The following is a 227,484-nucleotide window of genomic DNA, read 5'->3' as shown; positions in this document are numbered from 1 at the left end:
CGTCACGTCGCGCACGTACCAGCCGAAGCCGTAGTAGGACCCGCCCGAGTTCAGGCCCGTCTCCGGCTTGGCGAAGATCGAGGCGATCGAGGAGGAGTTCAGGACGCTCGTCCCGCCGTCGTGGATCTGGGTGAAGCGCACGTAGTCGACGGCGGACGCGAGCCAGCCGCCCATCGGGGTGCGGTTCTCCACGTTGAACGTGCCGTAGGGGGCCGGGAGGGTCGTCCCGGCCTCGTCGAACACCGACGGTCCGGTCCGCTGCGAGAAGTAGGGCACCTCCCCGGGCGCGCGGTCGGCCTTCAAGGACGTACCTGGCCGCATCCGGGTGATCCCCAAGGGGCCCAGCACGTTCTGCTGGACGTACTGCTCGTAACCCGTCCCCGCGACCTTGCCGATGATCTGGCCGAGCAGCAGGTATCCGTAGTTGCTGTAGGCGAAGGTGGTGCCGGGGTCGTGGTCGAGTTTCAGGCCCGTCCCGTACTGCACCATGTGCTCCCGGCCGATCGGCAGCGGCACGCCCAGCAGTTTCGCCGTGGCGCGGTCGCGGTAGGTCGGGTCGCCGGAGATGTCGCGGTCCCAGCCGCCTAGGTGCTGCAGCAGCCGCCGCACCGTCACCTGGCCGAGGCGCGGGTCGGGGGACTGGCCGGGCGGCGGCGTCAGTGTCAGGAGGTCCGTCACGCGTGCCGACAGGCTGAGCCGGCCGTCCTGGACGAGCCGGGCGACCGCCGTCGCCGTGACGGCCTTGCTGAGGCTGGCGAGCCGGAACAGCGACGTCGGCTGGACCTTGAGCGAGGTGTCGTCGCTCCAGGTGTAGCCGCGCGCGAGCACGAGCTTGCCCTTGCGCATGACGGCGAGTGCTCCGCACGGGATGTTCCGGGCCTGCATCAGCGACTTCACGGCCGTGTCGAAGCCGCCGAGCCCGGCGCCCGCCGTCCCGGAGACCTGCCACGTCCGCGCGCCCGCCCGCGTCGCCGCCTGCTGGGACGGCGTCCCGCAGCCGCCCGCGAGCGCGGGCACCGCGAGGCCGAGCCCCGCGGATCCCATGAGCCTGCCGAAGTCCCGCCGACTGAGCCCCTGCCCCACCGCGTCCCCCTCCAGATCGCCCGGCCCCACATGATCGAAATGGGGTGAGCAGGGAAGTTAACATGATCTTGGGGTGAGGCGGCCGGTTTCCTGGAGATACCGCCGGGCCGATCGGCCATCATGGTGACCGTGCCGACCTCCCCGAACCCCCCCGCCGCGCCGCGTCCGGCGGAGCTGGAGGCGGTGCTGGAACGGATCACCTACGCCAACGAGGACACCGGCTACACCGTCGCGCGCGTCGCGACCGCCAAGGGCGGTCCCGACCTGCTCACCGTCGTGGGCGCGCTGCTCGGCGCGCAGGTGGGGGAGAGCCTGCGCCTGGTCGGGCGGTGGCGCTCGCATCCGAAGTACGGCAAGCAGTTCGAGGTCGACTCCTACACGACCGTCCTGCCGGCGACGATCCAGGGCATCCGCCGCTACCTCGGCTCCGGCATGATCAAGGGCATCGGCCCGGTGATGGCCGACCGGATGGTCGTGCACTTCGGCACCGACATCCTGCGCGTCATCGAGGAGGAGCCCGAGCGCCTCGTCGAGGTCCAGGGCCTCGGCCCCAAGCGCACCAGGCGGATCGGGGAGGCCTGGCAGGAGCAGAAGGCCATCAAGGAGGTGATGGTCTTCCTGCAGGGCGTCGGCGTCTCCACGTCCCTCGCGGTCCGCGTCTACAAGCAGTACGGGGACGCCTCGATCGACACCGTCCGCAAGCGGCCGTACCAGCTCGCGTCGGACGTGTGGGGCATCGGGTTCAAGACCGCCGACACCATCGCGCAGGCCGTCGGCATCCCGCACGACAGCCCCGAGCGGATCAAGGCGGGCCTGCAGTACACGCTGTCGGAGGCCGCCGACGACGGGCACTGCTTCCTGCCCGAGCCCAACCTCGTCACGGCGGCGGAGAAGATCCTCGGCGTCGGGCGCGAGCTGATCGTCCCGGCGCTGGACGAGCTGGCGGGCGAGGAGGGCGTCGTCCGGGAGCCCATCCCCGGGGACGGCGAGGACGCCGCGACGATCCCGGCGGTGTACCTCGTCCCGTTCCACCGGGCCGAGCGCTCCCTGGCCCGCGGGCTGCTGGAGCTGCTCGACGCCCCCGCCGACCGGCTCAAGGCGTTCGCCGGCGTCGACTGGGACAGGGCGCTGCCGTGGCTCAAGCAGCGCACCGGCCAGGCGCTCGCCCCCGAGCAGGAGGACGCCGTCAAGCTCGCGCTGACGTCGAAGGTGGCCGTGCTGACCGGCGGCCCCGGCTGCGGCAAGAGCTTCACCGTCCGCTCGGTGGTGGAGCTGGCCGCCGCCAAGCACGCCAAGATCGTTTTGGTGGCTCCGACCGGCCGGGCCGCCAAGCGGCTCGCCGAGCTGACCGGGCACGAGGCCGCGACCGTGCACCGGCTGCTCCAGCTCCAGCCGGGCGGCGACCCCAAGTTCGACCAGGACAACCCCCTGGACGCCGACCTGGTCGTCGTCGACGAGTGCTCCATGGTCGACCTGATCCTGGCCAACAAGCTGGTGAGGGCCATCCCGCGCGGCGCGCACCTGCTGCTCGTCGGGGACGTCGACCAGCTCCCGTCCGTCGGCGCGGGCGAGGTGCTGGCCGACCTGCTCGGCGCCGAGGTCGTCCCGCGCGTCCGGCTGACCAGGATCTTCCGGCAGGCGCAGCAGTCGGGCATCGTCGTCAACGCGCACCGCGTCAACTCCGGCGACCACCCCCACACCCGCGGCTACCCCGACTTCTTCCTGTTCCCCTGCGACGAGCAGGACGAGGCCGCCGAGCTGACGGTGGACGTCGTCGCCCACCGCATCCCGCGCAGGTTCGGCCTCGACCCGCGCCGCGACGTCCAGGTCCTCGCCCCGATGCACCGTGGCGCCGCCGGCGCCGGCACGCTGAACTCCCTGCTGCAGGAGAAGCTGACCCCGCATGACGACGCCCGTCCCGAGCGCCGCTACGGCGGCCGCGTGTTCCGCGTCGGCGACAAGGTCACCCAGCTGCGCAACAACTACGACAAGGGCGAGGCCGGCGTCTTCAACGGCACCGTCGGCGTCGTCACGTCCGTGTCCCTGGAGGAGCAGTCACTGACCGTCGTGACCGACGAGGACGAGAGCGTCGACTACGCCTTCGACGAACTGGACGAGCTCGCCCACGCGTACGCGATCACGATCCACCGCTCGCAGGGCAGCGAGTACCCGGCCGTCGTCATCCCGCTCACCACCGGCGCGTGGATGATGCTGCGCCGCAACCTCCTGTACACCGGCATCACCCGGGCCAAGAAGCTCGTGGTCCTCGTCGGGTCGCGCCGGGCCCTCGCCGCCGCCGTCCGCACCGCCGGCGCGGGCCGCCGCCACACCGCCCTGGCCCACCGCCTCTCTCAGCGGTAGCGCGCCAGTTCCCAGGGGTCGTGGGCGCAGAACACCTCGACCTCGCCGCCGCGCGCCAGCTCCCGCAGCCGCGCCACGTTCGCGAGCCGCAGCTCCCGGTCGACCTCGCCGCCCGCCTGGACGAGCTCCATCAGCGGATGCGCGACCGGCTCGGGGCGGTCGACCTCCCCGTGGTACATGTACGCGTCCCCCGCGTGCAGCAGCCAGCGGGCACCGTCGCGGACCGCCACGCCCGCGTGTCCCGGCGTGTGGCCGCCGAGCGGCACCAGCAGGATGTCCTCGGGCACGCCCTCCAGCGACCGGACGCCCTCGAAGCCGTGCCAGGTCTCGCCTTCGGCGCCCGCGTAGGCGACCCACTTCGGGCCGTGGGCGAGCTGCGCCGGGGTCTTGCCGCCGTCGGCGAGCTCCGCCTCGAACAGGTGCACCGCCGCGTCCGGGAAGTCGCTCAGCCCGCCCGCGTGGTCGCGGTGCAGGTGCGTGGGGACGACGTGCCGGACGTCGGCGGCCGCGTACCCGAGCCCCTCGACCTGCCGGACGGCCGTCGCGGACGGGTCGAGCGTCGGCCCCGCCATCTCCACCCAGTCGTCCAGCAGCCGCTCGGACGGGCGCTCGATGTCGCCGAGTCCGATCCCGGCGTCCACGAGCACGAGCCCGGCCGAGTCGGTCTCCACCAGCAGCACGTGGCCCACGGCCCCCGCAGGGCGCAGCGGGCTCTGCGGCCCGTCGGCCGGTTCGATCTCCCGCATGGGGGCGCAGTCGAGATGGTGAACGCGCATCGGTGCTCCTTCAGATTCAGATCAGGTCGGCGAGCTGGCGGGTGACCTCGTGGATGACGGACACGTCCCGCCGGACGCGGGCGAGCATGACGGCGCCCTGGACCGACGACAGGACGAGCGCGGCCAGTGGATCGGCACGCTCGTCCGGCACGCCCCAGCCGCGCAGGGCCATCGCGATCCCGCCCTGCCATTCGGTGTAGGTGCCGTCGCAGGCGGCGCGGATGGTCTCGCTCTCGGCGGCCGTCTCCAGCGCCACCGTCGCGACCGGGCATCCCTTGCCGAAGTCGGACTCCAGCAGGGCGCGCGCGAAGTGGTCGCCGAGGGCCGCCAGCCCCGCCCGCCCGTCCGGCGCGGCGACGAGCGCCCCCGCGAGCGCCTCGCCCACCGCGCGGCCGGACAGCGCGACCGACTCCGACGCGAGCTGCTCCTTGCCGTCCGGGAAGTGGAAGTACAGCGAGCCCTTCGGCGCCCCGCTCTGCGCGAGGACCTGGTTGAGCCCGGTGCCGTGGTAACCCTGCCGCTGGAACAGCTCCGCCGCCGTCCGCAGCACGCGTTCACGCGTCTCGCCCCGAGGTGCCATGGGGCGATTCTAGGTAGACTGGTCTAATAGTTCAAGGGCGGAGTGCGGCGTGCAGCGCCTCCACGGCCTCGCGGAGCCGGGCGCGCGGCTCCGCGGTGCGGACCAGGCCGTCCTCGCCCACGTCGGGCCGGATCACCGGGATCCGCGCGCACGCGGCCTCGACGATCTCGGTGCCCGCGTAGCCGAGCACCTTGCGCAGCGAGGCGTGCGCGTCGCCGCCGCCCGTGGGCGCGGCGGGGGAGGCCACGTTCAGCCAGGCGACGGGCTTCTCGTAGATCTCGCCGCCGCCGATCGTCCAGTCGAGCAGGTTCTTGAAGGAGCCGGGCAGCGCGCCCGCGTACTCCGGGGTGCAGATCAGCAGGGCGTCCGCGGCGCCGATCGCCGCGCGCAGGTCCGCGACGGCCGGGTGCAGCGGCTCGCGGTCGTCGTCGGGATTGAAGTGCGGCAGGTCGCCCATGCCGGCGTAGAGCGTCGCGTCCAGCCCGTCCGGCGCCACGGCCCGCGCGGTGCGCAGCGCCGCCTCGTTCGTGGACCCCTTGCGCAGGCTCCCGCAGAGCATCAGCACGTTCGTCATGATCGTCAGGCTACGCGTCAGTCCCGGGCGGTCAGCCGGTCGAGGCGCAGGCCCGTGAAGGCGTCGGCGGTGACGCCGCGGGCGCGCTCGGACCAGACCAGGTGGTCGTGGCGCGACCACAGCGGCATCGCGGGCATGTCGCGCAGCAGGGCGCTCTCGGCGAGGCGCGCGGGGATCACGCCCTCCTCCGGGGTGGCCGCGCGCTCGGCCTCGGTGAGCAGGCCGGACGCGTACTCGTCGTCGAAACCGGTTCCGGCGTCCAGGAGCGGCGCCAGCGCGGCGGCGGGCGCGGGGTAGGCGGCGGTGGTGTGGACGACGAAGGGGCCGTCCACCTCGTGGGAGTCCACGGCCGCGCGCAGGTCGGCGACGGGATGCGGGCGGGCGTCGAGCTTCAGTTCCTCGCCGAGCCCGTGCGCGACGGCCTTCACCCACGCGTCGTCGCCCCGGCCCGCCTCGTACCAGAGGTTCAGCGGGCCCTCCAGCCCGCCCGCGTCGGCCAGCGCGGCGACCGCCGCCTTGGAGTCGTGGACGCACAACCGGCACTGCCCGTCGCGGTGACCGGGGCGGATGCCCGGCGCGACGAGCGAGTCGGCGGGGGAGTACTGGTGGCCGAGCGGCCCCTCCGTGACGGCGGACCGGTCGATCGCCATCGACAGCGCCGTCCGGACGGTCGGGGACGACAGCCGCTCCACCCGGGCCGGGAACGCCAGGTAGGTGACGTCGCGGCCGGGGACGGCGAGGTGCCGGTCGCCGAAGTCGGCCTCCATCGACTCGTGCCGGTCCGGCGGCACCAGCGTGGCGACGTCGAGCTCGCCGGCGCCGGCCGCGGCGTACTGGCGCTTCGCGTCCGGCATCGCCCTGACGACCACGGACCGGCCCTCGCCCGAGCGGCGCCGCAGAACGATCTCCCGCGCGCTCCGCGACCTCACCTGGAAGAGGCCGTTGCCGACCGGGGTGCGGCCGTAGGACGCCCAGTCGCGCGACGCGAGGACGCTCTCGGGCATCGGGAAGAACGCCGGGTCGCCGAGGAGGGCGGGGAACCCGTTCAGCGGGCGGTCCAGCGTCACCTCGAAGGTCCGGTCGTCCTTCACCTTCAGGCCCGGCACCCCGTCCTCGCCCGCGCGGGCGCCCTTGACGCGGGCGACCTCGGTGAACAGCCGGGACCCGGCCCAGCGCTCGCGCAGCACGGCCGTCCAGGCGCCGGTGAACGAGCGGGACGTGACGGGCGAGCCGTCCTGGAAGGTCGCGCCGGGACGGAGCCGGACCGTCCAGACGCGCCGGTCCGGGCTGGTGACCGACGCGGCGGCGGCGTTCGCGGGCGCGCCGGTCTTCGGGTCGTAGGAGACCAGGCCCGTCCACACTGCGTTCGCGATCATCCGGCCGGATGCGTCGCGCACGTCGCCGGGCAGCAGCGTCGCGGGGGCCGCGGCGCCGACCGAGATCCGCGGGTCGGCGGGCTCGCTCCAGGCCTTCAGGGCCGCGACCGGCGCCACGAGCACCACCACGGCGCCGGCGACCAGGGCGGCGGTGCGGGCTGAGCTCTTCACTGGCCTCTCCCGGGAGCTGGGCGACCCCAGGGGAGGGTAGACCACGTTGTCAGGTCTCACCAGTCCTTACGGTGCTGAGTCCATTTCGTGACCGCCGACCTGTTGATCAAGTCGGCGGCGCCGGTCACACTGGCGCTTGCGAAGATCCGTTCCGTGGAGGCGCGATGCTCCCCCGCACATCCTTTCCCTCCGGACGCCTGCTGCAGGGCGGCGTCGCGGTCGCGGCGTCCGTGGCACTGACGGCCGGCAGCGCCTGGGCCTGCCCGCCCGAGCCGGAGAGCACCCAGACCAAGCAGGCCGCCGCCACCGCGGGCGAGGGCGCCGGCGGCCACGCCGGGCACTACCACCGCGCGGCCCCCGCGAGCACGAAGTCCGAGGCGGTCAAGGGCGTGCGGCGCGTCGGCGGCGTCTCCGACGCCAAGGGCGCCATCTCCCTGATGTTCATGGACTACGGCCAGGGCCGGCACAAGCGGACGATCATGTACGCGACCGGCGAGTTCGGGCTGAAGGCCTACGACGTCAGCGCCGACCCCCGCGTCCCCAAACTGGTCGGGCAGCTGAACATGCCCGGCATGTGGGAGACCGAGGACACCGACTTCGACCCCAAACGCAAGATCATCTACCTGTCCCGGGACCCGCGCGCGTTCGGCGGCACCACCGCCACCGGCGAGTCGGGCATCTACGTCGTGGACGCCTCCAAGCCGGAGAGCCTGCGCCAGCTCACCTACGTGACGGTGCCCGCGGGTCACACGACGACCTGCGTGAACGACTGCAAGTACCTGTGGACGGGCGGTCCCGCGAAGGCCAGCTGGATGCCCGCGGACTGGGGCGGGCGCCCCGTCTGGGTCACCGACGTCCGCAACCCGGCAAAGCCGAAGGTCCACAAGGACCCCATCGACACGGGCCGCAACGACGGCAAGACCGACTACACCCACGACATCCAGGTCGACTCCGACGGGGTCGCCTGGGCGTCGGGGCGCGGCGGCGTGCGCGGCTACCACACCACCGGCCGCCACTACGACCCGGTGGAGAAGAAGTGGCGCAAGGCCACCGCGGTCGACCCCGTCCCGTACGCGGGCGGTGGCCTGGACGAGGCCACCACCAACTCCACCTTCATGCACAACAGCTACCGGGCGGTCGGGCAGACCCGCGACCAGGCCGCCGACCCGCGCAGGTGGGGCAACGGGAAGCTGCTGTACGTCACCGAGGAGACGTTCAACGACGGCTGCGCCAACGACGGCCTGCTCGTCATCGCGTCGCTGAAGGGCTCCTACGGCGGTGAGGGCTGGCGGTCCACGCCGGAGCACAAGTTCCGGCTGAACACCGTCGCGACGTGGGGCGTGGCGGGCAAGGAGGGCAGCGATCCCGAGAGCACGGACTGCTCGGCGCACTACTTCGACGTGCGCGACGGCGTGATCGCCCAGTCGTTCTACTCGCAGGGCACCCGGTTCCTGGACGTCTCGGACCCGACGAACCCGCGGCAGGTCGCCTACTACCGCCCGGCGGACGCCGCGTCCTGGCAGCCGTACTGGCACGGCAAGTACGTCTACGTCGCCGACAACACCCGCGGCGTCGACGTCCTGGAGCCCACCTTCCGCTGACCGTCCCACCGGGGTCCGCGACCCCGCGCGAAGGCCCGTCCTCATCCCCCCGAGGGCGGGTCTTCGTCCTGTTCGGGCCGGTTGACGCGCGTTTCGGTCTCGCCTGCGCCGCGCTCGGCCGCCGCGACCGCGGACCCGGCCGCCCGGCGCAGCTGCTGCCCGGCCTGCTGGACGACCTGGACGGGCCGCTCGGGCAGGTGCCGCGAGGCGCCGCGGTGGCGCCGCCAGTGCTCGCGGGCGCGGGCGCGGTGCTCGACGCGCAGGTTCTCGATGAGCCGGTCGATGTCCATGGACACCTCCCCGTACAGCGGCCACAGGTCGCCGGCCGCGGCCCGCTCGTGCAGCCGCCGGGTGAGCCGGGCGCGGCGCTCGCGGGCCACGTCCACCCGCACCTCCAGCTCGTGCTCGGCGAGGAACGGCCGGGCGTCCCGGGTCAGGTCCGAGCGGGCCAGGCGGCCGTAGGAGGCGACGCTCGCGGCGATCCCGGCCAGCGCGTCGCCGAGCTCGCGGCGCAACTCGGCGTCGGTCAGCAGCCGGCCCCGGTCGCCGAGCCGCTCGTCGTCGGCCAGGGAGCGGGTCAGCCCGCGCAGCGACAGCGTGAAGTGCTCCAGCGTCTCCATGGCGTTGCGCAGCGCGACGCCGGCGTCGATGAGCCGCCGCGCCCGCGTCCGCGGGTTGAGCCGGACGCTCTCCTCGGCGGCGCCGAGCTCCCGGTCGGTGCGCCCGAGGTCGCGGGCGAGCCGCTCGGCGTCCGCCTGCCAGCGGGCCGCCTCGCCCTCGGTGCGCTCACCGCGCAGCCCGTCGGCGATGCCGGCGATCAGCTCCCGCAGCTTCTCGGTGACGTCCTGGACGGCCTCCTCCGCGGGCCGCACCCGCACCGTCGGCACCAGCAGCGTCGCCGCCAGCCCGGTGGCGGCGCCGATCAGCGTCTCCAGGACGCGGTCGGCGGCGCCCGCCTCGCTCGCCGAGCCCAGTGCGAAGATCAGCATCGCGGAGATCGGCGCCTCCAGCACATGCTCGCCGAGGCGCAGCACGTGCCCGATGACCAGGGCCGCGAGGATCGTCAGGCCGAGCGTCCACCAGGAGAACCCGATGGTGCCCGCGGCCAGCACCGCGATCAGCACCCCCGAGGTGACGGCGGCGACCCGCAGGACGCTCGCCTTGATCGTCTGGTAGACGGAGAACTGCACGACGAGCAGCGCGGTCAGCGGCGCCAGCAGCGGCTGCGGCCCGCCGGCGGGCAGCACCGTCAGGGCCAGCACGAACGACAGCGTGGCGGTGATCGTCAGGCGGGCGATGCGGTACGCGGTGGACCGCACCTCCGTCGCCACGCGCAGCGGCGAGCGGCCGCCGCGATCACCCTCGCCGGATCGGCGGCGCAAGAACACGAGCGACATGCGCACTGTCATTCCCGCAGGCGGGCAAAGGTCACAGGGATGGACAAAGATCACAAAACGGCGAGGTGTCGGGCCGCCGGCGCGGGACGCGGATCACTCCCGCCGGCGGGCGCGGAACGCGGCGACGTTCGTGCGGTTCGCGCAGGCCTCCGAGCAGAACCGGCGCCGGCCCGCCCGCGAGGTGTCGGCGTACACGCGGTCGCAGCCGTCGGCGGCGCAGACGCCCGTCCGGCCGAGCCCGTGCTCGACGATCAGCTCGGCGAGGTTCATCAGCGTGGTGGCGCGGAACCGCTCCACCAGCCGGGACGACGGCGGCGCGTAGTGCATGTGCAGGCCGTGCGGCTCGTGGTCGGCGAGGTGCGGGTGCATCGGGATCTCCAGCATCAGCCGGTTCAGCATCGCCGTCGCCTCCTCCAGCCGGCCCGCCTCGAAGAAGGGGCGCAGGACCCGCCCCCAGCGCCGGAGGTCGGCGGCGTCGGCGTCCTCGAACTCCTGCCAGAAGAACTGGTTCTCCCGCAGGACACGGCGCAGCGCGTCCGGGGAGTCGTCCCCCTCGGCGCTCGTCACGGCGTTGACCAGCGCGGCGGCGGCCGCCACCCCGTGACTCTTGTACCCAGTGATGCGCATTACCCGAGCCTCCGGTCCCGCAGCCGACCAGTAAATGTTAGGAGCGGTCACCTGCGCCCGCTGCAACCGCGGCCGGCCGCGGATGCGCGTCCGGCAGTTCGAGCCGCCCGCTCGTGGGGGCCCGGTCGCGGGCGGCCGGACGCGGCGGTGCGCCGGAGCGGCGCTAGTGCCGCCAGCGGGTGGCGGCGGCCACCTGCTGCGGCGTCGCCCCGTCCAGCAGCGCGATCTCCCCGCGCCGCACCGCCGCCACCGTGTCGGTGACGGCCTCGCCGAGCGCCTCGCGCAGGACGGCGTCGGCCTCGAACGCCGCGACCGACTCGGCCAGCGACGCCGGCAGCGGGGCGATGCCCCGCGCGGCGCGCTCCTCCTCCGCCAGGCCCGCGGGGTCCACCTCGACCGGCTCCGGCAGCCTCAGATCGGCGCCGAGGCCGTCCCGGCCGGCCGCGAGCAGCGCCGCCAGCAGCAGGTACGGGTTGGCGGCGGCGTCCAGGCACTTGACCTCCAGGTTCGCGGCGGTCGCCTGTTCGCCCTCGGCCCCCGTCACGAACCGCAGCGCGGCCTCGCGGTTCTCCAGCCCCCAGCACGCGAACGCGCCCGACCAGTGCGACGGGACCAGCCGCAGGTAGCTCGCCACCGACGGTGCGCCGACCGCGAGGAGCGCGGGCAGCCGGCGCAGGATGCCCGCGGCGAACGCCTCCCCGGCCGGCGTCATCCCGTACGGTCCGGGGCCGCCCGCCATCGCGTTCACCGCGCCGTCCGCCGTGCCGTCCCGCCACAGGCTGAGGTGGGCGTGCGCGCCGTTGCCGACCGAGTCGGCCTCGACCTTGGGGGAGAACGAGGCGGCCATCCCATGCCGGATCGTCACCGCCCGGATCGTCTCCCGGACGAGCACGGCGGTGTCGGCCGCGCCGACCGGGTCCTCGGCGGCCACGGACACCTCGTACTGCCCGACCGCGTACTCCGGGTGCAACTGGACGACCCTCACGCCCGTCGCCTTGAGCGACTCCAGGAGGTCGCGCAGGTAGCCGGCCAGCTCGGTGATCCGCGTCATCCCGTACGCGGGGCCCTTGCAGGCGGCGGAGAACTCCTCTCCGCCGCCGTCGGACACCGCCCACTCGATCTCGAACGCGGCCTTCACCGCGAAGCCGCGCCCGGCGAGCCGGTCCGCCTCGCGGCGGAGCAGGGCCCGCGCGTCCAGCGGGTGGACGGACCCGTCCTGGGCGTACCGGTGCGCGGGCGCGTGCGCCCAGCCCGGCAGCGCGGCCAGCGCGACGAGCCGGTCCAGGTCGGGGTGGAGCCGCAGGTCCCCGCTCGGGCCGCCGATGTGGCGCCCGGACACGATCGAGTCGTCCAGCAGGAACACGTCGAACACCGGGGACATCCCGACGCCCCACGCCGCGGCGTGCTCCAGCCGCTCCACCGGGACGGTCTTGGTGCGGGTGATCCCGCTGACGTCCACCCACGTCAGCGCGACCGCGACGATGCCCTCGCCGGCCAGCCTGCGCGCCGCCTCGGCCGCGCGGGCGCCGAGCCGGGCGCGCTCGTGCCCGTCCAGAGCCTGCTCTCCGGCGTCGCTTCCCTGGAGGGCGGTCTGAGAGGTGGGTTCCACGGTGGCTGGCTCCTGGTGGGGTGGCGGCGGAGGTGAACACGCTCCGTAAGGGCATCGTAGAGAGAACGCAGTCGTGTTTCAGGGAGGATGCGGGAGCCGTGCTGGAGTATCTGGAGTCGCTGCGGCTGGTCGACCACCACTGCCATGGCGTCCTCGGCAAGGACCTCGGCAGGACGGCGTTCGAGGAGACGCTCACCGAGGCGGAGACCGCGGGGCCGCCCGGCGTGAGCATGTTCGACACCCAGGTCGGGTTCGCGCTGCGGCGCTGGTGCCCGCCGATCCTGGACCTCGACGCCCACGCCGAGCCCGGCGAGTACCTGGCGCGCCGGGCCGAGCTGGGCGCCGCCGAGGTCAACCGGCGGTTCCTGGCCGCCGCCGGACTCGACGCGCTCTGCGTCGACACCGGCTACTCACCGGAGGTGATCCTCGACCCGCCTGGCCTCGGCCGGCTGGCCGGGGCGGAGGCGCACCAGATCGTCCGGCTGGAGTCCGTCGCGGAGCGGGCGGCGGCGGACGGCGTCCAGGCGGGCCGGTTCGCCGGCGAGGTGCGGTCCCGGCTCCAGGCCGCGGACGCCGTGGGGGCCAAGTCGATCGCCGCCTACCGGGCCGGGCTGGAGCTGTCGGGCGTGCGGCCGTCGGAGGCGGAGGTCGCCGGCGCGGCCGGGCGGCTGATGCTCGCGGCGGAGAGCAGCGGCGCCCCGCCGCGCGTGTGCGACGAGGTCCTGCACCGGTTCCTCGTCTGGTGCGCGGTGGACGCCGGGCTGCCCGTCCAGTTCCACGTCGGCTACGGGGACGCGGACGCCGACCTGCGCCGCGGCGACCCGCTGCTGCTCATCGAGCTGCTGCGCGCCATGGACCCCATCCCCGCGATGCTGCTGCACAACTACCCGTTCCACCGGCACGCCGGGTACCTGGCGCAGGTGCTGCCGAACGTGTACGTCGACGCGGGCCTGGCGACCCACAACCTCGGGCACCGCTCGCCCGCGCTCATCGCCGAGCTGCTGGAACTGGCGCCGTTCGGGAAGGTGCTGTACTCCTCGGACGCGTTCGGGCTGGCCGAGCTCTACCACCTCGGGGCGCTGCTGTTCCGGCGAGGGCTCGCCGGGTTCCTGGCCGGGGGAGTGGAGGACGGCGCCTGGACGGCCCGCGACGCCGAGCGGGTCGCGGGGCTGGTGGCCTACGGCAACGCCCGCCGGGTCTACGGTCTGGGGTGAGTCGATCTTCCGGGTGGAACCGGCGAACGGGAGGAACCGGGATGGCCGCACGTGAACGCCTGCTCGTCATCGGGGGCGACGCCGCGGGGATGAGCGCCGCGTCCCAGGCCCGCCGGCTGCGCGGCCCGGACGAGCTGGAGATCGTCGCCGTGGAGCGCGGGCACCACGCGTCCTACTCGGCGTGCGGCATCCCCTACTTCGTCGGCGGCGTGGTGGACGAGCTGGACGCGCTCGTCGCCCGCACGCCCGCCGAGTTCCGCGAGCGCGGCATCGACCTGCGGCTGCGCACCGAGGCCGTGGAGATCGACCCGGGCGGCGGCCGGGTGCGGATCCGGTCCCTCGACGGCGGCGGCGAGCGCTGGGAGCCCTACGACCAGCTCGTGATCGCGACCGGCGCCGTCCCCGCGCGCCCGGAGCTGCCCGGCGTGGACGCGAAGGGCGTCCACGGCGTGCAGATCCTCGACGACGGCGTGGCGATCCGCCGCGCCGTCGAGGAGGGGAGCCCGCGCAGCGCCGTCGTGGTGGGCGGCGGCTACATCGGCCTGGAGATGGCCGAGGCGATGGTGATGCGCGGCCTGGAGGTCTCGCTCGTGGACTTCGCCGACCAGCCGATGCGCACCCTCGACCCGGACATGGGCGCGATCGTCGCGGACGCGATGCGCGGCATCGGCGTGCGGCTGTACCTGGGGGAGCCGGTCGAGGGCTTCGACGCCTCCCCGGACGGGCACGTCACCGCGGTCCGCACGCGGGACCACACGCTGCCCGCGGACCTGGTCGTCCTCGGCCTCGGCGTGCGGCCGGCCTCCGGGCTGGCCGAGGACGCCGGGATCGAGACCGGCCCGACCGGCGGGATCGTCACCGACCGGCGGATGCGCACCCGCGCCGATCGGGTGTGGGCGGCGGGCGACTGCGTCGAGACACGCCACCTGGTGTCGGGCGCGCCGGTGGCGATCGCGCTCGGCACGCACGCCAACAAGCAGGGCCGCGTCGCCGGGATCAACATCGGCGGCGGCTACGCCACCTTCCCCGGCGTGGTCGGCACGGCCGTCTCCAAGATCTGCCGGGTGGAGGTCGCGCGGACCGGGCTGAACGAGGCCGAGGCGGCCGCGGCCGGGTTCGAGACGCTGAGCGTGGCCGTCGAGTCCACCACCCGGGCCGGCTACATCCCGGGCGCCGCCGCGATGACGACCAAACTGATCGCCGAGCGCCGCTCCGGCCGGCTGCTCGGTGCGCAGATCGTCGGCGAGGAGAACGCCGCCAAGCGCGTCGACGGCCTGGCGATCGCGCTGTGGAACGGGATGACGGTCGAGGAGATGACGGGACTCGACCTCGGTTACGCGCCGCCGTTCGCACCCGTCTGGGACCCCGTCCTGGTCGCCGCCCGCAAGGCCGCCGACGCCGTCGAGCAGGACATGCGCTCCGGATCTTGATCCCCTTTGTCGGTGATCTCCCCTACGGTGTGGGCTCATGGCGAGTGCGGGGCCGGTGGCGGCCGACGAGAGCACCTGGGAGATGCCGGACGCGTGGCGGCGGATCGCCCATCCCCGCCGGGACCGGCCGGGGCCGTGGCCGCGGGCGCGGACCGACGCCGCGGCGGCGGGGAGGGCGCGGGCGCTGGTGGAGGCCGCCCGAGCCGAGGTCGAGGACGTCCTCGCCCTGCCCGGCACGGCTCCCGAGCTGGCCGAGCACGGCCGCGCCCACCTGAAGGGCGAGGCGGACGCGCTGGGCGCGGCGGTGGTCGCGACCGTCGCGGTGTCCAAGCGCGGCCTGCTCGCAGTCGGCGGGAAGGACCCGTTCCGGGATGCGTGGGCCGCCGAGCACGGCCTGCCGTTCGCCGCGTGCGCCTTCGCCGAGCTGTGCGACGTCACGGCCGACTACCAGCAGGCGGGAAGCAAGGCGACCTGGACCGGTGCGCGGTGGGCCCGGCCGTCCGACTACCACGGCGGCTGGTGGGCGGAGGAGGGCGCGGCGCGGCACCTGCGCGCCCTGCTGGCCGCCGCCGACGACGACGTGTACGCCGCGGCCGTCGAGGAGCTGGCGGGCCGGCGCCGGACGCCGCTGCAGCGTCTGGTCGTCTCCTACCTGGTGCCGACCAGGCAGGACTGGGTGGACGAGGTCCGCGCCGACCCGGCGGTCATCGGCCTGCCGCCCCACTCGCAGCACCGGTGGATGCTCTTCTGCTCGCTCGGCGGGCCGGAGCAGGTCGATCCGGCCGCCCTGCCGCTCGGCTACTACGACCGGAGGACGAGCGTCGTCGCGACCCTCGTGGACGGCGTCGGGCCGTCCGGCGCGGTGCCGCTCGTGGCCGGGGCGCTGGAGGGCCGGTACACCGACACCGAGACGTACCGGAACCTGCTGGACGTGCTCGCCCGGCTGCCCGTGGACGAGGCGTTCCAGGCGCTCGTGGACCGGGTCCGCCACAAGTACGTCCAGCCCGCGGTGATCGCCGCCGCGCGAGCGTATCCGCGGCGGGCACTGCGCCTGCTCGCCCCGGCCGCGCGGACGCCGGAGGCGGAGGAGGTGCTGCGGGCGCACCTGCTCACCCATCCCGAGCTGGTGGAGGAGATGCTGCCGGAGCTTGCGGAGGAGTCGCGCGCGGCGATCGAGGCGCTTCGCAAGACCATCGTGCGGGTACCCGAGGCGCCCGCCGGCGCCCTGCCGCCGCTGCTCGCGGACCCGCCGTGGACCCGGCCCCGGACGAAGGCCAGGCCCATCGTCGTCAAGGACCTCGCCTCGCCCGGCACGCGCTCCATCATCTGGGAGCCCGGCGAGCGGGACGCCTGGACGCAGGACCTCCACCATCTCTGGCGATGGGCGAAACGCATGGAATGGCCCGTCCAGGTGGAGAAGTTCGAGAACGGGGCGCTGCCCGCCCACCAGCAGCCCATGCTGTTCATCGAGGCGCCCGAGGACCTCGTCCGCCCGCTCCTGGCGGGCTGGGAGCCGCCCGACCCGTGGTACGTGGACGAATGGTTGCGGGTCGTCGTCGCCCGGTTCGAGCTCGACGCGCTGGACCCGGCCGTCCACGCGGCCCGGCGCGACCCCGCGGGCGCGGGCGCCGTCCTCCTGCCGTTCCTGAGCGACGAGGTCGCGCGGCTCATGGCCGACTGGCTCGTCCGGCTCAAGCAGGCGGGCAGGACCGCGCAGACCTGGTTCCAGCGGCACGGCACGGGCGCCGTCCCGGCCCTGCTGCCGCCCGCTCTCGGCAAGGCGGGCGCCCAGCGCCGCGCCGCCGAGGCCGCGCTGCGGTTCGTCGCCGCCCGGCACGGCGCCGAGGCGGTCGTCACGGCTGCCCGCGTCCACGGCGACAGGGCGGCGGACGCGATCGAGGCTCTGGTCACGGCCGACCCGCTGGACGTCCTCCCGGCGAAACCGCCGCACGTCGGCGACTGGGCCGACGTGCGCCTGCTCCCGCAGATCCTGCTGCGCGGCCGCGAGCGGGCGCTGCCGGACGCCGCCGCGCGGCACGTTCTGACGATGCTCGCGATGTCCCGGCCCGGTGAGGTCTACGCGGGGGTGCCCGTGCTCCGCGGCGCATGTGATGAGGAGTCGCTCGCCGAGTTCGGCTGGCGGCTGTTCCGGCTGTGGGAGGCGCAGGGCGCGCCGTCGAAGGACGGGTGGGCGCTGGCGCAGCTCGGCCTGACCGGCGACGACGAGACCGTCCGCCGCCTGACCCCGGTGATCCGGGCGTGGCCCGGCGACGGCGGGCACGCCAAGGCCGTCGCCGGTCTGGACATCCTCGCCGCCATCGGCACCGACGTGGCGCTCATGCACCTGCACGGCGTCGCGCAGCGGGTGAAGTTCAAGGCGCTCAAGGCCAGGGCACGGGAGAAGATCGAGGAGGTCGCCGCCGGGCTGGAGCTGACCGCCGAGCAGCTCGCCGACCGGCTCGTGCCCGACTTCGGCCTGGACGCCGACGGGACCCTCACCCTCGACTACGGCCCGCGCCGCTTCGTCGTCGGCTTCGACGAGCAGCTCAAGCCGTACGTGGCGGATGAGAGCGGGGCCCGCCGCAAGGCGCTGCCCAAGCCCGGCGCCAAGGACGACCCCGAGCTCGCCCCGGCCGCCTACAAGGCGTTCTCGACGCTGAAGAAGGAGGTGCGGGCCGTCGCCGCCGACCAGCTCCGCCGCCTGGAGGCGTCCATGGTCGCGCAACGCCGCCGGCCCGTGCGGGAGTTCCGGGAGCTGCTGGCCGGGCACCCGCTCGTCCGGCACCTCGTCCGGCGCCTGGTGTGGCTCGCGTCCGACGGCCGGGGGACGATCGCGTTCCGCGTCGCGGAGGACGGCACGTTCGCCGACGTCGACGACGACGCCGTCACCCTCGCCGATCCGGCGGAGGTCCGGGTCGCGCATCCGGTCGACCTCGAAGGCTCGCTCGCCGCCTGGTCGGAGGTGTTCGCCGACTACGAGATCCTGCAGCCGTTCCCGCAGCTCGGACGTCCCGTCCACGCCCTGGCCGGCGACGAGGGGAGGAACGGCAGGCTCGAACGCTTCGAGGGCCTGACCGTCCCGGTCGGCAAGGTGCTCGGCCTGACCTCCCGCGGCTGGGACCGCGGCGGGCCCCAGGACGCGGGCATCGAACCCTTCATCTCCCGGAGGCTCCCCGGGGGCCGGTACATCGTCATCGACCTCGATCCCGGCATCGCCGTCGGCGCCGTGGACTCTCTGCCCGACCAGACGCTGGAGGCGGTCGGCCTGGCGAGCCGACCCGAGCAGCGGTGGCTCGGCGGCGGCGCCACGGGCTCCTTCGCCGACCTCGACCCGGTCACCGTGTCCGAGATCCTCGCCGACCTGGCGACGCTCACCTGAGAAGAGAACCCCCATGGATCTGCCGAAGGCGCTGCTGGACCCGCCGTGGGCGCGCAGGCCGGCCCCCGTGCCGTCCGGCGACGAGCCGATCATCGTTCCCGGGCTGGCCGCGCCGGACGACCGCGCGGTCGTCTGGGCGCCCGGCGAGCGCGAGAGCTGGGCCGCGGTCCGTCCCTACGGGTCCTTCCAGGACGGCGAGTGGGAGGAGGCCGCCGAGAAGTTCCGCGACGGGCGCATGGGCTACGAGCCCACGCGGGCGGGTTTCCTCGCGCAGGCGCCCGAGCATCTCGCGCGGCCGCTGCTGGCCGGGTGGGAGCCGCACGTGACCTGGGACTTCGACCATTCCCTCCAGCCGATCGTGGCGCGTTTCGAGACCGCCGCCTGGGACGTGGCGGTCCGGCTGGCCAAGCAGAACCCGTACGGGACGGGCCCGGTCGTGCTGCCGTTCCTGTCCGCCGACGTGGCCCGGCTGGTCGCCGACTGGCTCTACCGGCTCAAGTCGGCCCAGAAGCTCGCGCACGCGTGGTTCGACCGGCACGGCGTGGCGGCCGTCCCCTACCTCGTGCCGGACGCGCTGGGCAAGCGGGTCGGGCCGCGCCGGGGCGCGGTCAAGGCCCTGCGGGTCATCAAGGGCGACGTCGTGGGGGCCGCGCGCGTCCACGGCGACGAGGCGGCCGAGGCGGTCGCCCGGCTCCTCGCCGCGGCGCCGCCCGGCGGCGCGCCCGTCGAACCGCCGGTCAGGGCGCCGTCCCTGCCGAAGTGGCTCGACACCGACGCCCTTCCCCGCCCGGTCCTGCGGGAAGGCGGGGAGCTGCCGCGCGAGGCGGCCCGCACCCTGCTGCTCGCCCTGACGGTGAGCCCGGGCGGCCGGCTCGACGTGACCGGCGTCGTGGACGGCGCCGCCCGGGTCTGCGAGCCGGAGTCGCTGACCGCGCTCGTCTGGGCGCAGTTCGAGGCGTGGCAGGCGGCGCGCATGCCCAAGGGCAGCGGGTTCGTGCTGTCGGCCCTCGGACGCTTCGGCGACGACGTGGTCGTCCGCCGGCTCGCGCCGCTGGTCAGGGAGTGGCCGGGGCGCAGCGGCGGGTACAGCAGCGCCGTCCAGGGGCTCGAAGCGCTGGTCGCCATCGGCACCGACCTCGCCCTGACGCACCTCAACGGCATCGCGCAGAAGTCCCGGTACAAGGGGCTGCGGGGCGAGGCGCAGCGCAAGCTGGCGCAGATCGCGGAGCGGCGCGGCCTGACGGCCGGGCAGCTCGCCGACCGGCTCGTCCCCGACTTCGGCCTGGACGCCGACGGGACCCTCACCCTCGACTACGGCCCGCGCCGCTTCGTCGTCGGCTTCGACGAGCAGCTCAAGCCGCAGGTGTCGGACGAGGGCGGCGCCCGCCGCAAGGCGCTGCCCAAACCCGGCGCCAAGGACGACCCCGACCTGGCCCCGGCCGCCTACCGGCGGTTCGCGGAGCTGAGGAAGGACGTCCGCGCGGTCGCCTCCGCCGAGGTGGCCCGGCTGGAGTCGGCCATGGTCACGGGCCGCGCGTGGACGCGCGCCGAGTTCGGCGCGTTCCTCGTCGCGCACCCGCTGATGTGGCATCTCGCCCGCCGGCTGGTCTGGCTGAGCGGCGACCGGGCGTTCCGGCTCGCCGAGGACCGGACGTTCGCCGACCTGCACGACGAGACCGTCGAGCCCGCCGCTTCGGCGGACGTCCGGATCGCCCATCCCGTGCTGCTGGGCGACACCCTGGCCGCCTGGTCGCAGGTGTTCGCCGACTACGAGATCCTGCAGCCGTTCCCCCAGCTGGGACGGCCCGTCCTCGCCCTCGCCGACGGCGAGGGGAGCAGCGGCAGGCTCGAACGCTTCGAGGGGCCGACCGTCCCCACCGGCAGGGTCCTCGGCCTCACTCGCACGGGGTGGCGGCGCGGCGCCCCGCAGGACAACGGCATCGAGCACTGGATCTCCCGCACGCTCGCGCCCGGCGTCAGCGTCGTGGTCGACCTGAGCCCCGGCATCGCGGTGGGCTACGTCGACCTGAACCCCGTCCAGAAGATCGAGCGGGTCTGGATCGGCACGTCACCCGGCGACCCGTCCCGCACGGCCGGGAACGGTCTCGCCGGCGTCGACCCGGTGCTCGTCTCGGAGCTGCTCGCCGACCTGACGACCCTGACCGCGCCCTAGGCGAAGCGGCTGCTCGGCACGGGGCCGGGGGAGCGCACCATGTCCCTCGGCCCGGTGAGCCAGTGGCCGGCGACCGCCCGGACGAAGCCCGCCAGCCGCTCGTCGGGGTCCGGCGGCGCGCCGCCGTCGCCGTCGTCCGGCAGGGGGTCGGCGGCGACGATCTCGGCGGCCAGTTCCGCTTCGGGGCGCTCGTCCGGCGGCACGGTCTCCGGCTCGCCGCCGGGCGTGACCCGCAGCTGCGAGCCCCACGGAGCCACCGCCACCTGGTGCAGGAACCCGGTGACGTCGGCGCTCACCACGGGCGGGTCGGTCCAGCAGGACGCGTGCTCGAACAGCACCTGCCCTTCGGTCCGCTCCCGCAGGCCGTCGGCGTCCGTCTCGTTCAGGTCGTAGGCGACCACGAGCGCCCCCGGGCGCTCCGGGGCGAACGGCTCGGCGGGCAGCCCGAACAGCCGTGCCGCGGCCAGCCCCAGGATCCGGCTCGACCGGTCGGGCAGCAGGCCGACCGACGCGGGACGCCGCCCGGCCGCGTCCAGGACCAGCCGCAGCCGGTCGAGGGTCCGCCTGCACAGGGCGAAGCTGTCGGAGGTGTAGGCGTAGCGCCCCGTCATGCCGTCGTCGAACCCGTACGGCGAGATCGTGGCGAGGACACCGCCGCCCAGCGCGAAGTGCCAGCCTCGCAGGTCCCGGGAACCGAGCGGACCGGCGGCCCGCGCCCGCGCGACCATCCGCGCGAGCCGGTCGCGAGCCGGGACCCAGTCCCCGTCCGGCGCGGGCAGCCGCGCCGCCTCGTGCGCGGCCCGGTCGAGGTCCCCGGAGAACAGCGCGTTGTAGGCCAGCAGGTACCGGGCGGGCCACGGGTCCAACGCGTCCACGCGCGGTTCCAGGGCCGCGACGGCCTCGGCGTGCCGGTTCTCGCGTTCCAGCGCCGACACGAGCTCCATGAGCAGGACGGGCTCGTCCGGCATCATCTCCAGCGCGCGCCTCAGCGCCGGGACCGCCAGGAAGGCGATGCCGCGCTCGACGCAGGCGTAGCCGAAGTCGTAGAGCTGCTGCGGCTCCTGCCGGGCGGCCATCGCCGCGGCCGCCTCGCGCATGTCGTCGAAGCCGGACAGCGCCGCCGCGCCCTCCATGAGCCGCGCGACCTCGCCCAGTTCCATCGCCTCGGCGTTGAACCGCAGATGCCGGATCAGTCCGGCGATGTCGCCGCTTTCCAGAAGTGCCCGCGCGTCGCTCATGGGCGGCCACGCTAGCGCCGGCCGCCCGCGCCGATCACCCGGTTTTCGCGCTACCCGATCGCCGCCAGCGCCCGCAGGACGTCCGCGACGAGGTCGTCGGTGTCCTCGACGCCGGCCGAGAAGCGCACGAAGCCGGCGGGCACGGCGTCGCCGCCCCACCGGGCGCGCCGCTCCGCGGAGCTGTGCACGCTGCCGAAACTGGTGGCCTGCATGACGTGCCGCAGCGAGCCGAGGAACCTCTCGGCGGACGCCTCGTCTCTCAGGGCGAACGACACGACGCAGCCGAACCGGCGCATCTGCCGGGCCGCGACCTCGTGGGACGGGTCGTCCGGCAACCCCGGATACCTGAGCCCGGACACGTGCGGATGCCCCCGCAGCGCCTCGGCCACGGCCAGCGCGTTGGCCGCCTGCCGGTCAAGCCTCAGCTGGAGCGTGGCGAGCGACCGGTGCGCCAGCCACGCCTCCATCGGCCCGGGGATCGCGCCGACGGTCCTGCGCCAGACCCGGACCGCTTCCGCCAGCCCCGGGTCGCGGGTCGCGACATGCCCGAGCAGCAGATCCCCGTGCCCGCTCAGCGACTTGGTGTCGCTGGCGACGGAGAAGTCGGCCCCGAGGTCCAGCGGCCGCTGCCCGAGCGGGGTGGCGAGGGTGTTGTCCACCGCCACGAGCGCGCCCGCCCGGTGCGCGGCCTCGGCGACCCGCCGGATGTCGCACACGTCCAGCTCGGGGTTGGACGGGGTTTCGAGCCAGATCAGCCGCGCCCCCTCCAGCAGCCCGATCTGGGCGTCGTCCGCGGTCGGCCCCATGCGGACCACCGCCCCGTACGACTCCAGGCGCTCCTTCAGCGCGCGGGTCGTGTGGTAGCAGTCGTCGGGCAGCACCACGACGTCGCCGGACCGGACCTGCGACAGAAGGACGCCCGCGACCGCCGCCATCCCCGAGGAGAACGAGACGACCTCCGCGCCGCCCTCCAGCTCGCCGATCGCCCGCTCCAGCAGCGTCCATGTCGGGTTGGTGTCGCGCCCGTAGGTGTAGGGCCCGCTCGCCTCCCCGGTCAGGTGGTAGTGCGCCGCGAACACGGGCCCGGGCAGGGCCGGGGCGAAGTTCTCCGCCTCCGGCCGCCCGGCGCCCACGGCCAGCGTCCCGTCCCCGATCTCCATGCGCGCCCTCCCCGGCAGGTCCGGCCCCCATCGTCCCACCTGCGGAACCGGCCGGGCCGACCCCCTCAGGCGTTGCGGAGCGAGTCGGCTATGCCGCGGGCCGTCTCCGACTCCTCCATGCGGCCCAGGCGCTCCAGGGCGTAGGACTTGTTGTAGTGGTCGTTCCAGGAGTCGGGGCCGTTGTCGATGGCGTAGTCGATGGCGGGCAGGGCCTCCTCGTAGCGGCCGAGCTTGACGAGCGCCGCGCCCTTGACGCTGTGGGCACTGGCGAGGTCGTAGCGGCCGGCGCCGACGGCGCGGCCGGAGGCGAGGAGGGCGACGGCGCCGTCCACGGCGGCCAGCGCCTCGGCGTCCCGGCCGGAGTCCATGAGGATGATCGCCCGGTTGATCTGCGGCGCGGGGTAGTCCGGCCGCAGGGCGATCGTCTGGTCGTAGGCGGCGACCGCCTCGGCGGCGCGCTCCATCGCCAGGAGCGTCCCGGCCCGCTCGAAGTGGGCCACCACGTCGGACGGATCGCGCTGGAGCGCCTGCTCGAACGCGGCGAGGGCCTCGGCGCGCCGCCCCGTCGCGGAGAGGGCGATGCCGCGCATGCGGTGCGCGGCGGCGTACTCGGGCCGGAGGCGGACGGCCTCGTCCAGTTCCCTGACGGCGTCGTCGAGACGGCCGGACTCCAGGTGCCGAACGCCCTGGTCGTGGTGCTCGGCCGCGGCCGGGCGCGCGCGGCCGCTCATCTGCTCCAGCCTCGCGCCGGGGACGAGCCTGCCCCCGCAGGACGTGCAGCGCGGCGCGCGGAGCCGGGAGCCGGACGCGTGGCACCGGTCGCAGAAGTAGCTCCCGCAGAAGTCGCAGATCATGAACTCGACCGCGTAGGCGTCGGGGTCCCGCAGTGCGACGGGGTTGCCACCCGGCACCTTCGACACCGAGATGAGGCGCGTGCACGCCCACCCCGAACAGCTGAGGAGCATGGTTCCCGTTCCCTTCAGTGTGCGTAATCCCAGTCGAGTTCCCAGACGCGCATTCCCCGGTCCCGGGTTCGCGTGATCGCGATACGGGAGTCGGCGCTGAGCCCGGCCCATGCGACCGCGGCGGTGTGCGCGCTGAAAGAGTGCAGGCAGCGGCCGGCCGGGAGGTCCCACACGCGCAGCGTCCCGTCGGACTCGCCGGAGATCGCGAACCTGCCGTCGGCGGCGGGGGCGAGGCAGGTGGTCGAGTCCGACAGGCGGTGCAGCAGGCGCCCGGCGCGCACGTCGAAGACCCGTAGCGCGTGGCCGGGGCCGACGGTGGCGGCGACGCCGCCGTCCGCGCTCACCTCGATCGAGGCGAGCTCCTCGGACGGGCCCGGGACGTAGCCGTCGGCCTGGCCGGTGGTCCCGTCCGCCGTCCACAGCGTCCCGACCGTGTGCCCGCACGACACGACGGTGCGGCCGTCCGCGCTCATGGCGGCGGGCGTCCGGCCGGGGAGGATGTGGCGGCGCTCCCCGTCCAGCTCCCACAGCGTCACGATCCGCTGCTGGTCGCCCACGAGGAGGGTCCGGCCGCCGGCCCCGAAGCCGACCGTGAAGACGATCCCGCCATGGCCCTTGAGGACGTTCCGTCGCCGGCCGTCGGCCAGGTCCCAGACGCGGACCACGCCGCGCTCGTCGCCGGACGCGGCGAGCCGCCCGTCCGGGCTCACCGCCAGCGCCCTGACCTCGGCGCGGTGCCCGCCGAGCACGTGGACGCAGGCGCCGGACGCGACGTCCCACACCCGGACCCTCCCGTCGCTCGCGCCGGTCAGCAGCCGGGACCCGTCGGGGGAGAAGGCCAGGGCCTCGAGGGACGTCCCGCCGACCTGGAGGGCGTGGAGACGCTCGCCGGTCTCGACGTCCACCAGCCACACGAGGGACCAGCCGCCGAACCGCAGCGCGAGGACGCCGCCGCTGCTCAGCACGCTCCCGCTCACCAGGCGGCGCTCGGTGTCCGGCAGGGGCCGCACCTCCCAGGCGCCCGTCACCGCCGTGGGGCGGCCGTGGCGTCCGGCGGCCCGCCACAGGTCGAGCAGCTCGCGGTTGCGCTCGTGGCCGGGGACGTTCCGCGCGGCGCGGATCTCCGCCGCGGCCCGCGCCCAGTCGCCGCGTTCGGTGTGGCCGCGTGCGCGGGCGAGCGCGAGGCCCGCGGTGTCCGCCTCGCGCGCGAGCTCCGTCGCCGCGCGCGGCCGGGCGTGGCTCCACGGCGCGCGGGGGCCCGCGGGTCCCAGCCGCCAGGCGTGGACGGCCCGTCCCGCCGCGGTGAGCGCGTGCCGCCCGTCGCCGCTCAGCACGGGCGCGACCAGGGAGCCACCGTCGCCCGGCAGCGTGCGCAGGCAGCGTCCGTCGTTCAGGTCCCACAGCTGGAGGCCGTCCGTCAGCGCGCGCGCCCCGTCGCCGCTGACCGCGAACCGCCCGCCCCGGCCGACGGGGAAGCGGACCGTCCGCAGCGGCAGGCCCGCCACCGGGTCCACCAGCCGCTGTTCCTTGTCGGACACCGCCAGCGCGACGCGTCCGCCGGGGCCGAGCGCGACGGTCGCCCCCGGCAGCGGCATCGTGCGGACCAGGTTCCCGGTGCCGGTGTCCCAGACGCGGAGCCGCATCGTGGTGGGCTCCCACTTCACGACGTGCGCTCCGTCGCCCGTCACGGCGACGGAGGTGCCGTGGCCGCGGTCGAGATCCTGCTCGGTCTGGAGCGTGCGCAGGCGCCGCCCGCCCAGCGTCGCCCACACCCGGACGCCCCCGCCTTCGGTGGCCGACACCAGCAGCGAGCCGTCTCCGGAGAAACCGAGCGAGGCGACCCTGCCGGGGTGGTCCTCGAACCGGTGCAGGACGCGCCCCGCCCGGACGTCCCACAGCAGGAGGGTCCCGTCCCCGCCACCCGAGGCCGTGAACCGGCCGCAGGGGCTCAGCGCGACGGCGCTCACCCCGCCGGCGAAACCGCCCGTATGCGCCGGCACCGCGTGCAGGCAGCGGCCGGCGGCGAGGTCCCAGATCCGGACGGTGCCGCCCTCGGTGCCGCCCTCGGAGCCGGAGGCGGGAGCCGACGGGTCGCCCCGTCCGCCGCTCGCCGCCGTCGCCGCGCCGGGGCCGAGCGCGATGGCGCCGACGCCGCCCGCGTGCCCCTCCAGGACGACCGGCGGCCCGGGTGCGCGCAGGCGACGGGCGCGTTCCAGCGCGGCGGCGGGTTCGGGGGCGTCGGGCGCCCGCCGGACCGCCGCCTCAAGGAACGCCGCCGCCTCGGCGGGGTCGCCGCGCTCCAGATGGACGAGCCCGAGCAGGTGGTCGCCGATCCAGTCGCCGCCGTGCGTCGCGCGGACCGCCTCCAGCTCGCCGGCGAGCTCGGCGTCGGTCAGCCGCCCCGCGCGCCAGCGGTGCAGGCCCCGGCCGAACACGGCGTGCGGGTTGTGCGGATCGGTCTGCAGCGCCCGCTCCCACAGCGCCTCCGCCTCCGCGGGGTACCCGAGGTCGAGCATGGACAGCGCCTGGTTCGCCAGGCCGTCGGCGAGCAGCGTGGCGGGGCGGGGCCGCTCCCGGGGGTAGGGGGCCCCGACGACCTGCGCGTAGACGGTGACGAGCTCGCCGGCCAGCTCGTCCATCCGGTCAGGGCGGGCCGCGGGGTCGGGGCGGAAGCACGCGCGCAGCAGCGCGGTCAGCGAGGGCGGCAGGCCCGGCGCCCGCGCCGCGAACTCCTCGAACGCCCGCCCGCCCAGCGCGCCGGACCGGACCGGCGGCCCCCCGGTGAACATCGACAGGACGCTGAGCGCCCACGACCACACGTCGGTCGCGCGCGTCAGCGGCGTCCGGCGGTCCCGGGCGGCCAGCGCCTGCTCGGGCGAGCAGTACGCGGGCGTCAGCCCGGCGAAGCTGACCAGCGGATCGGCGTCGGGGCGCGGCACGCCGTCCTCGCCCGCACGGACGCGCGCCTTCGCCAGCCCGAAGTCGGTCACCTTGGCGGTGCCGTCCCGCGCGAGCATCACGTTGGCGGGCTTGACGTCCTGGTGGACGAGCCCGGCGCGGTGCGCGTGGTCCAGCCCCCACGCGAACTGGATCGCCACGTCGACGATCCGGCCCGTCGCGCGCCGCGGGTCGGGGTCGCGCAGGCGGCCGGCCCGGATCGCGTCCGCGAGGCTGCCGCCGTCCACCCACTCGGCGAACACTCCGGGCAGCGGCCCGAGCCGGCGCACGTACGCGCAGCTCACCGTGTGCGGGTGCAGGCCGAGCCCGACCCAGGTCTGCGCCTCGTCCTCGAACTCGCGCAGGCCCCCGTGCGTCGCCACCACCTCGGGGCGGGGCACCTTCATCGCCAGCTCGGCGTCCCACCCGCGGTGCCGCACCCGGTAGACCAGTCCCATCCCGCCGCTGGCGACCACGTCTAGGACCTCGTAGAGGTCGAGGACGACGTCGCCGCGCCGCCACGCCCGCAGGTCCCCCGCGTCGGTCATTCACCGGATCCTACGGATTTGTCGGCGCGCTCCTCTACGGTTGGGCGGCATGGAAGATCAGCTCCCCGACGAGGACGCCCTGACGATCCCGGACGCGTGGCGGCGTTCGCTGCACGCGCGGCGCGGCGGCGCGCCCGGCTCCAAGATCAAGGTGAACGGGTCGGCGGCGCGCGACGTCCAGGACTTCGTGGAGCGGAGCCGCGGGGTGATCGAGGCGCTGCTGGAGGGCGGCGCCGGCGACCCCGAGCTCACCGAGGGGGCGCGGCGGCACCTGGACGGGCAGGCCGATCCGGCCGGCGCGGCGGTGGTCGCGGCCGTCACCGCGATGGGCGTGGGCGGCCACGACCAGGACAAGGTGTACCGGGCGTACATCGACGCATGGGTCGGTGAGCACGGGCTCGCGTTCGCTGCGTGCGCGCTGGTGGAGCTGAGCCGGACGAAGGCCACCCGGAAGGGCGGCGGCAAGTGGCTCGGTACCCGGGTCGGCGCCGACCGCATCACGGACGAGTACGCGCTCAGGATCCCGGATCAGGAGGCACGGCGCGTCCGCGGGCTGCTGGCCGTCGCGCCCGAGGCCGACTACGCCGACGCGGTCGAGCGGCTCGCGGCCTACAGGTCCGGCTGGTGCGCGAGCTGGCTGGTGTCCTACCTCGTCCCGACGCGGGAGGACTGGGTCGACGCGTGCTGCGCGGCCCCGCCCCCGCAGGCGCGCCGCCACGACCTGCTGTGGGCGGTGATGTCGGCGCTGGGCAGGCCGGAGCAGCTCGCGGCGCCGTACCCGGCGCGCGGCCTGCACTGGGGCCAGGCGACCCGGGCGCTGCTGGCCACCATGGCCGACGGCGTCGGCGCCGGCGTCCTGCCCTTCCTGGTCGCCGAGGCGGACGGCGGCTACCTGGAGTCGGAGGACCGCAAGCGCATCTTCGAGACGGTCGCGATCCTGCCGACGGACGAGGCGTTCCAGGCGCTGCTCGACCGGCTCGACGGCAAGCACGTCCGGGCCGCCCTCGGGGAGGCCGCGCGCAGGTTCCCGGTGCGGGCGCTGCGGCTGCTCGCCCGCGCGGGCGCCGACGACCTCCTCGCCTCCCACATCGAGGCCCACCCCGAACTGGTCGACGCGGTGCTGCCCGGCCTGCCGGAGGACACCGCCGCCGCTGTCCGGCGCGTCGCCGCCTCGTCCGCCCGCGTCCCGGACGCGGCGCCGGAAGAGCTGCCCGCCGTGCTCGTCGACCCGCCGTGGCTGAACCCGCGGCGCCCCGTGCTGAAGGGCCTCACCGTCCCGGAGCCGCGGCTCGTGTGGCAGGACGGCGAGCGGCAGAGGTGGCTCGACTCCGACCCGAAGACCGAGAAGCCGGACGACCCCGACTGGGAGGCGCTGGTCGAGGCCTACACGACCGCGGGCCATGACTCCGGCAACGTGCAGCTGATGGTGTACGGGCCGGAGGAGCTGATCCGACCCCTCATGCCCCGTTGGAAGGGCTACGGCGTCCGGTGGGCCTACGTGTGGATGCGGCCGCTCGCGGCCCGCTACGAACTCGACGCCCTGCCCCCGGCGATCCGGACGGCCAAGGCGTTCCCGGAAACCTGCTGCGAGCCGCTGATGCCGTACCTGGACGGCGGCGTGGCGAAGTTCATGGCGGAGGGGCTCGCCAAGCGCGGCGCGCTCCTCGCCCCGGCCCGCCGGTGGTTCGGCCGCCACGGGCTCGGCTCGGTGCCCCTGCTCGTCCCGGGGGCGCTCGGCGAGAAGCCCAGGGACTGGCGGCACGCCGAGATCGCCCTGCGGTACGTGCAGGACCTCCGCGGCCTCGACGGCGTGGTGGCCGCGGCCCGCGACGCGCACGGCGACGAGGCCGCCGAGGCGATCCGCACGCTGCTGTCCACCCCGCCGGTGGAGACGGGCCTCGAACAGCCGCCCAAGATCGGCACATGGGTGGATCCGGCCCCGCTCCCGCAGGTGCTGCTGCGGGGCCGCGACCGCGCCCTCCCGCGGGAGGCGGCCGGCCGCCTGGTCGAGATGCTCGCCCTCCCGACCCCCTGCGGGATGGACGAACTGGCGGAGGCGTGCGCGCCGGGCACGGTGGCCGAGTTCGGTTGGGCGCTGTTCCGGCAGTGGCTCGACGCCGGCAAGCCGTCCAAGGACGCCTGGGCCCTGCGGCAGCTCGGACGCACCGGCGACGACGACACCGTCCGGCTCCTCACCCCGGTCATCCGGGCGTGGCCGGGGGAGGGCGGGCACAAGAACGCCGTCCACGGCCTCGGCGTGCTCGCCGAGATCGGCACCGACGTGGCGCTGATGCATCTGCACGGCATCGCCCAGAAGGTGAAGTTCAAGGGTCTGCAGGCGGAGGCGCAGGAGCGGATCCGGCAGGTCGCGGAGCGGCTCGACCTGACCACCGACCAGCTCGCGGACCGGCTCGTCCCGGATTTCGGCCTCGACGCCGAGGGGGGCATGACCCTCGACTACGGGCCGCGCCGCTTCCTCGTCCGGTTCGACGAGCAGCTCAGGCCGTTCGTCGCCGACGAGGACGGCAAGCAGCGCAAGTCCCTCCCCAAGCCCGGCGCCAAGGACGACCCCGAACTCGCGCCCGCCGCCCACAAGGCGTTCGCCGGGCTCAAGAAGGACGTCCGCACCGTCGCCGCCGACCAGCTCCGCAGGCTGGAGCAGGCGATGGTGACGCGGCGCCGCTGGACGCCCGCCGAGTTCGGCGAGCACATCGTCCGGCACCCGCTCGTCTGGCACATCGCCCGCCGCCTGGTCTGGCTGGCGGAGGACGGCGGCGCGACCACCGCGTTCCGCATCGCCGAGGACCGGACGTTCGCCGACGCCCACGACGACGCGTTCGCCGTCCCCGAGTCGGCCCGCGTCGGCATCGCCCACCCGCTGGACCTCGGCGACACGGCGAAGGCGTGGTCGGAGGTCTTCGCCGACTACGAGACCACGCAGCCGTTCCCGCAGCTCACCCGCCCCGTCCACACGCTGACCGAGCAGGAGCGCGGCAGCGGCCGGCTGGAGCGGTTCGAGGGCCTCAAGGTGCCCTTCGGCAAGGTCCTCGGCCTGGTCAAGCTGGGCTGGGACCGCGGCGTGCCGCTGGACGCCGGCGGTGAGCGGTGGATCTCCCGGCGGGTCGCCGACGACCGGTACGTCGTCATCGACCTCGATCCCGGCATCTCGGTCGGCGCCGTCGACGCCACCGGTGACCACCAGGTCCTCGACTACGTGTGGTTCGGGACGGAGCCCAACGACTTCTGGCCCAGCAAGGGGACCCCGCTGAGGTTCGGCGAGCTGCACCCCGTCATGGCCTCCGAGATCCTGTCCGACCTGACCACCCTCGCCGAGGCGGCCGAGAAGTGAGCGACACCACCACCGGCGGAACCCCCGCCGACTACCAGCGGCCCCCGGCCGAGATCCGGTTCGCCGGCGAGCTGGAGAGGCTCCGCGAGAGCGACGCCGGGCCGAGGCCGCCCGGCTGGGCGCTCGGCCTGACGGCCGCGCGGCGGTTCATCGTCGGGGACGAGGCGCTCGGCGTCCGCCGCAAGTTCGTCGGCGACACCGCCCTCATCGACCGGGCCCTGGTCACCCTCGCCACCAGCCGGGGGTTGATGCTCGTCGGCGAGCCCGGGACGGCGAAGTCGCTGCTGTCGGAGCTGATCGCGGCCGCGGTCAGCGGGACCTCCACGCTGACGATCCAGGGCGGCGCGGCCACCACCGAGGACCAGATCAAGTACTCGTGGAACTACGCGCTGCTGGTGTCGGAGGGGCCGTCCACGCGCTCCCTCGTCCCGGCGCCGCTGCTCACCGGGATGGCGGAGGGCAGGGTCGTCCGGTTCGAGGAGATCACCCGCTGCCCGCTGGAGGTGCAGGACTCGCTGCTGTCGCCGCTGTCCGACCGCGTCCTGGCGATCCCGGAGCTGTCCCGCGCGGCCTCCGCGGGAGGCAAGGCCCCCTCCTCCCACGGGGGGCAGAGCGCGGACGCGATGGTCTTCGCGCGCGACGGGTTCAACATCATCGCGACCGCCAACACCCGCGACCGCGGCGTCAACGAGATGAGCGCCGCGCTCAAGCGGCGGTTCAACTTCGAGACCGTGTTCCCGATCGCCGACTTCGCGACCGAGCTGGACCTGGTCGAGCAGGAGGCGGGACGGCTGCTGGAGCACAGCGGCGTCGAGGTCGCGCCGCGCCGGGACGTCCTCGAAGTGCTCGTCACCGTTTTCCGGGAGCTGCGCGACGCCACCACCGAGGAGGGCCGGGCGATGGACCGGCTGTCGGCGGTGATGAGCACCGCCGAGGCGGTGTCGGTCGCCCACCAGGTCGGGGTGCGCGGCTGGTTCCTGCGCGGCGAGGAGGGCGGAGCCGCCGACATCGTCGAGTGCCTCGCCGGCACCGCCGCCAAGGACAACCCCGAGGACCTGGCCCGGCTGCGCCGCTACCTGGAGCAGCAGGCGCCCCGCCGCGACGGGGAGCAGTGGAAGGCGCTGCACGCCGCCCGGCACCTGCTGCCCGGCTGATGGGCGTCACGTTCGTCGGGGTCCGGCACCACAGCCCCGCCTGCGCCCGGCTCGTCCGGGAGACGATCCGGCGGCTGCGGCCCGCGTACGTGCTGGTGGAGGGGCCCGCCGACTTCGGGGACCGGATCGGCGAGCTGCTCCTCGGCCACGAGCCGCCCGTCGCGGTCTTCAGCTACTACCGGGACATCGAACGCGTGCACGCGTCCTGGTCGCCGTTCTGCGCCTACTCCCCGGAATGGGTCGCGCTGAACGAGGGCCGGGCCGCCGGGGCGGAGCTGCGGTTCATCGACCTGCCCGCCTGGCACCCGGCGTTCGCCGGCCGCAGCAACCGCTACGCCGACGCCGAACGCCGCTACGCCGAGGTGACCGCGCGGCTGTGCCGGGAGTTCGCCGTCGACAACACCGACATCCTCTGGGACCACCTGTTCGAGATCGACGCCGAGGGGGCGGGGGAGCGGCTCGACGCCTACTTCGGGCTCCTGCGGGGCGAGGCGGAGGCCGGGGAGGACGACACCGCCCGCGAGTCCTACATGGCGGAGTGGGTGCGGGCGGCCGAGGCCGACGCCGGCGGCCGCCCCGTCGTCGTGGTGACCGGCGGCTTCCACAAGCCGGCCCTCGAAGCGCTCGCCGCGTCCGGCGGCACGGCGTGGCCCCGCGTGCCCGAGCCGCCCGGCGACGCCACCGGCGGCAGCTTCCTCGTCCCCTACTCGTTCCGGCGCCTCGACGCGTTCACCGGCTACCAGTCGGGCATGCCGTCGCCCGAGTACTACCAGCGGCTCTGGGAGGACGGCCCCGACGCGGCCGCCGGCGCGCTCGTGGAGACGGTCGTGGCCCGGCTGCGCAAGCTCGGGCAGGTCGTGTCGACGGCCGACCTGATCGCCGCCCGCACCCTCACCGGCGGCCTCACCCGCCTGCGCGGCCACGCGGCGCCGGCCCGCACCGACCTGCTCGACGGCCTGGTGTCCGCGCTGGTGAACGACGACCTCGACCAGCGGCTCCCGTGGACCTCCCGCGGCGCGCTCGCGCCGGGGGCGCACCCGGCCGTCGTCGAGATGGTCGACGCGCTGAGCGGCGACAGGACCGGGCGCCTGCACCCGGGCACCCCCGCCCCGCCGCTCGTCGGCCATGCGACGGCCGAGCTGACGCGGCTCGGGCTCGACCGCGACGGCCCGGTCGCGCTGAAGCTGACGACCCCGCGCGGGCTGGAGCGCAGCCGGGCCCTGCACCGCCTGCGCGTCCTGCGGATCCCGCTCGCGGACCGCGAGTCCGGCCCCGCGACGGGCGCCGACCCGGTGCTGGAGGAGCGCTGGACCGTGGACGCCTCCGACCGCGACGGGCGCCGCCACGCCGCGCTCATCGAGGCGGGCGCCTACGGGCCGACGCTGGCCGACGCCGCGGCGGCCGTCCTCGACGAGCGGATGAACGCCGCGGGGACCGACATGGAGCGCCTCGCCGCCGTGCTGTTCGACGCGGCGCTGTGCGGCTGCGCGGACCAGTCCGGCCGGATCGCCGAGTCGATCTCCGCCGGGATCGCGGGCACCTCCGACATCGCCGCGCTCGGCGCCGCGCTCGGATCCGTCCTCGGGCTGTGGCGGCACGACCGCGTCCTCGGCACGGCCGGCAGCCCGCTGTTCGGCACGGTCATCGAGGAGTGCGCCGACCGGATCCTGTGGCTGGCGGAGGGCGTGCGCGGCGGCCCCGCGCCCGCCGACCTGCGGCGGCTCGGCGCCCTGGCCGCCGTCCGCGACGCGCTGCTGCACGCCTCCGGCACGCTGCGCCTCGACCGGGACGCGGCACTCGGCGTCGCCCGCCGCGTCGCCGCCGGATCCGGCGCCCCGCCCGACCTGCGCGGCGCCGCGTTCGGGCTCGCCCGCGCCCTCGGCGACGCCTCCGACCCGGCCCGCGCGGTGCGCGGAGCGGCGGGTCCGGCGACGTTCGGCGACTGGCTCGCCGGGCTGTTCGCGCTGGCCAGGCAGGAGGTGCTCGACCCGGGCGCCGCCGTCCTCGGCGTCCTGGACGAGCTGGTCGTCGGGCTGAGCGAGGACGACTTCCTCGTCGCGCTGCCCGCGCTTCGGCAGGCGTTCGAGTTCTTCCCGCCCCGTGAGCGCGCGACCATCGCCCAGGGGCTGCTGGACCGCCGGGACCTGCGCGGCTCCGCCCGCGCGCTGCTCCGGGCGCCGGACGCGCCGCTGCTCACCGCCGAGGCCCTGGCGCTGGACGCCCGCGTGGACCGGGCCCTCGCGGCCGCGGGCCTCACGGCGGATCCGGAGACCCGGCCCACCACGCAGAGCATCGAGGGGGCATCGTGATCCCGCCCGACCTGGAACGCTGGCGGCTCGTCCTCGGCGCGCCCGCCGAGTCGTGCACGGGCGCGCTGGACGGCGAGGCCGCCGAACGGGACGCGGCGCTCGGCTGGCTGTACGGGCGCGACCCCGACCTCGGCCGGCGCGGCGTGCGGCGCGGCTCCGGCGGGGGCGGCGACGCCGAGACCGACCGGTCCGGCGACCGCACCGGCGGGACCGGGCCGTCCCAGCTGACCACCGTCGGCTGGCTCGACGCCGTGCACCGGCTCTTCCCCAAGGAGACGATCGAGCGGCTCGAACGCGACGCCGTCGAGCGGTACGAGATCCACGAGATCGTCACCGACCCGGCGGTCCTGGAGCGCATCGAGCCCGACGAGGCGCTGCTGCGCGCCGTCCTGCGGACCAAGCACCTGATGAACCCCGAGGTCCTCGCGCTGGCCCGGAAGATCGTGGAGGCCGTCGTCCGGCAGCTGATGGAGCGGCTGGCCACCGAGGTCCGGCAGGCGTTCCACGGCACCCGCTCGCGGCGGCCGAGCCGCGTGAAGAACTCCCGCAACTTCGACTTCCACGGCACCGTCCGCGCCAACCTCGCCCACTACCGGCCCGACGAGAACCGCCTCTACATCGAGAACCCGAGGTTCGTGTCCCGGACGAGGCGGCACATCGAGCAGTGGCAGATGATCCTGCTGGTCGACCAGTCCGGCTCCATGCTCGGGTCCGTCGTGCACGCCGCCGTCACCGCCGCGTGCCTGTGGGGGCTGCCCGGCCTCAAGACGCACCTCGTCGCGTTCGACACCTCCGTCGTCGACCTGACCTCCGACGTGACCGACCCGGCCGAGCTGCTGATGAAGGTGCAGCTCGGCGGCGGCACCGACATCGCGCGGGCGATGGCCTACGGCGCCGGCCTGGTGGAGAACCCGCGCCGGTCGATCGTCGCGGTCATCACCGACTTCTTCGAGGGCGGGAACGAGCACCGGCTCGTCGAGGAGGTGCGGCGGCTCGTCCAGCAGGGCACGCAGGTGCTCGGCCTGGCGGCGCTCGACGAGGAGGCGAACCCCTCCTACGACCGGAGGACGGCGCAGCGCCTCGCCGACGAGGGCGCCCACGTCGGCGCGATGACGCCGGGGCAGCTCGCCGGGTTCGTCGCGGAACGGATCGGCCGATGACCCGCGCCGACCTGCTCGCCCTGACCCCGGACGCGCTCGCGGCCCTCGCCAACCGCGGCCTGGTCAAGCGCGCCGCCAAGGACCTGGACGCCGGCGGCGGCCCCGAGATCACCGTCTCCCCGGACGGCGGGATCGACGGCGCCTTCCCCGACGGCACCACGGCGTCCCTGCCCGCCGGAGCGGGGCTGGAGGCCGCGCGCTGCTCCTGCGCGGCGACCGGGACGTGCCGCCACCGCATCTGCCTCGTCCTGGCCTACCAGCGGACCGCCGCCGAACCGGAGGCCCCCGAGGACCCGGAGCCGGCGGCCGCCTGGTCGCCGGGATCCTTCGACGACGACGCGCTCGCCCGCGTCCTCGGGCGGCGGGCCCTCACCGCCGCGCGCCGCGGCCTCCGCGCCGGGTACTCGGCTAAGATCCGCCGTCCCACCGCGCAGGATCCGGTGGCGCAGGTCGAGCTGCAGACCTGCACGGTCCGGTTCCTGGTGCCGGGCGAGCTCGGCTACGTCCACACCGACGCGGTGGCGGCGGTGCGCGGCGAGGTCACCGTGCTCGCCGTCTGGGCGTTCCGCGCCGCCGACGAGCGCGGTCTGGAGGGCGAGGAGATCCGGCTGGAGGTCGGCGGCTCGGCCAGGACCGGCGGGGACGGCCTCGACGCCGCGCTCGACCTCGCCGGCCAGGTCCTCCTGGAGGGCGCGGCGCACGCCGGTCCCGTCCTCGCGACCGCGCTGGGGCGCACCGCCGCCGACCTCGGAGCGGCCGGCCTGCACTGGCCCGCCGCCGCTCTCGGCGACCTGGCCGAGCAGCTGGCCGCGCACCACGACCGCCGCGCCGACCACGACCCGGCGCGCGTCGCCGGGCTGCTCGCCGAGGTCCACGCCCGGCACCGCGCCGCGCGCGGCGGCGCCGCCCGCTCCCAGGTGCTCGGCACGGAGGAGGCCGCGGACACGCCGCTGCGCCGCGTCCGCCTCGCCGCCCTCGGCTGCCGCGTCGGGGGCACCCCCGCGGCCCGCACCGCCGACGTCTACCTCGCGCACACCGGCACCGGCATCGTCCTCGTGCTGAAACGGCGCTGGGACGTCCCGGACGGCGACCGGCTCACCGGCGCCGACCTCGCCGGGCGCCGCGTCCTCGGGTCGCCGCTGCGGTCCCTCGCCGCCGCGAACGTCGTGTCCGAGAGCGCCTCGCGCAGCGCCGGGCGGGTCGTCCGGGTCGCCGCCGGGCGGATCGCCAAGACGACGGTCACCCCGCTCGGCGACACCTGGGAGAGCCTGCCCGCCGCGCTGCTCGTGCGCGACCTGGCCGCCGCGGGGCGGGCCCTGGACGCGCTGCCGCCCCGCCTCGTGCGGCCCCGCGTGGAGGCGGAGCTGGTCCGCGTCGTCGAGATCGCCGAGGTCCGCGACATCGGTTACCACCCCGGGGCGCAGCGGCTGGAGGCCGTGGTCGCCGACGCGGCCGGCACCCCGGCCGTCGTCTCCGCCGACTACAGCCCGCACCGCCCCGCCGCGCTGGACGCCCTGGCCGGGGCGCTCGCGGCGGAGCCCCGGTTCGTCTCGGGCGCCGTCCGCAGGGACCGCGGGGGCCTGCTCATCGACCCGTTCGCCGTGCTGACCGCCGACGGCCCCGTCGTCCCCGACCTGGCCCCCGGCGACGGCACCGCCGCCTTCGGGGCCCCGCCCGCGGCACCGCCCGACCCACTGGCCGGGGCCCTGGACGAGGCACTCGCCGCCTGTGCGGAGGCGGCCCATCGCGGCCTGCTGCGCCTGCCGTCCGGAACGCGGGAGCGCCTCGTCCGCGCGGGCGGGACGCTGGAACGCGCCGGCCTCCGCACGTCCGCCGGGGCGCTCGCCGCCCTCACCGCCGCGCTCGCGGCGGACGACCCGCAGGAGATGACCCGCGCCTGGGCCACCGCCCACATCCGCCTGGTCACCGCGGCCGAGTTGCGCTGACGCGCCGCTACGCGCGGCAGGTGAGCGGGCGGCCGCCGTTGAGGGCGACCATGTCGTTCAGGGCGGCGATCAGGTCGATCGGCGCGCCGGGCGCCCGCCCGTCCAGTTCGGCGTAGGCGCGGTGCAGGTTGCCCACGAGGCGCTCGGGGTCGGTCAGCTCCGCGTACGGGCCGAGGTCGGCCTCGCGGGCGGCCTCCAGCGGCGACAGCCCGGCCGGCCGGGCCTCGGCCGCCGTCGCTTGGACGAACCGCGCGTAGCCGAGCACCCGGTCGATGAGCTCGGGACCGGCGACGGGGCCGTGCCCGGGGACGATCGTCTCCGCGCCCAGCGGCGCGACGACCTCCTCCAGGACCTTGATCGCGCCCGCGACGGAGCCCTGCATCAGGAACGGGGTGCCGCCGTTGAACAGCAGGTCGCCGCAGAAGAGCACCCGCCGCTCCGGGATCCACACGATGGAGTCGTTGGTGGTGTGCGCGGGCGTCCCGACGTGCCGGACCTCGCAGCGCAGGTCGTCCACCCACAGGGTCACGCCGTCGGTGTAGGTGAGGAACGGCGGCTCGATCTCGACGTCACCCCAGTCGACCTTCGTCCAGAACGGCTCGTCGAACGGCATGCCCCAGCTGAGCGCGCCCTCCCGGGTGCCCTCGTGGCCGACGACGGTCGCGCCGGAGAACAGGTAGTTGCCGAAGGTGTGGTCGCCGTGGTGGTGGGTGTTGACGAGCGTCCGGACGGGATGGTCCGTGACGGACCGGATCGACGCCAGGTACGCGCGGGTGCGGCGCTCGGTCGAACAGGAGTCGACGCTCGTCACCCCTCGCGCGCCCGTGAGGAAGCCGGTGTTGTTGATCCACCAGGTGCCGTCGGGCTGGATGTAGGCGAAGATCCCGTCGGAGACCTCCTGCAGCCGCGGGCTTCCCGGTCCCTCGCGGTCGGGTGCGTCGCTCATGGGTGTGGAAGTGTAACCGGCACGGGAGTGCGACCGCCCGCCCGCGGCGGCGCGGTCAGTACTCCGCCAGGCTCGTCAGCAGGTGCGGGCGCGGGGAGACCTCACGGGCGGACGGCTCCCGCGACCCGGCGGACCGCAGCACCTCCCCGGCGCCGAGCACGGCCGCGTCGCCGGTGTCGTCCCCGACCCGCGCGCTCAGCCCCGTCCGGTCCTGGACCAGCCGCTCCAGGCCGGGCAGCCGGGCGCAGCCGCCGGTGAGCGTGATGCCGACGCCGAGCAGGTCGCCGGAGATCTCGGGCGAGCAGCCGGAGAGGCCGGCGCCGATCGCGTCCACGATCCGCGCCACCGGACCGGAGATCGCGCGGGCGACGTCCACGGTGGTGAGGACGACGCCGCGCGGCATGCCCGTCGCGACGTCGCGCCCGTGCACGACGGTCTGCCGCACCGGGCGGCGGCCGAGCGGCGGCACCGCGCCGACCTCCAGCTTGGCCGCCTCCGCCCCCGCCAGCGACAGCGCGATGCCGTGCTCCTGCCGGACGAGCGCGGCGATGGCGCGGTCCAGCGCCGACCCGCCGACGTGCGCGGTGTGCGAGGTGACCAGGCCGCCGAACGCGATGACGCCCACGTCGGTGACGTCCGCGCCGATGTCGGCGATCACCGTGATGTCGGGCCGCCCGCAGGAGGTCATGCCCATCCCGATGGCGGCGGCGATCGGCGTCGGCACGAGCGTGAGGCGCCGCGCGCCCGCCTGGTAGGCGGAGAACTGCAGCGCCCGGTAGTGGACGGAGGTCAGCCCGCTCGGGACCGTGACGACCAGGCGCGGGCGCGCCGTGTAGTGGCGCCTGTGATGGCGGCGCACCAGGTGCCGCATCAGGTACTCGGCCTCGTCGGTCTCGGTCGGCGCGCCTTCGCGGATGGGCCGCACGAGCGTGACGTCGGGATTGCGCCCGGCCATCTCCCGCGCGGGGACGCCGAGGGCGAGGATGCGTCCGGTGTCGCGGGAGCGCGCGAGCAGGGACGGTTCGCGGCAGACGACGCCGCGGCCCTTCACATGCATGCGCACGGTCGAGCTGCCCAGGTCGATAGCGGTGTCCCGGCCCGCGAAATCCCACATCGCGCCCCTCCCAATCGCCCCGTTCGTCGCAAGAGTCCAGATGATTCCCGTGGTGGTCGCGGCGATGCCCACGCCCGGGTAAGCGAATCGCAACGACCTGGCGATCCGGGATCCGAAATGTCGGGAACGCGGGGCGCGGTGCGGCGCCCGCCCGGGACGCAATCCCGGGCGGGCGCCAAAAGATCATGTTGGGACGGTGCCGATCCGCGCGTCCCGCCGCGCCGCCCACCCCCGCCGGGCCCGGACGGCGCCCGCCGCGCGGCACGCCCCGTACAGCAGGAACGAGACCGTGGTGACGTACGGGCTGATGGGGATGCTGGACCCGATCGACAGCAGGATCCCGCCCAGCACCGACACCGTCGCCAGCGCCGCGCTCAGCAGCGGCGCCAGCACCGGCGACGCGGTGACCCGCACCGCCGCCGCGGCCGGCGTGCAGAGCAGCGCGAGCACCAGCAGCGCGCCCACGACCTGCACGGACACGGCCACCGCCAGGCCGAGCACCAGCATGAAGGCCGGTGACAGCGCCCGCACCGGCACGCCCCGCGCCGCCGCCACCTCCGGGTCCAGGCTCGCGAACGCCAGCGGGCGCCACATGACCGCCAGGCACGCCAGCACCACCGCCGACGTCGCGAGCAGCCACGACAGCCGCGGCGCGTCGATCGCGACGATCTGCCCGGTGAGGATCCCGAACTTGTTGGCCGACCGGCCCTGGTAGAGCGAAAGGAACAGCACGCCGAGTCCGAGCCCGAAGGGCATCAGCACGCCGATGGCCGACCCGCGGTCGCGCGCCTTCGCGCCGAGCACCCCGATCAGCCCGGCGGCCACCAGGGCCCCCGCGATCGAACCGCCCGCCACGCTCGCCCCGGCCAGCAGGGCGGCGGCCGCTCCGGCGAACGACAGCTCGCTGATGCCGTGCACGGCGAACGCGAGGTCGCGCATGACGACGAACGTCCCGGCGAACCCGCCGACCAGCCCGAGCACCGCCCCCGCGACGAGCGAGTTGCGCACCAGCCCGAGCAGCGCCCCGTAGTCGTGGAAGTTGAAGATCTCGTGCCACGCCTCCTGCCAGCTCATGCCGTCTCCTGGCGGGAAGTTCGCGCACCGTGGGCGGCGCCCATGTCGAGGATCCGGTCGGCGAACGGGAGGACCGGGTCGATCTCGTGCGTGACGAACACGACCGCGGTGCCGTGGTCGCGGCGGCGCCGGTCCACCAGTCCGGCGACGATGCGCTGGTGCTCGGCGTCCAGGGAGGCCAGCGGCTCGTCGCACAGGAGGACGCGCGGGCCGGTGGCCAGCGCCTGCGCGATGCGCACGCGCTGCAGTTCGCCGCCCGAGAGGAGTTCGAGCGGGACGTCGGCGAACGCGGCGGCGCCCACGTCGGCCAGGACGGCCTCGACCCGGCGGCGCGCGTCCCGGCGCGGTCGCCAGGGACCCCAGCGATGGCCGTCGATGCCGAGCCGCACGAGGTCGCGGGCGCGCAGCGGGGTGTGCGGCGGGACGGTCCGGTGCTGCGGGACGTAGCCGACGATGTCGCTGCCCCGCCGGGGACGGCGCCCGTTCACCGTGACCGTTCCCGACGACAGCCGCTGGAGCCCGAGCAGCACCCTGAGCAGGCTGGTCTTCCCCGACCCGTTGGAGCCGGCGACGGCGAGGAACTCGCCGGGCCGCACGTCGAGGTCCAGCCCGCGCCACAGGGTCCGCTCGCCGTAGGACAGGGTCGCGCCGCGCAAGGTGATCACGACAGCGCCTTCTGGAGCGCGGCGATGGTGCCGTCCATCCAGGTGACGTAGTCCCGGCCGGCCGGGAGGGTCTCGGTGACCGGCACCACCGGCACGTCCGCCTCGCCCGCCGCCTCGCGGACCCTGTCGGTCTGCGGGCCGCTCGTCTGCACGTTCGCGACGAGCGCCCGCACCTTCCGGCCGGAGAGCAGCGCCAGCGTGTCGCGCAGCGCCCGCGGCGGGACGTCGTCCCCCTCCTCGATCGCCTCGCCGAACTCCTCCGGCGTCCGGTCGACCAGTCCGGCCGCCTCCAGCAGGTAGCCCGGGACGGGCTCGGTGACCGCCACGCCGTCCCCCGCATGCGCGGCCCTGACCGCCGCCACCCTCCCCTCCAGCGCCTTCAGCCTCGCCTTGAAGGAGGCGGCGTTCGACGAGAACGTCCGCGCGTCCTCGGGGTCGGCCTCGGCGAGCGCGGCGGAGATCCGGTCGGCCAGCCGCGCGACGGAGGGCAGGTCGTACCAGACGTGCTCGTTCGGCTCCCCGCCCGCCGGGGCGGCCCTCCCGGAGATCTGGACGGCGTTGAGCACCCGGGCCTTCGACCCGGACCCCCTCAGCAGCGTGCCCATGAAGTCGTCGTAGCCGCCGCCGTTCTCGATGACCACCCCGGCCTCGGACAGCGCGAGCCTGGTGCGCGTGCCCGCCTCGAAGGAGTGCGGGTCCTGCGCGGGGTCGCTGATGAACGAGGTCACCTTCACCTTGTCACCGCCGATCTGCCGCGCGATGTCCCCGTACACGTTGGTCGAGGCCACGACCGAGACCGTCTCCGCGGCACCGGCGCCGGAGGACGAACCGCAGGCGGCGGACCCGAGCGCCGAGACGGTGAGGGCGGCGCCCGCCCCGAGGACGCGGGCGCGCTGAGCAGGCATCATGGAAGCTCCTGAAAATGAAAACGATTTTCAGTGGCAACTTAACATGAATCGTCCCCTTGGTCCCCTCCTCTTGCCGCTTCGGCAACGCTCCGCACGGAAAAGGCCGCCGTCCCGGTTCCGGGACGGCGGCCTTCGACGCGGTGGCTCTAACGCTTGCGGAGGACCCCGCCGTACTCGTAGATGCCGCGGTCCAGCCTGGAGGCGCCCTCGTACTGCTCCAGCTCGGGCGGGACGGGGGCGAGCGGCGGCTGCACGTCCAGCGGTCGCCAGTCGACCAGGTTGCACAGGCCCGGCTCGACGGGGTCGAAGTCCGACAGCAGCGCGTCGATCTCGGCGGGCGTCCGCGTCTGCCACGGGATGCCCGCCGCGGTGACCTGCGCGGTCATCTCGGCGCTGCGCACCGGGTCGTCGCACGCGACCTGGGAGAAGGTGAGGTGGCTGCCCGGCGCGGCCCGGTCCATGATCACGTTCAGGACGCGGCGGGGGTCGTCGGCGTCGGGCAGGTGGTGGCCGACCGACAGGAACAGGGTCGCGACCGGCTCGTCGAAGTCGATCAGCCGCTCGACCTCGGCGTCCTCCAGGATGGCGTCCTGGTCGCGCATGTCGCCCTGGATGACCGTGGTCGAGGAGTCGCCGGCCAGCAGCGCCCTGCCGTGCGCGAGGACGATCGGGTCGATGTCCACGTAGACGACGCGCGCGTCCGGCGCGAACTCGCGGGCGACCTGGTGCACGTTCGCGTCGGTCGGCAGGCCGCAGCCCATGTCGATGAACTGGCGGATCCCCGCCTCGGCGGCCAGGTACCGGACGGCGCGGTACAGGAACAGGCGGTTCTGCCGGGTGATGTCGAGCCCGGCGGGGTGGTGTTCGAGCTGCCCCCGGATGAACTGCCGGTCGACCTCGTAGTTGTCCTTGCCGCCGAGCAGCCAGCCGTAGGCGCGGGCGGACGTCGGGACGTCGTGGGGGATGTCCGCCAGGGACGGCCTGTCTTGATCGTTCACAGGGGGAACGCTACCCCGCCGCGGCCCGGGGCGGGGGCGTCTCGCCATCGCGGGCCGCGGCCGCGGATCACCAGGCGAACGCCTCCGGCGCGGGGCCCGGGCCGGGGAAGATCTCGTCCAGGGCGGTGAGGAACTCCTCCGGCAGGTCCAGTCCGGTGGCGCGGACGGCGGAGTCGAGCTGCTCGCGGACGCGCGGGCCGACGATCGGGCCCGTCACGCCGGGGCGGGTCAGAAGCCAGGCGAGGCCGACGTCGCCCGGGTCCAGGCCGTGCTCGCCGCACAGGTCCTCGTAGGCCTGGACGCGCGCCCGCTCGGCCGGGTCGTTCAGCATCTCCGCGGCGCGGCCCGACCGGGACCGGGAGCCGTCCCCGTCGCGCTCCTTGCGCAGGACGCCGCCGAGCACCCCGCCGTGCAGCGGCGACCACGGGATCACGCCGAGCCCGTAGGCCCGCGCGGCCGGGAGGACCTCCATCTCGGCGCGCCGCTCGACCAGGTTGTACAGGCACTGCTCGCTGACCAGGCCGAGCGCGCCGCGCCGGGCGGCGGCCTCGTTGGCCTGCGCGATGCCCCAGCCGGGGAAGTTGGACGATCCGGCGTACAGCACCTTGCCCTGCTGGACGAGGACGTCGACCGCCTGCCAGATCTCCTCCCACGGCGTCGTCCGGTCGATGTGGTGGAACTGGTACAGGTCGATGTGGTCGGTGCCGAGCCGCCTCAGTGACGCCTCGGCGGCCTGGCGGATGTGCAGCGCGGACAGCCCGCCCTGGTTCGGCCAGGGCGCGTCCGGCGCGGCCATGTCGGCGTAGACCTTCGTCGCGAGGACGGTCTTCTCGCGGCGCCCGCCGCCCTGGGCGAACCAGGTGCCGAGGATCTCCTCGGTGCGACCCTTGTTCGCGCCCCACCCGTAGGCGTTCGCGGTGTCGAAGAAGTTGATCCCTTCGTCGAGCGCCGCGTCCATGATCGCGTGGGCGTCGGGCTCCTCGGTGAACGGGCCGAAGTTCATCGTGCCGAGGACGAGGCGGCTGACCTTCAGGCCGGTACGGCCGAGCTGGGTGTACTCCATGGTGATCCAGCCAAGCAGCTGAAGTGCCCTCCAGGTCAAGTGTGACGCGCCCCCCGGTGCCTTGCGCCGCGCGCACGGCACCGGGGCGGCGGAAAGGGGCTAGGGAGCGACGTACTTCGCCCACGGCTCGATGCCGGGGCCGTTCCAGAAGGATCTCGGGTGCGCCACGGCTCTCGGCCGGGGCTCAGGCTTTGACTCGTTCGACGGTCTGTCGCTTCGCGGAGCCTGTGCCGCGGAATCGTCCGGCCTCGTGGAGTGGCCGCCGGGTGGCGCGGCCTTTTTCGCCGGGATGTGTCCGGGGGCGGTAATTGGGGGCTTATGGTATTTCTTGGGGGATTTGCTACTTCGTGGCGGAATCTGGGGGGTCCGCTCGCTATCAGGGGGCTGGTCGGCTCGCTTTTCCGTGCTCATCCGGTCGATCTTCTCGACGAGCTCCCGCACGGACGGCGACCACTCCCTGTAGGCGGGCGCGCCGGGCCGTACCGCGCCCGCGAACTGTCTCTTGCGCGTCGCGCCGAACCTGTCGATGCGGACCCTGGCCCCCGCATGGGGCGCGTGCAGGAACCGGCCGTGCCCCACGTACATGCCGACATGGCTGCGGCCGTGGAAGAAGATGAGGTCCCCCGGCCGGAGATCCCCCATCTGCACCTTCCGGTCCACTTGGCGGTACTGGGCGTAGGTGACGCGGGGTATCGTGACGCCCGCCCTGCGCCACGCGGCCATCGCGAGACCGGAGCAGTCGTAGCCGCCCGGCCCGTCCGCGCCCCACCGGTAGGGCTTGCCGAGCTGCTTGCGGGCGAAGCGCAGCGCCTTCTTGGCGCGCTTGCGCTGGACGGTCTCCCGCGTCCGGTACTTGTCGTACGCCTGGACCTTCTCCAGGGTGGCCGCGTCGAGGTGCAGGCTCTTCAGCACCGTCGGGTTGAGCGCGGCGAAGGCCGTGGAACCCAGTGGGACCGTCAGCGCGAGCCCGGTCACCGTGGCCGTGACGGCCGTTCGGAGCATGCCCCGTTTTCGGTCGGCCGCCCGACCGCGGCCGGTATGGCCCGCGTTCGTTCCGCTTGCGCCTTCGGTCTCCTGCGAGTGGCGTGCAGTGGGCATTCCTCTGCTCTCCGTTTCCGTTCGGATTTCGGCAGGTGATCATCATCCCGCCGAGGGAACGGGTACCCGTTGATCGGCACGGAATTTGTGAGAGCGAGCCGATTTTACGTGATCATGGTGGGAAATTGGAGACGGCCTTCAGTGTCTTTGATCATGCGGTCAGATGGGCCAGAGATTTCAGCGGAACGGCGAGCCAGGCCGGCCTGTTCTGCGCTTCGTAACGCACCTCGTAGACGGCCTTCTCGAATTCGAATGCGCGGATGAGCACCGAATGCGCGGCCGGATCCGGTCCGCCGCCCGCCGCGTAGCCGCGGCAGAACGCCGCGCGGTTGCGCGCCGCCCAGGCGTGCGCCCGGGTCTCCAGCCGCGGCCCCGACTCGCTCGGCACCGCGCCGGCCTTGGTGATGAGGAACCGCGCGGCGTACTCGAACGAGCGGAGCATCCCGGCGACGTCGCGCAGCGGGTGCGCGAGGGCCCGGCGCTCGCTCTGGGTCCGCGCCGGCTCGCCCTCGAAGTCCAGCACCGTCCACCCCGACTCGGTGCGCAGGACCTGCCCGAGGTGGTAGTCGCCGTGCACGCGCTGGACGGGCAGCGGCTCGGCCCGCGCGGCCAGGTCCAGGAACGCCTCCGTGAGCGCCTTGGCGTGGGGCGCGAGGCCGGGCACCGCTCGGCAGGTGCCGGTCAGTTCGGCGTTCATCCGCGCGGCCATCGCGCGGACCTCTCCGGCCGGGACGACCGTCACGCCGAACGCGTCGGCGAGCGCCCGGTGCACCTCGGCGGTGGCCGCGCCGAGCCGTTCGGCCTCGGCGGCGAAGTCGCCGCCGGCGGCACTCGCGTCCAGCTCGGCCCACTCGTCGCCGCCGGGCGGCGGCGTGTGCGCGAACCAGTCGCGGACGCTGGCGATCGCGAGGCCCCACCCGTCCACGCCGGTGTGCAGGTAGTCCGACAGGAGGGCGAGCGTGACCGGCTCCCCGCCCCCGCCGGCCCGTGCCCCGTGCCCCGGGTCCAGCTCGATCCAGCCGAGGACGGCCGGGACGTGCGCGCAGCCCCGCCGGGAGAGGGCGAGGTTGACCTCCAGATCGAGGTTGACGCCGGGGGACAGGCGGCGGAACAGCTTGCAGATGTACTCGTCGCCGAACAGTAACGAGGTGTTGCTCTGCTCGGCGGTCATGGGCAGGCTCGTCAGGTCCGTCCGGATGCGGGCGCCGTCGGCGTGGTGGAACCGCAGCGGGCCCGCGGACGCCCCGTCCGCCAGGGCGTCCAGCAGCACCCGGGTCAGGTCCGGGTCGTGCGCGGCGTCGTACAGCCGCACCTTCGCGGACCGGTCGCCGCAGGGCCCGCCGATCTCGACGTGCCGGAGCCGGTCGGGCAGGTCGCGGCGGGCGCCGAGGAGGAGCTGGTAGTGGTCGGTGGTGTCGTCCTGGCGGACGTCGAGTATGAGGTGGTGCAGGGCGGGGTCGCCGGTTCTGAGTTCGGTGGCGGTGCCGATGGTGAGGTCGTGGATGGGGCCGTCTTTGCCGCCGAACCACCGCTGCCGGGGCAGCCACTCGATGAGGTCCCGGACGAGGTCCGGCTCTGGAGGAAGCACGGTCAGACGGCCCTTCCCGTGCGCATGCCCGGCCCTGCGGCGGCGCCCGCCCCCAGATCGCCGTCCTCAGGTGGAACCAGCTGGAACCAGTAGAAACCATGCCCGGGCAAGGTGAGCAGGTACGGGAGTTCGCCGATGGCCGGGAACTGGACGCCGCCCATGCACTCGACGGGGGAGTAGCCCTCGAAGCGCCGCAGGTCCAGCTCGACCGGCTGCGGGAACCGGGACAGGTTGCTGACGCACAGCACCGTGTCCATCTCGTCCCACGGGCTCTCCTCCTCGGTGATCTCGCGGGTGAAGGCGAGGACGGAGGGGTTGGAGGCGGAGAGTTCGACGTAGGAGCCGACGCCGAAGACGGGGTGGCGTTGGCGGATTTCGATCATTTTGCGGGTCCAGTGGAGCAGGGAGCCGGGGTTGTTGGTCTGGGCTTCGACGTTGACGGCCTGGTAGCCGTAGATGGGGTCCATGATGACCGGCAGGTACAGGCGTGCGGGGTCGCAGGTGGAGAATCCGGCGTTGCGGTCGGGTGTCCATTGCATGGGGGTGCGGACGGCGTCGCGGTCGCCGAGCCAGATGTTGTCGCCCATGCCGATCTCGTCGCCGTAGTACAGGACGGGGGAGCCGGGGAGGGAGAGCAGGAGCGCGGTGAACAGTTCGAGTTGGTTGCGGTCGTTGTCCAGTAGGGGGGCCAGGCGGCGGCGGATGCCGATGTTGGCTTTCATGCGGGGGTCTTTGGCGTATTCGGTGTACATGTAGTCGCGTTCTTCGTCGGTGACCATCTCCAGGGTGAGTTCGTCGTGGTTGCGTAGGAAGATGCCCCATTGGCAGTTGTCGGGGATCTTGGGGGTCTGGGCCATGATCTCGGAGATGGGGTAGCGCTGTTCGCGGCGTACGGCCATGAAGATGCGGGGCATGACGGGGAAGTGGAAGGCCATGTGGCATTCGTCGCCGCCGGCGGCGGGGTCGCCGAAGTACTCCACGACGTCGGCGGGCCATTGGTTGGCTTCGGCGAGCAGGACGCGGTCGGGGTAGAGGCGGTCGACCTCGGCGCGGACGCGTTTGAGGTAGGTGTGGGTTTCGGGGAGGTTCTCGCAGTTGGTGCCTTCGCGGGCGTACAGGTAGGGGACGGCGTCCAGGCGGAATCCGTCGATGCCCAGGTCCAGCCAGAACCGGAGGTTTTCCAGCATGGCGTCTTGGACGTCGGGGTTGTCGTAGTTGAGGTCGGGTTGGTGGGTGAAGAAGCGGTGCCAGTAGTACTGGCCGCGGACGGGGTCGTAGGTCCAGTTGGAGGATTCGGTGTCGACGAAGATGATGCGGGCGTCGGGGTAGCCGGTGTCGTCGTCGGACCACATGTAGAAGTCGCCGAACGGCCCGTCGGGGTCGGTCCGCGACGCCTGGAACCAGGGGTGCTGGTCCGAGGTGTGGTTCATCACCAGATCCGCGATCACACGAATACCCCGCGCGTGCGCCTGCTCGATCAGTTCGACGAAGTCCCCGAGTTCCCCGAAGTCGGGCAGGATGCTGGTGTATTCGGCGATGTCGTAGCCGCCGTCTTTCAAGGGCGACTGGTAGATGGGCAGCAGCCAGAGGCAGTCCACGCCGAGCCATTGCAGATGGTCCAGCTTGGAGATCAGCCCGCGCAGGTCGCCGTACCCGTCGTTGTTGGAATCGGCGAAGCCCCGGACCGACACCTCGTAGAACACCGCCGTCTTGAACCAGTCCGGTGTGCGGGGAGTGTCCTCGTCGAACGGGTCCGGGATGGGGCCGGCGGCCGGTCCCACGGCCGGCCTGGGGGCCTCCCCCCGGTGCCCGGCGCCGGTGCCCGGCGCGGTCACCCCGTCGTCGCCCAGGTCCGGTCGGGTGCTGCGGGTGAAGTTCTTCGGCTGGCCGTCCATGGTCACCCCGGGTGTGTTGGAGACGTCTAGATCAGCAATTCCCTCCGGCCCGTCCAGGTGTGTGCGCGACAGGCAACCATCCGTAAAAGGTTCAGTACGGTCCGTGACCGTGGGGCCGGTTTCGGGGCCGGGCGGCGCCGCCCCGCCGTGCGAACGCGCCCATGACCGGGGTAGATCGCCCGGGTCCGCGGGCCGCCCGGGCGCGCCGCCGCCCGCCGGGAAGGTCATCGCCCGGTCGCGGCCGGGCAGCGCACGGAAAAGCAGCGCAAAATAACGGCGATTCCCGGCCTGTCGAGTGGCGAGGGGCGCCGTGAATACTTGCCGCGCGACGGTTGTGTCATGTCCGTGTTTTTAGGTTCGTCGCTTTTTCTGTCGCAACCCTCGGGTAGGTCATTTCCAACCTCAGAACCCGTCAGATCGGCGGGTTCTGCTCAGTTCGGACGGAATGCGTCCGTCCAGAAGCGATCGGAGGGACAGTGGAGCGCTGGGAGAAGTCGCCATCGGTCGTACCGACGCGGGATGACCTCGTGGCCCGGCTGCGCGTCCGTTTCGCCGACATTCCGGTGGAGCGCGTGCGGCGCTGCGTGGACGACCTGTGGTGCTGCTGCGCCCATCTGGGGGTGCGGCCCGAGGAACGGACCATCGAGCGCCTCGCGGCGTCCCGGCTCACGGGCGTCGTGCGGGGCGGCCGCCCGCCCTATCCGGACGAGCGGCCGGGGTCCAGACCGCCCGGCCACCTGACCGCCCCGCCCCGGCCCGCCCGCGCGGCGGCCCGAACTCCGATCGGGATGTGACAGATGAAGGACACGGCGGTGCCGGGTCTGAGCACCGAGACCCGGCGAGGGTTCCTCGTGCTCAGCCTCCCGGCGCAGATCAGCTGGCAGAACTACGCGGGGATCCGGGAGGAGGTGAGCAAGGCACTGTCCCTCGCCTGCGCGGGCGTGCGGGGAACACCGCGCGGCGGGGTCGTGGTCGACTTCGGTGACGCGGTCCTGCTGGACGCGGCCGGGCTCGTCCTGATGGCACGGGCCGAGACGCGCGCGCAGCTGCTCGGCTGCCCGCTGCGGGCCGTCGTGCCGGCCCTTTCGGCGCACGTCCGGCGGGCGCTTCACCTCACCGGGCTGGACCGGCTCGTCCCGGTGTTCGCCGACGTCGGGTCGGCGACGGCCGCGCCCGTCCCGGAGGCGCCGCCGGGGGAGGCCGACACCACGCACGTGCTCGACGCGATCCGCGCGCTGCATCCGGGGGACGCCGGCCTCACCCCGACGCCGCCCGCCCCGTCCGAACTGATGATCACCACGACCGCGGCCGGCGACGGCGACCACACCGTCGTGCACCTGTCCGGAGTGCTGGACGAGGTGACCGTGCCGCGGCTCGGGGAGACGCTGACCAAGCTGGTCGAGGGCGACCTGCGGCACCTGATGGTGCGGATGCACGACCGGCTCGGCGTGCGCTGCGACCCGCTGCCGATCCTGCTCGGCATCCGCTGGCGCGTCGCCGCTGAGGGCGGCTGCCTGGCGCTGCCGGCGCTGCCGGCCAGGCTCCGCGAGATCATCGACCGCGAGGGCCTCGGCTCGGTGTTCACCGGCTGCCGGTCCCTCGAGGACCGCGCGCTCAGCGGCGCCGGGGCCGGCTAGCTCCGCCGCCCCGCCCGCCACCGGCCCGCACACGTCCGTTCTCCTGGAACGTGAAGACGTGTGCGGGCTTGGTGCGCGGGTCGAGACGGACGTAGTTGGCCTTCGTCCAGGTGTAGGTGGTGCCGTCGAGTTGGTCGGTGAGGGTGTGGGGTTGGTCGGGGTCGTCGGGGAGGCCGAGGGCGGGGAGGTCGAGGTGGACGGTGGCTTCGCGGGGGTGGTGGGGGTTGAGGTTGATGATGGTCAGGACGGTGTCGTGGAGGTGGCGTTTGGAGAAGGCGAGGAGTTCGGGTTGGTCGATGTGGTGGAAGTGCAGGTTGCGGAGTTGTTGGAGGGCGGGGTGGGTGTTGCGGAGTGTGTTGAGGGTGGTGATGAGGGGGGCGATGGTGGTGCCGGTGCGGTCGGCGGTTTCCCAGTCGCGGGGGCGGTACTGGTATTTCTCTGAGTCGCGGTATTCCTCGCTGCCGGGGCGTACGGGGGTGTTCTCGCAGAGTTCGTAGCCGGAGTAGATGCCCCAGGTGGGGGACAGGAGTGCGGCGAGGATGGCGCGGATTTCGAAGGCGGGGCGGCCGCCGTGCTGGAGGTATTCGTTGAGGATGTCGGGGGTGTTGGTGAAGAGGTTGGGGCGCATGTAGGCGGCGGTGGGGCCGGTGAGTTCGGTGAAGTAGCGGGTGAGTTCTTCGGCGTTGTTGCGCCAGGTGAAGTAGGTGTAGGACTGGTGGAATCCGATTTTGGCGAGGGTGTGCATCATGGCGGGGCGGGTGAAGGCCTCGGCCAGGAACAGTACGTCGGGGTCGGTGGTGTGGATGTCGGCCAGGAGTCGTTCCCAGAAGGCGACGGGTTTGGTGTGGGGGTTGTCGACTCTGAAGATTTTGACGCCGTGGTCGATCCAGTGGTGGAGGAGGTTTTTGACGGCGGTGTAGAGGCCGTCGGGGTCGTGGTCGAAGTTGAGGGGGTAGATGTCCTGGTATTTTTTGGGCGGGTTCTCGGCGTGGGCGATGGTGCCGTCGGCGCGGGTGGTGAACCATTCGGGGTGCTGGGTGACCCAGGGGTGGTCGGGGGAGCATTGCAGGGCCAGGTCCAGGGCGATTTCCAGGCCGCAGTTGCCGGCGTGTTCGACGAAGGCGTCGAAGTCGTCCAGGGTGCCCAGGTCGGGGTGGACGGTGTCGTGGCCGCCGTCGGCCGATCCGATGGCCCAGGGGGAGCCGGGGTCGTAGGGGCCGGCGTCCAGGGTGTTGTTGGGGCCTTTGCGGTGGGCGGTGCCGATGGGGTGGATGGGCGGTAGGTAGACCACGTCGAAGCCCATGTCGGCGATGGCGGGCAGGCGTTTCATCGCGGTGCGGAACGTGCCGGAGATCGGGCCGCGGCGTCCCAGGGGGTCGAAGGTGGCGCCCTCGGAGCGGGGGAAGAACTCGTACCAGGCCCCGAACAGCGCCCGCTGCCGGTGCACCACCAGCGGATACCAGTCGCTGACCGTCAACAGATCCCGCAACGGATGGCGTTCCAGCACGTCCTCGACGTCGGGATCGGCCACGGCCTCCATCCGGTCGGTGACCGGCACGGTCTCGTCCCGGAGGCGCTTGGCCAGCCGTTCCACGGTCGGGCGGTCCTTGCCGGGGACGGCCTCGGCCGCGCGGGCGAACAGCCGCGCCCCCTCGGTGAGCATGAGTTCGACGTCCTGCCCCCGCGGAATCTTGATCTCCGCGTCGTGCCGCCAGTGCGCGATCGGATCGCCCCAGGCCTCCACCCGGAACGCCCACGACCCCATCTCCGTCGGCGTCACCTGCGCCGACCACCGGTCCAGCCCGACCCCGACCTCGCTCATCCGCTGCGGCGCCAGCTCCTCACCCTCCGGCGTCCGCAGCACCACCCCCGCACCCAGCCGCTCGTGCCCCTCCCGGAACACCGTCGCCGACACCTCGACCGTCTCGCCCACCACCGCCTTCGCCGGCCACCGGCCGCAGTCCACCACCGGCGCCACGTCGACGATGGGAATGCGGCCGAGCTCCGCCTCCAGCTTCACCTGCATGGGCCCCGCTCCCGCTCTCCTGCCGTCCCGGTACCGGTCGCAGACATCCATGCCCCGTCCGCAACTCACCGGCATCCGCGAAATCACAAGATCACGCAAAGAACTCCCCGGAGCCTGAGAGGCCCGTCTGCCACACCGCCCAATGGCGGAACTCCTGGCGCCTAGGGCACCGCCAGCGCGGCTTGACCAGCCCATGCCGCACCAGAGGGCGCCCGTCAGCAGAGATCCCACAGCGTGAGGGGCTCAAGATTGCGATGATGGCCCGGTGAACGAGAGCCCAGGGGCACGGATGCCGATCATCCTTGGCATCGACGACCTGCGCCCCCTGCCGAGGGCCACTCGGCTCGCCCGCACCAGCCGGGAGGGCGTCCTGCTCCTTGAGGAGCATCGCGACCATGAGATCGACGAACTCTGGCTCGACCATGATCTGGGCGGCGACGACAGCATCATGCCGGTTGTGGCCCTGCTGGAAGAGGCGGCCTTCGACGGCCGCCCCTTCAAGATCGGCATGATCTTCGTTCACAGCGCCAATCCCAGCGGCGCGGAGACTGTGGTCCGAGTGCTGAGGCGTTGGGACTACCAAGTCCGTCGGGCAACCGCCTAGATTCCGGGGGGTGGTGTGCCCGGGAACGCGCCTCGCTGTAGCCAAGGAAGTCCAGAACCTTCAACGGCGCCCGCCGGGAGCCGGGCGGTCGAGGGGCTCATCCGGCTCGGCCACCCGGCTCGTGTCCTGCCGCCGCACATGCCGACAGCTGGTGCAACGGTAACGGCAAACCTTGATCAACAATGGCGTCGGCCGCTATCCGGACAGGTCGTGCGCCGCCGGTCGGGTCACCGCGGTTCGCGGCGTTCCCACGCATCCGCAACGGCGAAAAGTCTTTCCGAATAAGTTCGGGAGGTGTGTCGGGTTGGGGTGGTGGTGTTCGTAGCAGGGGTGAGGCCGCCGCAGGGCGCGGCGCGACCAGTTTTTCTCCTGAGGAGTCACCGTGACTGCCACCTACACCTTCGACATCTTCTCCACGCTGGACGGTTTCGCCAACCACGACGGCGACTGGGGCGGTTACTGGGGCAAGCAGGGCCCCGAGTTCCTCGAGCACCGCGCCGCCGCCTTCCGCGACCCGCTGCGCATGGTGCTGGGGGCCACCACCTACACCTCCAACGCGCCGTTCCTGGCCCCGGGCTTTGACCGCGGCCTGTTCGACGGGTGGATCACGCGGATGTTCGAGTCCCCGGTCACGGTGCTGTCCAGCCGGCTGACCGAGCCGCTCGACTGGCCGGACACCACCATCGAGTCCGGCGATCCCGTCGAGGTGGTCACGCGCCTCAAGGCCGAGTCCGACGTGCCGCTGCGCTCCCACGGCAGCCTGAAGCTCAACCGGGCGCTGCTGAACGCCGGCCTGATCGACGCCATCGAGGTGACGGTCTTCCCAGTGATCTCCGGAAAGACAGGCGTGGACCGCGTCTTCGACGGCGCCGACGACTTCGACCTGGAACTCCTCCAGGCCCGGACCTTCGACCGCCACACGCAGGTCCTGACCTACCGGCCGACCCGCCACGGCTGATCGACCACAGGACGGCGACCGGCCGATCCGTTCGAGGACCGGGCGCTCGCGGGCGCGGCCGTGCCGGGGTTCCGCCTGGAACACCCGGCCCGGCGGGGTCACCCGACCCGGTGGACGTTCGTGGCGACCGCGCTAGTCGGCGGCGCGGATGACCGAGGCGATGCCGCCGGACGTCGTGACGAGGCGCTGGTACTCCGGCCGCCGCAGCTCCCCGCCCATGAACGGGTACGGGTTGCGGTGCACGGCCGGGCTCGGCTCCTCGCTGAGCGCGGCGAAGTGGATCTCGCGGGCGCCGGTCGCCGCCACGACCCGCGCGACGTTGCGGTCGGTGACGCCGCCGCCGGGCATCACGACGACGCGGTCCCCGGCGTGCCGCACCAGCTCGGCGATCAGCGGCGCACCCTCCAACGCGCTCGCGTCCTGCCCGGACGTCAGGACGCGGGCCACGCCGAGGCCGGCGAGGACGTCCAGCGTGGCGAACGGGTCGGCGGCCATGTCGAAGGCGCGGTGGAAGGTGACGGGCAGTTCGCCCGCCGCCGCCATGAGCCGCTCGACGACCGGGCGGTCGACCGTCCCCTCCGGGGTGAGCGCGCCGATCACCACGCCGTGCGCGCCGGCCTCCCGGACGAGCGCCACGTCGTGCTCCATCGCCGCGACCTCGTGCTCGTCGAAGATGAAGTCGCCGCCGCGCGGGCGGATGATGACGTGCACCCTGATCGACGACACGGCGGCGAGCGCGGCGCGGACGGTGCCCAGGGTCGGGGTGAGCCCCCCGTCGAACAGTGCCGCGCACAGCTCGACGCGGTGGGCGCCCGCCTTCTCGGCGGCGACGGCGCCCGCGACGCTGTCGATGCAGATCTCGTAGGTGAGGCTCACGGACGTCCTTCCGGGATGGTGCGGATCTCGCCCACCGGGCGCCCGCCACCGAGGACGGGAACGGTGCCCAGCGGGCCGGCCGGGGTGGTGTCGGCGCCGAGCGCGGCGAGCGCGCGCAGCGCGATGGCGGTGGTGGCGCGGGGGCTGCCGTCGATGACCTTCACCGCGACGGCGCGGCCCTCGGCGGTGGCGGCGACGAGCACGCCCTCCGCGCCGCCCTTGGCGACCGAGCCGGGCAGTGCCCGCATGAACTCGGTGTTGTCATGTCCCGTCCCGCCCACGTACTCGGGGTGGGCGCGCATGGCGTCCGCGACCGGGCGGGCGTCCTCGGCCAGGACGAGGGACCGCGCGGCGCGGGCCAGGCCGGTCAGGGTCAGGCCGAACAGCGGCGCGCCGCACCCGTCGACCGCGACGGGCGAGGGGTCCTCCCCGGCGCAGTCGGCCATCACCTGCCGCACCAGCTGCTGCAGGGGGTGCGACGGGTCGAGGTAGGTGTCGAGCGGCCAGCCGTTGGCGACGCACGCGGCGAGCATGGCGGCGTGCTTGCCGGAGCAGTTCATCCGCACCCGCGACTCGCCCTCGCCCGCCCTGACCAGCGCGTTCCTCGTCGCCTCGTCCTCGGGCCAGGACGGCGGGCACCGCAGCGCGTCCGCGCCGAGCCCCGCGTCCGAGAGGATCCCCTCGACGGTCCTGACGTGGAAGTCCTCGCCGGTGTGGCTGCCCGCCGCGATCGCGAGGCGCTCCCCGGCCAGCGGCGCGCCCGCCTTCAGGCAGGCGAGCGCCTGGAACGGCTTGGTCGTGGAGCGCGGCAGGACGGTCTCCCGGGCGGCGCCCCGCAGGTGGGCGAGTGAGCCGTCCGGGGCGAACCCGGCGACGCTGCCGTAGTGGCGGCTCTCGACGAAGCCGTTGCGCACGACCTCGGCCAGTACTTCGTACATGTCGATCCTCACGGTCGCGCCGCCGGTACGGCCTCGCGGACGGCGCGGGACGGACGGGTCCGCTGCCGCGCCTCCAGCGTCCGCGCGAGCTTGGCCAGCGACGCGTTGATCACCAGGTAGATCAGCGCGATCACCAGGTAGGTCTGGATGAGCAGGTGGTTGTAGTTCGCCAGCACCTTCCCGCTGTAGAGCAGTTCGGCGTAGCTGACGACGTAGCCGAGCGAGGTGTCCTTCAGCAGCCCGGCCGACTGGCTGACGAGCGACGGCAGGACGCGCCGCGCCGCCTGCGGCAGCACGACCAGCCGCATCGCCCGCCCGCGGGTGAGGCCGAGTGCGAGGCCCGCCTCCAGTTGCCCGCGCTCCACCGAGCGGATCCCGGCCCGGAAGATCTCGGCGAACGCGGCGGCGTTGGACACCGCCAGCGGGACGACGAGCTTCCAGAACAGCGGGAGGTCGAGGCCGTACCTCGGCAGCGCGAAGAGCACGACGTAGACCAGCAGCAGCGCCGGAACCGTCCGGACGATCTCGACGTAGGCCGCGGACGGGACGCGCAGCCACCGCGCCGGCGACAGCCGCCCGAGCGCGAGCGCGACGCCGGCGGCCATCGCGAGGGCGATCGACACGGCCGCGGCGTAGAGCGTGGAGCGCAGCCCCTCCAGCAGGTACCGCCACATCGGCCACGTCCCGTACGGGCGCCACCGGTCGGCGGCGAGCTGGCCGTTCTCACCGAACTGGCGCAGCGCGAGCGCGACCAGGACGGCGCCGCCGAGCAGGGTCAGCGCGGTGGCGATCCGGATGCGGCGCCGGGCGCGCGGCCCCGGCTCGTCGAACAGCAGGCGCGAGGAGCTCATCGCAGGATCGCCAGCTTCCGTTCCAGGCCGCCGGTCACCAGGCCGAAGACCCCCGACAGCGCCATGTACGCCAGGCCCGCCGTCACGAAGATCCAGATCGGTTGCGCCTCGGCGAGGTTGACCCGGTTCGCGGCGGCGGTCAGCTCGACCACGCCGACCGCGGCCGCGAGTGCCGTGTTCATCAGCGTCATGATCGCGATGTTGCCGAGCGGCTGGACGACCGTCCGCAGCGCCTGCGGAAGGACGACCAGCCGCAGCGACTGGACGAACGTCAGCCCGAGCGCGCGGGCGGCCTCGCCCTGCCCGGCCGGCACCGCGTTGATCCCGGAGCGGATCGCCTCGGCCGTGTACGCCCCCTGGTAGAGGGCGATGACGACGACCGAGGTGGTGAACAGCCCGGCGATCACCCCGATCTCGGGCAGCCCGAACACGGCGATGACGAGCCACACCAGCAGCGGAATGTTCTGCAGCACCTCGACGTAGGCCATCCCGGCGGCGCGCAGTACGCGCACCGGGCTGACCCGCATCGCGGCGACGGCGGTCCCGGTCGCGAGGGCTCCGGCGAGGGCCAGCAGCGTCAGCTCGACGGTGAGCAGCAGGCCGTCGCCGAACTCCCCGAGGTGGTCGGTGATGACGTTCATGACAGGGCGGGGCCTCCGCTCACTCCGAGCCCGGGGCCGAGCCGATCGCGGGCGGCTGCGGCGCCTCGCCCTGCACGACCGTCCCGATCGAGTTCTTCCAGACCTTCGCCCACAGGCCCGACTGCTGGATCTGCTTGAGCCAGTCGTTGACGAACTGCTTCATCTGCGCGTCGCCGTGCTTGAGGCCGATGCCGTACGGGTCGCTGGTGAACGGCTTGCCCTGGATCTGGATGGACGGGTCCTGCTTGGCGGTCGCGAGCAGCACGGCCTCGTCCTGGACGTAGGCGTCGCCGCGGCCCTGCTTGAGCGCCTGCACGCACTCGGGGTCGCTGCCGAACGTGACGATCTTCGCGTCCGGGGCGACCTTCTTGATGGCGGGGATCGCCGGGGTGTTGGCGCCCGCGATGATGGTCTTGCCCTTCAGATCGGCCGGGGCCTTGATGCCCGTCTCGTCCTTCTTCGTGGCGATGACCAGGCCGGAGCTGTAGTACGGCCCGGCGAACGCGACCTGCTTGGCACGTTCCGGAGTGATGCTGTAGGTCTGGAACACCACGTCCACGGTGCCGTTGGCCAGCAGCGCCTCGCGGGTCTCCGACGCCGAGTTGACGATCTTCACGTTGGGCTTGCCGATGATGTACTTGGCGAGCAGCCGGCCGAAGTCGGCGTCCAGCCCCTCGACCTTCTTCGTCGCCGGGTTCTGCTGGGAGAGCAGCGGCGCGTCCAGCGAGCCGCCCACGACCAGCTCACCGCGCTGCTTGATCTTCTCCATGGTGGAGCCGGCGGGCAGGTCGGCGGCGACCGGGGCCGAGGCCGCCAGGTCGTCGCCCGCGCCGCCGCCGGAGCCGGGCACCGCGGAGTCGGAGTCGCCGCCGGAGCAGGCCGCCAGGCCCGTCAGCGACAGCGCGGCCATCGCGGCCACCGCCGCCCGCCGCATCCCCGCAGGGGTACGCACCATGATCATCAACCTTTCTCGGGTGGCGCGCCATGGGCGGCGCACCGGGGTCGCACTAGTGGCTGAGGACCTTGGCCAGGAAGTCCCGGGCCCGGTCGCTGGCGGGGGAGTCGAAGAAGGCGGCCGGCGCTCCGGTCTCGACGACCTCGCCGTCCGCCATGAACACGACGCGGTCGGCGACCCGGCGGGCGAACCCCATCTCGTGGGTGACGACCACCATCGTCATGCCGTCGCGGGCGAGGCCCGTCATCACGTCGAGGACCTCGCCGACCATCTCGGGGTCGAGCGCCGAGGTCGGCTCGTCGAACAGCATCGCCTTCGGGCGCATCGCGAGCGCGCGGGCGATCGCGGCGCGCTGCTGCTGGCCGCCGGACAGCTGCGCGGGCAGCTTGCCGGCCTGCTCGCCGATGCCGACCCGGTCGAGCAGCTCGCGCGCCGTCCGCTCGGCCTCGGCGCGCGAGACGCCGCGCACCCGGGTGGGCGCGAGCGTCAGGTTCTCCAGGACGGTCTTGTGCTGGAACAGGTTGAACGACTGGAACACCATGCCCACGTCCGCCCGGAGGCGGGCGAGGGCGCGGCCCTCCTCGGGCAGCTCCTCGCCGTCGACGCGGACGACGCCGCCGTCCGGCGTCTCCAGCCGGTTCAGGCACCGGCACAGCGTCGACTTGCCCGACCCGGACGGGCCGATCACCACGACGACCTCGCCGCGGGCCACGTCCAGATCCACGTCGCGCAGGGCGGTGTGGTCGCCGAAGTGCTTGTACAGGCCGCGAACCTCGATCATTCGGTCACCTACGTCCCAACTTCCTTCGAAATCGAAGTCAAAGAGGACGATAGAGCGTCAAATCGACGTAAGTCAACGCGTTGCCGTACCAAGTTCGCGCATGCTATCTATCTGGGGTGCGTAACAGCAGAGACGACGGACCGGCGGCACTCGTGCGGCTGGTGGCGACCGGCCAGGCGGAGTCGCGGGCCGAACTCGCCCGGCTCTCCGGCCTCGCCGCCTCCAGCGTCTCGCTGCGGGTCGAGCAGCTCATCGAGGCCGGCCTGTTCGCAGAGGAGGGCGCCGGGGCCTCGCGCGGGGGCCGGCGGCCCCGTCGCCTTCGGCTCGCCCGCGAGGCGGGCGTGCACCTGGTCGCCGATCTCGGCGCGCACCACGCCCGCCTCGCGGTCGCCGACCTCGCGGGGACGCCCCTCGCCCTGTCCGACCTCGCGTGCGACATCGCCGTCGGGCCCGAGGAGACGCTGGCCGCGGTCCTGCGCAGCCTGCACGCCCTCGCCGGCGAGCACGGCCTGCGGGACGTCCCCGTCCGCGGCGTCGGCATCGGGCTTCCCGGGCCGGTCGACCCGGCGACGGGCCAGGTCGTCTCGCCCTCGCGCATGCCCGGCTGGAACGACTTCCCCGTCCGCGACTACGTGTCCGGCCGCGCCGGCGTCCCGGCCCTGGTCGAGAACGACGCCAACCTCATGGCCGTCGGCGAGCACCGCGGGTCATGGCCGGCCCTCGACAACGTGATGGTCATCAAACTCGGCAGCGGCATCGGCTGCGGCGTGATCGTCGACGGGCGGCTGCACCGGGGGCGCGGCGCCGCGGGCGACATCAGCCACGTCCGGATCCTGTCCGAGGCCACCGTCGACTGCTCCTGCGGCCATCCCGACTGCCTGGAGGCCCACGCCAGCGGCGCCGCCCTCGCCGCGTCCCTGGCCGCCCAGGGCATCGAGGCGGACAACCCGTCCCGGATCGTCGACCTCGTCACCGACGGCGTCCCCCAGGCGACCAGCGCGGTGCGCACGGCCGGGCGCCTCATCGGCGACGTGCTGACCGCGCTCGTGAACTTCTTCAACCCCGACGCGCTCGTCATCGGCGGGAGCCTGTCCAACGCCGAGCCGCTCGTCGCGACGATCCGGGGCGTCATCTACGAGCGCTGCCTGCCGCTCGCCACCCGCAACCTGGAGATCGCCACCTCCCGCGCGGGCCGCGACGCCAGCATCCTCGGCGCGGGCCACCTGCTCCTCGGTGTCGCGGACGAGTGGATCGACCGCGCCCTGGAGCGCTGAGGGCTACCCGCTCGCCGCCGCCGACAGCGCCTCGCGGGCCGTCGCCACGTCCGGCGCGATGGCGACGCGGCGCTGCAGCCCCGCCACCTCCGACACCCGGCGGACGATCCCGCGCGGCGGCAGCACCACCCACATGGGCACGCCCAGCTCGGTCGCCCGCATCTGCGACCGCGTGATGACGTTCAGCCCGTTGGAGTCGCAGAACGTGCAGCCGGTCAGGTCGAGGATCAGGGCGGGCGTCCCGGAGTCCAGGAGCCGGACGGCCTGCGCGAGGACCGCCTCGCCGTTGCTGAGGTCGACCTCGTCCGGGAACGTCAGCGTCCCGCAGGTCTCCGTGCGCTCCACGCGCCCCACTCCGAGATCCATGACTCGCCCCAAAGCCGATTTCCTCACCTGGATGACAACGGGGGGTACTTCACTGCGACTGTAAGCTCCAAAGCTGGACGAAACCTGAAAGAAAGAGTCAAGTCTAGGACCTCCCTCACCCATATCGCCGACGATCTCGTTCACCGGCGTTTGATCCCGTTTCGTCGCATTGGTGGACGCGCGCCGGAGCCGCTCGTCCTGCCGCCGTCCCGCCGTCCACTCCAGGGCCGTCCTCTTTCCCGAACCCTCCCTGACCCGACACGAGCTTGACGCTCAGGCTGTCGCCACGGATGACCCGCGCCTGGAACCCGGCCCTCATTTCCGCCGACGGCCCGGTCTGACCACCGCCCTTGTCACAACAAAGCCCTATATTTCCCCCTACGCCGGCAAGGCGTGCGGAACCGGGGGTGGACATGAGCTCGGACCCAGTCGTCATCGACGGCGGTGAGCGTTCCTGCGTGCGCCTCCTGCTCGAACTGCGCGGCCGCATCGCGGACCTGGCGCCCGGTACCGTCGTCCACCTCATCGCCGCCGACCCGGCGGCCCCCATCGACCTGCCCGCCTGGTGCCACCTGACCGGTCACGCCTACCTCGGCCCCGTGGACGGCGCGCCCACCCCCACCTACGCGCTCCGGGTGGCGGCCGACGCCCGGCCGACCTCGCCGGAATCCCCCTGGCGCCCCCGCTGACCTGCCGCGCTACCCCTCGCGTTCCGTCCGCGCCGCCGCTTTCACCGCGTTCGCCATGGTGGTGTCGCCCTGGGCCCGGTAGCCCGCGACGACGCCCGCGACGTCGGCCTCGGGGCGGTTCTGGCTCATCTTCGCCTTGGCCTCGACCCGGGTGACGCGCAGTTCCAGGCCCACGATCGCGCGCAGCTGACCGGCGACGAACGCGGGCGGGGCGTCGTCGACCGCCCAGGACGGGGCGCGGCCCCGCTCGTGGCGGTCGGTGAGGCGGCGGACCATCGACTCCACCCACGCCGGGTCGTCGTGCACGACGAGGCGGCCGTAGACGTGGGCGGTGAGGTAGTTCCACGTCGGCACCACGCGCCCGTGCTCGGCCTTGGACGCGTACCAGGACGGCGACACGTACGCGTCCGGCCCGTGGACGATCAGCAGCGCCTCCCCGTCGGCGGGCTCGCGCCACTGGTCGTTGTTGCGCGCCACATGCGCCAGCATCGCCCCGTGCTCGCCCACCGACGGGTCGTACAGGACGGGCAGGTACGTCGCGATCAGACCCCGCGGGGTGACGGTGACGAGGTCGGCCGCCCCGCAACCGGCCAGCAGCTCCCTGACCTCGGCGTCGTCCGCCGAGAAATGCGCCGGTACGTACATGGACGCGACGCTACCCCACGGCGATGTCGGCGCCGCGTGCGAAGCTGGTGGGGTGAGCGCCGATGAAGAGCGTGACGGGGTTCGGCTGACGAACCTCGACCAGCCCCTGTTCGAGGGGGCGGACGCGACGAAACGCGACCTGGTCGACTACCTGGACGCCGTCGCCGGATGCCTGGTCCCGCAACTCGCAGGCCGGCCCCTGTCGGTCAAGCGCGTGCTGCGCGGCCAGAAGCCGTTCATGCAGAAGAACACGCCGAAGTACACCCCGTCCTGGGTGCGGACGGTGGCGGTGTGGGCCGAGACCTCGCAGCGGGAGGTGTCCTACGCGCTGTGCGACGACCGCCGCACGCTGCTGTGGTTCGCGAACCAGCGCGCCGTCGAGTACCACCCGCCGCTCGTACGCGCCGACACGTGGGACAAACCCACCCATCTGGTCATCGACATCGACCCGCCCGGCTCGGACGCGTTCGGCGACGCGGTCGCCGCCGCCCACCTCGTGCGCCGCGCGATGGACGACTCGGGCCTGCGAGGCGCCGTCAAGACCAGCGGTGCCAAGGGCGTCCACGTGTTCGTGCCCCTGGACGGCGCCACGCGCATCGAGGACGTGGCCGCCGCGACCCGCGCCCTGGCCGTCCGCGCCGAGCGGCTCGACCCTGATCTGGTCACGACGGCCTTCATCCGCGAGGACCGCGGCGGCAAGGTGTTCCTCGACTCGACCCGCGCGGGCGGCGCGACGGTCATCGCCGCCTACAGCCCGCGGATCCGTCCGGGCGCGCCGGTCTCGTTCCCGGTGGCCTGGGGCGACCTCGACCGCGTGACGCCCTCGGACTTCACGCTCCGCACGGCCGCCGCCCTGCTCGCCGGACGCGACGTCTGGACGGACCTCATGCCCGAGCCGCAGGCGGTCCCCGCCGACCTCGTCGAGCAGGGCCACACGATCCCGATCGCCCGGGTCCAGGCGATGCACGAGGGCAAGCGCCGGGCCCGGGCGCGCCGCGAGGGCTAGGGGAGGCGCTCAGGAGCCGAGCACGACGGGCAGGGTCCGGTGGCCGTTGGAGATGAACGACTCGACCGGCCTCATCTCGGCCGGGTCGACGGCGAGCGCCATGTCGGGGAAGCGGCCGAAGAGCGCCGGCAGCGCGATCTCGGCCTCCAGCCGCGCCAGGTGGGAGCCGACGCAGAAGTGCACGCCGTGGCCGAACGAGATGTGCTCCTTGTTCGCCCGCCTGACGTCGAACAGGTCGGCGTCGTCGCCGTGCAGGGCGAGGTCGCGTCCCGCGGCGGCGTAGGCGGCGAGGATCGCCTCGCCCTTGCCGATCGTCACGCCGTCGACGTCGATGTCCTCCACGGCGTAGCGCAGCGGCAGGTTCGCGACCGGCGCCTGCCAGCGCAGCGCCTCCTCGATGACCTCCGTCCACGGCACCTCGCCGGACCGGACGAGCGCGTACTGGTCCGGGTGCGTCAGCAGCGCCGTGATCGCCTGGTCGAGTAGGTTCACCGTCGTCTCGTGCCCGGCGGAGATCATCAGGATCAGCGTGTCGACCAGTTCCTGCTCGCTCAGCCGCGAGCCGTCCTCGTCGCGGGAGGAGATGAGCACGCCGGCCAGGTCGTCGGCGGGCTCGCGGCGCCGGAACGCCACGAAGTCCTGCAGGATGCCGTACATCTCGGTCTGGTTGGCGAAGGCCTCCTCGGACGTCAGCGCCGTGTTGAAGACGCCGTCCACACAGCGGCGCAGCGCCGGCCGGGCCGCGACGGGGACGCCGAACAGCCGGCAGATCACCTCGATGGGCAGCGGGTAGGCGAACGCCTCGCGCAGGTCGGCGCGGCCGCCGGGGGAGGCGGCCAGATCCTCCAGGAGGGACCCGGTGATCTCCTCGACGTCCGGCCGCAGCGCCTCGGTGCGGCGCGGGGTGAACGCCCGCGAGATGATGGTGCGGAGCCGCCGGTGGTCGTCGCCGTAGGCGGTGAACATGTTCCGCACCGAGACCCACAGGCTCAGCGGCCAGTCCTCCGCGATCTCACCGTCGATCCATTTCGTCCAGTGCCGGTTCGGGTCCTTGGACACCCGCGGATCGGCCAGCAGCCGTTTGAGCTGGTCCTGGCCGGTCACCGCCCAGGCGACGACGCCGCCGGGCAGTTCCACGAGGGTCACCGGCCCCCGCGCCCGCAGTTTCGCGGCCTCTCCCTGGACGTCGCTGCCGGCCGGGTCGATGACGAGCGGGATCTCCATTGAGGTCCTCTCCAAGCGGGGATGGAACATGTCCGTAACGACATGCATGCGATGAGCGACGAAGCCAACGTAAGGGGTCGTGGCGCCATACCGCCAATTCACCTGGAAACGGACGCGTCCCGCCTGTTTCGGCCTTTCCCTAAATGGCCGCGCGGAAATCCTCAGGGCGGGTCTCGGTGTGCTGGGGATCGCCCTCGCCCCACCCGTGGCCGGGCGACACCACGTTGTCGGGCGGGGCCTCCGGCGCGGTGCCGTACAGGTAGGAGCCGAGCCCGATCAGCAGCCGCTGCACGTCCGCCTGCGGCCGGACGACCAGCCGCAGGAACTGGCTCGTGGAGCCGAGCTTGTTGCCGCACTCGCGGACGAACACCCCGTGGTGCGCGATCAGGTGGTCGCGCAGCCCGACGCCGTCCTTGCCGTCCGGCAGTTTGACCATGAGGAAGTTGCCCTGGGACGGGAAGACCTTGAGGCCCGGCAGCGACGCCAGCTGCTGCGACATCAGCAGCCGGTCGCGGGCCAGCAGCCGCAGGCTCTCCCGGTACTCGGAGCCGTGCTCGCGCAGCAGGAACACCACGAACTCGGCGAAGGAGTTGAGGTTCCATTTCGGCAGCGCCGCCCGGACGGTCCGCGCCAGCGCCGGATTCGCCACCAGGTAGCCGAACCGGACGCCGTGCAGGCCGAAGTTCTTGCCGAGGCTCTTCAGCACGATCACGTTCGGCCGGATGCGGGCCTCGTCGGCCACGCTGGTGTGCGCCTCGGTGTCGACGAAGTCCAGGAACGACTCGTCCACCACGACCAGGTCCAGGTCGATGAGGCAGTCCAGCAGCCGGACGATCTCGCGGCGCGGGACGTACCCGCCGTCGGGGTTGTTGGGGTTGCACACGACCGCGGTCCGCGAGCCCCGCGCCCGCACGAACCGCACGAAGGCGTCCACGTCGAACTCGAAGCCGAGCAGTTCGTGGAGCTGGAACATGTCGACCCGCTTGCCCGTCTCCAACGGCTGGTCCGTCCATCGGCCGAACGTCGGGATCGGCGTGGCGAGGCTCTCGCGCACGAGCAGGTGGTCGATCCAGGTGATCAGCTCCGTGGACCCGTTTCCCATGACGACCGTCTGCGGGTGGTGCCCGAGCGTTGCGCAGAGCTCGGCGGTGATCGTGTCGGCGTCGCTCGGGTAGTACTTGAGGATCTGCTCCAGCGAACCCGCGAGCTGGGAGAACATTCCCGGCGTGGGGAAGTACGGGTTGCACGGGATGCAGAAGTCGACCAGGTCCCGGCGTCCGGACGAGGCCCGCTGGAGGGCGAAGAAGGACGGGCTGTGCGCGCTCTGGCGCAGCACGCTCGGATCGATCTGGTCCGCTGGCACGCATGGGGGTACGCGCCCCTCGGCACGCCGGTTCAGCGGCGTCCGGGCGGCCCCGGCCGGCGGGTCCGGGGCCGGCCGGGCCGCGTCAGGTCGCGCCCGCGCGCCGGCCGGCGCCGGCGGCCGAGGCGAGGCCGGGCGGGGCGGCGGCGAGGGCCGCCTGGATGGCCTCGACCAGCGCCAGCGCCGACTCCTCGGTCAGCTCGACCGCGACGCGCGCGGACGGCCCCTCTCCGGCGTTGGTGAAGTCGATGTTCACGGTGTGCTCGTGGCAGGCGTGGTACGGGTGGTCGACGTAGACCGCGCCGCCGGTCAGGGTGAACCAGCCGTTCGCGCCCTTGGCCGCGCCGTCCAGCTCCATCTTCACCGTCTGGTAGGTGCACATGGGGGTCTCCTCTCAGGCGCCGAGGTGGCGGTCGAGGAAGGCGAAGATCTTCTCCCAGCCGTCCTTGGCGGCGGCGGGACGGAACGCGGGCCGCTCGACGGCGAAGAACGCGTGCCCCGCGCCGGGATAGGTGTGGAACTCGTGCTCCTTGCCGAGCCTGGTCAGCTCGGCGTCGAGCGCGGCGACCTCGTCGGGCGCGGGGAACCGGTCCTCCTCCCCGAACAGGCCGAGCAGCGGGCACGACAGGTCCGGCGCCTTCGAGACGATCGACCGGGCGGAGGTCGGGTAGTCCTCGGGCGGGTCGTTGACGACGAAGGCGCCGTAGCAGTCGACGGCCGCGTCGAGGTCCAGTTCGCACGCCGCCAGGAACGCGTGCCGCCCGCCCGAGCAGTGCCCGATCACCCCGATCCGGCCGTCGGCGTGGTCGAGCGAGTTCAGATGGGCGGCGGCGCCGGCGACGTCGCCGACGAGCTGCTCGTCCGGGACGCCGCCCCTGGCGCGTGCGGCGGCGGCCTGGTCGTCCGGGCTGACGCCCGCGCCCTCGCGCGAGTACAGGTTCGGGGCGATCGCGGCGAACCCGTGCGCGGCGAACGTCCGGACGAACTCCTTGGTGCCCGGGTCGTAGCCGGGCATGTGGTGGATCACCACGACGCCGCCGCGCGGGGCGTCGCCCAGGGGCCGCGCCAGGTACGCCTCCAGCTCGGCCTTGCCGTACCCGGTGATGGTGACCGTTCCGGCCCACATCGCGTCGCTCATGACGTCGGTGCTCCGTTCCTCGGCGGGGTGCGCGCGCACGCCGTGCTCCCGCCGGCGTGCGGACCGTGACAGTCTCACGCATACCCCACGAGGCTCAGGCGTTCAACGTCCCCGTGCCGAGCAGGCCGAACAGCAGCAGGCCGACGACGATCCGGTAGACCACGAACGAGGTGAAGCTGTGCCGGGCCACGAAGCGCAGCAGCCAGGCGATGGAGGCGTAGGCCACGATGAACGACACCGTGGTGCCCACCGCGAGGGGCAGCACGCCGGCGCCCGAGCCGAGCGCGCTCGGCAGCTCGTAGATGCCGGCGCCGGTCAGCGCGGGGATGCCGAGGAAGAACGACAGGCGGGTCGCGGCGACCCGGTCGAGGCCGAGCATGAGCCCGGTCGACATCGTCGCGCCCGACCGGGAGAAGCCGGGGAAGAGCAGGGCGAGGATCTGCGAGGAGCCGATCAGCATCGCGTCGGTGAGGGACGTGTCGTCCTCGCCGCGCTTGTGGGTGCCGAGCCGGTCCGCGGCGAACATCACGGCGCTGCCGCCGATCAGGGACCCGGCGACCACCCACAGCGAGGCGAGCGGGCCCTCGATGAGGTCCTTGGCCGCGACCCCGACGATCACGACCGGGACGGTGGCGAAGATGACCCACCAGCCGAACTTGTAGTCGTGGTGGTAGCGCTCGGACGGCCGGGCGATCCCGACGCCCCACGCCTTGACGATCCGGACGATGTCGGAGAAGAAGTACACCAGCACCGCCGCGATCGCGCCGACCTGGATCACCGCGGTGAACCCGACCACGCCCTTGTCGTCCACCGGAATGTCCATCAGGCCCTCGGTGATCTTCAGATGCCCGGTCGAGGAGACCGGGAGGAACTCGGTCAGGCCCTCCACGATCCCGAGGACGATCGCCTGCCCGACATTGATCACGCTCAAGGGCCCGGTTCCTCTCCGACCTGCGCCAGTTCGCGCCGAGCCTACTGCCGCGCCGCGGCCGGGTCCCGCGACGAGAGCGATAACTTCACTGATCGTTAACCGGGCGGACGGTCTCCGGACACGCGCAGCGTCAGATCTCCTGGGTCACGGGGCGGCGACCGCCGTGATGTCCGAGGCGGCGACCGCCGCGTGGGCGCGCCCGGTCAGGGACGGGGCCAGGGGCTTCCGGCGAGGCGCTCGATGTCGGTGTTGAAGCGCTGGAGGAAGGAGGCGAAGGCCTCGACCTCCTCCGCCGTCCAGTCCGACATGATCTTGTCGATGCCGGCGGTGATCTGGCCGCGCTCGCTGTCGAGGCGGCGCTCGCCCTCGGCGGTGATGCGGAACTTGCGGGCGATGCCGCCGGCCGGGTCGGGGATGCGCTCCACGAGGCCGTCGCGCAGCATGGCCGATGTCTGCCGGTTCAGGGTCGAGGGGTCCAGGTCGAACGCCTCGCTGAGCTGCCGGATCGACATGGGGCCCTCGATGCGGATGCGGCTGAGCAGGATGTAGGCGCTGCGCTCCAGCAGGCCCCCCTCGCGCCGGGATCGGCGGGTGGCCAGGCTGTGCCGCCCGAGCAGCATGGTCTCGTACTCGATCAGATCCGTGGGCTTGTGCATGCCGGTCCTTCTCCCGGACGCGGGCCGCCCGGGTCGCTCCTGCCTCGATGCTCGCACCCCATGCCTACCACAGCGATGTGCGCCGTACATAAGTTGTGCATCGACCATAACGTATGTATGGTGCACAAGTTAATCGACCCCACAGAAGGGATGTCACGTGGACGAGTCCGCGCCCGCCGTCCGACCCGGCGGGATCGTCGGCGTTCTCGCCGTGGGCGGCATCGTCGCCGCGTTCATGCAGACCCTCGTGGTGCCGCTGATCGCCGAGCTGCCGCGGCTGCTGCACACCACGGCGTCCAACGCGACCTGGGTGGTCACCGCGACGTTGCTGGCCTCCGCGGTCGCCATGCCCATGATCGGGCGGCTCGGCGACCTGTACGGCAAGCGCCGGATGCTGCTGGTCTGCATGGTGCCGCTCATCACCGGGTCGGTGGTCTGCGCGCTGTCCGGCTCGCTGATCCCGATGGTCGTCGGCCGGGGCATGCAGGGCGTCGGCATGGGCATGATCCCGCTCGGCATCAGCGCGCTGCGCGACCTGCTGCCGCCCGAGCGGCTGGGGTCCTCGATCGCGCTGCTGAGCTCGTCCATGGGCATCGGCGGGGCGTTCGGGCTGCCGCTCGCGGCCGTCATCGCGGAGAACACGAGCTGGCGGGTGCTGTTCTGGGGGTCGGCCGCGCTGAGCGCGCTCGTCGCCACGCTGATCTACCTGCTGGTGCCGGCCACGCCCGTCCAGACCCGGGGCCGCTTCGACGCCGTGGGGGCGGTCGGCCTCGGCACCGGCCTCGTGTGCCTGCTGCTCGGCGTCTCCAAGGGCGCCGACTGGGGCTGGGCGAGCGGCACGACCATCGGGCTGTTCGCCGCCACGGTCGTCGTCCTGCTGGCGTGGGGCTGGTGGGAGCTGCGGACCCGCGACCCGCTGGTCGACCTGCGCGTCACCGCGCGCAGCCAGGTGCTGCTCACCAACGCCGCCTCGGTCGTGATCGGGTTCTCGATGTACGCCCAGTCGCTGATCGTGCCGCAGCTGCTGCAGCTGCCGAAGGCGACCGGGTACGGGCTCGGCCAGTCGATGGTCGCCGCCGGCCTGTGGATGGTGCCGTCCGGCCTGCTGATGATGGCGGTGTCCCCGCTCGGCGCCCGGCTGTCGGCCGCCCGCGGGCCCAAGGTCACCCTGGTCGCCGGGAGCCTGGTGATCGCGCTCGGGTACGGGTCGTCCACCCTGCTCATCGGCGCCGCGTGGGGCCTGATGATCGTCACGGCGATCTGCGGCATGGGCGTCGGCCTCGCCTACGGCGCGATGCCCGCGCTCATCATGGGCGCGGTGCCGCGGTCGGAGACCGCCTCGGCCAACAGCTTCAACACGCTGATGCGCTCGGTCGGCACGTCGGTGTCGGCGGCCGTGGTCGGGGTCGTGCTGTCCCAGCTGACCATCGACCTCGGCGGGCACGTGCTGCCGTCCGAGGACGGCTTCCGCGCCGGCCTGCTGATCGGCTGCGGCGTGGCCCTGATCGCCGGGGTCATCGCGCTGGCCATCCCCGGGCGCGGGCGCTCGGTCACCGCCGCGGCCGATCAGGCCGCCCCGGCGGAGGAGCGCGCCGGGTCGAAGGCCTGACGCCGGTCAGCCCCGCGCCGGGGACTCGCGCCGCAGGAGGTAGGTGTCCATGATCCAACCCTTGCGGGCGCGGGCCTCGGCGCGCACGGCGCGGATCTCCTCGGCCACCTCCGCGACCGGGCCGGAGACGAGGATCTCGTCGGGCGTGCCGAGGTAGGCGCCCCAGTAGACGTGGTAGCCGTCGCCCGCCTCGGCGAACGCGCAGTGCGCGTCCAGCATGACGAGCACGTCGTCGGCGGTGGCGCCCTCGGCGGCGAGGCGGCGTCCGGTGGTGATGTGGACGGGGCGTCCCACCCGCGTGAGCCCGACGCGGTGCCGCGCGGTGAGCGCCGAGACGCTGCTGATGCCGGGGATCACCTCGCACTCGAACGCGGCGCCGACCTCCTCCAGCGCCGCGAGGGTGCTGTCGTAGACGCCGGGGTCCCCCCAGACGAGGATCGCGCCGGTCTGCCCGTCGGCCAGTTCGCCGGTGACGAAGGACTCGTAGATGCGCGCGCGCCGCGACCGCCAGTCCTCGACGGCGGCGGTGTAGGCGGCGGCGTCCCGGTCGCGCTCGGGGTCGCGGGCCTCCACGATCCGGTACGGGTGCCGGCCGTGCGCCGCGATGAGGTCGTGCCGCAGCCCGGCCAGGTCGTTCTTGGCCTCGCCCTTGTCCACGACGAGGAAGACGTCGGCGGCGGCGATCGCCTTGGCCGCCTGGAACGTCAGGTGGTCGGGGTCGCCCGCGCCGATGCCGATGATCAAAAGCCGCTTCACCTGGCCAAGTGTGCCAGCTGTAGACTTGGCGCCGCATTTCGCTCAAGGAGGCCAGTGGACGCGCGTGTCATCACCGTCGTGGGCGTCGGAGCCGACGGGTGGGACGGCCTCGCGGAGGGCTCCCGCGCGGCGCTGCGGGCGGCCGGCGTGCTGCTCGGGGGCGCCCGGCACCTCGCCCTCGTCCCGGACGGCCCCGCCGAGCGCGTGCCCTGGCCGTCCCCGCTGCTCCCCGCGCTGCCCGGCCTGATCGAACGGTACGAGGGGCGGTCGATCGCCGTCCTGGCGAGCGGCGACCCCATGTTCTACGGGATCGGCTCCACCCTCGCCGAGCTGGTCGGCCCGCGGCGGCTGCGGGTGCTGCCGCACCCGTCGTCGGCGTCGCTGGCGTGCGCGCGCCTCGGCTGGCCGCTGGAGCGGGTCGAGGTCGTCAGCCTCGTCGGGCGTCCGGCGGAGACGCTGAACGCCGCCGTCGCGCCCGGCCGCCGCGTCCTGGTCCTCGGCGCGGGGCGGCAGGCCCCGGCGGTCGTGGCGGCGCTGCTCACCGGGCGCGGGTTCGGCCCCAGCCGGATGACCGTCCTGTGCGACCTGGGGGCGGAGAACGAGACGGCGGCGCACGGCGTCGCGTCCCACTGGACCGACCCCGCGGCCTCGGCGCTCGCGGTCGTGGCCGTCGAGTGCGTGCCCGGCCCGGACGCCGCCCCGCTGCCGCGCGTCGCCGGTCTGCCCGACGACTCCTTCGAGCACGACGGGCAGATCACCAAGCGCGAGGTCCGGGCGGTGACGCTGTCGCGCCTCGGGCCGCTGCCCGGCGAGCTGCTGTGGGACGTCGGCGCCGGGTCCGGCAGCGTCGCGATCGAGTGGGCGCGGGCGCACCCGTCGTGCGCGGCGGTGGCCGTCGAGAGCCGCCCGGAGCGGGCGGAGCGGATCGGCCGCAACGCCGGGGCGCTCGGGGTCCCGGGCGTCCGCGTCGTGGAGGGCCGCGCGCCGGACGCCCTGGAGGGCCTCCCGCCGCCTGACGCGGTCTTCGTCGGCGGCGGGCTCACCGTCCCCGGCCTGCTGGAACGCTGCTGGGACGCGCTCCGGCCCGGCGGGCGCCTCGTCGCCAACGCCGTCACCCTCGAATCGGAGGCCAGGGTCGCCGAGCTCCGCCGGACCCACGGCGGCGAACTGGTCCGCCTCGGTGTCGAGCGCGCCGCCCCGCTCGGCGGGTTCACGGGCTGGCGCCCCGCGATGCCCGTCACCGTCTGGACGACGCGGAAGGACATCCTGTGACGGTGTACTTCGTCGGCGCGGGCCCCGGCGCCGCGGACCTCATCACCGTGCGCGGCCTGCGGGTGCTGGAGGCCGCGCCGGTCTGCCTGTACGCGGGGTCGCTGGTGCCGGCCGAGCTGCTGGAGGCGTGCCCGCCCGGCGCCCGGCTCGTCGACACCGCGAACATGACGCTGGACGGGATCGTCGCCGAGCTGACCGCCGCCCACGGGGACGGCCTGGACGTCGCGCGGCTGCACTCGGGCGACCCGTCGGTGTTCAGCGCGGTCGCCGAGCAGATGCGCCGCCTCGACGCGGCGGGCGTGCCGTACGAGGTCGTCCCCGGCGTCCCGGCGTTCGCGGCCGCGGCGGCCTCGCTCGGGCGGGAGCTGACCGTCCCCGGCGTCGGCCAGACCGTGATCCTGACCCGGACGGCCGTCCGCGCCACCCCGATGCCGGACGGCGAGGACCTCGCCACCCTCGGCGCGAGCGGCGCCACGATGGTGCTGCACCTGGCCGTCCAGCGCATCGAGGAGGTCGCCGCCGAGCTGCTGCCCCGCTACGGCGCGGACTGCCCGGTCGCCGTCGTGGCCCGCGCCAGCCGCCCGGACGAGCTGGTCCTGCGCGGCACCCTCGCCGACATCGCCGCCCTGGTGCGCGAGGCCGGAGTGCGGCGCACCGCGGTGATCGTCGTCGGGCGCGTCCTCACCGCGTCGGCGTTCCCCGACAGCCACCTCTACAGCGCCGGGCGGGACCGGGCGTGCGGCGCGTCCTGATCCTCGGCGGGACGGCCGAGGCCCGCGCGCTCGCGGCCCGGCTGACCGGTGTGCACGTCGTCTCCTCGCTAGCCGGGAGGGTGTCCGACCCGCGCCTGCCCGCCGGCGAGGTCCACATCGGCGGGTTCGGCGGCGCCGAAGGGCTCGCCACCTGGCTGCGCGAGCACCGGATCGACCGTCTCGTCGACGCGACGCACCCGTTCGCGGAGCGGATGAGCGCCTCCGCCGCGCGCGCGTCCCGGCTGACGGGCGTGCCGCTGCTCGCGCTGCGCCGCCCCGGCTGGGTCGAGGAGGACGGCGACGACTGGCGGCGCGTCCCGTCCCTGCCGGCCGCCGCCGCCGCGCTGCCGGACGGCGCCCGCGCGTTCCTCACCACCGGCCGCCGCAGCATCCCGGTGTTCGCCGCGCGGACCGGTGTGTGGTTCCTCGCCCGGTCGGTGGACCCGCCGGAGCCGCCCGTCCCGTCCCACGTGCACGTCCTGCTGGCGCGCGGCCCCTACACCGTGGGCGGCGAGCGCGCCCTGATCCGCGAGCACCGCCTGGACGTCCTGGTCACCAAGGACAGCGGCGGCGCGATGACCCGCGCGAAGCTCACCGCCGCCCGCGAGGCCGGGGTGCCGGTCGTGATGGTCGACCGCCCGGCCCTCCCCGGGAGCGTCCGGGCGACGGACGACGTGGCGGCCGCGGCGGCCTGGGCTCAGGGGTAGCGGCGCGGGGTGTAGACGACGCCCCGCTCTGTCACCCGGGTGGCGGACGACCCGACGATGAGCAGGCAGCGCATGTCGACCCGCTCGGGGTCCAGCTTGCCGAGCGTCGTCACCGTCACGGTCTCCTCCGGCCCGCCGACGTCCCGCCCGATCACCACCGGGGTCTCGGGGGAGCGGTGCTCGAGCAGCAGGTCGCGCGCCGCCGGGAGCTGGTGCCTGCGCCGGCTCGACGAGGGGTTGTAGAGGGCCAGCACCAGGTCGGCCTCGGCGGCGGCCGCGAGCCGCCGCCGCACCACGTCCCACGGCTTGAGGATGTCCGACAGCGACAGGACGCAGAAGTCGTGCCCGAGGGGCGCGCCCGCCCGGGCGGCCACGGCCTGCGCCGCCGTCAGGCCCGGCACGACCTGCACCGGCACGTCCGCGAACGCGTCCGCGTCCGCGGCCTCCAGCACGGCCGTCGCCATCGCGAACACCCCGGGATCGCCGGACGAGACGACGGCGACGCGGGCCCCGTCCCGCGCGAGCGCCAGCGCGTGCCGGGCCCGGTCGGCCTCCACCCGGTTGCCGGACCCGTGCCGCCGCTGCCTCGGGTTCGGCGGCACCCGGTCCAGGTAGGGGCCGTAGCCGACGAGGTCGGTCGCGGACGCCAGGACGTCCTGCGCCTCCGGGGTCAGCCACGGCCGCCCCGCCGGGCCGAGCCCGACGACCCACACCCCGCCGGCCCCTTCCGGCCGTACCGGGGGAGGAGCCGTGAACGAGCGCTCCGCCGGGCTCGTCAGCAGCGCGAGCGACATGTAGGGCACGTCCGCCGGATCGACGTCGGCGAGCGGGAGGACGCGCTGCCGGTCGGTGGCGGCCCGCTCGACGTACCAGCCGTCGCCGAGCCGTCCCGCGTCCTCGAAGGCCTGCCTGACCTTGGGGAACGTCCGGCCGAGCTTGAGGACCGCCGCCGCGTCCGCGGTGCGCAGGCGCGCGGCCAGCTCCTCGCCGGGCAGCGTCCCCGGCAGGACGGTCAGCGTCTCCTCCCGCTCGACCAGCGGGCGCCCCGCCGCCGCCGACGCGGCGCTCAGCGACGTCACGCCCGGCACCACCTCGGCCGGGTAGTGCGGCGCGAGCCGCTTGTGCAGGTGCATGTACGACCCGTAGAACAGGGGATCGCCCTCGCTCAGCACCACGACCGTCCGCCCCGCGTCGAGGTGCGCGGCGAGCCGGGCGGCGCAGTCGGCGTAGAAGTCCTCCAGCGCCCCCTGGTAACCGCCGGGGTGGTCGGTCGTCTCCGTCGTCACCGGGTAGACGAGCTGCTCCTCGATCCGTCCGTCCCGCAGGTACGGTTCGGCGATCGCCCGGGCGATGCTGCGGCCGTGCCGCGCGCAGTGGAAGGCGACCACGTCCGCCTCGCCGATCAGCCGCGCCGCCTTCACCGTGACCAGCTCCGGGTCGCCGGGCCCGACGCCCACGCCGAACAGCCGTCCCGCCATCACTCCGCCTCACTGGCGATGGCGTTGACCGCCGCCGCCGTCATCGCGCTGCCGCCGCGCCGCCCGCGCACCACCAGATGGTCCAGGCCGCTCGCGGCGAGCGCCTCCTTGGACTCGGCCGCCCCGATGAACCCGACCGGGATCCCGAGGACCGCCGCCGGGCGCGGCGCGCCCTCCTCCACCAGTTCCATCAGCCGGAACAGCGCGGTCGGCGCGTTCCCGATCGCGACGACCGCGCCGCCGAGCCGGTCGCGCCACAGCTCCAGCGCCGCCGCGCTGCGCGTGGTGCCGAGCCGCTCGGCCAGCTCGGGCACGCCCGGGTCGCCCAGGGCGCACACGACCTCGTTGCCGGCGGGCAGCCGCGCGCGGGTCACGCCGGACGCGACCATCCGCGCGTCGCACAGCACCGGCGCGCCGGCCAGCAGCGCCGCCCGCGCCCGCGCCACCACCCCCGGCGACCAGGCGAGATCCTCGACGAGGTCGGTCATGCCGCAGGCATGGATCATGCGGACCGCGACCCGCGCCACATCGTCCGGCAGTCCCGACAGGTCGGCCTCCGCGCGGATCGTCGCGAACGACCGCCGGTAGATCTCGGCGCCGTCCCGGACGTAATCGGTCACTGCCGTCCCTCCGCCGTCCTCAGCACGACCGGGCCGCGGGGCATCCCGCAGCGCCGCTCGCATCCCGTCCAGTGGACGGGGGTCTCCGGCGCGCGGGCCAGGCCGTCCACGAAGCGCCGCGCCTCGCCCTGCACGTCGCCGCGCGACTTGGCGCATCCGGGGCTGCCGGTGCAGGCCGTCACGCCCACCCACGGCGACGCGAAATCGGTCGCGAAGCCCGCCGCCGCAAGCGCCGCGGCCGCACGGCGCGCCCCGTCCCGGTCCAGGTCCACCAGCACCACGCTGCGCCACGGCGTCACCCGCACCCCGTGCGCGACTCCGGCGAGCGCCTCGGCCTGCGCGCCGGACAGCCGGCCGAGCGGGGGCACGACCTCCAGCGCGGCGAGCCCGTCCCGCTGCGCGACGATCCCGGCGTGCGGCGGAGCGGGGTCGGGGCGCGGCGGCGTCTCCCGCACGGCCGCCCCCAGCCGCTCCGCGACGAGCCGCGCGCCGTCCGGCACCTCCGCGAGCCTCCAGGCGTCGCCCCGGATCTCCAGGAACGCCTCCGCCGCCGCGAGCAGCGCCGCGACGGGGTCGCCCGGGACGGGTTCGAGGGACGTCCCGGCCAGCCGCAGGCCGCGGGCGGTGTGGGCCGCGTCGGCGTCCAGCGCGGCCATGTCGCCGGTGCCGTCGTCGAGCGCGAACAGGAAACGCCCCGGCAGGCGGGCCAGATCCGGACGCGCGCAGAGCCCCTCGTCCAGCGCCCTGACCAGCGGGTCCGTGGCGATGACGCCGCGCGGACCGCGCCCGCCGAGCGGGGACGCGACGATGTTGCGCACCCGCTCGTGGGTCGCCGAGGGCAGCAGCCCGGCGGCCTCCAGCCGGGCCGCGAGGGCCGCGGTGTCGCGGACGCCGCGCACCTGGAGGTTGCCGCGGGACGTGAGTTCGATCACGTCCCGCCCCAGCTCGCGGGCGGCGGCGCCGAGCACCGCGAGCTGCGCGGCGGACACCGCGCCGCCAGGGACGCGGACGCGCGCCAGCGGCCCGTCGGCGGCGTCGTGGGTGCGCAGTGCCCCGGGGCACGCGTCGGCACGGGCTCTGACATTCGGCACGGGGAGGATGTTAACCACAGTTTGCAGGGCGACCGCGCTGCCGTACTCTTCTGCTCAGACGATGGCAATGGGAGGAAGCCGGTGCGAATCCGGCGCGGTCCCGCCACTGTGACCGGGGAGCGAACCCCGCTGTAGGCCACTGTCCGCAGGGACGGGAAGGCCGGGGCGAGCATCGATCCGGGAGCCAGGAGACTCCTGCCGTCGCGACACCCGCGACCGGGGCGAGGACCCCAGGGGGAGGATGCGCCGTGCCCGAGCACAGCCGCACGGTCCTGTTGCTGTCGACGTCCGACACCGACCTGCTGAGCGCCCGCGCTTCCGGCGCCGCCTACCGGCTCGGCAACCCGGCGCGGCTCACCGCCGCCGACCTGCCCGAGCTGACCGAGGGCGCCGACCTCGTCGTGGTGCGGCTGCTCGGCGGGCGGCGCGCCTGGGAGGACGGTCTCGACGCGCTGCTCGCGGGCCCCCGGCCGGTCGTCGTCCTCGGCGGCGAGCAGGCCCCCGACGCCGAACTGATGGAGCTGTCCACGGTCAGCGGCGGGGTGTGCGCCGAGGCGCACGCCTACCTCGCGCACGGCGGTCCCGCCAACCTCGCCGAGCTGCACGCGTTCCTGTCCGACACCGTGCTGCTGACCGGGCGCGGCTTCGCGCCGCCGGCCCCGACGCCGACCTGGGGACGGCTCGACCGGGCCGCCCGCGACGGCGATGGGCCCGTGGTCGGCGTGCTCTACTACCGCGCCCACCACGTGGCGGGCAACACCGCGTTCGTCGAGGCGCTCTGCGCGGCCGTGGAGGACGCGGGCGGGCGCGCCATGCCGGTGTTCTGCTCGTCGCTGCGCACCGCCGAGCCCGAGCTGCTGGACACCCTGCGCCAGGCGGACGCGCTGGTGGTGACCGTGCTCGCGGCGGGCGGGTCACGGCCCGCGACGGCCGGGGCGGGCGGCGACGACGAGGCGTGGGACGTGGGCGCCCTCGCCGCGCTGGACGTCCCGATCCTGCAGGGCCTCTGCCTCACCACGAGCCGGTCCGACTGGGAGGGCGGCGACGAAGGGCTGTCCCCGCTGGACGCGGCGTCGCAGGTCGCGATCCCCGAGTTCGACGGGCGGATCATCACCGTCCCGTTCTCGTTCAAGGAGGTCGACCGGGACGGGCTCACCGTCTACGCCGCCGACCCCGAACGGGCCGCGCGGGTCGCCGGGATCGCCGTCCGGCACGGCCGGCTCCGCCACACCCCGGCCGCCGGGCGCCGCCTCGTCGTGATGTTGTCGGCCTACCCGACCAAGCACGCCCGCGTCGGGAACGCCGTCGGCCTCGACACCCCGGCGAGCACCGTCCGGCTGCTGGCCCGGCTCCGGGACGCCGGGTACGACCTGGGGGAGGGCTTTCCCGGCGTCGACGAGCAGGACGGCGACGCCCTCGTCCACGCCCTCATCGCGGCGGGTGGCCAGGACGAGGACTGGCTCACCGAGGAGCAGCTCGCCGGCAACCCCGTCCGTATCTCCGCCTCGTCCTACGAGCGCTGGTACCGCACCCTGCCCGCCGATCTGCGCGAGGGGATGGAGCGGCACTGGGGCCCGCCGCCGGGGGAGTTGTTCGTCCAGGACGGCGACATCGTCCTCGCCGCGCTCCGCGCGGGCAACCTCGTCGTCATGGTGCAGCCGCCGCGCGGCTTCGGGCAGAACCCCATCGCGATCTACCACGACCCCGACCTGCCGCCGAGCCACCACTACCTGGCGGCGTACCGGTGGCTGTCGGACGAGTTCGGCGCGCACGCGATCGTCCACGTCGGCAAGCACGGCAACCTGGAGTGGCTGCCCGGCAAGGCGGCGGGCATGTCGGCGTCGTGCGGCACCGACGCGGCGCTCGGCGACGTCCCGCTGATCTACCCGTTCCTCGTCAACGACCCCGGCGAGGGCACGCAGGCCAAGCGCCGCGCGCACGCCGTCCTCGTGGACCACATGGTCCCGCCGATGGCCCGTGCCGAGACCTACGGCGACATCGCCCGCCTCGAACAGCTCCTCGACGAGCACGCGACGATCGCCGCGATGGACCCGGCGAAGCTGCCCGCGATCCGCGCGCAGATCTGGACGCTCATCCAGGCCGCCAGGCTCGACCACGACCTCGGCCTGGACGACCGCCCGCACGACACCGAGTTCGACGACTTCCTCCTGCACGTCGACGGCTGGCTGTGCGAGGTGAAGGACGCGCAGATCCGCGACGGCCTGCACGTCCTCGGCCAGGCGCCCACCGGCGCGGTCCGCGTCGACCTGGTGCTGGCCATGCTCCGCGCACGCCAGATGTGGTCGGGGCGCGAGACGCTGCCCGGCCTGCGGGAGGCGCTCGGGCTCAGCGAGGCCGGCGGCGAGGCGCTCGCCGACGTGGACGCCGCCGAGGCCGCGGCCCGCGCCCTCGTCCAGGCCATGGAGGACGCCGGCTGGGCCGTGGGCGCGGCCCGGGAGACCGCCCGGGACGTTCCGGCGGAGCGCCGCGAAGCCGTGACGCGCGTCCTGGAGTTCGCCGCCGCCGAGATCGTCCCGCGCCTGGCCCGGACGTCCGACGAGCTCGACCACGTCCTGCACGCCCTGGACGGCGGCTATGTCCCGGCGGGCCCGAGCGGGTCGCCGCTGCGCGGCCTCGTCAACGTCCTGCCGACCGGTCGCAACTTCTACTCGGTCGACCCGCGCGCCGTCCCGAGCCGCCTCGCCTGGGAGACCGGGCAGGCGATGGCCGACTCGCTCCTGGAGCGCTACCGCGCCGACCACGGGGAGTGGCCGCGCTCGGTCGGGCTGTCGGTGTGGGGGACGAGCGCGATGCGCACGGCGGGCGACGACGTGGCCGAGGTCCTCGCGCTGCTCGGCGTCCGCCCGGCCTGGGACGAGGCGTCCCGCCGCGTCACGGCGCTGGAGCCGGTGCCGCTCGCCGAGCTCGCCCGGCCGCGCATCGACGTGACCGTCCGCATCAGCGGCTTCTTCCGGGACGCGTTCCCGCACGTCGTCGCCATGCTGGACGACGCCGTCCGGCTCGTCGCGGGGCTGGAGGAGCCCGACGCCGACAATCACGTCCGCGCCCACGTGCGGTCCGACCGGGAGCGGCACGGCGACGAGCGCCGCGCGACCCTGCGCGTGTTCGGGTCCGCGCCCGGCGCCTACGGGGCCGGGCTGCTGCCGCTCATCGACAGCCGCAACTGGCGTGACGACGCCGACCTCGCCGAGGTGTACGCGGTGTGGGGCGGCCACGCCTACGGCCGCGACCTCGACGGGGTGCCCGCCCGCGCCGACATGGAGAGCGCCTACCGGCGGATCGCCGTCGCCGCCAAGAACGTCGACACCCGCGAGCACGACATCGCCGACTCCGACGACTACTTCCAGTACCACGGCGGCATGATCGCCACCGTCCGCGCGCTGACCGGCCGGGCCCCGGAGGCCTACGTCGGCGACAGCACCCGCCCGGACGCCGTGCGCACCCGCACCCTCTCGGAGGAGACCGCGCGGATCTTCCGGGCCCGCGTCGTGAACCCGCAGTGGCTGGCCGCCATGCGCCGGCACGGCTACAAGGGCGCGTTCGAGCTGGCCGCGACCGTGGACTACCTGTTCGGCTACGACGCCACCACCGGCGTAATGGCCGACTGGATGTACGACCGGATCACCGCCGCCTACGTCCTGGACGAGGAGAACCGCGCGTTCATGGCGGAGTCGAACCCGTGGGCGCTGCACGGCATCGCCGAGCGGCTGCTGGAGGCGGCCGAGCGCGGCATGTGGGAGCACCCAGACCCCGAGGTTCTCCGGGGCCTCCAGGAGGTCTACCTCAAGACGGAGGGCGACCTCGAGGACGACACCAGCCGCTGAGCGGCCTCCGGGGACCCCGCCCAGTGAAGGTGCAGGTAGGAGGCGGTGATCCGGGCGTCGCCGTAACCGTCGCGGCCGTCCCGCCACCGGAACAGCGGCCCGGCCTCGGTGTCCAGCGCGGTCCGGTGGAACTCGTGGCCGCGGAACCGCTCGCCCGGCCGGGTCAGCGGGGACTCCGCCACCGCGACCGCCTCCCGGTAGCCGAGCGTCAGCCGGGACGTCATCCGCGCGCGCCCCGGCACCCGTCCGCACATCGCCCGCCCGTCGAGTTCCTCGCACAGGTAGAGGAGCCCGGCGCATTCGGCGGCGATCGGTCCGGGGAACGCCGCGACCTCGGCGAGCATCGGCGCGTTGGCGGCCAGTTCGGCGGCGTGCACCTCCGGGAAGCCGCCGCCGACGACGAGCGCAGCCGCCCCGTCCGGCAGGGCCTCGTCCCGCAGCGGGTCGAAGACGGCCACGTCGGCGCCCGCCGCGCGCAGCAGCTCCACGTGCTCGGCATAGGAGAAGGTGAACGCCGCCCCGCCCGCGACCGCGACCACCGGCCCGCCCTCGACCGGCGCGACCTGGTCGGACGGATCCCACGCGGGCCCCGGCAGCGGCGGAGCGGTGGCCGCCAGGCGAAGCACGGCGTCCAGGTCGCAGGAGCGCTCCACCAGCGCGCCGAGCCGCTCCACGGCCCGGACGGCCTCCGCTCCGCGCTCGGCCGCCGGGATCAGCCCGAGGTGGCGGGACGGGGTCACGACCGCGTCGTCCCGCCGGATCGCGCCGAGCACCGGCACGCCCGTCGCCTCCAGCGCACCGCGGCACAGCTCCTCGTGCCGCTCCGAACCGACCCGGTTGAGGATGACGCCGCCGATCCGCACGCCCGGCTCGAACGTCGCGAAACCGTGCACGAGCGCCGCCACCGACCGGCTCTGCCGCGCGGCGTCCACGACCAGTACCACCGGCGCCGCGAGCAGGTGCGCGACGTGCGCCGTGGAGGCGAACCCCGTGTCCCCGCGCCCGTCGAACAGGCCCATCACGCCCTCGACCACCGCCACGTCGCACCCGGCGGCGCCGTGCAGGAACAGCGGCGCCACCCGTTCCTCGCCCGCCAGCCACGGGTCGAGGTTGCGGCCGGGCCGTCCCGCCGCGAGCGCGTGGTAGCCGGGGTCGATGTAGTCGGGGCCGACCTTGTGCGGGGACACGGCGAGGCCGCGCGCCCGCAGCGCCGCGATCAGCCCGGTCGCCACGGTCGTCTTGCCGCTGCCGGACGCCGGAGCCGCGACGACCAGCCGGGGGATCACCACTCGATGCCCCGCTGCCCCTTCTGCCCGGCGTCCATCGGGTGCCGGACCTTGCCCATCTCCGTCACCAGGTCGGCGGCCTCGATCAGCCGGTCGGGCGCGTCCCGGCCGGTGACGACGACGTGCTGGGACCCGGGACGCGCGGTGAGGGTCTCGACCACGTCGTCCAGGTCGAGCCAGCCCCACTTGAGCGGGTAGGTGAACTCGTCGAGCACATAGAAACGGTGGCTCTCGGCGGCCAGGTCCCGCTTGATCTGCGCCCAGCCCTCGCGGGCGTCGGCCGCGTGGTCCTCCTCGGTGCCGGGGCGCTGGATCCACGACCAGCCCTCGCCCATCTTGTGCCAGGCGACCGGGCCGCCCTCGCCGCTCTCCCCGAGCACGCGCAGCGCCCGCTCCTCGCCGATGCGCCACTTCGCCGACTTCACGAACTGGAACACCCCGACCGGCCAGCCCTGGTTCCAGGCCCGCAGCGCCATCCCGAACGCCGCCGTCGACTTCCCCTTGCCGGGACCGGTGTGGACGATCAGCAGCGGCCGGTTGCGGCGCTGCCGGGTGGTGAGGCCGTCGTCGGGGACGGACTCGGGCTTTCCCTGGGGCATCTCAGGCCGCCTTCCCGCCGTCGCGCCCACGGTGGGCGCGGACGATCCCGTCGAGGTCGCCGAGCGGGACGAGCCGCGCCCCGAGCCGGGCCGCGAGCCTCCCCGCCAGGCCGAGCCGGACCGGGCCGTCCTCGCAGTCCACGACGATCCCGGCGGTGCCGGCCAGCAATCCGGCGGCCCGGTCCACGTCGCCCTCCGCGGTCGCCCGCCCGTCGGTGACGACCACGAGCAGCGGGCGCCGCGCCGGGTCGCGCAGCCGCTCGGCGCGCAGCACCTCGGCGGCGCGCGCGAGCCCGGCGGCCAGCGGCGTGCGGCCCCCGGTCGGCAGGGCCCGCAGGCGCGCCGCGCCCGCCTCGACCGACGACGTCGGCGGCAGGACGAGTTCGGCGGTCCGCCCCCGGAACGTGATCAGGCCGATCTTGTCGCGGCGCTGGTAGGCGTCCAGCAGCAGGCTGAGGACGGCCGTCTTCACCGTCGTCATGCGGCGGCGGGCGGCCATCGAGCCGCTGGCGTCCACGACGAACAGCACCAGGTTCCCCTCGCGGCCCTCGCGGACCGCCTCCCGCAGATCGTCCGGGCGCAGCACGAGCCCGGCGCCGGACCGGCCGCGCGCCCGCTGCCGCGGCGCGGCGGCCAGCAGCGTCGCCACCACGTGGGGGTCGCGGACCCTCGCGGCCGGGCGGCGCGCCCCGGTGACCCGGCCCCGCGCCGTCCGCGACCGCGACCGCCGTCCCGCGGCGCCCTCGCCGACGCCCGGCACCTCCAGCAGCGGCACGGCGTGCGGCGCGGCGGCCGACGCGACCCGCTCGCCGCCCCCGCCTCCCGGCCGCCCGTCCGGCTCGGGGCCCGCGTCCTCGGACGGGGCCGGTCCCCGCCCGCCGTCCTCAGGCGGGGCCGGGGGCTCCCCGCCCCCGCCGCCGTCCGGGGGAGGATCCTCGGGGGACGTGCCGTCGAGCAGCTCGTCGAGCAGCGACTCGTCCAGGCCGGGGGCGTCGAAGGGATCCCGCCGGCGCCGGTGCGGCAGCGACAGCCGGGCCGCAGCGCGCACATCCTCGTCCGTGACCTCGTCGCCTCCCCGCCACGCGGCGTGCGCGAGCGCGGCGCTCGCCGTGACCAGGTCGGCGCGCAGCCCGTCGACCTCGAAGCCCGCGCACACGGCCGCGATCTGCTCCAGCCGCTCGTCCGGCAGCCGGACCCCGGCGAGCCTCTCCCGCGCGGCCGCGATGCGCTCCGCCAGCTCCGCCTCGGCGTTCTCCCAGCGCGCGGTGAACGCGGCGGGGTCCGCCTCGAACGCCAGCCGCCGCCGCACGACCTCGGCGCGCTCCTTCGGGTCCCGCGTCGCCCGTACCTCGACCGTCAGTCCGAAGCGGTCGAGAAGCTGGGGGCGCAGCTCGCCCTCCTCGGGGTTCATCGTCCCGACCAGCAGGAACCGGGCCGCGTGCCGCACCGACACCGACTCGCGCTCCACGTAGCAGGTGCCGAGCGCGGCGGCGTCCAGCAGGAGGTCGACCAGATGGTCGTGCAGGAGGTTCACCTCGTCCACGTACAGGACGCCGCGGTGCGCCGCCGCGAGCAGCCCCGGCTCGAAGGCCTTGACGCCCTCGGTCAGGGCGCGCTCGACGTCCAGCGCCCCGGCGAGACGGTCCTCCGAGGCGCCCACCGGCAGCTCCACCAGCGCGGACGGCCGCCGCTCGGACGGTCCGCCCGCATCGTGCGGGCCGTCCGGGCAGGACGGGTCGGGCGCCGCCGGGTCGCAGGCGAACCGGCAGCCCGGCACCGTGTCCACGGCGGGGAGCTGCGCGGCCAGGGCCCGCACGATCGTCGACTTGGCGGTCCCCTTCTCGCCGCGCACCAGCACACCCCCGACCCGCGGTGAGACGGCGTTGAGCAGGAGCGCCAGCTTCAGGTCGTCCAGCCCGACGACGGCGCTGAACGGATAGGCGACGTTCACACCTGGACCTTCCGGTTGACATGGGCGACCCGCCAGCCGCTCCCGGCGGCGGCGAGCCTCGTGGTGGACAGCGGCGCGAGGTCGATCCGGTCGGCTGCGAGAACGCCGGCGCCGAGCGCGTGGGCGAGCGCCGCCCGGATCACGCCCGCGTCGCAGACGGCGACGCCGCAGGGACGTCCGTCGAGCCACGCCGCGACCCGCGCCGCGAGCGCGGACCGGCTCTCGCCGCCGGGGGGCGCGGCGTCCGGGTCCGCCAGCCAGGCGGCCAGCGCGTCCGGATCGGCCTCCGCGAAGCGCACGCCCGCCCAGGAACCATGATCGGCCTCGGCGAGCGCCGCGACCGGGCGGGCGTCGAGGCCGAGCGCGGCGCAGGTCTCCCGGGCGGCGCGGGCGGGCGAGGTCCACGCCTCGCCGGCCGGCAGCGCGCGGGCCAGCGCCTCCGCCCTCGCCAGACTCGACGGGTCGGCGGCGAGGTCGGCGGGGAAGCGGGCCTGCCGCATCCCCGCCGACGTCGCGTGCCGGACGAACAGCACGCCGGTCAGGGCGGGCCGATCACGCCGGCGCCGGGGCGCGGGCGGCCCGGTCGCAGAACCATCCGAACAGGGTTCCGAAGGACGCCCAGAACACCAGCTGCGTCCCGAGCGAGGTGATGCGGAACTGCCACAGCAGGGTGGCGGGGAACCCGTCCGGCACCTCGTCCACGCCCGGCAGCAGCAGCGACGCCACCACCACCGGGACGACGAACGCCAGCACGGCCGCCGGCCACCGCGCCCACGGCCCGCCGCGCACGCTGCGCGCCGTGGTCACCGCGATGGCGGTGGAGAGGAGCCCGACCCCGATCATCGCCAGGTACAGCAGGGTGCGGGTGTTGATCGTCTCCGGGTCGCCCACCGCGGGCGGGTTCGCCGGATACTTCAGGAACGGCACGACGATGACGGCGGCGAAGGCCGTCCCGGCGGCGGCGAGCGCGAGCGCGGCGTCCGAGCGCGGCCCGACGCGTCCCCGCAGTCCCGCGAAGGCGAGCGCGAACACGCCGCCCACCGCGAGGCCGTAGAGACCCGTGGCGAGGAAGAGCCCGGCCTTCTGCGTGCCGCGGCTCACCTCCTCGCCGTGCTCGTGCGTTCCGGACTCCTTCCCGCCGGTTCCGGACTCGTGTTCATGTGTTCCGGACTCGTGCCCGTGCGTTGCGGACTCGGGCTCGGCGGCCGCGCCGTGCTCGTGCGCGGCGGCGGCGTTCTCCAGGGCGATCGCGTCGTCGATGCGGGGCTCGCCGACCGTGAAGGCGAAGACGCCCGCGACAAGACCGGCCAGCAGGCCCAGAAGAAGGCCCCTGACCAGCAGGGTGCGCACCATGCGGCGGCCTAGTGGCAGGGCACGCCGAGCAGGTGCCGCCCGTCGTGCATCAGCTCGTGGAGGTAGCCGCCGGTCTGCGACACGGCGCCGTTGTCCATCAGGACGAGGTAGCCGAGGAGCAGCAGCGCGGGAACCGCGAGCAACCAGGGAACGAGGTGGGAAAGGGGGATGTGGCGAGCCGACAGCGTGCTCACGGAGCCTCCGGTGGGGATCAGGCGCGTCCCGGACAATGAGGTCGCGATCACCCGAGCGACCTGGCTCCCGGGATCGTCGTCCCGGATACAGTGGCGCGTCCGCACCGGCATCTCACCGGATTTCCCTCGGGCAACCGTGAATCAGCCGAACGGTACGGGCCCGGCGATCGCCCTGTCAACAGCGGTCCCCGCCCCCCGCGGAACCAGATAACCGGTCGGCAAGAGCCCGAAATCCGGTTTTGTTGCCATGAGGAGCGACTCGCCTATCATGGCGATTTTCGTCTCGCGTCCCCCCCGCTGTCGAGAACGACGACGTTGGAGCTCCCTACATGATCAGCCAAGAGACCGTGCCGCCCACCTCCCTCGACGAGGTCAAGGGGTGGTTCCCGAAGATCGACCAACTGCTCTTCACCTGGTTCCTGGAACGCCAGGAGCGGCTCGGTGAGCGCGGCAACCTGGTGGAGCTCGGCTCCTACCTCGGCAAGAGCGCCATCCTGATGGGCCGCCACCTGCGGGAGGGCGACACCTTCACCGTGTGCGACCTGTTCGACGGCGACGCCCCGGACGACTCCAACCGGGCGGAGATGCAGGGGTCGTACTCGACCCTGACCCGCCGGGCGTTCGAGTCGAACTACCGCGCCTTCCACGACCGGCTCCCGGAGATCGTCCAGGGGCCGACCTCGCTGATCCTGGACCACGTCCAGCCGGAGACCTGCCGGTTCGTGCACGTGGACGCGTCCCACCTGTACGAGCACGTGCACGCCGACATCAAGGCGGCGCACGTGCTGCTCCCCGCTGGGGGCCTCATCGTGTGCGACGACTACCGGTCCGAGCACACCCCCGGGGTCTCCGCCGCGGTGTGGGAGTCGGTGGCCACCGACGGGCTGCGCCCGATCTGCGTCACCACGCAGAAGCTCTACGGCACCTGGGGCGACGCCGACGCGGTCCAGGACGACCTCCTGGACTGGCTGGCGACGCGGGAGGACGCCTGGCACGAGGTCCAGCAGGTCGCCGGGCGCCGGCTCGTCCGCATCAAGGGCAAGGGAGCGACACGCCCGCCGAACGAGACGGGCAGGCTGAAGGAGCGGCTCGCGCGGGCGGAGAAGCGGCTCGCCCGCGCGGAGGACGGGCTGGCCCGCGCGCGCCACGAGCTGGAGGCCGTCCGCGGCTCGGTCAGCTTCAGGGTCGGCCGGGCGGCCACCGCCCTTCCCCGCGCCCTTCGCGGCGGCCGCAAGCCCTAGGCGACACCATCGAGGTGGCGCTGACCGTCAAAGCAGATCACCCCGCGCACCGGCGCCGACCACGGCGAGGTCAGCTGGGACGCCGTCGTGACCAACCAGGACGGCCAGGCCGCCGCGACCTACGACGTGCTCAGCCTCGTGGTCAAGACCTGGCCCGAGACCCCGGCGCTGGATGCCTGACATGGACGCCACCACCGACGAGAACGCGCCGGTGCTCCCCGAGCGGGACGGAGCGTGGCGGTCGTGACGCTGAACCGGCCCGAGTCGCCTACACCGAGCCCAAGCGGCTGATCGCCGACGCGTGGGGACGCGACCTCGACACGCGGAAGGCCCACCGCGGGCCGGTCAGGCACGGGCCAGGTCGATGGCCGTCCGCGCCATCGCGGTGGCGCCGTCCAGGACCGCCTTGTCGGCGGCCGGGGTGACGCACGCCGCGGTGAACTCGGGCTGGTGGTTCACCGCGGGCAGGCAGTCCAGCCCGAGCATCGGGTGGATGGCGGGAACGGCGTGGGAGACGTTGCCCATGTCCGTGGCCGCGCCGGCCGGGGAGCCGCCGGGCAGGTCCGGGAAGACGCGCCCGAGCGCCTCGGCGTTGGCCCGGTACAGCTCCAGCATGGCCGGGTCGGGCCGCAGGTCGGCGTAGTCCGGGGAGATCGGCGTGGTGGTCAGTTCGCAACCGGTGGCCACCGCGCCGGCCTCGAAGCAACGCTGCACGCGCTGATTGAGCTCGGCGAGACCCTCCATCGTGGACGACCGCACGATCCACCCTCCCCGGCTCGCGTCGGGAATGATGTTGGCCGCGGTGCCCGCCTCCGTGACGATGCCGGCGATGCGGTCGTCCGGGCCCGTCTGCTGGCGGAGCAGCCCGATCGCGACCTGCGCGACGGTCATCGCGTCGGCGGCGTTGACGCCGAACTGCGGGTACGCGCCGGCGTGCGCGGGCTTGCCGCGGTAGGCGACCTGGAACTGGGAGACGGCCGAGCCCGGCATCGCGGCCATCTCGACCGCGGCGGGGTGCACCATCATCGCCGCGTCCATTCCCTGGAACGCGCCGCGCTCCAGCATGAGGATCTTGCCTCCGCCGCCCTCCTCCGCCGGGGTGCCGAGGACGGTCACGGTCAGCCCCAGGTCGTCGGCCATGCCGGCGAGCGCCGCCCCGGCCCCGACCGCGGCGGCGGCGATGATGTTGTGGCCGCAGGCGTGGCCGATCTCGGGGAGGGCGTCGTACTCCGCGCAGATCCCGATGTGCACCGGTCCCGTCCCGGCGGTCGCGCGGACGGCGGTGGGCAGCTCGTAGCAGCCGTGCTCGACCTCGAACCCGGCGGCGGCCAGCGCCTCGGCCACCCACGCGCTGGCCCGCGTCTCCTCGAAGGCCAGTTCAGGGTTGGCGTGGATGCGGTGGGACAGCTCGACCAGGCGGTCGCTCCAAGCGCCGACGACGTCCGCTGCGTGCCGCTTCGCGTTCTCGATCCTCACGGTGGCGGTCATGCTCGCGCCGCCGGTGCGGTGTGGATCGAGACGGGACGGGTGGCCGCGTCGTAGGCGGCCCTGGACCCGGTGGCGCCCATCCCGCTGTCGCCCGCCGGCTCGTAGAGGCGCTCGGGACCGCCGCCCTGCCACTGGTTCACCCACACCACGCCGGCAGGGAGAGCGCGTGCGGCGGCCATGTGCTCGGGGTCGTTGGTGTACACGGTGGCGGCGAGACCGAACCGCGTCTTGGCGGCCTGGGCCAGCCCCTCCTCGAAGGAGGGCACGACCGCCACCGGGGCGAGCGGGCCGAAGGTCTCCTCGTTCATGACGAGCATGGAGTCGTCGACATCGGTGAGCACGGTGGCGGGATAGAAGAAGCCCCTGCCCTCAGGCCTCTTGCCTCCGGTGCGGACGGTCGCACCGCGTTCGAGGGCGTCGGCGACGTGGCGTTCGACGATGTCGCGCTGCCGCTGGTCCACCAACGGACCCAGCACCGTCTGCCCGTCGCGGCCGTTCCCGAGGGTGTAGGTCCCGGCGGCGTCGACGAGGGCGTCGATGAACTCCTCGGCGATGTCCTTGTGCACGTAGATGCGCTCCATGGACGTGCAGATCTGACCCGAGTTGGCGAACGCGCCGAACGCGACGGCCGCGGCGGTGACGGCCGGGTCCACATCGGCGTCGACGACCACGGGGTCCTTTCCGCCGAGTTCGAGGATCGAACGGTTCAGCCGTCCCCCGGTCTCGGCGCCGACCTGGCGGCCCGCCTCGACGGAGCCGGTGAAGTGGACGAGCCCGATCCGCTCGTCCGCGACCAGCGGCACGCCGGCCCGGGAGTCGCCGTGGACGAGGTTCACCACGCCGGGCGGCAGGTCCGCGAGTTCGAGGAGCCGCACCGCCGACATCGGGGACCGCTCGGACGGCTTGACCACGACCGTGTTGCCCGCGGCGAGCAGCGGGCCGATCGCGCCGAGCGCCATCGGCACCGGGAAGTTCCACGGCACGATGACCGCGGTCGCGCCGACCGGGTTGCGCAGGATGGTGGTGCTGCTGCCGTCCGGCCCGGGGACGGTCTCCTCGAACGGGTAGTCCAGGGCCTCGGCGGCGGCCGCCTTGACCTGCTGCGCGGCCGCGCCGATGAAGCCGGTGCCGAGCGCGACGGGCTTGCCCATCTCGCGGCACTCGAGTTCCGCCAGCTCGGCGGCGTGCTCGGCGACCGCGTCCGCCCACCGGGTCAGCCGCGCCACCCGCTCGGCGGCGGGCAGCGCCGCCCAGGCCGGCTGCGCTCTGGCGGCCGCGGCCACCGCCGTGCGGACGTCCTCGGGCGAGCCGCTGGGGCAACGCGCGACGACCTCCTCGGTCGCGGGGTCGACCACCTCGTGGAACGCGTCGCCGCGGGAGTCCTCCCAGACGCCGCCGATCAGGTTCTGCAAAGCCTTCACTGGTCGTGCTCCTTGCGCGAGTACGTACCGCCCGAGGGCCCGGGCCGGGCGTCGTACGGGTCAGTTGAAGCGGTCGGCCATGAGCTCGCCGACCATGATCGATGCCAGGTTGGTGTTGGCCCGCGGGACGGACGGGAAGATCGACGCGTCCGCGACGCGCAGGCCGTCGACGCCGAGGACGCGGCACGCCGGGTCGACCACCGCGCGGCGGTCACCGGGCGCGCCCATTCGGCAGGTGCTGGTGCCGTGCTGGGCGTCCACCGCGGTGGCCAGCAGGAGATCGTCGAGTTCCGCGTCGTCGTCCAGCGCCGCGAACAGGCGGTCGTTGACGGCCTCCACCGATCCCTCGACGACTGCGGCGGCCTCCGCGCTGCGCGCCAGCTCGACGAGCGCGCGGACGCCATCGCGCAGGCGCGCCAGGTCACGGTCGTCCGAGAGCATCCGCTCCCGGACCTCGGGCTGGGCCTGCGGGTCGGCGGACGTCAGCGTCAGCACCCCGCGGGAGTGGTTCTGGTTGAGCCACACCCCGAAGCCGCCCACCGGGAACCGCGTGTCGGCCCCCTCCATGGACAGCACGTTCATGTTCAGCGACACGAACATCATGTCGAGGGCCGTGCCGCCGGGCGACCCGCTGCTGTAGCGGACGCACACGTTGGTGTGGCGGTCGTCGGCCGTCTTGACAGCGGCGTCCGCGGTCAGCGGCAGCCCGACCACGATCATCGGGTGGTCCTGCAGGGCGCGGCCGACGGGGAGGTCGGCCCGGACGGCGATGCCGAGGCGGCGAAGGTCGTCCGCCGGGCCGATGCCCGACCTCATCAGGATCGCCGGAGAGTGGATCACTCCGGCGCTGAGCACGATATCGCCGGCGTACTCGGTCACCGCCGTCCCGCCCGTGATGACGCGGACGCCGACGGCCCGGTCGCCTTCGAAGACGACCCGGTCGACCAGGGCGTCGCCGCGGACCGTGAGGGTGTCCAGGGACCGGGCCGGTTCGAGGTAACCGTCGTTGACGGTGACCCGGCGCCCGGCCCACGAGTTGATCGGGTACGGCGAGACCCCGGCCGCCCCGGGCGCGTTCACGTCCGGGGCCCAGGCGTGCCCGGCGGCTCGTGCCGCCTCCGACAGCGCGGCGTCCACGCCGCCCCACCGCGCCTGCGGCATCCGGAAGATCGGGGTCGGCCCGCCGCGCCCGTGGTAGGGCTCGTCGCCGAACTCCTCGTCGTCCTCCAGCCGGGCGAAGTACGGCAGGACGTCCTCGGGCGACCAGCCGGTGCATCCGGCGGCGGCCCAGTCCGCGAAGTCCTCCATCGGCGGGCGGATCGCGATCTGCCCGTTGATCGACGAGCTGCCGCCCACGCCACGGCCGCGCCAGTACGGCGCATGCGGCTGCTTGTCCGTCCGGGACGAGGTGACGCCCTCCCAGACCAGGCCCGCGACGGCGGCCGGGTCCATCAGCGCCCGCGCCGGGTTCGGCGACCGCCACGCCTCCGGCATCTGCCCCGACCTGTAGTCGGGACCGGCCTCCAGCAGCAGCACTCGCCTGCCCCGCTCTGCGGAACGGGCGGCGAACGCGGCGCCCGCGGAGCCCGCGCCGACGACGATGATGTCCCAGCCCGCGTCTGCCATGGCGAACCTCCTGCGTTAGGCCAGGTGAGCGGCTGGGGAGAGGTCCGAACCGCTGATGGCGGTAGACTGCCCTCCGCGATTAATTCAGTCAAGAGTGAAAGTTCATTTTTCTTTGATCGAATAGGAGCCGGTCGTGTCCAGCCCCGCCCGTGACGGCGATCCCACCGGCGGCGACGCCCTGATCGACGACTTCGGCCTGCGCATCGGCCGTGCGATGAGCTGGCCCCCCATGGCCGGTCGCACCGCCGGCGTCCTGATGCTCAGCGAGACGCCCATGACCATGGCGGACCTGCAGGACGCCCTGAACGCCAGCAAGGGCTCGATGTCGGAGATGACGCGCCTGCTGGTGGAGAGCGGCACCGTCCGGCGGTTCAAGCAACCGGGCTCCCGCCAGTACGTGTACGAGTGGCGCGAGGACGCGTGGGCGGGCTGCCTCCAGCACCAGCTCGAAGCGACGACCGAACTGCTGGTCCTCGCCCAGCGCGCGCACGCGCGCAGCGCCGGCCTCCCCGAGCGCCAGCGCGAACGCCTCCGGCAGATGCACGAGTTCTACATCTTCATGGTGAGCAGCCTCGAAGCACTCCTCGAGGAGTACAAGGCGTCCCGCTGAACCGTGCCCGCCGGAAGCGGTCGCCCCGCCCTCGGCACCTTGATAGAACGCGTTCTAGTATCGGCCGTATGCGACACGGCATCGTGCTCTTCACCAGTGACCGGGGCATCACGCCCGCCGCCGCCGCGCAGGCCGCCGAGGAGAACGGGTTCCATACCTTCTACGTGCCCGAGCACACGCACATCCCGGTCCGGCGCGACGCCGCGCACCCCGGGACGGGCGATGAGTCGCTCCCCGACGACCGCTACTCGCGCACGCTCGACCCCTGGGTCGCGCTGGCGTCCGCGGTCACCGTCACCTCCACGATCCGGCTCGCGACGGCCGTCGCGCTGCCGGTGGAGTCGGACCCGATCACGCTCGCCAAGACCGTCGCCTCGCTCGACCACCTGTCGGGCGGCCGGGTCACGATCGGCGCGGGGTTCGGCTGGAACACCGACGAGCTCGCCGACCACAACGTGCCCGCCGACCGGCGGCGGACGGTGCTGCGCGAGTACGTGGAGGCGATGCGGGCGCTCTGGACGCAGGAGCAGGCCTCCTACGCGGGGGAGTTCGTCTCGTTCGGGCCGTCCTGGGCGTGGCCCAAGCCCGTCCAGCCGCACGTCCCGCTGCTGATCGGCGCGGGCGGCGGCCCGAAGACCCTCGCGTGGATCGCCGCCCACGCCGACGGCTGGATGACCACCCCGACCGAGCGGGACATCCTGTCCAAGGTCGCCGCCCTGCGCGCGGCGTGGGCGGATGCGGGGCGCGCCGGCCGCCCGGAGGTCTGCGTCCTCGCCGCGGCGCGCCCCTCGCCCGAGGACGTCGCCGCCTGGGAGGAGGCCGGCGTCACCGAGATCATGTGGGGGCTGCCGGACCGGCCCGCCGACGAGGTCGTCGCCTTCCTCGCCCGCCACGCCGCCCGCCTCGGCCTGTGACACGCGCCGGAGAGCGAAGTCAAAAGGGCTTTTAACCTGTTTTGCCGGGCTCGTCCGAAATGCCGGAGACAATGGCGCGGACGCGCCGGTCAGTGCTTTCGGCCGACCCCCGCATAGCACCATTGGCGGTCCGCGTGCGGCGGCACGGTCGTCCCCGGGTCGGGGCGCCACATCGACAGGGTGGTGAGGCCGGGCTCCACGAGCTCGAAACCGTCGAACAGCCGCGTGACCGCCGCGCGGCTGCGCAGAGTGATCTGGTACGTGGCCCGCTCGTACACCGCGCCCGCGTGCCGGACCCTCCTGTCGGCGTCGAAGTCACCGGTCACGTGCGACAGCGCCAGGTGGCTGCCGGGGGCCATCGCCTCGCGGAGCCGCGCCACGATCCCGGGCGGGTCGTCGCCGTCGCCGATGAAGTGCAGCACGGCCAGCATCAGCACGGCGACCGGGCGGTCGAAGTCGATGAGCCCGTTCAGCTCGGGGTTCGCCAGGATCTCACCCGGGCGGCGGGCGTCGCCCTGGATGACGGTCACCTCCGGCGTCCCCGCCAGCAGCGCCCGCCCGTGGGCCAGCACGACCGGCTCGATGTCGACGTACACGACATGGGAGTCCGGCGCGACCTGGTGGGCGATCTCGTGCACGTTGCCCTGGGTGGGCAGGCCGGAGCCGATGTCGATGAACTGCCGGATCCCGGACTCGGCGAGGAAGCGCACGGCGCGCCGCAGGAAGGCGCGGTTCTGGCGCGCCATGAAGGGGGTGTCGGGAGCGTGCTTGACGACCTCCTCCACGGCCTCCCGGTCGGCGGCGTAGTTGTCCTTTCCACCCAGAAGGTAGTCGTACATCCGCGGGACGTTCGGCGTGTGCGGATCGACGGTGTCCAGCGTCCTCTCCCCGGCTCGCGGCGTCGCGACTTCCGGCCTGGAGAATGTCGCGAAGTTACCCGGGACATGTAAGCATTGCGATCAACCCGGAAACAACCGAAACGACGATGCCGACGCGGAGGGCGCGAATGCGGAGCGACGCCGGTACCCCATCGGATATCCCCGGTCCGCCCACGGAGGACGATGGGACGGCGGCCATCGCGGCGGCCGGAGGGCTGCACGAATACCAGCTGAGGCTGCACGCCGAGTACGGGCCGGTGGTGCGGTTCCCGCTGCCCGGCGCCGGCCTGGCGGTGTCGGTGGCCGACCCGGTGCTGCTGGAGGCCACCGCGAAGATCAACAAGCGGCCGGAGAAGCTGTTCGAGTTCCTGGCGCCCCTCCAGGAGTCGGGCAACCTGCAGACGATCCCGGCCGAGGAGCACGGCCCCTGGCGCCGGGTGATGCTGTCGGTGCTGGCCGGTCGCCCCTCCCACGAAGCGCACTTCGCCCGCTTCACCGCGCTCGCCGCCGAGCTGGCCGACCGGTGGGAGGCGCACGACGGCCCGGTCGCGCTCCAGCAGGACCTGAGCGAGCTGTCGCTGCGCATGATCTGCCAGTACGCGCTCGGCAGCGGCCTGGAGTCGCCGGACTCGGCCGCGCGGGTCGTGTCCGCGTTCGAGACCGTCCTCACCGAGTACATGGGCCAGGCCGGAGACGGGGCGGGGAGCCGCGCCCAGGAGGCCCTGGCCTACCTGCGCGCCACCGTCGACCAGGTGCTGACCGCGCACCGCGAGCGCGGCGACTCGGCGCCGGCCGGGCGCAGCGACCTGATCGCGGCCCTGGTCGAGGCGGGCGAGTCCCCGGCGCGGATCCGCGACACGGTCCTGATGACGATGCTCGCCGCCCACCACACCACCGGCGTCGCCATCTCCTGGACGCTGTACCTGCTGGCCCGGCACCCGGACGCCTCCGCGCGCGTCGCCGAGGAGCTGGACCGCGTGCTCGGCGACCGGCTCGTCCCCGAGTACGCCGACCTCAAGCGGCTGACCTACCTGGACATGGTGCTCCGGGAGACCATGCGGCTGTACCCGCCGGGACCGTACGGCGCGCGGGAGGCCACCGAGGACATCGTGCTCGGCGACTACACCGTCCCGGCCGGGACGACCATCTTCTACCCGTTCTGGGCCGTGCACACGAACCCCGACTACTGGCCCGACCCGCAGACGTTCGACCCCGGCCGGTTCGCGCCGGAGGCGTCGGCGGGCCGCCCGCGCCTGGCGTACATCCCCTTCGGGATCGGCCCGCGCAGCTGCGAGGGCGCCGCGCTCGCGACGGTGGAGGCCCAGCTCGTCCTGGCCGTCCTGCTCAGGCGCTTCGCCTTCCGGTCGGCGCCCGGCCAGACGGTCACTCCCATCGAACGCTTCGTCCTCTGGGCCGCCGAGGACATCCACCTGACCGTCACCCCGCGCGAGTCCGCCTGAGCCCGGCGGGTGGTAGAACAACCGGATGGAGTTCTTCTGCTACCACCGTGACCGTGCCGGCTCGATGGGGCTCCGCGAGGAACTGGGGGAGCAGCACTGGTCCTACATGGACCGGTACGAGAAGGAGCTGATCGCCCGGGGCCCGACCTTCGTCGGCGACGTCCCCAGCGGCAGCGTCCACATCGTCGACCTGCCCGATCCCGCCGCCGCCCGCGCGTTCGCCTTCGACGAGCCCAACTACCAGGCGGGCGCCTACAGGGACGTCATGGTCCGCCGGTGGCGCAACGCGCTGGGCCGCACGATGTGGGACTTCCCCGGCGGCCGGACGGGCGGCGACCGCTTCCTGGTCATCGGCCTGGGCGAGGGGGAGGCCGCCGACCTCGACGTCCCGGCGGACGACGACCTGATCGCCTACGGCCCCCTGCTCTCCGACGACGGCGAGGCCTGGCTCGGCACGGCCGCCCTGCTCCGCGCCCCGGACGCGGGCGCCGCCCGCACCATCCTGACCCAGGACCGCTACGCCGCGGTCGAGGTCCACCCATGGGAGTTCGGCGGCCGCCGCTGACCTCGCCCGACCCCCCGCGTCAGACGTTGCGCAGGACCGAGACGACGATGCCGAGGACGGCGGCCTCGTCGCCGTCGATGACGTCGTAGGCGGGGTTGCGGGGTTCGAGCAGCACGTGGCCGTCGCGGCGCCGGTACACCTTCACGGTGGCCTCGCCGTCGATCATGGCGGCGACGATCTGGCCCGAATGGGCCTCGGGCTGCCGGCGGACCACGACGATGTCGCCGTCGCAGATCGCGGCGTCGACCATCGAGTCGCCGCGCACGCGCAGCCCGAAGACGGTGCCGCGCCCGGTGAGCTCGCGGGGCAGCAGCAGCGTGTCGTCGGCGTGCTCCTCGGCCGGGATGGGGGAACCGGCGGCGATGTCCCCGACCACGGGGACGGTCACCGGGCCGTCGGCGGACTCCCGTGGCGGGCCCTCGCGCAGGAACACGCGCACGTCGATCGGGCGGGCCACCGCGTCGCCGCGCCGCAGGAAGCCCTTGTCCTCCAGGCTCGCCAGGTGGCGCGACACCGACGACGGCGACCGCAGGCCCACGGCGTCGCCGATCTGGCGCGTGCTCGGCGCGTACCCGTACCTGACCGCCCAGTCGCGGATCATGGCCAGGATCCGCTGCTGGCGCGGGGGCAGCGCGGAGGCGTCCAGGTCCCCGAACGGGTCAAGATCACTGTAGGCGGTCACCCACGGAATTGTAGGGGCGCGGCGCCCGGGAGCGGCCGGGACGCGCGCCGGGCGGTGGTCCTCAGGAGCGCGTGGCGGCCTCCAGCGCGGCCGTTTCGAACGCGGCGGCCAGTGCCACGACGTCCTCGGGCGCGCGGGACGGGGAGCCGGCGTCGAACGGAGGCCGCGGGTCGTACTCCGTCCAGAGCTGGACGGCCTGGGCGGTCCGCGTGTCGGTGAGGAACTCCACCAGCCGCAGCGCCATGTCGATCCCGCTGGAGACGCCGGCGGCGGTCACGACGCGGGCGTCGCGCTCGACCACCACGCGCTCCTGAGCCGGGACGGCGCCGAAAAGGGGGAGCTTGTCCAGGTGCCGGTAGTGGGTGGTCGCGCGCAGTCCGTCGATCAGGCCGGCGGCGCCGAGGATGAGGGAACCGGAGCACACGGAGGTCGTCCAGCGGGTGGCGGGGTGGACCTCGCGCAGCCAGGCGGGGAGCGCCCCCTCCAGGACGTGCACGGTGCCGGGCCCGCCGGGGACGACCACCACGTCCGGGCGCGGCGCCTCGTCGAGGCCCACGGCGGTCAACCGGAGGGTGCGGCAGTCGTCGAGCACCGGCCCGGCCTGCTCGGCGGCGAACACCACCCGCACGCCGGGGGTGAGGGCCAGCATCTGGTACGGGCCGATGACGTCCAGGGCGGTGAAGCGGTCGTACAGCGGGATGACGACCGTGATGTCGGGAGTGGTCATGGCGGCGGCTCAGTGGTGGTACTCGCGCCGGCGCCGGAGCAGCACGCCGAGCATCGCGACCATCATCAGGACGTGCGCGGCCGTCATGAACGCCATCCCGCTCATGACGCCGGCCCACACGAGCGGGACCAGCACCGCGGGCACGTACATCGCGGCGCACATCTCCAGCGTGCAGGCCCGGCCGTGGCGGCGCAGGAGCATCCACGCGGCCATCCCGATCGCCATGTCGGTGGCCATGAGCAGGTAGTGGGCGCCCGGATGCGCGTCGAAGTCGACCGTGAGCCCGAGAAGCGCCCGAAGGCCGCCGAAGACGAGCATCCCGGCGAACATCGCGAGCACCATCTCGACGTAGTGCATTGCGAGCCGCGGCCAGGTGGTGCGCCGGTGTGCGGGGGCCTGTGGACCGGGATCCAGGGGGCGGGACGTGGTAGCCATGGCATCACCTTCGGCGCGCCGGGGCGCGTCCGCCAGTCTCGGACGGGGGACAGGTCCGAAAACTTGGGGTGGCTGTCTATCGGACATAGGTCATAGGTGCCGTATCGAGCAATATCGTGGCGGTATGTACGAACTACGGCGCGTCCTCGTGGTGGGCTACCCGGCGGCCGAACTGCTGGACATCGCCTGCGTCGTGTCGGCGCTCCAGGTGGCCAACTTCCTGAACCGGCGCGGGGTCTACGAGGTCACGCTGGCCTCGCCGGGCGGCAGGCCCATCCACACCGGGACGGGCCTGACGCTGCAGGCGCAGGGGTCGCTGGAGCGCGCCGCCGGACCGCTCGACACGCTGGTGGTGTCCGGGGGCATCGGCTACGTCGACGCGATGGAGGACAAGCGGCTGGTCGCGCACGTGCGCAGGCTCGGCCTGGAGTCGCGCCGCGTGGCGTCGGTGTGCACCGGCGCCGGGGTCCTCGCCGCCGCCGGGCTCCTGGACGGACGGCGGGCGTCGACCCACTGGGAGCACGCCGACTTCCTGGCGCGCCGGTTCCCGGCCGTCGACTTCGACAGCGGGCCGATCTTCGTGTCCGACGGGCGGGTCTGCACGTCCGCCGGCGTGACCGCCGCCCTGGACCTCACGCTGTCGTTCATCGAGGCCGACGTGAGCCCGGACCTGGCCCGGAGCGTGTCGCGACAACTGGTGACGTACCTGCAGCGCCCCGGAAACCAGGCACAGATGAGCATGTTCACGGCGCCCTCGGCGCGCCACTCGCTGGTCCAGGACGCCGTCGCGCACATCGCCGGGAACCCGGCCGCGGACCTCTCGACGGCGGCGCTGGCGGCCCGCGCGGGCCTCAGCCAGCGCCACCTGGCCCGCCTGTTCCTGGCCGAACTCGGCATGACCCCGGGACGGTTCGTGCGCCGGGCGCGCGGCGAGGCGGCGGCGCACCTGCTGACCGGCACGGCGCTGACCGTCGAGACGATCGCGGCCCGCTGCGGGTTCGGCAGCGAGGAGGCGCTGCGCCAGGCGTTCCGCGGCCTGTACGGCGTCTCCCCGTCCCACTACCGCGCCACGCAGAGCACCGCACAGAGCACCGCACAGTGAGCCGGGTGCGTGGCGCGACGGCCGGTGGACGTGCGGATCCGCCGTTTCGCGCGATCGGGCACCGCCGGCACCAGCGGGATGTTTAGATCGAGGTCGGGGCGGTAGCGAGCGGACCGATTCCTTCGGTCGCCTCGGGAGACGAGTCATGCCACCTTCAGACCAGCCGCACCGCGACCAGGTACGCGCGCCCGAGGACCCGACCGGCGACCAGGCGGGCGGGCCCCCGTGCCACACCGCCGCCCGCTACGCCTCCTTCACCGCGGCGACTTCACCCACGTCGGCCGCCCGTTCCCCGCTCACCGCGTCCGATCCCTCCTGAGCCACGGCACGGCCCCGTCCTGGAAGCGCCAGCGGGCCGCACTGAACCCCTTCTCCTTCCCGAAGGCGAACACCGTCGCCGGCTCGACCGCGAAGACGTGCCGCGGGTCGCTCAGGGCCGTGTCGGCCGGATCGTAGAACTCCCCGTCCCGGACGACGGGATGCCACCACGGGTACTTGGCCGGGAACAGCTCCGCGACCTGTCGCAGCCGGTCGGCGTCCCGGACCAGGTGCGCCGTGCCTTCGACCACCAGGTCGACGTCGCCGCCCGGCACGGTGACGGCGCAGCCGCCGTTCCGCACGAGGTCGCGCGCCTTGCGGGCCGTTCGGCCGGTGTTGAAGCAGACGGCCCCCTCCAGCCAGACGCCCAGCACCGGCACGACGTGGGGTCCTCCGCCGCGGCCCGAGGTCGCGAGCAGGTACGTCTCGCTGCCGGCCAGCCGTGACCGCACGTCGGCCCAGGTGAACGCGGCCAGGGGAGTGCCGCTGGGACTGGACAGCCGCTCCGCGCTCGGCTCCGCCATGATCGCTCCTGGATTCTCGGTCGGCACCGCCCCGCTTCCGGGACTATCACGGCGGCCCGGACCCGGCAACGCGAGCGCCGGTTCCAGACGGGCATTCCCTGAAATGTCAACGATCTAGCACGCAATCTGCGCGGCTACTTTCACGCACAAATTGTTGACAATCTCGTCTGCAGATTCGTAGCATCGCCGACACGCCGGCGGTGCCCCCGCGGCGCCCCCCGACCGTCCAGGAGAAGCCCCGTGATCAGAATCCGCGCGGCCGCGGCCGCCGCCGCTTGCGCCCTCCTCCTCGCCGCGTGCGGAAGCGGAGGGGGTGGTGCGGACGCGTCCGGGGACGGTCCCGCCTCGGTGAAGGTCAGCGTCATCCCCATCGTGGACGTGGCGCCGATCTACCTCGGGAGACAGCAGGGCTTCTTCGCCGAGCAGGGGCTGAAGCTGGAGCTCGCCTCGGCCCAGGGCGGCGCCGCGATCGTGCCGGCCGTCGTCAGCGGCCAGGTCGACTTCGGGTTCAGCAACTACACCTCGCTGATCCTCGCCCGCTCCAAGGGCCTGCCGCTCAAGGTCGTCGCGCCCGGCGCCGGGTCGACCGGCGTCAAGGGCAGGGACTTCGGGGGTGTGGTCGTCAAGACGGGCAGTCCGGTCAGGTCGGCGAAGGACCTCGCGGGGAAGCGGGTCGCGGTCAACACCCTGAACAACATCAACGACACCACGGTCCGGGCCTCGATCCGGGCGGCCGGAGGCGACGCCGAGAACGTCAGGTTCACCGAGCTCGCCTTTCCGGACATGCTCGCGGCTCTCGACAAGGGCAACGTCGACGCCGTCCAGGTCGTCGAGCCGTTCCTGACGACCGCGCTGAAGAACGGCGGCCGGCTGGTCGCGTCCAACTACGTGGACACCGCCCCCGACCTGACCGTCGCGGGCTACTTCACCTCCCAGAAGACCGCCGCCGCCAAGCCGGAGCTGGTGAAGAGGTTCGCCGCGGCGATGCGGAAGTCGCTCGGGTACGCCGCCGACAACCCCGACGCGGTGCGCAAGGTGCTCGGCACCTACACCAAGATCGACCCAGCGCTGACCAGCTCGCTCACGCTTCCCACCTACCCCGCGCAGGTGAACGCCGCATCGCTGAAGACGCTCTCGGCCCTCGCGGTGCAGGACGGGCTGATCAAGACGGCCCCGGACGTCAAGGACCTCCTGCCGTGACGTCGGCCGTCGCGACGGGGAGCGGCCGGGAGGGGCGGCGCCGCCGCCCCGTTCCCGCCTGGGCCCTCGGCCTCGCCGGCCTGGCCTGCCTCATGGCGGTCGCGGAGGCGGCGCCCAGGGCCGGGCTGGTGAAGGAGCGTTTCCTGCCGCCGTTCAGCGCGATGGTCTCGGCGCTGGCCGGGCAGGCCGGGACGCCGGTGTTCTGGCGGGCGCTGCTGGAGACGCTGCGCGGCTGGGCGATCGGCCTGGCGGTGGCGATGGCGGCGGGCGTGGTCCTGGGCATCCTGATCGGCGGCGTCCCGTTCGTGCGGGCGGCCCTGGCCTCGACGATCGAGTTCCTGCGGCCCATCCCGTCGGTGGCGCTGATCCCGCTGGCGGTGCTGCTGTACGGCACCGAGATGCGCTCGACGCTCCTGCTCGTCGTGTACGCCTCCTTCTGGCAGATCCTGGTGCAGGTCCTGTACGGGGTGCAGGACGTGGACCCGATCGCCCGGGAGACGGCCCGCTCGTACCGGTTCGGCCCGCTGTCGCAGGTGCGGACCGTGATCTGGCCGACCGCGCTGCCGTACGTGGTGACCGGGTTCCGGCTGGGCGCGGCGGTCGCGCTGATCCTGGAGATCACCGGGGAGCTCGTGATCGGGTCGCCGGGGCTGGGCAGGCAGATCGCGGTGGCGCAGGGGTCGGGCGCGGTCGCGTCGATGTACGCGCTGGTCATCGTGGTCGGCCTCGTCGGCGTGGTCGTCAACGTGCTCGCGCGGGCCACCGAGCGCCGCGTGCTGCGATGGCACCCGTCGATCCGCCGGGAGGTGGTCTCGTGACCGTCCTCGGCGTCCTGCGGAGGGTCCTGCAGGCGGTGACGGTGCCCGCGCTGCTGGTCGGGGCGTGGTGGGCGGCGACGGCGGGCAGCACGGACTTCTTCTGGCCCCCGCTGAGCCGGATCGTCGGCGCGTTCGACGACACCTGGTTCCACGGCCGCCTGACCGCCGACGTGCTCCCCAGCCTGGCCCGCCTGCTCGCGGGCTACCTCCTGGCGCTGCTCCTGGGGGTCGCGCTCGGGGTCGCGATCGGTTCCGTGCGCGTCCTGCGGGCCTTCCTGGAACCGGTGCTGGAGTTCTTCCGGGCGATCCCGTCGCCGGTGCTCGTGCCGATCCTGATGCTGTTCGCCGGCATCGGGAACGGGATGAAGATCCTGGTGATCGTCTCCGGATGCGTCTGGCCGATCCTGCTGAACACGGTGGAGGGCGTGCGCGCGCTGGACGAGGTGCTGCGCGACACCGCCCGGTGCTACCGCATGCGCCCGCAGTCCCGGCTCGTCCATCTGGTGCTGCGAGGCGCGAGCCCGCGGATCGCCGCGGGCGCGCGGCAGGCGCTGTCCATCGGGATCATCCTGATGGTGATCAGCGAGATGTTCGCGGCGAGCAACGGGGTCGGCTTCACGATCATCCAGTTCCAGCGCGCCTTCTCGATCCCGCAGATGTGGACCGGGATCCTCCTGCTCGGACTCGTCGGGATCGCGCTGTCGGGGATCTTCCAGCTCGCGGAGGCACGGCTGCTGAACTGGTACACCGGCCTGCGCCGGTCGCAGCGAGAGGGTTGAGATGACCACCACGCCCACCGGCGCGAAGAGCCCGGGCACATCCACGGCGCTGCTGGACGTCCGCGGCCTGAGGAAGGTGTACGAGGGCAGGGGCCGCGACGTCGAAGCGATCCGCGACCTGACCTTCTCCGTCGGGACGGGGGAACTCGTCTGCATCGTCGGGCCCTCCGGCGCAGGCAAGACCACCCTGTTGAGATGCGTCGCCGGGCTCCTGCGGTGCACGTCCGGGGAGGTGGTGCTCGAAGGGCAGAGGGTCACGGGCCCGCCCCCGGGCATGGCCGTGGTCTTTCAGGAGTACGGCCGCAGCCTGTTCCCCTGGATGACGGTGCGGCAGAACGTCGAACGCCCGCTGAAGGAGAAGAGGGTCCCGAAGGCGGAACGGCGGCGGCTCGTGCGGGAGGCGCTGGAGGCCGTCGGTCTGGCCGAGTCCCACGACGCCCACCCCTGGCAGCTGTCGGGAGGCATGCAGCAGCGCGTGGCGATCGCCCGCGCGGTCGCCTACGAGCCGCACATCCTGCTGATGGACGAGCCCTTCGCCGCCGTCGACGCCCAGACGCGCGCCGACCTCGAAGACCTCGTCCGGGCCCTCTGGCGCCGGCTCGGGGTGACCGTCCTGTTCGTCACCCACGACATCGACGAGTCCGTCTACCTCGGGCAGCGCGTCATCGTGCTGTCGGACTCGCCGACCGTCGTCCTGGAGGAGGTCGCGATCGACCTGCCGGACGAGCGCGACCAGCTCGCCACCCGCTCCGACCCGCGCTTCGCCGAACTGCGGGCCCGGGTCTACCGGCTCGTCCAGCAGGCGAAGGGCGGCCACCGGCCGGCGGACGCGTGAGACGCGCCCACGTTCACGCACTAGGCGATGCACGACTGTTGACGATCTGAGAGGTTGCGATGAGTCCAGAGGTTGCGGTGAGCGCGGAGAAGGCGTCGGCCGCGGGTCCGTTGCTGGTCGTCAGCGCCCATGCCGGGGACTTCGTCTGGCGTGCGGCCGGCGCGATCGCGCTGGCCGCCTCGCGCGGTGACCGGGCGAAGGTGGTGTGCCTCAGCTACGGAGAGCGCGGGGAGTCCGCGCGCGCCTGGCGCGAGGGGAAGGGCCTCGACGAGATCAAGGCGCTGCGCCGTGCGGAGGCGGAGGCCGCGGCGGCCGAGCTCGGCGCCGATATCGACTTCCTCGACGCGGGGGACTACCCGCTCCCGGAGAGCCCCGAGCTGGTGGACCGGCTGGTGCGGGTGTACCGCGACTTCGAGCCCGCCGTGGTGCTGACCCACCCGCCGGCCGACCCCTACAACGGCGACCACCCGGCCGCCGCGCGGATGGCGTTGCAGGCGCGGGTGCTGGCCCAGGCGATCGGGTACGACGCGCCGGGCGAGCCGCTCGGCGCGCCCCCGGTGTTCTTCTTCGAGCCGCACCAGCCGGAGCAGTGCGACTTCAAGCCGGACGTCCTGCTCGACATCACGCCGGTGTTCGACCGCAAGCGCAAGGCGATGGAGTGCCTGCCCGCGCAAAGACACATGTGGGACTACTACACCGACCTGGCCAGGCGGCGCGGCGTCCAGCTCAAGCGCAACGCCGGGCCGAACCTCGGACTGGCGCACGACACCATGGCCGAGGCGTACGTACGGCTGTACCCGCAGACCACGGACGTGCTGGCATGAGAACGATCGTGGTCACCGACCCGCCCCGCGCCGACCTCGCGCAGGTCGACGCGCTCGGGGAGCACGGCGTGGCGACCGTCCACGAGGCGATGGGACGGACGGGCTGCCTCGGCCCGTCCCTGCGGCCGGTGCACCTCGGATCGCGCATCGCCGGGACCGCGGTCACGGTCCTGTCCTGGCCGGGCGACAACCTGATGATCCATGTCGCGGTGGAGCAGTGCCGTCCCGGGGACGTGCTGGTGGTGGCGACCACCTCCCCGTCCACCGACGGGATGTTCGGCGAGCTGTTCGCGACCGCCCTCCAGCACCGCGGCGTTCGCGGCCTCGTCATCGACGCCGGAGTGCGGGACGTGGCCGACCTGCACCGCATCGGCTTCCCCGTGTGGTCGGCGGCCGTCAGCGCGCAGGGCACCGTGAAGGCCACGCCCGGCGCCGTCAACGTGCCGATCGCCGTCGGCGGGCAGACGATCCGTCCCGGCGACGCGATCGTCGCCGACGACGACGGCGTGATGCGCGTCGCCCGGCAGGACGTGCCCCGCGCCGTCACCGCCGCGCGGGCGCGCGCGGAGAAGGAGGAGGCGACCCGCGCGGCGTTCCGCGAGGGGCAGCTCGGCCTCGACCGGTACGGGCTCCGCGACCGGCTCCCCGGAATGGGCATCGAGTACGTCCCCTACGAGGAGTACGAGGAGACATGAACGGGGTGCGCTGCATGCTGATGCGGGGCGGCACCTCCAAGGGCGCCTACTTCCTCGCCGCCGACCTGCCCGCCGACCCGGGCGAGCGCGATGCCCTGCTGCTGCGGATCATGGGCACGCCCGACCCGCGGCAGATCGACGGGATCGGCGGCGCCCACCCGCTGACCAGCAAGGTCGCCGTCGTCACCCCCTCCGACCGGCCCGGGGTGGACGTCGAGTACCTCTTCCTCCAGCTCGGCGTGGAGGCGGCGACGGTCTCCGACCGGCAGAACTGCGGCAACATCCTCGCCGGCATCGGGCCCTTCGCCGTCGAACGCGGCCTCGCGGCGCCCGGCGGCGAGCGCACCGGCGTCCGCATCCTGATGGTGAACTCGGGCAGCGTCGCGACCGCCCGGTTCGCGACCCCGGGCGGTGCCGTCCGCTACGACGGCGACACCGCGATCTCCGGCGTCCCCGGCACCGCGGCGCCGATCGTGCTGGACTTCGAGGACACCGAGGGCTCGGCCACCGGCGCGCTGCTGCCCACCGGCAACGTCCGGGACCTCGTCGACGGCGTCGAGGTCACCTGCGTCGACAACGGGATGCCGGTCGTGGTCGCCGCCGCCCGCGACCTCGGTGTCACCGGCTACGAGACGCCCGACGAGCTCGCCGCCGACGACGGCCTGCGCGACCGTGTCCAGGCGCTGCGCCTGCGGGCCGGCGAGCTGATGGGCCTCGGCGACGTCTCCGGCGCCCCGGTCCCCAAGACCACGCTGGTCGCCCCCGCCCGCGACGGCGGGACGATCTGCACCCGCACCTTCATCCCGCTGCGCCCGCACGCCTCCATCGGCGTCCTCGGCGCCGTCAGCGTGGCCACCGCGCTGCTCATGGACGGCGCGGTCGGCCACGACATGGCGCGGCTCCCCGAGCCCGGCAAGCCGATGAGCGTCGAGCACCCCACCGGGCGGCTGGACGTCGAGGTCGAGCTCGACGGCATGTCCCCGCGCCGGTCCAGCATCGTCCGCACCGCCCGCAAGCTCTTCGACGGCACCGTCTTCCCCCGGAGTTCCGCATGAACGTCAGACACGAGATCGCCCACGTCGCCCACGTCGAGCTGCTGACCCCCGAACCGGACAGGAGCCTCTGGTTCTTCACCCGCGTCATGGGCCTCACCGAGGTCGGCGCCGAGGGCGACTCGGTGTACCTGCGCACCTGGGACGACTACGAGCACCACACCCTCAAGCTGACCGCGCACACCACCTCCGGCATCCGCCGGACCGGGCTGCGCGCGTCCTCCCGGGAGGCGCTCGACCGGCGCGTCCGAGCGATCGAGGAGGCCGGGCTCGGCGTCGGCTGGCGGGACGGCGACCCCGGCATCGGCCCCACCTACGTGTTCCGCGACCCCGACGGCCACGAGCTGGAGATCTACTGGGAGTCGCAGTGGTACGAGGCGCCGCCGGAGCTGAGGCCGTCGCTGAAGAACCAGGCGCAGGCCTATCCGGCGCTCGGCGTCTGCGTCCGCCGCCTCGACCACGTCAACTTCCTGGCCGCCGAGGTGGAACCGAGCACCGGGTTCGTCCGCGACGTCCTCGGCGGGCACCCCACCGAGCAGATCCGGCTGGATGACGGCGCCATCGGCGCCCGGTGGCTGACCTTCACCAACAAGTCCTACGACCTGGTCTACACGCGCGACCGGACGGGCGCCCGCGGCCGCCTGCACCACATCGCGTTCGCCACCGACACCCGCGAGGACATCCTGCGGGCCGCCGACATCTTCCTCGACAACGACGTCTTCATCGAGACCGGCCCGCACAAGCACGCCATCCAGCAGACGTTCTTCCTCTACGTCTACGAGCCGGGCGGCAACCGCATCGAGCTGTGCAACCCCTGCGCCCGCCTCATCCTGGCCCCGGACTGGAAGACCATCACCTGGACCGAGGCCGAACGCGCCAAGGGCCAGGCGTGGGGGCTGAAGACCATCGAGTCCTTCCACACGCACGGCACCCCGCCCGTGGACGCCCCCGCGCCCTGACGCTCACCGCTCGCTGCGCGTCGCGTCCCCGGCGGTGCCGCTGGCGCCCGTCCCGAGATGCCGGACGCGCCGCTCGACGTCCCTGCGCGCGCCGCCGGTGTCGGGCGCCGGGTCCGACCCGAGCGTCCCGGCGGCCTGGCTCGCGCCCGTCCCCACGCCCCGGATGCGCCGCTGCACATCGGCGCGGGCCCGCTCGCCCGCCGACTCCGGCGCGCGGTCCCCGACGTCGCCGTGCCCGCCCGTCCCCAGGTGCCGGACGCGCTGCCGGACATCGGTCTCGGCCTCGTCCCCGCCCGGCCCGGCCTCGGTTTCGAGCATTCCCGGCCGGTCGCTCGCGCCGGTTCCGACGCGCCGGACGCGCCGCTCGACGTCCGTCTCGGCGTCCATGCCCCTGGTCTCCTCGCGCACCGCTTCCCCCCGGCGTCCGTCCGGCCTCACGTCCGAACACTCCTGATACCCGCGCTGACCAGGCAACATGCCCTCGCACGCGCAAATACGCCGCGCGGGGCCCGCGGACCCAGGCGGGCCGCGCTGCTCTGGGCGGATCCGCCGTGGGCAGATCAGGCTGTCACCGGTGCGCGGGCGGACGCAGAGTGAAGGGCATGAGCGAGGAACAGGCAATCCCGTTGTTCAACGAACGAGTGCGGCGCGAGCTCTACCAGCAGCGCGTTCTCGTCCTCGACGGCCCGCTGGACGACGACAACGGCACGCTGCTGGCGACGCAGATGATGATCCTGGCGAGGGAGGACTCCTCGACCGACATCGCGCTGTGGATCCATTCCCCCGGCGGGTCGGTGCCGTCGATGCTGGCGATCCGCGACGTCATGCGGCTCATCCCGTGCGAGGTGTCCACACTGGTGCTCGGCATCGCCTACAGCGCCGGTCAGTTCCTGTTGTCGTCCGGCACCCGGGGCAAGCGCCGCGCCATGCCGCACGCCCGCGTGCTGATGCACCAGGGCTCCGCCGGGATCGCGGGAGCCGCCGTCGACATCGAACTGCAGGCGAACGACCTGCGCCACACACGCGACACGGTCCTCGGGCTCATCGCCGAGGACACCGGCCAGCCCATCGAGCAGGTCTTCGAGGACTCGCTGCACGACCGCTGGTACACGGCGGGCGAAGCACTCGAGTACGGGTTCGTCGACGCGATCGTCAGCACGTTCGACGAGGTCATGCCCACCCGTCACCGACCCGTGGGGCTCGGCGCCCCGTCAGGAGCCGCACGATGAGCACCTACACGATCCCGAACGTCATCGCGCAGCACCCCCGCGGCGAACGCGTCATGGACGTCTACTCGCACCTGCTGACCGAGCGGATCATCTATCTCGGCACCGCCATCGACGCGGGGGTCGCGAACGCGCTCGTCGCGCAGCTGCTGTTCCTGGAGTCCGACAGCCCCGAGCGCGACATCCAGCTGTACATCAACTGCGAAGGGGGAGACCCGAGCGCGATGCTCGCCGTGTACGACACGCTGCGCTACATCCGCCCGCAGGTGGCGACGACGTGCGTGGGGCAGGCGGTCGCCGTCGGCGCCGTCCTCCTCGCCGCGGGCACCCCCGGCAAACGCGCGGCGCTTCCCCACACCCGCGTCGTCCTGCACCAGCCGATGGGGCAGGGCCGCGGAGCGATCCCGGACCTCATCCTCCAGGCGGACGAGGTCGTCCGGGTGCGCGCCGACATCGAGGGCATCCTCTCCCGGCACACCGGGCAGGACGTCGCGACCCTGCGCGCCGACACCGACCGCGACCGCGTGTTCACCGCGAACACGGCGCAGGACTACGGCCTCATCGACCACGTGATCGAGGAGCGGCAGCCGATGCCCGCGTAGTGGTCCGCCTACGCGGCGTGGTCCGCCTACGCGGCCAGGGCGTACGCGACCTGGCAGGTCGGGCCGGCCGGAGCCGCTCCGGCCGGCACGGCCAGCAGCGTCGTCGCGATCGCGAGCGTCAGGTCGCCGAGCGTCACGTCCAGGGCGCCGGCGACGGCGGCGATCATCTCGCTCGACGGCTCCTTGACGCCGCGCTCCATCTCCGAGAGGTACTGCGGCGAGACCCCGGCGCGGCGGGCGGTCTCCACCAGTATCTCTCCGCGTTCGAGGCGCAGGCGCCGCAGGCTCTGGCCGAGCGCGTCGCGCCACAGCGGCTCCGCCCGGCGCGCCGCGTTCGGCTCGCGGGGCGTCTCGTCGGCGGGCATGTCGTCGGCGGGCATGAGCGGTCGCGCGGTCTCGGCCATGCGCACATCGTAGGTCGGCCGAGCTGCGGGCCCCAGGAATTCCGCCCACCGCAGAACAGCGGAGCCGGGGGCGGCTGCCATCCTGGGGGCATGCGCGTACTGGTCGTGGGAGCAGGGATCATCGGGGCCGCGCTGGCGGACCGGCTCACCCGTCCGGCGTCCGGCGCCCCCGCGCGCCTCACCGTGGTCGAGGGGGAGGGGCCCGGCGCCGGGACGTCCGGCACGAGCTACGCCTGGATCAACGCCAACGACCCCGCGGACCCGGCCTACCACCGGTTCCGGACGGCGGCGATGTCCACCTGGCGCGACCTGGCGGCCGGCTTCGGCGACCCCGCCTGGTACCGGCCGTCGGGCAACATCATGTGGGCGACCGCCGACGAAACCAAGGAGCGGCTGGCCGACCGGGTCGCCCGGCTCTCGGGCCTCGGCTACGCCGCCGACCTGATCACTTCCGACCGCCTCCACGAGCTGGAACCGCACGTCGCGGTTCCACCGGACGCACTCGTCGCGCACTACCCGGACGAGGCCTACGTGCATGGAGGCCCCGCCGCGCGGGCCCTGGCCCGGCGCGCCCGTGAACACGGCGCCGACGTCGTGACGGGCCACCGGGCGGTCCGCCTCAACACCGACGGCGACCGCGTGACCGGCATACGGCTCGACGACGGCCGCGACCTGGACGCCGACCTCACGGTCTGCGCGGCGGGGCGGCACAGCCCCGCGCTCCTGGCCACCGCAGGGGTCCCCCTCCCGATGGTCGACCCGTCCGAGCCCGGCTCGGCCGCCCCGTGCCTCGTCGCCACCACCTCGCCCGCGCAGGGTGTCCTGAACGGACTCGTCCACGCCCCCGGCCTGTCCGCCCGGCCCGCGGAGGCAGGGGGACTGGTCCTGGAGGCCGACGACCTGGACGCCGGAATCGACGAGTCGGCCTCCCCGGCGCTCATCCGGCAGGTCGGCGGCGAGCTGCTCGCCCGCGCGCGTGCGCTCATCCCCGCCCTGGCCGCGAACATCTCCGACGTACGGCGATGCGTCCGCCCCCTGCCGACGGACGGGTACCCGCTCATCGGCTTCCAGCGCCCCGGCCTGTACACCGCCGTCACCCACAGCGGCATCACCCTCGCCCCCCACCTCGCCGCCCTGATCGCCCAGGAGCTCGCCGGCCGACCGTCGCCCGCGCTCGCCCCCTACCGCCCGAACCGCCCACCCCCACACCCGAGGCCCTAGAGCTGCCGGGCCGGACTTACCGTGTACGGGTACAGTGCGCCGGGAGGAAGATCCATGAGTTCACGGGCCGACGCCGACGAGCTGACCGAGCAGCCCCGCGTCCCGCTGAGCCGCAGGCGGGTGCTGCGGGCGGCCGTGCGGCTCGCCGACCGCGACGGCCTCGAATCCCTCACCATGCGCCGGCTCGCCCAGGAGGTCGGTGTCGAGGCGATGTCGCTCTACCACCATGTGGCCAACAAGGAGGCCGTTCTCGACGGGGTGGTGGAGGTGGTGCTCGACGAGATCATGACGGCGGTGGAGGAGACCGAGGCCCCGCCCCCCGAGCGGGACTGGCGGGCGGCGCTGCGCGCGCGGATCCTCGCCGCCCGGGACGTCCTCCTCCGCCACCGCTGGGCCCCGCAACTGCTCGGCACGCGCAGCACCATGAACCCGGTCGTCATCGCGTACTACGACCAGGTCGTCGGCCTCCTCCGGGCGGGCGGTCTCTCCTTCGACCTGGCCCACCGCGCGCTGCACGTCCTGGGCAGCCGCGCCCTCGGGTTCGCTCAGGAGTTGTTCCAGCCCGGCGAGGCTCAGGCCGCCGACGATCCTGCCCTGATGGAGCAGATGGCCGGCCGGTTCCCCCACCTCGCCGGGATGCTGGCGGACGCCGCCCACGACGATCCTGACGGCACCCTGGGCTTCTGCGACGACCAGTTCGAGTTCGAGTTCGCCCTCGACCTGATCCTCGAAGGGCTGGAGCGGCGCCGCGCCGCCGGCAGGTGACCCTTGCCGGTCGCCCGCGAGCGCACCGGACGTCCCCCGACAAAGTCCGCCCTGCGGGGCCTTGACTGCCTTACGTCGTACGAATACCTTACGGCGTATGAGAACCTTACGGCGTACGACGGATGCGTCCCCCGCGCCTTCGGGAGAGAAGGTCGCCATGAAGGCCTGGACCTGGGACCGCTACGGCCCGACCGACGTGCTGGCCCTCAAGGACGTCGACGAACCCGACATCGCCCCCGACGAGGTGCTCGTCCGGGTACGGGCGGCGTCCGTGAACCCCTACGACTGGCGTCACATGCGGGCCGACCCGAAGCTGGTGCGGCTCAGCTGCGGGCTGCGGCGGCCGAGACCGGGCCTCATCCTCGGCGCCGACCTCGCCGGCGTCGTGGAGCGGACGGGCGGCGCGGTGACCGGGCTGCGCCCCGGCGACGAGGTCTTCGGGGAGGTCCGCCTGGGGTCGTTCGCCGAGGCCGTCGCCGTCCCGCAGGACCGGCTGGCCGTCAAGCCCGCCCGTCTCGCCTTCGAGCAGGCCGCGTCGGTGTCGATGGCCGCGCACACCGCGCTGCAAGGGCTGCGGGACACCGGCAGGATCTCCGCCGGGCAGCGCGTCCTCGTGAACGGGGCCTCCGGTGGCATCGGGACGTTCGCCGTCCAGCTCGCCAAGGCGTTCGGAGCCGAGGTCACCGGCGTGTGCAGCACCCGCAACCTCGAACTGGTCCACTCCCTGGGCGCGGACCATGTCGTGGACTACACCCGCGAGGACTTCACGAAGCGAACGGGACGGTACGACATGCTCATGGACATCGTGGGCGACCGGCCGCTCGCCGAACTGCGACGCTGCCTGACGTCCCGCGGCACGCTGGTGATCGTGGGCGGCATCGCCTCGCCGCGCGGCGGGCTGCTCGGCCCCGCGGGGCAGATCGTCCGCGGCGCTCTGGCCTCCCCCTTCGTCAGCCAGCGCATCGCCTCCGTCGGCTGGAAACCCAACTCCGCGGACCTGCGGTTCCTGGCCGGTCTGATGGAGCAGGAGCAGGTCACGCCCGTCATCGACCGGACCTACCCGTTCGCCGAACTCCCCGAGGCCCTTCGCTACATCGAGCGCGGCCACGCCCGGGGGAAGGTCGCCATCGCCCTCTGACTCCCGGGCGGGTCCGTCCGGGAGTCAGGCCATCGCGATGGCGGCGATCCCGGCCAGCACCACGACCGAGCCCGCCAGACGGCGGACGGCGTTCGTCTCGCCGAGCACCCGCCACGCGGCCAGTCCGCCGAGCACGATGCTCAGCTCACGGGCGGGAGCGACCAGGCTGACCGGCGCGATCCGGAGCGCGAAGAGCACGAGCAGGTACGCCACCGGCGACAGCAGGCCGATGGTGAGCACCTCGCGCCGGTGGTCGCGCCACAGCCGGGCGACCCGCGCCCTGTCCCGCAACGCGTACGGCGCGAGGAGCAGGCTCTGGGCGAGCGCGCCGGAGCCGAAGTAGACCAGCGGCGGGACCGCCAGTTCCGTCACCGAATGCGCGTCCCACAGCGTGTAGCCCGCGATCATGACCCCGGTCAGCACGCCGTAGAAGACGCCCGCGCGGCGCCGTGCCGGCGAGGCGCCGCCCTCCGCCGGTGCGCCGCTGCTGACGACCAGGACGCCGGCGATCACCAGGAGCGCGCCGACCAGGCCCGGCAGGCCGGGGTCCTCGCCGAGGAAGAGGACCGCCACCAGCACCGACAGCAGCGGCCCGGTGCCCCTGGCCAGGGGATAGACCACCGACAGGTCGCCGACGGCGTACCCGCGCTGCAGCACGATCCCGTACGCCACGTGCAGGATCGCGGTCACCAGTGCGGCGAGGAGCCATGTCCACTGCGGACGCTGAGGCTCCAGCACCAGGAGTACCGCCGCGGCGGGGCCGAACACCATGGCCGAAACGGTGTAGTAGAGGAAGACGAAGGCCGCCCCTCCGTCGCCGACCCGCTTCGCGGAGAAGTTCCAGAACGCGTGCACCACCGCGGCGACGAGAACGAGCGAAAGTGCCCAGCCGTTCACAAGGAGACCTTCCCCCGACTGCGGCGCCATCGTACTCGCGCCCGCCGTCCGGGGCAGTGGTGACCGGTTGTGGACGTTGGGCGGGATCTTCCGACCTGCGCGCAGCTAGATTGAACGTGAATTTCACTCAAATTTCGTGATTCGTGGGGCCGTTGGTCGAGCAAGCGCTTGGCAGAGGTCTCCGGGACGAGGGTTGGCTGATGGGCAGACGGTATCTCGGCAGGCTCTGGTTGATCGTCGCCACCGCGGCCGGGCTGGTCCTCGGGCTGATGGCGGGCGCGGACGCGCACATCGAGCGTCCCTCGTACTGGCCGCTGCCCGGCCCGGACTGCTCGGTCAGCCCGTGTGCGGGCGGCGCGGTGCCCAAGGCCAGGAGCCTGGCCTCGTCGATCACGACGAGCAGGGGCGGCGAGACCCGCGTCGTGTGCCGCCCCGACTCGCTCAAGCGGCTGGAGGCCTCGATCAAGCGGGCGCGGAGGTCGGGCTACGACATCCGGCCGCACGACCACCGGCGGTTCAGCGCCGCGGAGGCGCGGGAGCTCACGCGGATCAACCGGGCGCTGGCCTCGCGGTGCCGGTACGGCGAGATCCAGCCCGCGGTGACCGACTCGGGCAACAACGACCGGGTCGTGGTCCTGCCGGGCGTCTACACCGAGCCCACCTCGCGCGCGAAGCCCACCCACGACAAGGCGTGCGACCCGTACAAGCTGAGCACGGGGGCCTACTCCTACCTCGGCGAGTACATGTGCCAGAACGACGCCAACCTCATCGCCGTGCTGGGCCGTTCGCCCGGCTCCGGCAAGGACCCGGACCCGCCGCTGGTCGACCGGCACGGCATCCCGAACCGGGGCGCGTGCGTGCGCTGCAACCTCCAGCTCGAGGGGTCCGGCGTCAGCGCGGACGACGTGGTGGTGGAGGCCGGCGACCCCTCGTCAGGCAACGGCGGCCCGCGCCGCTCGGCGAAGGACGTGGGCATCCGCGCCGACCGGGCCGACGGGTTCGTCCTGCGGAACGTGACCGTCCGGCACGCCGAGGAGCACGACATCTACGTGCTGGAGAGCAACGGGTACCTGCTCGACCGCTTCAAGACCTTCTACGCGGGCGAGTACGGCGTGCTCACCTTCGTCGAGGACCACGGCGTGATGCAGAACTGCGAGGCGGCGGGCAACGGCGACTCCGGGCTCTATCCGGGGTCGGGCGCCAAGACCTCGGCGGGCCGCGACCCGAAGGTCTATCCGACGGCGCGGTACAGCCAGGAGATCCGCTACTGCGACTCCCACCACAACACCAGCGGCTACTCCGGCACGGACGGCAGCGGCACCTGGCTGCACCACAACAACTTCTACGACAACGGCCTCGGCTTCACGACCGACGTGTTCACCGCGGCGGGGCACCCCGGCTTCCCGCAACAGGGCGACCTGATCGAGAAGAACGACTTCTACTCCAACAACTTCAACCCCTACCTGCCCGGCAGTGACGTGGTGCCGTCGGTGCCGGTCCCCGTCGGCACCGGCATGTGGATCGCCGGCGGCGACGACAACGTGGTCCGCGACAACCGGTTCCGTGACAACAAGAGGCGCGGCGCCATGCTGTTCGCCGTCCCCGACGCCTTCGTCTGCGGGCCTGGGAACGGGCCCATCACGGGCTGCGACCCCCTGAAGCTGTCCACGTCCCACCGCAACTCGTTCCACGGCAACACGATGTCCGGCAACGGAGTGGACTTCTGGTGGGACGCCTTCCCCGGCAACGTGGGCAACTGCTGGTACTCCAACGGCAACGCGACCGGCTCCCCGAAGAACCTGCCCGACTGCCTGAACGGCAAGATCCCCTGGCTGAGCATCGGTCTCGGCAATCTCGGGAACGAGGCCGAACTGTTCGTCTGCATGTCCGACCTGAAGCCGGGCGGCCCGTGTCCCTGGTTCACGTCCCCGACCGCGGGGAAGGCGGCGCCCGCCGACGACCACGACCACGGCGCGGGGGGAGAGCTCAACGACGCGCTGCTCGCGGCGGTGACCTGCCACTCCTGGCACGAGATGAACACCGACCAGCGCGACCACATGCTGACCAGGATGCAGGTGTTCATGGGCGGCCAGATCGACCACCCCGGGGCACGCGGCACCACTCTCAGCAACCAGAAGGCGACCAGCGTCCTCGACAACGCCTGCGGCCTCTCCTTCGCCGGCCAGTTCAAGCTGTACAAGCTCTACGCCCGCGCGGCGGCGTTCACCCCGCAGCTCCGGCGCTGACGCCGGCGAGAAAATGCGTCGACCGCCGGGTCGACCTTTGGAAGGGTGTGAGCCCCACAGCCCCACAGCCCCACGCCAGAGGAACGCCATGCCCCGCGCCGTCACGCTGATCCGCTCCGCGTCCCTGTCCTCCGTCGCCGAGTACGCCTACGCGGCGACCGCCCCGGCGGAGGCACGGCTGATCTTCCTCGCCGGGGCGTGTCCGCTGAACGAGGACGGCTCCACCGCCGCGACAGGCGACTACGCAGGGCAGGCGGCCAAGGCCCTGGAGAACATGAGGACCGCCCTGGCGGACGCCGGCGCGGCACTGCACGACGTCATCAGCACCCGCGTACTCGTGGCCTCCTCCCGGCAGGAGGACCTGGCGACGGCATGGCAGGTGGTCCGAGACGCGTTCGGCGACCACGACGTCCCCAGCACACTGATCGGCGTCACCGTGCTCGGCTACGCCGACCAACTCGTAGAGATCGAAGCCACCGCCGCCGTACTCGACCCCTGAGACCACGAACATCGCGCAGGAACCCGCGAACCAGGCCGCGCCGCACACCCCTCTGGCCGCTCCAGGCTTCTGGGCGAGTAGCACCCGGGCCCGAGGCTGCCGAGTGGCTAGCGCGTCTACAACGGCCTAGCCCCGGCTCCGACGCATCCGCGCACCGCGGGGCCAGGCCACGTGAGTTCTGAAAGCGTGCCGCAAAGTCCAGCCCCGCGCGCAGGGGGAGTGGGGGACGGAGTCCCCCACATCGGGGGTCCGGGGGTCGCTCCCCGGGAAAGCATTGCGGGCCACCGGGAGGGCGCCGAAAAGCGCCGACCATGGTGGCCCGACTCGGGGGTCCGGGGGTCGTCCCCCGGGAAAGCATTGCGGGCCACCGGGGAAGGCGCCAAAAGCGCCGAACACGGTGGCCCGACTCGTGGGCGATACTGGGATTGAACCAGTGGCCTCTACCGTGTCAAGGTAGCGCTCTCCCACTGAGCTAATCGCCCTTGCGTGTGCTGCGAGGTGGAGACGGGATTTGAACCCGTGTACACGGCTTTGCAGGCCGTTGCCTCGCCTCTCGGCCACTCCACCAGAGCGAGGCCTGACGGGGGCCTCTCAGAGCGGACGACGGGATTCGAACCCGCGACCCTCACCTTGGCAAGGTGATGCTCTACCAACTGAGCCACGTCCGCGTGCCGGTCCGGGGGTCGCCCCCCGGGCTCGCACGAACAACTCTAGCGGAATCCCGGAGTGCTTGCGTACCGGTCGGATGCCGAGTCGGTGAGCTCGGCGTGCAGGGTGTTCCAGAAGTCGAGTTCGCCGTCCTCTTCGAGGTGGGCGATGCGGCCCCAGAACTCGCGGTCCTCGGCCTCGTGGGCGGCGGCGAGCGAGATGGCGGGCATCAGGGTGGTGCCGGCGTCCGCGGCGTCGAGGTCGGCGGGGGTGACGTCGGCCGGGAGGGCGACGGGAGTGGCCGGGCGGTGGTGCTTGCCGCGCTTGCGGACGCGGATGGGCGGGGACGTCGGGGCCTTCGCGGCGGCGACGCGGCCGGCGGCGAGGGCCACGGTGCCGCACAGGACGAAGGCGAGGATGCCGCCGAGGACGACCTCCTGGGCGGGGACGTGCTCGGGGGCGGGGGAGTGCTGCTGCTCGTGGGTGCGCGTCGAGGCGGCGGGGGCGCCGACCTGGTCGACGGTGGGGGCGGGGGCGGCGTGCTTCGGGGTGTACTTGGCCTCGACCTTGATCTTGGACGGGTAGCCGAAGCCGACGACGGAGTCCATGTCGCGGGTCTTGCGCATGAGCTTGTAGCCGTCGGCGTTGCCCTCGATGGTGTGGAGGGTGTGGCCGTCGACCTTCTCGACGATGCCGACGTGGTCGACCTGGTCGATGTCGCCGGAGCCGTTCCAGTCGTAGAAGACGATGGCGCCGGGTTCGGGGTCGTGTCCCCAGGCGTCGTTCTTCTTGAACCACTTGGCGTGGTCGACGGTGGAGGCGAACTGCCCGGCCTGGCCGGTGACGTCGGCCTTGTCGGCGGCCCAGGCGAGGAACATGTCGCACCAGGGCGCCGTCGAGAAGTACTCGTCGTGGTCGCCGTCGAGGTTCTTGCGGTACCACTCGCCGAACTTGGTGTAGCCGTCGCCTTTCTCGGTGTACCCGAGCTCCTTCGTGGCGATGTCGAGCAGCTTCTTGCCGATCGGGTCCATCTCGCTCCTGACGCGCCTCGCTCGTTCGGGCGGGGTGGCGCCCGACCGGGGGACGGAACGTGCCGCGTTCCAAGGTCACGTTCCGATCTCGACGGAATGTAGCCGAGGTAAACGGTGGGCGGCAAGCGGTTCCATGGAACCGGTCAAAAGGGACTACTCAGTAGTAGCCTCGCGGGAGGACGGTGACCGGACAGGGCGCGGCGCGCAGGACCTTGAGGGCTACCTCGCCCAGGAAGACCCGGTGGGCTGCGGCGTCCTCGCTGGACGCGCAGACGAGCAGCTCGCCCTCGGGCCAGTCCACGTCCTCCAGCGCGTCCGCGACGTCGTCGCCCTCGGCCACCTCGGCGGTGACGTCCTCGGGGAGCAGGTCCGCGGAGTCCAGGGCGAGCCGGATGGCGAGCGCGAGGTCGTCACGGAGCGGTTCGGGGTTGACGTCGCCGATGGCCAGGGTCACCAGCCGGAGCGGCACCTCCAGGCGCTCGGCGGCCTGCGCGGCTCGGATGACCGCCTCGTCGCACTGGGGCCGCCGCACGTACATGACCGTGATCCGGCCCAGCTCGTCGGGCGACCGGTGGCCGGACGGGGCGAGCATCACGGCCTCGGTCGCTGAGTGGAGCAGGTGGTCGGCGGCGGCGCCGACGCCGATCCGGCCGCGCGCGCCGCCCTCGGGGGAGCCGACGACGATCAGATCGGCGCCGATCCGGCTGGCGAGCACGGTCAGGCCGCGGCCGACGCTGCGGCCCTCCTGGACGAGCAGGTCCGCCGGCTCGCCGTCCAGGAGGTCGGCCGCCTGGTCCAGGAGCGCGCGGGCCTCGCCCGCCGCGGCCGGGAGGTCCGGCGGATGGACGGTCGCCACGCTCAGCCGGCCGCCGGTCAGCGCGACGATCCCGCGGGCGAGGTCGAGTGCCTCCCGGCCGCCCGCGTCGGGAACGTATCCGGCGAGCACATGTTCACCGATCATGTCCGAAGCATTCCCCCTGAGGCCCGGAACAGACCAGGATGAGTTTTGGGGTACTTTTGCCAGGTTCGCAGATTTTTGGGGGGATTTATGGGTGGCGAGGTGCCCGACCTCGAAGCCGGCCGCTGGACCGTCGACCCGGTCCACTCCGAGATCACCTTCTCGGTCCGGCACCTGATGACGACGGTGCGCGGCTCGTTCCCGGACTTCGAGGGCGAGGTCGTGATCGGGGAGGACCCGTTCGACTCCACCGCCCGCGCGGAGATCCGGATGGGCTCGATCGACACCCGCAGCGCCGAGCGGGACGAGCACGTCCGCTCCGCCGACTTCCTGGACGTGCGCCGCCACCCGGTGATGAGCTTCGCCGGTACCGGTGTGGAACGTGCCAAGATCGGCCGCCGCGCCCGGACGCCCCGCTACCACCTGCACGGCGACCTGACGATCAGGAACGTGACCCGCCCGGTCCGGCTGCTGACCGAGTTCCACGGCGTGGGCCCCGACCCGTGGGGCGGCGTCCGCGCGGGCTTCACCGCGACCGCCTCCATCAGCCGCCGCGACTTCGGCATCGAGTTCAACATCCCGCTGCAGGGCGACCGGGTCATGCTCGGCGACGAGATCGCGATCGCGCTGGAGATCCAGGCCGTGCTCGCCGCCGCCGACGTCCCGCTCGACCGCTGACCGCCGGCCCGACCGGCCGTCCCCGGCCCGAAGCGGCCAGGTCGCGGCTAGGCGCCGGCGCGGGAGGCGCGGGTCAGGCCCAGGAGGTCGCGGGCCGGGCCGGCGGGACGCCGGCCGGCCGGCCAGACCGCGCGCAGCGGGCGTGAGAGGTCCAGTTCGGGGACGGGGACGCAGACCAGCCGCCCGGCGGCCACCTCGTCGGCGACGGCCAGATCGCTCACCACGACCGGCCCGGCGCCGGAGACGGCCGCGGCCTTGAGCGCGGTGGTGGACGCGAGCTGAAGCATCGGCGGCGCCGTCCCGCCGTGCGCGGCCAGCGCCCGGTCCAGGACCTCGCGCGTGCCCGACCCCTCCTCGCGCAGGACGAGCGGCGTCCGCGCCAGCTCGGCGGCCGGGACCCCGGAGCGCCGCCGCGCCCAGGGATGCCGCGGGCCGACCACGACGACGAGCCGGTCGGTGGCGACGACGGTGCCGTGCAGCCCGGACGGCGTGCGCGCCCCCTCCACGAACCCGAGGTCCGCGCCGCCGCGGCGCACCTGCTCGGCGACCAAGGTCGAGTTGGCGGTGCGCAGGGTCACCGCGACGCCGGGGCGGACGGTCCTGAGCGTCACCAGCCAGCCGGGCATCAGGTACTCGGCGACCGTGAGGCTCGCCACGACGCGCAGCCGCCCGTCGCGCCGCTCGCGCAGCGCGTCGAGCCCCGCGTCGAGCGCCTCCGCCGCCGCGACCACCTGCCGGGCCCACTCGGCGACCAGCGCGCCCTCCTCGGTGGGACGGGAGCCGCGCGGCGACCGTTCGAGCAGCGCCACGCCGATCTGCCGCTCCATCGAGCGGATCCGGGCGCTGGCGGCGGGCTGGGTGACGCCGAGCTCGGCCGCCGCGCGCCCGACGCTGCCCAGCCGGACGACGGCGAGCAGCAGTTCGAGGGCGCCGAGGTCGGGGACGCGGTGCGAGACGGCCATGACCGCGATTCTACGGACCCATAGGCCCGCTTTATGACCTCATAGAGCTATGACCTCTACTGACGGGGGCGAATGCAGGGGAACCTGGACGTCATGAGCCTCCCCACCCCGAACCGCTCCCTGCTGGGCGCGCTCGACCGCCCCACCGAGGTGTTCCGGCATCTCGGCCCCAACTGGTACGCGGCCGTCATGGGCACGTCGATCGTTGCGAACGGGGCGAACGCGCTGCCGGTGGACGTCCCCGGCCTGCACGCCTTCGCCGTGGTCGTGTGGGCGGGCTCGCTGCTGATGCTCGTGGCGCTCATGGCGGCGCGCGCCGTCCACTTCACCCGCCACGCGGACGTGGCGCGGTTCCAGCTCCTGGACAACCCCGCCACGGCCGTGTTCTACGGCTGCCCGCCGATGGCGATGCTCGCCGTCGGCTACGGGACGCTCATGCTCGGCCCCGAGGTGATCGGCGCCCAGGCGGCGATCGCCCTGGACACCGTCCTCTGGACGCTCGGGACGCTCTACGCCGTGCTGGCCGCCGCCGGCGTCCCCTACCTCATGATCACCAGGCACCGGCTCGGGCCCGCGGACCCGACCTGGCTGCTGCCCGTCGTCGCCCCGATGGTCGCCGCGGCGCTCGGGCCCGCGCTCGTCCCGCACCTGCCGGAGGGGCAGGCCCGCGCCACGCTGCTGTTGGGCTGCTACGCCCTGTTCGGCGCGAGCCTGCTGGCCACGCTGGTCCTGCTGCCCGGCATCTGGGCGCGGCTCGCCGGCGGCCCGCCGTCACCGGTCGCCCTCACCCCGACACTGTTCCTCGTGCTCGGGCCGCTCGGGCAGTCCACCACGGCCGTCGTGCAGATCGCGAATGCTGCGGGGACGGCCGCTCCCGGGTACGCGGCTGCGACGCGCGCGTTCGCCGTCCTCTACGGCGCTCCGGTGATGGGCTTCGCGCTGCTCTGGCTGGTCATCGCGGCGACCGCGAACCTGCGGGCGCTGCGCGGCGGCATGCCGTTCGCGATGACGTGGTGGGCGTTCACCTTCCCGGTCGGGACGTGCGTGACCGGCGCGTCCGGCCTGTCGCGGATCACCGGCCTGGACGCGCTGACCGACGTGGCCGTGCTCCTCTACCTCCTCCTCGTCACGGCCTGGGCCGTGGCCGGCGTCCAGACGGTCCGGGGCGCGCTCAGCGGGCGCCTCTTCCTGCCCGCCGTGCCGCGTCCGGCTCCGCTGCGACCGCTTCCCGCCGCCTAGAAGACGTGCGCGAGCGGTGGTCCGGCGTCGATCACGCTCGTCCTCCCGGAGGGCGGGGCAGGAATACCCGCCGGGGGGCCGGGGTTCGGTAGAATAATTGAAAGTTCTACTATTTGGAGGCCGGCATGCAGTTCGGGATCTTCACGGTCGGCGACGTCACCCCCGACCCGACCGACGGGCGGGTTCCGACCGAGGCCGAGCGGATCAAGGCCATGGTGGCGATCGCGCTCAAGGCCGAGGAGGCGGGCCTGGACGTCTTCGCGACCGGCGAGCACCACAACCCCCCGTTCGTGCCGTCCTCCCCGACCACGATGCTCGGCTACATCGCGGCGCGCACCGAGCGGCTGATCCTGTCCACCGCGACCACGCTGATCACCACGAACGACCCGGTGAAGATCGCCGAGGACTTCGCGATGCTCCAGCACCTCGCCGACGGCCGGGTGGACCTGATGATGGGCCGCGGCAACACCGGCCCCGTCTATCCCTGGTTCGGCAAGGACATTCGCGACGGCATCCCGCTCGCCATCGAGAACTACCACCTCCTGCACCGGCTCTGGCGCGAGGACGTCGTCGACTGGGAGGGCGAGCACCGCACGCCGCTGCAGTCGTTCACCTCGACGCCGCGGCCGCTGGACGGCGTCCCGCCGTTCGTCTGGCACGGCTCGATCCGCAGCCCGGAGATCGCCGAGCAGGCCGCCTTCTACGGCGACGGCTTCTTCGCCAACCACATCTTCTGGCCGACGGACCACTTCCAGCGCCTGATCGGGCTGTACCGGCGGCGCTACGAGCACTACGGGCACGGCTCCGCCGACCAGGCGATCGTCGGCCTCGGCGGGCAGGTGTTCATGCGCAGGAACTCCCAGGACGCCGTCCGCGAGTTCCGCCCGTACTTCGACAACGCGCCGGTCTACGGGCACGGGCCGTCGCTGGAGGAGTTCACCGCGGAGACGCCGCTCACGGTCGGCAGCCCGCAGCAGGTCATCGACAAGACGCTGACGTTCCGCGACCACTTCGGCGACTACCAGCGCCAGCTGTTCCTGATGGACCACGCGGGGCTGCCGCTGAAGACCGTCCTGGAGCAGATCGACATGCTGGGGGAGGAGGTCGTGCCCGTGCTGCGCAAGGAGTTCGAGGCGCTGCGTCCGGCGCACGTCCCGGCGACCGCCCCGACCCACGCGTCCCGCCTCGTCGAGGAGGTGCGATGACCGCCCTCGCCGTCGTCTCCGCCGGGCTCGGGCAGCCCTCGTCCACCCGGCTCCTGGCCGACCGGCTCGCCGAGGCGGCGGCCGGCGCCCTCCGGGGGGACGCGACCGTCGAGACGATCGAGCTGCGCGACCACGCGCACGCGATGGTCGACGCGACCCTGACCGGCTTCCCGTCCGGGACGTTCCGCGCCGCCGTCGAGACTGTGGCGAACGCCGACGGCCTCATCGCCGTGACGCCGGTCTTCAACGCGTCCTACAGCGGGTTGTTCAAGACCTTCTTCGACGTCCTGGAGCGCGGCTCCCTGGACGGCACGCCGGTACTGCTCGGCGCGACCGGCGGCACCGCCCGGCACTCTCTGGCCATCGATTACGCGATGCGGCCCCTGTTCGCGTACCTGCGCGCTAGCGTCGTCCCGACCGGTGTCTACGCGGCGTCCGAGGACTGGGGGAGCGCCGAGACGGCCCTGCCGGAGCGCGTCGCCCGGGCCGGCGCCGAACTGGCCGCCCTGGTGGAGGCCCGGCCGGCCCCGGTGAAGGACGACCCGTACGAGGCGCCCGTGCCGTTCGAGCAGCTTCTCGCCGGACACTGAACTTGAGATTTGGCTTATATAAGCCAAGCCTGTAACTTGGGTCACGTGCACGCATTCGATGTGGTGGGCGATCCCGTCCGGCGCCGGATCCTCGAGCTGCTCGCCGGCGGCGAGCGCTCGTCCGGTGAGGTCACGGCGGCCGTCCGGAGGGATTTCGGGATCTCCCAGCCCGCGGTGTCGCAGCATCTGAGGGTGCTGCGCGACAACGGATTCGCCGTCGTGCGGGCGGAGCGGACGCGCCGGCTCTACGCTGTCGACTCAGCACCTCTGCAGGAGATCGACGCGTGGCTCGAACGCTTCCGCCGGTCCTGGACGCCGCGTCTGGACGCCCTGGCGACCGAGATCGCCCGTGGGAAGCGCGCACACCGTACGCATCACGACGACCCAGGGAGCGAGACATGATCGAAGTCACCGGCCAGATCAACACCGTCACCCGCACGGTGGGCGAGAAGGCGCTGGAGTCCGGCACCGCGAGGACCGCGACGATCAGCAGGGTCTACGACACCGGCGTCGACGACCTGTGGAACGCCGTCACCGACCCCGAGCGGATCTCCCGCTGGTTCCTGCCGGTCTCCGGCGACCTGCGGCTCGGCGGCCGCTTCCAGCTGGAGGGCAACGCCAGCGGGACGATCGAGCGCTGCGACCCGCCGAAGGGGTTCGCGGCGACGTGGGAGTACGGCGGCCAGACCACCTGGATCGAGGTCCGGCTGACCCCCGAGGCGGACGGCCGGACCCGGTTCGAGCTGGAGCACACCGCCCTCGTCGACCCTTCGCAGAACCAGTTCGGTCCGGGCGTCGTCGGCATCGGCTGGGACATGGGGCTCCTCGGCCTCACCATCCACGTGGAGTCCGGCGAGGACGCCCGGGCCAAGCTCGGCGATGCCTGGGCCATGTCCGAGGAGGGCCGCGAGTTCGCGCGGCAGGCCGGTGAGGGCTGGTACGCCGCCGACGTCGCGGCCGGCGCCGACGAGGCCACCGCCCGCACCGCGGCGGACTTCACCATCGCCATGTACACCGGGGAGCAGTGACCTCCGGCGCCGAGCGCGCCCGGCGTCCGCCCCGCCCTTCGCGAAGTCGTCATTGAGACACGCCCTGTAGCCGCCTTCAGTCGTCGGCGGTGACCGGCGAGGCAGAATGGCGGGGTGGACGTCAGGGTCGGTGTCCGCGTCGAAGGAGTCGTGCAGGGCGTCGGGTTCCGGCCGTTCGTGCACGGTCTCGCGACCGGCCTCGGGCTGTCGGGGCTGGTCGGCAACGACGCGGGCGGCGTGTTCATCGAGGTCGAGGGCGCCCCCGACGAGGTCGGGCGCTTCCTGGACGGGCTGCGCACGCGCCCGCCCCGGCTCGCCCTCGTCGAGCGCGTCACGACGCGGGAGCTGGACGCCGTCGGGCGCGGCGGCTTCGCCATCGTGGGAAGCGACGCGTCGGGTGAGCGCCGGGCCCTCGTGTCGTGGGACGCGGCGACCTGCGACGACTGCCTGCGCGAGATGCGCGATCCGGGCGACCGGCGCCACCGGTACCCGTTCATCAACTGCACCGCCTGCGGGCCGCGCTTCACGATCGTCACGGGCGTTCCGTACGACCGTCCGAACACGACCATGGCGGGCTTCGCGATGTGCGGGCCGTGCGCCGCCGAGTACCGGGACCCGGCCGACCGCAGGTTCCACGCCCAGCCGGTGTGCTGCCCCGCCTGCGGTCCGTCCCTCACCCTGCGCCCCCATGCCGGCGATCCCCTGGACGCCGCGCGGACGGTGCTCGCGGACGGCGCGGTCCTCGCCGTCAAGGGCCTCGGCGGCTACCACCTCGCGGCACGGGCGGCGGACCGCGGCGCGGTGGCCGCGCTGCGCTCCCGCAAGCACCGCGAGGACAAGCCGTTCGCCGTGATGGTCCCCGACCTGGAGGCGGCCCGGGACCTGTGCGACCTCACGCCGGCCGAGGAGGCGTTGCTCACCGGACCGCGCCGCCCGATCGTGCCGGCGCGGCGCCGACCGGACGCGGCCCTCGCGGACGCGGTCGCACCGGGCAACCGGTCCGTCGGCCTCATGCTGCCCTACACCCCGCTGCACCACCTGCTCGTCACCGAGCCCATCGTTCTGACCAGCGGAAACGTCTCGGACGAGCCGATCGCCTACCGGGACGAGGACGCCCTGGAACGGCTCGCCGGCATCGCCGACGCCTTCCTCGTGCACGACCGGCCCATCCACACCCGGACCGACGACTCGGTGATGCGGGCGTTCCGCGGCCGGACGCTGCCCGTCCGGCGGTCCCGCGGCTACGCGCCGGAGCCGATTCGCGTCCCCGCCGGCCGCCCGGTGCTGGCGTGCGGCGCGGAGCTGAAGAACACGTTCTGCCTGACCCGCGACAGCCGGGCGTTCGTCTCCCACCACATCGGCGACCTGGAGAACCACGAGACGCTCCGCGCCTTCGAGGAGGGCATCGAGCACTTCCGGCGGCTGTTCGACATCGCGCCCGAGCTGATCGCCTACGACCCGCACCCGGAGTACCTGTCCACGAAGTACGCGCTCGACCAGGACCTGCCCGGGGTCGCCGTCCAGCACCACCACGCGCACATCGCCTCCTGCCTCGCCGACAACGGCGCGGACGGCCCGGTGATCGGCGTGGCGTTCGACGGCACCGGGTACGGGACCGACGGCACCCTGTGGGGCGGCGAGTTCCTGGTCGCCGACCTGCGCGGCTTCGAGCGCGCCGGGCATCTGGAGCCGGTTCCGCTGCCCGGCGGCGCCGCCGCGATCCGCGAGCCGTGGCGCATGGCGGCGGCCTACGGGGTCCCTGACGACCTGCCGGTGGCCCGCCGCCCCGAATGGGCCGCGGTCACCGCCCTCGCCCGGCGCGGCGTCAACGCCCCGCCGACCTCCAGCATGGGCCGCCTCTTCGACGCGGTCGCCGCCGTCCTCGGCGTCCGCGACCGCGTCAACTACGAGGGGCAGGCCGCCATCGAGCTGGAGCAGTGCGCCGACATCGCCGAAACCGGCACATATTCGGCGTGCCTGAACGGCGCGACCGGCTTCACCGTCGCGGGCGGAGAGTTCCTGGACGCGGTGGTGGCCGACCTCAAGGCGAACGTCCCCGTCCCGACGATCGCCGCGCGCTTCCACAACGGCGTCGCTGCGCTCGTCGTCACCGCCGCCTCCCGCATCAGGGCGGAGACGGGCATCGGCACGGTCGCGCTCTCCGGTGGCGTGTTCCAGAACATGCTCCTGCTCGACCGCGCCGTCACCGGCCTCGCCGGCGTGGGCTTCGAGGTGCTGACCCACCACCGCGTCCCTCCCAACGACGGCGGCATCAGCCTCGGCCAGGCGGCCGTCGCCACCGCCCGCGGCTGACTCCGCGCCCGCCCTGGCGCCGGTTCCGGAAGGCATGATCATCGGATGGCGGACGAAGGAGACGAGTCACCGGGGGCCCGGCCGAGGTCATGGTTCATCCGGCGATGGGCGGCCCCGCTGGCGCTGGCCGTGTCGGTCGCCGCCTCCATCGGCGCGGTGCACCTGCTGGCGGACGGCCGCCCCCTCCGTCGTCGGTGAGATCGTCTGGGCGCGGGACGACCGCACGCTCGGCTACACCATCGGGGATGTGCGGTCGGAGGCCGAACCCGGCCCCTTCCATGAGCGCGGAGTCGGGAACGTCGCCGTGCACGCCCTCGACACGGGCGTGCGAGGCGCCGACCTGCGGGGCGGCCGCGTCCTGTTCCGGCAACCCGACGACTCCGCGGCGGTCACCACCGCCGTGATGCACCCGGACGGGCGGGCTACGGCGCGATGAAGAAGGCGCGGCCGCCGAGCTCCGTCATCTTCTCCTTCTCCGCCGGCAGGCCGATGAAGGTCACCCAGACCTACAAGAGCAGACCGAACGTCGTGACGGCCTTCATCATCGCCACCGACGACCACCCCCGGTACGCCTGTCTGGGAGGAGTCGACTCCTTCGGCAGAGTGCGTGACGGCCGCTTCGCGGAGGCCTCGGGGAGTGGCCTGGGCTGCTCGGTCGCCTACGCCTACTGACCCCGCCCGCTCGGGGCGGTGTCAGAGGTTGCCCAGGACCCGAGTGGCGGTGATCTCTATGACGACGCGGTTCGGGTTCGGGCGCGGCGGCTTGTAGCGGGCGGTGTAGAGGTCCTCCGCGTGCGCGACGGAGGCCGGGTCGGTCCGCAGGACGGCGCGGCCCTCGATGGTCGACCAGCGGCGGCCGTCCACCTGGGTGACGGCGACGGGCAGGCCGGAAGCGCCGGCGTCGCGAACGTGGCGGGCCTTCGCCGAGGAGGCCGAGGTGATCACACGTACGGTGCCGGCGTCCAGCGTCGCGCCGACGGGGACCGAGTGCGGGGTGCCGTCCCGGCGGAGGGTGACGAGGGTGCACAGGTGGCGTTCCCGCCAGAAGGCGATGAGCCGCTCGTCGGTGAGGTCCAGCCGGTGTCGTCCGTCCACTGGAGGAAGCCTATCCGGACTGGCCGGATACGACGGAGTTATGATTAGTTAGCGTAAGAAACTATCTGAGACGGGGAGGGGGCGGCGTGCCGTCCAAGCACTATTCGTGGATCGCGCTGAGCAACACGACGCTGGGCATGCTGTTGGCCACGGTCAACTCATCGATCGTGATCATCTCGCTGCCGGCGATCTTCCGCGGCATCCATCTGAACCCCCTCGAACCGGGCAATGTCAGCTACCTGCTCTGGATGCTGATGGGCTACATGCTCGTCTCGGCCGTGCTGGTGGTGACGCTCGGGCGGCTCGGGGACATGTTCGGGCGCGTCCGGATGTACAACGCCGGGTTCGCGGTCTTCACGGTCGGGACGCTCGTGCTGGCGCTCGACCCGCTGCACGGGGGCGCCGGTGCGCTCTGGCTCATCGGCTGGCGGGTGCTCCAGGGGATCGGCGGCGCCATGCTGATGGCGAACTCGGCCGCGATCCTCACCGACGCGTTCCCCGCCCACCGGCGCGGCATGGCAATGGGCGTCAACCAGGTCGCGGGGATCGCCGGGACGTTCATCGGCCTGGTCGCCGGTGGGCTGCTGAGCGAGATCAACTGGCGGCTGGTGTTCTTCGCCTCGGCGCCCATCGGGATCGTCGGGACGATCTGGGCGTACCGGAGCCTCGTCGAGACCGCCAAGCGGGCGGTGGGCGCCAGGATCGACTGGCTCGGCAACGTGACGTTCGCGGTGGGGCTGACCGCGCTGCTCGCCGCGATCACCTACGGCATCCAGCCCTACGGCGGGCACGACATGGGCTGGACGAATCCCTGGGTGCTCGCCGGGGTGATCGGCGGCCTCGCCGTCCTGGCGGTGTTCTGCTGGATCGAGACCAGGGTCGAGCAGCCGATGTTCCACCTGAGCCTGTTCCGCATCCGGGCCTTCGCGGCCGGCAACCTGGCCGGGCTGCTCGCCGCGATCTCGCGCGGCGGGATGCAGTTCATGCTGATCATCTGGCTGCAGGGCATCTGGCTGCCGCTGCACGGCTACGACTACGAGGACACCCCGCTGTGGGCGGGCATCTACCTGCTGCCGCTCACCGCCGGCTTCCTGGTCGCCGGGCCGCTCTCCGGGCACCTGTCCGACCGGCACGGCGCCCGCGCGTTCGCCTCCGGCGGGTTGGTGCTGTCGGCGCTGGCCTTCGCCGGGCTGCTGGTGATCCCGACCGACTTCGGGTACACCACCTTCGCGCTGCTGATCTTCCTCAACGGGATCGGCTCCGGGCTGTTCGCCGCCCCCAACACCACCGCGATCATGAATTCGGTCCCGGCGGACCAGCGCGGCGTGGCCTCCGGGATGCGCGCCACCTTCATGAACGCCGGCATGGTGCTGTCGATCGGCGTGTTCTTCTCGCTGATGATCGCCGGCCTGGCCGACACGCTGCCGAGGACGCTGACGCAGGGCCTGACCGAGCACGGCGTTCCGGCCGGGCCGGCCGCGCGGGTGGGCGAACTGCCGCCGGTCGGCACGCTGTTCGCGGCGTTCCTCGGATACAACCCGATCCAGAACCTACTCGCTCCGTTCCACGTGCTCGGCGGGCTCGCGCCGGACGACGTGGCCACGCTCACCGGCCGCTCGTACTTCCCGCACCTGATCTCCGAGCCGTTCCACCACGGCCTGGTCATCGTGTTCGGCCTGGCGATCGCGATGTCGCTGGTGGCGGCGCTGGTGTCGCTGCTGCGCGGGCGCCGGTACGTGCACGACGACGACGCCGTCGCCGACGAGCCCGCGCCGCAGAAGGCGGGGCGCGGCGCCGCCTGACCCGGCCCCGACCGAGAGCCCCCGGCCACCCCGCCCGGCCGGGGGCTTTCCGCCGGGCTCTTGACACTGTTCCGCAAACGTTTTCATACTCCTCGGCATGGGCGGTACGGGCACCGGCGGAGGCGCGACCGGGCGCCGCCGTGCCGAGGGCCCCCGGGCCTCGATCCGGGCCGTGGCGAGGCTCGCCGGGGTGTCGCCGTCCACGGTGTCGCGCGCCCTGAACAATCCCGAGCTCGTGAACGCCGAGACCCGGCGGCGCGTGCTCGAATGCGCCGAACGGCTGGGCTACCGGCCGAACCGGGCGGCGCAGTCGCTGGTCCTCGGGCGCACCCGCAACGTCGGCCTGATCGTCCCCGACATCGCCAACCCGTTCTTCGCGCCGTTCATCAAGGGCGTCGAGGCCTACTTCCGGGACACCGAGTACGCGGTGTTCCTGGCCGATACCGACGAGGACACCGCGACGGAGGTCCGGCTGGCCGAGGCCATGGTGGAGCGGGTGGACGGGCTGATCCTGTGCGCCCCGCGCATGACCGGGGCGCGGCTGCGCGCCGTCGCGGCCAGAACCGCCGTGGTGCTGGCGAACCGGACCAGCGGGGCGGCGCCCTCGGTCCTGCTGGACTTCCGGCCCGGCATGGAGCAGGCGGTCGCGCACGTCCACGCGCTCGGCCACCGCCGCTGCGCCTACCTCTCCGGCCCCGCCAACTCCTGGTCCAACCGGCAGCGGCGCAGGTTCCTCGGCGCCGCCTGCGCGGAACGCGGCATCGAGCCGGTGGACCTCGGCCCGTACGAGCCGCGCTTCACCGGCGGGTACCGGGCGGCGGACGAGGTGCTCGCCGCGGGCGTCACCGCGGTGTTCGCCTACAACGACCTGGTCGCGCTCGGCGTGCTGTCCCGGCTCGCCGCGCGCGGCGTGCCGGTGCCCGGCGAGCTCAGCATCGTCGGGTTCGACGACGTCCCGATGGCCTCGATGACCAACCCGCCGCTCACCAGCGTGGCCATGCCCGTCAACGCGCTGTCGCGGGCGGCCGCCGCGACCGTGCACGCGATGCTCGACCCCCGGGCGCCCAAGGCGCCTCCGCTGCCGCCGGCGACCGAGCTGGCGACCCGACTGCTGATCAGAGGCACCACCGGGCCGGCGTGACCGGCCCAGCCCGTAGGACCGCACGTCCTGCCTGGAGGATCCGCCATGAGAACTCCTCGATCCGCACTCCTCACCCTCGCCGCCGCCGGCCTGCTGATGACCGCCTGCGGGGCGCCCGACTCGGGCGGCGCCGCCTCCGAACCGGCCGCCTCGGACGTCCGGCTCCCGTCCAAGCCCGTCACCCTCAACATCATCGACGTCGCCGGCAACCTCCAGCTCACCCAGCAGATCTTCGAGAACTACAGGAAGGAGCACCCGGAGCTCGTCGGCAGGATCACCTACACCAAGGCCACCGCGCCCGAGCTGGCCGGCAAGGTCAAGGCGCAGCAGGACGCCGGACGCCTCGACATCGACCTCGTGCTGACCGGCACCGACGGCCTCTCCGCCGGCCTGGAGCAGAACCTGTGGGTCGACCTCGCGGGCAGGTACGCCGCCAAGCTGCCCGATCTGAGGTCGCAGTACCTGGAGCCCGCCGCCAAGATGCAGGACCTCGCGCAGGGCCGGGGCGTCGTCGTGACGTACTACCCCTCCGGCCCGCTGCTGGAGTACGACCCGAAGAGGGTCCCGGACCCGCCGAAGACGGCCGAGGCCCTGCTGGCCTGGGCGAAGGCGCATCCGAAAAAGCTGGAGTACGCCCGCCCGTCCAACTCCGGCCCCGGACGGACGTGGCTCATGGGCCTGCCCTACATCCTCAAGGACCCCGACCCCAAGGACCCCTCGAACGGCTGGCCCAAGACCTGGACCTACCTCAAGGACCTCGACCGGTACATCGAGTACTACCCGACCGGCACCTCGCAGACGATGAAGGAACTGGGCGAGGGCACCCGCGACATCATCCTCAGCACCACCGGCTGGGACATCAACCCGCGCGTCCTCGGCCAGGTGCCGAAGGACGTGCGGATCCAGCCCCTGGAGGGCTTCACCTGGGTCACCGACGCCCACTACATGGTCGTCCCGAAGGGCGTGTCCGGCGGGAAGCTCGCCGTCCTGCTCGACCTGGTGAAGTTCGCGCTCCAGCCGAAGCAGCAGGCGATCACCTACGACAGGGGCTACTTCTACCCGGGCCCCGCTGTGAAGGGCGTGACGCTCGACATGGCCCCGGCCGAGAGCCAGAAGGCGATCAAGGAGTACGGCCGCCCGGAGTACGACTCGCTCATCGCCGGCAGCCCCAAGGCCCCGCCGCTCGACGCCAGGGCGCTCGTCGCCGCCTTCGACCGCTGGGACCGCGAGGTGGGCGGGCAGAAGGTCAAGCAGTCATGACGCTCGGCACCGCGACGGAGCGGGACGCGCGGCCCGGGTTCGGGCGGCTGCGCCTGGACGGCGTCACGCGGCGGTTCGGGAAGGCGACCGCGCTGAGCGGGTTCGATCTGCTGATCGAGGGCGGCGAGTTCATCGCGCTGCTCGGACCGTCCGGATGCGGGAAGTCCACCGCGCTGAACTGCCTGGCCGGGCTGCTGCCGCTGTCCGGCGGCGCGATCTGGCTGGACGAGGAGCGCATCGACACGCTGCCGCCGGAGCGGCGCGGGTTCGGGATGGTGTTCCAGAACTACGCGCTGTTCCCGCACCTGTCCGTCCGCAGGAACGTGGCGTTCGGGTTGTCGGTGCGGCGGGTCGGGAAGGCGGAGACCGCGCGGAGGGTGGACGAGGCGCTGCGCACCGTCGAGCTGACCGAGCACGCCGGCAGGCTGCCCGGACAGCTGTCGGGCGGCCAGCAGCAGCGGGTCGCGATCGCCCGCGCGATCGTGCTGCGGCCGAGGCTCGTGCTGATGGACGAGCCGCTGTCCAACCTGGACGCCAAGCTCCGCGTGCAGATGCGCACCGAGATCCGGCGCATCCACCAGGATCTCGGACTGACCACCGTCTACGTGACGCACGACCAGGAGGAGGCGCTCGCGCTCGCCGACCGGGTCGTGGTGCTGCGCTCGGGACGGATCGAGCAGATCGGGACGCCCGAGGACGTCTACACCCACCCGGCCGGCACCTACATCGCCGGGTTCATGGGCTACCGGAACCTGCTGGAGCTGCCCGTCCTGTCGTCCGGCGACGGGACGGTCCGGCTCGGCGGCGAGAGCGGGCTGACCCTGACCGGGCGGAGCCGGCAGCCGATCGGCGGGCCGCGCGCGGTCGCGGCCGTCCGGCCGGAGGACTTCCAGGTCGCCGGGTCCCCCGACACGGCGACGGCCGAGAACCTCGTGAGGGTCCGCGTCGAGGTGGCGGAGTTCCACGGCCGGGAGGTCGCCGCCGAGGCCGTGACGGACGGCGGGCGCGTCATCCATTTCAGGACGCCGGAGCGGGTCGCGCCGGGGGAGCGGGTCGCGCTGACCGTCCCGCCCGAGCGCGTGCTCGTGTTCGGGGAGAGCGTGCGGGAGGCGGCGCGGGCGCTCGACCGACCCGCCGCCGAGGCGCTCGGGGAGACGGGGGCGCGCGATGGCGGTTGAGGCCCCCGCCCGCGGCGAGGCACGGATGCCCCGGCGCGGCGGCCTGCGGCACCGGCTCGCCGAGCGCGGCGTCGACCGCGTGCTGCTCCTGCTGGCGCCCGCCGTGCTCGTCGTCGCGCTGCTGTTCCTCTACCCGATGATGTACGGAATGGGGCTTTCGCTGCAGCCGAAGGACGGCGGCGGCCCGTTCGGCAACTACGCCGCCTTCTTCCGCGACTCCTACCAGCGCGGCACCATCGGCAAGACGCTCAGGCTGGCGCTGCCCGCCGCCCTGATCAACGTCGGCGCGTCGGTGCCGATCGCGTACCGGCTGCGCGGCCGGTTCCGCGGCCGGCGGCCGCTGACGGCGCTCCTCGTCCTGCCGGTGACGCTCGGCACGGTCCTGGTCGCGGACGGCCTGCTGCGCTACCTCGGCCCCAAGGGCTGGTTCAACCGGGTGCTGCTCGACCTCGGCGTCGTGGACGAACCCGTCCGGCTCGTCTACAACTACTGGGGCGTGCTGTTCTCGCTGCTCATCACCGGGTTCCCGTTCGCGTTCCTGCTGGTGCTGGCCTACATGTCGGGCATCGATCCGACGCTGGAGCGCGCCGCGGCCACGCTCGGCGCCGGGCCCTGGCAGCGGATGCGGCGGATCGTGCTGCCGCTGCTCGCGCCGGGGCTAGCGACGACGTTCGTGCTCGCGTTCGTGCTGGCGTTCTCGGTGTTCCCGTCCGCGAACCTCGTCGGCGAGCCGGCCGGGGAGACGCGGGTGATGGCGATCGCGGCCTACCAGGCGGCGTTCGAGAAGTACGACTACTCGATGGCCTCCACCATCGCCGTGCTGATGGGCGTGTTCGAGCTGCTCGTCATCGCGGTCACGCTGCTGCTGCGCGGCCGCCTCTACACCGGGCCCGCGTCGGGAGGTAAGGGATCATGACCGTCGTCTCGCGCCCGCGCCGGCCGCCGACGAGCAGGCCGGGCGGCTGGGCCGTCTGGCTGTTCGTCGCGTTCTTCCTGGTGAACCTGGCCGCGCTGATCCTGTCGGTGGTCGTGAACTCGTTCGGCACGAAATGGTTCGGCGGGTGGCTGCCGCAGGGCTTCACCGGCGCGTGGTACTCCGACGCCTGGGCGGAGTTCGCGCTCGGCGACGTGCTGACCGCGACGCTGGAGATCACGCTGATCGTGGTCGCGCTGTCGCTGCTCATCGGCGTCCCGGCCGGGTACGCGCTGGCACGGCGCGACTTTCCCGGCAAGCGGATCGTGACGGTCCTGCTGCTGCTCCCCGTGGTGCTGCCGCCGATCACCTACGGGATCCCGCTCGCGACCGTCCTGTACAAGGTGCACCTGGCCGGGACGATGACGGGCGTGATCGCGGCGAACCTCGTCCCGGCGCTGCCGTTCGTCGTGCTGGTGATGACGCCGTTCGTGGAGCAGATCGACGCGAACGTGGAGTCGGCGGCGCGGATGTGCGGCGCCCGCACCCGGCAGGTGTTCGCGCGGGTGCTGGTGCCGCTCCTGCTGCCGGGGATCCTCGCCGCCGGGATCCTGGTCCTCGTGCGGACCGTCGCCATGTTCGAGCTGACGTTCCTGGTGGCGGACGCCGACAGCCAGACGCTGGTCGTCGCGCTGTACAGCGCCGCGTTCACGCCCGGGATCCGCGCAGCCCAGGCCATCGACGCGATGGCCGTCATCTACATGGCCCTGTCGGCGGTGCTGCTGGTCATCGCCCTGATGTTCGTCAACCCGACGCAGATCGTCGCGCAGGTGAGGGAGGCCCCGGCCGAATGAGCGCTGTCCGGTTCGACTACACGGGGGAGCGGGTGCTGGTCACCGGCGCGGCGGGGCTGATCGGCCGCGCGCTGGTACGGCGGTTCGCCGACGCGGGCGCCGCCGTGCTCGCCGTCGACGTGGACGCCGGCGGCCTCGCGGTCCACGACGGCGACCCGCGGGTGGCGACGATGCCCGGCGACCTGGCCCGCGAGGACGTCGCCGACGCCGTCTTCGCCAGGGTCGCGCGGGACGGCGGCCTGGACGTGCTCGTCAACAACGCCGCGATGACCGGGCTGCGCACCCCGTTCATCGACATCGACGCCGGCGTCTGGGACGCGGTGATCGCCGCCAACCTGCGCTCGGCGTACCTGCTGTCGGTGCGGGCGGTCCGCCACTGGCGCGACGCCGGGCGCGGCGGGACGATCGTCAGCCTGTCCTCGCCGGGCGGATCCCGCGCGCACGAGGACCAGAGCGCCTACGACGTGACCAAGGCGGGAATCGAGGCGCTCAGCCGGGCGATCGCCGTAGAACTGGGCGGACTCGGCATCCGCGCGAACTGCATCGCTCCCGCCAGCGTCGGCGGGGAGGTCCGGCCCGCGACCGACCTCCCGGCCGGGCGCACCACCGCGCCGGAGGAGGTCGCGGACGCGGCGCTGTTCCTGGCGTCCCCGGCGGCGTCGCAGCTCAACGGGCACGTCCTTCGCGTGGACGGCGGCCTGCACGCGCGGCTGCGGACCGACCCGTCCGAGGAGCGGCGGCGCGAGTCCGAGGATGCGGGCCCAAGGCGGTGAAAGCGCGGACCGGCCGCCCGCGGTGGCGGGCGGCCGGTCCGGAACGCGCGGACGGGCGCGGGGTCAGACGCGCCAGGACTGGACGAGCGCGTCCAGCGTCACCTGGTCGTAGACGATGCCCTGGGCGCTCAGCTCCTGCGCGACCAGCTCGCCGTCGCCGTGGTGCTTGGCCAGCAGCCGGTACACCGCGTACGGGAACCAGTGGTTGTCGCTGATCCGCTGGATCTCGGCCTCGTCGCAGCGGTAGCCCTCGGCCCTGACCTCGGCGAGCGTCGCGGCGACGTCGCCGTGGCGGCGTTCGAGGATGTCGATGACGAGGGACCGCAGGTTCTCCGGCGGGGGCCCGGCGGGCGCGGCCTCCTCGGGGGCGGCGCCGTAGGAGCTGCGCCCGTTGAGGCTGCCGCGCGACGCGGCGCTGACCACGGCCAGCTCCGGCTCAGGCTCGGGGGCGGGTGCGGGTGCGGGCGCGGGCGCGGGCTCGGGGGCCTCGGTCGCGGCGGGGGCCGCGGCCGGAGCGGAGGCGGCCGGCGCGGCCGGGGCGGCCTCGCCCGCGGGCGCACGCTTGGCCTCGGCCCTGCCCGGGGTCCCGGACTCGATCGCCTTGCCGGAGTACCCGGGGACCTGGATCTGCGGGAACGGGCCGGTGTTGCGCAGCGGCATCAGCGTGATCTGGTTCAGCGTGACCGGCCCGGCGATCGCGCGCGTCTGCGGCTCGGGCTGCTTGGCCTCCTCCTCCTCGGTCTTCTGCGACACGTACCGGTGGAGCGTCCGCAGCAGGACGAACAGGCCGAGCATCGACACGATCGGAGGGACCGCGGCGGTCGCCTGGAAGGAGAAGGTCTTGTGGCCGACGTGGCCGACGTTGAAGATGAGGCTGGCCGTCCAGCCCGCGAGGGCGATGGTCAGCGGCAGGCAGAAGTCGAGCCAGCTCATCAGGGCCCGGCGCTTGATGACGAAGGCGTCGATGGCCAGCAGGAACAACCCGAGTTCACCGACGATGATGAACAGGTCGACCAGCAGGGGGAACGACTCGGCCTTCCAGCCCCGCAGGCCGTGTTCCAGGGCCCAGTGATAGAGACCGGCATAGGACTGGGCGAAGCCACCGGCGGTGGCGGTCAGGACCGCGGCCGCCATGAAGGCGATGGCCCCCCACCGTGTGATGACCTGTGCCCGGTTGGCAGCGCTCATGCGGCGTGTGCTCCCAGATTTCTCACAACTAAAAGTGATCGGTGGGAGACTATCCATTCCTTTGCCGTTTCGTGGGCGATTCGCATCACGTCTCGGTCCCGTTCCCCGCGAAACGGCGGGGCGCGCCGGGGGAACCTCGCAAAAAACCGCAGGCGGGAGCCGCCGCGGCGTCATAGCGGGAGCTCCCGCAGCGCCTTGGCGGGAGCCCCCCGCCAAGGCGCGCCGGTGCCTTGGCGGGGGGCCGGGATTCCGCGGGAGCGGTGACGGAATCCGGCCGTGGAACCCCGGTCAGGGCACCCGCAGGACGAAGTCGAACTTCGCGGTGCGTCCGCTGGGACCGGTCTGGACCTTCATGAGCAGCGCGGGGTCGTAGAGCATGTCGGAGCTGTTCCGGGGCTCGTTCGGGAAGTACAGCTGCGTCGTCAGGATCTGCTGGTAGGGGGCCTGGGCCTTGACGTGGATGTGCCGGGTGCGGCCGGGGTAGAGGCCGGGCACGATCGTCCTCAGGGCGAATCGTCCCGACGCGTCCGTGTATTGATGTCCACGTAGCGTATAGCCGTAATTGTCGTAATTGCCGTAATAGTCCGCCTGCCAGAAGTCGAGCAGGGCGTGGGCCACCGGCCTGCACGACGTCGAGTAGACGATTCCGGACACGGTGAGGGGCGTCCCCGGCATGCCGGGCGTCACGATCGACGCGCGCTCGGGGGAGCCGGGCTTGAAGTAGGGGCCCTCCATCTGCGAGTGCGTCGGGGAGTCGTCCCCGTCGTCGCACTTGGGCGTGGGGGTGAGCGGCTGCTGCTCCGTGCGGGCCTGCGCGGGCGCGGCCACCGCGGACACGGCGGTGGGCAGCGCGAGCGCGCCGATGCTCGCCGCGCCCGCGGCGACGATGAAGTTCTTGCGGCTGAGGCCGTTCTCCTGGCCGTCGCCGGCACCGGGGTGGCCGGTGCCGGTTTCCTGCTCGTCCGCTGGCATGGGGTTCCTCTCGGGGGTCGTCCGGGATCTTCCGGTTGGCGGGGCTCCCTGGGAGTCGAGTCCGCGACATGTATAAGCCGCCGGGGAGGGGGCGGTCTTGCCGCTGCGTGCCGTGACTTTGGCGGCGAGTGCCAAAGCCCGCCCGAAGCGTCGTACTGACTCGCTCATTGACCTTCCTGACGCGCCGTAGAAGCCTTGCGGGTGGCGTCCGAGACCCGCCCGCCGACCGGAGGAGCGTCATGCCCACGCGCGTTGACACCTCGGACCACCCTGCCCGCGACCAGGCGGACTTCTGGCGCCACCTGATCAGCTCGGCCTTCGGGCCGTTCCACGTGCAACCGCGCCTGCCCGGCGGGTTCGCCGCCCGGCTGAGCGGCCGGGCGCTGGGTCCGGTGGAGACCGGAGAGGTGTACGCGCCCGCGCACGCGGTGCGGCGCAGCGCCCGGCAGATCGCCCGCGACACCCGCGAGTGCTACAAGCTCGGCCTGGTGCTGCGGGGCTCGTGCGTGCTGCGGCAGAACGGCCGCCGGGCCGTGGTCGGGGCGGGGGACGTGGTGTTCTACGACCTCACCCGTCCGGTCGAGATCTCCTTCGACGCCCACCACATCTTCACCGTCGTGATCCCGCACAGCGCCGTCCCGCTCCCGCAGGAGCGCCTCGCCGCGTTCGGCGGCACCCTGCTCGGCGGGCGGGCCCGGACCGGGCGGCTCGTCTCGTCCTTCCTCGGCGCCCTGGCCGAGAGCGGCGCCGAGGACGCCGGCGGGGGCGACGCCGCGAACGGCGCCGGGCCCGCCGCGGGGGACGGGGCCGCGGCCGACGACCTGTTCGGCACGGCCGACGGGATCTACGCCCGCCACCTCGGCGGCGCGCTGGTCGAGCTGGTCACCGGCGCGGCCGGCGAGTGGCTGGGCGCGCCCTCGTGCCCGTCGCCGGAGGGAGCGGAGATGCTGCGGGCGATCGAGGAGTGGATCGAGGCGCGCCTGCACGACCCGTCGCTGAGCCCCGCCGCGATCGCGGCCGCGCACCACATCTCCGTCCGCCAGCTCTACCGGGTGTTCGCGCCGACCGGGACGACCGTCGCCCGGTACGTCCGGACCCGCCGCCTGGAGCACTGCCGCCGCGAACTCGGCGACCCGTTCCTCGGCACGCAGCGGATCGGCGCGATCGCCAACCGCTGGGGCCTGCCGGACGCCGCGGCCTTCAGCCGCGCGTTCCGCGCCGCCTACGGGCAGACGCCCAGCGCCTACCGCGCCCGCACCACCGGCATCCGGCGTGACGCCTAGCGCCGACGAATCCAGGCCGGGTGCGAATCGATTCCCGTATCCCGGGAACGCGAAGAGGAGGACCAGGAACGCGATGGAGGACGCGAGGGGGCGCCGCCGTGCCACGCCGGGAAAGCCGCGCCGTGGTGAACTGGAGACGATGCCTTCCGGCGTCGAATAGTCAGGCAGTCTGAGGAGCCGCGCCATGTCCTTGACCATGCAGCCGGGCCCGCTCGCCGGTTCGCCCGGCGACGAGGTCAACTTCACGATCGACGGGCCGGCGCACCGGTTGTTCATGCACGACTTTCCGCGCCGGGTACGTGCCCGGTTCGCGGGGGAGACGGTGCTGGACACCGAGCGCGGGAAGTTCTTGCACGAGACCGGGCTGCTGCCCGTGCTGTACGTCCCCGAGGAGGACGTGCGCTCCGACCTGCTGGAGAAGACCGCCCACACCACGCACTGCCCGTTCAAGGGCGACGCCGTGTACTGGACGGTACGCGTGGGCGACCGGGCGGCCGAGAACGCGGTCTGGGGATATCCGGATCCGAAGCCGGAGTCGGCGTGGCTGCGCGGGCACATGGCCTTCTACTGGGGCCGGATGGACGCCTGGTTCGACGAGGACGAGGAGGTCCACGGCCATCTGCGCGACCCGTTCCACCGCGTCGACGCCCGCGCCACGTCCCGGCGTGTGCGGGTGCTGCTCGACGGCGAGGTCGTCGCCGAGAGCGGGCGGCCGAAGCTGCTGTCGGAGACCGGGCTGCGCAACCGGTACTACATCCCGGCCGAGGACGTCCGCCGCGACCTGCTGACCCGCAGCGAGAAGCGGACCTTCTGCCCGTACAAGGGCGAGGCGACGTACTGGTCGCTGGCCGGCGCCGAGGACGCCGCCTGGTCGTACGAGGAGCCCCTGGAGGACGCGGCGAAGATCGGCGGATACCTGTCCTTCGACCACGAGGCCCTGACGATCGAGCCCCTGCCGCCAGGGCCGGCCTGACGTCCAGGGCCGGCGGCGCGGGGACGCCGGAGCGTAATGCACTCGCGGAGCGGCGGTCTCCTGCCGCATGATTTCGGCATGGTCGATACCTCCCTTTATGCGGCGTTCGTTGTCGCCGCCCTCGCGCTCTGCGTCACGCCCGGCCCCGACATGATGTTCATCGTCGCGATGGGCGGGCGCGGCGGCCCGGGCACGGGCCTCATGGCTGCGGCGGGGGTCGCCACCGGTGCCCTGACCCACGCGGTCGCCGCGACGCTGGGCCTCTCCGCCCTGTTCACCGCGCTGCCGGCGCTGTACCACGTGCTGCGCTGGGCCGGCGCCGCCTACCTGCTCTACCTCGCGATCAAGTCGTTCCGGGACCGCGGCGAATCCGGCGAGGAGGACGCGGCCCCCGTCGGCCCGGGGCGGCTCCGCGCGTTCTGGCAGGGCGTCGTCACGAACCTGCTGAACCCCAAGGTGATCCTCTTCAACATCGCCTTCCTGCCGCAGTTCGTGAACCCCTCCATGGGGCATCCGATGGTGCAACTGCTCGTCCTCGGGGTCACGCTCGTCCTGATCGGCCTTGCCGTGGACGGCTGCGTCGGCCTGCTCTCCGGCCGCCTCGCGAACCTGCTGCGGCGCAGCCGCCGCGTCGCCCGCGCCCTGAACATCTTCAGCGGGACCGTCTTCACGGGGCTCGCCGTGCGCCTTATCGCCGTCCCCAAGTGAGGGCCTGCGGGTTTACAGTTCAGGTAACCCTGAGCAAAGGAGGCGGCTGTTGGTACCGTACGCGGCGTCCTCTCCGCCTTCCGCGTTCTGGTCGGCGCTCGAACCCGAGCAGCGCACCGCTCTGCGCAACGCCGCGCGTCCCCGCACGTTCCCGGTCAAGGCGCCGCTCGTGTACCAGGGCGACGAGTCCGACCATGTGATCATCATCGAGCGGGGCTGGGCGAAGGTGACCTCCGCGACCGAGGACGGCCACGACGTGGTGCTGGCCGTGCGCGGCCCCGGCGACCTGCTCGCCGAGAGCGCGGTGCTCGGCGGGCGGCCGCGCGCCGCGACCGTCACCGCGCTGGCCCCGATCCGCGCCCTGGTCGTCCCCGCGGCACGCTTCACCGGGTTCCTGGACGCGCACCCGGACGTGTGGATGCTCGTCACCGGCACCTTCGTCCAGCGCATGGACGACTCCGACCGGCGGCTGACCGCCCACATCACGAGCCGGGGCCCGGAGCGCCTGGCGTCCCTGCTCGCCGACCTGGCGGAGCGCTCGGCCCACCACGCCCCGCCCGCCGAGGACGGGTCGATCGAGATCGGGCCGCCGCTGTCGCAGGAGGAGCTCGGCAGCTGGATGGACGCCTCCCGGGAGACCGTCGCCCGCGCGCTCAGCGGGCTGCGCCGCGAGGGCCTGATCCGCACCGGCTGGCGCAGGATCACCGTGGTGGACCTGGCCCGCCTCCGCGCGTTCGCCAAGGAACAGGACTGACGGCCCGCCCGTCCTCCCGCCCTAGGATTTCGGGCATGAGCGGTGACGGCTACCACCATGGCAACCTGAGGCGCGCCGTACTCGACGCCGCCATCGAGGCGATCGCCGAGGCGGGCCCGGCGACGTGGAGCCTGCGCGAGCTGGCGCGCCGCGCCGGGGTGTCGCACGCCGCGCCCGCCCACCACTTCGGCGACAAGGCCGGCGTGCTGACGGCCGTCGCCGCCGAGGGGTACACGCTGTTCGCCGACGCCCTGGAGGCCGCCGGGAGCGACCTGCACGGCGTCGGGCTCGCCTACGTGCGGTTCGCCGTCGAGCACCGGGTCCACTTCGAGGTCATGTTCGCGCCCGCGCTCTACCGCCCCGACGACCCGGAGGTGGCCGCCGCCCGCGACCGCGCCGGCCGGGCCCTCGCCGAGGGCGTCCGCGGCGCCGCGCCCGGCCGTGCCGCGGGGGACCGGACGGCCGGGATCGCCGCCTGGTCGATCGTGCACGGCTTCGCCCACCTGTGGCTGAGCGGCGCCCTGCGGGACCTCGGCGACGACCCCGTGAAGGCCGCCGACCCGGTCATCCGCCTCCTGTTCGAGCGGCCCGGGTCAGCGTGACGCGGCCTTCTCCTCGATCGCCGGCCGCTCGCCGTCGGATTCGACCGGGCGGCGTTCGGGGACGGCGGCCAGATCGGCCCGGAAGCGGCGGTTGAGGGCGGCGCGCATGCGTCCCATGGCGGTGCGGCCGCGGGGGCTGTCGATGCCGTCGACGGGCGGCGGGACGTCCAGGTCGGCGGCGGGGGCCGGGCGCGGATCGGTGATCGCGGCGATCGCCTCGTCCGGGAGCGGGCGCTCGACCTCGCTGAACTTCCCGTCCGGCGACTGGCGGATGACGCCGGTCTCCAGCCCGTGCTGGGCCAGGCCGAGGTCGCGGTGTTGCAGGCCGACGCAGATCCGGTAGGTGACGACGTAGGCCAGCACCGGTCCGAGGATGATGAGGAAACGGAAGAACCACGTCGTCCAGAACAGCGAGACGTCGAACTTGTGGGAGAGGACGTCGTTGCCGCCCGCGAGCCACAGCGCCCCGTAGAAGACCACGCCGCCGACGCCGATGCCGGTGCGCGCCGGGACGTCGCGGGGCCGGTCCAGCAGGTGGTGGATCTGCGAGTCGCCGGTCACCCAGCGTTCCAGGAACGGGTAGACGGCCAGGCCGGTGAAGAGCAGCCCGGGCACCACGAGGGCCGGGACGACCACGCTCATCGCGACGGTGTGGCCCCAGGCGCTGATCTCCCAGGACGGCATGATCCGCAGCGCGCCCTCCAGCCAGCCCATGTACCAGTCGGGCTGCGACCCGGCGCTGATCGCCCCGGGGTCGTAGGGCCCGAACAGCCAGATCGGGTTGATCTGGAAGAACGCGGCCAGCAGCGTCGTCACGCCCAGCACCCACAGGAAGAACGCCGTCGTCTTGGCGATGAAGACCGGGAAGAACGGGTAGCCGCGGACGGTCGTGTTCGAGCTGCCCTTGCCCGGGAACTGCGTGTGCGTCTGCCGCCAGGTCAGCACCACGGCGTGCAGCGGGATCAGCGCCGCCAGGATGCCGGGGATCAGCAGCACGTGGATGACGTACAGGCGCGGGATGATGTCGGTGCCGGGGTACTCGCCGCCGAACAGGAACATCACCGCGTACGAGCCGACCAGCGGGATCGACGCGAGCACGCCCTCCAGGATGCGCAGGCCCGTGCCGGACAGCAGGTCGTCCGGCAGCGAGTAGCCGAACAGGCCGTTCAGCATCACGAGCATGAACATGGCGATGCCGATCAGCCAGTTCAGCTCGCGGGGCTTGCGGAACGCTCCGGTGAAGAAGTTGCGCAGCATGTGCACGAGGATCGAGCCCATGAAGATGAGCGTCGACCAGTGGTGGATCTGCCGGACGAGCAGGCCGCCCCGCACGTCGAAGCTGATCTTGAGTGAGGAGGCGTACGCCTCGCTCATCTCCACGCCCTTCAGCTTCGTGTACGAGCCGTTGTAGACGACCTCGTGCATGCTCGGCTTGAAGAACAGCGTCAGGTACACCCCGGTCAGCAGAATGATCACGAAGGAGTACATCGCGATCTCGCCGAGCAGGAAGGTCCACTGGTCCGGGAAGGCCTTGCGCAGCGCCTTGCGCGCGAATCCGGTGGTGCCGAACCGCTCGTCCAGCGCCCGAACCGTGACGTCCACTCCCTTGGGCGGCCTCCGTGTGCCGGCCCGCGCCCCACCGGGCGCCGTCGTTCCCGCCATCGTCCGCATCCCTCCGTCGCGCTCTGGGCAGTCGCGCTTCTGGGGAAAAAGACCGACCTCGGCCGACAAATGTGACATTCCTGGATGTGGACCGCGTCACACGGCGAGGCGGTGACGCGCCGTCTCGGCGGGCGGGGGTCAGCGCGCCGGGACGGCGAGCCTGCCGCGGCGCAGGTAGCGCGGACGCCAGCGCGCCCGGTAGCAGAGCCGGATCGGCGGCGGGAGCAGCCCCAGCACGGCGCGGCGGGTGCCGTCCGGGGCGCCGTCGAGCAGCCAGGGCAGGAACACCCCGAGTCCGCGAAGCCCCAGCCCGCGACGGAACTCCACGTCGAAGGTGCCCCACTCGAACGGGGTGAGGGTCTCCTGGATCAGGGGCAGGGCGTTGGACTCCTTGAAGTCCAGCAGCGCGTCCACCGAGGCCCGCAGGTCGCGCGCGTACCCGGCGAACGCGGCGCGGTCGCGGTGCTCCAGCGCCGCGTCCACGCCGTCGATCAGCGGGACGGCCTTCAACGCCAGCGCCGCCATGGCGTCGAGGACCACGCCGATCCGACCGGGCCCGTCGGCGTCCTTGGCGTACATGACCGTCCAGAGGGCGTTCTTCTCGGCGCGGTCCTGGAGGCTCCAGTGGGAGGTGAACAGGGACCAGGTGCTCGCGGCCGAGGCCCAGCCGAGAGCGGAGCCGGGCCGGGCGGCGGTCCGCGCAGCCGCCGTCTCCAACCGGGCCGCGTCGCGGCGGAAGGCGTCGTAGGCGGCGTACAGCATCGTCAGGTCGAACTTCCTCGCCACGCTGTCCATGCCGCCTCCCACGCTCTCCGCGCTCGCGCCGTTCACAGAGATAGAGGGGCGGTACGCGCCCGGATGTGACGCGATACGGAGCCTGACTTTGTGTGATCTGCCCCACGGGCGACGGGATATGCGGGGGAGAGGGCGGTGCGGCCTGCCGGACGGCGGGCGCCGTCGCCGTCCGGCAGGGCCGCCCGTCAGGTCACCGGGTTGTCGACCAGGTAGACCTTCGGGGACGGCGCGTCGCACGTCGCGGGGGCGGCGCCGGGTGCGCCGTCGAAGGACAGTTCGGCGGCGGCCGAGCCGAGCCCGACCGAGACGCTCTCGGCGCCGGAGGAGGGGGTGAACGGGCCGGCGGTCAGCGTGCCGGTGCCGGGCAGCGGCACCGTGATCTGCCCGTCGCGCACCAGCGGCGTCCTCGGGAGGGCGATGCCGCCTGCGGGGATCACGTTCTGCCGGGCCGGCGTGCCGCCCTCCACCTCCAGGTTCAGGGCGGTGACCGTGCCGGACACCGAGCCGTAGCCCTTGTCGACCAGCCGGTTCACCGTACCGGCAGGGATCACCAGCGCGCCGCTCGCCTCGGTGAAGGAGAACGAGCCGCCCCGCCTGGCCACGAGCGGGATGCGGGCGCCGACCGCGATGCCGACGTCGAGCGGCTCGCCGCCGAGGGTGCACCTGTACGGGGAGTTGATGATGCCCACCAGCTCGTTCGACTTCGGCTCGGGGAAGTTCAGCGGGGCACCGGAGATCTTGGCGGGCGGCCGCCCCGGCGCACCGCCGACGCCGATCGTCAGCAGCGCGTTGCCGGCCGACGGCTTGCAGTCGGCCGTGATCGGCAGGCTGAACCCGGCCTGCGACTTCAGGTCCACCTCGGCGAACGCGTGGTCGAAGGCCAGCGTGACCTTGCCGCCGTCGGGCGCCTTGTACGGGCCGACGTCGAACGTCCCCGACAGGGGCAGGCCGACCTTGAGGGGCTTGCCGGCCTCGACCGGGATGTCCTTGATCTCGAACGGCTCGTCCTCGGCGATGTTGACGGCCGAGGGCGTGGAGTCGCTCGCGCCGATGGTGAGGTCGGTGACCCGGGCGTCGGCCCTGGTGATCCCCAGGATCGGGGCGAGTGCGGTCAGCCACTCGGGGAAGGTGATGCTCCCCGAGCCCTGGGTCAGCCAGAACTCCTGGCCGGGCCCGAGCTGGACGGGCGCCACGCCCTGCACGTCCACGTCCGTCGGCAGGTAGAACACCGGCAGCCCGGCGAGCGCGATCGTGCAGCCGATGGGCAGCTTGAACCGCCCGGTGTCGACGCCGATCCCGGGCACGTCCTGCGGGGGGAGCGCGTGCGCGGCGGGCGCCTGGACGAGGGCGAGGGCGAGGGCGGCGGCGCCCGCGAGGGCGGCGAGGCCGCGGCGCGGCCGCCCGCCGGAGCCCGGCGCGGCGGAATGTCGGAATCTCATGGGGCATCCCTTCAGAAGTACGTTCCTGTACTGATGGGTGCCGACATGGTGAACCCGGCCGTCCGGGACGCGATACGGAGGGCGTTGAGGAAAGCCGCGCCGTGATTGGCAGCCGCACATACAAAGGGCTGACCACCCCGAGGGAGCGTTGACCACCCGCCCGTTCCGGTACGTTGCTGGACGTTTCCAGCGCACGAGGAAGGGGCCGGGCATGGCTGTCGACGCGGCGGGGGCGGACATCGCCTCCCTGGTTCTGCGGGTGTCCGTGGGCGGCACGCTGATCGCGCATGGCTGGAACCACGCGTTCGGCGGCGGGAGGATCGAGGGCACGGCGGGCTGGTTCGCGTCGATGGGGTTGCGGCCGGGGCGGCTGCACGCGTTGATGGCGACCGGCACCGAGCTGGGTGCGGGCGTCCTGCTGCTGCTCGGGCTGCTGACGCCGCTCGCGGCCGCGGGAGCGGTGGGCACGATGGCGGTGGCGTTCGTCATCGCCCATCTCCGCAACGGCTTCTTCATCTTCCGCCCCGGGCAGGGCTACGAGTACGTCGTCATGATCATCATGGTGGCGTGCGCCCTCGGTGCGCTCGGCGGCGGCGCGGTCTCCCTGGACCGCGCCCTCGGAATCGAGGACGACCTGTCGGGCTGGACGGGCCTGGCCGTCACCGCCCTGGCCGGGGGGCTCGGCGCCGCCCTGCTGCTGGCAGCCTTCTGGCGCCCCGGCAAGCGCCCCGCCGAGACGCCGGAGGGCTGACGCGCGGTGCCCGCCCGGCCGGACCACGCCCGGGTCGGATAACGTCACGAGCGTGCGACCCTCGATCTCCGAAGAGCCCGAAGCGCGGTCGGAATCCCTTCATTCCGTCCTGGACCTGCTGGACCTGGAAGAGCTCGACCGGGACCTCTACCGGGGCGCCCTCGTCTTCGACGACCCGTACCCGCTGTACGGCGGGCAGGTCGCGGCGCAGGCGCTGCGCGCGGCGGGCGGCACCGTCCCGGAGGGGCGGCTGCCGCACTCGCTGCACGGCTACTTCCTGCGCGGCGGCGACGCGGCCCGGCCGACGATCTTCCGGGTGGACCGGGACCGCGACGGCCGCTCGTTCTCGGCGCGCCGCGTGGTGGCGCTGCAGGGCGGCGAGGTCATCTTCAACATGTCGGTGTCGTTCCAGCGGCCCGCCGACGACGAGGACCGGCAGGTGCACCCGGCGCCGCGGGTCCCGGGGCCGGAGAACCTCCCGGCCTCCCCGGTCCCGCGGCTGTTCTCCATGGAGAGCCGCGTGCCGCCGCAGCCCTACGAGGCGGCCGACTTCCCGACGCGGCTGTGGTCGCGCTGCACCGTGCCGCTGCCGGACGACGACCTGCTGCACGCGTGCGTGCTGACGTACCTGTCCGACATCTCCAGCGGGCTGATCGCGCTGCACGACGGCGCCGCCCGGTCGGGGTCCAGCCTCGACCACGCCGTCTGGTTCCACCGGCCGGTCCGGATGGACGACTGGGTGCTGATGGACCTCGTCCCGCAGACGGTCGCCGCCGGGCGCGGCTGGTACACCGGAACGATCCACACCCGGGACGGCGTGCTCGTCGCCAGTCTCACGCAGGAGACCCTCTTCCGCACGCCGCGCTCCTGACCCGTGCCGGGGCCGGCCTCCGCCCGCGCGGAGGCCGGCCGCGTGGCGGCTATCGCCAGGTGTCGTCGGCGGTACGGCTCGACGTGCCGGTCGTGTAGGTGCGGTTGGCCCCGCCCTCCCACATCACGGCCCCCGCGTCGGTCTTCTTGACGTACTTGTATTCGATCTTGGTGTTGGCGGGCAGCGTGACCGTCCCGTTCCAGACCGGGTAGCCGGACGGGGACAGCCTGACCGCTTTGGCCGTGTCCCACGAGCCGAGCGCCGGGGCGTCGCCGACGAGGTAGACGCTCGTTCCCCAGGTCGTGGCGGCGGTGACGTTGAAGGTGTCGGAGACGGTCCCGGGGTCGGAGGTGGGCGGCGGCGGGGTCTGCCCGGACCGGGCGTCCACGTGGATCGCGACGGCGCCGCCCGCGGGGATCGTCACGGTCGCCGTCCCGCCCGACACGGTGACGGCGGTGCCCTGGCAGCCGCTCGAACCGAGGCCGCCGGTGATGACGTCGCAGTAGACGCCGTCCGCGAGCCCGGTCCGGTAGGACGCGGTGGACGGGCCGGCGGAGTCGTTGAGCCCGATCCAGCCCTTCGAGCCACGGCTGAACCCGATGACGTTCCCCGCGGTGGCCGTGAAGTTGCCGACCGCCGTGGCGGACGCGGTCGCGTTGTGCCAGCCGACCATGCCCTTCATCCCGGTCGAGCGGGTGAGGCACTGCCAGCCGTTCGAGCAGTTCGCGCCGGTGACGAACCCGCGGGAGTCGGCGGGCGGCGACTGCCCGGCCGACGACCAGGTGAACCCGTCGTACACCGACGGCCTGCCGTAGGGGTAGGCCAGCAGGAAGTAGGTCGCGAGGGTGTAGTCGGAGCCGTTCTTGTAGTTGAGCGTGGACCCGTCCCGCTCGGTGTCGTGGTTGGTGATCATCGTGTGGGTCCGGGAGCCGTCCGCGTCAAGCGACCAGGACGGGATGCCCGACAGGTTCGACAGCGTCCCGTTCTGGAACTGCGTCTTCAGGCCCTGGGCGTAGGAGAAGCCGAGCACGTCGCCGTTCCCGGTGAAGGCCGACGGCCTCAGGTCGGCCGCGGCCGACCCGGGGACGATCTCCTGTGCGATGTAGGGCGCCCTCCCCTCGGCCGTGGTGGTGTGCAGGGCGCTCTTGACGGCGGCGAAGTCGCTCTGGGCGATGTGCTTGGCGGCGTCGACCCGGAACCCGTCCACGCCGAGGCCGATCAGGTCGTTGAGATATCCGGCGATCTTGTCGCGCACGTAGCCGGACTGGGTCTTCAGGTCCGACAGCGAGACCAGTTCGCAGTTCTGCACCTCTGAGGTGTTGTTCCAGTCGTCGATGCCCGCGTCGTCGTCGTTGCAGTACCCGTCGTTGGCGTGGTGGAAGTCGCCGTACCCGTAAGGGACGGCCGGGTAGGCGAACCCGCCGGGATCGAAGGTCGACCCGCCGTAGGTGCTGTTCACCGTGTTGTTGTGGCCCGCCATGTGGTTCACGACCGCGTCCACGTGGACGCGGACGCCCGCGTCGTGGCAGGCGGTGACCATGGAGGAGAACTGGGCGCGGGTCCCGAGCCTGCTGGTCAGCCCGTAGGAGACGGGCTGGTACACCTCCCACCACGGGTGGGGGCCGTCGTTGGTCGAGGCCAGGCTGACCGACTCGGCCGGCGGCGCGACCTGCACGGCCCCGTACCCGGCGGGCCCGAGGTGCTCGGTGCACGCGGCCGCGACGGACGGCCAGTTCCATTCCCAGAGGTTGGCGGTGACGTCGCTGTCGTTGAGGGAGGCGGCGGCACTGGCGGGGCGGTCGGGGAGCAGGGCGGCGACGGGCGCCGTCCCGACGAGGACGAGGAGGCCGGCGGCGAGCAGCGACCGGCGGCGGGGGGCTCTTGCGCGTGGGGCGTCGTTGGCAGACATTCGGCGAACTCCTGTCACAGGGCGCCTGGCGGGCGCCTGAAGGGGTGGGGGACGGCCGTCCGCGAGCAACGCGAGAATGCTCTCTTCTTGCAACTGGGTCAAGAGCTTGCGCAAGATTTCAATGAACTTGCAGAAAGACGGCAGCCTCAGGAGGCGGACGCCGCGTCGCGTCCGGCGAGGCGTTCCCGCTGGGGAACGACGGTGTACTTGGGGTCCTCGGCCGACTGCACGCCCGCGTGGAAGACGCCGAAACGCGTGCAGGCCGAACTCGCCAGGAGGGCCGCCCCGCTCAGCGCCGCCGCGGCCCGGCTGCGCCCGCCGAGCAGGACGCAGCCCGCGGTGCCCGCGGCGGAGAGGATCTCGCCCGCGCGCATGTAGGCCCCGCCCCTGCCGCGCTTGTACGGTTCGGCGGCCGGCCCGGCCCGGCGCTCCAGCACCTTCGCCGCGGCCAGTTCCAGGCCGGCGCCGAGCACGGCGGCGGTGCGCATCGGGGCGTTCTCCCGGACGGGCGCGGCGACCAGCGCCATGCCTGCCGCCGCGGCGGCGGCCGAGCCGACGAAGACGAACGGCAGCTCGCGGTGCGCCTCGTGCCAGGCGGGGACGGCGGTGTCGGCAGCGAGCACGGCGGTGTAGGCGGCGACGGCAGGGCCGAGCACGGCGGCTCCGGCGGTGGCGGCGCGTCCGAGGCGCGGGAACAGCCCGGTCACCTCCAGCGCGGCGGCGGCGCCCGCGGCGGGGCCGTAGGCGGCCAGCAGCCAGGAGCCGACGCTCATCGGCGACGTCGGCTTCATGACGCGCAGCATGTTGTAGAACCGCTCCGGGCGCCCGAGGTCGTGGACGAGCGCGGCCGTGGACCCGCAGATGGCGGCCAGCGAGGAGATCTTCAGCGCCCGCGCGGCCGCCGGCCGCCCGGTGAGCTGGGCGCCGGCGGCGAGCACCGACCCCGCGCCGGCCAGCCCGCCGAGGAAGAAGTACCCCGCGACGTCGAAGGACTTCCACACCGGCGGTTTCAGGATGGGCCTGCCGTAGTAGGAGGTGAACTCGGCCTCCGGCACCATGGCCTTCTCGCCGCGCCCGCCCCGGCGCCCTCCGCGCCGTCCCCGGCCGCGCAGCCCCTTGCCGATCTGGGCCTCCCGGCCGGGCCGTTCGCCGCGCACGCCCTCCTTGCCGACCTCCGACGAGCTCATCGCGCGCCCCCCTTGCGGCCGTGCGCGGCGAAGACGGCGGCGAGCCCGCCGAGCAGCGTGGCGGCGGCGACTCCGGCGTGCCGCCACATGGACGGCAGGTCGCGCGTGGTGACGACCGGGTCCGGTGGCAGCCCGTACACCTCCGGCTCGTCCAGCAGGAGGAAGAAGGCGCCGTCGCCGCCGACGCCGTCGTCCGGGTCGTGCCCGTAGAGGCGCGCGTCCTCGACGCCCAGGTCGTGGAGTTGGTCCACGCGCAGCGCGGCCCGCTCGCGGAGCTCGTCCAGCGGGCCGAACTGGATCGAGTCGGTCGGGCACGCCTTCGCGCACGCGGGTTCCTGCCCCACGCCGATCCGGTCGTAGCACAGGGTGCACTTCCAGACCCGCCCGTCGCCCTTGCGCTGGTCGATGACCCCGTACGGGCAGGCGGGCACGCAGTAGCCGCAACCGTTGCAGATGTCCTGCTGGACGACCACCGTGCCGAACTCGGTGCGGAACAGCGAGCCGGTGGGGCACACGTCGAGGCACGCGGCGTGCGTGCAGTGCTTGCACACGTCGGAGGCCATCAGCCAGCGCATGCCGCCCGCGCCCGGCGGCGCGCCGTGGTCGACGCCGGTCTCGTTCTGGCCGATCGGCTTGCTCTGCTCGATGAACGCGACGTGCCGCCAGGTGTCGGCGCCGAGGCCCTGGGTGTTGTCGTAGGACATGCCGGTGAACTCAAGGCCGTCCTCGGGGACGGCGTTCCATTCCTTGCACGCCACCTCGCACGCCTTGCAGCCGATGCACACCGACGTGTCGGTGAAGAACCCCATGCGGGGCGGGTGGTCGGCGTAGCCGGAGTCGGCGGCGACGTCGGGATCGGCTCCGGCGAGCAGGTTCCGCCCTATCAGGCTGCCCATTTCCACGACTCCCATCGACGACGCCGGCCCCTACCCGACTTCCCGGGGACGCGTCGCCTACACCCCGTCCCGCCGGGTCCCGGGGGCGGCGGGACCCGTCAGGCGCTCATCGCCTTCCACTGGCGGTCGGCGACGGGGCGCCAGGTGTCGTGCCGCTCGTGGAAGAGCGCGACCGCCTGCGCGCCGCTCCAGTCGTCGGGGAGGAGCGCCGCCGGCAGGCCGGGGTCGAGGAACGGGAACCGGCGCCATTCCTGGACGAGCCTGGTGTGCGCGGCGAACGTCCCCGGGTCGTCGGCGGGACGCAGCGCGCCGACGGCGTCGAGGAAGTCCTCGTAGGCGAGCCCGATCTCGTCCAGGTCCCACGCCTGGCGCGCCACGCGCCGCGCCTCGGCAAGGTCGCCGAGCCGCCCGGTGAACAGCGTGGAGCCCTCCGCGACGCCGATCCCGGCGAGGACCTCCCGGACCTCGGGCTCGCGCTCGGGGTGCGGGCTGACCCACACTCCGGGGGAGAGGTTGCCGAGGCCGCTCCAGGCGAGCCGGGTCCGCAGCAGGTGGCGCAGGCGGCGGCTGGTCTCCGGAACGGTGGCGAGGACGAGCAGCCAGCGCCCGTCCCACGCGCCGACCGGGCGGCCGAAGCCGTAGATCCGCTCGGTGCCGTCGGTGAGGAGCCGCTCCCCGGACGGGGTGAGCCGCCAAGCGGTGCGGCGGCCGTGCCGCTCCCCGGCGAGCCAGCCCTCGCCGGCGCTGCGGGCGAGCGCCTGCCGGACGGCCTTCTCCTCGACGCCGAGCTGCCCGAGCGCGCGCAGGAACGTCGCCGTCCACACCGGCTCGCCGCCGGGCAGGACGAACTCGCCCAGCACGGTGAGCAGGAGCGACCGCGCGCTCGCCGCGCCGAGTTCGCGCCGGCGCCGGAATCTCGGTTCCGGATGCGCCGCGTCCTCGCCGGTTCGGGCCATGTGCTCCTCCTCCGGGCACTGATGGGCGCGCCCGTCCAGCTGCGGGGTGGCAGGGACGCCGTCCAGTATCGCGCGGGTCCGGCCCGGGTTCCGCGCGGGTGCCGCCCGAACTCTCATCGTTCCACAAGTCTATTGACTAGCGTTTCGTCTATGTAGAGCATTGGGGGCACGGTTCCCGGCGAGGGGAGACCTCGATGACCGCTGAAACGGCGACCGCACCGGTCCCGCCCGACACCTTCAACGCTTCCGAATACCTGCTCCGGACGGCGTCCGGGCCCGGCGGCGGCCGGGCGGCGCTGACCGGTCCTGGCGGGGATCTGAGCTACGCCGAGCTCGCCGAGCTGGCCGGGAACATCGCGTCCGGCCTCGGACGCTGGGGGCTGCGCGCCGAGGAGCGGGTGGTGCTGTTCATGGCCGACGGCCCGCTCATGGCCGCCGCGATCCTGGGCGCGATGCGGCTCGGCGCCGTTCCGGTCCCGGTGTCGACGATGCTGACGGGCCCCGAACTCGGCGGCCTGCTGGCCGACGCGCGCGCCAGGGTGCTGCTGGTCAGCGACCGGTTCGCGGTCGCCGCAGAGGCGGCCCTCACCTGCGCTCCGGGCGTCCGGCGCGTGGCGGTCGAGGGGGACGCGGCGCTCCGGGCCCCGGCGGGGGTGCGGGTGGGCCCGTTCGAGGACCTGGTCCGCGAGGGGCGCGCCCACGGCGGCGTGCCGGCGGAACCGTACGCGACCTCGGACGACTCCAGCGCCCTCTGGCTCTACACGTCCGGGACGACGGGCCGGCCGAAGGGCGCCATGCACCGGCACGCCAACATCCGGCACGTCGTGGAGACCTACGGCCGGCAGGTCCTCGGCATCCGGCCGGACGACCGCTGCTACTCGGTCGCCAAGCTGTTCTTCGCCTACGGGATCGGCAACTCGCTGTTCTTCCCCCTCGCCGCCGGCGCGACCGCCGTCCTGGACCCGGACCGCCCGACCCCGGCCTCGGTGGCCGGGCGGCTGGCCGAGTACCGGCCGACCCTGTTCTTCGCCGTCCCGACCTTCTACGCCGCGATCCTCAACGCCGAGGTCCCGGTGGAGGCGTTCGCGTCCGTCCGGCTGGCGGTGTCGGCGGGGGAGCCGCTGCCCGCCGAGCTGTGCCGCCGCTTCACCGAACGGTACGGCGTGGAGATCATCGACGGGATCGGCTCCACGGAGTGCCTGCACATCTTCCTGTCGAACCGGCCCGGCCGGGTCCGCCCGGGGACGACGGGCACCGCCGTCCCCGGCTACGAGCTGCGGGTCGTGGACGCCGCCGGGGCCGACCTCGGGCCGGGGGCGCCGGGCTCACTGCTGGTGAAGGGCGAGTCGATCGCGACGGGCTACTGGTGCCGCACCGAGACGACCCGGAAGGTCTTCCAGGGGGAGTGGCTGCGCACGGGCGACACCTACGTGGTGGACGAGGACGGCTACTACACCTGCCTGGGCCGGACGGGAGACATGCTCAAGGCCGGCGGCATCTGGGTGTCGCCGGCCGAGGTGGAGGGACGGCTGCTGGAACACCCCGCGGTGGCGATGGCCGCCGTCGTCGGGCTGCCGGACGCCGACGGCCTGGACAAGCCGGTCGCCTGCGTCGTGCTCAAGGAGGGCGCGACCGCCGAGCCGGCCGAGCTGATCGGGTTCTGCCGGGCGGGTCTCGCGTCGTTCAAGCGCCCCCGCGAGGTGCTGGTCGTGGACAGGCTGCCCACGACGCCGACCGGCAAGCTGCGCCGCTTCGCCGTCCGCGAGCTCGCCTCGGCCCTGCTCGCCGCGCCCTGACCCGTCCCCGGGCCGCTCCCGCCCCGGGCGGCCGGGCGACTCGAAGTGCTACAAAGTCTTGACGTGAATAGTTAAATCTGTAGAGCATGATGGAGACGGCACCGGCGGAAGGACAGCCCATGACCAGCCCGCACGTGGAGTTCCGGGTGGACCCGTCCGGCTACCGGCACTGGCGCCTGGACGTCGACGGCCAGGTCGCCACTCTCACGATGGCCGTGGACGAGCAGGGCGGGCTTGTCCCCGGGTACGAGCTGAAGCTCAACTCCTACGACCTCGGCGTCGACATCGAGCTGTACGACGCCGTCCAGCGGCTCCGCTTCGAGCACCCCGCGGTGCGCGCGGTGGTCGTCACCAGCGGCAAGGAGAAGATCTTCTGCGCGGGCGCCAACATCCGGATGCTGGCCGCGTCCCCGCACGCCTGGAAGGTCAACTTCTGCAAGTTCACCAACGAGACCCGCAACGGCATCGAGGACGCGACGGCGAACTCCGGCCAGACCTACCTGGCGGCGCTCAACGGCACCGCGTCCGGCGGCGGATACGAGCTGGCCCTCGCCTGCGAGCACATCATGCTCGTCGACGACCGCTCGTCGGCGGTGTCGCTGCCGGAGCTGCCGCTGCTCGGCGTCCTGCCGGGGACCGGCGGCCTGACCCGCGTGTCGGACAAGCGGCGCGTCCGCCGCGACCGCGCCGACTACTTCTCCACCAAGGCCGAGGGGCTCGGCGGCGGGAAGGCCGTCGCCTGGGGGCTGGTGGACGAGGCCGTCCCGCGCACCGCCTGGGACGAGACGGTCGCCGAACGCGCGCGGGAGCTGGCGGCCCGCTCGTCCCGTCCGCGCGACGCCGAGGGGATCGCGCTGACGCCGCTCGGCAAGGAGCGCACGGACGCCTCGATCGCCTACCGGCACGTCTCGGCGGAGCTGGACCGCGCCGCGGGCGCCGTCGAGATCACGATCGCGGGTCCGGACGCGCCCCCCGGCGGATTCCGCGGCGCGGACTTCTGGACGCTCGCCATGACCCGAGAGCTGGACGACCTCATCCTCGACCTGCGGACCAACGAGCCGGAGCTCGGCACGTGGGTGTTCCGCACGCGGGGGGCGGCCGAGCACGTCCTCGCCCATGACCGGCTGCTGCTCGACCACGCCGGCGACTGGCTCGCCGACGAGATCGTGCTCTACCTCAAGCGGACCCTGAAGCGGCTGGACGTCACCAGCCGCAGCCTCATCGCCCTGATCGAGCCCGGAAGCTGCTTCGCCGGCTCCCTCCTGGAGGTCGCGCTCGCCGCCGACCGCTCCTACCAGCTCGACGGCGTCTTCGAGGACGTCGACCCGGACGCCGACCCCGCCGCGGTCACCGTGGACGCGATGAACCTCGGCCCGCTCCCGATGGGCAACGGCCTCACCCGCCTGGCGACCCGGTTCCTCGGCGACGGCGCCGCGCTGGCCGCCGCCGGCGACGCCGCGGGCAAGCCGCTGGAGGCCGCCGACGCCGAGCGCCTCGGCCTGGTCACCTTCGCGCCCGACGACATCGACTGGGACGAGGAGATCCGCATCGCCGTCGAGGAGCGGGCCGGCTTCAGCCCCGACGCGCTGACCGGCCTGGAGGCCAACTACCGCTTCCCCGGCCCCGAGACCCTGGAGACCAAGATCTTCGGACGGCTGTCCGCCTGGCAGAACTGGATCTTCACGCGCCCGAACGCGTCCGGTCCGGACGGCGCCCTGCGCCGCTACGGCACCGGGCGGCGCGCCGACTTCGACCGAAAGCGAGTCTGAGCGATGGCGACCACCGCCGACTACACAGAGAAGATCCCCAACAACGTCGACCTGCACGAGGACCGGCGCCTCCAGCGCGCCCTGGAGTCGTGGCAGCCGAACTTCCTGTCCTGGTGGGAGTCGATGGGCCCGTCGCTGCCGACGCGGGAGGTGTACCTGCGCACGGCCGTCGACGTCGGCCGCGAGGGCTGGGCGCACTTCGGGCACGTCGCCATGAGGGACTACCGGTGGGGCATCTTCCTGGCCGAGCGCGACGGCGACCGCCGCATCGGCTTCGGCGCCCACAGGGGCGAGCCCGCCTGGCAGAAGGTCCCCGGCGAGTACCGCGCCGACCTCCAGCGCCTCATCGTCATCCAGGGCGACACCGAACCCGCGTCCGTGGAGCAGCAGCGCAACCTCGGAGCCACCGCGCCCAGCCTCTACGACCTGCGCAACCTGTTCCAGGTGAACGTCGAGGAGGGCCGCCACCTGTGGGCGATGGTCTACCTCCTGCACGCCCACTTCGGGCGCGAGGGGCGCGAGGAGGCCGAGGAGCTGCTGCGGCGCAACTCCGGCAGCGAGGAGTCGCCGCGCATCCTCGGCGCCTTCAACGAGGAGACCCCCGACTGGCTCTCGTTCTTCATGTTCACCTACTTCACCGACCGGGACGGCAAGTACCAGCTCGGCACGCTGAAGGAGTCCGGCTTCGACCCCCTGTCGCGCACCTGCGAGTTCATGCTCAAGGAGGAGGCCCACCACATGATGGTCGGCACCACGGGCATCGACCGGGTCGTCGAGCGGACCGTCCAGCTGATGAAGGAGCACGACACCGACGACGTCGCCCCGCACGGCGGGATCTCCCTGGACGTCGTCCAGAAGTACCTGAACTTCCACTACTCGGTGTCGCTCGACCTGTTCGGCTCCGAGACGTCCAGCAACGTCGCCAACTACTACACGGCCGGGCTCAAGGGCCGCTGGATGGAGGAACGCCGCCGGGACGACCACCGCCTCACCGACGACGCCGTCATGGTGGACGCCCTCGTCGACGGAGGCATCGGGCAGACCGAGGTCGCCGCGCTCGTCGGCCTCAACACCGACCTGCGCCGCGCCTACATCGCCGACTGCCAGAGCGGCGTCAACCGCTGGAACCGCATCTTGTCCGAGGCGGGCCTCCCGCAGCGCCTCCGCCTGCCCAGCATCGCCTTCAACCGCAAGGTCGGCGCATTCGCCGGCATCGAGGCCGCGCCGGACGGCGAGATGCTCGACGCCGCCGAGTGGGAGCGGCGCATGGGCGCCTGGCTTCCGACGGAGGTCGACAAGACTCACGTCCGGTCGCTGATGCGGCCCGTCCACGAAACCGGCAGGATCGCCGCCTGGATCGCCCCGCCCCGCAACGGCATCAACGGTCAGCCCTTCGACTACGAGTACGTCCGCCTCTAGCCGGCGGCCGGGAAGAGCCGCAGCCAGGCGTCGCCGGGGTCCGGCTCGCGCACCTCGACCGGCTCGAACTCCGGTCCGGCCCCGGCGATCCCCCGGTGCACGGCCGCGGAGACGATCAGGCCGATGACGGCCGCGACGGCCGAGAGCCGCCGCCGCAGGACGTCCGACTCCAGCAGCCTGGCGGCGCGGGCGAGAGCCGCTCCGGTGACCCCCTCCGGCCCCGCGTGCACCGGTCCCGTGTCGACCGCGACCCGCACCTGGAAGCGCCGTCCCCCGGCCGCGCCCCCGTTGTACCGGTCGATGCGCTCGGCGAGCGCCCGCACCAGCGGATCCGCCGGGGCGCTCACCGGAACCCCCGGCGGGACGACGAGCAGCATGCCGTCCCCGCGGTCCTCCCGGTGGCAGGCCGCCCAGGCCACTCCGGCGGCGGCGAACGACTCCTCCAGGGACTGGAACAGCACCCCCCGGATCACCGCTCGGTCCGCCTCGGTCCGGTCCGGGGAGCCGAACCCCACCACATCGGCGAACACGACCGTGCAGTCCTGCCCCGTGAGGAACAGGGACCCGGACACCGCCTCCGGGCGAGGCTCGCCGCCCGCCGTGAGCCGCTCCAGCCGGACCGGGTCGAGGACGTCGATCGTGCCGTCCCCGGCGTGGACGAGTCCCGCGCCGTCCCACTCGTTGAGCACGCTGGCCACCGCCGCGGGCGACGACGACGTCCAGCCCGCCAGCTCGGTGCCCGTCAGCGGGAGCGCCCCGCCGCGCGCCCGCGCCAGCGTGGTGAACAGCGCGGCCAGCCGGCGCTCGGTGTCGGCGAGTTCGGTGCCCGAGGTTCGGGCCGCCGCCTCGACGGTGCGGTCGTGGGCCTGCTTCTCCAGCACCGACTGCACACCGGCGTGGCGTTCCACGACCCCCCGGAAGTCCGCCGCGCCGACGACGAGCGCCTCCACGGTGTCGAGCGCGATGACCGTGGCGGACCAGGCATCGCCCTCGAACAGCGCCCGCTCGCCGATGAGGTCGCCGGGACCGCGGACCGCCACGATCCGCTCCTCGCCCGCCCGGTCGACGCGGACCTTCGTCCACCCCGAGCGGAGGACGACGACGTAGTCGGCCGGATATCCCTGGCGCAGGATCGGCGCGCCCGGCCCGAAGGTGCGCGGACGCGCCACGCCGCGGACGGCGTCGCGCTCCTCCGAGCCCAGCGCGTGCCAGAAGCTGTCGCGGAGCCTCTCGGCCCGGTCTGCGGACCGCGCGCGGGCCCCCTGCGCCAGGGCCGACGCGGCCCTGGCACGTGCGAACCCGGCCAGCGGCGCCACGAACAGGGCCAGGACGGCGAACGTGAACGCGGCGAGCAGCGCCGCCGCGAGCGTCCCGGTCTCAGCGGCGGCCCACGCCGTGCACACCGCCCCGAGGACGCCGAACGTCACGACCCCCCGCGCGAGCGCCCGCACCGGATCCGCCGCGGGCGCGGGCCCCGCCCCGTCCACGGCGAAGGCGGGCGATACGTCGGAGAACGCCTCCAGCAGCCGCCGCGCCCGGCCCGCTCCGCCCGGCGGTACCGCGCTCGGCCCGCCGGTGGCCGGTGCGTCCGAGAACGCCTCCAGAAGCCCGCGCCAGCCGCGATCAGGATTCGGCATCCCATCCCCCATTCATCCGGCCTGGCCGGGCGCGTCGTCCCCACCGTCGCCGCCCGGGCCCGGCGGTAGGGCCCAGAGCGCGTACCGGCCGAGCTTCGCCATGACGGCCGGGGCGCTCGCCCCGCACGCGAACGCCAGCCACGGCGTGTTGATCAAGTCGCTCGCCGCGGCCGCCGCCGTCACCATCGCGGCGAGCATGCAGTGCAGAGCGCAGGCGAACAGGTAGTACCGGCCGCCCGGCCCTTTGGGGTAGCGCCAGGGCGGCCCCTTCACGCGCCGGTTCGCCTCCAGGAACGCCAGCGTGCGGTTGGCTGCGGCCCCCATGAGCCCCCACACGACGAACTGCCACATGACCCGACGGTAGGTTCCGGGCCGCGGGCAGACCGTGACACGCCGCACAAACCGCGTACAAAACCCATCGCCCGGCCCCGCGGCGGGGTTTCGATACTCTGCGCCGCATGGGTCCTGAGGAAGCCGGCGCGAAGGTCAAGCTCGCCACCACCCGGTACGAAGACCTCGCGGAGCAGCTCGAAGCCGCGAAGGAACACCTGTTCGACGCCTACGCGGACGCGGCCCGCAAGGGCCTCGGCCCCGAGGAACTGGCGGACGGCTCCCCGTTCACCACCGACTACATCGCCCGCAGGCTGCGGGAGCGCGGCGTCGGGTCCGGCTAGCGGGCCTGCGGCGATGGCATCCGCCGGCGACCTGCGCCTGGCCGGGTTCCCCCGGCCGGGACGGCGCGGGTGTGCGCCGACCCGGAGAGGGCGCCCGGATGGCGCTGCGGATCGCCGACGGGTTCGAGCAGGGGGCGGGGCTCAGGCCGCGGCCCCCACCATGCCGTGCGGGTCGAGGATGTACTTGCGCGCTGCACCCCGGTCGAACTCGGCGTAGCCCTGCGGTGCCTGCTCTAGCGGGATGACCGACGCGTTGACGTTCCGGGCGATCTGAACCCGGTCGTACAGGATCGCCATCATCAACTGCCGGTTGTACGTCATCACCGGGCACTGGCCCGTGACGAAGTACTGCGACTTGGCCCAGCCGAGGCCGATCCGCAGCCCGAGTTGGCCCTCCTTCGCGTTCTCGTCCGACGCGCCCGGGTCACCGGTGACGTACAGGCCGGGGATGCCGAGCCCGGCGGCGGGCCGGGCGACGTCCATGAGCGTGTTGAGGACGGTTGCGGGCTGCTCCGTCCCCGCTCCCTCGTGGCCCTGGCCGCGCGCCTCGAACCCGACGCAGTCGACGGCCGCGTCCACCTCGGGAACGCCCAGGATCTGCTCGATCTGCGCGCCCACGTCGCCGTGCTCGGACAGGTCGATCGTCTCGCAGCCGAAGCCCCGGGCCTGCTCCAGCCGCCGCTCGTTCATGTCGCCGACGATCACAACGGCGGCGCCGAGCAGGAGGCAGGCGGTCGCGCACGCGAGGCCGACCGGTCCCGCGCCCGCCACGTACACGGTCGAACCGGTCGTGACGCCGGCGGTGTGGGCGCCGTGGTACCCGGTGGGGAAGATGTCCGACAGCATCGCCAGGTCGGGCAGTTTCTCCATCACGGTGTCGCGATCGGCCGGGAACTTGAGCAGGTTGAAGTCGGCGTACGGGACGACCGCGTAGTCGGCCTGGCCGCCGTGCCAGCCGCCCATGTCGACGTACCCGTAGGCGGCGCCCGGTCGTTCCCGGTTGACGTTCTCGCACACGCCGGTGTGGCGTTCCTTGCAGTTGCGGCAGCGGCCGCAGGCGATGTTGAACGGGACGCTGACGAGGTCGCCCTCCTTGATGAACTCGACGTCCCTGCCGGTCTCGATCACCTCGCCGGTGATCTCGTGCCCGAGCGTGAGCCCGGCGGGCGCGGTCGTCCGGCCGCGCACCATGTGCTGGTCGGAACCGCAGATATTGGTGGCCAGTACCTTCAGGATGACGCCGTGCTGCAGCTTGCGCCCGCCCTGTTCGGCCAGTTCGAGCTTGGGGAAGTCCAGGTCTTCGACCGTGACCTCGCCCGGCCCTGGTACACGACCCCTCGGTTGGTGTCCGCCACGTCCTCTCCCCCCTTGCAGAGAGTCGGCTCGCAGGCGCCCGGAACGTCGGCCCGTGCTCGCTGCCCCGTTCTCGGACGTCACCGATTTCCATGATGGGTGTGTCCTATATATGCCCAGTTCATGGCTGTTAGACCGATTTTCGGCCGCCGCAATCGCTCAAGTAGCGCGCGGTCGCGCCGGAAGCCCGCAGGTCATCGCGTCGGCTGGCGGGCGAGGTGGCGGGAGATGACCAGGCGCTGGATCTGGTTGGTGCCCTCGAAGATCTGCATGACCTTGGCCTCGCGCATGAAGCGCTCGACCGGGAAGTCGCGGGTGTAGCCGGCGCCGCCCAGGACCTGGACGGCGTCGGTGGTGACCTTCATGGCGTTGTCGGTGGCGACCAGCTTGGCGACCGACGCCTCACGGCCGTAGGGGCGGCCCGCGTCCTTGAGCCGGGCGGCGGACAGGTAGGTGGCGCGCGCGGACTCGACGGCGGCGGCCATGTCGGCCAGGACGAAGGCGAGCCCCTGGTGATCGATGATCGCCTTGCCGAAGGCCTCGCGCTCCTTGGCGTAGGCGACGGCGGTGTCGAGCGCGCCCTGGGCCAGGCCGGTGGCGACGGCGGCGATGCCGAGGCGGCCGGCGTCGAGGCCGGCGAGGGCGATGGCCAGCCCTTGGCCCTCCTGCCCGATCAGGTGGTCCGCGGGGACGCGCGCGTCCACCAGGCGGACGGTCGCGGTGGTGGAGCCCATCAGGCCCATCTTGTCCTCGGGCTCGTCGAACTCCAGTCCGGGGGTGTCGGCGGGGACGTGGAAGCAGGAGATGCCGCGTGACTTCTCCTGCGACGTGCGGGCCATGACGGTGTAGAAGTCGGCCTCGCCGCCGTGGGTGGTCCACGCCTTGGCGCCGTTGAGGACATAGGAGTCGCCGTCGCGGACGGCCCTGGCGCGCATCGCGGCCGGGTCGGAGCCCGCGTGCGCCTCCGACAGGCAGTAGGCGCCGAGGCGCTCGCCGGAGAGCATGCCGGGAAGCCACCGCGCGCGCTGCTCGTCGGTGCCGAAGGCGAAGAGGGGGAAGCAGGACAGGGCGTGGACGCTGACGCCGACGCCGACGCTCGCCCAGGCCGCCCCGATCTCCTCGAGGACCTGCAGGTAGATCTCGTAGGGCTGGTCGCCGCCGCCGAACTCCTCCGGGTACGGCAACGTCAGCAGGCCCGCCCGGCCCAGCGTCGTGAACACCGCGCGGGGGAACGTCCCGGTGCGCTCGGCGTCCGCGACGTGCGGCGCGAGCTCCTTGGCCGCGATCTCGCGGGTGAGCGCGATCAGGTCCTCGGACTCGGAGGTCGGCAGGTGCCGGGTGGCGGGCATGGGCGGACTCCTTTCGGCACCGCCAACCGTACCAAAGGCAGTACCGGCGAACCCGATTTGGTACTGTCGCCGTCATGACCTCGGTGGACGAGCGGGCGACCCGGGCGTCGCGGCGGCGCGAGACGCTGATCGACCGGCTCATGGACCTCTTCCTGGAGCGCGGGTTCGCCGAGCTGGGCGTCGCGGACCTGGCCGCGCTGCTGCGCTGCTCCAAGAGCACGCTCTACTCGGTCGCGGCGAGCCGGGAGCAGATCATCACTGCCGTCGTGCGGGCCTTCTTCCGCCGCGCCACCGACCGCGTGGAGGCCGCGCTCGACGACGGCGCCGACCCGCGTGAGCGGGTCGGCGCCTACCTGCGGGCGATCTCGGGCGAGCTGGCCCCCGCGTCCGCCGCGTTCTTCGCCGACCTGGACGCGTTCGCCCCCGCGCGGGAGATCTACAAGAGCAACACCCGGTACGCGGTGTTGCGCGTGCAGGGCCTCGTGCGAGAGGCGGCGCCCGGCGGCGACGCCGCGTTCGTCGGCGCCGTCGCCGGCCAGGTGATGGAGTCCATCCACCGCGGCGAGATCAAGGCGCAGACCGGCCTGGACGACTCGGCCGCCTACGCCGCGCTCGCGTCCCTCATCGTGGCCCGGATGGCGGCCGGCTAGCCGCGGTCCGCCTGCAGGGCGTGCTCGACGAGCGCCACCAGCACGCCCCGCGCCACCTCCCGGCTCCGCACGTCGCACATCATGACCGGGATCTCCGGGTCGACGTCGAGGGCGTCGCGGATCTCCTCCACGGTGTAGCGGCGGGCGCCCTCGAACCGGTTCGCCGCGATGACGAACGGGAGCCCCCGCTGCTCGAAGAAGTCGATGGCAGCGAAGCTCGTGCTGAGCCGGCGGGTGTCGACCAGCACGATGGCGCCGACCGCGCCGTAGGCGATCTGGTCCCACATGAACCAGAACCGCTCCTGGCCGGGCGTGCCGAACAGGTACAGCCGGACGCCGCCGGAGAACGTCAGCCGGCCGAAGTCCATCGCCACGGTCGTGGTGGTCTTGCCCTCCACGCCGCCGAGGTCGTCGACACCGACGGACGCGTCGGTGAGCATCTCCTCGGTGCGCAGCGGGCGCACCTCGCTCACCGCGCTCACCAGCGTCGTCTTGCCGACGCCGAAGCCGCCGGCCACCAGGACCTTCAGGGTGTGGAGCGGGACGTCGTCGTCGCGCCCGTGCGCGGTGGCGGTCGGGTCAAAGGCGGCGGAGTTCATCGAGCACTCTCATGAGGATGCGGGGGTCGGGGCGTTCGGTCTGCGCGGCCTGAGGCATCTCCTCGATCAGGCCGTACTGGTGCAGGTCCTCCAGCAGGATCTGCACGACCCGCAGCGGCAGGTCGGTCTCCGAGGCGAGGTCGGCGGGCGTGGAGGGCCGCCCGCACAGCTCCAGCAGCCGCCGCTGCTCGCGCGACAGCCAGATCCGGTCGGCCGGGGTCCGGCCGGTCGCGACGAGGACGGTCACCAGGTCGAGGACGAGCCCGCGGGGGCGGGTGCGCCCGCGGGTGACCGCGTAGGGGCGGACGACCGGGCCGGCGTCCGGCCCGACCCAACGCTCTCTCGGGCTCTCCACTGCCGGCTCTAGCCTGACGCGCCCGAGCGCACCGGCGGATCCTGCGACTCGGCACCGCGCGGCTGGGCCGCCAGCGTGCGCCGCACCCGCTTGATCAGCATGGTCGTCTCGTAGGCGACCAGCCCCGCGTTGCCGCCGGCGTCGCTCAGCACGGCGAGGCAGCTCCCGTTGCCCGCGGGCATGACGAAGAACAGCATGCCGTCCAGCTCGACGACGGTCTGCCGCACCTGCTTGGCCTGGAAGTGCTCGCGGGCCCCGTTGGCCAGGCTGTGGAAACCCGACGACAGCGCCGCGAGGAACTCGGCGTCCTTGCGGGTGACGTCCCCTGAGGCGCCCATGACCAGGCCGTCCCTGGACAGCAGGACGGCCTGGCGGACCTCCCCGACCCGCTGCACCAAGTCGTCGAGCAGCCAGTCGAGCTCGCCGGAAGCGTTGCCCTGCCGCATCATGACTCCCCCCATTCATCACGTGGATCCGATTCGCCCGGTTCGTCGTCGACCCTGCCGCGCAGCCATCCCGACTGCAGCGACGCCATCAGGTCGCGGCTGAGCTCCGGGCTCGGTTCTTCGAAATCGTCCTCGCCCGCCGCCGCGGCGGGCTGGGCGTGCCGCGGCGCGGACCGTCCGCGCAGCTGCGGGGCCAGGGAACGCTGCCGCACCCGGCGCGGGAGCCGTCCCGTGACCTCGCTGTCCTCCACCCCGCCCGGCCGCGGCTCGGCGCCGTTCGGCCGGGCCCGTCCCGCGAACGGCTCGGGCGGATCCGGCGGCGGGGCGAGGGGCGGGTCGGAGGGCGGCGCCGGCGGCGGCACGGCCGGCCCGGCGGGCAGGCCGGCGAACTCGTCGGACGGCTGCGCCTGGACGATCCTGCCGGGCAGTGCCGGACGCGCCGGGCGGCCGAGCCGTGCCGGGCCCCCGCCCCCGAGCACCGCCGACCCGACCGGCTGCGGCGCCCCGGCCCCGCGGCCGCGCGCCGTGTGCCAGTCGTCGTCGAGGACAACCAGCGCGTGCGGCACGAGGACGATCGCGGTCGTGCCCCCGTACGGGGACGGCTGGAGCGACACCTGGATGCCGTGCCGGGCGGCGAGGCGCGCGACGACGAACAGGCCGAGCCGCTCGGTGTCGACGAGGTCGAACTCGACGGCGCTGCCGAGCCGCCGGTTCAGCTCCGCCAGCTCGTCGGGCTCCAGGCCGACGCCCCGGTCGACGACCTCGACGGCCAGCCCGTTGGCGACGGTCTCGACCTTGACGGTGACCTCCGTGGCCGGCGGGGAGAACGACGCCGCGTTCTCGATCAGCTCCGCCAGCAGGTGGATGACGTCGGCGACGACGTCGCCGGTGACCGCGGCCGAGGACGCGCCCGTCACCTCCACCCGCGTGTAGTCCTCCACCTCGGCGATCGCGGCGCGCACCACGTCCTCGGCGGCGACCGGGTGGTCCCAGGCGCGGACGGTCGGCGACCCGGACAGGATGACCAGGCCCTCGGCGTGCCGCCGCATGCGGGTGGTCAGGTGGTCGAGGCGGAACAGGTCGTCCAGCTCCTCGGGGCTGGACGCGCGCCGCTCCATCTGGTCCAGCAGCCGCAACTGCCGGTGCAGCAGCGACTGGCTGCGCCACGACAGGTTGATGAAGACCCGGTTGATGCTGGCGCGCAGCTCGGCCTCGCCGACCGCGGTGCCGACGGCCGTGCGCTGCACGGCGTCGAACGCGTCGGCCACCAGGGCGATCTCCCTCGTCCGCCCCGGCTCCGGGCGCGGCGCCTCGGCGTCGACGTCGACCTTCTCGCCGCGCCGCAGCCGGGCCACGACCGCGGGCAGCCGCTCGTGCGCGAGCCGCTGCGCGGACGCCTGCAGGTCCCGCAGCTCCCGCGCGAGCCGCCGGGCGAACAGCACCGACAGCGTGACCGATGCGGCCACGATCAGCAGGCCCACGACGCAGGCCAGGTAGAAGCGCAACATGATCCGGTGTCCGGCGGGCTCGACCAGGTCGTCGTTCAGGGCGTCGCCGAGGCGGGAGGAGGAGGTGAACCACTTCGGGGCCAGCTCCTGCGTGCCCGCCCGCCACTGCTGGACGCCGGGAGTGAGGCCCTGCCGGCGGATCTGGCTCTCGATCAAGGTGAAGCTGCCGTAGGCGGGCGATGTGGCGAGATCCTCGACGATCCGGGACAGCTCGCCGGTCACCTCGGTGCGGGCGAGCGAGAAGAACTGCTCGCGGTTGCCGGCCCAGCCCGCGAAGGCCATGCGCTCGGCCGCGCTCAGCCTGCGCGCGCCGGCCGCGGACATCAGCGCGTCCTCGCGCAGCATGAAGTCGCTCGCCCATGAGAAGTGGGTGATGCCGGCGCTCTGCCGGTACACCGCGGTGTCGTTGACGCTGATGAACGTCGTCAGCAGCCGGAACGTCGAGTCGGAGAAGCCGCTGTAGGCGTCGATGGCCTGCACCGTGCTGGCCGCGCCCTGGTCGATCTGGGTCCGCAGCGGTTCGAGCTGGTCGAGGCTGTCGTCCAGCGCCTCCATGCGCTGCCAGAGTTCCGGGCCCATCGCGTTCCTGAGGCGGGGCTTGAAGGCCGCCGAGCGGAAGTTCGCCACGGCGGCGTCGGTCTTGGCCGCGAGGTCCGCGTAGGCCCGCCTGCCGGCGTCGGTCCGCGCCGTCAGGACGGCCACGGCGGTGGCGCGCTCGCGCTGGAGCGCCCCGATGACGGTCCCGGCCGGCAGCCCGACGTCCTTGTACATCCGCGTGAACTCCGACCGCTGCAGCGCGGCGGACAGCGTCGTCCCCGCCGAGAACACCCACAGCGCGACGAGAGCGGCGAGCGGAATGGCGAGGAGCATCGCGATCCGCCGCCCGACCGGCCGCGTGCGCGGCCGTTCATGGGAGCCATGAACCTGTTCGGGCTTGGTCACCGGCCCACACTCCTGATCGTCTTCGTCCCCGGTCGTCCCCGACCGACCTGGCGGGACCGGAGCATACTTAGTTCGATTTGCCGGAGACCAGAGGTCTTACCTGCGGCGACTTGTGATCTCTCGCGTGCACCGCGTGAACGATCGCTTCCCGGGCGTGTGCGCGGCGGTTTCCGGGCACTGCGCCGCCGCGGCCGCCCCCGCCGCGCACCGCCCGCCCTTTCCCGAGTGTCGTCGCAGGTCAGTACGTCGACCGCAATTGAATGATCTTGTAATTGATTGGTCTTCCGGTTCTTGCCGAGCACATCGCATGGAGGCCATGAAGGGCTGCGGGGGGAATCGGCGGAGACATGTCAACCGTGTTAACACGGTGAAAAACTAGGCCAATATTGGCCGTTTTGATGCGGAGTCGTGTCTTGTTGCAGGAAATGACACATGTCAAGCTTCGGTTTACTTTGTCCCCCCACCAACGGAGACCGAGCATGCGCAGAGCCGCGCTAGCCGTCCTCGCCGGGCTGTCGCTCGCCGCCACCACCGTGGCCGCGGCGCCCGCCCAAGCCGCCGGCCCGGCCCAGTCCAAGCTGGCCAAGCTCGTCAAGCTGAGCGACGTGCGGCACCACCAGCTGAACCTGCAGAAGATCTCGGACGCCAACGGCGGCAACCGGGCCGCGGGACTGCCCGGTAACAAGATCACCATCAAGTACATCGCGGACCAGCTCAAACGGGCCGGATACACGCCGACGATCCAGAACTTCGAGTTCGACTTCTGGCAGGAGCTGTCGGAGCCGGTCCTCGCCGAGACCGCGCCCGATCCGAAGACGTTCGCGCCGCACGGCGACTTCGAGACGCTGCAGTACTCCGGGTCGGGAGACGTCACCGCCCCCGCGACCCCCGTCGACCCGGGGGCCACCGGATCCGGCAGCGGGTGCGAGGCCGGCGACTTCGCCGGGTTCCCGAAGGGCCACATCGCGCTGATCCAGCGCGGCGGCTGCTTCTTCTCCGTCAAGACCGACAACGCCATCGCCGCCGGCGCGGCCGCCGTCGTCATCTACCAGCTGCCCACCGAGCCGGGTCCGGTCGGGGGAACGCTGTCCACGCCGTACGAGATCCCCGTGGTCGGCCCGACGAACGCGGTCGGCAAGGCCCTCGTCCAGCAGGCGCAGAACGGCGGCGTCACGCTGCGGGTCAGGACCGACACGCAGAACGACAAGCGCCAGGCCGCCAACGTCATCGCCGACACCAGGCGCGGCAGGGCCGACAACGTCGTGGTGGTCGGCGCCCACAACGACAGCGTCGCCGCCGGGCCCGGCATCAACGACGACGGCTCGGGCACCGCCGCGCTGCTGGAGATGGCCGCGCAGATCAACAAGCTCGGCTCCAAGGTGCGCAACAAGGTGCGGTTCGCCTTCTGGGGCGCGGAGGAAGAAGGACTGCTCGGCTCGCAGTACTACGTCGACACCCTCCCGCAGGCCGAGCGCGACAAGGTCGCGCTGATGCTCGACTTCGACATGCTCGCCTCGCCCAACTACGTGAACTTCGTCTACGACGGCGACAACAGCGCGGGCGAGAACAACGTCGAGGCCCCGGCCGGATCCGGCGCGATCGAGAAGGCGTTCGTCGACCACTTCGGCCGGCGGAAGCTGCCCACCGACCCGACGCCGTTCAACGGGCGCTCGGACTACAACGCCTTCATCACCGTGGGCATCCCCGCCGGCGGCCTGTTCACCGGCGCCGAAGGGATCAAGACCCCCGAGCAGGCGAAGCTGTACGGCGGCACCGCGGGCCTCGCCTACGACCCGTGCTACCACCAGGCCTGCGACCGCTACGACAACGTGAACCTGAAGGGCTTCGACCAGATGATCGACGGCACCGCCGCGGTCACCGAGCTGTTCGCGCACAGCACCCTGACGGTCAACGGGAACGAGCTCGCCCGCAGGCGGGCGCAGCCCGGCAAGCGCGCCACGCCTGACGTGATCGGCAACTACGCGACCCGGTAGGACCCGTCGCACCGAGGGACGCGCCCGGACCCGGGCGCGTCCCTCGCCATGTCCGCCCCCGCGGGGGCGGTGCGCCGGGTCAGAGCGGCGGCCCGGTCACAGCAGCGCCTCGGCGATCGACCGCAGGGCGGGACGAGGATCGCCGCCGGGCTCGGTCAGCACCTGGACGGCGACGTTGTCGGCGCCGGCCTCCAGATGGGCGGCCAGCCGCGCCGCGACCGCCGCCGCGTCGCCGTGGGCGACCAACGCGTCCACGAGCGCGTCGCTGCCGCCGCCGGCGAAGTCCTCGGCGGTGAACCCCAGCCGCTCGAAACTGGCGACGTAGTTGCGCAGGGCGAGATAGCGGCCCAGGGCCTCCCTGGCGACGGCGCGGGCGCGCACCGGGTCGGGTTCGAGCACGACCTTCTGCTCCGGCGCCAGCAGCGGGCCCGCCCCGAGGATCTCCCGCGCCGACCTGGTGTGCTCGGGCGTGGTCAGGTACGGGTGGGCGCCCGCTGCCCGCTCGGCCGCCAGCCGCAGCACCTTCGGCCCCAGCGCGGCGAGGACCCGCCCCTCGGCCGGGACGCCCTCCGCGTCCAGCCGGTCGAGGTAGTCCACGATCGTCTCGTACGGGCTGCGGTACGCCTGGTCCTGCTCCCGGTGGCCGATGCCGGCGCCGAGCAGGAACCGGCCGCCGTGCGCGTCGTTCAGCCGGCGGTAGCCCGCGGCGGCCTCCTCGGCGGGGGTGCTCCACATGTTCACGATGCCGGTGGCGACCACGATGCGGTCGGTCGCGGCGAGGAGCCGCCCGGCGATGTCCGGATCGGCCGGCGAGGCGCCGATCCAGATCGCGCCGTAGCCGAGGTCCTCGACGTCCCTGGCCAGGTCCGGGCTCAGCTGCGGCCACGGGCGCCAGATGCCGAGCCGTCCTAGTTCGATCTTGGTCATGCCGCCCCCAACACCCTCGCCGCCGGTTTCATGCCCGGTACCCCGGGTGCCAGGATGTGACACATGACCGACCGGCCCCGCCTGCTGCTCCTGGACGGCCACTCGCTGGCCTACCGGGCGTTCTACGCGCTGCCGGTCGAGAACTTCACCACCACCTCCGGGCAGCCGACCAACGTGGTGTACGGGTTCGCGAACATGCTCGCCAACGTGCTGCGGGACGAGCGCCCCTCGCACGCGGCCGTCGCGTTCGACGTCTCCCGGCAGACCTTCCGCACCGAGGAGTTCCCCGACTACAAGGCCACCCGGACGCGGTCGCCGAGCGAGTTCGGCAGCCAGCTGCCGATCCTGGACCGGCTGCTCGCCGCGATGAGCGTGCCGGTGCTGCGGGCGCCCGGCTACGAGGCCGACGACGTCATCGCGACGCTGGCGACGGCGGCGGAGGCGGACGGCATGGACGTGCTGATCCTCACCGGTGACCGGGACGTGCTGCAGCTCGTCAGCGACCACGTCACCGTCCTGTACTTCTACCGGACGGCGTCGGAGATGATCCGGTACACGCCCGGCGCGGTGCGGGAGCGGTACGGGCTCACCCCGGCGCAGTACCCCGACTTCGCGGCGCTGCGCGGCGACCCGTCCGACAATCTGCCGAGCATTCCCGGCATCGGGGAGAAGACGGCCGCCAAGTGGGTCCGCGACTACGGGTCGCTGAAGGTCCTGCTGGAGAGCGCGGGCGAGGTGAAGGGCAAGGCGGGGGAGAAGCTGCGCGCCGCCGCCGACACGGTCGCGCTGAACCGGCGGCTGACCGAGCTCGTGCGCGACCTGGACCTCCCGGTGGCGCCCGCCGACCTGCGGCGGCGCCCGTACGACCTGACCGCCTTCACCTCCCTGCTGGACGAGCTGGAGTTCCGCAACGCCAGCCTCCGGCAGCGCCTGTTCGCGGCCGACCCGGGCGGCGGACGTCCCCCGGAGGACGCCGAGCCGGAGCCCGTCCAGGGGCGGGAGCTGGGGCCGGACGAGCTGGCCGGCTGGCTGGGGTCGCACGCGACGGGTCTGACCGGGCTGGCCGCCGACTCCACGTGGGCGCGCGGCGCGGGCGACATCGAGCGGATCGCGCTGGCCACCGGCGACGGGGAAGCCGCGTCGTTCGAGCCGTCCGGCCTCACCGCGAAGGACGAGCGGGCCTTCGCCGCCTGGCTGGCCGACCCCGGCCGGCCCAAGGCGCTGCACGACGTGAAGGCGCTGCTGCGCGTGTTCGGCGAGCGCGGCTGGCACCTCGACGGAATCGCCACCGACACCGCGATGGCCGCGTACCTGCTGCTGCCGGGCCTGGCCGCCTACGGGATCGCCGACCTCGCGGGCCGCCATCTCGGGCGCCGCCCGTCCGCCGAGGGCGCGGCCGGGCTGATGCTGAGCGCCCGCGCCGTCCTCGACCTCGCCGGCGTGTTCGCCGCCGACCTGGCGTCCACGGGCATGGACGAGGTCCTGCGCGACGTCGAGCTGCCGCTGTCGCGCCTGCTCGCCCGCGCCGAGCGCGCCGGCGTGCACGTCGAGGCGGGTCTCCTGCACGAGCTGGAACGGTACTTCTCCGCCGGGATGGAGCGCGCCGCCGACGAGGCCGCCGAGATCGCCGGGCGCCGCTTCAACCCCGGCTCGACCAAGCAGCTCCAGGAGGTGCTGTTCGGCGAGCTCGACCTGCCGAGGACCAAGAAGATCAAGTCGGGGTACTCCACCGACCTGGACGCACTGACCTGGCTCGCCACCCGGACCGACAACGGCCTGCCGCAGATCCTGCTGCGCCACCGCGACCAGGCGCGGCTGCGCTCCACGGTCGCCGGGCTCATCCGGGAGATCGGCGCGGACGGCCGCATCCACACCAGCTTCCAGCAGACCGTCGCCGCGACCGGCCGGCTCAGCTCCGCCGACCCGAACCTGCAGGTCATCCCCATCCGGACGGAAGAGGGGCGGCGCATCCGCCGCGCGTTCACGCCCGGCGAGGGCCACGCATCGCTGATGACGGCCGACTACGGCCAGCTCGAACTGCGCGTCATGGCGCACCTGTCGCAGGATCCCACGCTGCTGGCGGCGTTCGCGTCCGGAGAGGACCTGCACACCACGATGGCCGCGCAGGTCTTCGGCGCCCGCCCGCACGCCGTCACCCCGGACATGCGCCGCAAGATCAAGGCGATGTCGTACGGGCTGGCCTACGGACTGTCGGCGTTCGGCCTGGCCAGGCAGCTCGGCATCCCCGTGGCCGAGGCGCGCCCGCTGATGGACGCCTACTTCGAGCGGCTCGGCGGCGTCCGCGACTACCTCGACCACGTCGTCGCCGAGGCCCGCGCCACCGGCTACACCCGCACGGTCCTCGGCCGCCGCCGCTACCTGCCCCATCTGAACAGCGACAACCGGCAGCGCCGCGAGACGGCCGAGCGGATGGCGCTGAACGCCCCCGTCCAGGGCTCCGCCGCGGACATCGTCAAGATCGCGATGCTGCGGGTGGACGAGGCGCTCACCGCCGCCGGGCTGGCCAGCCGCCTGCTGCTCCAGGTGCACGACGAGATCGTCCTGGAGGTCGCGCCCGGCGAGGCGGACGCGGTGCGGGAGATCGTCCGCACCGGGATGACGACGGCCTACCCGCTCGCGGTCGGCCTGGAGGTCGCCATCGGCGCCGGCCCCGACTGGAACGCCGCCGCCCACTGAAGTGGCGGGAGGCGACTCGTGGGTAGTGCTCCCCTGGGGAGGGATTCATGGAGATCGACATGATCGTCGAGATCCCCCGGGGATCGCGCAACAAGTACGAGATGGACCACCGGCTCGGCCGCATCCGGCTCGACCGGATGCTGTTCACCTCGACGCAGTATCCGCTGGACTACGGCTACATCCCGGGCACGTGCGCGGAGGACGGGGACCCGCTGGACGCGATGGTGCTGCTGGAGGAGCCCACCTTCCCCGGGTGCGTGATCAAGGTGCGCAGCATCGGGGTGTTCTGGATGCTCGACGGGGGCGTCCCCGACGGCAAGATCCTCACAGTGCCGGCCGGGGACGTCCGCTACGCCGGGATGCGCGACCTGCGGGACGTCCACGAGCACGTCCTCGACGAGATCGCGCACTTCTTCGACATCTACAAGAACCTGGAGCCCGGCAAGGGCACCGATGTGCGCGGCTGGCAGGACCGGCGGGTCGCCGACCGGACGATCGAGCGGGCCGCCGCGGAGCGCGCACGGGAGGTGGCCGGGAACGCCCCGACGTGATCAGGTGGACGCGTGAGGGACAGCGAACCGGTCGTCGTCGTGGGCGCGGGTCCCGTCGGCCTGGTCACGGCGCTGCTGCTGGCGCGGCACGGGGTGCCGTCCGTGGTGCTGGAGGCCGCCGCCCGCCGCGACCCGTCCGGGTCCCGGGCGATCTGCTTCCAGCGCGACGTCCTCGACGTGCTCGACCGGGTCGGGTGCGCCGAACCGATGATCGCGCGCGGCGTGACGTGGACGACCGGCCGCACCTACTACCGCGGGGACGAACTGTTCGCCGTCACCTTCCCCGACGCCGGACGCAGCGCCGTGCCGCCCTGGATCAACATCTCCCAGGCGGAGGTCGAGGCGTGGCTGCGAGACCGGGCCGCGGCCGAACCGCTGGTGGAGGTCCGGTACGGGCAGCGCGTCACCGGGCTGCGCCAGGACGGGGACGGAGTCGAGGCCCGCTCCGAGGGAACCGCCGGGGTCACCGTGCGCGGCACCCATCTGGTCGGCGCGGACGGCGGGCACAGCGCCGTCCGGGACCTGCTCGGCATCGGCTTCCCCGGCCGCACCTTCACCGACCGGTTCCTCATCTGCGACATCCGGGCGGACCTGCCGTTCCCGAGCGAGCGGCGGTTCTTCTTCGACCCCGAATGGAACCCCGGGCGCCAGGTCCTGGTCCACCAGTGCCCGGACGGGACGTGGCGCATCGACTGGCAGGTCCCCGCCGACCACGACCTCGACGCCGAGCGCGGGTCGGGGGCGCTGGACGCCCGCATCCGCAGGATCACCGGGGACGTCCCGTACGAGGTCGTGTGGGCCACCGTGTACCGGTTCCACGAGCGGTGCGCGGCGGCGTTCGCGTCCGGTCGCGCGTTCCTGGCCGGGGACGCCGCCCACGTCTACGCGCCGTTCGGCGCCCGCGGCCTGAACTCCGGCGTGCAGGACGCGGAGAACCTCGCCTGGAAGCTCGCGTTCGTCCGGCACGGCTGGGCCCCGCCCGCGCTGCTGCGCAGCTACGACGCCGAGCGCCGGGCCGCCGCCGGGGAGAACCTGCGGGTGACCACGCGGACGATGGAGTTCCTCGTGCCGCAGACCGCGCGGCAGCGGGCCCGGCGGCTGGAGGCCCTGGAGGCGGCCCGGACGCACCCGGACCCCCGCACGATCATCGACTCGGGGAGGCTCGCCGAGCCGTTCTGGTACCTGGACTCGCCGCTGACGACCCCGGCCGGGCCGGTGGAGGACTTCCCGCGCGGTCCCGGGCTCGTCCGCCCGCCGCTGCCGGGCGTCCTCTGCCCGGACGGCCCGTGCGTCGTGGACGGCGAGCCGACCCGCCTGCGCCGCCTGTTCGGCACGCGGTTCGTGGTCCTCACCCAGGGCGTGCACGGCGGAGGATTGCCGACCGGCGTCCCGCACCAGGTCCTCGCGCTGGACTCCATCGACGCCGACGGGGTGCTGCGGACGGCCCTGCACGCCGGCCCGGACACGGTGCACATCGTCCGCCCGGACGGCCACCTTGCCGCCGTGCTGCCGGCCTACGACCCCGCGGCCGCGGTCGCGGCCCTGCACCGCGCCTGCGGGCGCTCCTAGCCGGCGTCCAGGACGGCGCGGGCCGCGTTGTGGCCGGGGATCCCGCTGACGCCTCCGCCCCGCCTGGCGCCCGCGCCGCACAGCAGCACGCGCGGGTGCTCGGTCTCGACGCCCCACCGCCCGCGTTCCCCGGCCGCCTCCGCGAACGGCCACGACAGATCGCGGTGGAAGATGTGCCCACCCGGGAGGCCGACTCCGTTCTCCAGGTCGACGGGCGTCTTGGCTTCCAGACACGGCGTGCCGTCCGGGGCGCGCAGGAGGCAGTCCTCGATCGGCTCGGCGAGCACCGCGTCGAACGACGCCAGCGTCGCGCGCAACGCCGCGGCGCGCGACCCTTCGGGGTCCGACCGGAACAGCCGCGCCGGCATGTGCAGGCCGAACAGCGTCAGGGTGTGCGCCCCGGCCTCCCGCAGTTCCGGTCCGAGGATGGACGGGTCGGTCAGCGAATGGCAGTAGACCTCGGCGGGCGGGACGGCCGGAACGCGGCCGTCGCGGGCTTCGCGATAGGCCCTGTCGATCTGCTCCCGGCCCTCGTTGATGTGGAAGGTGCCCGCGAACGCCTCCTCCGGCCGGACGGACGGGTCGCGCAGCCGCGGCAGCCGCGAGAGCACCATGTTCACCTTCAGCTGCGACCCCTCGGCCGAGCTCTCACGCGGCATGTTGACCAGCACCCATCTGGCCGAGACCGCGTGCTCTGCGCCGTCCGCGTCCCGGAACGTCACCTCTCCGGCCGGGTCGACGTGCAGGACCTCCATGCCGGAGCGCAGCTCGGCCCCGGCGGCGCGGGCGGCGTCGGCCAGGGCGCCGGTCACCGCGCCCATGCCGCCGACCGGCACGTTCCAGTCGCCGGTCCCGTTCCCGATGACGTGGTAGAGGAAGCACCGGTTGGCCAGGAGCGCGGGATCGCGGGTGTCGGCGAACGTGCCGATCAGCGCGTCGGTGAGGACGACGCCGCGCACGGTGTCGTCGGTGAAGCGCTCGTCCACGACGTCCCCGATGGGGCGCTCGAACAGGTCGCGCCACGCCTCCCCGTCGTCCACCGCCTCCCGGAGCCCGGCGCGGTCGCGCAGCGGTTCCAGCAGGGTCGGCGCGACGCGTTCGGCGACGCGAGCGGCCATCGCGTAGAACCTCCGCCATGCGTCGGCGTCGGCCCTGAGGGACGCCGCCGTCCGCGCGGGATCCTCGTTGTCGATCAGCAGGCCGCCGTCGCCGACCGGCGTGTACGACGCGAACCGCCGGCCGCGCAGCTCGACGCGCAGGCCGAGGTCCCGGACGATCCGCGACGGCAGCAGGCTCACCAGGTAGGAGTACCGCGAGAGCAGGGCGTCCACGCCGGGGAAGACGCGCGCCGAGACGGCCAGCCCGCCGAAGTGCCCGAGCCGTTCCAGCACCAGCACGCGCTTGCCGGCGCGCGCCAGGTAGGCGGCCGCGACCAGGCCGTTGTGCCCGCCGCCCGTGATGATCACGTCGTACATGCCCTCAGAAAACCACACGGGTCGCCGGATGCGGGGAAATCCGTTGGCCGGTGCGGCCGCCGGGAGGAAGATGGGGCGAATGAAGATCCGGCTTTCTGGGGGAGTGGTGGCGTCCGGGCGCCATGCCTGGATCGCCCGGCCCTCCGGACCGCGACGGCTGCTGGACCAGGCGGACGCGCGGCCGGGGACGCCCGTCGCGCTGGGACCCGAGCGGGCTCCTGCCGGGGACGTGGCGAACGCCGTCCGGGAGCTGTCGCTGCTCGTCGCCGACGGGGGCGCCGTCGCCGCGGGCGCGGGAGTCGACCTTGGCGGCGGGTTCCGTTCCGCGCGGCTGGACGGGGCGCGCGGGGACCAGCGGGACGCCGTCCTGGCCGCGCTCCGGACCGTCGGCCTCCACGGCGCGGACCGCCTCGGCGAGCGGGCCGGGGTGCTCGTCGCGCTCTTCGGCCCCGCGGTCACCAGGCGTGTCGGCGCGGCCGCCGCGCGGGCCGCCGAGGAGGGGCGCTGGGCGGCGCTGCACCTGGCGTCCGCGGCCAGCGACGTCCTCGGCCCCGAGCAGCTCGAACGGGTGCTCGCGCTGGAGGCGCCCGAAGGCGTCGACCTCACCCCCGGCGGATCGCCGTCGGTGCTCGCGGGGTACCTGCGGCGGGTGTTGGAGCAGGTGTCCCCGCCCCGCAGGCTCGCGCTGATCCTGGACCTGTGGGAGCGGGTCGCCGAGCGCCGGACGGGGCTCGCCCGCCGGGACGCGCGACTGGCGACGCAGAGCCGCCGCGACCGGGTCGCCGACCTGCGCAAGCGCCGCCGCCACGACGACGACGAGCACATCTTGTGGCAGGTGCGCATTGACCTGGAGAACGAGCAGCCCTCGCTCGCCGACATCGCGCGCTGGACCCCCGGCCGCTGGTACTGGCACGAGCGCCTCCAGCGCGTCTTCGCGGACGCGATCGCCGCCACCGCGCTGCTCCGGACCGCCGCTGCCGTCGCCGACCACGGCCTGGAGGACGGCCTTGAGCGGTCGGCCCCGGTGCTGCGCGCGGCCGCGACCCTGATGCCCGACTGGGCCGCAGGGAAGGCGGCACGGCGCGTGCCGGGGCTGACCGGCCTCCCCGTGCGTCCCGGCGCCTACGTCCGCGACCTCGCGCGCAGGCTGGCCGCCGGCAAGCCGATGGACGCCAAGTTCGCCGCCTACACGAGGCCGCGCCTGGCCTGCGCCCGCGACTTCGCGCTCGTCGTCATCGAGGACGTCGGACGTGTGATGGGCGACATGGTCGGGACGCACGACGACCTGCTGCGCGAGTGGTCGCCCAGCCTGCAGAGCTGGCGCGAGGGGGCCGGGTACGGCCGCCCTCCGGCCGAGTGGGACGGCATCGCGCCGTGGACCGGGCCGATGCTGGGAGACCTCGAACCGCTGCGCCGCAGGCTCACCCCCGATCAGGACCCGGCGACCGCGGAGACCGCCGCCGACCTCCTCTGGTACGCCGACCTGGTCGACGCCCTCGCCCGGCTGTACGGGCACGAGCGGGCGCAGCCCACCCCCGGTACCGGCGATCCGTGGTTCGACCACGACCCGCCTCCGGCCGGCGAGCCGCTGACCCCGCGCCTCGACTCGGTCATGGGCGCGGTCTCCGGTGCGGCGCAGCTGGTCGCGCTCGGGGGCGTCCCGCCCGGGGCGCCCCGCACGTGGGCGGCCCTCACCGCGGGCCTGATGTCGGCGACCGCGATCGCCGAGGCGCTCACCGGCGACTTCGCCGTCCCGGCGCCGCTCGCCGCGCTGGACGGCGCGGCCGTCCCCGGGACCCCTCTCCGGCTCAAGATCGCCCGCAGTGCCCGGGACGTCGCCGGATGGGCGGACTACATGGGCAACTGCATCGCGGGACCCGCCTACGTCGAGGAGGCCAGGGAGGGCCGCAGCGGACTCGCGGGCCTCTACGACGCCGACGGCCTGCTGGTCGTGAACGCGGAGCTGGTCGCGCTGCGGCCCGCGTCCCGGGGCTGGCGCGTCGCCGAGATCGCGGCGAGGTTCAACGACGCGCCGGACGAGGCCCTCGAACAGCGGTTCCGCGAATGGGTCGCCGCGCTACCCGGTGCCGTCAGGGACGAGACCGAGCAGGCGCCCGACGAGCTCCCGCCGGTGCGTCCGGCGCGGCGGCGCGCCGCGCCCCGCCTCGTCGAGGAGGTGGGCCCCGCCCTCGGCGAGCTCGTGCTCCGGTCGTGGGCGCAGGCCGCCCCGGAGGCGCTCGGCGCCCTGTCCGCCGTGGCCGGGACCGGGCCGGACGCCGCGCTCGTGCGGCTGCGCCGCTTCGGCGGCCCGCAGCTCACCGGGGCCGTCGGCCGCGCCCTGGACGAGGGCGCCACCGATCTGGTCCGGCTCTGGACGGCCTCCGGCCTCCGCCCCCTGCGCTCCGCGCTCGACGCCCTCGACCCGGCGCTGCGGGGCCGCTTCGACCAGCTTCCGCTCCTGCTCGGCGAGCCGCCGCTGCCGAAGACGCTGCGCAGGCTCGTCAAGCTCCCCGCCGTCGCCGACGCCTATTCCCTCGACCTGGTGGCGCGCCGCGTCCGCCGCGCGATCGGGCTCCTCGCCGTCCGGGACGACCCGGTCATCGCCCGCGCCTTCGCGAAGCCGACGGCCGAGCCGCTGCTGTGCGCGCTGAGCATCGCCACCACCTGCGCCGCGCCGGACATCCGCCTCGTCTCCGTGGCGCCGCCGCGCACCACCTCCGTCCCCGGCTACCCCGCCACGACGCTGGAGGACGAGGAGGGCCCCTGGCAGCGGGCCCTGCCCGCCGCGCGCGAGCTGGGAACCGACACCGCCGTGTTCTGGGACGAGATCGCCGAGCACGGCCTCCGCGTCCCGGAGTCCTGGCTGGCGCACGGCGGCTGGGCGGCGCTCTGGTCCCGCGCGCACACCCACCGCCGCTGATCCGCGCGGCCCGCCTCGGAGCCCCGGAAAGGTGCTACGGGCGCGGGGCCGGCCGGCGGAAGATGGTGACGGAGTACCCGACCTCGTCGATCGGCTCGCTGCCGCGGATCAGCGGCATCAGCCGCGGGTCGTTCTTGACGATCCAGCTGTCGGAGACCACCAGCAGCCCGCGCACCTCGCCGGGCGGTGCGGTGAGCGGGTCGCGCGCGCGGATGCCGTAGGCGGACGGGACGCCACTGCCCTTGAAGACCAGCCAGACCGGCTCGCCCGGATACCGCTCCCGGAGGCGGTCGGCGAGCCGTCCGAGGTCCTGGCCCCAGTCGACGTTGGAGTCGTGCAGGCGCAGGTGGGTCTTGGACGGGCCGCCGAACGCCTCGTTGGAGTACGGCAGGTAGTAGGGGAAGGCCCGCAGCGAGCTGACCGCGACGAACAGCAGCAGCGCGACCGTCGCGGCCCCGGCCCACCGCCACCGGACGAGGACCGCGCCGCCCGCCGCCACCGCCAGGAAGAGCGGGACGACGATGGCGTAACGGACGCCGAGGTCGCGCGACCCGGTCATCGCCACCGCCAGCAGCACGGCCGTGGGCGCGAGCAGGTACGGCGCCGCCGGACGCAGCCGGGGCAGCGCCGCCATCGCGGCGACGCCCGCCGCCCACAGGACGAGCATGCCCAGCGGCGTCTTCACCAGTAGCGCGGCGGGCAGGTAGTACCAGCGAGAGCCCCGGTAGACGTCACCGAACAGGAAGCCCGTCCACCGCATGTTCTCGAATCCGAACTGCGCGCGCATCCCGTCCTGGAAGGGCCGGGGGAACGGCAGCCAGCCTGCGGCGAGCCCGCGCAGCCCCCCGACGGACGGCAGGTCGGCGGGCGCCGCCCAGCGCAGGCGCGGGTCAACGGCGAGGTAGCTCGCCCACACCACCGCGACGGCCAGGACGCCGGCCCCGGCCGCCGACAGCACCGCGGTCGCCACGGGACGGCGCGGCGGGCGGGACGTCCAGACCGACACCGCCGCCAGGACGAGGAGCACCGGCAGCGCGGGAAGCGCGCTCATCTTGGTCGCCATGGCCGCGCCGAGCGCCACCCCGGCGAGCGGCAGGTAGAGCCGCGGCCTGCGCCTGGCGCGCCAGAGCAGCCACACCGACGTCAGCAGGAGACCGGCCGCGGGGACGTCCAGCGTGGCGAGCGACCCGTGCGCGATGACGTCGGGGGAGAAGGCGTAGAGGGCCAGTGCGGCCAGGCCGCCGGCCGAACCGGCGAGGTCGCGGGCGAACGCGAAGACCACCAGCCCGAACAGCAGGGTCAGCGCGATGACGGGCAGCCGCCCGGCGAGCAGCACCCGTTGCGCGTCGTTGCCCCACCGGTACAGGAACTGCCTTCCGAGCCTGTAGTCGCTGCCGGTGAAGGGGGCGCGCAGGTGCGGGCCGGCGAGCATGGCCCCGGCCCCGATGACCAGCTTGCCGAGCGGCGGGTGCTCGGCGTTGTGGCGCAGGTCGTGCTGGCGGAGGTAGACCACGCCGGTGCTGATGTAGACGGGCTCGTCGACGGTCGGGCTCTGCTGCACGGCCGTGGTGACCATCGCGGCGGCCATCTGGGCCAGCAGCGCCGCCACGACCGCCGCGAGCAGCCAGCGCCGGTGCAGCGCGCGGAACCGGCCCGGCGGCTGCTCGGCCGAAGGCGCCGCGGGCCGTCCGGGCTCCGCGGACAAGGAGGTCACGCCGCCACCCTTCCCGGAGACCGTCCCCCCGATCTCCGTTCAGCCTCCGAACGCGGTCAAGAATCGGTCGCGGAAGGCGCTCATCGGCCACACCGGGGTGTCCCTGCCGGGGCGCAGGCCTTCCTGCCAGCCCCACCCGGAGATCCGGTCCAGGACGGCGCCGTCCTTCGCCACGATGGTGATCGGGACGTCCCGGCCCGCGCCCGGCCCGGTGATGAGCGGCGCGGGCTGGTGGTCGCCGAGGAAGACCAGCACGGTGTCCTTGTCGCCGTAGGTCTCCAGGTAGGAGACGAGCGTGTTCAGCGTGTACTCGATCGACGTGCGGTACTCGGCGCGGATGCGGCCGGGCGCGGGCCACGCGGCGTCATAGCCCTTGCCCATCCCGTTGAAGACCGAGCCGTCGCCGACCTGGTCCCACGGGACGAGCCGCGGGATGGACGCCCACGGGGCGTGGCTGGACACCAGCGCCGTCTCCGCCATCACCGGCGCCCGGTCCTCCTTCGCCAGCTCGGTGCGCTGGAGCGTCGACAGGGTGTACTGGTCGGGCATCGTGGCGAAGCTGAAACGCGGTCCGCGGTAGCCGAGGTTCCGGTCGTCGTAGACCGTGTCGTAGCCGTAGAAGGACGCCTCCGGCCAGGCCCGCGTGATCGCCGGCATGAGCGCCACCGTCCGGGAGTCCGCGCGGTGGAACGCCCCGTTCAGCGTCAGCCGGTCGCTGTTCACCAGGGCGCGGTACCGCTGCTGGTTGTTCACCCACAGGCCCGACAGCAGCGTGGCGTGCGCCAGCCAGCTGCCGCCGCCCGCCGTCGAGGACGTGAGCCAGCCGCTGCGCGCGGAGAAACCCGCCTTGCGGAGCCGCTGCGTCCCCTGGTCGAGCACGGCGCCGACCTGCGGCGCGTACTGCGGGCTCTCCACGGCCGACCGCCCGTAGCTCTCCACGAACGCCAGGACCACGTCCTTTCCGCGCAGCCCGGTCAGCAGCTTGTCGGAGGGCGTGTCGCGGAATCCGTCGACGGCGGCGGCCTTGGCGAACTCCTTGCGGTCGTTCAGGCTCGTCCGCACCTGCCGCGCGTGGTCGTAGGCGAGGACCGCCGCGCTCCTGGACGCCACCGGCACACCGTGGACGAACTGCGCCCCGAGCACGGCGCAGGCGAGCCAGACCGTCCCCAGCACACCGGCGGCCCAGGACGCCGGGCGTCGGTGCCGGACCGCCACGCCGCTCAGCCGCAGCGTCGACAGCGCCGTCAGCACGACCACCGCGACCGCCAGCGCCACCGCCAGCACGACGGCCGCGACCGCCCCCGCCTGCCCGGACGACTCCTTGACGAACTCCACGGCCGGACCCAGCAGCGGCCAGTCCAGCACCAGGTCGAACGGCCGGACGAGCACCGCGTCGAACCCGATGTCCAGCACCTTCAGCACGAGCACCAGCCCGAGGACGGCGCCCGCCGCGCCCGCCGCGTACCGTCTCGCCTTGGCCGGGAGCACGAGGACCAGTGCGACGCCGACCACGCCCTCGATCGGGACGCGCACGAACGCCCCCGGGGCCAGGCGGGCGAACTCGGCCGGCGCGACCAGCGCGACCAGCACGAGCAGGAACGCCGCTCCGGTCACCGTCCTCGCCGCGACCCGCCGCCGCCTCGACGGCACACCCGCCTCAGGGGCGTCGGCCGGCACGTCCTCGTCTGTGGTCCGCTCCAAGCGGCTGTCAGTGGTCAGCTCGTCCTCCCGGGTTCGGCCCTGCGCCGCGCACGCGACACCTCACAGCACGTCCACCCCACGGCCGCGGGTTCAATGGATTTCATCTTCTCGGGTCCGGGATGTCGAGAACGTGGGCGCCGCTCCGATCCAATGGTGAAGGCGCCACGGGGGCGCCGGCCTAGGAGGCACCGCAATGAGCAAGGTCACCTGTGACATCGGGGTATCGGTCGACGGTTTCGCCGCGGGCCCGAACCAGCGACTGGAAGAGCCGCTCGGCGACGGCGGCGAGCGGCTGCACCGGTGGATGTTCGAGGAGCAGGAGGCCAACGCCGAGGCGATCGCGAAGATCACCTCGGCGGGGGCCTACATCATGGGGCGCCACATGTTCGGCCCCGACCGCGGCCCGTCGTGGGACCCGGACTGGACGGGCTGGTGGGGCGACGAGCCGCCCTACCACGCGCCGGTGTTCGTGCTGACGCACCACCCGCGCGAGAGCGTCGAGATGAAGGGCGGCACGACGTTCCACTTCGTCACCGAGGGGATCGAGTCGGCGCTGGCCCGGGCGCGGGCCGCCGCGGGGGACGGGGACGTCGCGATCGCCGGGGGAGCGAGCACGGTGAACCAGTACCTCGCGGCGGGCCTGCTGGAGGAGCTGCGCCTGCACATCGCCCCCATCGTCCTCGGGGCGGGCGAGCGCCTGTTCGAGGGCGTCGGCGACCTGGCGCTGGAGCCGGTCGCCGCGTCACGGACGCCCCTGGTCACCCACGTGACCTATCGCGTCGGCCGCCCGCTCGGATGACGTGCAGCAGCCGGGCGACCTCGGCGGCGACCGCGTCGCGGCCGGCGGAGACGTAGCGGCGCGGGTCGACCAGGCCGGGATCGGCGTCCAGCCGCTCCCGGACGGCCGCGGTGAACACCTTGTTCAGCTGCGTCGCCACGTTGATCTTGGTCATGCCGTGCTCGACGGCGGCGGCGAGCCCGTCGTCGGGTACCCCGGACGACCCGTGCAGGACCAGCGGGACGGGCACCGCCGCGCGCAACCGGGCGATGAGCGCGAGATCGAGCACGGTGTCGCGGGTCAGCATCGCGTGGGACGTGCCGACCGCGACGGCCAGGGCGTCCACGCCGGTGGCGGCCACGTACCCGGCGGCCTCCTCCGGGTCGGTGCGGGCGTGCGGGGCGTGCACGCCGTCCTTCCCGCCGATCTCGCCGAGCTCCGCCTCGACCCACACCCCCTCGGCCCGGCAGCGGGCGGCGACCTCCGCCGTGCTCGCCACGTTCGCCTCGTGGGAGAGGCCGGACGCGTCGAACATCACCGACCCGAACCCGAGGGCGACCGCCTCGCGGGCGAGGTCCGCCGAGGTGGCGTGGTCCAGGTGGACGACGACCGGGACCGACGCGGCACGGCCGAGCGCCAGCACCGCACGCCCGATCGGGGCGAGCGCGCCGTGGTAGGCGACGCAGTTCTCGCTGACCTGGAGCACCACGGGCGCGCCCGCCCGCTCCGCGCCGGCGACGATCGCCTCGGCGTGCTCCAGCTGGATCACGTTGAACGCCCCCAGCCCGCGGCCCTGCGCGGCCGGTGCGGCGATGACCTCACTCATGGGGGCGAGCGGCATGGTTCTCCTCGGTCCGGAGGGTGACGCGGGGCAGCAGCGCGGGGAGCCCGGCGGGATCGATCTCGCCGGCGACGGGGGAGCGGACCGCGCAGGCGGCCAGCGCGACGGCGCGGCGGAGGCGGTCCGGCCAGGGCAGGCCGGCGGCCAGGCCCGCCGCCAGCCCCGCCACGAGCGCGTCCCCCGCGCCCGTCGGGTTGCCCGGGACGGGACGGTCGAGCGCGGCGCGCAGGACGCCGTCCGGGGTCGCGGCGAGGACGCCGCCGGCGCCGAGCGAGGCGACGACGGCCCCCGCGCCCGCCTCGCGCAGCGCGCGGATCCCCGCGGCCGTGTCGCCGGTGCCGCTCGCGCGGGCCAGCTCCTCGGCGTTCGGCTTCACGATGCCGGGGGCTCCGGCGAGCCCGAGGCGCAGCGCCTCCCCGTCGGCGTCCAGGATCACCGGGCCGGGCGCGAGGCGGGCGAGCCGCGCGTAGGCGTCCGGGGGGACGCCAGGCGGAAGGCTCCCCGACAGGACGACCACGGCGGCGTCCCGGGCCAGGGACTCGAAGCCGGCGAGGAACGCCGCCCACTCGGCGCCGGTCACCTCCGGGCCCGGCTCGCAGAACATCGTCGCCTCGGCGCCGACGACGGTGACCGTCCGGCGCGACTCCGCGGCGACCGGGGTGAACGCGGTGGGCACGCCGAGGGAGCCGAGCCCCTCCTCGATGCGCCGCCCCGCGGCGCCGCCGGCCAGGCCGGCGGCCACGACCTCGTGTCCGAGGGCGTGCAGCACCCGGGCCACGTTGACGCCCTTGCCGCCGGGCCGCGAGTGCACCGCGGCCACCCGGTGGACCGCGCCGAGCCGCGCGTCCGGTACCTCGTAGGTGTCGTCGAGCGCGGCGTTCAGCGTGACCGTGAGGATCATGCCGCCGGACCGCCGGGCGCGGCGTCCAGGATGACCGAGCGGGTGAGATGGCGGGGACGCTCCGGGTCCAGGCCCGCCGCGCTCGCGCGGGCGACCGCGAGCCGCTGCACCCGGACCAGCTCGGCGAGCGGGTCGGCGCCCGCGGCGCGCAGCAGCCCGCCGGTCGCGGCCACCTCCTCGCCGAGGCCGTCCGGGAGGCCGCCGAACATCCACACCGCCCGGCCGGGGCCGGTGATGCTGATCGGCCCGTGCCGGTACTCCATCGCCGGGTAGGCCTCCGTCCAGAAGCACGCCGCCTCGCGCATCTTCAGGGCGGCCTCCTGCGCGAGGCCGACCGTCCAGCCGCGGCCGAGGAAGGTGATCTGCTCGACGTCCAGCAGCTCGGGCGGGACGGGGTCGGCCACCGCGTCCTCGGCGGCCGCGATGGCGGCCGTCAGGTCCTCGCCGAGGTGTGCGCGCAGCAGCGCCAGCTGGGTGGTGGCGAACCGGGTCTGCACGACCGACTCCTCGTCGGCGAAGTCGAGGACGATCAACCGGCCGGCGCTGCGGGACACCGGCGTGTCCGGGTCGGCGGTGATCGCGGTCGTCGGGACCGAGCCGCCGAGCCGGTCCAGGACGGCGAGGACCTCGGTCGTCGTCCCGGACCTGGTGAGCGCCAGCACCCGGTCGTAGCGGCGGCCGCGCGGCATCTCCGAGGCGGCGAACGCGTCGGTCTCCCCGTGCCCGGCGTCCTCCCGCAGCGCCGCGTACGCCTGCGCCATGAACAGGGAGGTGCCGCATCCGACGACCGCCACCCGCTCCCCGCGGGCCGGCAGCGCGTCCCGCAGTGCGTCGGCGAGCCCGGCGGCCCGCCGCCAGCACTCCGGCTGCGCGGCGATCTCGGTCATGATGCGGTTCCCGGCCATGAGCCCCTCCCGGAGTTCGATCTGTTCTGAGACTTTATGCTCACTACTGCTCGAAACAGAAGAGTAAAGAGCAGAAAACATCATGAACGTGCGGGGGGCTGCACCCGCACCACCCGGACGAAGCGCACGTCCAGGTCGCCGCCGGGGCCCGTCGCGATCCGGAAGTCGGTGCCGCCGCTGAGGCGGTTCGCGAACGCGGGCCGGGGGAGCCGGAACGTCGCGGTCTTCCACGCCCCGTCGCCCGTGCGGCGCACCGCCGGCGAGCGTCCGCCCTGGTGCTCGACCCACCAGTCGCCCCCGCCCGCGTCCCGGTACGTCACCTTGATCTGCACCGGCTCGTGCCGCCCGCGCAGGAACCGGTCGTCGAGATCGAAGTACAGGGACGTCTGCCCCTTCGCGCGGTCGGTGCGCAGTCCCTCGTAGGCGGTGCCGTTCTCCGGTCCGAGAACACCGCTGTGGACGTCGGCGGTGGAGCGGCGGGCCCTGCCGTCCGGACCGGCGTCCCGCTGCACGAGCCAGCGTTCGAGGTTGCGCACCCACGGGCGCCCGGGCCACTGACGGGCGCCGGTGAAAGGCCCCGTCGCGTTCTTCCAGTAGGTGTCCTCGGCATCGCGTAGCGCGGCCCACGCGTCCGGTGAATCGGAGGCGGTCTTGCCGATGCTCAGCCGCACCCATCTCCAATGCTGCGGATACTGCTTCATGTAGGACGGGCCCGGCACCACGTAGACCCAGTTCGTCCGCAGTTGCAGCGCCTTGAGGTTCGCCTGCCGGACGGCGTAGTACGGCTCGTCCGTGCGGTAACCGCAGTCGTTGAAGCACTCGTTCTCGGTGGCGGCGACATGCCGTCCGTCATGGACGGGCAGGGACTCGTCCACCGTCATGTGCCCGTCGGGCTCGATGCGGCTGCCGTAGGACGGAGCCTCGCTCAGATGGAAGTCGAACACCTCGGTGATGCCCGTCCGGATGCCGAGCCCCGCGTCGACGGCCTGCTTGGCGAACAGGTCCGTCTTCGACCCCCACGGCCCCCACGGATAGTCCTCGCCGGTGAACACGAGCTTGGTGCTGTAGGGCCCGAAGAGGGCGGTCAGATCCCGCCAGGCGTGCCGGTACCACGACCGGTACTCCTCGAACGTCAGCCCCTGCTCGGCCGCCTTGCCGACCATGTCGTAGTCGTACTCCGCCCACGTGAACGCGCCCGGGACGTAGACGAGCCGCAGCCGCGGGTCCGCGCGCAGGCCCTCGTCGACGAAGACCCTCCGGTAGAGCGCGAGCAGCCGTCCCCACACGCACTCGTTCCAGAGGGGCAGGTGGTACTGCCCGTCGTAGTCGGGGCCGAGCGGCTCGACGCCGCACTCGTCCGCCACCCATGCGGGCGCCCACCGCGAACCGCTGGCGAAGATGCGCACCCAGAAGGGCCGCCGGTCCGCGAGCTGTCGGCTGAGTGGCGGGAAGCCCATGTCCTGGGCGAGGCCGGCGGTGCGGGTGTCCAGCGTCCCTGGGCCGTCGGGCTGGAGCTGGCGCCAGCTCAGGTCCAGGCTGCGCGTGTCGACGCCGAACTCCGGGGCGGCCGTCTCGGAGAACAGCCCCGAGTTCGCCGACGGACGGACCCAGCCCGGCAGCGTCCAGTCATCGCCCGGCCGCACCCGCACGCCGCCGGACACCGCGCTCGTCGGCGCGGCGCCCGCCACGGTCGACAGGACCAGCAGCCCGGCGAGAACCGCCACGACCCTTTTCACGCCCGGCCTCCCGGCCCTTCGCCCTCCGCGCTTCCACATGCGCGTTTCCGTTCGAAAAACATGCTCATCCTTCTTGTATGAGCATGGAAGGGCAATCCGTGACCGGAGTACGCCGCCTACGGCAGCGGCGTCCCGACCACCCTGTTCGTCTTCGCGCCGCGAGGCGGGTCCGTACATGCCGCCCCGACCTCGTCGGCCACCTCTGATCCTCGGATCACCAGCCGACGGCGACGAGGAGGGGGGCGCGGGCTCCCTGCAGGCCCGCCCGGAGGCGGGCCCGCAGGGACGCCAGAGTGGGTCAGGGGTAGCCGACCACGTTGGCCGGGACGGTGTCGGTACCGGAGGCCTCCGGGCCCGTGTCGTTGACGACATGCCGGATGACCCCGTTGCCGCCCAGCGAGACCGTGAGCAGGTCGTGGAACCGCACGCCCGGCCGGTCGGGGGCCTCGAAGCCGCGCGCCGCCACGATCGACGGGTCGACGTTGAAGTAGCAGTAGCTGCCGAGGCCCCAGCCCTCGTGCGCGGTGACGGAGTCGGCGACCTTGTAGGCGGCGTAGCCGTCGGGGGAGTCGCTCCGCCAGGCGGACTGGTTCGGCGGGTCGTAGGGCATCTCGTTCTGGAAGAAGACCGTCCTGCCGCGCTCACCGTTCCAGACGAGCTGGTACTTCTGGTAGTGCTCGACGAACAGCCCGTAGGCGGTGACGTCGTCTCCGTTGACGACCACGCCGTTGGCGGCGGTGTTGACCGTCCAGCCGACACCGCTCCCGTGGTCGGCGCGCCACGCCCAGATGTGGTCGAGCAGGGCGTCGTCGCTGTTCACCACCAGGCTCGTGGCCGCCTTGCCGGGCCCTGCGCCGCCGATCCGGAAGAAGACGTCCTGCACCGACGAGGGGTCGCCGGCGTGGTCGGCGCTCGCGCCGTCGGGGCCGAGCCGCAGCAGCACCGGCGATTCGGCCGTCCCGGCGTCGAACAGCATCCCGGCCAGCTTCACGCCGTCGACGTCGGCCACGCTCATCGCCGCCACGCCGTTGTCGGGGACCAGGGTCGGGTACCCGATGCCGAGCACCACCGTGCCGGGACGCGTGACGTTGATCGTCTGCCCCAGGTGGTAGACGCCGGGCGTGAACAGCAGGTTGAGGCCCTGGCCCAGCGCGGCGTTGATGGTGGCGGCCGAGTCTCCGGGCTTGGCCACGTAGAACTGCGACAACGGGAGGGAGGATCCGGGCGTGGAGCCGCCCGACCAGGTCGTCCCGCGCGAGTCGCGCCGCAGCGCCGGGACGAAGACCCCGTACGCCCCGGACGCGTCGGTGTACAGGTACGGCTTCTCCCTTGTCACGGGGCTGGTGTTCAGCGTGGTGTAGGGCGGGTTCGGGAAGCTCTGGGCCGGCGCCCCCTCGACGCCCGAGAACACCATGTTCCACACGCCGTTGAGGTTGCCGCCGATCCGGCTGTCGCGCGTCAGCCACTGCTGCTGCGAGTACGGCTGCACCTGGCCGTCCACCCTGGAGTCGGCGATGTAGCCGCCACTGGCCCAGCCGTAGCCGGTGGGAGCGAGGTTCAGGTCACCGCGCACGTGGACGCGGCGGAACGGCGCGGCCTGCGACACCGCCCACCGGTCCGCCCCGCCGGACGGGGTGATCGACAGGTTCTCGGCGGACCGCCAGAAGTTCTGCGTGGCGTTGCCGCCGAACCAGCCCGCGTCCACGGTCACGCCGCCGTTGATGGTGACGTCGTCGGGATTGCGGCCGAGGCCGGCGATCGAGGTGTAGAAGCCCAGGTCGGCGTTGACGTTGTAGTTGCCCGGCTTGAACAGCAGCGCGTACCGGGCCGTCCCGAACTGGTTGCTCTCCTGCTCGCGGAAGACCGCGTCGAGCCTGCCCTGGACGTCGGACGTGCTCATGGACGGATCGAACACGAGCACGTTGGGCCCGAGGTCGCCTCCGCCGGGGAGCGTGCCGCCGCCGGAGCCGGTGTGCACGGCCATCCCGAACAGCGAGTATCCCCACTGGGTCGCGCGGGCGGTGCCGTACATGCGGACGTAGCGGCCCTTGCCCGCGACGTTGAGGGTCTGACTCCCGCCCGTGCCGGCGGTGGTGGAGTAGAGCGAGGTCCAGTTGGCGGCGTTGTCGGAGACCTGGATCTGAAAGCCCTCGGCGTAGGCGCCTTCCCAGGTGAGGACGACCTGGCAGATGTCCTGGGCCGTGCCGAGGTCGACCTGGAGCCATTGCGGGTCACCGAAGGTGCTCGACCAGCGGGTCGCGGGATTCCCGTCGACGGCGGCGGAGGCGGGGAAGGACGCGTTCTCGGTGGACGAGGCGGTCGCCGGCCGGTTCAGCGCCGCGTCCGACGAGCCGCACGCCGCCGCGGCGGCGCGGCCGGCCGGGCCCGGCGCGGCGAGCGCGACCACGACCGACAGGGCGGAGACGGCGGCCGGCCAGGCTCTCCTGGACGGCCCTCGGGGTGGGACGGGATGCATGCGCATCTCCTTCGCGTGGGTGGGTGAGCGGGGGCCCTCAGAACACGCGCGTTATTTCACATCATGATTTAAGGTCGGAATTATGTGGTCGTCAAGGGTCCTCTTTGTGCTGGTTTGACCTTCCGTCCTGACAGCCCGCGCGGCGGCCTGCGGACCCTCCGCCCGTACCGTCTATGGAACGTTCCGAGCCCTCGACAGCGCCCGCTGACTTCACCACCGTCCTGACCGTGTCCGCGCACGTCAGAGAAGCGAATGACGGACTTCGAGCAGGTTTCCGCCAGGGTGATGACGGATGTCGAGCAGCGGTGTTACCTTCCACCGCGTGACATCGAGCATCCGACGGGCGCAGATCGTGTCGTCCCTGCGTGCCAAGGGCGCCGCCTCCGTCCGGGAGCTGGCCGAGACCCTTCAGGTCAGCGAGTCCACGATCCGCCGCGACCTCGACGTGCTCGACCGCAACGGCGAGCTGATGCGCACCTACGGGGGAGCGGCGCTGTCCCCGCGCCCGGCGGCGCCGGAGATCTCCTTCGCGGCGTCGGCCGAGCACGACAGCGCCGAGAAGGCGGCGGTCGCCGAGCGGGCGGCGGAGCTGGTGGAGGACGACATGGTCGTGGTCCTCGACATCGGCACCAGCACCCGGCTCCTCGCCCGGCACCTGCGCGGCCGGCCGGTCACGGTGATCACGGCCAACCTGGCCGTGCTGGACGAGCTGCGCGACGACGACGCCGTCCGGCTGTGCCTGCTCGGCGGCGTCGTGCGGCGCAACTACCTCTCGCTCGTCGGCTCGCTCACCGAGACCGCGCTCCGCCAGGTCCGCGCCGACCTGGTGTTCCTGAGCTGCACCGGGGTGCGGCCGGACGGCCACGTCATGGACGACATGGAGGTCGAGACGCCGATCAAGCAGGCGATGCTGGAGTCGGCGGACCGGGTGGTGCTGGTCGCCTCCGAGGCCAAGTTCCCCGGTACCGGCTCGCTGCGCGTGTGCTCGATCGACCGTGTCGACGCGCTGGTCACGACGGCCGGGGCCGACCCCCGGACTCTGGAGGTCTGCCGCGAGGCGGGCGGGAAGGTGTACATCGCATGAAGCTGGCCATTCTCGGCGGTGGCGGGTTCCGGGTGCCCTACGTGTACCAGGCCCTGCTGCGCGACCCCGGCTCCCCGCGCATCGAGGAGGTCTGGCTGCAGGACTCCGACGCCGGCCGCCTGGCCGGCATGGCCGAGGTCCTCGCGGCGCTCGCCGCCGGAGCGGAGGACGCCCCGCGCGTGTTCACCAGCACCGGGCTCGACGAGGCGCTGGAGGGCGCCGACTTCGTCTTCGCCGCCGTCCGGGTGGGCGGCCTGCGGGGACGGGTGTGCGACGAGCGCGTGGCGCTGGACCTGAACGTGCTCGGACAGGAGACCACCGGCCCCGGCGGGATCGCCTACGGGCTGCGCACCATCCCCGTGATGCTCGACATCGCGCATCGCGTGAAGGCGCTCGCGCCGGACGCCTACGTCATCAACTTCACCAACCCGGCCGGGATGATCACCGAGGCGATGCAGGGCGTGCTCGGCGACCGGGTGCTCGGCATCTGCGACACCCCGTCCGGCCTCGGCATGCGGGTGGCCGCCGCGCTCGGCCTGGACCCGGACCGGATCCGGCTCGACTACGTCGGCCTGAACCACCTCGGCTGGATGCGCCGCATCCTGCACGACGGCGTGGACGTCCTGCCCCGCCTGCTGGCCGACGACGACCTGCTCGGGACGCTGGAGGAGGGCGTGGTCTTCGGCCGCGAGTGGCTGCGCGACCTCGGCCTGATCCCCAACGAGTACCTGTACTACTACTACTTCAACCGGGAGGCGGTCCGCGCCACCCTGGACGCCCCGCAGACGCGCGGCGAGTTCCTGCTCAAGCAGCAGGAGGCGTTCTACGAGCGGATCGCGGCGGCCTCTGCCGGCGCGGCCATGGAGCTGTGGCGCGAGACGGTCGCCTCCCGCAGCGCGAGCTACATGGCCGAGATGAAGGGCGCCCGGACCGGCGAGGCGCTCGACGACCACTCCGGCGTCGACCCCGCCGAGGAGGGCTACGCCCGGGTCGCGCTGAACGTGATGGCCGCGATCAGCCGCGACGAGCCCGCCACCATGATCCTCAACGTGCGGAACGGCGCGACCGTCACCGCGCTGCCGCCGGACGCGGTCGTCGAGGTGCCCGTCACCGTCGACGCCGGCGGCGTCCACCCGCTTCCCCTCGACCAGCCCGACCTGCACCAGGCCGGGCTAATGCAGCAGGTCAAGGCCGTCGAGCGGCTGACCGTCGGCGCGGCCGTGACCGGCTCGCGGACCGAGGCCGCCAAGGCCTTCGCCCTGCACCCCCTGGTCGACTCGGCGCGGATCGGCCGGCTGCTGCTCGACGGCTACATCGACCGGATCCCCGAGGTCGCCGCCGTCTTCTCCCGTGAGGAGTCGTCATGACAGTGGAAATCCTGGACGGGAGCCTGCCGGTGGACCGCCCCGCGCCCGGCGGCGCCGCGGCCCCCGGGCAGCCGCCCGAACCCTCCATGGCCGACCCGTGCACCGAACGGGTCCCGGCGGGCGACCTGCTGCGCGGCGGGGACGACCCGGGCCCGGCGCCCGGGCTGGACGTCTTCCTGAGCGGCCAGGTCTTCATGGACATGATCTTCACCGGGCTGCCGGGGCTGCCGCCGCCCGGGACCGAGATGTTCACCGAGGGCCTCGGCTCGGCGCCCGGCGGCGCCGCCAACATCGCGGTGGCGATGAGCCGGCTCGGCCTGCGGGTCGGGCTCGCGGCCCCGTTCGGCGACGACATGTTCGGCTCCTACCTGTGGCGGACGCTCGCCGAGCAGGAGGGCATCGACCTCGGGCACTCCCGCCGCATCAAGAACTGGCCCACCCCGGTCACGGTGTCGCTGGCCTACGACTCCGACCGCAGCATGGTCACCTACGCCAGGCCCCTGCCGGACCTCGACCCGGGCGAGACGGGCGACGCGGAGGCGGTGCTCGGCTCCCCGCCGCCGGCCGCACGCGCCTGTTTCGTCGACATCGAGCATCCGGTGCCGGGCTGGGCGAAGGAGATGCGGCGGGCGGGCGCCGCGGTGTTCGCCGACATCGGCTGGGACGCCACCGAGACGTGGTCCAGCGAGGTCCTCGACCGGCTGGAGCACGTGGACGTGTTCCTGCCCAACGCCGTGGAGGCCATGGCCTACACCCGCACGAGCACACCGGAGGACGCGGCCCGCGTCCTCTCCGAGCGGGTCCCGGTCGTCGTCGTCAAGCGCGGCGGCGCGGGCGCCATCGCGATCGACTCGGCGACCGGCGAGGTCGCCGAGACCGACGCGCTGCCGGTGCGGCCGCTCGACGCGACCGGCGCCGGCGACGTGTTCGGCGCGGGGTTCCTGTTCGGGACGCTCGCCGGCCTCCCGCTTCTGGAGCGGCTGCGGTTCGCCAACCTGTGCGCGGGCCTGTCGGTCCGGCACCGCAGCGGCTCGCTCGGCGCACCGTGCTGGGGGGAGATCGCCGCGTTCGGCGAGTCCGGCGAGGTGCCCGAGTCCGTCCTCGAACCGTACGCCTTCGTCGTCGACTTCATCCCCGACTCGGCGACCGACACCGTCGTCCGGGCCGAGCCCACCCTTCGGGCCGACCACTAGCGCGCCGTCCCCGACCGGCGCGGACGCAGCAGGACAGAGAGCAAGAGGGAGCCGTAGGAATGCCGACACTGACGAGGAGAGGGGCGGCCGCCGCGGTCGCGGCCCTCGCGACCGTGCTCGCGGCGGCGTGCGCCCCGGGCTCGTCCGGCGACGAGCCGGAGACCAAGGCGCCCGCCGCGGTGAGCACCGACGTGGCCAAGGCCGGGAACGTGACCCTGACCGTCTGGGACCAGGAGGTCCAGGGCGGGCAGAAGAAGCAGATCGAGGCGCTGAACCAGCGCTTCGAGGCCAAGTACCCCAACGTGAAGATCAAGCGGGTGTCGCGGTCGTTCAGCGACCTGCAGAAGACGCTCCGGCTCGCGCTGTCGGGCGGCAGCCCGCCCGACGTCGTGGAGGCCAACCAGGGCTACGCGTCCATGGCGCAGTACGTCAAGGCCGGGATGCTCCTCCCGCTCGACTCCTACGACCAGGTCTACGGGTGGCGCAAGCGCTACCCCAAGGGCCTGACGGACCTGAACAGCGTCACCAAGGACGGCAAGCTCATCGGGTCCGGCAGCCTGTACGGCGTCTCCCTGAACGGCGAGATCGTCGGTCTCTACTACAACAAGGAGAAGCTCGCCAAGCTCGGCGTCCAGCCGCCGAAGAGCTGGGCGGAGTTCGACCAGGCGCTCGCCACGGCCAAGGGCAAGGGCGAGGTCCCGATCGCGTTCGGCAACCTGGAGAAGCTGCCCGCGATGCAGCTGTACGGCATCCTCCAGGACGGCGCCGCCGACAAGGAGGCCGTCCGCAAGCTCGTGTTCGGCAGCGGCGGCTCCTGGACGGACGCCCCGAACGTCCAGGCGGCGCAGAGGCTCGGCGACTGGTCGAAGAAGGGGTACTTCACCAAGGACGCCAACGCCGTCAAGTGGGACGACACCCCCGTCAACTTCGCCAAGGGCGACGGCGTGTTCATGTTCGGCGGGACGTGGTGGGCGTCCGAGCTCAACGACAAGATGAAGGGCAAGGTCGGCTTCATGCTGCCGCCCCCGGCGCAGGCCGGGGCGCCGTCGGCGACGATGGGCGGCGAGAGCCTGCCCTGGTCGATCACCGCCAAGAGCAAGCACCCGGACGTCGCCGCCGCCTACATCAACTTCATCACCTCCCCGGAGGCGATGGACGTCTCGGTCGAGACCGGCAACCTGCCGGCGCTCGCCGCGCCCTCCAAGCAGCCGGCCGAGCCGCTGCTGAAGGAGGTGTCGACGGCGTGGGCCGAGCTGAGCAAGAACGACGGCATCACCCCGTACCTCGACTACGCGACGCCGACCTTCACCGACGCGTTCGGCGGACCGCTGCAGGAGCTCATCGCCGGGCGCAAACCGGCCGATGAGGTCATGAAGGCGGCCCAGGACGACTACTCCGCTTTCCAGAAGAAGAAGTAGGGATCGGCCATGCCCGCTTCCGTCCGCGCCTTGCCTGCGGCGCGGACGGAGGCGGGACGGCGCCGGACGCACGACCAAGGAGCCCGCACATGACGACCGTCGCGCGGCGAAAGACCTCAAGGCACAGGCGCGAGGCAGCGGCCCCGCACGCGGCACGGCGGCAGGGCCGGCCCGTCTCCGGATCACCCGGGGAGCCCGGCCGGATCGGCTGGCTCTACACCCTGCCGGCCCTGCTGGTCTACGGGGCGTTCCTGCTGTGGCCGCTGGCGCGGGGAGCGCAGTTCTCCCTCTACCACTGGGACGGCTTGGGCGAGGCGACGTGGGCGGGGTTCTCCAACTACACCGCCACCTGGTCGGACCCGTCGCTGCGCGGCGCGTTCGGGCATCTGCTCATCCTCATCCTGTTCTACTCCGTGCTGCCGTGCTGCATCGCGTTCGTCCTGGTCGGCGCCATGTCGCGGACGAAGATCCGCGGCCTGACGTTCTTCCGGACCGTGCTGTTCCTGCCGCAGGTCGTCGCGATGGTCGCGGTGGCCGTGGCGTGGCGGTGGGTGTACTCCACCGACGGGCCGGTCAACACCGTCCTCGGCTGGCTGCACGCCCTCGGCCTGCCGGACTGGCGGCGCGGCTGGTTCGGCGACTTCACCTTCGCGCTGCCCGCGGTCGGGGCCGTCGGGACGTGGGTGGGGATCGGCCTGGCGATGGTGCTGTTCCTCGCCGGGGTGCAGAAGATCCCGCGGGAGCTGTACGAGGCCGCGCGGATCGACGGCGCCGGAGCCGTCCGCGAGTTCTTCGCCGTCACCCTGCCGGGGCTGCGGCGGGAGCTGGCGGTGGCGCTCACGCTGACGACCATCATGGCGATCCGCAACTTCGACCTCATCTACATGGCCACCTCCGGCGGGCCGGGCGACGCGACGAAGGTGCCCGCCTACGAGGTCTACAACCGCACGTTCAACACCGGTGAGGTCGGCCTCGGCTGCGCGATCGGCGTCACGCTGGCGGTGCTGGCGTTCGCCGTCACGGCCGGCGTCCGGCGGCTCGTGGAAGGGAAGGACGCATGAACGTCCGGGCGGAACGGTTCGTCAACCACGCGATCCTGGTCGTCTTCTCGGTCATCGCGGTGTTCCCGATGATCGGGGTCGTCGCGCAGGCGCTCCAGTTGCCGCACGCGGACCTGTCCACGTTCGGCACGGCCTGGCGCGAGGGACACTTCGCCACCTACCTGCGCAACAGCTTCATCGTCACGACCGTCACCGTCGTCGTGGCCGCGGTGCTGTCGATCATGGCGGGCTACGCGCTCGGCACCATGCGGTTCCGCGGGTCCGGCGCGCTGTTCCTGCTGTTCGTGGCCGGGCTGACGATCCCGACCGAGGCCATCGTGGTCCCGCTGTACTTCGACCTGAGGTCGGCCGGGCTCGACAACAGCTACGCCGGGCTCATCCTCCCGCAGGTGGCCATGTCGGTGGCGTTCGGCACGTTCTGGATGCGCGCCTACTTCCGCAGCGTCCCCCGGTCGCTGCTGGAGGCGGCGCGCATCGACGGCGCGTCCGGCTGGACGACGCTGTGGCGCGTGCTCGTGCCGGTCGGCCGCCCGGCCATCCTCACCATGGTGCTGCTGACCACCATGTGGACCTGGAACGAGTTCCTGCTCCCGCTGGTGATCGTCAACTCGGACGAGGGGCTGCGCACCGCGCCGCTCGGGCTGTCCTTCTTCCAGGGCACCCACAAGACCGACTACTCGCTGCTCATGGCGGGCGCGCTGATCATCGCCGCGCCCATCGTGATCGTCTATGTCTTCCTGCAGCGCCAGTTCATCGCAGGAATGCTCTCGGGGGCCGTCAAGGAGTAGGGAAAGAACAGGAGAGTTCATGCGAAGACTCGCCCTACCCGCAGTCCTGTCCGCCGCGCTCGCGGCCATGGCCGTCGCCCTCGCGGGTCCGCCCGCACAGGCGGCCGACCCGGGCGGCGCCGGTTCCGCCGACGGTCGGCTCGACGTCCTGTTCGTCGGGGCGCACCCCGACGACGAGGCCGGCGCCCTGTCGACCCTCGGCCAGTGGAACGAGGACGCCAAGGCGAAGATCGGCGTCCTCACCGTCACCCGCGGCGAGGGCGGCGGCAACGCCTCCGGAACCGAGGAGGGCCCGGCACTCGGGCTGCTCCGCGAGAACGAGGAGCGCCGCGCCGTCGGCAAGGCCGGCGTCACCGACATCCACTACCTGGACAAGGTCGACTTCTACTACACGGTGAGCACCCCGCTCACCGCCGAGACCTGGGACCACGACAAGACCCTGGAGAAGGTCGTCCGGCTCGTCCGCGAGACGCGGCCGAAGGTGATCGTCACCATGGTCCCCGCGCCGCTCCCGGGCCAGCACGGCAACCACCAGCAGGCCGCCCGGCTCGCGACCGAGGCCTACTTCGCCGCGGCCGACCCGAAGTCCTACCCCGCGCAGCTCGGCCGTGAGGGGCTGCGCACCTGGGCGCCGGGACGCCTGTTCCAGACCGGCGGAGCATCGGGGCCCGTCGGCTCAGGCTGCGCCGCCAAAGGGACGCCGTCCGCCGCGGCGTCGGTCGCCTACGGCGTGTGGGGAGGACGCGCGTCCGCCCGTAACGGCGGCAAGACGTGGGCACAGGTGGAGCGCGAGGCCCAGCGGACGTACGTCAGCCAGGGCTGGGGCGGTTTCCCGGACGTCCCGTCCGACCCGGCCCAGATCGGATGCGACTACTTCCGGCAGATCCACAGCCGGGTTCCGTTCACGCTCGGGAACGCCGACCCGTCCGCGATGCTGGAGGGCGCGGTGCTGCCCGCCAAGGGCGGCCTCCCGCTCGGCAGCCGGTTCTCGCTGACGACGGACGCGTTCGGCGTGACAGCGGGACGTCCCTTCAAGGTGACCGCGCACGCGAGCTCGCCCGAGCGGCTGCGGGCGGCGAAGGCGACGCTCGCGGTCCCGACGGGTTGGAACGTGACAGGCACCGGTGCGCTGGGAGCGGTCGGCCGCTCCGAGCGCACGGCGACCTTCACCGTCACGCCCCCGCCGGGCGTCAAGGCCGGGCGCGCGCAGCTCTCGGCGACGCTCACCGGCGGCGGCGCCGAGGGCCAGACGGCCACCTCCGTCGAGGTCCGGCCCGCCGTCACCGGCGTCCTTGAGCCGCTGCCCCGTGTTTCGGACTTCGACACCTGGGCGGACAAGACGGGCGTCCCGGCTCTGACGGGGCAGGTGAAGCGGGTCCTCACGCTGGCGTCCGGCGCGTCCCGCCAGGTGCGCGTGGACCTGTCCAACACGACCGCCTCGGCACAGTCCGGCACGGTCAGGCTGGGCCTCCCCGCGGGCTTCACCGCCGACGCCGCGTCCAAGCCCTACACCCTCGACGCGGGCAAGACGGGCTCGGCCACGTTCACCGTCACCAACGCCGACAAGTCGCTGCCCACCTCCAACGAGGGCGGGACCGACGGCGACTACGACCTGACCATCACCACGACCTCCTCAGCGGGCGACACCGACGTGCAGAACGGCGCCCTGGAACTGGTCCCGGCGGCCGAACTGCCGAAGGCGTCGACCGCGCCGGCGGTGGACGGCAAGGAGTCGCCCGGCGAGTACCCCGGGCCCGAGCTGAACCTGTCCCGGCGCTGGGAGGGCTCGGCGTGCGAGTCCGCCGACGACTGCTCGGCCACCGGCAAGGTCACCTGGACCGACAAGGCGCTGCACGTGCTGGTCAAGGTCCGCGACGACAAGCAGGGGACGGTGCTCGGCGCCGACGACTGCAAGCGGCACTGGCGCACCGACTCGGTCGAGATCGGGATCGACCCGCGCGGCGACTCCGAGAACACCTCCACCACCTTCAAGACCGGAATCTTCCCCAAGATGTCGGACGGGAAGCCGTGCTTCGAACGCGACGCGGACGCGCGCCAGGGACCCGGCGAGGAGACCGCGCCGGGCATGCGGGTCGCCTCGACGGTCGCCGATCCCTACGCCGGGTACGTCGTCGAGGCGGAGATCCCGTTCACGGCGCTGCCGACCGCGGTGGACCCGCGGCGCATGGGCCTGAACGTCTTCGTCTACGACTCCGACACCCAGGACAAGACCGGCCAGACCCGGATCGGCTGGTCGACCTGGGGCGGCGTCCAAGGCGACCCGTACCGGTGGGGCCTGGTGTCCCTGCCCGGCCACACCCCGCCGTCCGGCATGCCGACCACGCCTCCTCCGCCGGTCATGCCGACCGACGCGACGCGGTCGGTGAACGCGCCTGAGTCGATCACCCAGGCGGTGCGCACGGGCGTCCCGCTCGCCGCCGGACCCGCGGCGCCGCGCTCGGACACCGCGAGGATCGCCGGCCGGCCCGCCGTCTCCGGCGGCTCCACCACCGTCAGACTCCTCGCGACCGGACCGGGCACCGCGCACGTCCACGTGTGGGACGGCAGGCTGCTCGGCACCGAGCAGGTCGAGATCCGCAAGGCGGGCACCACCACCGTGACCGTGCCGGGCGCGACCGGCACCCTCACCGTGGCCTTCGAGGCGGCGAAGGGAGGAACGGCGAGCAGCGCCGTCCGCCTGGGCGGCTGATCCGACCCGCCGGGCCGGGGAGCGGAAACGCCCCCCGGCCCGGCGGCAGGACGCAGGAGCACCGAGGCGCATTGAACTCCGTCCCGCCGGGGCGCGTATCCCCACGCGTAGATCGACACCCCGGAACCGGGAGGGTTCATGAGGCGCCGGAAGAGCGTGAGGAACAGTCGGCTGCGCACCGCGGTCACGATGACCGCGGTGGCCGCCGGATCTGCCGGGCTCGTCGCCGGCTCGCTGTACGTCGTGCACACCGAGGGACGGTCCGGCGGGCAGGAGGCCAGGCTCGCGGGCGACGCCCGGGCGGGCCGCGGGAATGCCGCGCCCACGGGGCAGGCCGCCGCGAAGGCCGCCAGGATCGCCGGCCGGCTCGGCGACCGCACGACCGGCGCCTACGTCGACTCGGCGGGACGCCCCGTCGTCACGGTCACCAACGCCACGGACGCCGCCGCGGTGCGCGCCGCGGGAGCCGTCCCGAAGATGACGCGGCGCAGCCCGGCGACGCTGAGGCGGGTGACCGGCGCGCTGCGCCGCTCGGTCTCGGACATCCCCGGCACCGGATGGGCCGTGGACCCCGCGACGTCCAGGGTCACGGTGTGGACGGACGACACGGTCACCGGCGCGCGGATGGCCGCCGTCCAGCGCACCGCCCGCCAGATGGGGGCGGCGGTCCGGATGGTCCGCATCCGGGGCAGCCTGCACACGCTCGCCCTCGGCGGCGACGCGATCTTCGGCCAGGGCGCGCGCTGCTCGCTCGGCTTCAACGTCAAGCGCGGCGGCCAGGACTTCTTCGTCACCGCGGGGCACTGCGGCAACGAGGTGCAGAACTGGGCCGCCGACCAGGAGGGCGCCGAGGCCCTCGGCACGACGGTGGAGAGCGACTTCCCCGGCAACGACTTCGCGCTCGTCCAGACCGAGCAGGGCGGGGCCGGCCAGAGCGCGGTCAACCTCTACAACGGCCAGGCGCAGGAGATCACCGAGGCCGGCGAGGCCGTGGTCGGCCAGCGCGTGTTCCGCAGCGGCAGCACGACCGGCGTCCACGCGGGCAGCGTCACCGCCACGGGCGCCACCGTGAACTTCGCCGAAGGGACGGTCACCGGCATGATCCAGACGACGGTGTGCGCGGAGCCGGGCGACAGCGGCGGACCCCTCTTCGCCGGCGGCACCGCGCTCGGCCTCACCTCCGGCGGCTCGGGCGACTGCCGGACCGGCGGCGTCACCTTCTTCCAGCCCGTCACCGAGGCCCTCCAGGTCTTCGGCGCCGAAATCGGCTGACCCCGCGAAAGGAGGCCCAGGCCACATTCGGCCTGGGCTTCTTATTGCCGGCGGTATCGCTTGCGACACCTGAGCCACGAATCGGATGACAACGAGCGGATCGGCTGAAAGGCTGTGCGCGCACCGTGTTCGGGGTGCCTTCAGGGACAGCGAGGAGGCGACGGTCGTGACCGTCTCAATGGTGAAGGGTCAGCGAATTTCGCTGGAGAAGCCCGGCGGTGCGCTCAGCATGGTCCGGATGGGCCTCGGGTGGGACGCGGTGAAGAAGAAGGGCTTCTTCGGCTCCCGGGAGCGGGAGATCGACCTCGACGCGTCCTGCGTGCTCTTCGCCGACGGCAACCTCGCCGACGTCGTCTACTTCGGCAAGCTGGTCAGCGACGACGGCTCGGTCCGCCACACCGGCGACAACCTCACCGGGGCGGGCGACGGCGACGACGAGTCCGTCATCGTCGACCTGGGCAGGCTGCCCGTGCACGTCACCTCGCTGGTGTTCACCGTCAGCTCCTTCAACGGGCAGACGTTCAACGAGGTGGAGAACGCCTTCTGCCGCCTGGTCAACGAGGCGGACGGCGGCGAGCTGGCCCGCTACACGCTGACCGGCGGCGGCGCCCACACCGCCATGGTGATGGCCCGCCTCTACCGGCACGGCGAGACCTGGAAGATGAACGCGATCGGCGAGCCCTGCCACGGCCGCACCTTCCAGGACATGCTGCCCACGATCGTCGGGCTCGCCTGACCGCCCATGGCCGAACTGTCGCCCGGCGCCAACGCACCGGTGCCCGCCCGGCGCGTGACCGCCACCGCGTCCTGCGCCGTCCCCGTCGATGTCAGCGCCCTGCTCGTGGGTCCCGGCCTGCGGGTGCGCTCCGACGCCGACCTGGTGTTCTACAACGCGCCCGAGGCGCCCGGCGTGCGCTGGTCCGGCGACGGCCGCCAGCGCGTCGAGGTCGACCTCGACGCGGTCCCGGCCGACGCCGCGGCGGTGCTGATCGCGGTCAGCCTCACCGGCGCGACGACCTTCGGCACGATGCCGCCGCCCCGGCTCGTCCTCACCTCGGGCACCGGCGACCCGCTCGTCGAGTTCACCGTCCCGGGTCTCGGCCCGGAGAGGGCCATCATCGGGCTGGAGCTCTACCGCCGCGACGGCCGCTGGAAGGTGCGGGCCGTCGGCCAGGGCTACGGCGGCGGCCTGGCCGAGCTGCTCGAAGCGCACGGCATCGAGGTGGACGACCCGGGCGAACCCGAGCCCGCCCCCGCCGTCGGCCCGCCCCCGCCGATCCCTTCACCCGCGGTCCCTCCGCCCGCGAGCCCTCCACCGGTGGTCCCTCCGCCCGCCAGCCCGCCGCCCGCGGATTCGCGGCCGGCGTCCCCGTCGGCCTCGGAGGTCGGCTATGTCGAGCGCTGCTGGCTCGTCTGGGAGGACGCGAGCCGGTCACTGGCGGCGTTCCACTCCTCCACCGAGCACGCGCTCGTCCTGCGCAACGAGGAGATCGCCGGACGCAAGCCGCCCGGCGGCTTCCAGCGGCTCATGGAGGCGGCCGACCAGCGGCTGCGCGCCGACGCCGCGCAGCTCCGCGACGAGCTGGCCCGGGTGGAGCCGCAGGTCACCCCGGAGGCCGCGCCCTTCGACGCGCCGGCCTGGCTCACCTGGCAGCCCCGCCCCGACCTGGCCGAGGGCATGCTGCTGGGCCGCCTGTCCACCGCCGAGCTTCCCGCCCTGCAGGTGCCGCTCGTCCTCCGGCTGCCGCTGCGGCGCGCCGTGTGGATCTCGCGGGGGACCATGCCGGGCGACTCGGCCGCCTACGCGTGGTCGCTGGTGACGCGGTTCCTGGCGGCCGTCCCGCCCGGGCTCGTCGGCCTGGAGGTGATCGACGCCGCCGGCCTGTCGGGCGCCGGCTGGCTGCACGGGTTCGACCCGTCCACCACCGCCCGCCTGCTCGGCGGCGGCGTGGCGACCGGCCCGGCGGCCGCCGAACGCCTCCGCCGCCTCCTCGACCTGGTCGACCTGCGCCGCATCGGCGGCGACGACGGACCGGCCGCGGGACCGCCGCTGCGCCTGGTCGTCGTCCTGGACGCGGGCGCCGCGCTCGACGGCGAGGAGGCGCACCACCTCCTGCGCCTGGTCGAGGACGGACCGCTGGTCGGCGTCCCGGTGCTCCTGGTGGAGACCGACACCCCCGCGGCCGAGTCGGTGCGCACCATGCGCGTCCGGCAGTCCTGCAACGACCTGCCCTCCAGCGAGGGCTCCATCGGCGACTCGTGGGTGGGCGCGGAATGGGCGCTGACCCCCGAGGTGCTCCCGGACACGGCGGGCGGCTCCCGGGTCCCCGCGCTGTTCGCCCACGTCCTCGGCATCCACGCCCGCGCCGGCACCGCGCCGTAGTCAGTCGCCCCCGGCGCCGCTCGGCGCGAGGGCGAGGATCTGCCGGGTGTGGCCGGGCAACTCCGTCTCGGTCAGACCGCCGAGCAGGTCGCGCAGGGGCACGGGCTGGTCGACCAGGAGCGCGCCGTTGGACACCAGCCGGGTGGGCACCAGGGTGTCGAGTTCGGCGTCGCTGAGCATCGGCCCGCCGAGCGAGCAGAGGGCGTCCGCCTGAAGGGCGATGCGGTCCCGGAGCCCCGCGCCGCCGCCGGCCTGCGCGATGACGCGCTCGATGGTCCAGCCCTCCTGGGCCATGCGGTTGTCATAGGTCGCGATCGCGCCCGAGGCGACGGCGGAGACGGCGGCGATCGTGACGGCGCTGATGATGCTGACGTGCGCCAGGATCTGCTCGGCGTTCCACTCGCCCGGCGGCGGGACGGGATCGGTGTCGGCCACGCCAGCGGCGGCGTCCAGCAGCGCACGGTAGGCGTCCCGCAGCGGAGCGGTGTCCATGATGTCTTCCTTCTGCTCGTGGTCGGCCGGCTCAGGCATGCGTTCCGGACATCTCCCACGGCACCTGCGGGAGGACGTCGCCGGTCTCCAGCAGCGACTTGAGGTTCGCCACGACGGCCGGCCACCCCTGCGAGATGCCGTTGAGCATCTCCTCGTTGGGGAGGTTCTCGTGGGTCACGGTAAGCCGGACGATGTCGTGGTGCGGCTCGACGAGGAAGGTGACGACGGACGCGTCCCTGGGCGGTTCGACGCCGGGGGAGTCCTCGAAAGTGATGGCCAGGCGCGTCGGCGGCTCGGCCACCAGCACGCGGCCGACGCCGTCGACCACGCCTGATCCGTCGGAGCGCCGGTGCTCCCAGGGCGAGCCCGGCCGCCAGTCCGAGATGTTGGCGTGCCCCCAGTAGCGCGCCGTCAGATCCGCGTCGGTCAGGGCGCGCCACACCTGCTCCGCGCTCGCGCGGATGTAGGTGACGTAGACGTAGGTCGGAACGGTCGTCGATTCGCCGGTCATCGCGTACTCCTCTGCCTGGGTCTTGAGGGCGCTGAGCGCTTGCAGCCGGGGCCTGTCGAACTCTGAGATCCAGCGCTCCTCGATCTCGTGGATGGGCGCCGGGTTGAGGTAGTGGAGCCGTGCCCGCCCCCGCCTGACGACGGTCACGAGGCCGGCGCCCACCAGGACGTCGAGATGCTGCGTCGCCGACTGACGCGCCATGTCAAGCCGCTCGCACAGCTCACGCAGCGTCTGCCCGTTCTGCTCCCGCATCCGGTCGAGCAGCAGGCGCCGCGTGGGATCGGCCAGCGCCTTGAAGACCGCGTCCATCCCGCCCGCTTCCAGATTCACCCTCTCATTATGCAGGCATTTACCTGCCTAACGTCAAGCGCGTCCCCCGATCCGGCGGTTCACCTGGTAAGAGCCCCGTCAGATGGCCCGGGCGTCCCTGGAGACGGCCAGGTGCCCGCGCGGTCGTTGTGCCCACCGGACGGCCAGTGGTGCCGCCAGACCTGTCAAGGCGAACAGGGCTCCCACGACGTACCAGCCGGGACGTCCCCACGTGATGCACAGGAAGATGAGGAGGCCGGGGCCGAGAGCCTCGGCCAGCCCGGCGCCCAGGCCGAACACGCCCAGGTACTGGCCGGTGGCATGGTCGGGAGCGAGGGCGAACGACACCTCGAATCCCCCTGCGGAATGCCACAGCTCACCGAGTGTGTGGATCACGACCGCGGTCAGCAGCAGCGCCACGGCGGCCCACGCCGGCGTCCCCGCGGAGAGCGAGACGAACGAGCACGAGAGGAGGAAGGCCGCACCCGCCCGCCGGTAGGCGCCGCCCCCGCTCGCGGGGGAGTCGATGCTGCGGCTGGCCCGCACCTGGAACACGATGACCATGACGGTGTTGAGGACCATGGTCCCCGAGACGAGCCATCGAGGCGCGGTGGTCGCCTCGACCAGCCAGAGCGGGATGGCGACGGTCAGCACCTTGAACTGGACGGCCATGATCCCGTCGATCGCGGTGAGCGCGAGGTACGGCCGGTCGCGCAGGGCGGTCCACCGCGGCCCCTCGACGACGGGCCCGGGCGGTACGGCGGGCAGGAGGAACATCACCGCAGCGGACACGGCGAAGGCGGCCGCGTTGCCGATGACCAGGAGTTGGTAGGCGGTGAGCGTGCCCACCTGCACCGCCCAGCCCGCCAGCACCGCCCCGAGCGAGATGCCGACGTTGGTCACGGCGCGAAGGTAGGCGCGGAACTCCTGCGGCCGGTCCCCGCCGTAGCGCCGTATCAGCGGGCTGCGCGCCGCGAGCCCGGCGGCCTTGGCTCCGGTGGCCACGCATACCGCGACGAGGAAGGGCCAGAAGCGGTCCGCCAGCACGAATCCCGCCGTCGCCAGCGCTTGGACGACGAGGGTCGCCGCGTAGACGCCGCGCGCTCCCTTGGCGTCCGCGAGATGGCCGACGCCGATTCCCACGGCCAGCGAGACGAGCCCGGCGATCCCGAGACCGGCGCCGACCTGGCTCGCGGGAAGGTGCACCGCCTGGGTGAAGTACAGGACGCCGGCGGTCAGGTAGAGACCGCTGCCGACGGTGTAGACGAAGTTCGACGCCGCGATGACGCGCTGCGGCCCGGCGGGGGGCATCAGATGGGGCATGGGCCGGCTGCACTCCAGGAGTCGAATCGAGTAGGCATTTGTTGCGAATAGTTTGCAACAGCTACATACATGCAGGAAAGCCCCGGCAGTCCGCGATCATGCCGATTGAAGTGATCTTCGTATGGCGCCGAGGGCGATGCAGTACGGTGCCGCTCCATGAAGATCATCTTTTCGCGGGCGGCGGTGGCGGCAGGATCGCTGCTGCTGGGCGGGGTCCTGGCCACGGCCGGGTGCGGGCTGAGCCCGCGGGAGGCGGTACCGGTCAAGGGTGTGGCCGAGGCGAGCGCCACCACCGCCCTTCCGTTCGACCTGCCCGCCACCGCCACACTGCGCGCGTCCAAGCAGAAGGTGTTCGCGCACTACTTCACCCCCTATCCGGTCTCGCTGGACAACAAGGCGCCCGAGTCGGACTACTACACCCGCAACTACCTGAGCCCGGCCGGTGAGGGCGGGATCCACCAGGCCTACGGCGGACTGCTGCGCGACCGTCCGGCGCCCCGCGCACCGATCAGCGGGGACTACCAGCTGGAGGACATGAAGCGGGAGGTCCGCACGGCCGTCGCGGCGGGCCTGGACGGCTTCACCGTCGACCTGCTCAACCTCTCGGCCACCAGTCCGCACCGCAAGCGCGTGGACCTGCTCATCAAGGCGGCCGAGCAGGTCGACCCCGGGTTCAGGATCGTGCTGATGCCCGACATGACCGCCACCCAGATCAAGGGGCTGGACGCGGCGGGCCTCGCCTCGGAGCTGGCCGGGCTCGCCAAGTCGCCGGCGGTCTACAAGCTGCCCGACGGGCGCGTGGTCGTCTCGCCGTTCAAGGCCGAGAACCGCACCGCCGACTGGTACGCGGCGTTCAACACCGCCATGACGAACCTGGGTGCGAAGCCGGCGCTCGTCCCGGTGTTCCTCAACTTCGGCGCCAACTACAAGAACTACGCCTCGGTCAGCTACGGCTTCTCCAACTGGGGCAACCGGAGTCCGAACCTGCAGGGGGGCATCGGGGGCAACATCAGCGCCTCGCACGGTCTCGGCAAGATCTGGATGCAGCCGGTCGCCGTCCAGGACGAGCGGCCCAACCAGGGCATCTACGACGAGGCGAACAACACCGAGAACCTGCGGACCACCTGGAAGAACGCCATCGACGGCGGTACCGACTGGGTCCAGCTCACCACCTGGAACGACTTCTCCGAGGGCACCCAGTTCGCGCCCTCCCCGCACAACGACGGCGCGTACCTGGACCTGGCGTCCTACTACCTGACCCGCCTCAAGACCGGGACGTGGCCGGCCATCGCACGCGACACGGTCTACCTGACCCACCGCACCCAGACCGCGGCCCTCAAGCCGACGTCGGGCGGCCAGGCGAAGTTCATGGTCCCGCGCTCCGGCACCGCGACCCCGCGCGACAAGGTGGAGATCCTTTCCTTCCTCACCGCCGCCGCGCAGGTCAGGGCCACGATCGGGGGGACGGCGAGTAGCTACGACGCGGCTGCGGGCGTCCAGGCGCGGCTGTTCCCCCTGGCGAACGGCGCCACCGCCGCCTCGGTGCTCCGCAACGGCACCACCACCGCCACCGTCACCTCCCCGTTCACGGTGACCGCGACCCCGCAGGTCCAGGACCTCCAGTACCACGCCGCCACCAGCGGCCGCCCCTGACCCGACCCCCAAACGACCGCCGCTCCTGGCCCCGGACCCCAGGAGCGGCCAAGGTCGGCAAGAAGCGCAAGACCGGGCACGCCGTTCGGCAGAGAGCGACGCTGGCCCGCGGTCTGCCTCGTGCGAACCGACTGGGTGTGGTCGGAAAGGTACCGCGCGACGAAACCGTGTCACTGTGCTCAGCGGCTCAGACCGCCCAGAACAAACGCCCTCGTCAAGGCTCAGGAAGGATGATGGGTGCCAGAGCCGACTGGAGGACCCTAAGGCGCGCACTCAACCCAGCCTCGCGCGCAGGGGGAGTGGGGGACGGAGTCCCCCACATCGGGGGTCCGGGGGTCGCCCCCCGGGAAAGCATTGCGGGCCACCGGGAAGGCGCCGAAAGCGCCGAACATGGTAGCCCGACTCGTGGGCGATACTGGGATTGAACCAGTGGCCTCTACCGTGTCAAGGTAGCGCTCTCCCACTGAGCTAATCGCCCGGGTCCGTGTCCTCCGGGGAGGTACGGGTTGAGGTGGAGACGGGATTTGAACCCGTGTACACGGCTTTGCAGGCCGTTGCCTCGCCTCTCGGCCACTCCACCAGAAGGAGACCTTCTGGTCATAGCCCGAAAGGCCCCTCAGAGCGGAAGACGGGATTTGAACCCGCGACCCTCACCTTGGCAAGGTGATGCTCTACCCCTGAGCCACTTCCGCTTGCGCCCTGCGGCGACGGGGAAAACATTAGCGCCTCCGGGGCGGTGACGCGAACCGGATTACGCGGCGGCGCGGAGCGCGGATGCTTCGACGCTGGTCGAAGAGCGGGTCGCCTAGGCTCGGTGGCATGGGCTCGGAACAGGTCGTGAGTGTGGACTTCGCGCCGGTCGCGGCTCTGCTGGCGGACCGGGCGCGGGCCGCGATGCTGACGGCGCTGCTGGACGGGCGTCCGCTCGCGGCGGGGGAGCTGGCGAGGACGGCCGGGGTGAGCGCCCAGACGGCGAGCGCGCATCTGTCGCGGCTGCTGGACGGCGGGTTCGTGACGGTCGTCAAGCAGGGGCGGCACCGGTACTACCGGTTGCGGGGGAGCGAGGTCGCCCAGGTGATCGAGGCGCTGTCGCGGATCAGCCCGCCGGTGCGGGTGAACAGCCTGCGGCAGTCCCGGGACGCGCGGCGCCTGCATGAGGCGCGGACGTGCTACGACCACCTCGCCGGCATCGCCGGGGTGACGTTGTTCGCGGCGCTGGTGGACGGCGGTCTGATCGTGGCGGCCGACGGCGACGCCTACGAGGTGACGGAGAAGGGCGAGGAGCGCCTTGGGGCGCTGGGGCTGGATCTGGAGGCGTTGCGAAGCGCGCGGCGGAGGTTCGCCTGGCACTGCCTCGACTGGACGGAGCGGCGGCCGCACCTGAACGGGGCGCTGGGGGAGGCGCTGACCAGCCGGATGATCGAGCTCGGCTGGTTCGAGCGGGGCAGTACGCGGCGGGCGCTGGTCGTCACCGAGGCGGGGCTGGCCGGCCTGGCCGATTCGTTCGGGTGCGTGCTGGGATGAGCTTCGCCTATGCCGGGGGCCTGCTGGCCACCGGGCTCGCGGACGTGACCTCCGACCTGGAGGCGCTGGATTCGCGCGGCTGGTGGGCGGTCGTGGTGACCTACGAGGGGAAGGTCACGTGCGCCCGGTTCGAGACGGTGAGGCCCGCGCCGCATCCGGGGGGCGCGTGGGCCGGCCCGGCGGGGGAGTGGACGAGTTCACTCGACGAGGCGGCCTACGTCGCGGGGGTCGAGCGCATCCGCGGCGCGATCGCGGACGGTCTCGTCTACCAGGCCAATCTGTGCCGCGTGCTCTCCGCGGAGCTGCCCGGCGGCGCCGACATCGCCGGACTGGGGGCCAGGCTCGCCGAGCGCCATCCCGCGCCCTACGCGATGACGCTGAGGGTGCCGGGCCTGGAGGTCGCCTCCGCCTCGCCCGAGCTGTACCTGCGGCGGGACGGGCGGGTGGTCGAGTCACGTCCGATCAAGGGGACCGGCCGGACGGCGGACGACCTGCTTCCCAAGGACCGCGCCGAGAACGTGATGATCGTCGACCTGGTCCGCAACGATCTCGGACGGATCGCGGAGACCGGCTCGGTGAGCGTGCCGGAGCTGTGCGCGCTGGAGGAGCATCCCGGGCTCGTCCACCTGGTGTCGGCCGTCCGGGCGCGGCTGGCGGGGGGCGGCTGGCCGGAGCTGATCGCCGCGACGTTTCCTCCCGGTTCGGTGACGGGCGCCCCGAAGTCGAGCGCGCTGAGGCTGCTGGAAGTACTCGAACCCGTCCCCCGGGGGCCGTACTGTGGGGCCATCGGCTGGGTGGACGCGGACTCCCGGCGCGGCGCCCTGGCCGTGGGCATCCGGACCTTCTGGGCGGAGGACGGCCTGCTGCGGTTCGGCACCGGCGCCGGCATCACCTGGGGGTCCGATCCACATCGCGAGTGGCGCGAGACCGAGCTGAAGGCGGCTCGGCTATTGGAGGTGGCTTCCGGTGACGGAGCAGGCCAGGATCTGGCTGAACGGGGAACTGCTCGACCCTGAGCGGGCGACGGTGTCGGTCTTCGACCACGGCATGCTCGTCGGGGACGGGATCTTCGAGACCGTGAAGGCGACGAACGGGGAGCCGTTCGCGCTGACCCGGCATCTGCGGCGGCTGGCCCGTTCGGCGGCCGGCCTCGGCCTGCCCGAGCCCGACCACGACGCCCTGGCGCAGGGCACCCTGGAGGTGCTCGCGGCCGCCCCGAAGTGGCCGCTGGCCCGCATCCGGATCACCTACACGAGCGGCCCGGGCCCGCTCGGCTCCGCGCGCGGCGACGCCGGCCCGACCGTGTCGATCATCGCCGGGCCGCAGGCACCGTTCCCGGCGACGGCGGACGTGACGGTCGTGCCGTGGCCGCGCAACGAGCGGGGCGCCCTGTCCGGCCTCAAGACCACGTCCTACGCGGAGAACGCGCTGGCGCTGTCCTACGCCAACGAGCGCGGCGGCGGTGAGGCGATCTTCGGTAACACGGCCGGAAACCTGTGCGAGGGGACGGGGAGCAACATCTTCCTCGTGCTCGGCGGGCGGCTCGTGACGCCGCCGCTGTCGTCCGGCTGCCTGGCCGGGGTGACGCGCGCGCTCACGCTGGAGTGGTGCGGCGGCGAGGAGGAGGACGTCGCGCTGGACGACCTGTACCGCGCGGACGAGGCGTTCCTGACGTCCACGACCCGTGACGTCCAGCCCATCCGGGCCGTGGACGGGACGGTCCTCCCGGCCGCCCCCGGACCGATCACCGCGAAGGCCGTGGAGGCGTTCGCCGCCCGGTCCGCCGAGTTGATGGACCCCTGAGCCAGAAAAACGATCTCTGAGTCTTTACGTGATCGAATTCTTCGTTCACGTTATGTGGTGACGCTTGTAGGAGGTCACCCATGGTCTTCTCCACTAGGGACTTCTCCAGGAGGCGGATCGGCGCGGCCGCCGCGCTCGCACTGGCGGGCGCGGCGCTCGCCGGGTGCGGCGGCGGGTCCTCGACGGACCCCGACCGGGGCAAGGACGCCAAGAGCTTCTCCCTGACGATCACCCGCAACGCCATCGCGGGCGGCAAGAACGCCGAAGAGGCTGAGTGGATCACCAGGACGGTGATCCCGAAGTTCGTCGCGGCGCAGAAGGCCAAGGGCGTCACGGCGAAGGTGACGTTCCGCGGCCAGGGCGTGGACGACGAGGTGTACAAGACGAAGCTGGCGCTCGACCTGAAGTCGCGCGCCGGTGCCGACATCATGGACATCGATGGCATCTGGGTCGGCGAGTTCGCCCAGGCCGACTACATCCAGCCGCTGTCGAAGGCGGTCGGCGCCCCCGCCGGCGCGTGGGACGGCTGGGCGCAGATCCCCGCATCGGTCCAGCGACTGGCGACGTTCGAGGGCGAGCGCTACGGCGTCCCGCCCGCGACCGACGGCCGCCTCATCTTCTTCAACAAGAGGTTGTTCGCGCGGGCCGGCCTGCCCGCCGGCTGGCAGCCGAAGAGCTGGCAGGAGATCATCGCGGCGGGACGCGCCCTGAAGAAGGTCCCCGGCGTGACCCCGATCCAGCTGAACGCGGGCACCGCGATGGGCGAGGCCACCAGCATGCAGGGGGCGCTCCCGCTGCTGGCCGGGGCGGGTGCGGAGATCTGGGCGGACGGCAGGTGGACGGGCGGCGGCCAGGCGCTCAAGCAGGTCCTCGGCCTGTACGCGCAGGTCTATGGCGGTGAGGGCCTCGGCGACCCCAAGCTCCAGCAGGAGGCCAAGGGGCGCGACAAGTCGTTCGAGGAGTTCGCCGCGGGCAAGATCGGGATCCTGTTCGAGGGCGACTACTTCTGGCGGGACGTCCTCAACCCGAAGACGGGCGTCGCGAAGATGGCCACCCGCGACCAGGACGTCGGCTACGCGCTGATCCCCGCCGTCTCCCAGGGGCGGGGCCTGCGCGGGCAGTCGTTCGTGAGCATGTCGGGCGGCTCGGTGACCGTCCTCAACCCGAATACCAAGTACCCGCAGCAGGCGTTCGAGCTGCTGGCCTTCATGAACTCCCCGGAGATGGTCAAGGCCCGGACGGCCGGCACCCCCGAGATCACGTCCCGGACTGACGTGAACAAGGAGATCCTCGCGAGCGATCCCTTCCTGACGTTCGTGTCGGAGAAGGTGCTGCCCGTCACGTCCTACCGTCCGGGGCTCTCGGCCTATCCGCAGGTGTCGACGGCCTTGCAGGAGGCCACCGCGAGCGTGGTGGCGGGCCGGAGTCCGGACCAGGCCGCCGCCGAGTACGCCAAGAAGCTGGAGGGGGTCGTCGGTGGCGCCGCCCACGTCACCCCGCGCTGACGTCGCGCCCACGGCCGCGCCGTCCTTCGAGGACGACGCGGCCGGGCTGGGGCGGGGCCGCGCCGCCGCCTTCGTCGCGCCGGCGCTGGTCCTGGTCGCGGTGTTCCTGGTGTTCCCCGCGCTCTGGACGCTCTACCTGGGCACGACCGACTACCGGCTCACCGGCATCGCCGCCAGCGAGCCGCGGTTCGTCGGGACCGACAACTACCGGACGGTGCTCGGCGACGGGGACTTCCACCGGTCGCTGTGGCTGACGCTCCAGTTCGTCCTTGGGTCGGCGGTGATCGGGCAGACGGTGCTCGGCTTCTCGATCGCGTGGGTGATGCGCGACCGGTCCGGCCTGGTCAGGCGCCTGGTCGAGGGGCTGGTGCTGCTGGCCTGGATCCTGCCGTCCTCGGTCATCGCGTTCCTGTGGATCGCGCTCCTCGACCGCGACGGCGGGACGCTCAACGCCATGCTCGGCACCCCGGGCACGGCGTGGCTGCTCGACCATCCGATGGCGTGCGTCGTCGTGTTCAACGTATGGCGCGGGACCGCGTTCTCGATGATGCTCTGCGGAGCGGCTCTCGGGAACGTTCCACCGTCGCATCTGGAGACGGCGCGGCTCGCGGGCGCGTCGACGTGGCAGACGCTCCGCGACGCGGTGTTCCCGCGCATCAGGGGCCATCTGCTGACGAGCCTGCTGCTGGTCAGCCTGTGGACGTTCAACGACTTCACGCCCTTCCTGATCACTGCGGGCGGCCCGGACGGGCGCTCGGAGATCATGTCGGTGTACGTGTACCGGACGGCGCTCGGGGACGGCCGGCTCGGGTTCGGCGCCGCCATCTCGCTGCTCATGATCCTGATCAACCTCGTGATCGCGCTGGTCTACCTGCGGGCGCTGCGCGACCGCGGCCGCGCCCGCACGGCGGACGCCGGCATGGCGGAGGGGGCGGCCGCGTGAACGGCACCGTACGCGAGATCCTGCGCCGGATCGGGCTGGCCACGTTCGTCTCGGGCGTTCTCGGGTTCTTCGCCCTGCCGCTGCTCTGGCTGGCCTTCGCGCCGTTCGACGCGAACCCGGGGATCTCGGCATCGCTGCCCGAGTTCACGCTGCACAACTTCCGGGTCCTGCTGGACAACCCCTACGCTCTCGCGTCGCTGCGCAACTCGGTGCTGCTGGCCGCGGGGACGGCGGCGCTCGTCGTCACGACCGCGTCGCTGGCCGCGTACGCGCTGAGCCGGGTCCGGGTGCCCGGCCGGGACCTGCTGCTCTACGTCCTGCTCCTGCTGTCGTCGATCATCACCGGGACGGCCGCGATGGTGCCGGTGTTCCTGCTGGCCTTCAACCTGCACCTGATCGACTCGCGGCTCGGCGTGATCCTGGTGCTGACCGGCGGGCTGCTGCCGGCGGCGATCTTCCTGCTGAAGGACTTCACCGACGCCACGCCCACGTCCTACGAGGAGGCCGCGCGGGTGTTCGGCGCCTCGCCGCTGCAGCTCCTGCGCCATGTGGTCGTCCCGGTCATCCGGCCCGGGCTCGCCACCGTGACGGTCTGGACGGTCGCGCAGGTCTGGGGCGACTTCCTCATGCCGTTCCTGCTCCTGCGCGACCCGGACAAGGCCCCCGCCTCGGTGATCATGTACACGTTCTACACCGAGGGCGGCCAGCCGGACCTGCCGCTGATCTCCACGTTCTCGCTGCTGTACTCCCTGCCGGTCGTGCTCATGTACCTGTTCGTCAGCCGCCGGTACGGCTTCCGCTTCCACGGAGGGATCAAGCGCTGATGGCGTCCATCACCATTCGGGAGCTGACGAAGGTCTATCCGGGCGGCGTCCGGGCTCTGGACGCGCTCGACCTGGACGTCGCCATGGGCGAGTTCTTCGCGCTGCTCGGCCCGTCCGGCTGCGGGAAGACCACGCTGCTGCGCACGATCGCGGGCCTGGAGGCGGCCACGGGCGGGACGATCCGCCTCGGCGACGAGGACGTGACGCGGCACCAGCCGGGGCGGCGCGACGTCGGCATGGTGTTCCAGGACTACGCGCTGTTCCCGCACATGACCGTCCTGGACAACATCGCCTACCCGCTGCGCGTCAGGAAGCAGAGCCGCGCCGTCCGGTACGGGCGCGCGACCTCGGTGGCCCAGGTGCTCGGCCTGCAGGGCCTGGAGCGGCGGCGTCCCGGGGAACTGTCGGGCGGCCAGCAGCAGCGGGTCGCGCTCGCCCGCGCCGTGGTGGCGGACCCGCGGATCCTCCTGCTGGACGAGCCGCTGTCCAACCTGGACGCACGGCTGCGCCTGGAGGCCCGCACCTTCCTCAAGACGTTCCAGCACCGCCACGGGTTCACGACGGTGTTCGTCACGCACGACCAGGCGGAGGCCCTGGCGCTCGCCGACCGGATCGCGGTCATGGAGTCGGGGCAGATCCGGCAGATCGGCACGCCCGCGGAAGTGTTCCGGCGCCCGGCGAGCCTGTTCGTGGCCTCGTTCATCGGTTCGACGCCGATGAACCTGCTGCCCGGCACGGTCCGCGGCGGGGCGGTCGCGGTCGGCGGGACCGAGCTGCCCGTTCCGGAGGAGGCGCGCGGCCTCGTGCTGGACGGGCAGGAGGTCGTCTGCGGGGTACGGCCCGAATACATGGAGTTCAGCACCGAGCCGGTGGACGGGGCGTTCGGCGGGAGGGTGTCCGTCGTGGAGAACCTCGGCGCGTCCTCCCTGGTGACCCTGGACGTCGACGGTGAAACGGTGCGAGCCGTGGTGGGGGAGGGCTTCGAGGCCCAGCCCTCCGCTGAGGGGTGGGCGTCGCCGCGTCCGGGACGCGTCCTGCTCTACCGCGACGGCGAGCTGGTGACGGGCGGTGGCGACGAGGCCGGGCGGGCGGCGGCGCCCTTGGCCAAGGACGGGAGGAGCGGATGACCGTGCACAGCGGACGGTGGAGTCTGGAAGACCGTCTGGAGCAGGGTCTGCGCGAACTCCCCTTCGAGGTGCCGCGGGGGACGGCGTCCGTCACCGTCGAGCTGTCCTTCGAGGGCGGTGTGATCGACCTGGGCTGCCATGGGCCGGACGGGTTCCGCGGTTGGTCCGGTGGGGCGCGTCGACGGTTCACGATCGGCGCCGACTGGGCGACGCCCGGATATCTCCCGGGCGAGCTTGAACCGGGCCTCTGGCACGTCTGGCTCGGGCTGCACCGGATCCCGCCGGACGGCGTCCCGTTCGAGGTCACCGTCACCACCTCTGGGACGAACCCAAGGCGGCCGGACGAAGCGCCGCCTCCGCGGCCGGAACGACCGCCCCGCCCGGAACTCCCCGCCCCGGACGGAATGCGCTGGCTCGCCGGTGACCTGCACTCGCACACCGTCCACAGCGACGGCACGCTCACCGTCCACGAACTGGCGTGCCTCGCGGCCTCCCGCGGCCTGGACTACCTCGCGGTGACCGACCACAACACCGTCAGCCACCATCCGGAGCTGCCCGCCGCCGGGGCGCACGCCGGCGTCCTGCTGCTGCCCGGCCAGGAGGTCACCACCGACCTCGGGCACGCGAACGTCTTCGGCGACACCGGCTGGATCGACTTCCGCGCGCCGAGCGCCGACTGGGCCGCCTCCGCCGCCGCGCGCGGCGGGCTCATGTCGATCAACCACCCGCTCAGCGGCGACTGCGCCTGGCGGCGCCCGCTGCCCGCCGAGCACCGGCCGCGCCACGCCGAGATCTGGCATTCGTCCTGGTGGGACCGCCGCTGGGGCGCCCCGCTGGCCTGGGCGCAGGTGTGGCGGCCGCAGGGCGTCGTCCCCCTCGGCGGCAGCGACTTCCACGACCCGGCGCAGATGAAGGACCTCGGCGAGCCCGTCACCTGGGTCCTCGCCGAGGGAGAGGACGTGCTGGGCGGGCTCGCGGCAGGCCGTACGGCGGTGTCCGCCGGCCTGGACGCGCCGGCGCTGCTGCGCGTCGCCGACGAGCTCGTCGCCCTCGGCGCGGACGGGACCGTGCTGGTCCGGCCGGACGGGCGCCGGACCGCCGTCCGGGGCGACCGCGTCCGGATGCCGGCGGACGAGGCGGGCACGTACCGACTGGAGACCCACGAGAACGAGGTGATCGCACTGTGCGGGTAGCAGGCCGGGCCGAGGGCTCAGAGATCGTCGTCGTGCCGCACACCCACTGGGACCGCGAGTGGTACCTGCCGTTCCAGCGTTTCCGGCTCCGCCTGGTGTCGCTGCTGGACGGCGTCATCGACGGGATGGAGGCCGACCCGCGCTGGCATTTCACCCTGGACGGGCAGATGGCCGCCGTCGACGACTACCTGGAGATCCGTCCCGAGCGGCGCGAGCGGGTGGCCGCGCTCGTCCGGGAGGGCCGGCTCGCCGTCGGGCCCTGGCAGATCCTGCACGACGAGTTCCTGTGCTCGGGGGAGAACATCGTCCGGAACCTGGAGCTCGGGCTGCGGCGCGCGGAGGAACTGGGCGCCGCGATGATGGTCGGCTATCTGCCCGACCAGTTCGGGCACTGCGCGCAGACACCGCAGATCCTCCGACTCGCCGGGATCGAGCACGCCTGCGTGTGGCGCGGCGTCCCGGACCGCGTCCGCACCCGCGCGTTCGCCTGGGAGGCGCCGGACGGAACCGCGATCCGCACCCAGTACCTCCCCGAGGGCGGCTACGGCAACGCCGCGTCGATGTTCGAGGAGTTCGAGGACGGCGCGTCCCTGCTGCCCGGCCGCGTCGCCGGGTTCGCGGAGGCGATGGGCCGCTGGTACCCGGGCGGCGGCCCGCTGCTGGCCATGTACGGGGCCGACCACACCGCGCCCGCCGCCGACCTCGCCGACCGGGTCGCCTCCGCCGGGCCCGCGATGCGCCTGGACACGCTCGCCGGGTACTTCGCGGGGGAGGAGCCGTCCGTGGACGGCCTGCCGCGCGTCCGCGGCGAGCTGCGGTCGCACGCCCGCGCCAACATCCTTCCCGGCGTGCTGTCGGCCCGCGTCCGGCTCAAGCAGCTGATGGGACGCGCCGAACGGCTCGTGGAGCGGTACGCCGAACCGCTGGCAGCCCTCTGGTACACCGGCGACGCGCAGCGGTTCCTCGACCTGGCGTGGCGGCGCCTCATCGAGGTGAGCTGCCACGACTCGGTCACCGGATGCGGCAGCGACGAGACCGCCGAGCAGGTCGCGGCGCGCATGGCGGAGGCGGAGCAGCTCGGCCGCGCGGTCTGCGACCTGGTCACCGCCGAACGCGCCGCGACGGTGCCGCTCGGCTCCCACCTGGTGTTCAACCCGACCCCCGCTCCGCGGACCGGCCTCGTCACCCTGGACGTCGCGTGCGAAGGGGAACCCGGGCTGGTGACCGGGGACGGGCGGCCGGTCCCCGTCCAGACGCTCGACATCGCGCCCACCGTCCTGGACGACGCCGTCCACCCGGCCTCCGAGCTGCCGATCCTGCTGGAACGGGTGTACGGGCGGGTGCTGTTCGGGCAGGAGATCCGCGACTGGACGGTCTCCCGGGAGGACCGCGCGCTCACCTTCCACGTCACGTCCCGCGCCGACGTCCCGTTCGACATCGGCGAGGTGCGGGAGGCGCTCCGCGACGCGGACGGGGACTGGCGCGTCCGGATCCTGGCCGATCCGCGCCGCACGGTCGCCGCGATGGTCGACGTGCCCGCCCTGGGGCTCACCGCCGTCCGGCCCGTCGCGTCGGGCGGCGCCGCGGAAGGGCCGGTGACGGCGGAGGGGAACGTCCTGGACAACGGGCTGCTGCGCGCCGAGGTCCGCGAGGACGGCACGCTCCAGCTGCGCACCCCGTCCGGCCACGTCGTCGAAGGGGTCGGCCGCGTCGTGGACGGCGGCGACCTCGGCGACTCCTACAACCACGCGCCGCCCGCCGAAGACCGCATCGTCGGCGACCCCCTGACCGTGACCGTCCGGCCCCTGTGGGACGGGCCGCTCGTCGCCGCGCTCGACATCGTCCGGACCTACCGGTGGCCCGCCTCCGGGGACGTCCCGCGCGACGCCCGGTCCGAGGCCGAAGAGGACGTGACCGTCACCACCCGCGCCGAACTGCGCGCCGGGGAGCCCTTCCTGCGGCTGCGCGTCACGTTCGACAACCGGTGCGACGACCACCGCGTCCGGCTGCACATGTCGCTGCCGCGCCAGGCCGGCTCGTCCTTCGCCGAAGGACAGTTCGCGATCGTCGAGCGCGGGCCCACCGCGGAGGGCGGCTTCGGGGAGCGGCCGGTGCCGACCTTCCCCGCGTCCGGGTTCGTCGCCGCGGGCGGCCTCGCCGTCCTGCTGGAGCACGTCACCGAGTACGAGGTGCTCGGCGGACGGGAACTGGCGCTCACCCTGCTGCGCTCGATCGGCTACCTGTCGCGGGACCGCAACGCCTACCGCGACCAGCCCGCCGGGCCGCAGCTCCCCACGCCGCAGGCCCAGTGCCGGGGCGAGCGCGCGGTCGGCCTCGCGATCCTGCCGTACTCCGGTGAGGCGCCCGGAGCCGACGTTCTGCAGGCCGCCGAGACCTACCGGCACGAGCTGCATACCGCCGCCGGTTACGGACGCGCCACCACGCCCGTCCCGGCCTCCCGGACGGGCCTCTCGATCACGGGCGACGGCGTGGCGATGACCTCGCTCCGCCTCCGCGACGGCTGGACCGAGACCCGGATGGTCGCCCAGTGCGCGCATCCCACCACGGCCGTCCTGCAAGGCGACCTCGCCGAGGCGACCCGCGTCGACCTGCGCGGACGCCCCGGCATCCCGCTCGACGTGCACGACGGGACGGCCACGCTGGCGCTGCGGCCCTGGGAGATCGCCACCGTCCGCTTCAGGACGTCCTAGCGTTCGCCGCCCCGACACGCGCGGCGTCCGCCGCCCCATCCTGCGCGGCGTCCGCCGCCATGGCCGCTCCCACGATGCCCGCGTTGTTCACCAGCCGCGCCGGAACGATCTCCGCCCGGACGCCCTCGATCAGCGGAAGGAAGTGCTCGGACCTCTTGCTCACCCCGCCGCCCACGATGATCAGCGAGGGGGAGATCAGCGCCTCCAGGTGGCCCATGTACACGCTGAGCCGCTTCGCCCACTTCTTCCAGCTGAGGTCGTGCTCCTCCCGCGCCTTGGCCGCCGCGCGGATCTCGGCGTCCTCGCCGTCGATCTGGAGGTGCCCGAACTCGGTGTTCGGGACGAGGACGCCGTCGGTGAACAGCGCGCTGCCGATCCCCGTCCCCAGCGTGAGCACGACGACCGTGCCGCGCCGTCCGCGTCCCGCGCCGAGCCGCATCTCCGCGATCCCCGCCGCGTCCGCGTCGTTGAGCAGCGTGATCTCCCGCCCGGTCGCGTCCGCGATCAGCGACTCCGCCTCCAGCCCGACCCAGTGCCTGGACACGTTCGCCGCCGACAACGTCACGCCGCCGATCACCACGCCGGGATAGGTGACCCCGACCGGCCCGTCCCACCCGAAGTGCTCCACGACCTGCGCGAGCACCGCCGCAACCGCCTTGGGCTTCGACGGCTGCGGCGTGTCCACCCGGAACCGCTCCCGTGTGAACGACCCGTCCGACAGGTCGACCGGCGCGCCCTTGATCCCCGACCCGCCGATGTCGATCCCCAGCATCTCCCTCGCCATGCCCTCACTCTGCCCGATCTTGCCGCCGCTAAGAGCCCTCCAGCACCTGCAAACCGACAACGCCGACGACGATCAGGGCGAGGAACGCCAGCCGGGCCGGCGACGCGCTCTCGCCGAACGCGACCATGCCGACCAGCGCGACACCGAGCGCCCCCAGGCCGACGAAGACCGCGTACGCGGTCCCGACCGGCAGCGTCCGCAGCGACAGCGACAGCACGACGACGCTGAGCAGCGCGACCGACAGGCCGATGACCGTCGGCCAGAGCCGCGTCAGGCCGTCCGACTGCTTCAGCGCCGTCGCCCACACCAGCTCCGTCAACCCCGCGATCAGCAGGAAGATCCAGGCCATCAGGCTGCGTACCCCCCGTCCACGGCGATCGCCGCACCGGTGACATAGTCCCCGCCCGGACCCGCCAGATGCGCGACCATCGCGGCGATCTCCTCGGCGCGGCCGTACCGGCCGAGTGCCGTGAACCCGCGCTCGAAATCGGCGTCGGGGGAGTCCGCGGGGTTCATCTCGGTGTCGGTCGAGCCCGGCTGCACCACGTTGGCGGTGATCCCGCGCGGCCCGAGATCGCGGGCCAGGCCCCGGGTGAGCCCGGTGAGCGCCGACTTGCTCATGGCGTACAGCGTCCAGCCGGCATAGGGGACGCGCTCGGCGAGGCTGCTGCCGATGTTGATGACGCGGCCGCCCGGCCCGAGATGCCGGGCCGCCGCCTGCGCCGCGACGAAAGCCGCCCGGACATGGATCGCCAGGGTCCGGTCGAGTTCGGCGGCCGTCACGTCCTCCAGAGGCCCGTAGGGCGCGATCCCGGCGTTGTTGACCAGGATGTCGAGGCGGCCCAGTTCGGCCGCCGTCCGGTCGACGGCCGCGACGACGGCCTCGGGGTCGGCGGCGTCGGCGGCGATCGCCAGCCCGCGCCCGCCCGCCGCCTCGATCTCGCGGACGACGCCGGCGGCCCGTTCCGGGGCACGGACGTAGGTCACCGCCACGTCGGCGCCGTGCCGCGCCAGCCGCCGCGCGATCGCGGCCCCGATGCCGCGCCCGCCGCCCGTCACCAGCGCCACCCGTCCTGCCAGATCCACCGTCATCTCAGCTCCCGGCCTTAATCGGAGAAAGTTCCACTTAGCGAGCTTAACCGGAGAGCTTTCCGGATACAAACCCGTTACGCTGGTCCGTGCCGAGAGGGGGTCGGATGCGGGAGTTGCCCGTGATCGGGCGGCCGCCCGCCGAGCGGGCGGACGCGGCCCACAACCGCCGCCGCATCCTGCGCGCGGCCGCGGAGGTGATCGCGACCCGCGGCCCCGAGGCCGTCTCCATGGACGAGGTCGCGCGGGCCGCCGGGGTCGGTGTCGGCACCGTGTACCGCCGGTTCGGGGACCGGGCCCGCCTCGTCTACGCCGTCATCGACGACCGCGAGCGCGACTTCCAGACCGCGTTCATCCAGGGCCCTCCGCCCCTCGGGCCGGGCGCCGCCCCCGCCGAGCGCGTCCGCGCCTTCCTGCACGCCCTGGCCGACCGCACCGAGGCCCAGGCGGATCTGCTCCTGATGGCCGAGTCCGACCCGCCCGAGGCCCGCTTCCGCGACGGCTCGTACGGGCTCTACCACCGGCATCTGTCGATCCTGCTCCGCGAGATCCGCCCGGACGCCGACGCCGACTACCTGGCCGACGCCCTCCTGGCCCCCCTCGCCGCGAACCTGTTCCTCCACCAGCGCCGGACCCGCGGCATGCCCCTCGACCGCATCAAGGCCGGCCTGGACACCCTGGCCGGCGGCCTCCTGGGATCGGGATAGATCTGGCGAAAGCCTTATCAGCACGGTGCTCGGCAGTCAGACTGAGGGCGTGAGCGACTTCGATCTCCTCGTCCTCGGCTCGGGGCCCGGCGGGCAGCGCGCGGCCATCGCCGCCGCCAAGCTCGGCCGCAGGGTCGGCATCGTGGACCGCCGCGACATGATGGGCGGCGTCTGCATCAACACCGGGACGATCCCGTCCAAGACGCTCCGCGAGGCCGTCCTCTACCTGACCGGGCTCAACCAGCGCGAGCTGTACGGGCAGAGCTACCGGGTCAAGGACGAGATCACCGTCGCCGACCTCGGGATGCGCACCCAGCACGTCATCGGCCGCGAGACCGACGTCGTCCGCAGCCAGCTCGCCCGCAACCGCGTCACCGTGCTGCCCGGCACCGGCCGCTTCCTGGAGCCCGACACGATCGCCGTCAGCGGGACCGGCGACCGCGAGCAGAAGCTCACCGCCGACCGCATCGTGATCGCGACGGGCACCCGGCCGGCGCGGCCCGAGACCGTCGACTTCGACGACCGCACGATCATCGACTCCGACGGCATCATCAACATGGACCGCATCCCCGAGACCATGGTCGTCGTCGGCGCCGGCGTGATCGGCATCGAGTACGCCTCCATGTTCGCCGCGCTCGGCACCAAGGTCACCGTCGTCGAGCGGCGCGAGCGCATGCTGGACTTCTGCGACCTGGAGATCGTCGAGGCGCTCAAGTACCACCTGCGCGACCTGGCCGTCACCTTCCGGTTCCGCGAGAGCGTCGCGTCCGTCGAGAGGATGGCGCACGGCGCGATCACCGTCCTGGAGAGCGGCAAGCGGATCCCCGCCGACACCGTCATGTACTCCGCCGGGCGCCACGGCATGACCGGCGACCTGTGCCTGGAGGCCGCGGGCCTCACCGCCGACCTCCGCGGCCGGATCAAGGTCGACGAGCACTACCGCACCGAGGTCCCGCACATCTACGCCGTCGGGGACGTGATCGGGTTCCCCTCCCTCGCGGCCACCTCGATGGAGCAGGGCCGCCTCGCCGCCCACCACGCCTGCGACGAGCCGGTCTCCCAGATCCACGAGACCCAGCCCATCGGCATCTACACCATCCCCGAGATCAGTTTCGTCGGCCGCACCGAGGACGCCCTGACCGAGGCCAAGGTCCCCTTCGAGGTGGGCGTGTCCCGCTACCGCGAACTCGCCCGCGGCCAGATCATCGGGGACTCCTACGGCATGCTGAAACTTCTCGTCTCACCGGATGACCGGCGGCTCCTCGGCGTCCACGTCTTCGGCACCGGCGCCACCGAGCTCGTCCACATCGGCCAGACGGTCATGGGCTGCGGCGGCACCATCGACTACCTGGTCAACGCCGTCTTCAACTACCCCACCCTCGCCGAGTCCTACAAGGTCGCCGCCCTGGACGCGATGAACAAGATGCGCCACATCGCGCGCCTGTCCGGCTAGGACGGCCAGAGCAGGTTCTCCAGCTCGGCGTCGATGTCGATGAACTCGCTCTCCTCGCCGGCGGGCACCGCCTGGTACGTCCGGTGGAGGAAGTCGGCGAGTGGAGAGAGCGGCACCTCGAACAGCGCGTCCCCGAACGGGGAGGACAGCGCGATATTGAGCGTGCCGTCGTCCTCGCCGGGCCAGACCTCGACGTCCCCGTCCCCGACCTTGCGCACGATGCCGACGGTGAGCAGCTCCCGGGCGAAGATCCACTCGACCGGCTCGTCGTCGCCCACGTAGAAGGCCATCCGGATCGCGTACGGGTCGTCGGCCGCGTACTCCAGCCCGGCCAGCAGAGGGACGGTCGTGCGGTCGGGGACGACGAGACGAAGGCCCAGCTCTGCTGAGACGGTGGTACTGCTGTTCATGGCCATTCCCTCTTACGTCGGTCCCGCTGGCTCACGGGGCGCTCCGGTGGGGCGGTACTCCCTCTCACCGACATCCCCGCGATCTATGACGCCTAACTGCCTGAACTCGGCCGAACATTCCGGCGTCCCCGGCGTTTGTGATCCATCTCACCATAGCAAAACCCGCGTCTGACCTGGGCAAAAGCGGATCATTCGCAAGTTTCCTTCGCTTCGACCCCCCTGCCCCGCAGGCCGATCCGCACGCTCCCCCGTCCCCCCGCAGGCCCATCCGCTGCCTTAAGGTAAAACCGTGGCAATAAATCATGAAAAGGATGCTCCACCGCCGGAGCCGCGCCTCTCCCACCGCTTCCGCGCCCGGATCCGGCGCAACCCCCTCCTCAACACCGCCTGGCGCGCCGCCGTCTTCCTCACCGGCGCCGCCGTCCTCACCGGCGGCCTGGTCATGATGGTGACCCCCGGCCCCGGCCTCCTCGGCATCGTCATCGGCCTGGCCATCCTCGCCACCGAGTTCGCCTGGGCGCAGCGCGCCCTCCACCGCGCCAGAACCGCCGCCGACCGCGCCAAGGAGAAAGCCCTCGACCCCCGCGCCCGCCGCCGCAACACCATCCTCGGCGTCCTGACGGCCCTGGCCCTCGCCGCCGCCCTGACCGCCTACCTGACCGTCTACGGCCTGACGCTGCCCTGGAACATCGAAGACCCCACCTTCTGGACCTGACACTGCAGTCGCCAAGCGTAACCACCCGACTCCCATCCGTCCCTCAGCCCCGCCGCCAGGCAAGGCGCCCACCCCCTCCCCAGGCGCAAAACCGGCGCGCGACCACCCCCCGACATGCGCTAGAGTTTCCGACGTCGGAACGCACGTTCCGCAGGGGCGATTAGCTCAGTGGGAGAGCGCTTCGTTCACACCGAAGAGGCCACTGGTTCGAACCCAGTATCGCCCACCCCAAGTTTCCGCAGGTCAGAGCGCCGTCAACGGCGCGATCTCGTGTGTTCCAATGAGCGCTTCGTAGTCTCGGGAGCCAGTTCGGGAGCCACCGTACGCTTCGCAGATTCCCGAAGCGCTCACCTGGGCGGCCGATCATCTTGAGCGCGTCGTCCGGGCCCGGTCGAGGCTGCCGACGAAAGCCGCCTGGCTTCATTGAGAACCTCGTTGGCTCGCTCGGGGTCTGGCTTGATCGAGTAGCGCCCACGGCCATAACGCTGATCGCAGCGACTGTCCGAGGGGCTCGACTGGCCAAGCTGAGCTGATGTGGAGTCCTTCCCGCGATCGCTGTACAAGGAAGGCGACGGACCTGAACTCGTGGGAGGAGCCGCAGTCGGGTTGCTCGTGCCGAGCGAACTGATGCCGAGCGTGAACTCGCGGAGCGCCGGCCCTGTACCGACGGTGCGGCCCGCCCTCGCTCGGCCGGACGGCAGACGGCTCATAAACGGGCTCCGGTACGATGGTGGTCGGGGTTCGCCTGTTCAAGATCGGTCGCATGCGTCGAGTTCCTCGCGTGAGGACGCCGCCGGGTTGGGTTTTGCGGGGCCGGATTGGCGGTCTTGTCTGCTGAGGTGCTCGATCTCGTCGCGGTGGGTGCTCAGGACGGTCAGGAAGGCGTGGACCATCTCGGGGTCGAGTGAGACACCCGCGCACTGGCGTAGCACGTGGATTGCTTGTGGGATGGGCCGTGCCAGGCCGGTTCTGCGGGTGGTGACGATGGCGTCAAAGCAGTCGACCACGGCCACCGTCCGAGCCACCTGGGGGATGTCGGTGCCGGCCAGGCCGTGGGGATAGCCGCTGCCGTCGAATCGTTCGTGGTGGTGCAGGATCCCGGCGACCGTGTCGCGCATGAGCGGATCGGCGTCGATGCCGGTGCGGGTTCCAGGGATGGTCTGGGTGAAGAACTCCGGGAGTTCCTGCACGATCGCGGCGCCGTGCCGGACGTGCAACTGGATGATGCGGTATTCCGCCTCGGTCAGTGCGCCAGCCTTGAATAGCACGGCGTTGGGGACGGCGAGTTTGCCGATGTCGTGTAGCAGTCCGGCCAGACGGGCCGCCTCGATATGTGCGACTGGCATGCCCAGTTCCGCGCCGAGCAAGCTGGTGAGACGTGAGACTCGCTGGCTGTGCCTGCGGGTGTGGGAGTCCTTGACGTCCATGGCCGCCATCAGCACCTCGGCCAGTGCATCCTTCGTCACGCCGCTTTCGGTCGCTGCGGAGGCCTGCCTGCGGCCCGGTGCGGTCCGGCCCGGAGCCGGGTCGGTTTGTCGGAGGCACGCTGCTTTGAGGATCGCGCGGTGGGCGCGGATCTCCGCGGCTCGCCGTGCGAGTTCCAGAGGGGGGTCGGCGTCGACGTCTTGGGCCAGAAGTTCGGCCAGGATGTCGGCGGGGTCGTTGATCCCGGCCTTGGCGGCGTGTAGCAGGAGCGTCTCTGCGGCGTGGGTGTCGCCGTGGTCGAGGGCGGTCAGCCCTTGGTCGTAGGCGGCGATGTCGATGTCGACCAGTTCGGCCAGGGCGCGGATGCGCCGGGCTTTTCGGGGATCTTGGTGGGCCTGGTCGGCGGCGGCGAGGAAGGAGCGCAGCGCCGTCTGGTCGTTGTTCCTGTTGGCGTTGGCTGCCTGGCGGATCAGGTCGTCGATGCTCATCACCGCTCGCCTCCATCTCTGTGCTCGTCGCGCTCGTCCTTGTCGCGTAGTTCGGCAAGTTTCTTTCTGGCCGCATTCAGCTGGGATTTCACCGTTCCGAGGCTGATGCCGAGGATGTCAGCGGTCGTGACCTCCGACAGATCGGCGATCAGGCGCAACCCGGCGACCTTGCGTTGCTGAGCGGGCAGCTGTCCGAACCACCTGGTGAGAGTGTCGGAGAGTTCGACGTACCCGCCCACGTCGATTTGGCTGGGCGTCGTCTCTAAGACGTCTTGCTGCTCGTCGTGGCTGCCGGTCTGACCGCGGTGCGCTGCGGCTCGGTGCCAGAGGCGGATGGCCACCTTGTAAAGATAGGCCTTGGGATTGTCGTAGTAGGCGATGGTCTGCCACCGGGTCCAGGCGATCAAGAACGCGTCCTGGACAATGTCGTCGCTGTCGCCGTCCGGGCAGCCCTGCGCCACCAGGAAGCGGCGCAGCAGCCAACGGTGCTCCATAAAGAAGGCCGCCAGCTCGCCTGTGTGTCCTTCAGTGCCTTCGTGGACCAAGACTCCGCCGATGGAACCGCGTGGGTTACCGGTCATGACTCAAGCTCCGCCTCACTGGCGACGCCCGGGCCGGTACCGTTCCGGTCGTCTTGGGCGGTGCTGAGACGAGGTTCGATCGGCCGGTGCGCGCGCCGCTGCAGGAGCACCCGGGTCAAGTCCATGCCCGCCGCCACGCAGGCCAGCGTTGCAGCCGCAGCGCGCGAAGCTTCCACCATCAGCGACATCCAGCCGCCTCCTTCTTGTGGTGGTACACGTCGTCCCTTAAAGGCGCTGGCGCCTTCAAAAGTTGGACGCGCCGACGACGGGCGCACTCAGCCACATCTCAGCTCCTACGCCCGCAGGCCGTCCCCACCGCTTCCGCGCCGTCGCGGCGGACTCCTCATAGATCGGCGAGTTGGGCGCTTGGCAGCTGGCCCAGCCGGTTCCCGATCAGGCACAGGGTTTGCAAGCCGACCCGCAGTCCCTGAGTCTGTCCGGTAGGTACGGGAGGAGCCGGGCGGTAATGCGCGGCGGTGCGATCCGACACGACTGCGGGGTCGACGACCAACTCGGCCTCGGGGCGCGGGTAGCGAGCGGCGGATCCAGCGCAGCACAGTGGAGCGCACCAGAGTTGCCCGGCAAGGCGGTTGCTTCAGTCGGCATCGCTCTTCCCTGGAGCCTCGTCGCGTCACCGGCCGCCTCTGCCCCTC

The 227,484-nt window shown here is 73.3% G+C and carries 200 protein-coding genes, 7 tRNA genes, 1 pseudogene and 1 riboswitch (1 of these 209 cut by a window edge); of the genes and pseudogenes, 104 read left to right on the top strand and 104 right to left on the bottom strand.

Annotation, left to right across the window (positions count from 1 at the left end):
* Window positions 1-1,083: the 5' portion of a serine hydrolase domain-containing protein gene (locus tag BJ999_RS27240; RefSeq protein ID WP_229810511.1), read on the bottom strand. It extends 216 nt beyond the left edge of the window; the window shows 1,083 of its 1,299 coding nt (coding positions 1-1,083); its start codon is at window positions 1,081-1,083; the stop codon falls past the left edge of the window.
* 129 nt (window positions 1,084-1,212) lie between these two features.
* Between BJ999_RS27240 and recD2 the strand changes: the two genes are divergently transcribed.
* A complete protein-coding gene (gene recD2 / locus BJ999_RS27235; protein ID WP_373292804.1) occupies window positions 1,213-3,444 on the top strand; it encodes an SF1B family DNA helicase RecD2 in 2,232 nt (743 codons plus the stop codon).
* On the opposite strand, the gene BJ999_RS27230 is transcribed toward recD2, so the two are convergent.
* The 4 genes from BJ999_RS27230 to BJ999_RS27215 are packed head-to-tail and all read right to left on the bottom strand — an operon-like array spanning window position 3,435 to window position 6,921.
* Window positions 3,435-4,220: an MBL fold metallo-hydrolase gene (locus BJ999_RS27230; RefSeq protein ID WP_179835906.1), complete on the bottom strand. Its 786-nt coding sequence runs from the start codon at window positions 4,218-4,220 to the stop codon at window positions 3,435-3,437. The two genes, recD2 and BJ999_RS27230, sit on opposite strands and share 10 nt — an antisense overlap.
* A 16-nt stretch (window positions 4,221-4,236) precedes the next feature.
* Window positions 4,237-4,800 carry a TetR/AcrR family transcriptional regulator gene (locus BJ999_RS27225; RefSeq protein ID WP_179835905.1) on the bottom strand — a complete coding sequence of 188 codons (564 nt, stop codon included), beginning with the start codon at window positions 4,798-4,800 and terminating at the stop codon, window positions 4,237-4,239.
* Window positions 4,801-4,831: 31 nt separating this feature from the next.
* Window positions 4,832-5,374, bottom strand: coding sequence for an NADPH-dependent FMN reductase (locus tag BJ999_RS27220; RefSeq protein ID WP_179835904.1), 543 nt, complete (start codon window positions 5,372-5,374; stop codon window positions 4,832-4,834).
* A gap of 17 nt (window positions 5,375-5,391) precedes the next feature.
* Window positions 5,392-6,921 (bottom strand): peptide ABC transporter substrate-binding protein, encoded by a 1,530-nt coding sequence (locus BJ999_RS27215; protein ID WP_179835903.1) that lies wholly within the window; start codon window positions 6,919-6,921, stop codon window positions 5,392-5,394.
* 164 nt (window positions 6,922-7,085) lie between these two features.
* Between BJ999_RS27215 and BJ999_RS27210 the strand changes: the two genes are divergently transcribed.
* Window positions 7,086-8,522 (top strand): LVIVD repeat-containing protein, encoded by a 1,437-nt coding sequence (locus BJ999_RS27210; RefSeq protein WP_179835902.1) that lies wholly within the window; start codon window positions 7,086-7,088, stop codon window positions 8,520-8,522.
* A gap of 41 nt (window positions 8,523-8,563) precedes the next feature.
* Here the strand turns inward: BJ999_RS27210 and BJ999_RS27205 are convergent, their stop codons facing one another.
* From BJ999_RS27205 to BJ999_RS27195, 3 genes are all read right to left on the bottom strand, one after another.
* Entirely contained in the window at window positions 8,564-9,919 is a 1,356-nt protein-coding gene (locus BJ999_RS27205; RefSeq protein ID WP_179835901.1) for an FUSC family protein, read from the bottom strand.
* A 93-nt stretch (window positions 9,920-10,012) separates the two neighbouring features.
* Entirely contained in the window at window positions 10,013-10,546 is a 534-nt protein-coding gene (locus BJ999_RS42405; protein ID WP_229810510.1) for a CGNR zinc finger domain-containing protein, read from the bottom strand.
* A gap of 163 nt (window positions 10,547-10,709) precedes the next feature.
* Window positions 10,710-12,155 carry a type I glutamate--ammonia ligase gene (locus BJ999_RS27195; protein ID WP_218935257.1) on the bottom strand — a complete coding sequence of 482 codons (1,446 nt, stop codon included), beginning with the start codon at window positions 12,153-12,155 and terminating at the stop codon, window positions 10,710-10,712.
* A 98-nt stretch (window positions 12,156-12,253) separates the two neighbouring features.
* On the opposite strand from BJ999_RS27195, the gene BJ999_RS27190 reads away from it, so the two are divergent.
* The 4 genes from BJ999_RS27190 to BJ999_RS27175 are packed head-to-tail and all read left to right on the top strand — an operon-like array spanning window position 12,254 to window position 20,351.
* Window positions 12,254-13,369, top strand: coding sequence for an amidohydrolase family protein (locus tag BJ999_RS27190; RefSeq protein WP_179835900.1), 1,116 nt, complete (start codon window positions 12,254-12,256; stop codon window positions 13,367-13,369).
* 41 nt (window positions 13,370-13,410) lie between these two features.
* Window positions 13,411-14,799 (top strand): FAD-dependent oxidoreductase, encoded by a 1,389-nt coding sequence (locus tag BJ999_RS27185; protein ID WP_179835899.1) that lies wholly within the window; start codon window positions 13,411-13,413, stop codon window positions 14,797-14,799.
* 37 nt (window positions 14,800-14,836) lie between these two features.
* Window positions 14,837-18,178 (top strand): DUF4132 domain-containing protein, encoded by a 3,342-nt coding sequence (locus BJ999_RS27180; RefSeq protein WP_179835898.1) that lies wholly within the window; start codon window positions 14,837-14,839, stop codon window positions 18,176-18,178.
* Window positions 18,179-18,191: 13 nt separating this feature from the next.
* Window positions 18,192-20,351, top strand: coding sequence for a DUF4132 domain-containing protein (locus BJ999_RS27175; RefSeq protein ID WP_179835897.1), 2,160 nt, complete (start codon window positions 18,192-18,194; stop codon window positions 20,349-20,351).
* Here BJ999_RS27175 and BJ999_RS27170 read toward each other — a convergent pair.
* The 4 genes from BJ999_RS27170 to BJ999_RS27155 form a co-directional block, all read right to left on the bottom strand.
* Window positions 20,348-21,589, bottom strand: coding sequence for a tetratricopeptide repeat protein (locus BJ999_RS27170; RefSeq protein WP_179835896.1), 1,242 nt, complete (start codon window positions 21,587-21,589; stop codon window positions 20,348-20,350). The two genes, BJ999_RS27175 and BJ999_RS27170, sit on opposite strands and share 4 nt — an antisense overlap.
* Window positions 21,590-21,639: 50 nt before the next feature.
* Window positions 21,640-22,749: a cystathionine gamma-lyase gene (locus tag BJ999_RS27165; RefSeq protein WP_179835895.1), complete on the bottom strand. Its 1,110-nt coding sequence runs from the start codon at window positions 22,747-22,749 to the stop codon at window positions 21,640-21,642.
* 65 nt (window positions 22,750-22,814) lie between these two features.
* Window positions 22,815-23,714, bottom strand: coding sequence for a tetratricopeptide repeat protein (locus BJ999_RS27160; RefSeq protein WP_179835894.1), 900 nt, complete (start codon window positions 23,712-23,714; stop codon window positions 22,815-22,817).
* A gap of 14 nt (window positions 23,715-23,728) precedes the next feature.
* Complete coding sequence (locus tag BJ999_RS27155) at window positions 23,729-27,199, bottom strand: protein kinase domain-containing protein (RefSeq protein WP_179835893.1); 3,471 nt, start codon at window positions 27,197-27,199, stop codon at window positions 23,729-23,731.
* Between the two features lie 49 nt (window positions 27,200-27,248).
* Here BJ999_RS27155 and BJ999_RS27150 point away from each other — a divergent pair, with 49 nt between their 5' ends.
* Genes BJ999_RS27150 through BJ999_RS27130 form a run of 5 tightly spaced genes read left to right on the top strand, consistent with a single transcriptional unit; the run spans window position 27,249 to window position 37,117 of the window.
* Entirely contained in the window at window positions 27,249-30,548 is a 3,300-nt protein-coding gene (locus tag BJ999_RS27150; protein WP_179835892.1) for a DUF4132 domain-containing protein, read from the top strand.
* Window positions 30,545-31,702, top strand: coding sequence for an ATP-binding protein (locus tag BJ999_RS27145; RefSeq protein WP_179835891.1), 1,158 nt, complete (start codon window positions 30,545-30,547; stop codon window positions 31,700-31,702). Before BJ999_RS27150 ends, BJ999_RS27145 begins: the two co-directional genes overlap by 4 nt.
* Complete coding sequence (locus BJ999_RS27140; protein WP_218935256.1) at window positions 31,660-34,011, top strand: DUF5682 family protein; 2,352 nt, start codon at window positions 31,660-31,662, stop codon at window positions 34,009-34,011. Before BJ999_RS27145 ends, BJ999_RS27140 begins: the two co-directional genes overlap by 43 nt.
* The gene (locus BJ999_RS43730; protein WP_179835890.1) at window positions 34,008-35,171 is read left to right on the top strand and encodes a VWA domain-containing protein; all 1,164 of its coding nucleotides are present in this window, start codon (window positions 34,008-34,010) and stop codon (window positions 35,169-35,171) included. The genes BJ999_RS27140 and BJ999_RS43730 overlap by 4 nt, the downstream gene beginning before the upstream one ends.
* Window positions 35,168-37,117, top strand: a complete 1,950-nt coding sequence (locus BJ999_RS27130) for a hypothetical protein (RefSeq protein WP_179835889.1) — start codon at window positions 35,168-35,170, stop codon at window positions 37,115-37,117. Before BJ999_RS43730 ends, BJ999_RS27130 begins: the two co-directional genes overlap by 4 nt.
* A gap of 7 nt (window positions 37,118-37,124) precedes the next feature.
* On the opposite strand, the gene BJ999_RS27125 is transcribed toward BJ999_RS27130, so the two are convergent.
* From BJ999_RS27125 to treS, 10 genes are all read right to left on the bottom strand, one after another.
* Complete coding sequence (locus tag BJ999_RS27125) at window positions 37,125-38,063, bottom strand: MBL fold metallo-hydrolase (RefSeq protein ID WP_179835888.1); 939 nt, start codon at window positions 38,061-38,063, stop codon at window positions 37,125-37,127.
* 55 nt (window positions 38,064-38,118) lie between these two features.
* The gene (locus BJ999_RS27120) at window positions 38,119-39,177 is read right to left on the bottom strand and encodes a rod shape-determining protein (RefSeq protein WP_179835887.1); all 1,059 of its coding nucleotides are present in this window, start codon (window positions 39,175-39,177) and stop codon (window positions 38,119-38,121) included.
* A gap of 183 nt (window positions 39,178-39,360) precedes the next feature.
* Window positions 39,361-40,251, bottom strand: coding sequence for a metal ABC transporter permease (locus tag BJ999_RS27115; RefSeq protein ID WP_179835886.1), 891 nt, complete (start codon window positions 40,249-40,251; stop codon window positions 39,361-39,363).
* Complete coding sequence (locus tag BJ999_RS27110) at window positions 40,248-40,916, bottom strand: metal ABC transporter ATP-binding protein (RefSeq protein WP_179835885.1); 669 nt, start codon at window positions 40,914-40,916, stop codon at window positions 40,248-40,250. The genes BJ999_RS27115 and BJ999_RS27110 overlap by 4 nt, the downstream gene beginning before the upstream one ends.
* Window positions 40,913-41,824: a metal ABC transporter solute-binding protein, Zn/Mn family gene (locus tag BJ999_RS27105; protein WP_229810509.1), complete on the bottom strand. Its 912-nt coding sequence runs from the start codon at window positions 41,822-41,824 to the stop codon at window positions 40,913-40,915. Before BJ999_RS27105 ends, BJ999_RS27110 begins: the two co-directional genes overlap by 4 nt.
* A 146-nt stretch (window positions 41,825-41,970) precedes the next feature.
* The gene (locus BJ999_RS27100) at window positions 41,971-42,822 is read right to left on the bottom strand and encodes an SAM-dependent methyltransferase (protein WP_229810508.1); all 852 of its coding nucleotides are present in this window, start codon (window positions 42,820-42,822) and stop codon (window positions 41,971-41,973) included.
* A 67-nt stretch (window positions 42,823-42,889) separates the two neighbouring features.
* A complete protein-coding gene (locus BJ999_RS27095; protein ID WP_179835883.1) occupies window positions 42,890-43,885 on the bottom strand; it encodes an aldo/keto reductase in 996 nt (331 codons plus the stop codon).
* Window positions 43,886-43,984: 99 nt separating this feature from the next.
* A complete protein-coding gene (locus BJ999_RS27090) occupies window positions 43,985-44,887 on the bottom strand; it encodes a C40 family peptidase (protein WP_179835882.1) in 903 nt (300 codons plus the stop codon).
* 247 nt (window positions 44,888-45,134) lie between these two features.
* Window positions 45,135-46,571 carry a maltokinase N-terminal cap-like domain-containing protein gene (locus BJ999_RS27085; RefSeq protein WP_179835881.1) on the bottom strand — a complete coding sequence of 479 codons (1,437 nt, stop codon included), beginning with the start codon at window positions 46,569-46,571 and terminating at the stop codon, window positions 45,135-45,137.
* 2 nt (window positions 46,572-46,573) lie between these two features.
* Entirely contained in the window at window positions 46,574-48,466 is a 1,893-nt protein-coding gene (gene treS, locus BJ999_RS27080; protein ID WP_179835880.1) for a maltose alpha-D-glucosyltransferase, read from the bottom strand.
* Between the two features lie 527 nt (window positions 48,467-48,993).
* Between treS and BJ999_RS27075 the strand changes: the two genes are divergently transcribed.
* Complete coding sequence (locus tag BJ999_RS27075; protein ID WP_143227064.1) at window positions 48,994-49,260, top strand: hypothetical protein; 267 nt, start codon at window positions 48,994-48,996, stop codon at window positions 49,258-49,260.
* Window positions 49,261-49,263: 3 nt separating this feature from the next.
* Complete coding sequence (locus tag BJ999_RS27070) at window positions 49,264-50,103, top strand: STAS domain-containing protein (protein ID WP_179835879.1); 840 nt, start codon at window positions 49,264-49,266, stop codon at window positions 50,101-50,103.
* Here BJ999_RS27070 and BJ999_RS27065 read toward each other — a convergent pair.
* Window positions 50,081-52,129 (bottom strand): alpha-1,4-glucan--maltose-1-phosphate maltosyltransferase, encoded by a 2,049-nt coding sequence (locus tag BJ999_RS27065; protein ID WP_179835878.1) that lies wholly within the window; start codon window positions 52,127-52,129, stop codon window positions 50,081-50,083. The genes BJ999_RS27070 and BJ999_RS27065 overlap by 23 nt on opposite strands.
* Before the next feature lie 289 nt (window positions 52,130-52,418).
* Here BJ999_RS27065 and BJ999_RS27060 point away from each other — a divergent pair, with 289 nt between their 5' ends.
* Together BJ999_RS27060 and BJ999_RS27055 are read left to right on the top strand one after the other, a co-directional pair.
* Complete coding sequence (locus tag BJ999_RS27060) at window positions 52,419-52,733, top strand: cyclic-phosphate processing receiver domain-containing protein (protein ID WP_179835877.1); 315 nt, start codon at window positions 52,419-52,421, stop codon at window positions 52,731-52,733.
* 382 nt (window positions 52,734-53,115) lie between these two features.
* Window positions 53,116-53,691 (top strand): dihydrofolate reductase family protein, encoded by a 576-nt coding sequence (locus BJ999_RS27055; protein WP_179834419.1) that lies wholly within the window; start codon window positions 53,116-53,118, stop codon window positions 53,689-53,691.
* A gap of 132 nt (window positions 53,692-53,823) precedes the next feature.
* On the opposite strand, the gene BJ999_RS27050 is transcribed toward BJ999_RS27055, so the two are convergent.
* Genes BJ999_RS27050 through BJ999_RS27025 form a run of 6 tightly spaced genes read right to left on the bottom strand, consistent with a single transcriptional unit; the run spans window position 53,824 to window position 58,733 of the window.
* Complete coding sequence (locus tag BJ999_RS27050) at window positions 53,824-54,567, bottom strand: copper homeostasis protein CutC (protein WP_179835876.1); 744 nt, start codon at window positions 54,565-54,567, stop codon at window positions 53,824-53,826.
* Entirely contained in the window at window positions 54,564-55,505 is a 942-nt protein-coding gene (locus BJ999_RS27045) for an asparaginase (RefSeq protein ID WP_179835875.1), read from the bottom strand. Before BJ999_RS27045 ends, BJ999_RS27050 begins: the two co-directional genes overlap by 4 nt.
* An 8-nt stretch (window positions 55,506-55,513) precedes the next feature.
* A complete protein-coding gene (locus tag BJ999_RS27040; protein WP_179835874.1) occupies window positions 55,514-56,356 on the bottom strand; it encodes an amino acid ABC transporter permease in 843 nt (280 codons plus the stop codon).
* Entirely contained in the window at window positions 56,353-56,997 is a 645-nt protein-coding gene (locus BJ999_RS27035) for an amino acid ABC transporter permease (RefSeq protein WP_179835873.1), read from the bottom strand. Before BJ999_RS27035 ends, BJ999_RS27040 begins: the two co-directional genes overlap by 4 nt.
* 19 nt (window positions 56,998-57,016) lie before the next feature.
* Window positions 57,017-57,952 carry a glutamate ABC transporter substrate-binding protein gene (locus BJ999_RS27030; protein ID WP_229810400.1) on the bottom strand — a complete coding sequence of 312 codons (936 nt, stop codon included), beginning with the start codon at window positions 57,950-57,952 and terminating at the stop codon, window positions 57,017-57,019.
* A gap of 52 nt (window positions 57,953-58,004) precedes the next feature.
* The gene (locus BJ999_RS27025; RefSeq protein ID WP_179835872.1) at window positions 58,005-58,733 is read right to left on the bottom strand and encodes an amino acid ABC transporter ATP-binding protein; all 729 of its coding nucleotides are present in this window, start codon (window positions 58,731-58,733) and stop codon (window positions 58,005-58,007) included.
* A gap of 116 nt (window positions 58,734-58,849) precedes the next feature.
* Between BJ999_RS27025 and BJ999_RS27020 the strand changes: the two genes are divergently transcribed.
* Window positions 58,850-60,007, top strand: a complete 1,158-nt coding sequence (locus BJ999_RS27020) for an ROK family protein (RefSeq protein WP_229810399.1) — start codon at window positions 58,850-58,852, stop codon at window positions 60,005-60,007.
* 3 nt (window positions 60,008-60,010) lie between these two features.
* Here the strand turns inward: BJ999_RS27020 and BJ999_RS27015 are convergent, their stop codons facing one another.
* Complete coding sequence (locus BJ999_RS27015; protein WP_179835871.1) at window positions 60,011-60,373, bottom strand: STAS domain-containing protein; 363 nt, start codon at window positions 60,371-60,373, stop codon at window positions 60,011-60,013.
* A 413-nt stretch (window positions 60,374-60,786) separates the two neighbouring features.
* Between BJ999_RS27015 and BJ999_RS27010 the strand changes: the two genes are divergently transcribed.
* Entirely contained in the window at window positions 60,787-61,062 is a 276-nt protein-coding gene (locus BJ999_RS27010) for a sulfurtransferase TusA family protein (protein ID WP_179835870.1), read from the top strand.
* A 9-nt stretch (window positions 61,063-61,071) separates the two neighbouring features.
* Here the strand turns inward: BJ999_RS27010 and BJ999_RS27005 are convergent, their stop codons facing one another.
* Window positions 61,072-61,707 carry an FMN-binding negative transcriptional regulator gene (locus tag BJ999_RS27005; RefSeq protein WP_179835869.1) on the bottom strand — a complete coding sequence of 212 codons (636 nt, stop codon included), beginning with the start codon at window positions 61,705-61,707 and terminating at the stop codon, window positions 61,072-61,074.
* Window positions 61,708-61,759: 52 nt separating this feature from the next.
* Here BJ999_RS27005 and ligD point away from each other — a divergent pair, with 52 nt between their 5' ends.
* Entirely contained in the window at window positions 61,760-62,713 is a 954-nt protein-coding gene (ligD, locus tag BJ999_RS27000) for a non-homologous end-joining DNA ligase (protein WP_179835868.1), read from the top strand.
* 9 nt (window positions 62,714-62,722) lie between these two features.
* Here ligD and BJ999_RS26995 read toward each other — a convergent pair whose 3' ends face one another.
* From BJ999_RS26995 to BJ999_RS26970, 6 genes are all read right to left on the bottom strand, one after another.
* A complete protein-coding gene (locus BJ999_RS26995; RefSeq protein ID WP_229810398.1) occupies window positions 62,723-63,952 on the bottom strand; it encodes a cytochrome P450 family protein in 1,230 nt (409 codons plus the stop codon).
* Window positions 63,953-64,076: 124 nt separating this feature from the next.
* Window positions 64,077-65,300: a pyridoxal phosphate-dependent aminotransferase gene (locus tag BJ999_RS26990; protein ID WP_218935253.1), complete on the bottom strand. Its 1,224-nt coding sequence runs from the start codon at window positions 65,298-65,300 to the stop codon at window positions 64,077-64,079.
* Between the two features lie 85 nt (window positions 65,301-65,385).
* Window positions 65,386-65,682, bottom strand: a complete 297-nt coding sequence (locus BJ999_RS26985) for a DUF6295 family protein (RefSeq protein WP_179835867.1) — start codon at window positions 65,680-65,682, stop codon at window positions 65,386-65,388.
* A gap of 12 nt (window positions 65,683-65,694) precedes the next feature.
* On the bottom strand, window positions 65,695-66,477 hold the full coding sequence (locus BJ999_RS26980; RefSeq protein WP_229810397.1) for a dienelactone hydrolase family protein: 783 nt from the start codon (window positions 66,475-66,477) through the stop codon (window positions 65,695-65,697).
* Window positions 66,478-66,532: 55 nt separating this feature from the next.
* The gene (locus BJ999_RS26975) at window positions 66,533-67,363 is read right to left on the bottom strand and encodes an undecaprenyl-diphosphate phosphatase (protein ID WP_229810410.1); all 831 of its coding nucleotides are present in this window, start codon (window positions 67,361-67,363) and stop codon (window positions 66,533-66,535) included.
* A 209-nt stretch (window positions 67,364-67,572) separates the two neighbouring features.
* Entirely contained in the window at window positions 67,573-68,025 is a 453-nt protein-coding gene (locus BJ999_RS26970) for a MarR family winged helix-turn-helix transcriptional regulator (protein WP_179835865.1), read from the bottom strand.
* A gap of 157 nt (window positions 68,026-68,182) precedes the next feature.
* Here BJ999_RS26970 and BJ999_RS26965 point away from each other — a divergent pair, with 157 nt between their 5' ends.
* Window positions 68,183-69,634 (top strand): MFS transporter, encoded by a 1,452-nt coding sequence (locus tag BJ999_RS26965; protein ID WP_179835864.1) that lies wholly within the window; start codon window positions 68,183-68,185, stop codon window positions 69,632-69,634.
* 6 nt (window positions 69,635-69,640) lie between these two features.
* On the opposite strand, the gene cobF is transcribed toward BJ999_RS26965, so the two are convergent.
* Complete coding sequence (gene cobF, locus BJ999_RS26960) at window positions 69,641-70,390, bottom strand: precorrin-6A synthase (deacetylating) (RefSeq protein WP_179835863.1); 750 nt, start codon at window positions 70,388-70,390, stop codon at window positions 69,641-69,643.
* A gap of 54 nt (window positions 70,391-70,444) precedes the next feature.
* Between cobF and cbiE the strand changes: the two genes are divergently transcribed.
* The 3 genes from cbiE to BJ999_RS26945 are packed head-to-tail and all read left to right on the top strand — an operon-like array spanning window position 70,445 to window position 73,121.
* Window positions 70,445-71,662: a precorrin-6y C5,15-methyltransferase (decarboxylating) subunit CbiE gene (gene cbiE, locus BJ999_RS26955; RefSeq protein ID WP_179835862.1), complete on the top strand. Its 1,218-nt coding sequence runs from the start codon at window positions 70,445-70,447 to the stop codon at window positions 71,660-71,662.
* Window positions 71,659-72,414 carry a precorrin-4 C(11)-methyltransferase gene (gene cobM, locus BJ999_RS26950; RefSeq protein ID WP_179835861.1) on the top strand — a complete coding sequence of 252 codons (756 nt, stop codon included), beginning with the start codon at window positions 71,659-71,661 and terminating at the stop codon, window positions 72,412-72,414. Before cbiE ends, cobM begins: the two co-directional genes overlap by 4 nt.
* A complete protein-coding gene (locus BJ999_RS26945; RefSeq protein ID WP_179835860.1) occupies window positions 72,399-73,121 on the top strand; it encodes a cobalt-precorrin-6A reductase in 723 nt (240 codons plus the stop codon). The genes cobM and BJ999_RS26945 overlap by 16 nt, the downstream gene beginning before the upstream one ends.
* Here BJ999_RS26945 and BJ999_RS26940 read toward each other — a convergent pair.
* The 3 genes from BJ999_RS26940 to BJ999_RS26930 are packed head-to-tail and all read right to left on the bottom strand — an operon-like array spanning window position 73,112 to window position 76,310.
* Window positions 73,112-74,599, bottom strand: a complete 1,488-nt coding sequence (locus BJ999_RS26940) for a precorrin-2 C(20)-methyltransferase (protein ID WP_179835859.1) — start codon at window positions 74,597-74,599, stop codon at window positions 73,112-73,114. The two genes, BJ999_RS26945 and BJ999_RS26940, sit on opposite strands and share 10 nt — an antisense overlap.
* Entirely contained in the window at window positions 74,599-75,219 is a 621-nt protein-coding gene (locus BJ999_RS26935) for a precorrin-8X methylmutase (RefSeq protein WP_229810396.1), read from the bottom strand. Before BJ999_RS26935 ends, BJ999_RS26940 begins: the two co-directional genes overlap by 1 nt.
* Window positions 75,216-76,310: a precorrin-3B synthase gene (locus BJ999_RS26930; RefSeq protein ID WP_179835857.1), complete on the bottom strand. Its 1,095-nt coding sequence runs from the start codon at window positions 76,308-76,310 to the stop codon at window positions 75,216-75,218. Before BJ999_RS26930 ends, BJ999_RS26935 begins: the two co-directional genes overlap by 4 nt.
* Before the next feature lie 71 nt (window positions 76,311-76,381).
* A riboswitch (cobalamin riboswitch) is annotated at window positions 76,382-76,505 on the top strand.
* Window positions 76,506-76,558: 53 nt separating this feature from the next.
* On the opposite strand from BJ999_RS26930, the gene cobN reads away from it, so the two are divergent.
* Window positions 76,559-80,155 (top strand): cobaltochelatase subunit CobN, encoded by a 3,597-nt coding sequence (gene cobN / locus BJ999_RS26925; protein WP_179835856.1) that lies wholly within the window; start codon window positions 76,559-76,561, stop codon window positions 80,153-80,155.
* Here the strand turns inward: cobN and BJ999_RS26920 are convergent.
* The 6 genes from BJ999_RS26920 to BJ999_RS26895 are packed head-to-tail and all read right to left on the bottom strand — an operon-like array spanning window position 80,110 to window position 85,538.
* Complete coding sequence (locus BJ999_RS26920) at window positions 80,110-81,441, bottom strand: cobyrinic acid a,c-diamide synthase CobB (RefSeq protein WP_229810409.1); 1,332 nt, start codon at window positions 81,439-81,441, stop codon at window positions 80,110-80,112. The two genes, cobN and BJ999_RS26920, sit on opposite strands and share 46 nt — an antisense overlap.
* Entirely contained in the window at window positions 81,438-82,040 is a 603-nt protein-coding gene (gene cobO, locus BJ999_RS26915; RefSeq protein WP_179835855.1) for a cob(I)yrinic acid a,c-diamide adenosyltransferase, read from the bottom strand. Before cobO ends, BJ999_RS26920 begins: the two co-directional genes overlap by 4 nt.
* A 1-nt stretch (window position 82,041) precedes the next feature.
* A complete protein-coding gene (locus BJ999_RS26910; RefSeq protein ID WP_179835854.1) occupies window positions 82,042-83,991 on the bottom strand; it encodes a VWA domain-containing protein in 1,950 nt (649 codons plus the stop codon).
* Window positions 83,988-84,524, bottom strand: a complete 537-nt coding sequence (locus tag BJ999_RS26905) for a histidine phosphatase family protein (protein WP_218935252.1) — start codon at window positions 84,522-84,524, stop codon at window positions 83,988-83,990. Before BJ999_RS26905 ends, BJ999_RS26910 begins: the two co-directional genes overlap by 4 nt.
* Before the next feature lie 19 nt (window positions 84,525-84,543).
* Window positions 84,544-85,344, bottom strand: coding sequence for a CbtA family protein (locus BJ999_RS26900; protein WP_179835853.1), 801 nt, complete (start codon window positions 85,342-85,344; stop codon window positions 84,544-84,546).
* 8 nt (window positions 85,345-85,352) lie between these two features.
* Window positions 85,353-85,538, bottom strand: coding sequence for a CbtB domain-containing protein (locus BJ999_RS26895; protein WP_179835852.1), 186 nt, complete (start codon window positions 85,536-85,538; stop codon window positions 85,353-85,355).
* Between the two features lie 329 nt (window positions 85,539-85,867).
* On the opposite strand from BJ999_RS26895, the gene BJ999_RS26890 reads away from it, so the two are divergent.
* Complete coding sequence (locus tag BJ999_RS26890) at window positions 85,868-86,779, top strand: class I SAM-dependent methyltransferase (RefSeq protein ID WP_179835851.1); 912 nt, start codon at window positions 85,868-85,870, stop codon at window positions 86,777-86,779.
* A 345-nt stretch (window positions 86,780-87,124) separates the two neighbouring features.
* On the opposite strand, the gene BJ999_RS26885 is transcribed toward BJ999_RS26890, so the two are convergent.
* From BJ999_RS26885 to BJ999_RS26875, 3 genes are read right to left on the bottom strand one after another with little or no spacing between them, the layout of a single operon-like run.
* Window positions 87,125-88,267 carry a M20 family metallopeptidase gene (locus tag BJ999_RS26885; RefSeq protein ID WP_179835850.1) on the bottom strand — a complete coding sequence of 381 codons (1,143 nt, stop codon included), beginning with the start codon at window positions 88,265-88,267 and terminating at the stop codon, window positions 87,125-87,127.
* On the bottom strand, window positions 88,264-89,688 hold the full coding sequence (locus tag BJ999_RS26880) for an aldehyde dehydrogenase family protein (protein ID WP_179835849.1): 1,425 nt from the start codon (window positions 89,686-89,688) through the stop codon (window positions 88,264-88,266). Before BJ999_RS26880 ends, BJ999_RS26885 begins: the two co-directional genes overlap by 4 nt.
* A gap of 60 nt (window positions 89,689-89,748) precedes the next feature.
* A complete protein-coding gene (locus BJ999_RS26875; protein ID WP_179835848.1) occupies window positions 89,749-91,314 on the bottom strand; it encodes a GMC family oxidoreductase in 1,566 nt (521 codons plus the stop codon).
* Window positions 91,315-91,447: 133 nt separating this feature from the next.
* On the opposite strand from BJ999_RS26875, the gene BJ999_RS26870 reads away from it, so the two are divergent.
* Both BJ999_RS26870 and BJ999_RS26865 read left to right on the top strand, forming a co-directional pair.
* Complete coding sequence (locus BJ999_RS26870; RefSeq protein ID WP_229810395.1) at window positions 91,448-91,924, top strand: GbsR/MarR family transcriptional regulator; 477 nt, start codon at window positions 91,448-91,450, stop codon at window positions 91,922-91,924.
* Window positions 91,925-91,992: 68 nt separating this feature from the next.
* Window positions 91,993-92,838, top strand: coding sequence for an LLM class F420-dependent oxidoreductase (locus BJ999_RS26865; protein ID WP_179835847.1), 846 nt, complete (start codon window positions 91,993-91,995; stop codon window positions 92,836-92,838).
* Window positions 92,839-92,927: 89 nt separating this feature from the next.
* On the opposite strand, the gene BJ999_RS26860 is transcribed toward BJ999_RS26865, so the two are convergent.
* Window positions 92,928-93,716: an SAM-dependent methyltransferase gene (locus BJ999_RS26860; RefSeq protein ID WP_268247829.1), complete on the bottom strand. Its 789-nt coding sequence runs from the start codon at window positions 93,714-93,716 to the stop codon at window positions 92,928-92,930.
* A 128-nt stretch (window positions 93,717-93,844) separates the two neighbouring features.
* Between BJ999_RS26860 and BJ999_RS26855 the strand changes: the two genes are divergently transcribed.
* A complete protein-coding gene (locus BJ999_RS26855; RefSeq protein WP_179835845.1) occupies window positions 93,845-95,176 on the top strand; it encodes a cytochrome P450 in 1,332 nt (443 codons plus the stop codon).
* A 25-nt stretch (window positions 95,177-95,201) separates the two neighbouring features.
* On the top strand, window positions 95,202-95,741 hold the full coding sequence (locus BJ999_RS26850; protein WP_179835844.1) for a YciI family protein: 540 nt from the start codon (window positions 95,202-95,204) through the stop codon (window positions 95,739-95,741).
* Between the two features lie 19 nt (window positions 95,742-95,760).
* Here BJ999_RS26850 and lexA read toward each other — a convergent pair whose 3' ends face one another.
* The 3 genes from lexA to BJ999_RS26835 form a co-directional block, all read right to left on the bottom strand.
* Window positions 95,761-96,423: a transcriptional repressor LexA gene (gene lexA, locus BJ999_RS26845; protein WP_179835843.1), complete on the bottom strand. Its 663-nt coding sequence runs from the start codon at window positions 96,421-96,423 to the stop codon at window positions 95,761-95,763.
* Window positions 96,424-96,484: 61 nt separating this feature from the next.
* Window positions 96,485-97,150, bottom strand: coding sequence for a DJ-1/PfpI family protein (locus BJ999_RS26840; protein WP_218935251.1), 666 nt, complete (start codon window positions 97,148-97,150; stop codon window positions 96,485-96,487).
* 9 nt (window positions 97,151-97,159) lie between these two features.
* Window positions 97,160-97,585, bottom strand: coding sequence for an LPXTG cell wall anchor domain-containing protein (locus BJ999_RS26835; protein WP_218935250.1), 426 nt, complete (start codon window positions 97,583-97,585; stop codon window positions 97,160-97,162).
* 124 nt (window positions 97,586-97,709) lie between these two features.
* Here BJ999_RS26835 and BJ999_RS26830 point away from each other — a divergent pair, with 124 nt between their 5' ends.
* Together BJ999_RS26830 and BJ999_RS26825 are read left to right on the top strand one after the other, a co-directional pair.
* Window positions 97,710-98,687: a GlxA family transcriptional regulator gene (locus tag BJ999_RS26830; RefSeq protein WP_179835842.1), complete on the top strand. Its 978-nt coding sequence runs from the start codon at window positions 97,710-97,712 to the stop codon at window positions 98,685-98,687.
* A 145-nt stretch (window positions 98,688-98,832) separates the two neighbouring features.
* Complete coding sequence (locus BJ999_RS26825) at window positions 98,833-99,006, top strand: hypothetical protein (protein ID WP_179835841.1); 174 nt, start codon at window positions 98,833-98,835, stop codon at window positions 99,004-99,006.
* Here BJ999_RS26825 and BJ999_RS26820 read toward each other — a convergent pair.
* A complete protein-coding gene (locus tag BJ999_RS26820) occupies window positions 98,984-99,529 on the bottom strand; it encodes a pyridoxamine 5'-phosphate oxidase family protein (protein WP_179835840.1) in 546 nt (181 codons plus the stop codon). The genes BJ999_RS26825 and BJ999_RS26820 overlap by 23 nt on opposite strands.
* Before the next feature lie 240 nt (window positions 99,530-99,769).
* Between BJ999_RS26820 and BJ999_RS26815 the strand changes: the two genes are divergently transcribed.
* Genes BJ999_RS26815 through BJ999_RS26780 form a run of 8 tightly spaced genes read left to right on the top strand, consistent with a single transcriptional unit; the run spans window position 99,770 to window position 106,691 of the window.
* Window positions 99,770-100,729 carry an ABC transporter substrate-binding protein gene (locus BJ999_RS26815; protein WP_179835839.1) on the top strand — a complete coding sequence of 320 codons (960 nt, stop codon included), beginning with the start codon at window positions 99,770-99,772 and terminating at the stop codon, window positions 100,727-100,729.
* Window positions 100,726-101,547: an ABC transporter permease gene (locus tag BJ999_RS26810; RefSeq protein ID WP_229810394.1), complete on the top strand. Its 822-nt coding sequence runs from the start codon at window positions 100,726-100,728 to the stop codon at window positions 101,545-101,547. Before BJ999_RS26815 ends, BJ999_RS26810 begins: the two co-directional genes overlap by 4 nt.
* A complete protein-coding gene (locus BJ999_RS26805; protein ID WP_229810393.1) occupies window positions 101,544-102,326 on the top strand; it encodes an ABC transporter permease in 783 nt (260 codons plus the stop codon). Before BJ999_RS26810 ends, BJ999_RS26805 begins: the two co-directional genes overlap by 4 nt.
* A gap of 1 nt (window position 102,327) precedes the next feature.
* On the top strand, window positions 102,328-103,161 hold the full coding sequence (locus BJ999_RS26800) for an ABC transporter ATP-binding protein (protein WP_179835837.1): 834 nt from the start codon (window positions 102,328-102,330) through the stop codon (window positions 103,159-103,161).
* A gap of 59 nt (window positions 103,162-103,220) precedes the next feature.
* A complete protein-coding gene (locus tag BJ999_RS26795) occupies window positions 103,221-103,985 on the top strand; it encodes a PIG-L deacetylase family protein (protein ID WP_179835836.1) in 765 nt (254 codons plus the stop codon).
* Complete coding sequence (locus tag BJ999_RS26790; RefSeq protein ID WP_179835835.1) at window positions 103,982-104,680, top strand: 4-carboxy-4-hydroxy-2-oxoadipate aldolase/oxaloacetate decarboxylase; 699 nt, start codon at window positions 103,982-103,984, stop codon at window positions 104,678-104,680. The genes BJ999_RS26795 and BJ999_RS26790 overlap by 4 nt, the downstream gene beginning before the upstream one ends.
* Entirely contained in the window at window positions 104,677-105,735 is a 1,059-nt protein-coding gene (locus BJ999_RS26785) for a 4-oxalomesaconate tautomerase (RefSeq protein ID WP_179835834.1), read from the top strand. Before BJ999_RS26790 ends, BJ999_RS26785 begins: the two co-directional genes overlap by 4 nt.
* Window positions 105,732-106,691, top strand: a complete 960-nt coding sequence (locus BJ999_RS26780; RefSeq protein WP_179835833.1) for a catechol 2,3-dioxygenase — start codon at window positions 105,732-105,734, stop codon at window positions 106,689-106,691. The genes BJ999_RS26785 and BJ999_RS26780 overlap by 4 nt, the downstream gene beginning before the upstream one ends.
* 3 nt (window positions 106,692-106,694) lie before the next feature.
* Here the strand turns inward: BJ999_RS26780 and BJ999_RS26775 are convergent, their stop codons facing one another.
* Window positions 106,695-107,078 carry a hypothetical protein gene (locus BJ999_RS26775; protein ID WP_179835832.1) on the bottom strand — a complete coding sequence of 128 codons (384 nt, stop codon included), beginning with the start codon at window positions 107,076-107,078 and terminating at the stop codon, window positions 106,695-106,697.
* 215 nt (window positions 107,079-107,293) lie between these two features.
* On the opposite strand from BJ999_RS26775, the gene BJ999_RS26770 reads away from it, so the two are divergent.
* Window positions 107,294-107,920 (top strand): ClpP family protease, encoded by a 627-nt coding sequence (locus BJ999_RS26770; RefSeq protein ID WP_179835831.1) that lies wholly within the window; start codon window positions 107,294-107,296, stop codon window positions 107,918-107,920.
* Window positions 107,917-108,519 (top strand): ClpP family protease, encoded by a 603-nt coding sequence (locus tag BJ999_RS26765; RefSeq protein WP_179835830.1) that lies wholly within the window; start codon window positions 107,917-107,919, stop codon window positions 108,517-108,519. The genes BJ999_RS26770 and BJ999_RS26765 overlap by 4 nt, the downstream gene beginning before the upstream one ends.
* 26 nt (window positions 108,520-108,545) lie before the next feature.
* On the opposite strand, the gene BJ999_RS26760 is transcribed toward BJ999_RS26765, so the two are convergent.
* Window positions 108,546-108,923 carry a helix-turn-helix domain-containing protein gene (locus BJ999_RS26760; RefSeq protein WP_179835829.1) on the bottom strand — a complete coding sequence of 126 codons (378 nt, stop codon included), beginning with the start codon at window positions 108,921-108,923 and terminating at the stop codon, window positions 108,546-108,548.
* 90 nt (window positions 108,924-109,013) lie between these two features.
* On the opposite strand from BJ999_RS26760, the gene BJ999_RS26755 reads away from it, so the two are divergent.
* The 3 genes from BJ999_RS26755 (at window position 109,014) to BJ999_RS26745 (ending at window position 112,047) form a co-directional block, all read left to right on the top strand.
* Window positions 109,014-110,144 carry an NAD(P)/FAD-dependent oxidoreductase gene (locus tag BJ999_RS26755; protein WP_179835828.1) on the top strand — a complete coding sequence of 377 codons (1,131 nt, stop codon included), beginning with the start codon at window positions 109,014-109,016 and terminating at the stop codon, window positions 110,142-110,144.
* Between the two features lie 54 nt (window positions 110,145-110,198).
* The gene (locus BJ999_RS26750; RefSeq protein WP_179835827.1) at window positions 110,199-110,909 is read left to right on the top strand and encodes a TetR/AcrR family transcriptional regulator C-terminal domain-containing protein; all 711 of its coding nucleotides are present in this window, start codon (window positions 110,199-110,201) and stop codon (window positions 110,907-110,909) included.
* Window positions 110,910-111,066: 157 nt separating this feature from the next.
* Window positions 111,067-112,047 (top strand): NAD(P)-dependent alcohol dehydrogenase, encoded by a 981-nt coding sequence (locus BJ999_RS26745; protein ID WP_179835826.1) that lies wholly within the window; start codon window positions 111,067-111,069, stop codon window positions 112,045-112,047.
* Window positions 112,048-112,071: 24 nt separating this feature from the next.
* On the opposite strand, the gene BJ999_RS26740 is transcribed toward BJ999_RS26745, so the two are convergent.
* Complete coding sequence (locus tag BJ999_RS26740; protein WP_179835825.1) at window positions 112,072-112,944, bottom strand: DMT family transporter; 873 nt, start codon at window positions 112,942-112,944, stop codon at window positions 112,072-112,074.
* Between the two features lie 200 nt (window positions 112,945-113,144).
* Here BJ999_RS26740 and BJ999_RS26735 point away from each other — a divergent pair, with 200 nt between their 5' ends.
* Together BJ999_RS26735 and BJ999_RS26730 are read left to right on the top strand one after the other, a co-directional pair.
* The gene (locus BJ999_RS26735; RefSeq protein ID WP_179835824.1) at window positions 113,145-115,190 is read left to right on the top strand and encodes a right-handed parallel beta-helix repeat-containing protein; all 2,046 of its coding nucleotides are present in this window, start codon (window positions 113,145-113,147) and stop codon (window positions 115,188-115,190) included.
* An 88-nt stretch (window positions 115,191-115,278) separates the two neighbouring features.
* The gene (locus BJ999_RS26730) at window positions 115,279-115,689 is read left to right on the top strand and encodes a RidA family protein (RefSeq protein ID WP_179835823.1); all 411 of its coding nucleotides are present in this window, start codon (window positions 115,279-115,281) and stop codon (window positions 115,687-115,689) included.
* A gap of 410 nt (window positions 115,690-116,099) precedes the next feature.
* Here the strand turns inward: BJ999_RS26730 and BJ999_RS26725 are convergent.
* The 5 genes from BJ999_RS26725 to BJ999_RS26705 all read right to left on the bottom strand — a co-directional run bounded on the left by BJ999_RS26725 (window position 116,100) and on the right by BJ999_RS26705 (window position 118,329).
* Window positions 116,100-116,171 (bottom strand) — tRNA-Val (locus BJ999_RS26725).
* Between the two features lie 14 nt (window positions 116,172-116,185).
* Window positions 116,186-116,256, bottom strand: a tRNA-Cys gene (locus BJ999_RS26720).
* Window positions 116,257-116,284: 28 nt separating this feature from the next.
* Window positions 116,285-116,357 (bottom strand) — tRNA-Gly (locus BJ999_RS26715).
* A 42-nt stretch (window positions 116,358-116,399) separates the two neighbouring features.
* Entirely contained in the window at window positions 116,400-117,368 is a 969-nt protein-coding gene (locus BJ999_RS26710) for a CHAP domain-containing protein (RefSeq protein WP_179835822.1), read from the bottom strand.
* Between the two features lie 157 nt (window positions 117,369-117,525).
* Window positions 117,526-118,329: a universal stress protein gene (locus BJ999_RS26705; RefSeq protein WP_179835821.1), complete on the bottom strand. Its 804-nt coding sequence runs from the start codon at window positions 118,327-118,329 to the stop codon at window positions 117,526-117,528.
* A gap of 99 nt (window positions 118,330-118,428) precedes the next feature.
* On the opposite strand from BJ999_RS26705, the gene BJ999_RS26700 reads away from it, so the two are divergent.
* A complete protein-coding gene (locus BJ999_RS26700) occupies window positions 118,429-119,004 on the top strand; it encodes a YceI family protein (protein WP_229810392.1) in 576 nt (191 codons plus the stop codon).
* A 47-nt stretch (window positions 119,005-119,051) separates the two neighbouring features.
* Here the strand turns inward: BJ999_RS26700 and BJ999_RS26695 are convergent, their stop codons facing one another.
* Window positions 119,052-119,966 (bottom strand): LysR family transcriptional regulator, encoded by a 915-nt coding sequence (locus tag BJ999_RS26695; protein ID WP_179835819.1) that lies wholly within the window; start codon window positions 119,964-119,966, stop codon window positions 119,052-119,054.
* Window positions 119,967-120,059: 93 nt separating this feature from the next.
* On the opposite strand from BJ999_RS26695, the gene BJ999_RS26690 reads away from it, so the two are divergent.
* The 9 genes from BJ999_RS26690 to BJ999_RS26650 all read left to right on the top strand — a co-directional run bounded on the left by BJ999_RS26690 (window position 120,060) and on the right by BJ999_RS26650 (window position 127,013).
* Window positions 120,060-121,205 (top strand): TDT family transporter, encoded by a 1,146-nt coding sequence (locus tag BJ999_RS26690; protein ID WP_179835818.1) that lies wholly within the window; start codon window positions 120,060-120,062, stop codon window positions 121,203-121,205.
* Window positions 121,206-121,330: 125 nt separating this feature from the next.
* Window positions 121,331-122,410 carry an LLM class flavin-dependent oxidoreductase gene (locus BJ999_RS26685; protein ID WP_179835817.1) on the top strand — a complete coding sequence of 360 codons (1,080 nt, stop codon included), beginning with the start codon at window positions 121,331-121,333 and terminating at the stop codon, window positions 122,408-122,410.
* Complete coding sequence (locus tag BJ999_RS26680; RefSeq protein WP_179835816.1) at window positions 122,407-123,000, top strand: FMN reductase; 594 nt, start codon at window positions 122,407-122,409, stop codon at window positions 122,998-123,000. The genes BJ999_RS26685 and BJ999_RS26680 overlap by 4 nt, the downstream gene beginning before the upstream one ends.
* A gap of 45 nt (window positions 123,001-123,045) precedes the next feature.
* Window positions 123,046-123,402 (top strand): ArsR/SmtB family transcription factor, encoded by a 357-nt coding sequence (locus BJ999_RS26675; protein ID WP_179835815.1) that lies wholly within the window; start codon window positions 123,046-123,048, stop codon window positions 123,400-123,402.
* Window positions 123,399-124,028, top strand: a complete 630-nt coding sequence (locus tag BJ999_RS26670) for an SRPBCC family protein (RefSeq protein ID WP_179835814.1) — start codon at window positions 123,399-123,401, stop codon at window positions 124,026-124,028. The genes BJ999_RS26675 and BJ999_RS26670 overlap by 4 nt, the downstream gene beginning before the upstream one ends.
* A 114-nt stretch (window positions 124,029-124,142) precedes the next feature.
* Complete coding sequence (gene hypF / locus BJ999_RS26665; RefSeq protein ID WP_179835813.1) at window positions 124,143-126,341, top strand: carbamoyltransferase HypF; 2,199 nt, start codon at window positions 124,143-124,145, stop codon at window positions 126,339-126,341.
* A 45-nt stretch (window positions 126,342-126,386) separates the two neighbouring features.
* On the top strand, window positions 126,387-126,539 hold the full coding sequence (locus tag BJ999_RS26660; protein WP_179835812.1) for a hypothetical protein: 153 nt from the start codon (window positions 126,387-126,389) through the stop codon (window positions 126,537-126,539).
* A 49-nt stretch (window positions 126,540-126,588) separates the two neighbouring features.
* Window positions 126,589-126,777: a hypothetical protein gene (locus BJ999_RS26655; protein WP_179835811.1), complete on the top strand. Its 189-nt coding sequence runs from the start codon at window positions 126,589-126,591 to the stop codon at window positions 126,775-126,777.
* Entirely contained in the window at window positions 126,774-127,013 is a 240-nt protein-coding gene (locus BJ999_RS26650; protein ID WP_179835810.1) for a hypothetical protein, read from the top strand. Before BJ999_RS26655 ends, BJ999_RS26650 begins: the two co-directional genes overlap by 4 nt.
* Before the next feature lie 21 nt (window positions 127,014-127,034).
* On the opposite strand, the gene BJ999_RS26645 is transcribed toward BJ999_RS26650, so the two are convergent.
* Window positions 127,035-127,436: a PPOX class F420-dependent oxidoreductase gene (locus tag BJ999_RS26645; protein ID WP_179835809.1), complete on the bottom strand. Its 402-nt coding sequence runs from the start codon at window positions 127,434-127,436 to the stop codon at window positions 127,035-127,037.
* Window positions 127,437-127,522: 86 nt separating this feature from the next.
* Here BJ999_RS26645 and BJ999_RS26640 point away from each other — a divergent pair, with 86 nt between their 5' ends.
* The 7 genes from BJ999_RS26640 (at window position 127,523) to BJ999_RS26610 (ending at window position 135,357) form a co-directional block, all read left to right on the top strand.
* Window positions 127,523-129,238, top strand: a complete 1,716-nt coding sequence (locus BJ999_RS26640) for an MFS transporter (protein WP_229810391.1) — start codon at window positions 127,523-127,525, stop codon at window positions 129,236-129,238.
* 97 nt (window positions 129,239-129,335) lie between these two features.
* The gene (locus BJ999_RS26635; RefSeq protein WP_179835808.1) at window positions 129,336-130,379 is read left to right on the top strand and encodes a LacI family DNA-binding transcriptional regulator; all 1,044 of its coding nucleotides are present in this window, start codon (window positions 129,336-129,338) and stop codon (window positions 130,377-130,379) included.
* 45 nt (window positions 130,380-130,424) lie between these two features.
* On the top strand, window positions 130,425-131,639 hold the full coding sequence (locus BJ999_RS26630; protein WP_179835807.1) for an extracellular solute-binding protein: 1,215 nt from the start codon (window positions 130,425-130,427) through the stop codon (window positions 131,637-131,639).
* Entirely contained in the window at window positions 131,636-132,817 is a 1,182-nt protein-coding gene (locus BJ999_RS26625; RefSeq protein ID WP_179835806.1) for an ABC transporter ATP-binding protein, read from the top strand. The genes BJ999_RS26630 and BJ999_RS26625 overlap by 4 nt, the downstream gene beginning before the upstream one ends.
* Window positions 132,807-133,733, top strand: coding sequence for an ABC transporter permease (locus BJ999_RS26620; RefSeq protein WP_179835805.1), 927 nt, complete (start codon window positions 132,807-132,809; stop codon window positions 133,731-133,733). Before BJ999_RS26625 ends, BJ999_RS26620 begins: the two co-directional genes overlap by 11 nt.
* A complete protein-coding gene (locus tag BJ999_RS26615) occupies window positions 133,730-134,584 on the top strand; it encodes an ABC transporter permease (protein ID WP_179835804.1) in 855 nt (284 codons plus the stop codon). Before BJ999_RS26620 ends, BJ999_RS26615 begins: the two co-directional genes overlap by 4 nt.
* The gene (locus tag BJ999_RS26610) at window positions 134,581-135,357 is read left to right on the top strand and encodes an SDR family NAD(P)-dependent oxidoreductase (protein ID WP_179835803.1); all 777 of its coding nucleotides are present in this window, start codon (window positions 134,581-134,583) and stop codon (window positions 135,355-135,357) included. The genes BJ999_RS26615 and BJ999_RS26610 overlap by 4 nt, the downstream gene beginning before the upstream one ends.
* Window positions 135,358-135,420: 63 nt before the next feature.
* Here the strand turns inward: BJ999_RS26610 and BJ999_RS26605 are convergent, their stop codons facing one another.
* Both BJ999_RS26605 and BJ999_RS26600 read right to left on the bottom strand, forming a co-directional pair.
* Complete coding sequence (locus BJ999_RS26605; protein WP_179835802.1) at window positions 135,421-136,545, bottom strand: DUF2637 domain-containing protein; 1,125 nt, start codon at window positions 136,543-136,545, stop codon at window positions 135,421-135,423.
* Window positions 136,546-136,833: 288 nt separating this feature from the next.
* Window positions 136,834-137,517, bottom strand: coding sequence for a dioxygenase family protein (locus BJ999_RS26600; protein WP_179835801.1), 684 nt, complete (start codon window positions 137,515-137,517; stop codon window positions 136,834-136,836).
* A gap of 239 nt (window positions 137,518-137,756) precedes the next feature.
* On the opposite strand from BJ999_RS26600, the gene BJ999_RS26595 reads away from it, so the two are divergent.
* The 5 genes from BJ999_RS26595 (at window position 137,757) to BJ999_RS26575 (ending at window position 141,837) form a co-directional block, all read left to right on the top strand.
* Window positions 137,757-138,800 carry an AraC-like ligand-binding domain-containing protein gene (locus tag BJ999_RS26595; RefSeq protein WP_179835800.1) on the top strand — a complete coding sequence of 348 codons (1,044 nt, stop codon included), beginning with the start codon at window positions 137,757-137,759 and terminating at the stop codon, window positions 138,798-138,800.
* Between the two features lie 184 nt (window positions 138,801-138,984).
* Window positions 138,985-139,773: a DUF427 domain-containing protein gene (locus BJ999_RS26590; protein ID WP_179835799.1), complete on the top strand. Its 789-nt coding sequence runs from the start codon at window positions 138,985-138,987 to the stop codon at window positions 139,771-139,773.
* Between the two features lie 78 nt (window positions 139,774-139,851).
* Entirely contained in the window at window positions 139,852-140,481 is a 630-nt protein-coding gene (locus BJ999_RS26585; protein ID WP_179835798.1) for a LysE family translocator, read from the top strand.
* A 49-nt stretch (window positions 140,482-140,530) separates the two neighbouring features.
* Entirely contained in the window at window positions 140,531-141,235 is a 705-nt protein-coding gene (locus tag BJ999_RS26580) for a Crp/Fnr family transcriptional regulator (protein WP_229810390.1), read from the top strand.
* 35 nt (window positions 141,236-141,270) lie between these two features.
* Window positions 141,271-141,837, top strand: coding sequence for a TetR/AcrR family transcriptional regulator (locus BJ999_RS26575; protein ID WP_179835797.1), 567 nt, complete (start codon window positions 141,271-141,273; stop codon window positions 141,835-141,837).
* Here the strand turns inward: BJ999_RS26575 and qcrB are convergent.
* From qcrB to BJ999_RS26560, 3 genes are all read right to left on the bottom strand, one after another.
* Window positions 141,829-143,439, bottom strand: a complete 1,611-nt coding sequence (qcrB, locus tag BJ999_RS26570; protein WP_229810389.1) for a cytochrome bc1 complex cytochrome b subunit — start codon at window positions 143,437-143,439, stop codon at window positions 141,829-141,831. The two genes, BJ999_RS26575 and qcrB, sit on opposite strands and share 9 nt — an antisense overlap.
* Before the next feature lie 198 nt (window positions 143,440-143,637).
* On the bottom strand, window positions 143,638-144,294 hold the full coding sequence (locus BJ999_RS26565; protein WP_179835795.1) for a hypothetical protein: 657 nt from the start codon (window positions 144,292-144,294) through the stop codon (window positions 143,638-143,640).
* Between the two features lie 185 nt (window positions 144,295-144,479).
* A complete protein-coding gene (locus tag BJ999_RS26560) occupies window positions 144,480-145,733 on the bottom strand; it encodes a hypothetical protein (protein ID WP_179835794.1) in 1,254 nt (417 codons plus the stop codon).
* 211 nt (window positions 145,734-145,944) lie between these two features.
* Between BJ999_RS26560 and BJ999_RS26555 the strand changes: the two genes are divergently transcribed.
* Together BJ999_RS26555 and BJ999_RS26550 are read left to right on the top strand one after the other, a co-directional pair.
* Window positions 145,945-146,484 carry a DoxX family protein gene (locus tag BJ999_RS26555; protein ID WP_179835793.1) on the top strand — a complete coding sequence of 180 codons (540 nt, stop codon included), beginning with the start codon at window positions 145,945-145,947 and terminating at the stop codon, window positions 146,482-146,484.
* A gap of 52 nt (window positions 146,485-146,536) precedes the next feature.
* Window positions 146,537-147,355, top strand: coding sequence for an acyl-CoA thioesterase (locus BJ999_RS26550; protein WP_229810388.1), 819 nt, complete (start codon window positions 146,537-146,539; stop codon window positions 147,353-147,355).
* A gap of 49 nt (window positions 147,356-147,404) precedes the next feature.
* Here the strand turns inward: BJ999_RS26550 and BJ999_RS26545 are convergent, their stop codons facing one another.
* The 4 genes from BJ999_RS26545 to BJ999_RS26530 form a co-directional block, all read right to left on the bottom strand.
* On the bottom strand, window positions 147,405-149,264 hold the full coding sequence (locus BJ999_RS26545) for a carbohydrate-binding module family 20 domain-containing protein (RefSeq protein ID WP_179835792.1): 1,860 nt from the start codon (window positions 149,262-149,264) through the stop codon (window positions 147,405-147,407).
* 146 nt (window positions 149,265-149,410) lie between these two features.
* A complete protein-coding gene (nrfD, locus tag BJ999_RS26540) occupies window positions 149,411-150,451 on the bottom strand; it encodes an NrfD/PsrC family molybdoenzyme membrane anchor subunit (RefSeq protein ID WP_179835791.1) in 1,041 nt (346 codons plus the stop codon).
* Window positions 150,448-151,260, bottom strand: coding sequence for a 4Fe-4S dicluster domain-containing protein (locus BJ999_RS26535; protein WP_229810407.1), 813 nt, complete (start codon window positions 151,258-151,260; stop codon window positions 150,448-150,450). Before BJ999_RS26535 ends, nrfD begins: the two co-directional genes overlap by 4 nt.
* 185 nt (window positions 151,261-151,445) lie before the next feature.
* Window positions 151,446-152,420 (bottom strand): PaaX family transcriptional regulator, encoded by a 975-nt coding sequence (locus BJ999_RS26530; protein WP_218935248.1) that lies wholly within the window; start codon window positions 152,418-152,420, stop codon window positions 151,446-151,448.
* A gap of 77 nt (window positions 152,421-152,497) precedes the next feature.
* Between BJ999_RS26530 and BJ999_RS26525 the strand changes: the two genes are divergently transcribed.
* From BJ999_RS26525 to boxB, 3 genes are all read left to right on the top strand, one after another.
* Window positions 152,498-154,099 carry a benzoate-CoA ligase family protein gene (locus tag BJ999_RS26525; RefSeq protein ID WP_179835789.1) on the top strand — a complete coding sequence of 534 codons (1,602 nt, stop codon included), beginning with the start codon at window positions 152,498-152,500 and terminating at the stop codon, window positions 154,097-154,099.
* A 119-nt stretch (window positions 154,100-154,218) separates the two neighbouring features.
* The gene (gene boxC, locus BJ999_RS26520) at window positions 154,219-155,868 is read left to right on the top strand and encodes a 2,3-epoxybenzoyl-CoA dihydrolase (protein WP_179835788.1); all 1,650 of its coding nucleotides are present in this window, start codon (window positions 154,219-154,221) and stop codon (window positions 155,866-155,868) included.
* A gap of 3 nt (window positions 155,869-155,871) precedes the next feature.
* A complete protein-coding gene (boxB, locus tag BJ999_RS26515; protein ID WP_179835787.1) occupies window positions 155,872-157,287 on the top strand; it encodes a benzoyl-CoA 2,3-epoxidase subunit BoxB in 1,416 nt (471 codons plus the stop codon).
* Here boxB and BJ999_RS26510 read toward each other — a convergent pair.
* Window positions 157,284-158,924: a cyclic nucleotide-binding domain-containing protein gene (locus tag BJ999_RS26510; protein WP_179835786.1), complete on the bottom strand. Its 1,641-nt coding sequence runs from the start codon at window positions 158,922-158,924 to the stop codon at window positions 157,284-157,286. The two genes, boxB and BJ999_RS26510, sit on opposite strands and share 4 nt — an antisense overlap.
* A 12-nt stretch (window positions 158,925-158,936) precedes the next feature.
* Window positions 158,937-159,275 carry a hypothetical protein gene (locus BJ999_RS26505; RefSeq protein WP_179835785.1) on the bottom strand — a complete coding sequence of 113 codons (339 nt, stop codon included), beginning with the start codon at window positions 159,273-159,275 and terminating at the stop codon, window positions 158,937-158,939.
* A 107-nt stretch (window positions 159,276-159,382) separates the two neighbouring features.
* Between BJ999_RS26505 and BJ999_RS26500 the strand changes: the two genes are divergently transcribed.
* Window positions 159,383-159,598, top strand: a complete 216-nt coding sequence (locus BJ999_RS26500; RefSeq protein ID WP_179835784.1) for a hypothetical protein — start codon at window positions 159,383-159,385, stop codon at window positions 159,596-159,598.
* A 141-nt stretch (window positions 159,599-159,739) separates the two neighbouring features.
* Here BJ999_RS26500 and fdhA read toward each other — a convergent pair.
* A pseudogene (gene fdhA / locus BJ999_RS26495) lies at window positions 159,740-160,953 on the bottom strand (formaldehyde dehydrogenase, glutathione-independent).
* Between the two features lie 192 nt (window positions 160,954-161,145).
* Window positions 161,146-162,300 (bottom strand): acyl-CoA dehydrogenase family protein, encoded by a 1,155-nt coding sequence (locus BJ999_RS26490; protein WP_179835783.1) that lies wholly within the window; start codon window positions 162,298-162,300, stop codon window positions 161,146-161,148.
* A gap of 74 nt (window positions 162,301-162,374) precedes the next feature.
* Between BJ999_RS26490 and BJ999_RS26485 the strand changes: the two genes are divergently transcribed.
* Window positions 162,375-162,950 carry a TetR/AcrR family transcriptional regulator gene (locus tag BJ999_RS26485; protein ID WP_179835782.1) on the top strand — a complete coding sequence of 192 codons (576 nt, stop codon included), beginning with the start codon at window positions 162,375-162,377 and terminating at the stop codon, window positions 162,948-162,950.
* On the opposite strand, the gene BJ999_RS26480 is transcribed toward BJ999_RS26485, so the two are convergent.
* From BJ999_RS26480 to BJ999_RS26465, 4 genes are read right to left on the bottom strand one after another with little or no spacing between them, the layout of a single operon-like run.
* Entirely contained in the window at window positions 162,947-163,549 is a 603-nt protein-coding gene (locus BJ999_RS26480; protein ID WP_179835781.1) for a GTP-binding protein, read from the bottom strand. The two genes, BJ999_RS26485 and BJ999_RS26480, sit on opposite strands and share 4 nt — an antisense overlap.
* Window positions 163,530-163,904, bottom strand: a complete 375-nt coding sequence (locus tag BJ999_RS26475) for a DUF742 domain-containing protein (RefSeq protein WP_179835780.1) — start codon at window positions 163,902-163,904, stop codon at window positions 163,530-163,532. The genes BJ999_RS26480 and BJ999_RS26475 overlap by 20 nt, the downstream gene beginning before the upstream one ends.
* Window positions 163,905-163,912: 8 nt before the next feature.
* Entirely contained in the window at window positions 163,913-164,350 is a 438-nt protein-coding gene (locus tag BJ999_RS26470; RefSeq protein ID WP_141584869.1) for a roadblock/LC7 domain-containing protein, read from the bottom strand.
* A complete protein-coding gene (locus BJ999_RS26465; protein WP_179835779.1) occupies window positions 164,350-166,800 on the bottom strand; it encodes a sensor histidine kinase in 2,451 nt (816 codons plus the stop codon). Before BJ999_RS26465 ends, BJ999_RS26470 begins: the two co-directional genes overlap by 1 nt.
* 479 nt (window positions 166,801-167,279) lie before the next feature.
* On the opposite strand from BJ999_RS26465, the gene BJ999_RS26460 reads away from it, so the two are divergent.
* Entirely contained in the window at window positions 167,280-168,794 is a 1,515-nt protein-coding gene (locus BJ999_RS26460) for a M20/M25/M40 family metallo-hydrolase (protein WP_179835778.1), read from the top strand.
* Window positions 168,795-168,890: 96 nt separating this feature from the next.
* Here the strand turns inward: BJ999_RS26460 and BJ999_RS26455 are convergent, their stop codons facing one another.
* A complete protein-coding gene (locus BJ999_RS26455; protein ID WP_179835777.1) occupies window positions 168,891-169,721 on the bottom strand; it encodes an LLM class F420-dependent oxidoreductase in 831 nt (276 codons plus the stop codon).
* A gap of 63 nt (window positions 169,722-169,784) precedes the next feature.
* On the opposite strand from BJ999_RS26455, the gene polA reads away from it, so the two are divergent.
* From polA to BJ999_RS26440, 3 genes are read left to right on the top strand one after another with little or no spacing between them, the layout of a single operon-like run.
* Window positions 169,785-172,418, top strand: a complete 2,634-nt coding sequence (polA, locus tag BJ999_RS26450; protein WP_179835776.1) for a DNA polymerase I — start codon at window positions 169,785-169,787, stop codon at window positions 172,416-172,418.
* Window positions 172,419-172,465: 47 nt separating this feature from the next.
* The gene (locus tag BJ999_RS26445; protein ID WP_179835775.1) at window positions 172,466-172,969 is read left to right on the top strand and encodes an inorganic diphosphatase; all 504 of its coding nucleotides are present in this window, start codon (window positions 172,466-172,468) and stop codon (window positions 172,967-172,969) included.
* A gap of 12 nt (window positions 172,970-172,981) precedes the next feature.
* Window positions 172,982-174,538 carry an FAD-dependent monooxygenase gene (locus BJ999_RS26440; RefSeq protein ID WP_179835774.1) on the top strand — a complete coding sequence of 519 codons (1,557 nt, stop codon included), beginning with the start codon at window positions 172,982-172,984 and terminating at the stop codon, window positions 174,536-174,538.
* On the opposite strand, the gene BJ999_RS26435 is transcribed toward BJ999_RS26440, so the two are convergent.
* On the bottom strand, window positions 174,535-176,013 hold the full coding sequence (locus tag BJ999_RS26435) for a phytoene desaturase family protein (RefSeq protein WP_179835773.1): 1,479 nt from the start codon (window positions 176,011-176,013) through the stop codon (window positions 174,535-174,537). The genes BJ999_RS26440 and BJ999_RS26435 overlap by 4 nt on opposite strands.
* Window positions 176,014-176,092: 79 nt before the next feature.
* Between BJ999_RS26435 and BJ999_RS26430 the strand changes: the two genes are divergently transcribed.
* Window positions 176,093-178,933 (top strand): hypothetical protein, encoded by a 2,841-nt coding sequence (locus BJ999_RS26430; protein WP_179835772.1) that lies wholly within the window; start codon window positions 176,093-176,095, stop codon window positions 178,931-178,933.
* A 34-nt stretch (window positions 178,934-178,967) separates the two neighbouring features.
* On the opposite strand, the gene BJ999_RS26425 is transcribed toward BJ999_RS26430, so the two are convergent.
* Window positions 178,968-180,647 carry an ArnT family glycosyltransferase gene (locus BJ999_RS26425; protein WP_218935247.1) on the bottom strand — a complete coding sequence of 560 codons (1,680 nt, stop codon included), beginning with the start codon at window positions 180,645-180,647 and terminating at the stop codon, window positions 178,968-178,970.
* A gap of 39 nt (window positions 180,648-180,686) precedes the next feature.
* Window positions 180,687-182,348, bottom strand: a complete 1,662-nt coding sequence (locus BJ999_RS26420) for an alkaline phosphatase family protein (protein WP_229810386.1) — start codon at window positions 182,346-182,348, stop codon at window positions 180,687-180,689.
* Between the two features lie 193 nt (window positions 182,349-182,541).
* Between BJ999_RS26420 and BJ999_RS26415 the strand changes: the two genes are divergently transcribed.
* Entirely contained in the window at window positions 182,542-183,147 is a 606-nt protein-coding gene (locus tag BJ999_RS26415) for a dihydrofolate reductase family protein (protein WP_179835771.1), read from the top strand.
* Here BJ999_RS26415 and BJ999_RS26410 read toward each other — a convergent pair.
* The 5 genes from BJ999_RS26410 to BJ999_RS43180 form a co-directional block, all read right to left on the bottom strand.
* Complete coding sequence (locus tag BJ999_RS26410; protein ID WP_229810385.1) at window positions 183,107-183,952, bottom strand: class II fructose-bisphosphate aldolase; 846 nt, start codon at window positions 183,950-183,952, stop codon at window positions 183,107-183,109. The genes BJ999_RS26415 and BJ999_RS26410 overlap by 41 nt on opposite strands.
* Window positions 183,945-184,868, bottom strand: coding sequence for a 1-phosphofructokinase family hexose kinase (locus tag BJ999_RS26405; RefSeq protein ID WP_179835769.1), 924 nt, complete (start codon window positions 184,866-184,868; stop codon window positions 183,945-183,947). The genes BJ999_RS26410 and BJ999_RS26405 overlap by 8 nt, the downstream gene beginning before the upstream one ends.
* Window positions 184,865-185,773, bottom strand: coding sequence for an SIS domain-containing protein (locus BJ999_RS26400; RefSeq protein WP_218935246.1), 909 nt, complete (start codon window positions 185,771-185,773; stop codon window positions 184,865-184,867). Before BJ999_RS26400 ends, BJ999_RS26405 begins: the two co-directional genes overlap by 4 nt.
* A gap of 80 nt (window positions 185,774-185,853) precedes the next feature.
* A complete protein-coding gene (locus BJ999_RS26395; RefSeq protein WP_179835768.1) occupies window positions 185,854-187,509 on the bottom strand; it encodes a hypothetical protein in 1,656 nt (551 codons plus the stop codon).
* Between the two features lie 298 nt (window positions 187,510-187,807).
* Window positions 187,808-189,985 (bottom strand): discoidin domain-containing protein, encoded by a 2,178-nt coding sequence (locus BJ999_RS43180; protein ID WP_218935245.1) that lies wholly within the window; start codon window positions 189,983-189,985, stop codon window positions 187,808-187,810.
* A 322-nt stretch (window positions 189,986-190,307) separates the two neighbouring features.
* Here BJ999_RS43180 and BJ999_RS26385 point away from each other — a divergent pair, with 322 nt between their 5' ends.
* The 10 genes from BJ999_RS26385 (at window position 190,308) to BJ999_RS26340 (ending at window position 203,261) form a co-directional block, all read left to right on the top strand.
* The gene (locus BJ999_RS26385; protein WP_229810384.1) at window positions 190,308-191,069 is read left to right on the top strand and encodes a DeoR/GlpR family DNA-binding transcription regulator; all 762 of its coding nucleotides are present in this window, start codon (window positions 190,308-190,310) and stop codon (window positions 191,067-191,069) included.
* Window positions 191,066-192,436, top strand: coding sequence for a 6-phospho-beta-glucosidase (locus BJ999_RS26380; RefSeq protein WP_179835765.1), 1,371 nt, complete (start codon window positions 191,066-191,068; stop codon window positions 192,434-192,436). Before BJ999_RS26385 ends, BJ999_RS26380 begins: the two co-directional genes overlap by 4 nt.
* The gene (locus BJ999_RS26375) at window positions 192,433-193,629 is read left to right on the top strand and encodes a carbohydrate kinase family protein (protein WP_229810383.1); all 1,197 of its coding nucleotides are present in this window, start codon (window positions 192,433-192,435) and stop codon (window positions 193,627-193,629) included. Before BJ999_RS26380 ends, BJ999_RS26375 begins: the two co-directional genes overlap by 4 nt.
* 59 nt (window positions 193,630-193,688) lie before the next feature.
* Complete coding sequence (locus tag BJ999_RS26370; protein ID WP_179835764.1) at window positions 193,689-195,047, top strand: extracellular solute-binding protein; 1,359 nt, start codon at window positions 193,689-193,691, stop codon at window positions 195,045-195,047.
* Window positions 195,048-195,136: 89 nt separating this feature from the next.
* Window positions 195,137-196,108, top strand: a complete 972-nt coding sequence (locus BJ999_RS26365) for a carbohydrate ABC transporter permease (RefSeq protein ID WP_179835763.1) — start codon at window positions 195,137-195,139, stop codon at window positions 196,106-196,108.
* Window positions 196,105-196,896, top strand: coding sequence for a carbohydrate ABC transporter permease (locus BJ999_RS26360; RefSeq protein ID WP_179835762.1), 792 nt, complete (start codon window positions 196,105-196,107; stop codon window positions 196,894-196,896). The genes BJ999_RS26365 and BJ999_RS26360 overlap by 4 nt, the downstream gene beginning before the upstream one ends.
* Window positions 196,897-196,915: 19 nt before the next feature.
* Window positions 196,916-199,606 (top strand): sugar-binding protein, encoded by a 2,691-nt coding sequence (locus tag BJ999_RS26355; RefSeq protein WP_179835761.1) that lies wholly within the window; start codon window positions 196,916-196,918, stop codon window positions 199,604-199,606.
* Window positions 199,607-199,762: 156 nt separating this feature from the next.
* Window positions 199,763-200,878 (top strand): S1 family peptidase, encoded by a 1,116-nt coding sequence (locus BJ999_RS26350; RefSeq protein WP_218935244.1) that lies wholly within the window; start codon window positions 199,763-199,765, stop codon window positions 200,876-200,878.
* Between the two features lie 166 nt (window positions 200,879-201,044).
* Window positions 201,045-201,614, top strand: coding sequence for a TerD family protein (locus tag BJ999_RS26345; RefSeq protein WP_179835760.1), 570 nt, complete (start codon window positions 201,045-201,047; stop codon window positions 201,612-201,614).
* Window positions 201,615-201,620: 6 nt separating this feature from the next.
* Complete coding sequence (locus BJ999_RS26340; protein WP_179835759.1) at window positions 201,621-203,261, top strand: TerD family protein; 1,641 nt, start codon at window positions 201,621-201,623, stop codon at window positions 203,259-203,261.
* Here BJ999_RS26340 and BJ999_RS26335 read toward each other — a convergent pair whose 3' ends face one another.
* The 3 genes from BJ999_RS26335 to BJ999_RS26325 form a co-directional block, all read right to left on the bottom strand.
* Window positions 203,262-203,792 carry a hypothetical protein gene (locus BJ999_RS26335; RefSeq protein ID WP_218935243.1) on the bottom strand — a complete coding sequence of 177 codons (531 nt, stop codon included), beginning with the start codon at window positions 203,790-203,792 and terminating at the stop codon, window positions 203,262-203,264.
* On the bottom strand, window positions 203,785-204,594 hold the full coding sequence (locus BJ999_RS26330; protein WP_229810381.1) for an ArsR/SmtB family transcription factor: 810 nt from the start codon (window positions 204,592-204,594) through the stop codon (window positions 203,785-203,787). Before BJ999_RS26330 ends, BJ999_RS26335 begins: the two co-directional genes overlap by 8 nt.
* 78 nt (window positions 204,595-204,672) lie before the next feature.
* Window positions 204,673-205,896, bottom strand: a complete 1,224-nt coding sequence (locus tag BJ999_RS26325) for an MFS transporter (RefSeq protein ID WP_179835758.1) — start codon at window positions 205,894-205,896, stop codon at window positions 204,673-204,675.
* 156 nt (window positions 205,897-206,052) lie between these two features.
* Between BJ999_RS26325 and BJ999_RS26320 the strand changes: the two genes are divergently transcribed.
* Complete coding sequence (locus tag BJ999_RS26320; protein WP_179835757.1) at window positions 206,053-207,549, top strand: glycoside hydrolase family 71 protein; 1,497 nt, start codon at window positions 206,053-206,055, stop codon at window positions 207,547-207,549.
* A 406-nt stretch (window positions 207,550-207,955) separates the two neighbouring features.
* On the opposite strand, the gene BJ999_RS26315 is transcribed toward BJ999_RS26320, so the two are convergent.
* The 3 genes from BJ999_RS26315 to BJ999_RS26305 form a co-directional block, all read right to left on the bottom strand.
* Window positions 207,956-208,027, bottom strand: a tRNA-Val gene (locus BJ999_RS26315).
* A 31-nt stretch (window positions 208,028-208,058) separates the two neighbouring features.
* Window positions 208,059-208,129: transfer RNA gene (locus BJ999_RS26310), tRNA-Cys, on the bottom strand.
* A gap of 40 nt (window positions 208,130-208,169) precedes the next feature.
* Window positions 208,170-208,241: transfer RNA gene (locus BJ999_RS26305), tRNA-Gly, on the bottom strand.
* A gap of 127 nt (window positions 208,242-208,368) precedes the next feature.
* Here BJ999_RS26305 and BJ999_RS26300 point away from each other — a divergent pair.
* The 9 genes from BJ999_RS26300 to BJ999_RS26260 all read left to right on the top strand — a co-directional run bounded on the left by BJ999_RS26300 (window position 208,369) and on the right by BJ999_RS26260 (window position 219,179).
* A complete protein-coding gene (locus BJ999_RS26300) occupies window positions 208,369-209,073 on the top strand; it encodes an ArsR/SmtB family transcription factor (RefSeq protein WP_179835756.1) in 705 nt (234 codons plus the stop codon).
* On the top strand, window positions 209,070-210,089 hold the full coding sequence (locus tag BJ999_RS26295; RefSeq protein WP_179835755.1) for a chorismate-binding protein: 1,020 nt from the start codon (window positions 209,070-209,072) through the stop codon (window positions 210,087-210,089). Before BJ999_RS26300 ends, BJ999_RS26295 begins: the two co-directional genes overlap by 4 nt.
* Window positions 210,040-210,876 (top strand): aminotransferase class IV, encoded by an 837-nt coding sequence (locus BJ999_RS26290; RefSeq protein ID WP_229810380.1) that lies wholly within the window; start codon window positions 210,040-210,042, stop codon window positions 210,874-210,876. The genes BJ999_RS26295 and BJ999_RS26290 overlap by 50 nt, the downstream gene beginning before the upstream one ends.
* An 80-nt stretch (window positions 210,877-210,956) precedes the next feature.
* Window positions 210,957-212,381 (top strand): extracellular solute-binding protein, encoded by a 1,425-nt coding sequence (locus tag BJ999_RS26285; protein WP_179835754.1) that lies wholly within the window; start codon window positions 210,957-210,959, stop codon window positions 212,379-212,381.
* The gene (locus BJ999_RS26280) at window positions 212,353-213,324 is read left to right on the top strand and encodes a carbohydrate ABC transporter permease (RefSeq protein WP_179835753.1); all 972 of its coding nucleotides are present in this window, start codon (window positions 212,353-212,355) and stop codon (window positions 213,322-213,324) included. Before BJ999_RS26285 ends, BJ999_RS26280 begins: the two co-directional genes overlap by 29 nt.
* The gene (locus tag BJ999_RS26275) at window positions 213,321-214,148 is read left to right on the top strand and encodes a carbohydrate ABC transporter permease (protein ID WP_179835752.1); all 828 of its coding nucleotides are present in this window, start codon (window positions 213,321-213,323) and stop codon (window positions 214,146-214,148) included. Before BJ999_RS26280 ends, BJ999_RS26275 begins: the two co-directional genes overlap by 4 nt.
* On the top strand, window positions 214,148-215,275 hold the full coding sequence (locus tag BJ999_RS26270) for an ABC transporter ATP-binding protein (protein ID WP_179835751.1): 1,128 nt from the start codon (window positions 214,148-214,150) through the stop codon (window positions 215,273-215,275). The genes BJ999_RS26275 and BJ999_RS26270 overlap by 1 nt, the downstream gene beginning before the upstream one ends.
* The gene (locus BJ999_RS26265; protein ID WP_179835750.1) at window positions 215,272-216,468 is read left to right on the top strand and encodes a CehA/McbA family metallohydrolase; all 1,197 of its coding nucleotides are present in this window, start codon (window positions 215,272-215,274) and stop codon (window positions 216,466-216,468) included. The genes BJ999_RS26270 and BJ999_RS26265 overlap by 4 nt, the downstream gene beginning before the upstream one ends.
* Complete coding sequence (locus tag BJ999_RS26260; protein ID WP_179835749.1) at window positions 216,459-219,179, top strand: glycoside hydrolase family 38 N-terminal domain-containing protein; 2,721 nt, start codon at window positions 216,459-216,461, stop codon at window positions 219,177-219,179. Before BJ999_RS26265 ends, BJ999_RS26260 begins: the two co-directional genes overlap by 10 nt.
* Here BJ999_RS26260 and ppgK read toward each other — a convergent pair.
* The 3 genes from ppgK to BJ999_RS26245 are packed head-to-tail and all read right to left on the bottom strand — an operon-like array spanning window position 219,166 to window position 221,055.
* Window positions 219,166-219,963 carry a polyphosphate--glucose phosphotransferase gene (ppgK, locus tag BJ999_RS26255; RefSeq protein WP_179835748.1) on the bottom strand — a complete coding sequence of 266 codons (798 nt, stop codon included), beginning with the start codon at window positions 219,961-219,963 and terminating at the stop codon, window positions 219,166-219,168. The two genes, BJ999_RS26260 and ppgK, sit on opposite strands and share 14 nt — an antisense overlap.
* Window positions 219,964-219,991: 28 nt before the next feature.
* Window positions 219,992-220,312 carry a DMT family transporter gene (locus tag BJ999_RS26250; protein ID WP_179835747.1) on the bottom strand — a complete coding sequence of 107 codons (321 nt, stop codon included), beginning with the start codon at window positions 220,310-220,312 and terminating at the stop codon, window positions 219,992-219,994.
* Window positions 220,312-221,055, bottom strand: coding sequence for an SDR family NAD(P)-dependent oxidoreductase (locus tag BJ999_RS26245; RefSeq protein WP_179835746.1), 744 nt, complete (start codon window positions 221,053-221,055; stop codon window positions 220,312-220,314). Before BJ999_RS26245 ends, BJ999_RS26250 begins: the two co-directional genes overlap by 1 nt.
* Before the next feature lie 104 nt (window positions 221,056-221,159).
* Here BJ999_RS26245 and BJ999_RS26240 point away from each other — a divergent pair, with 104 nt between their 5' ends.
* Both BJ999_RS26240 and sthA read left to right on the top strand, forming a co-directional pair.
* Window positions 221,160-221,759 carry a TetR/AcrR family transcriptional regulator gene (locus BJ999_RS26240; RefSeq protein ID WP_179835745.1) on the top strand — a complete coding sequence of 200 codons (600 nt, stop codon included), beginning with the start codon at window positions 221,160-221,162 and terminating at the stop codon, window positions 221,757-221,759.
* A 49-nt stretch (window positions 221,760-221,808) separates the two neighbouring features.
* Window positions 221,809-223,212 carry a Si-specific NAD(P)(+) transhydrogenase gene (gene sthA, locus BJ999_RS26235; RefSeq protein ID WP_179835744.1) on the top strand — a complete coding sequence of 468 codons (1,404 nt, stop codon included), beginning with the start codon at window positions 221,809-221,811 and terminating at the stop codon, window positions 223,210-223,212.
* Here the strand turns inward: sthA and BJ999_RS26230 are convergent.
* A complete protein-coding gene (locus BJ999_RS26230) occupies window positions 223,209-223,622 on the bottom strand; it encodes an SsgA family sporulation/cell division regulator (RefSeq protein WP_089312133.1) in 414 nt (137 codons plus the stop codon). The genes sthA and BJ999_RS26230 overlap by 4 nt on opposite strands.
* A gap of 289 nt (window positions 223,623-223,911) precedes the next feature.
* On the opposite strand from BJ999_RS26230, the gene BJ999_RS26225 reads away from it, so the two are divergent.
* Window positions 223,912-224,337, top strand: a complete 426-nt coding sequence (locus tag BJ999_RS26225) for a TIGR02611 family protein (protein WP_179835743.1) — start codon at window positions 223,912-223,914, stop codon at window positions 224,335-224,337.
* Between the two features lie 154 nt (window positions 224,338-224,491).
* A tRNA-Val gene (locus tag BJ999_RS26220) sits at window positions 224,492-224,563 on the top strand.
* 523 nt (window positions 224,564-225,086) lie between these two features.
* On the opposite strand, the gene BJ999_RS26215 is transcribed toward BJ999_RS26220, so the two are convergent.
* Genes BJ999_RS26215 through BJ999_RS26205 form a run of 3 tightly spaced genes read right to left on the bottom strand, consistent with a single transcriptional unit; the run spans window position 225,087 to window position 227,019 of the window.
* The gene (locus BJ999_RS26215) at window positions 225,087-226,250 is read right to left on the bottom strand and encodes an HD-GYP domain-containing protein (protein WP_179835742.1); all 1,164 of its coding nucleotides are present in this window, start codon (window positions 226,248-226,250) and stop codon (window positions 225,087-225,089) included.
* Window positions 226,250-226,831 (bottom strand): RNA polymerase sigma factor, encoded by a 582-nt coding sequence (locus BJ999_RS26210; RefSeq protein WP_179835741.1) that lies wholly within the window; start codon window positions 226,829-226,831, stop codon window positions 226,250-226,252. The genes BJ999_RS26215 and BJ999_RS26210 overlap by 1 nt, the downstream gene beginning before the upstream one ends.
* Entirely contained in the window at window positions 226,828-227,019 is a 192-nt protein-coding gene (locus BJ999_RS26205; RefSeq protein ID WP_179835740.1) for a hypothetical protein, read from the bottom strand. Before BJ999_RS26205 ends, BJ999_RS26210 begins: the two co-directional genes overlap by 4 nt.
* Between the last annotated feature and the right edge of the window lie 465 nt (window positions 227,020-227,484).

Source organism: Actinomadura citrea (assembly GCF_013409045.1).
In the GTDB taxonomy this organism is placed as follows: Bacteria; Actinomycetota; Actinomycetes; order Streptosporangiales; family Streptosporangiaceae; genus Spirillospora; species Spirillospora citrea.
Note: the sequence above shows the minus strand (reverse complement) of the source record. Positions and strands in the feature narration are given on the sequence as shown.

Bases quoted from the DNA above. Each gene is read 5' to 3' on its own strand.
- BJ999_RS26850 (WP_179835844.1), top strand. From the start codon at position 95,202: ATGGAGTTCTTCTGCTACCACCGTGACCGTGCCGGCTCGATGGGGCTC.
- BJ999_RS27220 (WP_179835904.1), bottom strand. From the start codon at position 5,374: ATGACGAACGTGCTGATGCTCTGCGGGAGCCTGCGCAAGGGGTCCACG.
- BJ999_RS26695 (WP_179835819.1), bottom strand. From the start codon at position 119,966: ATGGCCGTCTCGCACCGCGTCCCCGACCTCGGCGCCCTCGAACTGCTG.
- BJ999_RS26605 (WP_179835802.1), bottom strand. From the start codon at position 136,545: ATGAGCGCTGCCAACCGGGCACAGGTCATCACACGGTGGGGGGCCATC.
- BJ999_RS26215 (WP_179835742.1), bottom strand. From the start codon at position 226,250: ATGAGCATCGACGACCTGATCCGCCAGGCAGCCAACGCCAACAGGAAC.
- BJ999_RS26970 (WP_179835865.1), bottom strand. From the start codon at position 68,025: ATGCACAAGCCCACGGATCTGATCGAGTACGAGACCATGCTGCTCGGG.
- BJ999_RS26560 (WP_179835794.1), bottom strand. From the start codon at position 145,733: ATGAGATTCCGACATTCCGCCGCGCCGGGCTCCGGCGGGCGGCCGCGC.
- BJ999_RS26765 (WP_179835830.1), top strand. From the start codon at position 107,917: ATGAGCACCTACACGATCCCGAACGTCATCGCGCAGCACCCCCGCGGC.
- BJ999_RS26210 (WP_179835741.1), bottom strand. From the start codon at position 226,831: ATGACCGGTAACCCACGCGGTTCCATCGGCGGAGTCTTGGTCCACGAA.
- BJ999_RS26445 (WP_179835775.1), top strand. From the start codon at position 172,466: ATGGAGATCGACATGATCGTCGAGATCCCCCGGGGATCGCGCAACAAG.
- BJ999_RS27160 (WP_179835894.1), bottom strand. From the start codon at position 23,714: ATGCTCCTCAGCTGTTCGGGGTGGGCGTGCACGCGCCTCATCTCGGTG.
- BJ999_RS26755 (WP_179835828.1), top strand. From the start codon at position 109,014: ATGCGCGTACTGGTCGTGGGAGCAGGGATCATCGGGGCCGCGCTGGCG.
- BJ999_RS26585 (WP_179835798.1), top strand. From the start codon at position 139,852: ATGGTCGATACCTCCCTTTATGCGGCGTTCGTTGTCGCCGCCCTCGCG.
- BJ999_RS27130 (WP_179835889.1), top strand. From the start codon at position 35,168: ATGACCCGCGCCGACCTGCTCGCCCTGACCCCGGACGCGCTCGCGGCC.
- BJ999_RS26380 (WP_179835765.1), top strand. From the start codon at position 191,066: ATGAAGCTGGCCATTCTCGGCGGTGGCGGGTTCCGGGTGCCCTACGTG.
- BJ999_RS27175 (WP_179835897.1), top strand. From the start codon at position 18,192: ATGGATCTGCCGAAGGCGCTGCTGGACCCGCCGTGGGCGCGCAGGCCG.
- BJ999_RS26825 (WP_179835841.1), top strand. From the start codon at position 98,833: ATGCCACCTTCAGACCAGCCGCACCGCGACCAGGTACGCGCGCCCGAG.
- BJ999_RS26525 (WP_179835789.1), top strand. From the start codon at position 152,498: ATGACCGCTGAAACGGCGACCGCACCGGTCCCGCCCGACACCTTCAAC.
- BJ999_RS26510 (WP_179835786.1), bottom strand. From the start codon at position 158,924: ATGCCGAATCCTGATCGCGGCTGGCGCGGGCTTCTGGAGGCGTTCTCG.
- BJ999_RS27035 (WP_179835873.1), bottom strand. From the start codon at position 56,997: ATGAACGTCATCACCGACCACCTCGGGGAGTTCGGCGACGGCCTGCTG.
- BJ999_RS26660 (WP_179835812.1), top strand. From the start codon at position 126,387: ATGGCGGACGAAGGAGACGAGTCACCGGGGGCCCGGCCGAGGTCATGG.
- BJ999_RS26800 (WP_179835837.1), top strand. From the start codon at position 102,328: ATGACCACCACGCCCACCGGCGCGAAGAGCCCGGGCACATCCACGGCG.
- BJ999_RS27230 (WP_179835906.1), bottom strand. From the start codon at position 4,220: ATGCGCGTTCACCATCTCGACTGCGCCCCCATGCGGGAGATCGAACCG.
- BJ999_RS26325 (WP_179835758.1), bottom strand. From the start codon at position 205,896: ATGCCCCATCTGATGCCCCCCGCCGGGCCGCAGCGCGTCATCGCGGCG.
- BJ999_RS26705 (WP_179835821.1), bottom strand. From the start codon at position 118,329: ATGATCGGTGAACATGTGCTCGCCGGATACGTTCCCGACGCGGGCGGC.
- BJ999_RS26340 (WP_179835759.1), top strand. From the start codon at position 201,621: ATGGCCGAACTGTCGCCCGGCGCCAACGCACCGGTGCCCGCCCGGCGC.
- boxB (WP_179835787.1), top strand. From the start codon at position 155,872: ATGGCGACCACCGCCGACTACACAGAGAAGATCCCCAACAACGTCGAC.
- BJ999_RS26410 (WP_229810385.1), bottom strand. From the start codon at position 183,952: ATGAGTGAGGTCATCGCCGCACCGGCCGCGCAGGGCCGCGGGCTGGGG.
- BJ999_RS26875 (WP_179835848.1), bottom strand. From the start codon at position 91,314: ATGGCAGACGCGGGCTGGGACATCATCGTCGTCGGCGCGGGCTCCGCG.
- BJ999_RS27205 (WP_179835901.1), bottom strand. From the start codon at position 9,919: ATGTCGCTCGTGTTCTTGCGCCGCCGATCCGGCGAGGGTGATCGCGGC.
- BJ999_RS27125 (WP_179835888.1), bottom strand. From the start codon at position 38,063: ATGAGCGACGCACCCGACCGCGAGGGACCGGGAAGCCCGCGGCTGCAG.
- BJ999_RS26890 (WP_179835851.1), top strand. From the start codon at position 85,868: ATGATCAGCCAAGAGACCGTGCCGCCCACCTCCCTCGACGAGGTCAAG.
- BJ999_RS26685 (WP_179835817.1), top strand. From the start codon at position 121,331: ATGCAGTTCGGGATCTTCACGGTCGGCGACGTCACCCCCGACCCGACC.
- BJ999_RS27120 (WP_179835887.1), bottom strand. From the start codon at position 39,177: ATGTGGGATTTCGCGGGCCGGGACACCGCTATCGACCTGGGCAGCTCG.
- BJ999_RS26610 (WP_179835803.1), top strand. From the start codon at position 134,581: ATGAGCGCTGTCCGGTTCGACTACACGGGGGAGCGGGTGCTGGTCACC.
- BJ999_RS26635 (WP_179835808.1), top strand. From the start codon at position 129,336: ATGGGCGGTACGGGCACCGGCGGAGGCGCGACCGGGCGCCGCCGTGCC.
- BJ999_RS27115 (WP_179835886.1), bottom strand. From the start codon at position 40,251: ATGAGCTGGCAGGAGGCGTGGCACGAGATCTTCAACTTCCACGACTAC.
- BJ999_RS26375 (WP_229810383.1), top strand. From the start codon at position 192,433: ATGACAGTGGAAATCCTGGACGGGAGCCTGCCGGTGGACCGCCCCGCG.
- BJ999_RS27065 (WP_179835878.1), bottom strand. From the start codon at position 52,129: ATGCAGGTGAAGCTGGAGGCGGAGCTCGGCCGCATTCCCATCGTCGAC.
- BJ999_RS26230 (WP_089312133.1), bottom strand. From the start codon at position 223,622: ATGAACAGCAGTACCACCGTCTCAGCAGAGCTGGGCCTTCGTCTCGTC.
- BJ999_RS26745 (WP_179835826.1), top strand. From the start codon at position 111,067: ATGAAGGCCTGGACCTGGGACCGCTACGGCCCGACCGACGTGCTGGCC.
- BJ999_RS27165 (WP_179835895.1), bottom strand. From the start codon at position 22,749: ATGGAGATCGGGGACGGGACGCTGGCCGTGGGCGCCGGGCGGCCGGAG.
- BJ999_RS26405 (WP_179835769.1), bottom strand. From the start codon at position 184,868: ATGATCCTCACGGTCACGCTGAACGCCGCGCTCGACGACACCTACGAG.
- BJ999_RS26265 (WP_179835750.1), top strand. From the start codon at position 215,272: ATGACCGTGCACAGCGGACGGTGGAGTCTGGAAGACCGTCTGGAGCAG.
- BJ999_RS27045 (WP_179835875.1), bottom strand. From the start codon at position 55,505: ATGTACGAAGTACTGGCCGAGGTCGTGCGCAACGGCTTCGTCGAGAGC.
- BJ999_RS26530 (WP_218935248.1), bottom strand. From the start codon at position 152,420: ATGAGAGTTCGGGCGGCACCCGCGCGGAACCCGGGCCGGACCCGCGCG.
- BJ999_RS26500 (WP_179835784.1), top strand. From the start codon at position 159,383: ATGGGTCCTGAGGAAGCCGGCGCGAAGGTCAAGCTCGCCACCACCCGG.
- BJ999_RS27170 (WP_179835896.1), bottom strand. From the start codon at position 21,589: ATGAGCGACGCGCGGGCACTTCTGGAAAGCGGCGACATCGCCGGACTG.
- BJ999_RS26985 (WP_179835867.1), bottom strand. From the start codon at position 65,682: ATGTGCACCTACCAGACGGTGAAGATGGAGCTGGACGGCGCGGCCAAG.
- BJ999_RS27180 (WP_179835898.1), top strand. From the start codon at position 14,837: ATGGCGAGTGCGGGGCCGGTGGCGGCCGACGAGAGCACCTGGGAGATG.
- BJ999_RS26240 (WP_179835745.1), top strand. From the start codon at position 221,160: ATGCGGGAGTTGCCCGTGATCGGGCGGCCGCCCGCCGAGCGGGCGGAC.
- BJ999_RS27090 (WP_179835882.1), bottom strand. From the start codon at position 44,887: ATGCTCCGAACGGCCGTCACGGCCACGGTGACCGGGCTCGCGCTGACG.
- BJ999_RS27210 (WP_179835902.1), top strand. From the start codon at position 7,086: ATGCTCCCCCGCACATCCTTTCCCTCCGGACGCCTGCTGCAGGGCGGC.
- BJ999_RS26630 (WP_179835807.1), top strand. From the start codon at position 130,425: ATGAGAACTCCTCGATCCGCACTCCTCACCCTCGCCGCCGCCGGCCTG.
- BJ999_RS26270 (WP_179835751.1), top strand. From the start codon at position 214,148: ATGGCGTCCATCACCATTCGGGAGCTGACGAAGGTCTATCCGGGCGGC.
- BJ999_RS26840 (WP_218935251.1), bottom strand. From the start codon at position 97,150: ATGACCACTCCCGACATCACGGTCGTCATCCCGCTGTACGACCGCTTC.
- BJ999_RS26400 (WP_218935246.1), bottom strand. From the start codon at position 185,773: ATGGCCGGGAACCGCATCATGACCGAGATCGCCGCGCAGCCGGAGTGC.
- BJ999_RS26335 (WP_218935243.1), bottom strand. From the start codon at position 203,792: ATGCCTGAGCCGGCCGACCACGAGCAGAAGGAAGACATCATGGACACC.
- BJ999_RS42405 (WP_229810510.1), bottom strand. From the start codon at position 10,546: ATGCGCATCACTGGGTACAAGAGTCACGGGGTGGCGGCCGCCGCCGCG.
- BJ999_RS26300 (WP_179835756.1), top strand. From the start codon at position 208,369: ATGGGCTCGGAACAGGTCGTGAGTGTGGACTTCGCGCCGGTCGCGGCT.
- BJ999_RS26790 (WP_179835835.1), top strand. From the start codon at position 103,982: ATGAGAACGATCGTGGTCACCGACCCGCCCCGCGCCGACCTCGCGCAG.
- BJ999_RS26855 (WP_179835845.1), top strand. From the start codon at position 93,845: ATGCGGAGCGACGCCGGTACCCCATCGGATATCCCCGGTCCGCCCACG.
- BJ999_RS26565 (WP_179835795.1), bottom strand. From the start codon at position 144,294: ATGGACAGCGTGGCGAGGAAGTTCGACCTGACGATGCTGTACGCCGCC.
- BJ999_RS27150 (WP_179835892.1), top strand. From the start codon at position 27,249: ATGGAAGATCAGCTCCCCGACGAGGACGCCCTGACGATCCCGGACGCG.
- BJ999_RS26775 (WP_179835832.1), bottom strand. From the start codon at position 107,078: ATGGACGCCGAGACGGACGTCGAGCGGCGCGTCCGGCGCGTCGGAACC.
- BJ999_RS26865 (WP_179835847.1), top strand. From the start codon at position 91,993: ATGCGACACGGCATCGTGCTCTTCACCAGTGACCGGGGCATCACGCCC.
- BJ999_RS26780 (WP_179835833.1), top strand. From the start codon at position 105,732: ATGAACGTCAGACACGAGATCGCCCACGTCGCCCACGTCGAGCTGCTG.
- BJ999_RS26490 (WP_179835783.1), bottom strand. From the start codon at position 162,300: ATGCCCGCCACCCGGCACCTGCCGACCTCCGAGTCCGAGGACCTGATC.
- treS (WP_179835880.1), bottom strand. From the start codon at position 48,466: ATGGACGGCCAGCCGAAGAACTTCACCCGCAGCACCCGACCGGACCTG.
- BJ999_RS27040 (WP_179835874.1), bottom strand. From the start codon at position 56,356: ATGAGCTCCTCGCGCCTGCTGTTCGACGAGCCGGGGCCGCGCGCCCGG.
- boxC (WP_179835788.1), top strand. From the start codon at position 154,219: ATGACCAGCCCGCACGTGGAGTTCCGGGTGGACCCGTCCGGCTACCGG.
- BJ999_RS26940 (WP_179835859.1), bottom strand. From the start codon at position 74,599: ATGGCGGGACGGCTGTTCGGCGTGGGCGTCGGGCCCGGCGACCCGGAG.
- BJ999_RS26750 (WP_179835827.1), top strand. From the start codon at position 110,199: ATGAGTTCACGGGCCGACGCCGACGAGCTGACCGAGCAGCCCCGCGTC.
- BJ999_RS26360 (WP_179835762.1), top strand. From the start codon at position 196,105: ATGAACGTCCGGGCGGAACGGTTCGTCAACCACGCGATCCTGGTCGTC.
- BJ999_RS27060 (WP_179835877.1), top strand. From the start codon at position 52,419: ATGCCGATCATCCTTGGCATCGACGACCTGCGCCCCCTGCCGAGGGCC.
- BJ999_RS26480 (WP_179835781.1), bottom strand. From the start codon at position 163,549: ATGAACTCCGCCGCCTTTGACCCGACCGCCACCGCGCACGGGCGCGAC.
- ppgK (WP_179835748.1), bottom strand. From the start codon at position 219,963: ATGGCGAGGGAGATGCTGGGGATCGACATCGGCGGGTCGGGGATCAAG.
- BJ999_RS26430 (WP_179835772.1), top strand. From the start codon at position 176,093: ATGAAGATCCGGCTTTCTGGGGGAGTGGTGGCGTCCGGGCGCCATGCC.
- BJ999_RS26320 (WP_179835757.1), top strand. From the start codon at position 206,053: ATGAAGATCATCTTTTCGCGGGCGGCGGTGGCGGCAGGATCGCTGCTG.
- BJ999_RS26205 (WP_179835740.1), bottom strand. From the start codon at position 227,019: ATGTCGCTGATGGTGGAAGCTTCGCGCGCTGCGGCTGCAACGCTGGCC.
- BJ999_RS27025 (WP_179835872.1), bottom strand. From the start codon at position 58,733: ATGATCGAGGTTCGCGGCCTGTACAAGCACTTCGGCGACCACACCGCC.
- BJ999_RS26670 (WP_179835814.1), top strand. From the start codon at position 123,399: ATGATCGAAGTCACCGGCCAGATCAACACCGTCACCCGCACGGTGGGC.
- BJ999_RS26770 (WP_179835831.1), top strand. From the start codon at position 107,294: ATGAGCGAGGAACAGGCAATCCCGTTGTTCAACGAACGAGTGCGGCGC.
- BJ999_RS26250 (WP_179835747.1), bottom strand. From the start codon at position 220,312: ATGGCCTGGATCTTCCTGCTGATCGCGGGGTTGACGGAGCTGGTGTGG.
- BJ999_RS26590 (WP_179835799.1), top strand. From the start codon at position 138,985: ATGTCCTTGACCATGCAGCCGGGCCCGCTCGCCGGTTCGCCCGGCGAC.
- BJ999_RS26650 (WP_179835810.1), top strand. From the start codon at position 126,774: ATGAAGAAGGCGCGGCCGCCGAGCTCCGTCATCTTCTCCTTCTCCGCC.
- BJ999_RS26620 (WP_179835805.1), top strand. From the start codon at position 132,807: ATGGCGGTTGAGGCCCCCGCCCGCGGCGAGGCACGGATGCCCCGGCGC.
- BJ999_RS26835 (WP_218935250.1), bottom strand. From the start codon at position 97,585: ATGGCTACCACGTCCCGCCCCCTGGATCCCGGTCCACAGGCCCCCGCA.
- BJ999_RS27105 (WP_229810509.1), bottom strand. From the start codon at position 41,824: ATGATGCCTGCTCAGCGCGCCCGCGTCCTCGGGGCGGGCGCCGCCCTC.
- BJ999_RS26470 (WP_141584869.1), bottom strand. From the start codon at position 164,350: ATGCGGCAGGGCAACGCTTCCGGCGAGCTCGACTGGCTGCTCGACGAC.
- BJ999_RS26680 (WP_179835816.1), top strand. From the start codon at position 122,407: ATGACCGCCCTCGCCGTCGTCTCCGCCGGGCTCGGGCAGCCCTCGTCC.
- BJ999_RS26575 (WP_179835797.1), top strand. From the start codon at position 141,271: ATGAGCGGTGACGGCTACCACCATGGCAACCTGAGGCGCGCCGTACTC.
- BJ999_RS26245 (WP_179835746.1), bottom strand. From the start codon at position 221,055: ATGACGGTGGATCTGGCAGGACGGGTGGCGCTGGTGACGGGCGGCGGG.
- BJ999_RS27155 (WP_179835893.1), bottom strand. From the start codon at position 27,199: ATGACCGACGCGGGGGACCTGCGGGCGTGGCGGCGCGGCGACGTCGTC.
- BJ999_RS26285 (WP_179835754.1), top strand. From the start codon at position 210,957: ATGGTCTTCTCCACTAGGGACTTCTCCAGGAGGCGGATCGGCGCGGCC.
- BJ999_RS26900 (WP_179835853.1), bottom strand. From the start codon at position 85,344: ATGGTGCGCACCCTGCTGGTCAGGGGCCTTCTTCTGGGCCTGCTGGCC.
- BJ999_RS26760 (WP_179835829.1), bottom strand. From the start codon at position 108,923: ATGGCCGAGACCGCGCGACCGCTCATGCCCGCCGACGACATGCCCGCC.
- BJ999_RS26535 (WP_229810407.1), bottom strand. From the start codon at position 151,260: ATGGGGTTCTTCACCGACACGTCGGTGTGCATCGGCTGCAAGGCGTGC.
- BJ999_RS27225 (WP_179835905.1), bottom strand. From the start codon at position 4,800: ATGGCACCTCGGGGCGAGACGCGTGAACGCGTGCTGCGGACGGCGGCG.
- BJ999_RS26415 (WP_179835771.1), top strand. From the start codon at position 182,542: ATGAGCAAGGTCACCTGTGACATCGGGGTATCGGTCGACGGTTTCGCC.
- BJ999_RS26555 (WP_179835793.1), top strand. From the start codon at position 145,945: ATGGCTGTCGACGCGGCGGGGGCGGACATCGCCTCCCTGGTTCTGCGG.
- BJ999_RS26295 (WP_179835755.1), top strand. From the start codon at position 209,070: ATGAGCTTCGCCTATGCCGGGGGCCTGCTGGCCACCGGGCTCGCGGAC.
- BJ999_RS26545 (WP_179835792.1), bottom strand. From the start codon at position 149,264: ATGTCTGCCAACGACGCCCCACGCGCAAGAGCCCCCCGCCGCCGGTCG.
- BJ999_RS26830 (WP_179835842.1), top strand. From the start codon at position 97,710: ATGTACGAACTACGGCGCGTCCTCGTGGTGGGCTACCCGGCGGCCGAA.
- BJ999_RS26460 (WP_179835778.1), top strand. From the start codon at position 167,280: ATGCGCAGAGCCGCGCTAGCCGTCCTCGCCGGGCTGTCGCTCGCCGCC.
- BJ999_RS43180 (WP_218935245.1), bottom strand. From the start codon at position 189,985: ATGCATCCCGTCCCACCCCGAGGGCCGTCCAGGAGAGCCTGGCCGGCC.
- BJ999_RS26690 (WP_179835818.1), top strand. From the start codon at position 120,060: ATGAGCCTCCCCACCCCGAACCGCTCCCTGCTGGGCGCGCTCGACCGC.
- BJ999_RS26885 (WP_179835850.1), bottom strand. From the start codon at position 88,267: ATGACCGCCACCGTGAGGATCGAGAACGCGAAGCGGCACGCAGCGGAC.
- BJ999_RS26455 (WP_179835777.1), bottom strand. From the start codon at position 169,721: ATGACCAAGATCGAACTAGGACGGCTCGGCATCTGGCGCCCGTGGCCG.
- cobO (WP_179835855.1), bottom strand. From the start codon at position 82,040: ATGCCCCAGGGAAAGCCCGAGTCCGTCCCCGACGACGGCCTCACCACC.
- BJ999_RS27185 (WP_179835899.1), top strand. From the start codon at position 13,411: ATGGCCGCACGTGAACGCCTGCTCGTCATCGGGGGCGACGCCGCGGGG.
- BJ999_RS26435 (WP_179835773.1), bottom strand. From the start codon at position 176,013: ATGTACGACGTGATCATCACGGGCGGCGGGCACAACGGCCTGGTCGCG.
- BJ999_RS26600 (WP_179835801.1), bottom strand. From the start codon at position 137,517: ATGCCAGCGGACGAGCAGGAAACCGGCACCGGCCACCCCGGTGCCGGC.
- BJ999_RS26795 (WP_179835836.1), top strand. From the start codon at position 103,221: ATGAGTCCAGAGGTTGCGGTGAGCGCGGAGAAGGCGTCGGCCGCGGGT.
- nrfD (WP_179835791.1), bottom strand. From the start codon at position 150,451: ATGAGCTCGTCGGAGGTCGGCAAGGAGGGCGTGCGCGGCGAACGGCCC.
- BJ999_RS26355 (WP_179835761.1), top strand. From the start codon at position 196,916: ATGCGAAGACTCGCCCTACCCGCAGTCCTGTCCGCCGCGCTCGCGGCC.
- BJ999_RS27070 (WP_179835879.1), top strand. From the start codon at position 49,264: ATGAAGGACACGGCGGTGCCGGGTCTGAGCACCGAGACCCGGCGAGGG.
- BJ999_RS27005 (WP_179835869.1), bottom strand. From the start codon at position 61,707: ATGTACGTACCGGCGCATTTCTCGGCGGACGACGCCGAGGTCAGGGAG.
- BJ999_RS26615 (WP_179835804.1), top strand. From the start codon at position 133,730: ATGACCGTCGTCTCGCGCCCGCGCCGGCCGCCGACGAGCAGGCCGGGC.
- polA (WP_179835776.1), top strand. From the start codon at position 169,785: ATGACCGACCGGCCCCGCCTGCTGCTCCTGGACGGCCACTCGCTGGCC.
- BJ999_RS26625 (WP_179835806.1), top strand. From the start codon at position 131,636: ATGACGCTCGGCACCGCGACGGAGCGGGACGCGCGGCCCGGGTTCGGG.
- BJ999_RS27015 (WP_179835871.1), bottom strand. From the start codon at position 60,373: ATGGATCTCGGAGTGGGGCGCGTGGAGCGCACGGAGACCTGCGGGACG.
- BJ999_RS26735 (WP_179835824.1), top strand. From the start codon at position 113,145: ATGGGCAGACGGTATCTCGGCAGGCTCTGGTTGATCGTCGCCACCGCG.
- BJ999_RS26485 (WP_179835782.1), top strand. From the start codon at position 162,375: ATGACCTCGGTGGACGAGCGGGCGACCCGGGCGTCGCGGCGGCGCGAG.
- BJ999_RS27010 (WP_179835870.1), top strand. From the start codon at position 60,787: ATGAGCTCGGACCCAGTCGTCATCGACGGCGGTGAGCGTTCCTGCGTG.
- BJ999_RS26820 (WP_179835840.1), bottom strand. From the start codon at position 99,529: ATGGCGGAGCCGAGCGCGGAGCGGCTGTCCAGTCCCAGCGGCACTCCC.
- BJ999_RS26595 (WP_179835800.1), top strand. From the start codon at position 137,757: ATGCCCACGCGCGTTGACACCTCGGACCACCCTGCCCGCGACCAGGCG.
- BJ999_RS27095 (WP_179835883.1), bottom strand. From the start codon at position 43,885: ATGGAGTACACCCAGCTCGGCCGTACCGGCCTGAAGGTCAGCCGCCTC.
- BJ999_RS26785 (WP_179835834.1), top strand. From the start codon at position 104,677: ATGAACGGGGTGCGCTGCATGCTGATGCGGGGCGGCACCTCCAAGGGC.
- BJ999_RS27030 (WP_229810400.1), bottom strand. From the start codon at position 57,952: ATGGTGCGTACCCCTGCGGGGATGCGGCGGGCGGCGGTGGCCGCGATG.
- BJ999_RS26370 (WP_179835764.1), top strand. From the start codon at position 193,689: ATGCCGACACTGACGAGGAGAGGGGCGGCCGCCGCGGTCGCGGCCCTC.
- BJ999_RS26710 (WP_179835822.1), bottom strand. From the start codon at position 117,368: ATGGACCCGATCGGCAAGAAGCTGCTCGACATCGCCACGAAGGAGCTC.
- BJ999_RS26730 (WP_179835823.1), top strand. From the start codon at position 115,279: ATGCCCCGCGCCGTCACGCTGATCCGCTCCGCGTCCCTGTCCTCCGTC.
- BJ999_RS26365 (WP_179835763.1), top strand. From the start codon at position 195,137: ATGACGACCGTCGCGCGGCGAAAGACCTCAAGGCACAGGCGCGAGGCA.
- BJ999_RS26505 (WP_179835785.1), bottom strand. From the start codon at position 159,275: ATGTGGCAGTTCGTCGTGTGGGGGCTCATGGGGGCCGCAGCCAACCGC.